We start from the raw sequence: 230686 nt of genomic DNA on the forward strand, positions 1-230686 counted from the left end.
ATGTTGCGGATCACGCCGTTGCAGCGGAACTCCGGGGGTGAGTGCGGATCGGTCGCCAGGCGCCGAATCGCCTCGGCCTCACGAGATTTCGTACGCCACACCTGCGCCCAGCCGAAGAACACCCGCTGCCTACCGGTCAGGCCGTCGATCACCGGCGCTTTCTTGCCGTCCAGCGACAGCTCGTAAGCCAGCAGCGCGATCGACAGTCCGCCCAGGTCGCCGATGTTCTCGCCGACGGTGAACGCGCCGTTGACGTGGTGGCTCGGCTGGAGCCCGCGCGGTACGAACTCTTCATACTGCTCGATGAGTTGCTTGGTGCGCGTGCCGAACTCGGTGCGGTCCTCGTCGGTCCACCAGTCGACGAGATTGCCGTCGCCGTCGTACTTGGCGCCCTGGTCGTCGAATCCGTGGCCGATCTCGTGGCCGATCACGGCGCCGATCCCGCCGTAGTTGGCCGCGTCATCGGCCTCGGCGTCGAAGAACGGCGGCTGCAGAATCGCCGCGGGGAACACGATCTCGTTCATGCCCGGGTTGTAGTAGGCGTTGACCGTCTGCGGGGTCATGAACCACTCGTCGCGATCGACCGGGCCGCCGAGCTTGGCCATTTCCCGGTCGTGGGCCACCTCGGCACCGCGAATCACATTGCCGTACAGATCGTTTCGATCGATCACCAGTGCCGAGTAGTCACGCCACTTCTTCGGATAGCCGATCTTGGCGGTGAACTTGTCCAGCTTGGCCAGCGCGCGCTGACGGGTCTCCGGCGTCATCCACTCCAGGTCGTTGATGCTGACCCGGTAGGCCTCACGCAGGTTGTCGACGAGCACGTCCATGCGGGCCTTGGCATCCGGCGGGAAGTGCCGCTCGACATAGAGCCGTCCGACCGCGTCGCCCATCAGGCTCTCCACCAGCGACACGGCCCGCTTCCAGCGTTCGCGGATCTGCTCGGTGCCCGACAGGGTGCGACCGTAGAAATCGAAGTTCGCCTCCACCACCGCCTCGGTCAGGTAGGCGGCGCGCGCGTTGATCAGGCGCCAGCGCGCCCAGTCCTGCCAGTCGGCGAAGTCGTGGCCCGACCACAGCTCGGCGAACGCGGTGAGGTAATCAGGTTGGCGCACAACGAGTTCGGCCACCACGTCCGGTTTGGTGCCCTGCGCGCCGATCCAGCCGGCCCAGTCGAAGCCGGGCGCCTCTACGGGCAGATCGGTGAAGTTGCGCAGGTTATAGGTCAGGTCCGCGTCGCGGCGCTTGACGACATCCCAGTGCGCGGCAGCCAGTTTGGCCTCCAGTGCGACGATCCGCGCGGCCCGCTCGGTGTGGTCGTCGGCGGTGCCGCCCAGAACGAGCGCGAACATCGTGGCGATATGCGCCGGGTAGGCACCCAGGATGGAGGCGTGCTGCTCGTCGCGGTAGTACGACTCGTCCGGCAGACCCAGACCCGACTGCGTGACGTGCAGCAGGTACCGCGTCGAGTTCTTGGAATCGGTGTCGATGTAGAGCCCGACGCCACCGCCCACGCCGGTGCGCTGCAGCGAGCCGATCACCGCGGCCAGCGCAGCCGGATCGGCCGCGGTATCGATATGCGCCAGCTCGTCGAGCAGCGGCTGCACGCCGCGGCGCTCGACGGCCTCGGCGTCCAGGAAGCTGGCGTAGAGGTCGCCGATCCGTTGCGCATCGCTGCCCGGCTCGCTTCTGCCATCTCCCGAGTCGCTGCGCTCCTGCCCACCGGCCGCGGCCATGATGAGCTCGCGCACCTGCTCCTCGGCCCGGTCGTACAACGTCCGGAACGCGCCGTCGGTGGCCCGGTCACCGGGGATGGTGTACTCGGCCAACCAGCGTCCGTTGACGTGGCCGAACAGATCGTCTTGGGGGCGAACCTGGGCTTCGACGTGGGACAAGTCGATACCCGAGCGCAGCGTTTCTACCGTCACCCAACCATCCTTACCAGAGGTCCGACCTCGGCGTCCGGCCCGCAGGTGGCCGCCCGGTAGCCTCGCCTTCATGCCTGAGGCCGAACCGACCGATGACGGCGCCGACGAGCGGACCTTCACCGGCTACGGCGTCGCCTCTGCCGTTCTTGGTGTGGTGGCTGTCGCGGCCGTCGTGTTGGGCGTGCTGATCTGGTCCGGGCACCACGACGCCGCCGACGAGCGGGCCTATCAGTCCAAGGTGATGTCGGCCGCCGCGAACTGGACAAGTGTTCTGATCAACATGAACGTCGACAACGTCGACGCCAGCCTGGCGAAACTGCACGACGGCACCGCCGGCCAGCTCAACTCCGATTTCGAAGCCGCCATCAAGCCCTACCGCGAGGTGGTCCGCACCCTGCAGGCCCGCACCACGGGACAGATCGAGTCGGTGTCCTTCGAAGCGGTGCACCACGACCTGAACGTGCAGCCGGGTCAACCTCCGCAGGCGCCCGCCCTGCCGCCGGAGCTGGCCAAACGCACCGACTCCGTGCTCGTGGTCGCCACCTCGGTCAGCGAGAACTCCGGCAACAAGCCCACCACCGTGCGCTGGAACCTGCGGCTGGGCGTCTCCGATGTGGACGGCAAGCTGATGATCTCGCGGCTGGAGTCGCTGCGATGAGAAACCTGGCCCGCGTCCTGGCGTTCGACACCGTGGCGCCGCTGGCCGCCATCGCGGCCCTGTTGTCCATCGGCGTGGTGCTCGGCTGGCCGCTGTGGTGGGTGGCGGTGTGTTCGATGCTGTGCCTGCTCATCGTCGAAGGCGTGATCGTCAACATCGTGCTGTTCCGCCGGGATTCGGTGACCGTCGGTACCGACGACGACGGCCCCGGCCTACGCCTGGCCGTCGTCGCGCTGGCCACCACGGCGCTGGTCGCCACCGTCATCGTCGGCTACACCCAGTGGACGCGCCCGGACCGGGATTTCATCCGCGACTCCGCCGAGGTGGTGCGCATCGCGACCGCCGCGTCCGAAGCCACCGCGACGTTCACACCGGCCGATCCGATGTCGTCGATCGACCGGGCCGCTACGTTCATGGCACCCGACCGGGCCGATGCGTTCAAGAACGAATTCTCCCAAGCCACTTCAGATCTGGCCAAGAAGAACATCTCCGCCACCGCGCAGACCACGTCCGCCGGGCTGGAGGCGCTGGGTCCCGCGGCAGCCAGTGTGGCGGTGGTGATGCGGGGCACCCAAAGCCAGCCGGGTCAGCAGCCCAGTACCGCTGTGCTGGCGCTGCGGGTCAGCCTTGCCAAGCAGGACGGCCGGTGGCTGGTGCTCGACATCTCGCCGATCAACGCCCGATGAGCCGGGCGTAGTCCACCTTCAGGCACCGGTCCATCACGACGCGCAGCCCGGCGGCGCGCGCCTGCTCAGCCACCTCGTCATGCCACAGACCCTGTTGCAGCCACAGGTATTTCGGATGCGGGCTCAGCGCGAGCGTGTCCGCCAGTACCCCAGGAAGATCGTCGTAACGGCGGAACACGTCGACCATGTCCGGCACGACGGGCACTTCGGCCAGCGACGGATAGACCCGCGCGCCGTCGATGTCACTGATGTTCGGGTTCACCGGATACAGCTCGAAATCGCTGAACCGCGCCAGATACTCGTACACCTCGTGGCTCGGCCGAGCCGGATTGTCAGAGGCGCCCACCACGGCGACCGTGCGGGTGTCACGCAGAATCGCTTCCAGCTCAGCCGAATTCGGGGTCAACGGCTCAGTCTCCGCCGGACGCGCGCTGGGCGCGCATCTTGGCGAACCGGTCCGACAGCCTGCGCATCCGGATCATCAGCGACGCAGGCGGACTGACCGTGGCGTCGAGATAGGAGACCAGATCCGATTGAGCCACCCCGATGCGGGAGGCGAATTCCTGCTCGGCCAAGCCGGACCGGTCGAGCAGCAGCCGGACGTGCCGGGCGGCCTCGGCGCGCTCGTTGGCCTCCAGGTGGCTGCGGGCGCGCAGCAGCACCTCGACCAGTGCTTTCGAGATGCCGTACGGCTGTGAGTGTTCGAGCACTTCCTCGACCTGGCGGGCGGTCCGGCCGTAGGGATCTCGCTTGATGGCCATCACGATCCGCTGCCAGACGGTGATGTCGCCGCTCTCGAGCGCCTCACGGATCGAGGCCGTGGGCCAGAACTCGACGGGACGGGGGTCGATGAATGATTGTGCGGCCGCTGCGGGTACGGCATCGCGTTCCGCTGCCACCGTCACCTCGCCTCCTCCAGGATCGCCACCGCCACCGCAAGGCAACGCTGCCTGATCCGCTCCCATTCGGCGGCCCCCTCCGGCCCTGCCCACCGCTCGTCGTCGCCGACATCGGACGGGTTGGGGTCGGCCAGCCGGCGGACCAGCTGAGTCGCCACCCATTGTCGCTTAGGTTGTTCAGAACAGTAATACCGGTCCATCCCTGCGAGTACCACCGCGGCGGTCTCGGTATCCATCCCACCCACCAGGTCGGCGAACTCGGCGAAATCCGACCGGCTGTTGCGGCACATGATCAGGAACGCCTGCATGCGCAATGTCTCCGCGCACGTCGGGATCTGCAGCCGGTCACCCGTCGACAGCTGGACGTGGGTGGTCTCCACCGGGCTGAGCCGCTCCACGCCGCCGTGCCCGTCGTCGGCGGCACCGGTCTCCAGCGCGTCGAGGGCGATCGCGAGCCGGCCCCGCCACATCGTGACCGGGTGGATCGGCCGCGGCGCCGACGTCCTGGCGCTGCGGTAACCGCGGATCAGCTTGACGGTCGACGTACCGCCCGGGCCGATGCGGACGGGTCGGGCGCGGGCGTCGTCGCTGCCCTTGACCTTGCCGGCCAGCTCGCTGCACCCGGTGAACGCCAGCGGATCCGCCACGCTCACCGCGTCCGGGGCCAGCGTCTTCAGCTTGGCCGCGCCCTTGACCACCATCTTCAGATCGGCGGCCGGCGGCGCCAGCGACGAGATGTCGTCGGGAATGACGACCAGGTCGCCGAGGTCGACCTTGGGCAGCGGCTTTTCGAAGTCCACCGACGGCAGGATCCGGGCCAGCCAGGCCGGCAGCCACCAGTTCCACTGGTCGAACATCGCCATCAAGGCAGGCACCAGGACCAGCCGGACGATCGTGGCGTCGACGGCGATCGCCACCGCACACGCCACCCCCAGTTCGGCGACCAACGGCATGCCTGCGAACGCGAACCCGATGAATACCGCGATCATGATCAGCGCGGCGCTGGTGATCGTGCGGGCACTGGTGGACACGCCGTAGGCGACGGCGTCGCGGGTGTCACCGACCTGCACGTAGCGCTCCCGGATGCGGGTCAGCAGGAAGATCTCGTAGTCCATCGACAGGCCGAACGTCATCGCCAGCACCAGTGGCGGGATCGTCGAGTCGATGGAGGTGATCCGATGGAAGCCCAGCCCTTCCAGCCAGCCCCACTGGAAGACCATCACCAGGCTGCCGTAGGCCGCGGCGACGGACAGCACCGTCATCAGCACGCCCTTGAAGGCCAGGAACACCGACCGCACCGAGATCAGCAGCATCACGAACGCGATCGCCGCGACGAACACGAAAACCAGCGGCTGGGTGTGTCCGACCCGGTCGTCGAAGTCCTTGATCAGTGCGGTCGGCCCGCCTACGTCGATCTGCGCGCCCTTCGCCGCGGGCAGTGCGGTGAGGTGGCTGCGCATCCAGTCGATCGAATTGCGGGCGGCGAGGTCCTCGGGGTCCACCGACAAGATCGCCGAGATCAGTGCGCTGCTGTTGTTGTTGGCGAACACCGGCGTCGACACCGAAACGACGTCGGGCGCCTTCGAGATCTCGTTGTTGATCGCGCCCAGCGCGGCGGCGTTCTTCGGGTCGGAGGCCGCGCCACCCGGGAAGGTGACCAGCACCCGCACCGGGCCCAGCGCGCCGGGCCCGAGTGCCTGGGCGGCCGCGGCCACCCCGCCGCGGATCTCATGGGTGGCCGGGAACTGGCGCTGCATACTGTTGCCGAGCACCATCGAGAACGCGGGTGCGGCCATCAGCAGGAGCACCGCCGTCGCACCCAGCGCCGACAGCCACGGCCTGCGCATCACCTCGCCGACCCAGCGGGTCCAGAACCGCGATTGGGTCGCCTCGGCGCGGCGCGACCACTGCAGCATCCGCGAACGTCGGGCCACCGGCCTGCCGAACGTGGCCAGCACCGCCGGGGTCAATGTCGTCGAGGTCAGCACCGCGACCGCCACGGCCAGGATCGCGCCGGTGGCCATCGACCGCAGCACCGGCGTGTTGATCAGGTAGATGCCGGTCAGCGAGGCGATCACGGTCAGACCGGACAGCAGCACCGCCAGACCCGAGGTGGCCATCGCGGCGTCGGCGGCCTGCTGCGGGTCTCGGCCCGCGCGCAGTTCCTCGCGGTAGCGCATCAGGATGAACAGTGAATAGTCGACGGCCAGTGCGATACCGAACATCGACACCGTCGACGTCACGAACACCGACATGCTCATCACGGTCGACAGCAGATAGACCACGCCCATGGTCACCACGACGGTGCACACCGCCAGCAGGAGCGGGACCGCCGCGGCCGCCAGCGAGCCGAATACCGCGAGCAGAACAATCAGAACGATCGGCAGGTTCCATCGCTCGGCCTCGGCGATGTCGTGTTTGGTGCTGGTCTGGGCGGCGGCGCCGAGCGCGCCCTGACCGATCACATAGAGCTTGACCCGGCCGTTCTGGATCTGGCCGGGCTGATCGCCGGTGACACCGATCTTTTGGCGCAGCTGCCGCGCGACGTCGACCGCGCCGGTGTTGTTGAAGTCCAGCCGCAGCGACACCACGTAGGGCCGGTCCGGGGCGGGTGCGGGCTGACCCTGGTTGGGCACCACCATCACGCTGGGAACCTGCTTGGCGACTTCCTCCAACTGCGCGACGGCGGTGTTCATGTCGGCGTAGCTCGCGTCGGCGCGAGGCGCGGCCACCAAGGCGAGAGGGGACGCACCCTGGTCGGGGAAATGGTCCTCGAGCTGATACTGCACATGCAGCGACTGGGAGCCGGCGACGTCGAAGCCACCACCGGTCAGGTGATTGGACTCGGTGAGGGCCAGATATACCGACGGCACCAATGCCAGCAACCAGCACGCGAACACCAGCCAGCGGAATCTGCGCAGGTTGCCGCTGAGGCGCATCATGAACTGCTGGATGGCTGTCTCCCCGCATTCTCCCCGGATTGCGTGGTTGCGAGCGTACCGCAGATGCCTGTGCGCTGACCTGTCGTGACCGGCGGTCTTAGCTGGATTGAGACGTCGGCGATCAGGCATTCGTTACCTGCGCACGAGTGGCGGTCCGGCCGTTGCCGATGGCAGGATGTCCACCGACCACACCCACGGTCGGGGACCGTGCCGAGTCGTAGCGATGCTGCGCCCCGGCGTGACGTCATTCAAACGTCAGCGAAGTCGAGGAGTCCCCATGTCTGCATCCACCATCTCCACCATCTCCGCCGGCGCGGGCCTGCGCCGCGGGGTGTGTGCCGTGCTGGCCGCCACCGCCGCCGGCGGTGCCGCCCTGCTGGCGCTGTCGACATCGGTGTCGGTGTCGGTGGCGACCGCAGCCCCCGACCCGTGCGCGGCCAGCCAGCTCGCCAAGACGGTCGGCACGGTGGCCACCAACACCGGGACTTATCTGGACGCGCACCCGCAGACCAATCAGGCGCTGACGACGATCTCCCAGCAGCAGGCCGGTCCGCAGACCGTGGTCGCGCTGAAGAGTTATTTCGACGCCAACCCGCAGGCCGCCAAGGATCTGCAGGCCATCCAGCAGCCGTTGACGAGTATGTCCACCCAGTGCAAGCTGCCGGTGAGCCTGCCGCAACTGCTCGGCCTGCTGCAGTCGGCTCAGACCGGCGGCCTGCCTGCAACGGCGCCGGGCGCGCTGACGGGTACGCCAGCGGCGCAACAACTCTCCGGCAACCAGGCCGTACTCGGCAACGGCCCGTTGCCGGGCCCGGCCACGATCGGTACTCGCTGAATCGGCGCGCTCGACGACCCCTCAGAAGCCGCCCTGAGCAGCCACATCGGAACATTCTTACGATTGGTTAAGCTCAAGGCGCGAAAGTCTGCAGCAATTCTGCTTAGCTTTCTTCTGTCAGTACCGGTTACTGGCAGTGCTTCTCCCAACGCTAAGGAGTCCGAGCATGTTGCTTAATGCCCGTCTGGCCCGTCGCGCGGTCGTCGGAGCGATCGGCACGGGCGCCGTCGCCGGCGCGATGCTGATTGGCGCAGCCCCGTCGGCGCTGGCCGACCCGCCGCCGAACTGCACCGCCGCCGACCTCGCCGGGGTGGCCGCGGGTGTGTCCGCGGCGACGTCGGCCTATCTGTTCACGCACCCGGACGTCAACGCGTTCTTCACCGGTCTGGAGGGTGCCCCGCGCGACACCATCCGGACCCAGGTGAAGCAGTACCTGGACTACAACCCTTCGGTGAAAGCAGACCTGCAGGGCATCCGTCAGCCGCTTGTCGACTTGAAGAACCGCTGCGGCAATAGCCCCAACGTTCCTGCCTCTTAGTCCGCAGTGCGGCTAGGACAGCAGCCCGCGCAGGAAGGCGCTGGCCGCACCGTCCTGATGGTCGACGACGACCCGGACGTCCGGACTTCGGTCGCCCGCGGTTTACGGCATTCCGGCTTCGACGTTCGGGTCGCGGCGACTGGCAAGGAAGCGTTGCGGCTGTTGGCGACCGAGAATCACGACGCGTTGGTGCTCGACGTCCAGATGCCGGAGCTCGACGGTGTGGCGGTGGTGACCGCGCTGCGAGCGCTGGGCAACGACATTCCGATCTGCGTGCTGTCGGCCCGCGACACCGTCAACGATCGCATCGCCGGTCTGGAGGCCGGCGCCGACGACTACCTGACCAAGCCGTTCGATCTGGGCGAGCTGGTGGCCAGATTGCACGCGCTGCTGCGGCGGGCGTCGCATTCACACGAGGGTTCGGACGCCGTCACGATCGGACCGCTGACCATCGACACCGCCCGGCGGCTGGTGTTCGTCAACGGCGACCGGGTCGAGCTGACCAAACGCGAATTCGACCTGTTGGCGGTGCTCGCCGAAAACTCCGGTGTGGTGCTGTCCAGGCAGCGGCTGCTGGAGTTGGTGTGGGGCTACGACTTCGACGTCGACACCAACGTCGCCGACGTGTTCATCAGTTATCTGCGCCGCAAACTCGAACGCGAGGGTGTGCCGCGGGTGATCCATACGGTGCGCGGCATCGGATACGTCCTCCGGTCGGAGCCGTGATCCGGTCGTGAGTTCGCTGGGCCAGAGCCTGTCCCTGCGCAGCCGGGTTGCCCTGGCTGCCGCATTGGCCGCCGCGATCGTTGTCGCGCTGCTGGCGGTGCTGACCTCGATCGTGCTGGCGAACAACGATGAGGCGCAACTGGACAAGCGTCTCGACTCGATCGTCGACGCCAGCATGTATCCCGAACAGCTGCGCGATCCCAGCCGCGTGGTGACGACGGGACGATCCCGGCGTACCGGCCAGGTGATGTTCCAGCGCGGGTTCCAGTTGCCGCCGCTGCCGCCCGGGACCGCGACGGTCACCGTCAACGGCTTCGACTATCGGGTGCGGACGGTGACCGTCGACCAGTCCGGCGGGATTCTGGTCTCGATCGGTATCCGCGCCGACAGCATCCTGTTGAGCCGCGCCAGAATTCCGCTCTATGTGTTGATCGTCTGTCTCGCGGTGATGGTGGCGCTGGCGCTGGGCTGGATCCTGGCCGGCCCAGCGATCCGGCCGCTGCTGAAGCTCACCGAGCAGACCCGGCGATTGGGGACCGGCCACGATCGCCTCGATCCGGTGCACGGCTCCCGGGAGGCCGAGGATCTGTCCGAGGCGATGATCGCGATGCTCAACCGGCTTGCGGATGCCCAGGCGGCGACCACGAATTCGCTTCAGGCAGCACAGGATTTCGCGGCCAACGCCGCCCACGAACTGCGCACTCCGCTGACCGCGATGCGCGCTGACCTGGACACGCTGCGCATCCACGACCTGCCGCCCGAGGAGCGGGAGGAGGTGGTCGCGGATCTGGCGCGCGCGCAGCGCCGGGTGGAGGCGATCATCACCGCGCTGGGGCAGTTGGCCTCCGGGCAGCTGGCCCGCGCCGAGGACCGCGAGCCGATCGATGTCGCCGAGATGCTCGATCGGGTTGCGCGGGAGAACATCCGGTCCGGGGTGGGGGAGATCATCGTGGAGGCCGACGAGGCCGGCACGGTGTGGGGCTGGCCGGCCGGGTTGCGGTTGGCCGTGGACAACCTGGTGCGCAACGCGATCACCCACGGGGAAGCCACCCGCATCGTGCTGCGGGCCCGCCGCCAGGGCCCGCTGCTGGCCATCACCGTCGACGACAACGGTCGTGGTCTGCCGGCCGAAGAGCATCGAAAAGTGTTGGGCCGCTTCGCCCGTGGCAGCACAGCCACTGCAGGCGGTTCGGGGCTCGGCTTGGCGCTGGTGGCTCAGCAGGCCGCGCTGCACGGTGGCGACATCGAACTCTCCGACGGCCCACTCGGCGGCTTGCGCGCCGTGTTGACGGTCTCGACCGCCCCGGAACCCGGGTTCCCGGCGGGGCAGGCTTAACCGCTGCGTTTGGCGACGACGGCGGCGACGCCGCGCCAGCCCAGCAGCATTACCGCCGTCACCACCGATGCGACGACGATGAAGCTCACCGCAACGCCTTGAGAACTGGCCTTGCGCAACAACATTCCCACCACCACGGTGCAGACCCAGACGATCACGCCGGTCGGCGCGATAGCGGTCGGTGCGCGCCAGGCCCGGGAGATCAGCCAGCCGGCGACGGTGCCGGACAGGAACGGCCATGCCGTCTCGGCGATTCCGGCAAGCGTCAGGCCTTCGGCGTGGCTGCGGCGACCGATCGCGCAGAACACCACGACGCAGACGATGTCGCCGGCCAGCGCCAGTACGGCCGGGCGGGTGTCGCTACGAACTGCCATGTTCGGATTCAAGCACACGCCGCGGATCAGGGTTGGGCGTCGTCGTCGGGGTCCGGGCACGGCGGCGGCACCGGGCCCTGGAGGGCGGTGTCGGCCGGATCGTCGACGGTCGCGCTGCCGCTGTGGGCTTCCGCTGCGGCGATCTCGTCGGCGACCGCGTCCGGGTCCAGCGGACCCTCGGTGCGGAACAGGAAGAAGAACACCACCCAGCCGATCGCCGAGATGAAGATCCAGCTGACCAGCCGATAGATCAGCATCGCCGAGATCGCACCGGACAGCGCCATCCCGCTGGACACCAGGCCGGGTACCAGCACGGCCTCCACGACCAGCAGGCCGCCCGGCATCAACGGGATCGAGCCGACGGCGCGGGCGGCGGCGTAGGCGACGGTCAATCCGGCCAGCGACGGCCTGCCGCCGGTGGCGTAGGCGGCGAAGGCAAGGCACGCCACGTCGCACACCCAGTTGAAGAACGACCAGCCGAACGCCACCCCGAGGGTGCGGCGACTCAAGCTGACCGATTCCAGTTGGTTCAGCGTTTCGCGCCACCTGCGCAGACCGGTGTCGGTGGGCTTGCCGCGCACCGAGTTGACCCAGCCGAGGACCTTGACGCCGATGCCGTCGATGAGTTCGGGACGGGTGGCCACCGCCTGCGCGAGCAGCAGCAGGGCGATGAAACCGCCGAGGGTGAACAGCAGGGAGAACGGATTGTTCTTGGCGCCCAACAGAAATGCGCCACCGAGGCCGAGCAGCGCCAGACCCACCACCTGCAGCGCACCCGACATCACCAACTGCCACGACGCGACCACCGGGGAGGCGCCCCACAGCCGCTGCTGCCGATAGACGAACGTCGCCGAGAGCACGGGACCGCCGGGCATCGTGGTGCTCAGCGCGTTACCCGCATAGAACGCCGCTTCGGAGCGCCACTGGTGGACCACCACCCCGGCCGAACGCAGCAGCGTCCGCTGGATCTGGGCGAAGCTGTGCATCGACAGCATGGCCGCGGCGGCCGCCGCCAGCACCCACCAGCCGTTCGCCGAGATCAGGCTTGTCCAGGCCTTGGCCAGCTGATCCCACACCAGGGTGGCCTCGACGACCAGAACGATCAGCGCGACGCCGAGCAGCGCCCAGCGGACCCACCAGTACTTCCCGCGCGCCGGGGGACCGTGTTCCTCGCGGGCGGCGTTCACCGACGCGTCGTAGGACACGCCGATCAGCGTAACGCTGTCGACATCCCGCGACGGTTTCCGCCGCGGGATGTCGGGGTGGTCAGCGCCTTAGACGACGGTGGTCGGTGCGTTCGGAGTGATGATCGTCAAGTCGTAGCCGGCAGCCTGCCACCCGCTCATGAACACGCCGATCGGCAGCGCTTTGGCCTGCCCGACATTCACACCCTTGTTCTGCATCGAGCTGTCGTTGACGTACACCACGCCGTTCTTCAGATCGACCTGCGTCACCACTGCGGCGTGGTCGGCCGTCCAGTAGCTGTCTTTCGACTCAGGCGTGAAGTCGGTGACCGCGGTCCAGACGATCGAGACCGGGTAGGCCACCATCGCCGATTTCCCTTCGGCCAGTGCGGCTTCGAGGTCCTGCAGCGCTTGCTCGCCGGCCTCCTGCGTCTTGTCGTATTCACGGTAGGTGGCGGTGACGTTGAAGTACTTGTTGATCAGCGCCACGGCGTCCTGGGTCGCGACACCTTCCGCGATGTTGGCGTCCAGGTACATCTTTGCGCCCGGCGTCACGACGGAATCGTTGGTCTTCGCCCAGTCAACCCAGGTCTGCTCGGTGTCCGCCGTCGGCAGCTGCTTGAGCGCCTGCAGGACTGCGGATGCGGCGGCCTGCAGCTGGCAGTTGGAGTAGCTCTGGCTCACCCAGTAGGCGGCGGCGGTGGTTGCGTTGCCGTACTGCTTGGTGCCGTCGACGGTGACTTCGATCGTCTCGTCGAATGTGTCGGGCTTGGCCGCACCGACCATTATCGCGAAGGAATGCAGCATGCCCTGCACCATCCCGGCTAGGCCGGGGAGCTTGGCCGCCGTGCCGTTGTTGACCGTGATGGTGAAGTGGTCGACGATTCCCGGCTGGATGAGTGCGTCGTTTGCGGTGTAGATGAACGTGCCCGGCGTGTCGCCGGCGACGACGCTGCCGAACTTCGGATCTACCTTCACGGTGTAGCTGACGCCGTAGCCGTTGTTGCTTTCGCCCTTGACCGTCACCTGGATCTGTTTGGTCGGACCGGCTTGGCCGCCGACTTCGACGGTGACGCTCGGCGCGCGGTTGAAGAAGATGTAGGCGATCTGGCGGCTGATTTCCTCGAAGAACGCCGCCGGGCCCGCAGGCTGGGCAGCGGCCGACTTCGCCGCCACCGCACTCGCCGCAACTGTCGACGAGCCATTGGCGCCGCGGATGCCCGGGGTTCCGTCGTCCCCGACCGAACCGCCCCGGGTGCCGGCCCCGGCCCCGCCCTCGCCGCCGTCGCCGCCCAGGCCGCCGACGCTGCCGTCGCCGCCCTTGCCGCCGTCTCCGCCGTTGCCGCCGCTTGCGCCGGGACCGGCGTCGATCGCGGCGTAACCACCGGCGGCACCGTCACCGGCCGCACCGCCGGCACCGCCGCGGCCCGCCTCGAGCGTGGCGCTCGCTTCGCCACCGTCGCCGCCGGCACCCCCGCTACCGCCGGAGCCGCCCTGGCCGCCGCCGTATGCGCCGGCGCCGCCGGCACCGCCGTTGCCGCCCGCGCCGCCGTTGGCACCCACACCACCTGCGGCGCCGGCTCCGCCGTTGCCGCCGTTGCCACCCGACCCGCCGGTCACGTCGTTGAGCGAGCGGCCGTACCCGCCGGCACCGCCCTGGCCGCCCTTGCCGCCTTGACCGCTGCCGCCGGCGGCTCCGTTGGAGGCGATGAGGAACAGCACCCGTCCCGTGCCCCCTGCACCCCCGGTTGCTCCGCCGAGGCCGCCGGCGCCGCCGTTGCCGCCGTTGCCGCCGTTCAATCCCGGATCGATGGTCTCGTCGTACGGGGCGTACCCGGTACCACCTTGGCCGCCGTCACCGCCTTGGCCGCCGTCGCCACCCAGGCCCCCGGTACCGATGACCCAGCTGCCGTTGCCGCCTCGACCACCGGAACCGCCCGCACCGCCGGGTGCGCCGTCGCCCCCGTTGATCGAGTAGGACGGGTTCTTGCCGGGATCGGCACCGTTGGTGCCGACGATGCCGGCCTGGCCGAGGCCACCGGCACCGCCGTCTCCGCCCGCGCCGAACATCGACAGCAGGCCGACACTCCCGCCGTTTCCGCCGTCGCCGCCGCCTACTCCGCCTACTCCGCCGTCGCCGCCGCTTCCGGCCCACAGCCCGCCACGTCCGCCGTTGCCTCCGTTACCGCCGTGGTCGGTGGCCGTCACGCCTTTCGCCGGGCTGTCGCCACCGGCCCCGCCGTCGCCGCCGAAGGCGAAGAGCGAGAACAGGCCGCCGTTGCCGCCGTTGCCGCCACGACCGCCGAACGTGGCCTTACCGCCGGCCCCGCCGTCACCGGAACTCGCGCCACCGCCTTCGCCACCGTCACCGGCGATGCCCCAGAACGAGACCAACCCGGTGTCGCCGCCGTTGCCGCCCGTACCACCGGTCTGGCCGTTCAGGATGGCATTACCGCCGGCGCCGCCGGCACCGCCGTTACCGACGTAGAGGCCGCCGGTGCCACCGCGACCGCCGGTGCCTCCCTGGTAGTCGCCGGTCGACGTCCCGCCTGCGCCGCCGGCGCCACCGTTACCTGTCAGGCCGGCCGAACCACCCCGGCCACCCGTCGATGCGGACGCTGTCGTCGCGCCCGCGCCACCGGCACCACCGTTGCCGGTGATCAGGCCTCCGCGCCCGCCGTTGCCGCCGTTGCCGCCGTTGACGGTCACGAGTCCGGCGCCGCCGGCCCCGCCGTTGCCGAACCAGCCCGCGCTGCCGCCGTTGCCTCCGTTGAAACCGTCGCCGCCGTTGCCGAAGACGCCGCTGTTGCCGCCCTTGCAGGAGGTGTTCGACGCGCACGTGTCGGCGGTCCAGGTGTAGCCGTTTCCGGCGAGGATTCCGGCGTTCGGGTGTGTCGCGGTCCCGTCGCCGACGAAGAAGCTGATGATTGTCTGGGCTGCGGCTTCCGGCGTGGGAAGCGCGGACGCCCGCGGGGTCGCGGCCGCTGCGGCGGGGCTCGCCAGCCGAGTGCTGATCGTCGACTTCTTGCTCGAGGTTGCTGTCGCGCTGGCCGAATCGGAGCCGGACGGGGTCGACGAGACCGTGGTGTCCGACGCTGTGGGCCGGACGCTCTTCTTGGGCGCAGCTGAGTGGCCGGTGGATTTCGACGGCCCGCCTGCCGATGAGCTACTCGATGTCGAGGGTCCCTTGGACCCGGCGGAGCCGGTTGAGTCGGCGGCGGCCACCGCAGGCATCGAAGCGATCGCGGCGCCGACACCCAGGGCCACGGCAGATGCGCCAAGCCAGGTCAGCGCGTGCGAATTGGCAAGTGCTGCAAGGCCGAAGTCGACGCGGTTCAACTGCATCTTGGTGCTTCGGTCGCCACGGCGCCCCTTCACCTCCGTGCGATCAACGCCGTCATGACCTGATTTTGAGCCGACAGAATCCACGAACCCACCCCCCGTTTGGGTTTGAACCGACTTGAAGCCAACCGTCGCAACCCGACGTGTACGACGTAGCAAAGGGGAGCTTAAAGCTAATTCACAGCTCCGTCCATAACAACACTTACTTTTGTTGTGAGCGCAAGTTTGTGGTGTCCACATTTGTTTTGCTCGCCATCTCCCGCAGCGGGTGCCGAATCGCGTCGGACGACGTTCCGCAAGCATTCGGACCAACTCCCACTACGCTTGGCCGCATGCCGGCCACGCGCGTTTCGGACGACGACTCGGTCGATCCCTTCCTCCGTAAAACCGCAGCCTGGTCCTGGCGCCTGCTGGTCGTCGGAGGGGCCATCGTGGCCCTGCTATGGCTGGTCAGCCGCCTCGAGGTCATCGTGGTTCCGGTGGCCCTGGCCACCATGCTGGCGGCCCTGCTGCTGCCGGCCGTGGACTGGCTCGACCGTCGCGGAGCTCCCCGCGGCGGGGCGGTGGCCCTGATCCTCCTCGGCGGCTTCGCGATCTTCGGCGGGATTCTGACTTTCGTTGTCAGCCAATTTGTTTCGGGCTTGCCGGGCCTGGTGGAGCAGGTCACCTACAGTATCGACGGCTTGCGCCGTTGGCTCGTCGACGGCCCTGCGCATCTGAGCCGCGAACAGATCGACAACGCAGGCGACACGGCGATCAAGGCGCTGCGCGACAACCAGGAGCAGCTGACCACCGGCGCGCTGTCGACAGCGGCCACCCTCACCGAACTCGTCACCGGCGCACTGCTGGTGCTGTTCACCTTGATCTTCCTGTTGCACGGCGGTCGCAACATCTACAGCTTCGTCACCAAGATCGTTCCGTCGCACGCCCGCGAGCGGGTGCGGGACGCGGGCCGGGCCGGTTTCGGCTCGCTGATCGGCTACGTGCGCGCCACAGCGCTCGTCGCATTGGTGGATGCCGTCGGTATCGGCACCGGTCTGGCGATCATGGGCATCCCGCTGGCGTTGCCCCTGGCCTCACTGGTCTTCCTCGGCGCGTTCATTCCCCTGGTGGGTGCCGTCGTCACCGGCTTCCTCGCGGTGGTGGTGGCGCTACTGGCCAAAGGCGTGGTCTACGCGGCGATCACGCTGGGGCTGATCATCGCAGTGCAGCAGTTGGAGGCGCACATCCTGCAACCGCTGGTGATGGGTCGCGCGGTGTCGATCCATCCGCTGGCGATCGTGCTCGCCATCTCGGCCGGTGCGGTGCTGGCCGGCATCGTCGGCGCGCTGCTGTCGGTGCCGTTGGTGGCCTTCCTCAACAGCGCCATCCGGGTGCTGGTCGCGGACGACCCCGCCGAGGAGGCCGCCGAACTCGAGGAGAACGACGACGGCATCGTCTTCAACGCCGAACCCGACGTCGTTCCGCCGAAGCGCGACAACAGCTAGCTACAACCGGCCTTCGCGGCGCAGCAGATCCTGCGCGCTGACGCCGCCGCCACGACGGGGGCGTTCGTCGCCCTCTTTCTTGCCGCGCGAGTTCAGCTTCTCGGTCGCCACCTCGGAGTCGCCGTGATCGGGCCGGCTGATCGGGATGGCACGGGTCTCCTCGGCGCTGATCGCGGGGGAGACATCGCCGTTCTGCTCGCGCTGGGCCGGGATGGCCGTCGTCGCGTCGTCTGGAGCCGACATCGCCTGAGTCGGCTGCGCAGACGGCTGCTGCGGCGGGGTCGGGCCCGGCTTGGCCATTCCCCGGTCGCTTCGCTCCTGCCCGCCGGTACCCCGCAGCTCACCCAGCCACGACTCGATCTCCCGATCCGGGGCCGGTGGCGTGGGCGCGCGGTTGGTCTTGGCGGCCGAGGCGGCGGTGTTCACCGCGTTCTTCACGGCGTTCTTGGCCACCGAAAATCGCGTGGTCGGTGCTTCGGTGATTCCCCGGTCGCTGCGCTCCTGCCCGCCGGCGGTGATTCCCCGCTCGCTGCGCTCCTGCCCGCCGGCGGTGATTCCCCGGTCGCTGCGCTCCTGCCCGCCGGCGGTGATTCCCCGGTCGCTGCGCTCCTGCCCGCCGGCGGTGATCTCGGTGCGGGCTTCGACCGGATCGGGCATCCGCGCGGTTCCGGCAGCTGACGGGGCTTCCTGCGGCGGCGGCGGGTTGCGGTATTCGGCGCGTCCGACGACACGCGGCATCGCGCGGCCCTCGACGGGATGGGTCGGGTCGTGCGCCGGTCGTCGGGCTTCGGCGGCTGCCGATACCGGCGCACCGGCACCCACCAGCGCGGGATCCGGTTCACGCACGACCGGCCGCTTGCGCTCGTCGGTCAGGTGGGTCTCACCGAGGCCGATCCGCACCTGCAGGCGCTTCATCCAGCGCGGCGCCCACCAGCAGTCGTCGCCGAGCAGTTTCATGATGGCCGGGACCAGGAACATCCGGATGACGGTGGCGTCCAGCAGCAAAGCGATCAGCAGACCGAAGGCCAGATACTTCATCACAACCAGGTCGGAGAATGCGAACGCGGCGACCACCACGGCCAGTACCAGCGCGGCACCGGTAATGAGTCGGCCGGTGGTGGCCGTGCCGATCCGGATGGCCTCTGCGGTGGACAGGCCGCGCTCACGGGCCTCCACCATCCGGGAGACCAGGAACACCTCGTAGTCCGTGGACAGGCCCCAGATCACCGCGATGATCAGACCGATCATCGGGGCGAACAAGGGCTGCGGCGTGTAATTCAACAGGCCAGAACCGTGTCCGCCCTCGACGAACATCCAGGTCAGAATGCCCATTGTGGAGCCCAGCGTCAGTGCGCTCATCAATGCGGCCTTGATCGGAAGCACCACCGAGCCGAACGCCAGGAACATCAGGACGGTGGTGGTGAGCACCAGGATCAGCACCATCAGCGGCAGCTTGTCGAACAGCGTCAGAATGCTGTCCTGTGCCAGCGCCTGGGTACCGCCGACGAGGACCGTGGTACCCCTGGGCGGGGTCAGCGCGCGCAGCTGTTGGATCTTCTGGGGTGCGGTACTGCTGTCTATCAGTCCGTTCTGGATCACCCGTACGGACGGATCCTTTGATCCGCCGTTCTGGGCCGAACGTTCCTCCCACATCTTCGACGGGTCGTCGCTGCCTGCGAAGCCGGACACCGTCTGCGCTTCGGCACGCAGATCGTCGAGCTGCTGTTGGGTTACCGGCGAGCCGTTGTTGGTTTTGATGACCAGGGTCAGCGGTTCGGTGCGGAAACTGGAGAACTCTTTGTCGAATTGCTCCTGCGCGCTGCGCACCGGGTTGTCCGGCGGCAGGTATTTCTCACTGAGCCCGCCCAACGCCAGCTGCCCCATCGGGATGATGAGCAACGTCATGATGATCACGATGGGAGCGGCAAACGCGATAGGCCGCTTCATCACCACATTGACCAGGCGGCCCCAGAATCCCTTTTCGACCTCCTCGCGGGTCTTGGTCTTCTGGGTTTTCTCGATGAACCAGTCGATGATCCTGCGCGAGAACGGCCAGTTGGCCAGGAACGGCACTCGGAGCAGAGTCCGCACCCCCAGAGCGTCGACGTTGGCACCCAGAATTCCCAGGACAGCGGGCAGCACCGTGATCGACAGGAAGGCCGCGAGCAGCACCGAAGCGATGATCGCGTAGGTAATCGACCTCAGGAAGCCAAGTGGGATCAGTAGAAGCGGTAGCGAGGACGCCACGATGATGACCGAGGAGAACGCGACGGTGCGGCCCGACGTCATCACCGACCGCCGTACCGCCGCTTCGACGTCGTAGCCTTCGGCGAGTTCCTCTCGGAACCTGCTGACGACGAACAATCCGTAGTCGATGGCTATGCCGAAGCCCATCATCGTCACGACGGGCTGGGCGAAGAAGTGCACCGGTCCGAACTCGGCGGTCAGCCGGAGGATGCCGAGCGCTCCGCCGATGGTGAGGCCACCGATGATGGCGGGCAGCGCGGCCGCGACGGCGCCGCCGAAGACAAAGAACAGGACCACCGCCACCAGTGGGACGATCGCGATTTCGGCGCGGGCCTGGTCGGTGCCGATGGTCCCGGTGAGCTCGCTGGCGAGCGGATTGAGGCCGGCGAGCTGGATAGTGCCGCCGTTGATCTTCTTGAGGGCTGGCTCGATGGTCTGGTAATTCTTCAGGATCGTGTCGTCGTCATCTCCCTTGAGCGGGATGCTGACGAAGGTATGACGGAGATCCGCCGTCTTCATCTGATTGACGGTCGGGTCGGTGGTGTCGGGCGCTTTCAGCCAGCCGACCCAGCCCACGATCTGATCGGGATGGTCCTTGACCACCTGGTCGAGCTCATCGGTGACTGTCTTCTGCCAGTTCTTGTCAGTCACCTTCTCGTCGCCCGGCGGCGTCAGGATGGCGACCACGTGGCTGGTGCGGTCACGGCCGTACACCTCGTCGGCGAGCGTCGAGGCCCGCACCGACTCGCTGCCGTTGTCGTAAAAACCGCTCTGGGTGACGTGCTTGCCCAAGGAGGCCCCGTATACGGCGCCACCGAGGCACAGCCCGACCATGACCGCGATCACGATGTATCGATATCGATACACAGTTCGACCCCACCAGGCGAACACCTAAGCTCCTAACCAAATCTTTTGCGACCTGCGCATCGGTTTCTCCTACTCAGACGCGCGATGTCAGTAATGAGGACAGCGGCCGGAACGGTTGTAGCCATGCCCCCTGCTCTGGGAGCGAATCTAGGCCGATTCGCGGCAGCGGCTCTCGGAAAACACCAGGAATGTCTTCCAGGTCGACAAACTCCAAGGTATCCGACGCTAACGCCCAGCTGGCATGTTCGCGAAATCCGAGCACGTAGGCGGGGGTGCCGGCCTTGGCGATTTCCTCCAGCGGCGCGCGGAATGCCTGCCCGTCGGCCGAGGCGACCAGTACGGCGGCCAGACCTTCGGTGCGACGCATCTCGATGTGGGCCAGCATGTCGGAGTCGACGTCACTGTCTTCGTCGATCTTGGGCTTGGCGAATACCGCGAAACCCACGTTGCGCAACGCTTCCACCCAGGGGCGGACGACGTCCGCGCTGCCGGGCGCGATGTTGGTGAACACCGTCGCCTCCGGTTCCACCGACACTTCCGGGTGGCCGGCCGACAATTCGGCGGTGCGGGTCAGGAGCCAGCGGCCCAGCGCGTCGAATCGCGGCCGGTGCGCGGCCGTCGGTCGACCGCCGAGGATCGAACCCAGGCCCATGTCCAGGTTGGGCGCGTCCCAGACCAGAAGCACCCGCTGAATCGGCGGGCTCACCGGCTGATCCCCGCTGTCCGGCAGTGCGGGAGCCGTCGCGTCTTCGATCACGCTCATCGTTGCCTCAACCACAGAAGTTCGGCCACCGCGCTGCCCGCCTCAGCGGCCTTCGTCTCGTATTTGGTCCTCGGGCGCTGCACCGAGACCGGCAGTTCGTCGCCGGGCTGCACACGGCGCAGCAGGGATTCGGCGTCGCCCGCGTCGGCGATCTGCTCGGCGTAGCCCGCGTGGTCGGTCGCGGCGTGCAGCACACCACCCGGTCGCAACCGATCGGCGATCAGCGAGATCGTGTTCGGCTGCAGCAGCCGTCGCTTGTGGTGTCGTGATTTCGGCCACGGGTCGGGGAAGAACACCCGGACCCCGGTCAGCGAGCCGGGGCCGAACATGTTCTCCAACACGTCGACCGCGTCGCCGCGGACCAGCCGAATGTTCGGCACACCTTCGCGGCCGACGGCGCTGAGCAGCTGAGCCAGCCCGCGCTTGTAGACCTCGACCGCCACCACATCGATATCCGGCTCGGCCATCGCCATCGCCAGCGTCGACGTACCGGTTCCGCAGCCGATCTCCAGGACCACGGGCGCCTGTCTGCCGAACCACGCCGTGGTGTCCAGCAGTCCCGCAGGCTTCGCCGGGGTGAATCCCCGGTCGCTGCGCTCCTGCCCGCCGACCTCACGCGCCATCGTGCCCATCTCGGGCCACAGCCGATCCCACGCGTCCTGCTGCGCCTCGGTCAGGGTCGAGCGCCGCGAACGGAAGCTGGTGATCCGGGGATAGGGATGCGCCGGCCAGGCATCGGGCGTGGCTGAGCCACCGTGGCGCTGCGCATGCATCCGTCCATGGTCGCTCATGAACAGAGGTGTACCCGCTCCGTGGTGCATATTGATACCCAACAGTTGCCTTCTCCTGGTAGTGGCTCGCGCCACACGCCCGCTGATGCCAGCATGTCCGATGTGGTGGGGCTGCCGGTGCGGGTCAAGGTGGTCGGCAGGCCAGGGTGCGGCCGACGCACGGTGACCCGCGTGCTGCATGGGGCCGGTGTGGCGGTGGTGGCTTCGACTGCGGTTGCTGACCTGGACGTTCACGTATTCGCCGAGACGTTGAAGCCCGAAGACCGGCGCGCGCTGACCATGTCGCCGCGGCCCGTCGTCGCGGTGCTCAACAAGGCGGATCTGACCGGATTCGGCGGTCGCGGGCCGGTCGCGGCGGCCGCCGAGCGCTGCCGGCTGCTCGGCGACCGCGTGGGTGTGACGGTCTATCCCTTGGCCGGACTGGCCGCGGCCGCCGCGGTGGACGATCGGATCCTGGACGACGAGCTGCTCGGCGCGCTGCGGACGTTGACGGTCGACCCGGCCGACCTGGGTTCCACTGACCGGTTCGCGGGCGGTGAGCACCGGCTGCCCAATGCGGTGCGGCAGCGACTGCTCGCCGACCTCGATCTGTTCGGTATCGCGCACGCTGTGCTGGCGCTGCGCAGCGGCGCGGAGCGAGCCGGGGTGATCGCGGCGCTGCGCCGGGCGAGCGCGCTGGACGGGTTGCTCGCCGGGCTCGAGGCGATCGCGGCGCCGGTGCGCTACCGCCGGTTGACCGAGCAGTTCGCCGATTCGGCCGCCGACGAGGTCGTCGCCGCCAGGATGGCAGCGGCGGTCGAGGTGGTGGAGGCCGCCGGGATGACCGTCGACGCCGACGTCAGCGCGCACGCGCACCTACGGCGCGCCGTTGTCTGGCAGCGGTATTCACACGGGCCGGTGTCGCGGCTGCACAGCCGGTGCGGTGCCGACATCGCCCGCGGCTCGCTACGGCTGTGGGAACGCGCGGGCGGCGTCCCAGAGCCGGTGGAGCTGAAGCCGTGACCGACGCCGACACCCTGGTGGCACAGCTCGATGCAGCCCTGCCGATGCCCTCGATCGTGCGGCGCGACGTGGTGCTGGTGGCCGGTCCATGGCTGGGCGGGGCCAGCAGTGTGGTGACCGCTCTGCGGAAGCGGCTGCCCGAGCACACCGTGGTCGAAGCCGACGAGGTGGCCGCCGGCCAGGCCCCCGCCGCGGTGGTGTTCGTGGTCTCGGCGACTGCGCCGCTCACCGAGTCCGACTGTGCGCTGCTGGATGCCGTCGCCGCCGACACCGACGCGGTCATCGGGGTGGTGACCAAGATCGACGTCCATCGCACCTGGCGCGATGTGCTCGACGCCGACCGTGCAGTGCTGGCGCAGCGGGCGCCCCGCTACCGCGACATGCGGTGGGTCGGCACCGCCGCCGCGCCCGATCTCGGCGTAGCCGTCATCGACGAGCTCGTCACCGCGCTGCGAGACATCCTCGCCGACGCGACGCGAGATCGACGAAATCGATTGCGGGCCTTGGAGAATCGTTTGCTTACGGTGCAGCGGAGGCTGGAGCTCGAGGTCGCAGGGGCCGGCCGGGGGGCGCGGCTGGGTGCCCTGCGGACCGAGCGCACCGCGGCGTTGCACCGGTACCGGGTGGAGAAGTCGCAGCGGTCCATCGCGCTGCGCGCCCAGGTTCAGCACGCCCGCCTTACGCTGACCTATTTCGCCCGCAACCGGTGCGCGTCGGTGCGAACGGAGTTACAGGAAGACCTGGCGGCCCTGGGCCGACGCGGCCTCGCCCATTTCCCCGACGAGGTGCGGCGCCGGGCGGCCGAGGTGGCCGACGACGTCGCCGCCGGCGTCGTCCGGCAACTGGGCGATGTCGGCGAGGAGTTGGGTCTTGCGGTCGAGCCGGTCGACTCCCGTCCCGCGGTCGAGGTGCGGGCCGCGCCGTCGCGGGCCCGCGGTGCGGAGACCCGATTGATGCTGCTGCTGGGTGGCGGCTTCGGTGTCGGGGTGGCGTTGACCCTCAGCCGGGTGTTCGCCGGCCTGGCCCCACAGTGGGCGGTCGGCGGCGTACTCGGCGGCGCCGTCATCGGAGTCGCTCTGACCGTCTGGGTGGTCGCGGTCCGCGGCCTTCTGCATGACCGGGCCGTACTCGACCGTTGGGTGGTGGAGGTCATCGGCAGGCAGCGCACCGCGGTGGAGGAATGGGTGGCCGCCCGCGTACTGGCGGCCGAGGCGTCACTGGGCCGTGCCGCCGCCGAACGCGACGCCGCGGACCACGCCCGAACCGAGGACACCATCGCCCGCATCGACCGCGAGATCCGCGAACACGCGACCGCCGGTGCCCGTGCGGCCGCGGCGCGCGACCGGCATGTCCCAGTGATCGAGAGTGCGCTGGCGGCGGTCGGCCACGAACTCGACGCGCTGAATACAGCCAAACCGACCGATTCGCGGTCTTCTGAATCGTTCCTGTGAGTGATCGGACATAATCCCGATTAACCGCGGGTATCTCACCCGCGTTAACCTATTTTTCAGGGAGGACCGTGTCTCGGCGCGGAATCCGGCCTGCGTCCTGGCCATAAAAATAAGCAGGAGATTGACAGCGATGACTTCAGCGACCATCCCCGGTCTGGATAACGCACCGACCAAGCATCAGGGCCTGCTCGCTTGGGTCCAGGAAGTCGCCGAACTCACGCAGCCCGACCGGGTGGTCTTCGCCGACGGCTCCGAAGAGGAATACACGCGGTTGTGCGGCGAGCTCGTCGCCGCCGGAACCTTTACCAAGCTGAGCGACTCCGAGGAGCCGAGCTCTTATCTCGCCCGTTCGGCGCCGTCGGACGTGGCTCGCGTCGAGTCGCGCACGTTCATCTGCTCGGAGCGGGAGATCGACGCCGGCCCCACGAACAACTGGATGGATCCGGCCGAGATGCGCGGCCTCATGACCGACCTGTACCGCGGCTCGATGCGCGGCCGCACCATGTACGTGGTGCCGTTCTGCATGGGCCCGCTCGGTGCCGACGACCCCAAGCTCGGCGTCGAGATCACCGACTCCGAGTATGTGGTCGTCTCGATGCGGACGATGACGCGGATGGGCAAGGCCGCGCTGGAGAAGATCGGCGACGACGGATTTTTCGTCAAGGCGCTGCACTCACTCGGCGCGCCGCTCGCGCCGGGCGAAGAAGACGTGCCGTGGCCGTGCAACGACACCAAATACATCACCCACTTCCCGGAGACCCGCGAGATCTGGAGCTTCGGTTCGGGTTACGGCGGAAACGCGCTGCTCGGCAAGAAGTGCTACTCGCTGCGCATCGCCTCGGCGATGGCACACGACGAGGGCTGGCTCGCCGAGCACATGCTGATCCTCAAGCTGATCTCCCCGGAGAACAAGGCGTACTTCGTCGCCGCCGCGTTCCCGTCCGCGTGTGGCAAGACCAACCTCGCGATGCTGCAGCCGACCATCCCGGGCTGGCGTGCCGAGACCGTCGGTGACGACATCGCCTGGATGCGCTTCGGCAAGGACGGCCGGCTGTACGCCACCAACCCGGAGTTCGGTTTCTTCGGGGTCGCGCCGGGCACCAACTGGAGCTCGAACCCGAACGCGATGAAGACCGTCGCGGCAGGCAACACCGTGTTCACCAACGTCGCGCTGACCGACGACGGCGGCGTGTGGTGGGAGGGCCTCGAAGGCGACCCGCAGCACTTGATCGACTGGAAGGGCAACGATTGGGAACCGGGGTCGCCCGACAAGGCTGCCCACCCGAATTCGCGCTACTGCACCCCGATGTCGCAGTGCCCGACGCTGGCCCCGGAGTGGGACGACCCGCAGGGGGTGCCGATCTCGGCAATCCTGTTCGGCGGCCGTCGCAAGACCACGGTGCCGCTGGTGACGCAGGCCCGCGATTGGCAGCACGGCGTCTTCATCGGGGCCACGCTGGGCTCCGAGCAGACCGCCGCCGCCGAGGGCAAGGTCGGCACCGTCCGTCGTGACCCGATGGCCATGCTGCCGTTCCTCGGCTACAACGTCGGCGACTACTTCGCCCACTGGATCAACCTCGGTAAGAACGCCGACGAGTCGAAGATGCCCAAGATCTTCTTCGTGAACTGGTTCCGCCGCGGCGATGACGGCCGGTTCCTGTGGCCGGGCTTCGGCGAGAACAGCCGCGTGATGAAGTGGATCATCGAGCGGGTCGAGGGCAAGGCCAACGGCTCCACCACCCCGATCGGCATCGTGCCGAGCGCCGGCGATCTGGACCTCGAGGGCCTGGACGCCGATCCGGCTGACGTCAACGAGGCACTGGCGGTCAACGTCCAGGAATGGCGCGACGAGCTCCCGCAGATCGAGGAGTGGTTCGAGTTCGTCGGGGAGAAGCTGCCGACCGGGGTCAAGGACGAGTTCGAGGCGCTCAAGCAGCGGCTTGCCGAAGCCGACTAACTTCCGTTACGGCCAGTTCGGCCCCAGACCCCAGCTAATATCCGTTCGGTGGGGGTCCCGTCGGCGGATGCGCCGGCGCCGGCGAGGAATGCGCCAGCGCCCGCTCAGTCGTGGTGGCGCCGGATCGCCACCGTCGGCGTCATTCTCGCCATCTATATCGGGTCGGTGGCGGGCTACTTCTGGATCGACAGTTCGGCGCACTCGCTGAAGCCCACCAATCTGGACACCGCCAACGAGACCGTTGTCCTGTTGGAGCTCACGGCCATTCATCCGCTCGACAATCGGGTGGACGTCGAAGTTCTGGTGATACCGCAGAAGGGCTTCCTGGATCCCGAGTTCGGCAACCTCACCACCGACATGGTGGTGCGGCTGTGTCCGTGCATCGAGTTCGGGGAGCTGACCTTCCCCAAGGGGCAGGTTCCCAAGGTCGCCAAGACATCGCTGTTGGCCACCGGGGACGCCGACAGGTGGCCGTTCGACAGGTACACCACCGACACCATCGGCGCCGACGTGTATGTCGGGTCGGGCGATCAGAGGCGTTATGTGCCTGCCCGGGTGGAGGTGAGCGGATCGCTGTACGGCTGGGATGTTCGCAGCGATCGGACGGGGCCCGCCACCCACTCCGGCGGCGCCGACGACAACGCGACCGTCACGTTCTCCCGATCCCGCGGTCCGCTGGCGCTGATCTTCGGGATCTGCCTGGTGCTGCTGATGCTGCCTGCGCTGGCGCTGTACGCGGCGATCGAAATGCTGCTGGGCAAGAAGAAATTCCAGCCGCCGTTCTCGACGTGGTTCGCGGCGATGCTCTTCGCGGTTGTCCCGATCCGCAACGTGCTGCCTGGCGATCCGCCGCCGGGGTCCTGGATCGACGAGGCGCTGGTCTTCTGGGTGTTGGTGGCGTTGGTCGCGGCGCTGGTCATCTACCTGGTGTCCTGGGCCCGGCACAGCGACTGACTAGCAGCACCTAGTTGACACCCGTCAAGAGGCTCTGTCGTACAGTGCTCCCATGCAGATCCGCGAGCATGCGCACGCCACTCCCGACAAGCCGGCAGTCATCCTGTATCCGTCCGGGAAAACGGTCACGTTCGGCGAGATGGAAGCCCGGGCCAACCAGCTGGCACACCTGTTCCGGCAGGCCGGGCTGCGTGAGGGCGACTCCGTCGCGATCCTCATCGAGAACAACGAGCACTTCCACACCGTGTTGTGGGCGGCGCGGCGTTCCGGGCTCTATTACGTGCCGATCAACACGCACCTGACGGCGGCCGAAGCCGCGTACATCATCGACAACAGTGAGGCCAAAGCCGTCGTCGGCTCGGCCGGGCTGAAGGACACCCTCGCCGGGCTCGCCGCGGAGGTGCCGACGATGCCGCCGCTGCTGATCATCACCGACGGCGAACTCGACGGCTGGCGCAGCTACCCGGAATGCGTTGCGGACCAGCCGGTTACGCCGATCGACGACGAGATCGAGGGCGACCTGCTGCAGTACTCGTCGGGAACGACGGGGCGGCCCAAGGGAATCAAGCGCGAACTTCCGCACCTGCCGCCCACCGAGGTGCCCGGCATGATGGCCGGACTCATCGGATTCTGGATGAACCCCGATGCGGTCTACATCAGCCCCGCCCCGCTGTATCACACCGCGCCCTCGGTGTGGTCGATGCAGACGCTCGCGGCGGGAATCACCACTGTGGTGCTGGAGAAGTTCGACGCGCAGGGCTGCCTCGACGCGATCGCGCGCCATAAGGTCACTCACGGCCAGTTCGTCCCGGTGATGTTCACCCGGATGCTGAAACTGCCTGAGGATGTTCGCAATTCGTACGACATCTCGAGTCTGCAGCGGGTCATGCACGCGGCCGCGCCCTGCCCGGTCGAGATCAAGAAGCAGATGATCGATTGGTGGGGTCCGATCGTCGACGAGTACTACGCATCCTCCGAGGCCATCGGGTCGACGTTGATCTTCGCCGAGGACTGGCTGACCCACCCGGGCTCGGTCGGCAAGCCGATGATGGGCGGACTGCACATCCTCGACGAGGACGGCAACGAGTTGCCGCCCGGCCAGGCGGGGGAGATCTATTTCGAAGGCGGCATGGATTTCGAGTACCTCAACGACGCCGAGAAGACCGCCAAGTCGCGCGACAGCCACGGCTGGAAGACGGTCGGCGACATCGGTTATCTGGACGAGGAGGGCTACCTCTACCTCACCGATCGCCGGCATCACATGATCATCTCGGGCGGGGTGAACATCTATCCGCAGGAAGCCGAGAACATGCTCGTCACGCACCCGAAGGTGATGGATGCCGCCGTGTTCGGCGTGCCCGACGAGGAGATGGGCCAAAGCGTCAAGGGTGTGGTCCAGCTGGTCGACTCCGCGGACGCGACGGAGGAATTCGCTGCCGAGCTGCTGGCGTGGTTGCGTGATCGGCTCTCGCACTACAAGTGTCCGCGGTCGATCTCGTTCGAGTCCGAGCTGCCCCGCACCGACACCGGCAAGCTGTACAAGCAGGAACTGATCGTCAAGTATTCGCCCGCGCCCACCGGCTAGATGCATCTCGTCGACCTGTCCGACCCGCCGCCGCTCGGGATCACCGGTCCGTCGGGCGTCGTCGTTGCGGTCGGCGAGCCGTCGACGCCGGAGGGCGAATTCTGGCTGGACACAGCCACCTTCGCCCTGACCGACAGGGAACACGAAGACCGCCGCTTCGTCGCGGTGGAGTCGGTGAGCGACACCGTGGCCCTACTGCGGGATCGTTGCCTGCACTGGCCGCACGCCAGCGCCGTCTGCGACGACGTGTTGCGGTCGGTCGACGTGACCGGCCCGGCGCTCCCCGGGATCATCACCGAGTCGCTGGCGTACTCGACGTTGCAGTCCGGGCCGGAGTTCGCCCGCTGGCGTGACTCGCGCGGTCCGGCGTCGTTGCCCGACATCGCCGACCCGGTGCTCGCCGAGCGTGACGGCGGCACGCTGCGCATCCGGTTCAACCGCCCGCAGCGTCATAACGCGTTCAGCACCGACGCCCGAGCACTGTTGTTGGAGGCGCTGACCGTCGCGCTGCTCGACGACACCGTGACCGTGCTGGTGCTCAGTGGCAATGGCGCATCCTTCTGCAGCGGTGGGGATCTCGGCGAGTTCGGCACCTTCGCCGACCCGGCTTCGGCGCATCTGGCGCGGACCCGGCACAGCCCGGCGTTGGCGCTCGACGAGCTGAGCCGGCGCCTCGGCCGGGCCTGCCGGGCCGACATCCACGGTCGCGTTCTCGGCAGCGGACTGGAGATGGCGTCGTTCTGCGGCTGGGTGAGCTGCCACCCCCACGCGGTGCTGGGGTTGCCGGAACTGACACTCGGCCTGATCCCCGGCGCCGGTGGAACCGTCAGCATCACCCGGCGGATCGGGCGTTGGCGCACAGCCTATTTGGTGCTGTCCGGCCGGACCATCGATCCGGCTACCGCGCTGGCGTGGGGCCTGGTCGACGAGGTCGCCTAGCTGGAGCGGCGCAGCGTGACCCGGTAGGTGTACTGCTCGGGCAGGAAGTGGCTGACCGACAGCTCCACCGGGGTGCCGGTGGTGTCGGAGTACAGCCGGTCCACCCGCAGCATCGGGTGGTCTCGCTCGCAGCCGAGCGCCTCGGCGACCAGCTCGTCGGCGGTTGCGACCGTGATCGACTGGGCTGCTTCGGCTATCGGCTGATCCAGGTGCGGTTCCAGGACGCCGATCACGGTGTTGGTGCCGACCGCGCCGTCTGCCAACTCCGGGGAGTCGAACACCAGCCGGGCGATGTGCTCCGGTAGGTGCACCGTGGTCACCACGAACGGAACCCCGTCGATATCCCCGGGTCGCTGCGCTCCTGCCCGCCGGTCATGGACACGCCTGAACACCACGGTGTACACCACGTCGTGCTCCAGCCGCAGTCGGCTGGCCGCCGTCACGTCGACACGTCGCGAAAGGCCCTGCAGCACTTCCATGCTGGTGTCTTCGGACAGGCTCATCAAGTCCTCGATCGAACCGAGCTGCCGCAGATACCCGCGGTTGGCGTACGTGCCGCGGCCGGGCACCCGGTACACCACGCCTTCGGCCACCAGATCCTGGAACGCCCGGCGGACCGTCTGCCGGGACAGCCCGTGCTCGGCGACCAGCTCCGATTCGGTCGGCAACCGCACGCCGTCGGGGTAGGCCCCGGCCGCGATCTCATCGCGGAGTCGCTGCCGCAGAACCTGATACGCGGGTTCAGGCTTCATGTCGGTATCAGATGCCTCCGCGCGCGACGAGCTGCCCGGCGATCACATTGCGCTGGATCTCATTGGTGCCCTCACCGACGATCATCAGCGGCGCGTCCCGGAAGTACCGTTCGACGTCGTACTCGGTTGAGTAGCCGTAGCCGCCGTGGATACGCACGGCGTTCAGCGCGATCTCCATCGCCACCTCGGAGGCGAACAACTTCGCCATCCCGGCCTCCATGTCGCAACGTTCCCCGCTGTCGTAGCGTTCGGCGGCGTAGCGGGTGAGCTGGCGTGCGGCGGTCAGCTTGGTGGCCATGTCGGCCAGGTAGTTGCCCACAGACTGGTGCTTCCAGATCGGCTGGCCGAAGCTCTCCCGGTCCTGGGCGTAGGCCAGCGCGTCCTCCAAAGCCGCCGTCGCCACGCCGAGGGCGCGGGACGCGACCTGAATACGGCCGGTCTCAAGGCCTTTCATCATCTGGCTGAAACCGCGTCCGGGCGCACCACCCAGGATCGCCGAGGCCGGCACCCGGCAGTCGTCGAAGGCCAGCTCGCAGGACTCCACGCCCTTGTAGCCGAGCTTGGGCAGGTCGCGTGAGATCGTCAGCCCGGCTGTGGGCGACTCGACGAGCACCACCGAGATGCCCTTGTGGCGCGGCGTGGCCTGCGGATCGGTCTTGCACAACAGTGCGATCAGACCCGACCGGCGGGCGTTGGAGATCCACGTCTTGGCTCCGTTGATCACCAGTTCGTCGCCGTCGGCGCGGGCGACGCACGCCATGTTCTGCAGATCCGAACCGCCGCCCGGCTCGGTCAGCGCCATCGTCGCGCGTACGTCGCCAGTGGCCATCCTCGGCAGGTAGTTCTGCTTCTGCTCCTCGGTCCCGAAGATCTCCAGCAGCTTGGCCACCACGGTGTGCCCGCCCATCGCGCCGGCCAGGCTCATCCAGCCGCGGGCGAGTTCCTGGGTGACCTCGACGTAGCAGGGCATCGACACCGGGGTGCCGCCGTACTGCTCGCTGATCGCCAGGCCGTAGATCCCGATCTGCTTCATCTGCTCGATCCACGCCTCGGGGTAGGTGTTGGCGTGCTCGACCTCACGGACGGAAGGTTTGACGTCGCGGTCGATGAATGCCCGCACCGTCTCCACCAGCATGGTCTCTTCGTCGTTGAGTGCAGTGCCCACGTAGTCCGCTCCAAGAAGTCGTGAAATGTACGGCCATATTGACACGACACGTGTAGAAGCACCAGGATGAGCGACTGTGACTTTGTACGGCCATATTGGCGGGGGCGAGTCGGGCGGACCGTATTTCGACGACCTGGTCGTCGGCCAGGTCTTCGACTGGGCGCCGTCGATGACGCTGACCTCCGGCGCCGCCACCGGCCATCAGGCGATCGTCGGCGATCGGCTCCGGTTGTCCCTGGACGCCGGACTGGCGCACGCAGTGGTGGGTAGCACGGCTGAGCTGGCCCATCCGGCGCTGGTGTGTGACGTCGCGATCGGGCAGAGCACGCTGGCCACCCAGCGGGTCAAGGCCAACCTGTTCTACCGGGGGCTCACGTTCTACCGCTATCCGGTCATCGGCGACACCATCTTCACGCGGACCGAGGTGGTCGGGCTGCGGCAGAACAGTGCCAAGTCCGGACGGGCGCCGACGGGCCTGGCGGCGTTGCGGATGACCACCATCGATCAGGTCGGCCGACTGGTTCTGGACTTCTACCGGTGCGCGATGCTGCCGATGAGCCCCGGCGCGCCGGACACCGGGCACGCTGACGACCTGTCGGTGATCGGCGCCGAGTTGCCCGCGCCGCCGCAGCCGACAGCCGACTGGAACGCGGTGGCGTTCCGCGAGCGGGTTCCCGGCCCGCACTTCTACCCCGACATGGCCGGTTCGGTTCTGCGCAGCACCGGCGACGTGGTGAGCTCCGCGCCGGAGCTGGCCCGGCTGACCCTGAACATCGCTGCCACCCATCATGATTCGCGGGTGGGCGGCCAGCGCCTGGTGTACGGCGGGCACACCATCGGGCTGGCGTTGGCCCAGGCCGGTCAGCTGCTGCCGAATCTCGCGACGGTGCTGGGGTGGGCGTCGTGCGACCACACCGGTCCCGTGCACGAGGGCGACACGCTGTACAGCGACCTGCACATCGAGGCGGCCCATCCGTTGCCCGGAGACCGGGGCGGGGTGCTCACCCTGCGTTCGGTGGTCTATGCCGTCGCCGACGAAGGTGACGACCGGCAGGTGCTGGACTGGCGGTTCACCGCCCTGCATTTCTGATCCGAGAGACAAAACCCGAACGCAGTCCCGGCCGTCACCTGTCCGCTTCGTCGATCTCGATACCGATATCGATCCGGATGTTGTCGCAGGATCTCTGCGGGGGCCCTCCGGCGCGCGCGACAATGGTCGGGTGAACGACGCCGGCGCCGACTGGGCCAACAGTGGCCTGGCCTGGTTGACCGGCCGGTCCGACGGTCCGCCGGACCACTCCCGGGCGGCAATGCTGACCCGGGTCGACGCCGTCGCTGCCGAGCTGACTCATCTCCTGGGCATCCCGGTCGATGTCGCCACCATCCTCACCGGACGGGCCGCTCTGCTCGGCCTGCATCGCAACGGCCGCGTCTCGGCCGGCGGGGCAACCCACCTCATGCCGACCCTGGACGGCTGGTGGGCCCTGACCCTGTCGCGCGCCGACGACATCGAGGCCGTCCCCGCTCTCGTTGAAGCCGACTCGGTGCCCGACCCGTGGCCCGCGGTCGAGGAGTGGGCCGCCTGTCGTCGCGGCGACGAGGTTCTCGACCGGGCCACTTTGCTGGACCTGCCCGCCGCCCGCCTCGGCGAGACGACGCCGGCGCCGCCGGTGGTGCGAACTTCGGGGCCGCGCACCGGACCCCGCACGGCACAAGGCCTATTGGTCGCCGACCTGTCGTCGATGTGGGCTGGCCCGCTGTGTGGTCGGCTCCTCGCGACGGCGGGGGCCACCGTTGTGAAGGTGGAGAGTCCGGGCCGCCCCGACGGCACCCGGTCCGGCAACGCGGCCTTCTTTGATTGGATGAATCACGGAAAGCTCTCCTATGCTGTCGATTTCGACAGCGGGAGCCTGCGCCCACTGCTGGCGGCCGCGGACGTCGTGATTGAAGGCTCACGGCCCGGTGTGCTGCAGCGGCGGGGCCTGAGCTCCGAGTCACTGCCCGGCCCGGCGGGCCAGGTCTGGCTTCGCATCACCGGTCATGGGTCGCGGTCGCAGCGCCCCGCCTTCGGTGACGACGCGGCCGTCGCGGGCGGACTGGTCGGCACCAGCCCGAACGACCCGGTGTTCTGCGCCGACGCCGTCGCCGACCCGCTGACCGGTCTGGAAGCCGCACTGGCCGTAGCCCGTTCGCTGCGCCGTGGTGGCGGTGAGACCCTCGACATCGCGATGGCTGCCGTCGCGGCCACATACGCGGCCTTGTCCACCGGGCCGTCGCTGTCACCGATCCAGGTGCGGCAGCCTCATGCTCCGCCGCCCAGCCCGCCGGCATCGGCGCTGGGCGCAGACAGCGCCGCGGTGGAAGCACTTGTCCAGCAGCGGAACTCGGTGCCATGCTGATCCAGCGAGCCCACCTGTTGGACGGGCGAAAAGTCGACATCAGGGTAGCCGCCGCCATCGACGAGATCGCCGACTCGTTGACCCCCCGCCGCGGTGAGGACACCTTCGACGCCGCGGGCGGCACGGTCATCCCGGGCCTGCACGATCACCACGTACACCTGCGGGCCGCGGCTGCGGCGCTGGACTCCGCGCAGGTCGGCCCGGCGCTGGTCCACAGCCGTGCGGAATTCGCCGCCGTGCTCGCCGCCGCGCCGGTCGGCGAGGACGGCTGGATCCGGGCCGTCGGCTACCACGAGTCGGCCGCGGGCCCACTGGACCGCAGTCTGCTCGACGATCTCACTCCCGCTGTGCCGGTACGCATTCAACATCGCAGTGGCGTGCTGTGGTACCTCAATTCCGCGGGTCTGTCCGCGGTGGGTTTGCCCGATCATCCCGACGGCAGGCTACGCAGCTACGACAACTGGTCGGATGCGGTCGCGCGCCGCGACACATCGCTGGCCACGGTCAGCAGGCGGCTTCTCGGCTATGGCGTCACCGGCGTCACCGATGCCACTCCGAACCTCGGCGCCGACGACATCATCACCCTGACCGAGGAACACCGGCACGGTGGGTTGCATCAACACGTGCACTGGCTGGCACCGGGAAAGCGCATCCTGCATGACGATTCGCTCGATCTCGACGATCTCGCCGGATGGATCGCCGCGCAGCACCGCGAGAACCGGGCTGTCGCCCTGCACTGTGTGACGGCAGGCCAGCTGGTGGTCACACTGGCCGCGCTGCGGCTGGCGGGCACCCACCCCGACGACCGGATCGAGCATGCGGCGGTGGTTCCCGACGATGCGCTCGCCGACCTCGCCGACCTCGCCGTGCTGGTGGTGACCCAGCCGAACTTCGTCGCCGAACGTGGTGACCAGTACCTGATCGACGTCGACGCCGCTGACCAGCCCGCGCTGTGGCGACTGGCATCACTGCGACACGCCGGGGTGCGGGTGGCCCTGTCGACGGACCAGCCGTTCGGTGATGCCGACCCGTGGGCGTGCATGCGCGCCGCGGTGCACCGCACCACCAAGGCCGGGGCGGTGCTGAATGCAGACGAATGCGTCTCGGCCGCAACGGCACTGACGCTGTTCACCGGGCATGCCGAGCGTCCCGACGTGCCCAGGACCGTCGAGCCGGGGCAGTCCGGTGACCTGTGTGTGCTGAGCGCAGCGCCCGCCGAGGTGCTCGACGCCCTCGACGCCGAACTCGTGACCGCCACCGTCATCGGCGGCCACCTGCACCTGCGGCCCTAGTCTTTCTCGTCATCCTTGGGCAGAAACCGTTCAGGGTGGTGGTAGTTGTTGGTGCCGCCGCGCAGTGGCACATCGGGTGGTGGGTCCCATTGGGTCTGGCCGTCTGCCAGTTGGCGGGTGGTCCAGCCGTCGTTCTCGACGAGTAGGTTGTCGCATTTGCAGGCCAGGGTGAGGTCGTCGATGTCGGTCGTGCCGCCGTGTTTCCAGTCTTTGGTCGCGTGGTGCACCTGGCTGTTGTAGCCGTTGACCGTGCAACCGGGTGCGGTGCAGCCACGGTATTTGCCCAGCAGCATGATTCGCTGATCCGCTGAGGCCAGTCGCTTGGACCGGCCTAGCCACAAAGACTGCCCGGTGACACCGTCGAACACCGCCAAATAGTTGTACGTCGGCGTGGCCATCCGGAGCAGGTCTGAGATCGGCAGCAAGGTCCCTCCGGCGGTCACCCCGTGTCCGGCTCCGGACGCCAGGTCTTGCAAGGTCGTAGTGACGATCATCGTGACCGGAAGTCCGTTGTGCTTACCCAGTTTCGGGTCGCCCAGCTGACGACGGACCAGTACGGCCAGTGCGTCGTGCTGCCGTTGTGCGTGGCTTCGGGTGTCCTCAGGCTCGGGAGCGGCGAACTTCGCCAACCAGGCATCAAGCATCCCCCGTAGAGTTGGGTCGGCGATCAGTTTTCCGACGCTCATGCCGTCAGCTCGTTGGCCGCCGCACCACTGGAAGCCACGCTTACGGGCACGGTCCTCGTCGGAGAACGTGCCGTCGGGGTTGAGATGGGCGCCCAGCCGATCAGCGATCTTCTCCAACTGATCAGGCCGCATCACCTGCGCATGCTCAGCCAGGGTGCGTTCGGCCTTCTCGACCTCGACCGGTCCGACATGATCCGGCAGATCCCGGAAAAACCGTTGGATGACCCGCACATGCTCGCCGTCGAGCAGCCCGGCGTTCCATGCCCTACCTGTGGCCGGCAACAACGCGGGCAGTTCCGCGCCGGTCAATGTCTGACGCGGCACCAGCTGTTCGGCGTCACGAACTCGGCGCTTGGCCGCACCACGACTGATCCGCAACACGTCAGCCACCACGATCGAAATCGGCGGGCACCCCTCATACCGCTCCAGCCGTGTGAGCTGCGAGTGCGAGATCGCAACCTGCCGGCGCATCGCGGTCTCGAGTCGTTCCAGAACCGCGAATCGCTGTGGCGCGGGCACGTCTTCGATATCAGCCGCGCCCACTAATTCGATCGCTGCGTCGAGCGCATCCAACGCTGCCGTCATCGAACCCATGATTAGAACATTAGTTCGAACCACTGACAAAAACCGACAAGCGTTTCAACCCGGAACCCGCGAGAAATCCCTAGCTCGAGGACGGCAACTCCCGGAACGCGGTATTGCGGTACGGCTCCGGCTCTTTCGGCAAGCCCAGCACCCGCTCGCCGACGATGTTGCGCTGAATCTGGTCGGTGCCGCCGCCGATCGAGGTGAAGTACGCATTCAAAGTCCGGAACGTGACCGCGTCGCCGACCGGATTGTCCGGCCCGGTCAGCATCGACTCCGGACCAGCGATCTCGGTCTGCACCCTCGCTGTCTCGTGCAGGATCCGCGACATCGCGATCTTGCCCAGTGCCAGCAGTGTGGCGGCCTCCGCGCGATCAGAGGTTGCCTTGGCGCGCTGGGTGTTCCACCGGTTCACTGCCGCATACCCTTCGACCCGCGCGATCTCCTGGCGGACGAACGAGTCGTCGAGCTTGCCGGCACTGCGCGCCATCGCCACGAGACTGTCGGCATCGGCCTGAGGCTTGCGCGCCCCGCGCGATGTGCGGGCCAGATCGCCCATCAGGCGCCGCTCGTAGGCCAGCGCCACCTGCAGCACCGACCAGCCGCCGCCGGGCTGGCCGACCAGGTTGGCGTCCGGCACCCGCGCCCCGGAGATGAAGACTTCGTTGAATTCCGACTCGCCGGTGATCTGATGGATCGGACGGATCTCGACGCCGGGCTGCCGCATCGGGAACATGAAGAAGCTGATCCCGTTGTGCTTGGGCACATCCCAGTCGGTACGCGCCACCAGTAGCCCGTAGTCGGCGGTCTTGGCGAACGACGTCCACACCTTCTGGCCGTTGATCACCCAGTCGTCGCCGTCTCGTTCAGCACGGGTGCGCAGCCCCGCCAGATCCGACCCGGCGCCGGGCTCGGAATACAGCAGGCACCACTTGGTCTCGCCGCGGATCGACGGCGGGATCAGGCGCTGCTTCTGCTCGTCGGTGCCGAGGTCGTGCAGCGTGCAGGCGAACAGATTCGCCCGGTCGTGGCCGGTGCCCGGTGCGCCCATCGCGGCGAATTCGGCTGCCACGATGCGGGATTGCGGGTCACTCAGGCCCCGCCCCCACCACTGCGGCTCCCAGCTCGGGACCGCCCAGCCAGCGTCGAACACCCGCTGTGCCCAGGTGCCGCGATCCAACTCGGGGTCCCAGTTGTCAGCCAGCCATTCCCGGACTTCGTTGCGCACGTCGTCGTCGGTCATCACTGTGCCTCTCGCAGTCGCACGTAACGTTCCCGGTGCCACGCCGGGTCGCCGAACAGTTCGGCATCGGTCCGGGCCCGCCGCAGGTAGAGGTGGGCAGGATGCTCCCAGGTGAACCCGATGCCGCCGTGCACCTGAATGCTGTCTGCCGCGACTGTGACGAATGCCTCCGAGCAATACGCCTGTGCGGCAGCCAGATCCACAAAGCGTGATTCGTCCGAGGCGTCGAACGCCGCCGCGACATGCCGGGCCGCCGACAACGCCGACTCGGCCTCTAGCAGCATGTCGGCGCACATGTGCTTGATCGCCTGGAAGCTGCCGATGGCCCGACCGAACTGGAACCGCGTCTTGGCGTAGTCGGCGGCCATCCGCATCGCACACATCGCGCCACCGGCCTGCTCGCCGAGCAGCGCCACCGATGCCAGGTCCAGGGCTTGGCCGAGCGCTTCCGCACCGGAGTCGGCCGCACCCACCAGCCGGGCGGGCGTGTCGTTCAACACGACTCGGCCCTGTTTGCGAGTCTGGTCAACCGTCGACAGCACGCTGACGTCGAGACCCGGGGCGTCGGCATCCAGCGCGAACACCCCGTCCCCGGCAAGCACGTAGATCCGCCCGGCGCTCGCCGCGTCCAGGACGTGGGTCTTGCTGCCCGACAACCGCCAGCCCGACCCGTCGGCGCGCGCCGTCGTGGTCGAGGCCAGGGGCGGCCGTGCCGACCCCGCCTCGGCGAACGCCACCGTCGTGATCAGCTCGCCCGCGGCGATCCGCGGCAGCACGTCGGCCTGTTCGTCCGAATCACCCAGTGCCGCAAGCAGTTGCGTGGTCAGCACGGCGGTGGATAGGTACGGCGCACAGAGCAGCGCTCGTCCCATGGCCTCCATCACCAGACCCACCTCGACGGCGCCGGCCCCGGAGCCGCCGAACTCTTCGGGTATCGCCAGGCCCAGCAGGCCCATGCCGGCGAGCTCGGCCCACACCCCGGGGTCGTATCCGGCGTCGGTGGCCATGAGTCGGCGTACCTCGGCCTCCGGCGACCGCTTGGCCATCAGGTCGGTCACCGCCTCGGCAAGGTCTCGCTGTTCGGTGGTCAACGCTGTCATCGGCTCAGCTCCCGAAACTCATGCGCAGGCTGTCGCACTGGCTGGTGAAGAACGCCTTGGAGACCTCGGCTTTGGCGACGATCCCGTCGAACCCGTGGAACGCGCCGGGCACCACGTGGACTTCGCACGGCACACCGGCAGCCTGAAGCCGCGCAGCGTAGTCGAGGTCCTCGTCGTGAAACAGGTCCAGTGTGCCGACGCCGAGCCAGGCCGGTGGTAATCCGGCGAGGTCGGTGCGGCGCGCGGGCGCCGCGATCTCGGGATCGGCGCCACCGAGGTAGGCCTGCCAGCCGAACCGGTTACTGGTGGCGTTCCAGAGCCGCTGCCCCGGATCGTTGAGGTGCTGGCCCACGCTGCGGTCGTCGATCATCGGGTAGACCAGCAGCTGAAAGACCGGCTTCACGCCATCGCGATCGCGGGCCAGGAATGCCAGTGCGGCGGCAAGTCCGCCGCCGGCGCTGGCCCCGCCGATCGCGATCCGGTCGGCGTCGACAGCGGGCAGGCCGGCCAGCCACTGCAGGGCGGTATAGCAGTCCTCCAACGGCGCGGGGTACGGATGCTCCGGTGCCAGGCGATAGTCGACGGAGGCGACCGTGATGCCCAAGGCCTGGACGAATCGGCGGCACAGGGCATCGTCTTGCGCCGCGGTCCCCAGGACGTAACCGCCGCCGTGGATCCACAGCAGCGCCGGCGTGGTCGTGGTCGCGTCGGCAGGCCGATAGAGGCGGATACCGACTCCCGACTCCAACGTCAGGACCTCGACGCCGTCGTTCTTCGGTCGTTGCAGGCCTGTCAGCCGCCGCAGGACCGGCAGGGTCCGGGCGGAGATCAGCGCGCGTGGGGTGAACCGCGCGGCTTTGCGCAGTTCGGGATGGATGTCGGTGTTGGCCACGCCGCCCAGTATGGCAAGACCGCTTTCAGGACTGGACCTTGATCCTCGACGGCGCCGACAGTATCGTGGTGGCGGCAATTACGGAACGCTGCGTAGCGTAATTGCCGCTGGCTGAGAGGACACCGTCGATGACGACCAATCCGTATGCGGGCCAACCGTTCACGTCTTCCGATGAGGAGATCGCGGCGGCCTTGGAGCAGGTCAGCATTCCCACGCTGCTGTTGTCGTTGGTCCACATCACCGGTGATCCGCGGTTCATCCGGGAGTTCACCCAGGCCGGCGTCTTCCTCAACGAGGTCCAGGGCTTCATGTCCGAGGAGGACAAGGCCAAGGCGCGGGCGCTCGCCCTGCCGATCATCGCCGACTACCGCGACCGGGGCTGCCCGGGGCCGGTGCCGCTGAGCCCGGAACTGATCGGAGAGATGCTGGACTGGACGGCCTGCGAGCACGTCGACGACGAGTACCGTCCGATGGTGCTCGAAGAGATGGACCTCGAGGACGTCGACCCACGCCGCCCCGTCGCACTGGACCCCGCCGCGACCGACGACTTCCCGGTCGTCGTGATCGGCTGTGGGGAATCGGGTCTGCTCGCCGGCATCCGGCTCAAGCAGGCCAACATCCCGTTCACGATCGTGGAGAAGAATGCCGGCCCGGGCGGAACCTGGTGGGAGAACAGCTATCCCGGTGCCCGGGTGGACGTGGCGAATCACTTCTACTGCTACAGCTTCGAGCCGAGCAACGACTGGTCGCACTACTTCGCCGAGCAACCCGAGCTGCGGGCCTACTTCGAGACCGTTCTGGACCGGCACCAGCTCGACGCCAATGTCCGCTGGCAGACCGAGGTGGTCTCGGCCGCATGGAGTGACGCCGACGGAATCTGGCGAGTCACCCTGCGGGACAAGGACGGAAACGAATCCACGATTGCCGCCCGCGCCGTCATCACCGCGGTCGGTCAGCTGAACCGGCCCGCGCTGCCCGACATCGAGGGCGCTGATACGTTCGAGGGACCGGCCTTCCACTCCGCGGCGTGGGACCACTCCGTGGACCTGACCGGCAAGCGCGTCGCACTCATCGGCGCCGGCGCCAGCGGCTTCCAGATCGCTCCGGCGATCGCCGACCAGGTGGCGCACCTGACGGTCTTCCAGCGGACCGCGCAGTGGATGTTCCCCAACCCGATGTACCACGACAGCGTCCCCGACGGCGTGCGGTGGGCGATGAATCACCTTCCCTACTACAACCGTTGGTACCGCTTCCTGCTCCTGTGGCCCGGTGCGGACAAAGGGCTGGAGGCGGCCCGATCCGACCCGGACTACGTCCACCCCGATGATCCGAACTACGCGGTCAGCGAGATCAACGCGATGGCCCGCTTGATGTTCACCGACTGGATCACCACCCAGGTCGGCGACGATCAGGATCTGCTGGCAAAGGTGCTGCCCGACTATCCGGCGACCGGTAAACGCACGTTGCAGGACAACGGAACCTGGCTCACCACCCTGCGCCGCGACGACGTCGAATTGGTGCGCACTCCGATCGAGCGGATCACGCCGCACGGTGTGGTGACGGCCGACGGGGTCGCCCACGACATCGACGTCATCGTCTACGCCACCGGTTTCCGTGCCACCGAGGTGCTGTACCCGATGCAGATCACCGGGCGCGACGGGGTGGAATTGCGCGCCTCCTGGGGTGAGCGCCCGGCTGCCTATCTGGGTATCACCGTGCCCGGGTTCCCGAACTTCTTCATGCTCTACGGGCCGGGTAATCACCTGGCGCACGGCGGCAGCCTGATCTTCAACTCCGAACTGCAGATGCGCTACGTCAACAGCTGTCTGGCCGATATCGTCGAAAATGACTGGAAGGCAGTCGAACCGACGGCCGAGGCCACCGAGGCATGGCACCGCAAGCATCAGGACGAGATCAACCAGATGGTGTGGGCCCACCCCTCGATCGAACACTCGTACTTCAAGAACCGGGATGGGGAGATCCACACCGTGAGCCCGTGGCGGCTGCCGGTCTACTGGAATGCGATTCGCACCCCGGACTGGTCGAATTTCGTTGTGACAAAGGGAGAGTGAGGACACCATGCGCGCGGTGCTCATCGACACGCCGGGCTCGGTGCGGGTCGACGACTGGCCCGACCCGGTGCTGCCCGGATCGACCGGCGCCATCGTCAAGGTGACGGCGGCCGCCATCTGTGGCTCGGACCTGCACTTCTACGAAGGTGACTATCCGCTGTTCCAGCCTGTCTCGCTGGGCCACGAGGCCATCGGCACCGTGGTCGAGGTCGGCTCGGACGTGCGCACGGTGACGGTCGGCGACCAGGTCATCGTGTCGTCGGTGGCCGGCTGTGGCGCCTGCACCGGGTGCGCGACCAAGGATCCGATCCTGTGCGCGTCGGGTCCGCAGGTGTTCGGTTCCGGGGTGCTCGGCGGAGCGCAGGCCGAACTGATGGCCGTGCCGGCCGCAGACTTCCAGCTGCTCAAGATGCCGGAGGGCATCGACACCGAGCAGGCCCTGCTGCTCACCGACAACCTGTCCACCGGCTGGATCGCCGCCAAGCGTGCCGACATCCCGCTCGGCGGTACAGCGGTGGTCATCGGTCTTGGCGCGGTCGGGCTGTGCGCGGTGCGCAGCGCGCTGTTCCAAGGTGCGGCAAGGGTTTACGCCGTCGACCCGGTCGCCGAACGCCGGGATCGGGCCGCCCGCCTCGGTGCGATCGCGGTCGAACCGGCCGCTGCGCAGACCGTCATGGACGCGACCGGCGGTCTCGGGGCGCACTCGGTGATCGACGCCGTCGGCAACGACACGACCATCGACGACTCGCTGGCCACCGTGCGTGCCGGCGGCACGGTGTCGGTGGTCGGGGTGCACAACCTCAACCCGTACCCGTTCCCGGCGCTCACCGCCCTACTGCGCAGCCTCACCTTCCGGATGACCACCGCGCCGGTGCAGCAGACCTGGCCGGAACTCATCCCGCTGCTGCAGAGCGGTCGCCTCGACGTCGACGGCATCTTCACCACCACCCTGCCGCTGGAGCAGGCCGCCGACGGCTATGCCGCCGTCGCGGCGCGGTCGGGGGAGGTCGTCAAGGTCCTGCTCACGCCGTGACATGGGGCGCCAGCGCCCTGACCTACGCCCGGTAGACGGTCGAACCTTCCTTGATCGTCTCGACAACGGTGATGTCCTTGATCTTCATGGGGTCGACTGTCAGTGGATTGTCGTCCAGCACAACGAGATCGGCGAGCTTCCCGACCTCGAGCGAGCCTTTGGTATCCGCCTCGCGGTACTGGCGTGCAGCGTTGATCGTGATGGCCTTCAACGCCTCCAGCGCGGTGACACGCTGGTCGGCGCCGATGGTTTCGCCGCTGCGCGAGATCCGGTTCACCGCGGTCCACACCACGAACATCTGATCCAGCGGCGTGACAACGAAGTCCGTGTGGTTGGTGGGGTGCAGCCCGATATCGATCGCCGCGCGCATCGGGGACAGGAAATCTGCCTGGGCCTTGCCGCGCAACCGGACGTGCGCGTCGCCGAAGTAGAAGGTGTGCGGGGTGAAGAAGGACGGGGTGATCTGGTAGTCGACGTAGCGCCGCAGTTGATCTCGACGAACGAACTGCGAATGCACCATGACCGTGAGACGGTCCTTGCCGAGATCGCCTGCGCCCGCGAATTCATGGGCGGCAAGCGCGACGTCGATGGCCGCATCTCCGTTGGCGTGGATGTCCAGCGGTAGGCCCAGGTCGTAGACCTTCTTGAACCAGCCGTTGACGGTCTCCTGGGAGAAGCCGAGCTCACCGCACCAGTTGTGTTGCCCGTCGGGGCCATCGGTCAGGTACGGCGTCGTGAAATATGCGGTGCGGCCTTGCGGTGAGCCGTCCAGTGTGACTTTCACCCCGCCGAGCTTGACCCGGTTGTGATAGCTGCCGAACGTCTCCGCAGGGTGACGTTGCAGCACCTCGTCGAGTTCCAGAATGAACGGGTAGGCCACCACGTCGATCAGGGTCGCTCCGCCTTCGGCGGCCCGGTAGATCAGTTCCACGTCGGCGGCGTGGGTGGCGCCTTCATGCGCCGTCGTGATGCCTGCCGCGGCATAGAGCATCTGGCCCGCCCTGCTCCAGGCGATCTCCTCCGACGGTGTCGGCTTGGGCATGGCGGCGAAGATCGGTAGGAACGCGGTCTCCATCACCAGCCCGTCCGGCTCGGTGGAGCCGTCCTTGCGGACGATCACCCCGCCTGCCGGGGTGACGGTGTCCGCGGTGATGTCGAACATCCGCATTGCCGCCGAGTTGAGCACCGCGCCGTGCATCGAAACATGCCCGACCAGTACGGGATTGGCGGGGAAGTCGATGTCGAGGTCGTCCTTGTGCAGTGTCCGCCCGTCGGGCATCAGGGTGTCGTCGTAGCCGTACGCGACAATCATCTCGCCCGGTGGCACCCGATGCGAGTCCCGAAATGACCTGAGGGAATTCAGGATTGCCTCGACATCCGCGCCCGGTCCGGCCGGCGGTGCAAAGACGTTCACCTGATTGGCGACGGTCAGGGAATTGATGTAATGGCTGTGCGGGTCGAGGAAGCCCGGCAGCAGCGCCGCCCCGTCGAGGTCGACCACTCGGGTGCCCGGCCCCTGGTGCGCCGCGACCACATCGTCCCGGCTGCCCACCGCGGTGATTCGGCCGGCCCGAACCGCCAGCGCGGTCGCGGACGGGTTGCGGTCGTCGATCGTGACGATAGTGCCGCCCGCGTAAATCACATCTGCGGCCTCGGTCATCTCGGCCTCCTTCAGGGTCACCTGAGTCTAGGGAAGAAGTGCCGTTCGGTGCGCCTGACAGTTGGCGTTTGCCGCCGGCGCGCATTAGCTTTTCTCCGGTGATGTCCTTCGCTGCCGGTGCCGTCGCACGGTGGATCGCCCCGTTCATGACCCTCGCCGTCGTCGCCGGGCTGGTACTCAGCACCGGGCCGGTTCACACCGGCCCCATCCGCCTCGCGGATGACGCGGCCCCGATCGGTGGATCGCCGTTCTACGTGGACCCGAACTCGGCTGCCATGCGGGCCTCGAAGGCCAATCCGGACAACCCCGAACTGGCTTACATTGCCAACACCCCCCAGGCCTACTTCATCGACAACCTGGTGCCGGCCGCTGCGGTGAGCACCTACCTCAACGGGGCCTGGGCGGCCGGAGCAATGCCGATGCTGGCCATCTACTCCCTGCCGAACCGCGACTGCGGAAGTTTCGCGGCAGGCGGGTTCGGCTCGGGTGAGGCCTATCGCGGGTGGATCGACCGCGTCGCCTCCCAGATCGGCGGCGGTCCGGTGACGATCATCCTGGAACCGGATGCCCTCGACATGGCCGACTGCCTGTCGGCCAGCGCGCGCCAGGAACGCTTCGACCTGATCCGCTACGGCGTGGACACGCTGACCCGCAATCCAGCCGCCGCCGTATACGTCGACGCCGGGCACTCGCGTTGGCTGCCCGCCGACGAGATCGCCAACCGGCTCAACCAGGTGGGTATCGAGAAGGCCCGTGGCTTCAGCCTCAACGTCTCCAACTTCTTCACCACTGACGAGGAAATCGGTTACGGCGAAGCGGTTTCCGGCATGACCGGCGGAAAGCCCTATGTCATCGATACCTCGCGCAACGGCAACGGACCGGCCGACGGCGAACTGTACTGGTGCAACCCGAGCGGGCGCGCGCTCGGCGTCCAGCCCACCACCAACACCGGGAACGGCCACATCGACGCGTTCCTGTGGGTCAAGCGTCCGGGTGACTCCGACGGGTCCTGCGGCCGGGGCGATCCGGGCCCGGGCCACTTCGTGAACTCGTTCGCGATCGACCTGGCGCGAAACGCCGGCCACTGAGCGAACACCGACGTCCGGGCAAACGCCCGCGTACCGCGGGATTCACTGGGCACGACTGAATCTCGATTGGGCCAGCAAACCAGTGAACATTCCGAAGAATTTGTCGTTTCAGAAAGTGCCAGCGGGGTACGCTTCGCGCCATGACGGTTAGACCGTGGACGACGGCCCGCTGGCTGATGCAGGCGGGTCCGGCCGACTACCTGATGGCGATGAGCATGGCTTCTGCCCAGCTGCCCGTAGTCGGCAAGCATCTCGAACCGCTGGGCGCGCTGAGCGCCATGAGTGTCTGGGGCGCCAAGCAGATGCCCGAGCTTCTCGGTGCGGCCGCCAAGTCGTGGCTGGCGCCCGACGCAGGCCGCGTTCGCCGGGTCCAGCGGGAGAGCACCCGCCAGGTCGCCGAAACCGGGCTGCGAGGTGTGGTGCTGCCCGAGGACCTGCAGATCGACTGGCCGGCACCCGACACCAAGCCGCCGGTAGCGAGGGCCCTGGAGCACCGCAAGCATCTCTACCGCTCTTCGGTCCGCTACGGCGATCACCCGACCCAGGTTCTCGATGTCTGGCGCCGCAAGGACCTGCCCGCCGAGCCCGCACCGGTTCTGGTGTTCGTTCCCGGCGGTGCCTGGGTGCACGGCAGCCGCATCCTGCAGGGCTACGCGCTGATGTCGCACCTGGCCGCGCAGGGCTGGGTGTGCCTGTCCGTGGAGTACCGCGTCGCACCGCACCATCCGTGGCCGCAGCACATCCACGACATCAAGGCCGCGATCGCGTGGGCCCGCGCCAACGTCGACCGGTTCGGCGGCGACCGCGACTTCGTTGCCGTCGCCGGGTGTTCGGCCGGTGGCCACCTGGCCGCGCTGGCCGGACTCACCATCGACGACCCCGAGTTCCAGGAGCACCTGCCGGAGGGGTCGGACACCGCCGTCGACGCCGTCGTGGGCATCTACGGCCGGTACGACTGGGAAGACCGCTCGACGCCGGAACGCATCCGGTTCGTCGACTTCCTCGAGCGCGTGGTGGTCAACAAGAAGCAGAGCAAGCACGCCGACCTGTTCCGCAAGGCATCGCCGATCGCGCGGATCCATCCCAAGGCCCCGCCGTTCCTGGTGGTGCACGGCTCCGGCGACAGCGTGATACCGGTCGCGCAGGCCCAGAGCTTCGTCGAGCGGCTCCGCAGCGTGTCGCACTCGCCGGTCGGATATGTCGAATTGCCCGGTGCCGGACACGGATTCGACATGACCGACGGTGCCCGCACTGGTTCGGTGTCCACCGCAATCGGCCTGTTCCTCAATCGGATTCACCGCGACCGCGCGGCGATGTCCACCAAAGAGGTCATCTGAGACCTACTCGGCTGTATCGTCCCGAACGGGACGGGGCAGGGGCGGAGAGGCGCACGGATGAAGAGACTGCGTGGCTGGGATGCTGTGCTGCTGTACAGCGAGGCTCCCAATGTGCACATGCACACCCTCAAGGTGGCGATCATCGAACTGCAGGATCTCGGTGGCCGAACCTTCGGCGTCGAAGAGTTCCGTCAGGTGATCCGGGGCAGGCTCTACAAGCTCGACCCCTTCCGCTATCAGCTGGTCACCATCCCGTTCAAGTTCCACCACCCGATGTGGCGGGAGAACTGCGACGTCGACCTGAATTACCACATCCGCCCGTGGCGGGTGAAGGAGCCGGGTGGCAGGCGCGAACTGGATGAGGCGATCGGCGAGATCGCCAGCACCCCGCTGGACCGAGACCGTCCGCTGTGGGAGATGTACTTCATCGAAGGTCTTGCCAACGGCCGCATCGCGGTTGTCGGCAAGATCCACCACGCGCTGGCCGACGGAGTCGCCTCCGGGAACCTGATGGCACGCGGGATGGATCTGCAGAGCGGTCCCGACCCCGACCAGGACTTCTCGACCGATCCCTCACCACGGAGTGGTGAGCTGGTGCGCTCGGCGTTCGCCGATCATTTCCGGCAGATCGCCAAGCTGCCCAGCGTCATCAAGTACACCGCCGACGGGATGGCCCGGGTGCGTCGCAGCAACCGCAAGCTGTCGCCCGAGCTGACCATGCCCTTCACCCCGCCGCCGTCCTTCCTCAACCACATGCTCACCCCCGAACGACGCTTCGCCACAGCAACTTTGGCGCTCGCCGAAATCAAAGAGACCAGCAAGCTCCTCGGCGTCACGATCAACGACATGGTGCTGGCCACCGCCGCAGGCGCGTTGCGCACGCTGCTGCTGCGCTACGACGGGGTGGCCGATCACCCGCTGCTGGCGTCGGTGCCGGTGAGCTTCAACTTCGATCCGGACCGCGTGTCGGGCAACTACTTCACCGGCATGATGGTGGCCGTCCCGGTCGACGTCGCCGATCCGCTGGAGCGGGTGCGGCAGACCCACGATGCGGCGGTGTTGGCCAAGGAGAGCCATCAGCTCATCGGGCCGGAATTGATCAGCCGGTGGTCCACCTACCTACCGCCGGCACCGGCCCAAGCGCTGTTCAAGTGGTTGTCCACCAAGGACGGCCAGAACAAGGTCCTCAATCTGCCGATCTCGAATGTGCCCGGCCCGCGTGAACACGGGCGGGTCGGCGGCGCGCTGGTCACCGAGATCTACTCCGTCGGCCCGCTGACCACCGGCAGCGGAATGAACATCACCGTGTGGAGCTACGTCGACCAGCTCAACATCTCGGTGCTCACGGACAGTGTCACCGTCGAGGACCCGCATGAGGTGACCGAGGCCATGCTCGCGGCATTCTCCGAAATACGGTTGGCGGCAGGGCTTTCCGGTGAGCTGGCGGTCGTGGAGACCGCCATGGCGCAGGCCTAGGGGCGTTCCGCAGGCAGCGTCGAGGTGTCGTCGGACGGGATGCCGTCCAGCACCTCGGTGGGTGCGTTCTCGGCGAGCTCGATCTTTCGTTGGTGGCGGAAGCCCACGACGATGCTGGAGATCAGCGAGATCGAGATCACCGCTTCGGCGATGAAGAACGACCCGAAGTCGATGATCGACCCGATCGGCGGGTTGCCGGGCACCGCATTGCGCAGCGGGATCAACGCGAAAAGGATGGCGGCCATCATCGAGCAGGCCGGGAAGATCAGGCCGCGCCGCCAATTCAGGATGTAGAAGGCTGCCACCACCGCGCCGAGCGCCAGGCCGAGCATCAGCACCATGATGAAGACCGCGAAGATGATCGTGGGCATGCTGCGGTGCAGGCCGAGATTCACCAGCACACCGCCGCTCTGCGCGGCGCCAGCCGAGGTGTTCAGGCCGAAGAACGGATCGGTGTTGACCACGGTGAGGGCTACCGGAACGTTGCTTCCGTCGGCGCTGTAGACGTGGACTTCCAGCCGGCCGGTGTACCGGTCGAACGGATAGTCGGTCACGGCGCCGTCCACACCGACCTTCTGCTCGATGTCCGGGGCGGGGTCGCCGGCCTTGATCTCGGCCTTCCAATTACCGATCGCAGCGGTCGTCAGCGTCACGTCCTGGGCGAAGTTGCCCTCAGGGTCGGCCAGCTTCCCAGTGGGCGCCACATCGACGATGGTCACCGAAAGTTGTTGTGTCGCTGAGTCCACCTTTGTGATCCAGGCGGTGACGTTGACCCGATCCGAATTTTCCCCGTCGCCGAAGAAACTCTCCTGGTCGGTGTTGTTGCGGCTGGTGACATACCCCGCAACACTCGCCGCGATCACCGCTACCAGCAGTGCGGAGGCGATGATCAATCGGCGTAGTCCGACATCGCGGACCCGTCGGATGTGATTACGCATGCTCCCCCTTGGTCATCCTCTTCGCGTATACCCAAGACAAGAACTGCCCGACCGCTTCGGCGGACTGATGTGCCCGCGGCGAGGAGAAAATGTCGAAAGCGTGTTGCGCCCCGGGCAATTCGGCATAGAGCACCGGCGCTTCCGAGACCTTGCGGAATTCGCCGACGAAATCCCGCGCCTCGTCGACCGGGATCACCGAATCGTGCTCGCCGTGCAAGACGAAGAACGGCGGTGCGTCCGCGCGTAGCCGGCGGATCGGTGATGCAGCGGTGTAGATCTCACGGAACCTGCTGAACTGCCGCTTGACGACGAGGCGCTCGAGGTAGCCAACAAACTCGCGGCGGCCGTTGCCGTGCGTGGTGTACCAGTCGTAGCGGCCGTACACCGGGACCGCGGCCACCACGGCGGTGTCGGCGTCGGTGAATCCCGGCTGATACTCCGGGTCGTTGGGTGTCAGGGCCGCCAGCGCCGCCAGGTGACCGCCGGCCGAACCACCGGTGATGGCAACGAAATCGGGGTCGCCGCCGTAGTCGGCGATGTTCTCTTTTATCCAGGCCAGCGCACGCTTGACGTCGACGATGTGGTCCGGCCAGGTGTGTGCCGGGCTGACCCGATAGTTCATCGCCACGCAGATCCAGCCCCGGTCGGCGAGGTGGCTCATCAACGGGTAGGCCTGAGGACGGCGCCAGCCGATCGCCCACGCTCCACCGGGCACCTCGAGCAGCACCGGGGCCTTGCCGTCAGGGGGCAGATCACGGCGGCGCCACACGTCGGCCAGATTGGCGCGGCCGTGTGGCCCGTAGCTGATCGTGCTCGTCTTGTCGACGAACCGTCGCCGCGACCACGTCGTCCGCCACGCGGTGGGCCGGCCCGACGGGGACGGTGTACTCGGCAAGGTGTCCAGAACGTCGGCGAAGTCCTTGCCGAGCCCCTGCACCAGCGCGTCGCGCAAAACCGGCCGGGGTGTGGTCACGTTGCGGCGCTGAATCGCCAGCAAGAACAGCCATGACGCGGCCGTCAGCGCAAGGGCCGCGACACCCCGCCGGCCGCGGAAGTCGCCGCGCAGGCCGCGCCGCGCCGCGTCGAGGACGGAGCCGCCCAGGTAGAGCATCGGCACTTCTGAGGTGGGCCAGCCGAACGAGAAGACCACCAGCGTCTTGTAGCCCTGGCGCCCCAGTGGGCGAAATCCGTTGGCGGCATTGGCCGCTTCGGCGATCGCGCGTACCAAGGGGCGCGGGCGCCGAAGCTCAGCCGTCAGCCGTGTGAGAGATGAGTTCATTACGCAGGATTTTGCCAGTGCTTCCGCGCGGCAGTTCGCTCAGGATGGTGATGTCCCGCGGAACCTTGTAGTTGGCCAAGTTCTCCCGGACGTGCGCCTTCAGGTCGTCGGGGTTCGTGGTCGCACCGTTGGTGAGTACCACGAACGCCACCAGTCGCTGGCCGTACTGTTCGTCGTCGACGCCCAGCACTGTGGCTTCGGCCACCTCCGCGTGCCCGGCCAACGTCTTCTCCACCTCGATCGGGTACACGTTCTCACCGCCGGAGACGATCATCTCGTCGTCGCGGCCCACCACGAACAGCCGGCCCGCGTCGTCGAGGCGGCCGATGTCGCCCGACGACATGAAGCCGTCGTGAAAGTCCTTGGTACTGCCCCCCCGGACCAGATGAGGTGTAGCCGTCGAACTGGGTGGAGTTCTTCACGAAGATCCGCCCGACCTCGCCGGTCGCAACGGTGTTGAACTCGTCGTCGTAGATGCGGATCTCGGTACCCACGGCCGGCTTTCCCGCGGTGTCGGGTGCGGCCCGCAGATCGGTCGGGGTCGCGGTGGCGATCATGCCCGCTTCGGTGGCGTTGTAGTTGTTGTAGATGACGTCGCCGAACTCGTCCATGAACCTGGTGACCACGTCGGGCCGCATTCGCGATCCCGAGCAGGCCGCGAACCGAAGAGTGCGTCCGCTGTAGCGTTTTCGGACGTCCTCGGGAAGGTCCATGATGCGGTCGAACATCACCGGCACCACACACAATCCGGTGGCTTTGTATCGGTCGACGAGGTCCAGCGTCGCCTCCGGGTCGAACTTGCGCCGGGTCACCACGGTGCATGCCATCGCCGAGGCGAACACCAGCTGCGAGAAGCCCCAGGCGTGGAACATCGGGGCAACCACCACCGTGGTCTCGCCCAGCCGCCACGGTGTGCGGCTCAAGATCGCGATGAGATTGCTTGCCCCGCCGCCGGAGTGCTTGGCGCCCTTCGGAGTTCCGGTGGTACCGGAGGTCAGCAGGATGAGCTTGCTCTTGCGCTCGCTCGGGGTCGCTTTCTGTCCCTTGTGCGCGGTGATGAGCTTCTCGACGGTAACCGCGTCGGTCGGCTCATCGGTCCAGGCCAGGATGCGGACGGCGTCCGGGCGGTCGGCCACCGCGCGGTCCACCGACGCGGTGAACTCCTCGTCGTAGATCACGACATCGGCGTGTTCGCGATTGACGACCTCGGCCAGCGCCGGGCCGGCGAACGAGGTGTTGAGCAGCAGCACGTCCGCACCGATGCGGGTGGCGGCGATCAGCGATTCGACGAACCCGCGGTGGTTGCGGGCCATGATGCCGACCACTTCTGGCGTGCCGCCGGGCAGCTGCTGCAGCGCGGCCGCCAGCGCGTGCGCTCGCTGGTCGAGTTCGCGCCACGTCAGGGTGCCCAGTTCGTCGATCAGCCCGGGGCTGTCAGGGCGGCGGGCGGCGGCCGTCGCGAACCCGGTGGCGATCGACAACCCCTCGGCGCGCGCGGCGTTCACCATCGCAACCGTCCGGTCCGGACGCATCGGGGTCAGGAAGCCGGCCTTGGCCAGGGTGACGACGGCGTCGCCGACGGACGTCAGCCGGGTCAGCAGGTCCATCAGCCGATCACCGGGAGTCGACGTTCGGAGGCCAGTTCGTCCAGGGCCCGTTGCATGACGCCGCGCACGTAGGCGTCGACGGCATGGATGTCGGGGTCCTCGCCGAACTGTGCGGTGATGTCGATGGGCTCGAGCACCCGGACGACGATCTTGGTGGGCAGCGGCACGTTCAGCGGAACGACGGCGCTCAACCCGAACGGGAAACCGAACGAGATCGGCAGGATCTTCGCGCGCAACAGCTTGTCCAGCCGCAGCGCCTTGGCCACGCCGGTGCCGCGGGTGAGGAAGATCTGGCTCTCCTGGCCGCCGATCGCGACCGTGGGCACGATCGGAACCCCGGCGTTGATGGCGGCTTTCACATAGCCGGTGCGCCCGTCGAAGTCGATCTTGTTCTGGGACAGCGTCGGCCGGTAGACGTCATAGTCGCCGCCGGGGAACACCACCACCACGCCACCGGAGCGCAGTGCCTCGTCGGCGTTTTCATGGTTGGCCCGGATGAAACCGTTGCGCTTGAAGAAGCCGGCTGTCGGACCGGTCAGGACCAGATCGTGGCTCAGCGTGTAGACCGGCCGGTCGTAGCCGAAGTGGTCGTAGAACCCCAGGGCAAACACCGGCACGTCCATCGCGAACAGGCCGCCGGAATGGTTGGACACCACCAGGGCACCGCCGGGCGGGAATGACTCCAGTCCGCGGACCTCACTGCGGTGGTAGAGCTTGAGGAACGGGCGCAGCACGCCCATCGTCCTCTCGACCAGGCCGGGGTCCCATTTCTCCGTCTCGGCGGGTGTCGCGTCGCTGGTGCTCACACATCCTCCTAGGAATTGGAACGTGTTCTAGTTTTCTATGCTACCGGGCTCGCGACTCGCGTCGTACCTCGATAGTTACCATTCCGGACGTGACTGAAAACGCCGTTACCGAAGAGCCCGCCGTCCTCACCGAGCGCCGCGGCCGAATTCTGATCATCACCATCAACCGGCCCAAGGCCAAGAACGCCGTGAATGCCGCGGTCAGCAATGGTCTGGCCGCCGCGATGGACGAGCTCGACGACGACGCCGGACTGTCCGTCGGCATCGTGACCGGGGCCGGCGGTTCGTTCTGCGCAGGCATGGACCTCAAGGCGTTCGCCCGCGGGGAGAACGTGGTGGCCGAGGGTCGTGGCCTGGGCTTCACCGAGCGCCCGCCGCTCAAGCCGCTGATCGCCGCGGTCGAGGGGTATGCGTTGGCCGGTGGGACGGAGCTGGCGCTCGCCACCGACCTGATCGTGGCGGCCAACGACTCGGCGTTCGGCATCCCCGAGGTCAAGCGTGGCCTGGTGGCCGGCGGCGGCGGACTGCTGCGCCTGCCGCAGCGCATCCCGTATCAGATCGCGATGGAGCTGGCGCTGACCGGTGAGAACCTGTCCGCGGTGCGTGCCCACGAACTGGGTCTGGTCAACGCGCTGGCCGAGCCGGGCCACGCACTCGATGCGGCGATCGATCTGGCCGAGCGCATCACCGTCAACGGCCCGCTCGCGGTGGCCGCCACCAAGCGGATCATCACCGAGTCGCGCGGCTGGTCACCTGAGGAGCAGTGGAAGAAGCAGGCGAAGATCATGATGCCGGTGTTCGGGTCGAAGGACGCTCAGGAAGGCGCGATCGCGTTCGCCGAGAAGCGCGCGCCGAACTGGACGGGCAGCTGAGCTAGACCCCGCCGACCACGAAGTCCCACGGGTCGTTGCCGGAAGCCAGCGCCATCCGGCCCAACTTCCTTGCATGCCAGGCGGTGTCACCGAATTCGTCGATCCAGCTGCGGGCTCGCATCGTCGCCAGCCACAAGCGGTGCTCGATCGTCACACCGATGGCACCGTGCAGCTGGTGGGCGGCGGTCACCACGCTCGGCACCACCCGGCCCAGCACCACCTTGGCGACGGTGACGGCGTAATCGGCTTGGGCGCTGTCGAATCCGTGGACCGCCACGGCGGCGACGGCCAGCTCGGTGGCGGCGCGTGCCCGTTCCACCTCGCCGGCCATCGAGGCCAACGTGTGTTGAACCGCCTGAAACGCGCTCAACGGACGGCCGAACTGCACCCGCTCCCGAGTGTGTGCCACCGAGAACTCGACCGCGGCATCCAGCGCGCCGAGTGCCTGGATGCACCGTGCCCAGGCGCCGCGCCGCGCCAGCTCGTCGGCGGCTCCGTCGAGGGTGACAAACCGCTCGGCAGGGACGGCGATGGTGTCGCGCGGTTCACCGCCCAGGTTGTGCCCGGTGGCGGTGGTCGCAGGCCCGGTGATCGCCACCGACAGTGCGGCGCCGTCACGCAAGGCCACCACCACCGCGTCGGCCGAGCCCGCATACGGGACGTCGCTGATGCTCGTCGCCCCGGTCTGGCCGATCGCGATCGCCAGGGGCCCCTGGCCGGGGACATCGAGCCCGGCCTTCGCGGCCAACCAGGCCGCCAGCACGTCGGTTTCCGCCAGCGGGACGGTGACCGCCTGTCGGGCCAGCGCCCGCAGCACCACCGCGGATTCGGTTGGGCCGCCGCCTGATTCGGGATCGCTGGTCAGACGGGTCAGGCCGGCGTCCTGCAGATGCCGCCAAGCGGCGGCGTCGACGTCGTCCGGCAGGCCGCGTCGGCCGATCCGTTCGTCGAAGGAGCGGACACCGATATCCTCGGCCAACTGCCGAAGTTCGGCCAATTCATCTGTGCCGCTGGTGGTGACGAAGACCCCCCCGATCAACGCCCGCGTCATCTCAGCCCCATTCCGCGGGCCACCACACCGCGCAGCACCTCGTTGGTTCCGCCGCGCAGGGTGAACAGCGGCGAGTGGAGTCGGGCAACGTTCAGCAGCGCCGCCACCCGGTCGCGATCCGGTGAGTCGGTCGCGGCGTAGCCGAACAGGTCGGCCGCCAACTCCACCGACTCCTGCTCGAAGCGGGTGCCCAGGTCCTTGACCAGTGCGGCCTCGTTGACCGGTGACTGCCCGGCGGCCAGCGCCCTCGCCACGGACACCGATAGTTGACGCAACGAGATCACCCGGGCCAGCAAGTCGCCGACGGCCGCGGCGGCGTGGTCGTCGAGATCGTCCTGGGCGGCCAGCAGGCGCACCAGTGCCGTCAGTAGCGCAGCGGTGCTCAGGATGCGTTCTGGGCCACTGCGTTCGAAGGACAGTTCTGCGGTCACCTGATGCCAGCCGTTGCCCATCTCGCCGAGCAGGTTGTCGTCGCCGACGAACATCTCGTCGAAGGTCACCTCATTGAAATGGTGTTCGCCCGACATGATCACGATGGGACTGATCGTGATCCCCGCACTGTCTGTCGGCACGATGAACTGGCTGAAGCCGGCGTGACGACGATCGGGGTCGACCGGGCTGGTGCGGGCCAGCACCACGATCTGATGGGCCAGGTGCGCTCCGCTGGTCCACACCTTGGTGCCCGACAGCAACCAACCACCGTCGGTTTTGGTTGCCTTCGCGGCCGAGGCGGCCAGGTCCGAACCAGCCTGCGGCTCGCTCATACCGATCGCGGAGAAGTATTGCCCAGCAGCAATTTTGGGTAGTAGCCGTTGCCGTTGCTCTTCGGATCCGTAGGCCAGCAGCCCTGGTGCGACTTGGCGGTCGGCGATCCAATGTGCAGCCACCGGCGCACCGACGGCCAGCAGCTCCTCGGTCACCACGTAGCGATGCAGATGGCTCAGTCCCTGCCCGCCGTATTCGCGCGGAATGGTCAGGCCGAGGAATCCCGCCGCGCCGAGGCGGGCGCTGAACCCCTCGTCCCAGCTCGAGAGCCACGCGTCGACGGTTGGCTGCCAGCCGAATTCGTCACGGTCGGCGGCCAGGAACGCGCGGATCGAGGCGCGCAAGCCGGCCAGTTCGGGCTCATCGGCGCATAGCGCCGCGAAGTCGTCGGTCATGGTGCTCACCGGTATCCCGTGACGCGCGCCAGGATGGCCACCTTGCCATCATCACCGACAGCCTGGGCGTCACCGACCGCGGAATTGCGTCCGACCCGCAGTGCGGTTCCCTCGTAACGGGCTTGGTCGCCTGCGAAGAACGGGCGCAGGAAGTTCACCCGCAACGATGCGGTGCGCAGCGGTTCGGCCTGCCCGTGGTTGATCGCCGCGGAGGCCACGAGTTCCAGTCCGGTGCTGCTGACCCCACCGTGCACGATCCCGATCAGGTTGTTGATGATCGAATCCGGCCGCTGATCCAACCGGTAGGTGCCGTCCTCGTCCCGCCGTGGATCGGCGGACATCAACTGCGCCAGCGTCGTCTGCGGTGTGCGCACCAGGGTGTCCGGTCCCCGCCGGATGGGCGCGTCGGGACCACCGGTGATGGCGACTGTGCGCACCGTGCCGCCGCCGATCGTGGTGCCGCGGTGACTCAGCGTGCAGATGGCCAGCAGCGTCTCGCCGTGCGGTCCGAGCGGGCGACTGCTCGCCACGACGGGTTCGTCCGGCGCGGCCTGCAGGCTGTCGATCCCGTCGGGGCTGAGTTCGACGGAGAGCTCACTCGAGACTGTCCACTGGCCGGCGCCGCGGCGATAGAAGTTGGCCCGGCCGCCGACGTCGTCGACCAGGATGGCCAGCGGACCGATCGTCGGCATCTGAGTGAACGGGTTGGTCAACCGGCCCACCGGCATCGAGGCGACGACCGTGAACTCGGTGAAGTTCTCGTCGAGAGTCTCGATGCCGAACCGGCTGATGACGCTTTCCGGGGTCTCCGGGTCCTGCATGCCGGTGGTTCGGTCGGGCGTCGTCACCCTCGTATTCCAGCATCAGCGGCCGTCGGGCTGCGCAGGCAGGTCCGCAGAGTTCGGGCAGGGCGGCGGAATTGCGAATGATCGCGTGCTGAACTCCGGGTGTGCGGATGGCGAATTATCGCGCGGTACAGGCCTTTGTCGGGGTGGCGGAAGCGGGAGAATCGCCGCCGGTCCCGGCAATACTCCGAAATACCCGCTGTGCCGGTGAGGGTTGGGTAACTTCCCTGTAACGGGCGGGGGCACGGTGTTCTCGCATGAAAAGGGCGAGGAATCACATGACCGTGCGCAATCTGTCGCAGAGCACCCATCACACCGATACGTCATCGTCCGGATACGCCCGCTGGGTGGGCCGGGTGGGTGTGCTGGCGGTCGCTCTCGGCGTCGGCGCGGCGTCGGCAGCCCTGCCGGTGGCCGCAGCGGATACCGGCGGTGCGGGCGGCTCCACCGGTTCGGGTTCGGGGCGATCCTCGACCGGTTCGTCCCACGCAAACGGCGACTCGTCGACCAAGGGTTCCTCGAAGGCGGGCACTGCGCGCAGCGCGCCGCGGAACCGTGCCGCCACCAAGCCGTCGACCTCGGCGGGCGGTTCTGACTCGACATCCGCCGTCAAGGACGATGCCCCGGCGGCGGCCGCCACGCCCGCGGGCGCAATCGATTTGCCCAGCGCCGCAGTCAAGTCCACGACGCCCGCCGCCAAGGCGGCAGGTGCGGCGTCACCCGGAGCCGCCGCGATGGCCGCGCTGGCGGGCAACCCGATCACCGACTTCATCCGGATGTACGTCGGCAACGGCACCGCCGACCACCCGAACGCCGGCATCCTCTTCGGCAACGGCTATAGCTTCACCTCGACGTCGTGCACCGGAACCACCGCATGCAACGGCGGCAAGGCGGGTCTGTTCGGTACCGGCGGCAACGGTTTCAACGGCGGCAACGGCGGCGCGGCAGGCTGGTTCGGCACCGGCGGTAACGGCGGAGCAGGCGTCGCCACCGTCAACGGTGGCAAGGGCGGCAACGGCGGTGCCGGCGGCCTGATCACCGGCAGTGGCGGCGATGGCGGTGCGGGCCTGGCCGGCAGCGGAGCCGACGGCGGCGACGGCGGCAGCGTCGGTGGCCTGTCGGTCAGCGGCAGTGGCGGCTTCGGCGGCGCAGGCGGATCCGGCGTGACCGGGACGACCGGCGCCACCGGCGGGGGCGGTGGCAAGGGTGAGGCCGGCGGCAACGGTGGCGCCGGTGGCAAGGGCAGCATGATCTTCGGTTCGGGTGGCGGCGGCGGTGCCGGCGGCCAGGGCGGCACCGGTGGCACCGGTGGCACTGGTGCCGACGGCGTGGATGGCGTCAGCGCGGCCGGCAATGGCGGCGGCGGCGGCGAAGGCGGTGTCGGGGGTGTCGGCGGCGCAGGCGGCGCGGGCGGATTCCTCTTCATCTTCGGTTCCAGCGGTGCGACCGGCAGCGGAGGTGTCGGGGGCACCGGCGGCACGGGCGGTGTCGGTGGTGCAGGCACAGGCGTCCTGGCCGACGGATCGACGCAAGCCGGCGGTAACGGCGGCTCGGGCGGCAACGGCGGAACGGGAACTGACGGTGCGGCGTTCGGCACGGGCGGTGTCGGAGGCGCCGGCGGTGCCGGTGCGAGTGACGGCGTCGGAGCCACCGGCGGCAAGGGTGGTTCGGGCGGCAAGGGTGCCGCGGGCACCGCGGCTGCGGCCGGCCTCGGCGGCGGCGGTGGTGGCGGTGGCGGTGGCGCCCACGTCGAGGGCCTCAATGGTGGCGCGGCCGCCGGTACTGCCATCGGTGGTGCGGGCGGTGCGGGCGGCGACGCGACGACCGTGGCGGGAGTCGCGGGCGGTAAGGGCGGTGGCGCGAGCATCGTCGCGGATGGAACTCTGAGTTCGGCCAGCGGTACCGCCACCGGCGGTGCCGGCGGCAAGAGCGGTGCTGGTGCCCAGGGTGGTGCCGGCGGCGCCGCGGGAATTCAGTCCGGCCCGAACGGCACCGCGACCGGAAGCGCCAAGGGCGGCAGCGGCGGTGACGCGACGGGCGCCAGCAGTGTCGGCGGAAACGGTGGTTCGGCCCAGCTGCAAGCGGGCGTTCTCGGCACCGACTTCGGCCTTGTGAGCGGCAGCGCCACCGGTGGCAACGGTGGCGCAGCCAGCGCCGGCGGTAAGGGCGGTGCGGGCGGTGACTCCTCGGTCACGGCCGCGGGTCTCGTCGGCTCGGCTATCGGCATCACGTCCACCGGCGGCAACGGCGGCGCCTCCAGCGTCAACGGCCAAACAGGCGGTAACGGTGGCTTCTCGGAGGTCATCGGTCTGAACGGCACGATCACGGGCGGCTCGGCGGTCGCCGGCAACGGCGGCGCCACCAAGGGCGCTCTCGGTGGTGACGGTGGGTTCGCAAAGCTCGACGCGACCGATCCGGCCGTCGCGGGCACCGCGATCATCAACGGCACGTCGACTGGCGGTAACGGTGGGGACGGCGGAGCCAATGGCACCGGCACGAACGCGGCCGCCGGCGGCGTCGGAGGCACCGGCGGCAACAGCACCTTCCAGCTCTCCGGCGGCCAGACGTCGACCAATGGGGTCAACGCGGGCGGCAACGGCGGCGCGGGCGGCAAGGGGACCAACAGCGGCACCGGTGGCACCGGAATCGGTGGCGTCGGCGGTAACGGTGGCAACGGCGGCAATGTCGCGGGCGTCCTGGGTGTGGGCACGGCCGGTACCAACGGCGGCGACGCCCAGGCCAATGGCACCCCGGGCACGGCCGGAACCAACGGGACCAATAACCCCTGATCGATTGGAAACCAACGGGCACAGCCATTTCGGCTGTGCCCGTTGGCCATTCAGGGGTTCAGGGTCGGCACACCGAACTTCTTCACGAATTCCTTTGCCTTGATCAGGAATTCCATCTGGGCGGCGACGTCATGAAGGGGCTGCAGGCTGCGCACCGAGCGGCACAGCACGACCGCACCTTCCATCGCCGACAAGGTGGTGTCGGCCAGTGCGCTGGCGTCGGCGGCGTCGAAGCCTTCCCGTAGGTAGGCCTGCTTGGATGCCTCGCGCCAGCGGCTGAAGATCTCACCGGCGACTGCGGTGAGCTGTTGTTCGTCCTCACCGGATCCGATGGCTGCGGCCAGCACCGGACAGCCGGCGGTGTAATCGCTGGTGATCAGGGCGTCTTCCCAGAGTTGTACATAGCGGCGCAGAAGCACCCCGGCGTTCTCGCATGCCGCCTCGTCGATGGCGGTCGTGATCGCGTAGCCGGCGTATTCCAGTGCCTCGCGCAGGATCTGGCTTCGCCCCTCGGGGAAATGGTGATAGACCGAACCGCGCGGCGCACCGCTGCGGGCCAGCACCTCGTCGATCGTCACGCCGGCGGCGCCGCGTTCACGCAGCATCTCGGCGGCACTCACCAGCATCTTGGTGCGGGTGGAGCCGCGGCTCTTTCGATCGGGTGTCGGGGTCCGGGTCATTCAGGCGGCGGGGGTTTGACGGAAATGGCTACCCCGCCACGCCAGCGCCCGAGCTCCGCGACCGAACAGCTGACGGCGCTTGTCGGGTACTCGGCGCGTGAACCGGTGGCCGGCGATGTTCAGCTCGATCAGCCACATATCTCTCTCCTTGCGGGGTAGGTATGGAGACCAACTCCATAACTATGGTTATGACCATAAGTTAAGAATGGGGTGAGCGCAACATAGGGCCTGACGCCGACGTTAACAGCAGCCAAACAGCCAGATAGGCCGCACTACCGAGGGTCCGGACGTGCACTTATATGGTCCACACCATATTTCAGGACGCTGGATGAACACCCTGATCAGTGCAGGTGAACCGAGCTAGGCTCGGGCTCAGCCGGCGATGAGGAGGACGCACGCGATGAGCCACTACAAGAGCAATGTCCGCGACCTCGAGTTCAATCTCTTCGAGTTCCTTGATGTGGAGAAGGCTCTCGACGCCTATCCCGACCTCGACGGGGATTCGATCCGGGAGATGCTGGCCGAGGCAGCCCGGCTGGCCGAGGGGCCGGTCGCCGAATCGTTCGCCGAGACCGACCGTCATCCGCCCACATTCGACCCCGGTACCCATGCGGTGTCGTTGCCCGAGCCGTTCTGCACGTCGATGCGGGCCTGGCAGCAGGGGGAGTGGTTCCGCATCGGGCTGTCCGAGGAGGTGGGCGGCGTCCCGGCGCCTGCAATGGTCACCTGGGCGATCGACGAACTCGTGCTCGGGGCCAATCCCGCGGTGTTCATGTACATGGCCGGGCCGATCATGGCCAACATCCTGTTCCACATCGGCAACGAGCAGCAGCGGCACTGGGCCGCCCTGGCAGCCGAACGCAACTGGTGCGCCACCATGGTGCTGACCGAGCCGGACGCCGGCTCCGACGTGGGTGCGGGCCGCACCAAGGCGGTCGACGCCGGCGACGGGACCTGGCACATCGAAGGCGTCAAACGGTTCATCACCAACGGTGACACCGGCGACTTCTTCGAGAACATCCTTCATCTGGTGCTGGCGCGCCCGGAAGGCGCCGGCCCCGGCACCAAGGGCCTGAGTCTCTTCCTGGTGCCCAAGTTCCTGCTCGATCCCGAGACCGGCGAGCCGGGCGAGCGCAATGGCGCGTTCGTCACCAACCTCGAACACAAGATGGGACTGAAGGCCTCGGCCACCACCGAACTCAGCCTGGGCCTGAACGGTAAGCCGGCCATCGGCTGGCTGGTGGGCGATGTGCACAACGGCATAGCCCAGATGTTCAAGGTCATCGAGTACGCACGAATGTTCGTGGGCACCAAGGCGATTGCGACGCTGTCCACCGGTTACCTCAATGCGCTGGAGTATGCCAAGACCAGGGTGCAGGGCGCCGACCTGACCCAGATGACCGACAAGACGGCACCTCGGGTGACGATCATTCATCACCCCGATGTGCGACGTGCCCTGATGACGCAGAAGGCGTACGCCGAAGGGCTGCGCGCGCTCTACCTCTACACCGCGGCACACCAGGATCCTGCGGTGGCACAGATCGTTTCGGGTGCCGACGCCTCGATGGCCGAGCGGGTCAACGATCTGCTGCTGCCGATCGTCAAGGGTGTCGGCTCCGAACGCGCCTACCAGTGCCTGACCGAGTCGCTGCAGACGTTCGGCGGATCCGGCTTCCTGCAGGACTACCCGATCGAGCAGTACATCCGCGACGCCAAGATCGACTCGCTCTACGAGGGCACCACCGCCATCCAGGCCCAGGACTTCTTCTTCCGCAAGATCGCCCGGGACCAGGGTGGGGCACTGGGGCATGTCGTCACCCAGATCGAGAAGTTCGTCGACAGCCCCGACCCGCGGCCCGAGCTGGCCGCCGCGCGCGCATCGCTGACCGACGCGCTGGACAACGTGCGCGCGGTCGCGACCGTGATGACCGGTTATCTGCTGGGGGCGCAAGAGGATGCTCGCGAGCTCTACCGGGTGGGACTGGAATCGGTCGGCTTCCTCCTCGCCGTCGGCGACCTGCTGATCGGCTGGTTCCTGTTGCGCCAGGCCGAGATCGCGCTACACGCACTCGACGGCGACCCGGATCCGCGTGAGCAGGATTTCTACCGCGGCAAGGTGGCGGTGGCGAAGTTCTTCGCCGGCAACGTGCTGCCGCGGCTGGCCGCCGAGCGGAAGGTCGCGGAGTCGATCGACGTGTCGATCATGGACCTGCCCGAAGAGGCCTTCTGAGCGTCGGTCAAGATGGCGAGACCAACCGGTGGGATTGACGAGGAAGGGACCCCATGAAGGTGATCACGTCCATCGACGACGCGGCGTCCGCGGTCGGCGAGGAGCTCGGCGTCAGCGAGTGGCTGCAGATCGATCAGAAGCGCATCAATGACTTCGCCGACGCGACCGGGGATCATCAGTGGATCCACGTGGATGTGGAGAAGGCCAAGGCCGAAAGCCCTTACGGCACACCGATTGCGCACGGTTTCCTGACGCTGTCGCTGGTTCCCGCACTGTCCAAGGACAACTTCCGCATCGAGAACGCGAAGATGGCGATCAACTACGGACTCAACAAGGTTCGGTTCGTGGCGGCCGTCCCGGTGGACAGCAGCATCCGGGTGCGGTCCGAACTCGTCGGCGCCGACAAGGTCGACGACAACACCGTCAACCTGACCGTCAAGCACACCATCGAGATCGACGGTGTCGACAAGCCCGCCGCCGTCGCCGAGATGATCGTCCGCGCGCTCTTCTAACCAGACACGAAAAAGCCCCGACACGCTCGCGCGTGCGGGGCTTCTTCGTGTGACCGGCTATTCGGGGGTGTACCCGAACGGCAGCAGCACGCTCTTGGCCTGGGTGTACGCCTCGATACCCTCGGGCCCGTTCTCCCGGCCGATGCCGGAGTTCTTGTAGCCACCGAACGGCGAACCCGGATCGAACGCGTACATGTTGACCGCGTAGGTACCGGTGCGGATCTGGGCGGCGATCTTCATCGCCTTGTCGTTGTCGGTGGTGTAGACCGAACCGGCCAGACCGTAGACGGAGTCGTTCGCGATGCGGACGGCATCCTCTTCGGTCTCGTAGGGGATCACCGCCAGGACGGGTCCAAAGATCTCCTCCTGCGCGATCGTCATCGAATTGTCGACGTCGGCGAAGACCGTCGGCTGCACAAACCAGCCGCCGTCGAGCCCCTCGGGACGCTCACCGCCGGTGACCAGGCGGGCGCCTTCCTCGACACCCTTCTTGATGTAGCCCTCGACCCGCTCGCGCTGCTTCTCGCTGATCAGCGGGCCGATCATGGCGCCAGGGTTGTCGGGCAGTCCGATGGGCATGGCCGCGACGGCGGCGGACAACTTCTCCACGACCTCGTCGTAGCGTGAGCGCGGCGCGAGGATGCGGGTCTGGCCGACACATGCCTGCCCGCAGTTCATCAGTCCGGAGAAGACCAGCATCGGCAACGTCGAGTCCAGGTCGGCGTCCTCGAGGATGATCGCGGCCGACTTGCCGCCCAGCTCCAAGGTGCACGGCTTGAGCTTCTCGGCGGCGATCTTGGCGATCTCCTTGCCGACACCGCTGGACCCGGTGAAGGTGAACTTGTCGATCTCGGGGTTGGCGGTCAGGGCGCGGCCGGTCTCGGGTCCACCGGGCACCACCGACAGGACGCCTTCCGGCAGGCCGGCCTCGGCGAAGACGTCCGCCATCGCGAACAGCGACAGCGGGGTCTCCGCGGCAGGCTTCACGACGATGGTGCAGCCGGCCAGCAGCGCGGGGCCCAGCTTGTTGGCGGCCAGGAAGAACGGGACGTTCCACGCGGTGACGGCGGCGACCACGCCGATCGGCTCGCGCAGCACCATCGTGGTGCCGTACACACCGTCGCGGAAGTCGCGCCAGGTGAACTTGTCGGCGGCGCCGGCGAAGTACTGGAACGACGACATCGCGGCGCCGTACTGCATCATGTCGACGATCGTCGGCGGCTGGCCGGTCTCGGCGGCCAGCAGGAACTTGAACTCCTCGGCCCGCTCTTCGAGGATCTTGACGGCGCGGCCCAGGATCTCGCCGCGCTCGGCGGGCGACATCTGCGGCCACGGGCCTTCGTCGAACGCCTTGCGGGCGGCGGCGCAGGCGGCGTCGACGTCGGCCTTGGCGGCCAGCGGCACCGTGCCGACCAGTTCGCCGGTGGCGGGGGATTGCACTTCAATGACCTCGGAGGTGGACGGTTCGGTCCACTTGCCGCCGATGAACAGCTTGTCCCACTCAGTTTTGAACTTCGTGCCCGAAATTGTGCCCTGTGTCATGACCGTCACACTACCTACTGGAGACAGAAACTAGAACCTGTTCATTTCGGGGAATCGGCGGCTGCAGCACCAGCACCAGGTTGCTCACCAGGAACTCCCGTACGCCGGGCAGGCCGGTCAGCCCCCAGGCCCATCGCGGGTGGTAGCGCGGGAATGCCGCGACGAGTGCCCCGGTACCCGCCGCCCAGCGCAGGCCTGCGGCCGCGGACACGGCGAATAGCGACGACCCGTAGTTGTTCTTCGGCGGGTGGCCGTGCTTGCGGGTGTAGCGGGCGGCGGCCCGGGCCCCGCCCAGATAGTGCGTAAGACCCATCTCGTGGCCGCCGAACGGCCCCAGCCAGACGGTGTAGGACAGGATCGCCAGACCGCCGGGCCGGGTCACCCGCAGCATCTCCGCCCCGAGCCGCCACGGGCGCGGCACGTGCTCGGCGACATTCGACGACAGGCACACGTCGACACTGCCGTCGGCGAACGGCAATGCCATCCCGGATGCCCGGACGAACGAACCCGGGCCGGACTGCCGGACCTGCTCGGCGGCGTGCATCTCACTCGGATCCGGTTCGACGCCGACGTAGTTCCAGCCCGATCGGGCGAACGCGGTGGCGTAATAGCCCGGTCCGCCGCCGACGTCGACGAGCGTGTGCCCGGCCACCGGACCGTTGACGGCCTGCCACAGGTCGGTGACCATGTCCGCGGTGTCGGCGGCAAGGGCGCCATAGAAGCGGGCGGGGTCGGACTGTTCGTAGCGGAATTCACTGAGCAGCCGGGTCGATCGGCCCAGCGTCGCGCGCCGGGCGAACAGGTCGGTGACGGCCATCGGGCTCACCTTAGTCAGCTCGAAATTCACCCTCGCCAGAGTTGAAACTCACGCTGCGCAGAAAAAGTTCGAGTGCAGAGCTGCAAAAAGTGAAATTCGACCAGCGGACTAGGCTGGCGTTGATGTCCACACCCGTTCGCTCCGTCCTGCTGCTGTGCTGGCGGGACACCGGCCACCCGCAGGGTGGCGGCAGCGAAACCTACGTCCAGCGCATCGGCACGCTGCTGGCCGAATCCGGCATGGATGTGACGCTGCGCACCGCCCGCTACCGCGGCGCTCCCCGCCGCGAACTGGTCGACGGTGTCCGGATCAGCCGCGGCGGCGGGCCCTACAGCGTGTACATCTGGGCAGGGCTGGCCATGGTCGCCGCCCGGTTCGGGCTAGGACCGCTGCGCCGCGTGCGTCCCGACGTCGTGATCGACACCCAGAACGGGGTGCCCTTCCTTGCCCGGCTCGCCTTCGGCCGCCGGGTCGCCGTCTTGGTGCACCACTGCCACCGTGAACAGTGGCCGGTGGCCGGTCGCTTCTTCGGCAGGCTGGGCTGGCTGGTCGAATCGTGGCTCTCGCCGCGCATGCACCGGCACAACCAGTACGTCACCGTCTCCCTGCCGTCGGCGCGCGACCTGTCCGACCTCGGCATCGACGCCGGACGGATTGCCGTGGTGCGCAACGGGCTCGACGACGCTCCGCCGGAAACCCTGACCGCGCAACGGTCCTCGACACCCCGGGTTGTGGTGTTGTCACGACTGGTGCCGCACAAGCAGATCGAGGACGCATTGGACGCGGTCGCCGAGTTGCGGCCCCGCGTCGACGGCCTGCACCTGGACATCGTCGGCGGCGGCTGGTGGCACGACCGCCTGGTGGAGCGGGCCGAGTACCTCGGCATCTCCGACGCGGTCACCTTCCACGGTCATGTGGACGACCACACCAAACACGCTGTGGTGCAACGGTCCTGGGTGCATGTGCTGCCGTCGCGCAAAGAGGGTTGGGGTCTTGCCGTCATCGAGGCCGCCCAGCACGGTGTGCCGACCATCGGCTACCGGTCCTCGGGTGGTCTCACCGACTCGGTCATCGACGGAGTCACCGGCGTGCTGGCTGACGATCACCACGATCTGGTGGATCGCCTGGAACGCCTGCTGGCGGACCACGTTCTGCGTGACGAGCTCGGCGCCAAGGCCAAGGCCCGCAGCCGGGACTTCTCCTGGCAGCAGAGCGCCGACGCCATGCGCACCGTCCTGGAGTCGGTGCATGCCGGCGGTCGGGTCAGCGGCGTCATCTAGCCCGACGGCATTAAACTCACAGCTGATTCCCGGCTTCACCGTGTGACGATCCCGGGATGTCCAAAATCTACGAGTACGTTCGCCACCCTCGCGCGGCAGAGCTTGCGGCGAAAAAGCCGCTCAAGGTGGCGCACCTCCGCGGCGTCGATCACGAAAATTGGCTGGTGCGCTTCAACGCCAAGTTCGGGCTGAGGATCACCGTGGTGGTCGGCACCATGTGGACCGCTTACCTTTTCACGTTGCTTGCGCTGTTCGCGCTGCCCGACGCGATCAAGCAGGGGACGTATTTCGTGGTGGTGTGGCTGTCCAGCAGCTTCCTTCAGTTGGTGCTGCTGCCGATCATCATCGTCGGGCAGAACATTCAAGCCAAGGCCACCGATACTCGCGCCGCCGAAACCTACAAGGACGCCGAGGCAGTCCTGAAGGAGGCGGCGATGATCCAGGATCACCTCTGCAAACAGGACGAACTGATCTCCCGGATCCTCGACCAGATCGGGCCGCTGGCTCCGAAAGCCGGTTAGTGCGAGGTGTTCTCGCGTGCGCTGATCAGTGCGACGAAGTGTTGTGCCGCCACATCGACACCGGCGTCGTCGTTGGTACCGGTCAGATCGAGCGGCAGCCCCCGCATCCCCGGCAGGCCTAGTCGCGCCAGAGCCGCCCGAGGCGGTAGATCAAGCGCCTTCGGCGTGAAGGTGAACCAGCCCGGAGGCGACGGCATACCGAGGCCCGTGTGCACCGTCGACGTTCGCCCGGCCGACGGCCACCGGAACCGAGCGCAGCGACTCGCCGACCGTCCGCAACAGTTCGTCGTCCAACGCTCCGCCGCCGGCCAGCACCAGTGCGACGGGCGGCTGCTCGAACGCCTTCAGACAGCGCGCGATGTTGGCAGCCACGGTCTGCTGCTTGACCGCCAACCGCAGGCTGCGCCACTCCTCGGCGGCCAGCCGGTTGGAGAACGGCACCAGTCCGGCGTTGCCGCGGGTGCACAACCGGCCGATCGCTTCGGGCGGGGCGGGTGCGTCCAGAAACACCCGGCGGCCGTCCTCCTCGTGAGCGATGTGCGGCCCCTCCACCCGGATGGCCGGTGAACGCTTGATCTGCTCGGCCAGTGCCCGTGGCACTCCGAGAGTTGCCGCGACCGCGGTGGTGATGGCCTCACCGGCACCGGCAGCGACCACTTCCTGGTTCTCGCCGATCAGGTCGATGGTCCCGCCGCCGATATCGCAGACGATCGACCCCGGCGGCAGATGGGGGGTGGTCTGTGCGCCGCGCGCGGCCGCCCACGGTTCCGACGCGATGGTGCGAGCCGGGCGGTCACACAGCTCCGTCAGCGTGGCGGCTGCGTCGGCCACCTCATCGGCGGCCAGCAGCGCGACCACCGTTCCGCTGGTCTCCGCCACTCCGCGGCGCAGCCAGGCTCCGTCGTCGATGGCCTTCAGGCTCGTGAAGTAGGCGTCGTCGACCGTGATTCCGGATGCGGCCGAGGGCAGTGCGGCCAGGCGCACCGCCACCACGGTGCCGGGCGGCCGGACCCGCAGCAGACTTTCGGCCTCGGCCGGCGAATAGCGCCGCACGACGCCGTCCACGCGACATTCCGCATAGTCGTCGTCGGCGGACGGCGGCTCGGGTTCTCCATCACGCAGAGTCACCGCGATGGCCGGTGAATCCGCCAATTCGCGGGTGAACTCGGCGATCTGGTGAATGTGCTCGTGGGCCACCCCCAGCGCCGCGGACAGCGCGAGCGGGTCGGCCAGCGCCCGATACGACCGCCCTTGCGCCACCACCTCGATCGCCACCGGCGCGCCCGGTCGCAAACCGGTGAGGTCGACTTCGTCGACGACCGGGATGCCTGCGGGTATCCGGTTGGCGATCAGCACGGCTTCGTCGCGCTCGACGATCACCCCGGCGATGTGCCATCCGCGTTCGACGGCTTCGCTGATCTGTCCTGCCGCGATCTCGAAATCAACTGTCGCGCCGACCGATACGATCGCCGATCCGGCCACCGCCGGTCCGGTGACGTCGGCAAGCGGTACGTGCACGCCAACGGCTGATCCCGCCCCGGCCGGCGTGCTGGCGCTGGGCCTGCGCAGACTTCGCACCGGGCAGTGCGGCGGTGTCGGTGGCGGCAGTGGTGCGGTGGCGGTGTCCACCGGCCGCAAAACCGACAGCACCACCTCGTCGACCGTGCACTCTGCCTGCACCTCGAGTTTGTGCAATAGTGCTGCCGCGCCGGCAAGGGATTCCCGAGATCCCTTGCGCCCCCGGGTCGGCGCCTGTCCGTGGCATAAGGGTTCCACTGAGCCGGACGACGTCCGGGCGATGACGATCTCGGTGGTGTGGTTTCCGACGTCGATTCCGGCCACCACGCTCAACGCAGCAGACCCCTGCGTTGGTAGACGGCTGCGGCGTGACGCACCAGTTCGGCACACCGGGTCGCGCCGCGCGCTTCCAAGGCGGCCGCGAGCGCGTCCAGTTCCGGCGCCGTCGACCGGTGCGGACGCAGTGCCTCGTAGAGCTTCATCACCTCGTCGTCGCCCATCGTTGCCAATTCGGCTGCACGGAGGAAGTTCTCGGCCAGTTGCGGATTGCCGCCCGCCGCGGCGACATCAGCCTGGTGAACCAGCGCCGCCGGCTCCATCCGCAGATCCGCCAACGTGAGCTTGCCGTCGACGGCGGCCGCCACGGTGAAACGATCCTCGATCATGCTCGCCTCGCTTCGACGGTCACGGGGGATTCGCCCGGTTCACATGCTTCACGCTCCAGGGCGACGAGCGCGACCGCCCTGGCGTGATAGCGGGCCGATATCGACTCGTCGGTGCCGCCGGTGAAGATGGGTATCGGTGCCATGCCCTTGGCGTGGCGGGCGGCGTTCTTGCCCAGCTGGCGGTACATGTCCGCGTCCAACAGCGGTGCCACACTGAACAGTTCGAGATTCGCCAGCGGCGCCAGGTCTCGTCGATGGATCAGAGCAGTGCCCTTGCCCTGCAGGCCGATTCCGATCCCGGATCCGGACAGCTTGGCGGCGGTCAATCCAATCAGCCCTACGTCGATGGTCGATCGCACCCGCACCAGCCGGGCCACGCAGCCTTCCTCTTCCAGCCCGGCTTCGATCTGCCGCAGGACCTCACCGACGGTCAGCCCGCACAGGGTCAGCCACACGCTGCGCCCCAGCGCGGGCGACAAACCGATGCAGACCTCGCGCGGATCGCTGCCCTGCCTGGCGTTCTCGACTGGGGTGAACGTGATGTGGCCGTGGTGGTCGGCTTGATCGGCGGTCAGCTGCGCCGTCGTCCGGGCTTGTCGGATGTCGTCTATCTCCGCTCGCCGCGCCTCGGACAACGTGTAACCCGTTCCCGGGCCGGCATAGTCATTGGGATCGGTGAGTTTGGACAGCACGTTGAAGTCCTGGTCGAAGATGGCCGACGTCTGGAGTTGGTCGCCGCGCAGTCGTTCGGCGGTCAGCCGCATGATCGCCTGCGCCTCCGGTTCGAAGCTGGTGCGGTGCAGCGCGGCCACGACGTCGAAGACGGTCAGCTGGCGAGCCTCGATCGCGGCCGCCGCCTCGGCGACCATCTTGGGATGCCCGGCGGGCAGGTCGCGAGATCCGTTGGCCACCACCACTTCGTCGACGCGGGCATCGTCGTAGTCGGCAAGGCCGAGATCCCGGTAGACCGCTTGCACCGCCGTGGCCGCACGCCGGCGCACGCGCGCCAGGTGCTCGGCCGACACCGTCCGCAGTCCGCCGTCGGCTCCCCAGTCCCGCTGCAACACCAGGAAGTCGTCCATGTCGTCGGAGTTGAAGTTCGACAGCGCAAAAGTATTGTCGTAGCGGGGAATCGAGCCGAATCCGGAGAAGATGAAATCCGCGCCGGCGAGCAGGACGGGAAGGGTGTGGGCGCTGCGGCGAATGTCCGACTCCGAGATCAGGTTGTCGTTGCCCGCGCAGGACTCGAGGTCGCGCAGCATCACCATCAGGTTCTCGGCCAGCAGCTCTTTCATGCCTTCGGGGACCGACGCCACCACGCCGACACCGTCGATCCCGCCGTTCTGCACGCCCTGCGACCCGAGCGCGCGGGCCAGCGACACACACCGCGACTCCAGGTACAGGATCGAACACTTCTCTGCTGCACCCATCAGAACTTCGGCACCGCCACCGCTGGTCACCCGCATTTTCAGCCCGCGGGAGGCATAGGCCGAGGTCAGAATTGCCTTCGAGAACGGGGTGTCGTCACCGTCGACGAACACCTGCTCGGTCCCGTAGATCGAGATGGTCTCGGCGTAACTGGTCAGGCCGCGCAAGCCGAGCCGCAGCTCCAAGGCCTCTTCGATCGAACACTGGGCCAGCGCCCCTGGTACACCCACCTGGCTGCCGATCAGCAACGCCACGGCGTTCGACGGGGCATCACCAAGCACCGGCACCGTCGTCTCGACCTCCCGAAAGCCATACGCCACCGCGCTGGCCGCATCGGCGGCGATCAACAGCGGATCGTCGAGCTGGTTGGTGACGTGGGCTTGATTACTCGGGGTACGTCTGGCGCGCATCTTCGCCATCGCCATCTGCATCTCGACGGGCGTCATCAACGCGACCACTCTGGCCAGCTTCGCCGGAGTGGTCCCGCCGATCAGGCGCACCACCTCGGAGCGCGGCACATTGACGTCGACGGCCATCCTGGCCAGCACGACGTCGTCGAGCTCCATCGCCTCACCGGCCGTCTCCAAGTCGATGCCGTGCCGGGCGATGAACTCGTCGATGACGTCGAACTCGCTCGCGGATTTTCCGTCCAGCTCGACCACGACACCGTCGCGCACCACCAGAGACGGTGCCGGGTCGTGCGGGCTGTGCATCGCGGCAAGGCCGAGAGTCGGGTCGGCAACGCTGAACCCGTCCAGGTTGACCGCTTTCGCATCGAGGATCCGCATCCGACCCTGGTCGAGATCCTCGGGGCGGGAAAGAACCTCGTCGTCAAGTCCAGCCATACTCTCCGTCATCCTCGTTCCCGCTTCGCGAATCACTTTGTCCTCGAATACGATACGGGTGATCAGGGCGCCGCGTCGGGGGTCGCCGAACTTGACTTACGCCGTTGGCGCACCGCGCTGACCACAGCCACCGCCCCGGCGGCGCCCAGCGTCACCAGCCACACCAGGTGGGCCGCGATCACCGCGAGCCGCGCTCCGGGTGTCGCACCGACGCTCGTGCCGCCGACGCGGTACAGCGTGATCTCGCCGTCGCGGTATACCACCGGCAGCCGGGCCAGGGTTTGCTGTGCGTTGCCGGTCGTGCCCGCGCTGCCCGATTCGACGACGACCCAGCCCACTCCGGCACCGGCAAGTGCCTCGGACGAACCGCCGGCCAGCAGCATCCGCTGGACATCGCGGGCATGGCCGCCCTCACCGGGGACCTTGTGCCCGGAGATGGTCAGGTCGCCGGTGGCCAGCACCTCGGCGCGCACCCAGCGCGGCAACGGATCGAGCACCGGCGCCGCACCGGCCCACGGGAACTGGCGCATGCTGTCGGCGGGCAGCACTGCGACGTCGCCCGGGTGGGCGTCGATCAAGCCGGCCACCGCCGCCCAACCCTGCGGATAGCGCACCGGCGTGACCTTGCCCCAGGCGCCGAAGGCCAGATCCGGCAGCACGGCGATGAGCGCCACGACCCCCATCACCGCGGTGGTGCCGGGCCGGAACCGGCCTCGCAACGTCACCACCGCCGCCGCTGCGGCAACCGCATAGCCGGGCATCGCCAGCGCCACCCACTTCTGCCCGTCGCGCAGGATCCCGACCGCGGGCACGGCCTCCACCACGTCGCGCAGCACCGCCAGCCCTGGTCCGGTGGCCGCTGCGGCGGGCAGCAGCACGCCGATCGCGGCGAGCACCAGAAGTGGCAGCACCGACCGGCGACGCAGCACCGCAGGTAGCCCGACGGCGACGACGCCCACCAGCACCAGAGTCGCGGGCAGCGCGAAAAGCATTGTGCGAGAGGAGGGAACGGCCTCCGCGTTCCAAATTCCGCCGAGTCCCGCCAGGCTGCCGAGGGTACCAAGGCCCGGCTCCGCTCGAGCCGCGAACGCCGTCACGCCCGGGGACGGCGACGAGCCGAGCCCGTCACCCAACGCCGACGCCATCAGCCACGGTGACGCCGCGAGCACCGCGGTCGTCAGCACCCCGGCCGCACACAACGGCCGCGATGCCCCGGTCCCGGGAGCCGCGACACACGCCGCCGCCACCACAGCGGCCAGCAACAGCCCGGTCGGCGTCAGCCCGGCCAGCGCGATCCAGAACACCACTGCCGCCCACCGGGCCACGGACGCCTCAGACCGCACCCGAATCACCGCGGCGGCCACCCACGGCAGGCAGCCGTACCCGACCAGCAGGCTCCAGTGCCCTTGGAGCAGCCGCTCCGCGACGTAGGGGTTCCACACCGCGAGCGTCGCCGCCACCAGCTGTCCGGGCATTCCGGCATCCGGGACCAGGTCGGCGGCCAACCGTCCGGCTCCCCAGCCGGCCAGGAAAATCCCGGCGATCAGCAGCGCCTTCACCAGCACTCCGCCGTCGACCACCGGTGTCAGTGCGGCGATCAGGAAGTCCTGCGGAAGCGCTCGGGGCGCCGATTCGGACAAACCCAACGCCGCATCGGAGAAATACGACCGCGGCGTGGACACGGCATCGCGCAACAACAGATAGCCGGGCGCCAGCAGCGGCGCGGTGACCGCGAGGGCCAACAGGAGTGCGTAGCCCGGCACCACCCACCGGACGGCCCGGTGTGCCCGGGTCACGGGATTGCTCACCGTTGCGGCGGCGGAGGCTCCAGGTCCGGTCTGGCCGCGGGCAGCTTCTCGGTGGCCGCCTCGGCGGCCGGCATCGGTCCGGTCTCGTCCTTGCCGAAGAAGCCGTGGTCGGCGGTGTCCAGGCCGGGATCGATCAGCGCGGACTCGGCCCGCAGGCTGAATGTGCCCAGCAGCGCCCCGCCCACGAGTGCCACCAGACCGGCGGCGGTGAAGCTGATCGGCAGCACCCGCGACCACAGGCCCACCCGGTCGCGCTCGTCACGGGCGGAGGCCACCCGGGACTCGATGGTCTGCTCGGTGGAAGTGACCTTGTAATCGGCCAGCTCCATCTCCGGGCGCAGCGCGTCGCGGGCGTAGTAGTGGTTGGCGTGCTCGGTGGACTTCACGATCACGCCGGTCACCGGGTCCACCCAGAAGGTGCGCTGCGCGGCGTAATAGCGGGTCATGGTGACCGGCTCATCCGGCGGCCCGGGCAGACCCCACAGCTCGGCCCGCGCGGTCACCTCGCCGTCCTCGTTCTTGTCATAGAGCGAGGCGTACTTGATCGGGTCGACCAACTTGCCGTCGGCGTCGTAGCCGACGTTCTGGGTGAAGCGGTAGGTGGTCAGTCCGTTGACGTCTTCCTGGCCGTCGTAGTTGGCGTCGAAGGCCTTCTGCGCGATCGGGTCGAAGAACGGATAGGTCTTCTTCTCGGTGCCGAACGGGAACCGGTAGGCCAGGCCGTCATGAGGAAGCGCGATGTTGGTCGGCGGCTTGTTGTCCTCGATGCTGCGCGGCTTCTGCACCGACCCGCCCGGATGGGTGTCGTCGGACACCGCCATCGCGGTGCTGCGGTTGACCGTCACGGTGTCGACCATGGCCAGCAGCAGTCCGTTGTCCTGTTGCTTGTCGCTGCGCCGCACGCTGGTGCCGGCCTGCAGGGTCACCACGTCGGCGTTGGCCGGCGACTCGACGGTGATCTGCTGCTGGGAGACCAGCGGCACGTTCTTGTCCACGACGAACTTCTCACCGGTGAGCGACGCGGGGTCCAACGCGCTACCTGTCCCGTCGCTGACCAGAGTCTCGTCGATGTTCAGCGGGATCTTCTTGATCTTGCCGGAGGTGTAGGTCGTCAACAGCAACGCGGCGATCAGGAGGGCGGCTCCGAGCCCGATGATGCCGAATGCCGCGATACGCACCATGCCTGCGCGATTCACGCTGCCGTGGCCTCCTCACTGCCGATCGTGCCGCGCCCCGCCTGACGGCGAAGCAAACCGGTTCGACCCTAACAGCCCAGCCCAAGGCGCCGGTTCATTAGGAGGTCGCCACCGCAGGCCAGGTGTACCCACTTTCGCGAACCACACGTGTCCGGCGCACACTGGCTTCCATGACGGCGGACGCGCAGGGGGTCGGGGGCACCCGCGGCTTCCTGCCCGCCGTCGAGGGTATGCGCGCGTGCGCCGCCGTGGGAGTGGTGCTCACCCACGTCGCGTTCCAGACCGGCACCACCGGCGCCGTGGTCGGACGCCTGCTGCATCGCTTCGACCTGGCCGTCGCGGTGTTCTTCGCGCTCTCCGGCTTCCTGCTGTGGCGCGGGCACGCCGCCGCGGCCCGCGGACTGCGCCGGCGCCCACCCACCGGGCATTACCTGCGTTCTCGGCTGGTACGCATCATGCCCGGATATGTGGTGGCGGTCGTCGTCATCCTGACGCTGCTCCCGGACGCCAACCACGCGAGCTTCACGGTGTGGTGGGCCAACCTGACGCTGACCCAGGTCTACGTCCCGCTCACATTGACGGCGGGACTGACTCAGATGTGGAGCCTGTCGGTCGAGGTGAGCTTCTATTTGGCCTTGCCGATCCTGGCTTTCGCGGCCCGTCGGCTGCCGGTGCGGACCCGGGTCCCGGTGATCGCGGCGATCGCGCTGGCCAGCCTCGGCTGGGGGCTGCTGCCGATTCACACCGTGCAGGGGGTCAACTTCTTGAACTGGCCGCCGGCCTACGCCTCCTGGTTCGCCGCGGGCATGCTGCTGGCGGAGTGGACAGTCAGCCCGCTGGGGTGGGCGCACAAGCTGGCCCGCAATCGCTGGGCCATCACCGGTATCGCGCTGGCGGCCTATCTGATCTCGGCCTCACCGCTGGCCGGTCCGAAGGACCTGGTTCCCGCCACACTGGGGCAGTTCGTGATCCGCACCTCGATGGGGGCCATCGTCGCCGGTGCGCTGCTGGCGCCGCTGGTGCTCGACAGGCCCGACACCCGGCACCCTATTCTGGGCAGCCGGTTCATGGTCACCCTGGGCCGGTGGTCCTACGGGCTGTTCGTGTGGCATCTGGCCGCGCTGGTGATGGTGTTCCCGATGGTCGGTCGGTTCATGTTCAACGGCAACCTGATCGTGACGCTGGTGTTGACGCTGGTGCTTGGCTTCGCGATGGCGGCGGTCAGCTATGCCCTGATCGAATCGCCATGTCGGAATGCCTTGCGGCGCTGGGAGTATCGCGAGAAGGCTCCGGTCCCGTCGCTGGACAGTTCGGTCGACGATGCGCCGGAGCCCGTGATTGCGCGATGATTGCGGCCTGACCCGACGTCTGAGGGGATCGCTATGGCTTCTGAACCATTGACCATCATGTTCTGGCCCGAGTCGGCCTACGGCCCGACGAACCAGTGCATCGGTCTGGCGGCCATCCTGCGCGGGCGCGGCCACCGGATCGTGTTCGCCGCCGAAAGCTCGTGGGCGGGCAAGCTCGCACCACTGGGCTTCGTCGAAGAACTGGTCGATCTCGCCGAGCCTGCCGACGGCGCGGCCGACGAGGATCCCGGCAAGTTCTGGACCGACTTCATCGCCGAGACCGCGCCGGAGTTTCGCAAGCCGACTCATCTGCAGCTCGAAACCTTCATCCAGCCGACGTATCAGGCGCTGATCGACGGTGCGAAATATTGTGAGCCGCGGCTGCGGGAGATCGTCGCCGAACATAAGCCCGACGTGATCGTCGAGGACAACGTCGTGCTGTTCCCGGCGTTGGTGAGCGCGGGCGCACCGTTCGTGCGGATCGTGTCCTGCAGTCCGCTCGAAGTACCGGGACCGAATGTGCCGCCCCCGTTCTCCGGGCTGCCCAGTGCGGACCCCACGCAGTGGGACGCCTACCGGGCCGAGTTCGACCGCACCCATCGCGCGATGTGGTCCGACTTCAACGCATGGGTACAGAGCCGCGGTGCCGGTCCGCTGCCGGATCTGGAGTTCATGCCGCGCGACAACGCTGCCAATCTCTACGTCTATCCGGCCGAGGCCGACTACGTCGATGCCCGCCCGCTCGACGACAGCTGGACGCGGATGGACTCCAGCGTTCGGGAGACCGACGCGGAGTACGAGGTGCCCGCATCGGTGGCCGACCGTCCGGAGGCCAGCGCGCTGATCTACCTGTCGCTGGGATCGCTGGGCGGTGCCGACGTCGAACTCATGCAGCGCCTGGTCGACGTGCTGGGCAAGACCAAGCACCGGTACATCGTGAGCAAGGGTCCACAGGCGGATCGGATCGCGTTGGCCGACAACATGGTCGGTGAACAGATGCCGCCGCAGACCAAGGTCATCCCGCAGGTCGATCTGGTCATCTCACATGGCGGCAACAACACGGTGACCGAGACCCTGCACTTCGGCAAGCCGCTGATCGTGCTGCCGCTGTTCTGGGACCAGTACGAAAATGCCCAGCGCATCGACGAACTCGGCTTCGGTGCTCGACTCGACACGTATGCCTTCCGCGACGAGGAGCTCATCGCGGCGGTGGACAGGATCCTCGCCGACACCGAGGTCCGAAACCGGCTGTCCGGAATTGGCGAGTCGATCCGGGCCCGAGACGGGCTGCGGGTCGGGGCCGACGTGATCGAGCAGGTGGGGCTGCGGCATCGGAACCGCGACAGCGCGTCAGGCTGATGACGTGGGCGGGGAACTCGACTCACTGGATCTCATTGACGGTAAGCGACTTTCGATCGTCGCGACGGAAGACGGGCTGACCGCCGAACCGCAGGTTCGCGACGCCGGCGGGTCGTGGCGACGCGCCCGGCCCGGCGACGGTGTCGCCGAGGCGCTGCTGGCACTGCTGGCGGCGGCGCCGGAGGTGTCCGAGATCGGATCGTTCACCGTGCACTCCTGGTCGGCGCGGGTCGCGGCGGGCGAACGGGCGATCACCGTCGATCAGACCAACGAATCGGTGATCGTGGGTGACGCGGCGGTGGTGAAGTGGGCCGCGCATCTGCAGGCCGGACCGCATCCGGCGCCCCGCCGGATCGAGATACTGCGCGCCAATGGCTTTCGGCACATGCCGTGCCCGTGGGGGCTGGTCGCCTGGCGATCGGAGGACGGCGACCAGACGCTGGTGGCCGGTGTCGACGAGTATCTGCCCGGCGCCGTCGACGGGTGGACATGGGCGGTGGACCTGATCGCGGCGGCGGCGGACGGGCCCGACGCCCCGGCGGACGAGCTGGTGGCGGCGGCGGCGGACGTCGGCACCGTGATCGCCGAATTGCACGCCGCATTGGCGCTCACCGCGACCATCGCCTCGCCCGCCGACGCCGAGCGCTGGCGGGCCGGGGCAACCGCGACCTTGGATGAGGCTCGGGCGCACAGTGATCCGGCCATGCGCGAGCTGCTCGAAAGCCGGGTGATCGACGAGATCGTCGACGGCCTGGGCGGGATGGCCGGTACTCCGGTGATCGAGGGCCACGGTGATCTGCATGTCGGCCAGGTCCTGAAACATCCCGGCGGGTACGCGGTCATCGACTTCGACGGGAATCCGGTACTGCCACCCGCCGAACGGGTGCTACCGATCCCGGCCGTCCTCGACGTGGCCGGGTTGGCGCAGTCGCTGACCCACGCGGCGATCGTGGCCCGCCGCCACCACCGCGTCGACCGGGTGGCGTTGTCCAAGGTCGACCGGCTGGCCCGCGATCACTTCACCCGCAGCTACGCCGCACACCTGGCCGCGCTGGGGCACGGCGAGTTGTACGATCCGGCCTGTCTGCGGGCATTTCGCTTGCAGCAGGTGTTGCGGGAAGTCGTCTACGCGGCACGGCATCTGCCGCGCTGGATGTACGTCCCGGAGGCCGCCTTACCCATGTTGCTCGACGAAGGAATCACCGGTGGACCCTGACGGCTTTGCCGCGGACCTGGCCCGCAAGCCGGAGGCGTTGTCTCGGCTCGCCGAGCGGCTTGCGGCCGACAATCCCTGGGCAGCGGTCGTTCCGGCCGGCACTGAGCGGGTGGTGTTCGTTGGGATGGGGTCCTCCGCCTACGCCGCGGGCGTCGTGGCCGCGCGGATGCGCGCGCGAGGGATTGTCGCGGTCTCGGAGTTGGCGTGCACCCGTCTGCTGCCCGCCTGGGGACCGGGCACCCTGGTGGTGGCGACCTCGGCGACGGGAGGTTCGGCGGAAACACTGGACGCGCTGCGCCGGCTGCCTGCCGGGGCGACCACGGTGGCGCTGACCAACACCGCAGGGTCGGCGATCACCGAATCCTGCTCCGCCGTCGTCGATTTGGCAGCCGACCCCGAGCGCGGCGGGGTGGCGTGCCGGAGCTATCAGCACACGCTGGCACTGCTCATGGCGCTCGAGTTGCACCTGGCCGGAGACGACACCGCCGGGTTGGTGGCGTCGATCGCGACGACGGCCGAAGCGAGCGCGCACCTGCTCGACACCGAAGCGGCCTGGCGCCCCGAGGTGGCAGGCATGCTGCTCGGGCCGGCGGGCACTCACCTGGTCGCGCCGGCCCACCGGTTCTGCTCGGCGCAGCAGGGCGCGCTGATGCTCCGCGAGGGCCCGCGGCGTCCCGCAGTCGGGTGTGAGACCGGCGACTGGAGCCACGTCGACGTCTACCTCACCAAGACCACCGACTACCGGATGCTGGTATTCGCCGGTTCGGAGTGGGAGGACCAGATGGCGGAGTGGACGACGGTGCGCGGCACCACCGTTGTCGCGGTGGGCGGCACCGTGCCGGGAGCCCGACTCGAGGTCCGTTACCCGGGCGACGAGCAGGACGATGTGCGGCTGCTGACCGAAGTCCTGGTCCCGGAACTGGTCGCGGCCCGCGCCTGGCAGCAGACCGCCAAGGGCTGAGCTAACCCTGCAGTCGGGCGATCACCTGATCCCGAACCGCGGATCGGCGGGCTTTGCCCGCGTCGTCCCGCAGCGGGGTGTCCACGAACTCGACCGCGCGCGGCACCTTGTAGTCGGCGAGCCGCTGCGCCACGAACGCTTTGACGTCGTCTTCGGTGAGCACGTCACCGTCGGTGTGCACCAACGCATACGGCACCTGGCCGAGGTCCTCGTGCGGCACCCCGACGGCCAGACAGGACAGCACGGCGGGGTGCTCGGACAGGGCGCTCTCGATTTCCGCGGGATACACGTTGCGGCCACCGACGGTGAACATGTCGACCCGACGGTCGGCAAGGTACAGGTAGCCCTCGACGTCGAACCAGCCGAGGTCACCGAGAGAGTCCCAGCCGTCGCGGGACTTGGCGGTGCTGCCGATGTAGCGGTAGGTGGGGCGCGAACCCGGGTTGGGGCGCATGTAGATCTCCCCGAGCACCCCCGGTGGGCATTCGTTGCCGTCGTCGTCGAGCACTTTCATCTCGCCGGCCACCACGCGCCCAACTGATCCGCGGTGGGTCAGCCATTCCGAACCGCTGATGAACGTCAGGGCCTGAAGTTCGGTGCCGCCGTAAAGTTCCCACACCGCATCCGGGCCGAGCAGGTCGATCCACGCCTGCTTGACGTTCGGCGGGCAGACTGCGGCGACGTGCCACAGCCGGCGCAGCGACGACAGGTCGTAGGCGCCCGCGCTGGCGTGGTAGACCGGCAGCAGCCGCTGCATGATCGTCGGCACGGTGGTCAGGTAGTTCACCTTGTAGTCGGTGATGACACGCAGGAAGCGCTCCGGGTCGAACCTGGGCAGCAGCACCAGGTGCTGCCCGGTGGCCAATGCGATGGTGGCCGAGGTGAATCCGGTGTTGTGGCTGAGCGGCACCGGCACCAACTGGGTGTCGGTCGGTTCGTTGCCCATCCCCATCGCCACCAGGTCGGCCGGATACCGGCTGTCCCCACCGGCCTCGATGAGTTTCGGCCGTCCGGTGCTGCCGCCCGACGCGATCGATTTCCACGCCGGTGAAACAGCTTCGGGCAGTGCAGCATCCGAGAGATCCGGGCTGCCGGTGAAGTCGGCGGCCACCGACGGCACGACCCCGCGTGGGTCGGCGCGCCCGACCAGCAGTGCGCGCGGCGTCAAATCGAGCAGACCTTCGAATTCGGCGTCCGGCATCCGCGGTGACAGCGGTTGCGGGATGGCGCCGAGCTTCCATACCGCCACCGTGGCCTGCACCCACTCGATCGAGTTGGCCACCGCGATCGTCACGTAATCGCCTTGACCGACCCCGAGTTCGGCATAGGCGCGGGCCAGCCGGTTCGACGCAGACTCGAGCTGAGCGCGGGTGATGGTGCGGCCGTCGCACGACACGGCGGGGCGATCGGGTGCCTCGGCAGCCAGCTGGCTCAGCCGGGCCCCGAGCGCCGGGATCTCGTCACTCATAAGCACCTTGCTTGGCGAAGATGGCGCGGGGATTGTCCACCAGCATGGTGGTGATCTGCTCGTCGGTCACTCCGCGCCGGCGCAGCGCGGGAAGCACGTCGTTGTGGATGTGCCGGAAGTGCCAATTGGGCATGACCACCGGGACGACTTCTTCGGGCAGCCAGTCGATGTAGCAGGACGCGTCGTGGGACAGCACCATTTTGTCGGCATGCCCCCGTTCACACATCCGCACGACGGTGTCGACGCGGTCATCGAAACTGAGGAAGCCGTCCAGCCCGAATCGGTCCATGCCGAGGTACGAGCCTGCGGCGATCAGTTCCTCCAGGTAGCCCAGGTCGGTGGTGTCGCCGCTGTGCCCGATGATGACCCGGTTGAGGTCGACACCCTCTTCGGCGAAGATCCGTTGCTGCTCGAGACCGCGACGGCTCAGCGCGTGGGTGTGGGTGGTAATCGGCACCCCGGTCTGTTTGTGGGCCTGGGCCACCGCGCGCAGCACTCGCTCGACGCCCGCGGTGACGCCGGGTTCGTCGGTGGCGCACTTGAGGATTCCCGCTTTCACGCCGGTATCGGCGATACCCTCGGTGATGTCCCGGACGAACAGATCGGTCATGATCTCCGGACCGTCCAGCAGGGTTCCCGGGCCGGTGAAGTGGAAGTACATCGGGACGTCGTTGTAGGTGTAGATCCCGGTGGCGACCACGATTTGGAGGTCGGTCTGTGCGGCCACCCGCTGGATACGCGGAATGTAGCGGCCCAGTCCGATGACCGTCGGGTCGACGATGGTGTCCACCCCGAGTGCCTTCAGCTCGTTGAGCTTGGCGACCGCGTCGGCCTCGCGGGCCTCGCCGTCGCCCCAGCCCTCGGGATAGTTGGCCATGATCTCCTGCGACAGGATGAAGACGTGTTCGTGCATGAACACCACACCTAAGTCGCTCGTCGCGACCGGGCCTCGCACGGTCTCGACCTGTGACGGCTCTGTCATGCCGACACCCTAACGGGAAATGCTTGTGTCCTCTTTGGTTTCGCTGTCAGTTCGCTCCCGTATTGCGGAGGCGGCCAGGGCGCCGACCGCGATCAGGGCGAGCAGCTGGACCCAGGAGGAGTGGCCGATGTAGCCGTCGACGGAGCGCCAGGGGTAGCGCGAGAGCAGCGCCCCCGCCGCGATCAGCCCACAGGCACTGGCCGTCAGTGTCAGCCGGTCGCGCAGCCGGGCCCGCCCGCGTAGCAGGAAGCCGAGCAGCATCGCTGTCCCGAACACCGCCAGCCCGCCGACGCCCGCGATCAACCCACCGGCGGCCAGCACCCCGGCGCCGACCAGCAGGGGTACGGTCCAGGGCCGGGCCGGGGGGTGCGCTGCCGGCGGGCGGCGCGGCGGCACCAGTGCCAACAGCAGCAGCAGCGGTAGCAGGGACAGGCCGACGGCGAGCCCGATCCGGTAGATCCGGTTCGACGGGAAGCTGACCGTGACGGTGCCCTGTTCACCGGCAGGCACCACCCAGCCTTGTTGCCAGCCGTTGACGATGATCGGCGTGAGTGTGACCCCGTCGGGCAGTCGGGCCACCCAGCCGGGATTCACGCTTTCCGGGACCACCAGCACGCGTGCGGTGGGCGACCGGTTGACATTGAATTCCCTGCGATCAGCGCCCCAGCTGGTGACATCGGCGGGAGTCGTTGGGGCGGTGGTGATTTGGCTTGACAACGGGCCGGACAGCTGGACTCCGTCCACCACGAATGCCGAGCCGGGGCTGATCAGCAGCTCCTGCTGGCCGGCGGGTAGAGCGATCGGCGCCGGGTCGCATGCGCGGGCCGGGACAGGTTCGCCGTCCAGCAGTGCGCCGACGGTGGTGGTCACCGAGGTCTGCACGAACCGGCCGGACACCGCGACGATCGGTCCCTGGCCGCAGGGAATCTCGATGGTGCGTTTGCGGTTGGTGGCCGCGTCGGCGGCGGCGACGGGCTTGCCGTCCGGGCCCAGTACACCCACCTCGGCCAGGCCAGGAGGCTTGAGCTGATCGAAACCCAGTGCGGTGCGGTCGATCACGTCGTTCCAGTCGAGCAGGCTGATCCGGACGGTGTCGGTCAGCCGTGGACGCAGCGTCAGCGTTTGTGCGCCGGCGTCCGGTTGGGCGTCCATCCGGCGGACCTGCGGTCCGTCACCGAGGTCGACGGCCACCATCGTGGGATGAGTGGGCAGCGCCGACGAACTCGGAGTCAGCACCAGGCCGGTGACCTCGGTCGGCTTCGGCAGAGTCACCGTGAGAGTGGGGGCACTGCGATGCTGCACCACGTTCTGCGGTGCTGTCCACGAGGTGCGCGGGTCGCCATCGGTTGCGGCATAGGCGGATCCGTCGACGTCGATCAGATCGGCGTCGGCGCGTGAGCGGACGGTGCCCGGCTGGGCGACGAGGTCCGCCAGGTGCGGTCCCTGCCGGGCACGGACCCAGACCGTGGGGATGACGTCGATCGGTTTGGGCACGGTCAGCGTGCGGCTCAACGTGACCGGCTCCTCGGGAGCCTGCGACATCGACGCCGCGCAGTGCACTCCGTCGGGAGAATCCGCACAGCCTTGCCTACCGAGCAGTTCGGAGCCAAGATCCCAGGCGGCAATCGCGGACCCACCGGGCGGCCCGGGCACGACGACGCTGTGCCTGATGTCGACGGGATGGGCGAATCCGGAGGCGTCGAACTGAGTCACCGACAGATCGGTGATGCCGAACTGCACACCCGACGAGCCGTCGTCGGTCCCGATCGCGGTGATCCGGACCCACGGCGACTCGCCGTAGGGAAGGGCCACCGTGAGCGGTTTGCCCGGCTCGTCGAAACGCACTGTGGTGGTTCCGTTTACGGTGGACACCTGCAATCGCCGGACTTGGGCCCCGACGGCGGTGGCACTCGGAGTGATCGTCAGCGTCGCATTGGTGACCGGATGGTCGAAGTCGACCTGCAGCCACTGTCCGATCGCGGACTGTAGCGAATTGGACACCCACGCGGTGGCCGAGTCACCGTCGATGGCGGCGGCCGGTCCGCTGGCCGGCGCGACGTTGGGCAGCGCGGTGGCGTCCGACGAGGAACTCGACGCGGACAGCCGTCCTCCGGTCCAGGCACCGCGGACCGGCCGGGCACCGGGGACCGGGTAGTCGGGCACCCGGTTGAAGGTGTTGCGGTGGTCGCCCTCGGCCCGGGCTGCCGACGAGTGATCGTCGACCCGGCCGTAATCGGTTTCCCGGTCGACGGGGGTATCTGTCACGGTGACCACCGGCGCCGCGAGCCCTGCACGCTGGGCATCCGAAGTCAGCAGCATCGGGCCGAGCGGCGGTAGCCCGAGCAGCCTGCGTCGTTCGTCGATGCGCAGCAGCACCTCGGGGCCGCCGTCTATCCGGGGCATCCGATTCGCATCGGTCAAGTACGGCGTCGCCGGATTACCCTGGGCGCCAACGTGATAGATCTCGACCGCGGGATATCGCGGCCGCAGCCCGCTGTCGCTGATGAAACCGTCGAGTGTGCCCGGTCCGACCGGGTCGCCGAACTGCGCCACCTTCTGCAGACCCGGCGATCCGTCGATGGCGCGGTGCACCAGCAGCGGGCGGGCCGAGCGCGACTTGTCCGGGTCCAGGTCGTTGCGGACCACCACGTAGGAGATGCCCTGGCGGGCCAGGGTGTCGGCAAGCCCCGCCGATGGCCGGCCCGCGGCGAACAGGCGTTGTACCGAATCCAGCGCACGAATCGTTTGTGGCGGGGTTAGCGGGATGGAATCACGTACGCCCCAGGGACTTTCGCCGAGCACTTGCAGCGGTTCATCGTGGCTGTTGCCCCAGACCTGGGTGGCGAACGGGGCGCCTGGAACCACGAGGACCCGGCCTGGTGTCGGCTGGCCGGTGTTGTTCTTGGTCAGCCAATCCGCTGCCTGGTGCCAATAGTCCGGGATAGCGCGGAATGCACCGGGCGGGGTGAGCCGGCCGGTCCATGCCATGGACGTGGCGACCATCAGCGCGGCCATCACGACGATGCCGACCGCTACGCGTTTGTCGTTCTCGGGATGTGCGAACGCCCGCACCCATACCGGCCGGGGCGCGCTGCCGGGCAGCGGGATTCGGCTGAGTAGGTGCGCCAGCCCCAGCACCAGCGGGAGTCGGATCACCGGCTCCAGCTTGTGGACGTTGCGCAGCGGGGCACCCGCTGCGTCGAGGAACGCTTGCACGTGGTGCGCCAGCGGGGAGCCGAGTCCGCCGGAGTAGCCGAGGCCCAGCAGCACCACCCCGGTGAGCAGCATGACGATCAGCCGGCCTCGGGCCGGCATCGATCGCAGCGCCAGCCCCGCCATTCCACCCGCCGCGACGAGGGTGGTGGCCAGCACCATGGCCGGTTGGGTCACCAGTTCGGCCGCGGCGGTGGCGTTCGGCGAGACGAACGGCGTCCAGCTGTCGGTGCCGCGGAGCATCTCGGTCAGCGACGCCCACTGTGTGGTCACCCCGGACGACTCGATGAAGTCCAGGAACGGCGGACTTATCCGGCCCAGTAACAGAAGCGCGACCACCCACCAGGTGACCGCGAGGGCCGAGGCCAGCGCCCACCAGGCGCTGAACCGCAGCCACACCCGGTTGGGCCGGTGACACAGCCACCAGATGATCGCAGGCAGGCAGCCGGTGAACGTGGCGACGGCGTTGACCGCGCCCATCAATGCCAGCGCCAGACCGGCCCGGGCCGCCAGCACCCTCAGCGATCTGCTTCGGTCCGATGTTGCCGGCCCGGCGACTCCGGCACCGCCGCGCAGCGCCAGGATCACCGGCAGCAGCACCCACGGCGCCAGCATCATCGGCAGCGTCTCAGACGAGATCGACCCCAGCGTCGTCAGCACCCGGGGGGACAGGGCGAACGCCAGTGCGCCGATGATGCGCGACGAGCGGGTCCCGATGCCCAGCGCTTCGGCCACCCGCAACACGCCCCAGAATCCGGCGGTCAGCAGCAACGCCCACCAGAGACGCTGAGTGACCCAGCCTGGCAACCCGAGGGTGTCGCCGAGTAGGAAGAATGCCCCGTGCGGGAACAGGTAGCCGTAGGCCTGGTTCTGGGCCTGGCCGAACGGCAGGTCGCTGTTCCACAGATTGGCCGCGCGGGTGAGGAAACGCAGCGGGTTGGCGGTCAGATCGAGCTTGGTGTCCGGCGAGATCAGTCCCGGCGACTGGGCGAAGCACAACACCAGCGCGACGAGGAAGACACAGGAGAGCCAACGCCGCGATAGCGGCGAGGTCATGATGGGCGCCTCCGTGACCGCGGGGGAGGCGGCGGCGAGAGTGCTCAGGCTAGCCGCGGTTGCCGTACTCGACGCGGTTCAGCACCGACGACGCCGGGTCGCCGGGCGACAGCGGCGGCTTGGTGTCCTGCTGGATCATCAGCGTCACGCCGAAGATCGCGGCAGCTCCGAGCAGCAGACCGACCACGATGCTGGCGGCGGCAGGAACCACGAACCGGGTCATGGTCGCTTCTCCTCGCAGGTGCTGGGACGGTGCAGATCATCGGGTGAAGACCCGCAATGTCATGGGTGAATACCCGCTGGCAAACCTAGCACGCGGCCAACCTTGGTTGGCCCTCGGCGAGGGCCGTGACAGCATGTGCGGATGCCCAACCGCCTGTTCTCGATTCGCGGAGTCGCGGCCCTGTCGGCACTGCCGCTGCTGCTTCTCGGCTGCTCAGGGACCGCTTCGCGCCCCGCGGCGTCGTCGTCGGCACCGGTCAGCAAGTCGTCGTCGGCCAGCACGGCGCCGTTGGCCGGACCGGTACCGGCGCCCGCCTCCCCGGCGCCGCCGGCGTGCGGCGACGGCCCGAGATTGCTCAGCGCGATGTCGACCCGCGACAAGCTCGCCCAGGTGTTGATGGTCGGGGTCAAGGGCGCTGCGGATGCGCGCAATGTGGTGGACACCTACCACGTCGGCGGCATCTTCATCGGCAGCTGGACCGACCTGTCGATGCTGACCGACGGCTCGCTGCCCGACTACGCCAACGCCGGCCCGCTCCCGCTGGCCGTCAGCGTCGACGAAGAGGGCGGCCGCGTGCAGCGGCTGACCTCGCTGATCGGCGACGCCCCGTCGGCGCGGGTGCTGGCGCAGACCCAGACCGCCGATCAGGTGTACCAGCTGGCTCTGGACCGGGGAAAGAAGATGCGCGGCCTCGGCATCACCGTCGACTTCGCGCCCGTCGTCGACGTCACCGACGCCCCGGACGACACCGTGATCGGCGACCGGTCGTTTTCCGACGATCCGGCGAAGGTGACCGAATACGCCGGGGCGTACGCCCGCGGTCTGCGCGACGCAGGCCTGCTCCCGGTGCTCAAGCACTTCCCCGGCCACGGGCACGGCTCAGGCGACTCGCACACCGCCGGGGCGGTCACCACCCCGCCGCTGGACGCCCTGATGACCAACGACCTGGTGCCCTACCGCACGTTGACCACGGAAGCGCCCGTCGCCGTCATGGTGGGCCACCTCGAGGTGCCTGGGCTGACGGGGACGACGCCGGCCAGCCTGAGTGCCGCGGCGGTGGGTCTGCTGCGCAGCGGCGGCTACGGCGGCCCGGGCTTCGACGGCCCGGTCTTCAGCGACGACCTGTCCAGCATGGCGGCCATCGCCGACCGGTACGGGGTGGCCGAGGCGGTGCTCCGCAGCCTGCAGGCCGGCACCGACGTGGCGCTCTGGGTGACCACCGACGAGGTGCCCGCGGTGCTCGACCGGCTCGAGAAGGCGGTCAATGCGGGTGAACTCTCGCTGCCCGCGATCGAGACTTCGATATTGCGAATGGCGCGTCTGAAAGGGCAAAGTCCCCGCTGCGGCGGTTAGCCTGGGAGATCACGGACTCAGCGACGCGGGGGTCTGGCGAAAGGCGGTGATATGGCGGGTGGCACCAAGCGGTTGCCCCGTGCCGTGCGGGAGCAGCAGATGCTCGACGCCGCTGTACAGATGTTCTCGGTCAACGGCTATCACGAGACGTCGATGGACGTCATCGCCGGTGAGGCGCAGATCTCCAAGCCGATGCTGTATCTGTACTACGGCTCCAAGGAAGAACTGTTCGGGGCGTGCCTGGCCCGCGAACTGAGCCGCTTCATCGAAGCGGTGCGTGAGGACATCGACCTCAAGCAGAGCCCACATGACCTGTTGCGCAGCGTGATTCTGTCGGTGCTGCGATACATCGACGCCAACCGGGCTTCCTGGATCGTGCTCTATACCCAGGCGACCAGCTCTCAGGCCTTCGCGCACACCGTCCGTGAGGGCCGCGAGAAGATCATCGACATGGTGGCCCGGCTGCTGGAGGCCGGCACTCGACACCCCGAGCCCGGCACCGACTTTCACATGATGGCTGTCGCCCTGGTCGGGGCCGGTGAGGCGGTCGCCGCCCGCGTCAGCGCGGGTGACGCCGATGTCGACGAGGCCGCCGACATGCTGATCAATCTGTTCTGGCGCGGCCTCAAGGGCGCCCCCTCGGACAAGGAAGCCTCAGCGGCCAGCTCCTAGTTCTTGCGATGTTCTTGCGATTTCGGCGCGCTAACCGCCGCTGAGCGAACGAAAGCGCGCCGACATCACGTCAGTCCGCGAACCGTTCCGGTGAGGTGCGGGTACCCCTTGCTCAGATTGCGCATCGAGATGTCCCAACCGCCCGTGACGCGGTCGACGTAGAGTCCGGCGGTGGCCGGCAGGATAACCGGCTTTCCGAACTTCACCGAGTAGCGGACCGCATCGGGAATCTGCGCCTCGATATTGGCCAAAACCGCTGCTGCACTGAACATCCCGTGGGCGATCACGGTGGGGAAGCCGAACAGTTTGGCGCCGACCGGCGTGGTGTGGATCGGATTGTGATCCCCGCCGATCGATGCATAACGCCGGATCTGGCCGGGGCTGATCCGCAGGATCGCATTGGGCGGCGGCAGCTTGGGCCGCTTGGGCGGCTCGGGCTTGGGTCCGCCGGACAGGCTGGTGCGCTGCTGGTGCAGGAACGTCGTGACCTGATGCCAGGCGTGCTCGTTGCCCACGTGGATGTCGGCGATGACGTCGACCAGCAGGCCTTTGCGGTGCTCCCGCAGGTTCTCGGCGTGCACCTTGAGCTTGACGGTGTCGGTTACCGCGATCGGGCGGTACCGGGTGATCTCGTTCTCGACGTGGACTGCGCCCATGGCGGCGAACGGGAAGTCGAAACCGGTGATCAACGCCATCACGGTGGGAAACGTCAACACGAATGGATAGGTCAGCGGCACCGTGTCGCCGAAGCGCAGGCCGGTGACGGCCGCATAGGCGGCGACGTTGGACGGGTCGATGGACAGGTCATCGACCGTCAGGGTGCGGTTGGGCAGGTGGTCGCTGCGCGGGAAGAACGGCAGCGAGCCCGCCGCTGCGCGCAGCATGTTGCGCAGTCCGCTCGGCTGTTCGGTCACGGATGTCACCTCAGGCTCCCAGCATCGCCTGGCCGCAGACTCGGATCGTGTTACCGGTCACGGCATTCGAGGCGGGGCTGGCGAAGTAGGCGATGGTCTCGGCGACGTCGACCGGCTTTCCACCCTGATAAAGGGAGTTCAGCCGGCGGCCGACCTCGCGGGTGGCCAGCGGGATCGCCGCGGTCATCGCGGTCTCGATGAATCCGGGTGCGACGGCGTTGATCGTGATGCCCTTGTCGCCCAGCGACGGCGCCAGCGCCTCGGTGAGACCGATCATGCCCGCCTTGGTTGCCGCGTAATTGGTCTGTCCGCGGTTGCCCGCGATCCCGGCCATCGAGGACAGCCCGATGATGCGTCCACCGTCACCGATGCTGCCGTTCTCGATCAAGCCTTCGGTAAGGCGTTGCGGCGCAAGCAGATTGACCGCGACGACGGCATCCCAGCGGGCATCGTCCATGTTGGCCAGCAGCTTGTCGCGGGTGATGCCCGCATTGTTGACCAGGATGTCGGCGTGGCCCCCGTTGTGGTCGGAGTAGTGCTCGCGCAGATGCTCGGTGATCTTGTCCACCGCATCCTCGGCGGTGACGTCCAGCGGCAGGGCGGTGCCACCGACCTTCACTGCGGTCTCGCTCAAGGCATCGCGCGCACCCTCGACGTCGATCGCGACCACCTTGGCGCCGTCGCGGGCGAACACCTCGGCGATCGTGGCGCCGATGCCGCGGGCGGCGCCCGTGACGATCGCGACCTTGCCGTCCAGCGGCTTGTCCCAGTCGGCGGGCGGGGTGGAATCCGCGGCGCCCACATAGAAGACCTGCCCGTCGACGTAGGCCGACTTACCCGACAGCAGGAACCGGAGCGTCGACTCCAGGCCTGTTGCAGCGGGTTTCGCCTCCGGCGACAGGTAGACGAGCGAGACGGTGGCCCCGTGGCGCACCTCCTTGCCCAGGGACCGGGTGAATCCTTCGAGGGCGCGCTGGGCGATGCGTTCGTTGGCGCTGCCCGCCTCGTCAGGCGTCGTCCCGATCACGACGATGCGACCCGAGTGGCCGAGGTTGCGCAGCAGCGGGGTGAAGAACTCGTACAGACCGCGCAGCCCGACCGGCTCGGTGATGCCGGTGGCATCGAAGACCAACCCGCCGAACGAGTCGGCCCAGCGCCCGCCCAGGTTATCGGCGACCACGTCATAGTCCTCGGCCAGCGCCGCGCGCAGCGGCTCGACCACGCGGCCGGCACCACCGATCAGCAGCGAGCCGGCCAGCGGCGGCTCACCGGCTTTGTAGCGGCGCAGCGTCTCCGGCTGCGGAATGCCGAGCTGCTTGGCCAGCAGGGAGCCCGGCGCTGAGTTGACGATCTGCGAGAAAAGGTCGGAAGCCACGAACATGCCTTTCGAGTTGCGATGCGGGTGGACCGGGAACGAACTTACTCCAGAGTAAGGACCGTGCGTAGTATGGGTGGGTATACCCCCTCTCACACCGAACCCAAAGGGGAGATTGACGTGGCCTCTACCACTAGAAACAGCCGCCGGGTCGCCGTGATCGGCGGCAACCGCATTCCGTTCGCGCGCTCCGACGGCGCATACGCGCAGGCGTCCAACCAGGACATGTTCACCGCTGCTCTCGGCGGGCTGGTGGACCGATTCGGGCTGGCCGGCGAGCAGCTCGGCGCGGTGATCGGCGGCGCGGTGCTCAAGCACAGCCGCGACTTCAACCTGATGCGGGAGAGCGTGCTCGGCAGCCGGCTCTCGCCCTACACCCCGGCAATCGATCTGCAGCAGGCCTGCGGCACCGGTCTGCAGGCGGCCATCGCCGCCGCCGACGGAATCGCCGCCGGACGCTACGACGCCGCGGCTGCGGGCGGGGTGGACACCACCTCCGACGCCCCGATCGGGCTGGGCGACGAACTCCGTCGCACCCTGCTCAATCTGCGCCGCTCCAAGTCGAATGTGGACCGGCTCAAGCTGGTCGGAAAGCTGCCCGCCTCCCTCGGCATCGAGATGCCGACCAACGGCGAGCCCCGAACCGGGCTGTCGATGGGCGACCATGCCGCGATCACCGCCAAGCAGATGGGGATCAAGCGCGTCGACCAGGACGAGCTGGCCGCCGCCAGCCACCGCAACATGGCCGCCGCCTACGACGCCGGATTCTTCGACGACCTCGTCACCCCCTTCCTGGGGCTGTACCGGGACAACAATCTGCGCGCCGACTCCAGCGCCGAGAAACTGGCCAAACTCAAGCCGGTGTTCGGCGTGCGCAACGGCGACGCGACGATGACGGCGGGCAACTCGACCCCGCTCACCGACGGCGCCTCGGTGGTCCTGCTCGCCAGCGATGAGTGGGCAACGTCACACTCGCTGACTCCGCTGGCCTACTTCGTCGACTCCGAGACAGCCGCGGTCGATTACGTCAACGGCGCCGACGGCCTGCTGATGGCACCCACGTACGCGGTGCCGCGCCTGCTGGCTCGCAACGGCCTGACCTTGCAGGACTTTGACTTCTACGAGATCCACGAGGCATTCGCGTCGGTGGTGCTGGCCCACCTGCAGGCGTGGGAATCCGAGGAGTACTGCAAGGAGCGGCTTGGCTTGGATAGTGCATTGGGCAGCATCGATAGAACCAAGCTCAACGTCAACGGTTCCTCGCTGGCGGCCGGCCATCCGTTCGCCGCGACCGGCGGCCGGATCGTGGCTCAGCTGGCCAAACAGCTGGCGGACAAGCACAAGGCGACCGGGCAACCGGTGCGCGGCCTCATCTCCATCTGCGCCGCCGGCGGCCAGGGCGTGACCGCGATTCTCGAGGCCTAGAAAAAACCGAAAAAAGTTTCCGTGGGTTTGTAACGAACCCGTCCGGGATACAGATGTAAGGGATAGCTCCGTGTTGCCGTCTGACCCCCCGACCCGACGGCAACACGGGGCATCCTCTTTGTTTGTGCCCTGTTCTGCGGCATGGACGAAGGACCGCCGCTGGACAAGAGGGGATTCCAGCGGCGGTCACTATGAGGACGTGGCCGTCCCGCAAATCTGCTGAGAGCAGCTCTCCGCTAGCCCCGGTCTGCGAGCCCCGACTGTACGAGCGCGGCGTCCACGAATTGCTGCACCGGACGGGCCTGGAAAAACCCGGTATGCCCGCCGCGGTACCAGCCGATGTCCGGTCGCCCCCAGTGCTCCCACAATCCCAGCACCTGCTCGCGCGGGTGCACGATCCGGTCGGCGACGCCGGCGTAGATGAACCGGCCCTCCGGCGCGACTTTCGGTTGCAGCGACAGCGGCGAGATCATGTCGCCGATCGGTGCGGCCAACTCCAGAGTCCGGTGCCGCGGATCGTCGACGCTCAGTCCGGCGTGCCGGCCCAGGATGGACACCAGGTTGGCCGGCGGCACGCCGAGGATGGCGCACGTGAGGTCTTCGTCGAGGCTCGCGACCAGAGCGGCGATGTAGCCGCCCAGCGAGATGCCGTTCACCCCGATCCGCGCGCCGGGTTGCTGTGACCTGATCCAGGCCAGCACCCGGCGCACGTCCCACACCGCCTGCGCGGTCGCGTGGACGTCGTCCATCACGTCCTCGCCGGGGAACACCGCGCCCTTCGGCAGACCTCTGGCCCGCGGGCCGTGCATCGGCAGCACCGGCAGAATGACGTTGAGGCCGAATGCCTCGTGTAGATGCCATGCCCGGAACAACGTGAGGTCCAGATTCACGCGGCCCATCTCGGTCCCGTGGATGCACACCAGCCACGGCCGGGGCTCGCTGTGGCGCAGCATCAGCGCGTATTCGCGGCGGTTGCCGGGATAGCTCAGCCAACGCTGGCGTCCCGGTTCCCGGGCGTACGGCGTGTAGCCGCTGTCGAACGACATCCGCTCGTGCTTGCGGTTGCCCTTGCCGAACGTCCGGATCGATACCTCGGTCGGCGCCGGCGGCGCGGCGAAGAATCCTTCCGGCCTGGCCAGCCAGCCGTGCTTGCCGTAGAAGTCGACGGCTTTGACGACTTCGGCATTGATCTTGTCGTAGACGGCGGCATCGCTGAGCGGCCGGCGCATGCGCAGGCCGACCAGCACGATTTCGTCCCGCAGGGCGTGCGTGGCCAGCGAAAGCGTCGGTCGCGCGACGGGCAACTCACCGCTGCCGCCATCGAGGTACGCGCCCCAGGACCGCGCGTAGTACCCAGCGGTCTTGGTGAAAGGCGCGACAATATTCGCCAGTGGAGCACCGCCACTGGACTTCTTGCCGGTAGCAGCGGGATGCGTGGGAACTGCATCGTTGCTGTCGGGCATTGCCATTCCTCGAATGTAGCTGATCGCCGGCTAACTGCCAGAGCCCAAAGTCCCGATATCCGTTCGCCTGCGCGGTCAGCTGGCACAAAGGACCCGAAGTCCCCGGCGAGTCGGCACCGAAACGCGAACGGCTCCGAGACCCGAAGGTCCCGGAGCCGTTGTGCGTGGATGACTCAGAATGCTGCTTCGTCGAGCTCCATGATCTCGTTGTCGATCGTCTCGATCACCTGGCGAGTGCTGGTCAGCAGCGGCAGCATGTTCTTGGCGAAGAACGACGCGACCGCGATCTTGCCCTCGTAGAAGGAGGCGTCAGCACCGGTGGCGCCGGCATCGAGCGCCGCGATGGCCACCGCGGCCTGACGCTGCAGCAGCCAGCCGATGACCAGGTCGCCGACGCTCATCAGGAAGCGAACCGAGGCCAGCCCCACCTTGTAGATGCTGGCGGCATCGTCCTGCGCGGCCATCAGGTAGCCGGTCATGGAGGCGGCCATACCCTGGACGTCCTCGAGCGCCTTGGCCAGCAGCTCGCGCTCCGACTTCAGCCGGCCGTTGCCCGACTCGCTGGAGATGAACGCCTCGATCTGACCGGCCACGTGCGCCAGCGCAACACCCTTGTCGCGCACGATCTTCCGGAAGAAGAAGTCCTGCGCCTGGATGGCGGTGGTGCCTTCGTAGAGCGAGTCGATCTTCGCGTCGCGGATGTACTGCTCGACCGGGTAGTCCTGCAGGAAGCCGGAGCCACCAAAGGTCTGCAGGCTCTCGGTCAGCTTGGCGTAGGCCTGCTCAGAACCGACACCCTTGACGATCGGCAGCAGCAGATCGTTGACCTTGACCGACAGTTCGGCGTCGACGCCGTGCAGCGCCGCGGCGACTTCGGCGTCCTGGTAGGTCGCGGTGAACATGTACAGCGAGCGCAGTCCCTCGGCGTAGGCCTTCTGGGTCATCAGGCTGCGACGGACGTCCGGGTGATGGGTGATGGTGACCCGCGGCGCGGTCTTGTCGGTCATCTGGGTCAGGTCGGCACCCTGCACGCGCTCCTTGGCGTACTCCAGGGCGTTCAGGTAGCCGGTCGACAGCGTGGCAATAGCCTTGGTGCCCACCAGCATTCGCGCCATCTCGATCACATCGAACATCTGGGCGATGCCGTCGTGAACCTCACCGACGAGCCAGCCCTTGGCCGGCACCCCGTGCTGACCGAAGGTCAGCTCACAGGTGGTGGAGACCTTCAGGCCCATCTTGTGCTCGACATTGGTGACGAAAGCGCCGTTGCGCTCGCCGAGCTCGCCGGTCTCGGGGTCGAAGTGGAACTTCGGCACGAAGAACAGCGACAGGCCCTTGGTGCCGGGTCCGGCGCCCTCGGGGCGGGCGAGCACCAGGTGGAAGATGTTCTCGAACATGTCGTCGGAATCGGCCGAGGTGATGAACCGCTTCACGCCGTCGATGTGCCACGAACCGTCGTCCTGCTTGACGGCCTTGGTGCGGCCGGCGCCGACGTCGGAGCCGGCATCCGGCTCGGTGAGCACCATGGTCGAGCCCCAGCCGCGCTCGGCGGCGAGGATAGCCCACTTCTTCTGTTCGTCAGTGGCCAGCTTGTAGAAGATGCTGGAGAAGCCTGCGCCGCCGGCGTACATCCAGACCGCCGGGTTGGCACCGAGCACGTGCTCGGCCAGCGCCCAGACCAGGGCACGGGGAACCGGTGTGCCGCCGAGTTCCTCTTCGATACCGACCTTGTCCCAGCCCGCCTCGGTCACCGCGTGCACGGACTTCTTGAACGCCTCCGGCAACTTCACGGAGTGGGTCTCGGGATCGAAGACCGGCGGGTTGCGGTCACCCTCGACGAACGATGCGGCGACCGGACCTTCGGCCAGCCTGCTCATCTCCTGCAGCATCTCGCGCGCGGTGTCGGCGTCTACATCACTGTAGCTGCCCTGGCCGAGTGCCTTCTCGAGACCAAAGACCTCGAACAGGTTGAATACCTGGTCGCGCACGTTTGACTTGTAATGGCTCATGACGGCTCCTCCTCAGCGAGAATGTCATCTGAATGTGGGCTTTGTGGTTGAGTACTTTTGTCTAAGTTACCCACCAGTAACACGGCTTACTATACCCACGGGTAATGGGAAATCAACCGGGTGTGAGCAAGTTGAGTCATCTAACCAACCCACCGGTCGGTTTGGGGGATTGCCCCGTTCGTCAATTCGAAACTACGTGCTGTCCACAACGCTCTGAACAGGGCGGATACCCGGCCGCGTGAAGTGCGGCCGCAACGCCGTAGTGGTGCGATGTTCGTCACACTCGCTACGGCGTTGCCGCGTTTCAGTCGTCTGACGCGGGTGCGGGCGCGGACTCCGCAGGCTCTGCGGAGGTCGCCGGCTCCGGCGCGGCCGCGGGCTCGTCGGAATTCGGCAGCTGCGACACCAGATGCTCGGCGAGTTCGCCGATCGTCGGATGGTCGAACACCGCCGTCGGGCTGATGTCGAACTTGCCGCCGAACTGACCGAACAGCCGGTTGCGCAATTCGACCGCCATCAGTGAGTCCGTGCCCAGATCCAGGAAGCGGCTGGACGCGGCAGGCGGCTGCGCGAGACGCAAGAAGCCCTGCACCTCTTTCTGCAGGAACTCGGTGATGAAGCCGGCTCGCGCCGCCACCGGAAGCTCCTGCAGCTGCCGCAACAACTCGCTGTCACCGACCACGGTGCCCTCGCCGCTGGGCAGCACCTGGTCCAGCAGCGGTGGACGGATGCCGGCGAGCATCTTCGCCGTCCGCTGCCAGTTCGCCTTGAGCACGGTGGCCTGGGCGGCGCCCTGCCGGATGGCCTCGCCGAGGGCGGCCAGTGCTGCCGACGGTTCGAGCGGCATCATGCCCTGGGCGCTGAGGTTGGCCACGGCGGCCGCCGAGCTGGCCATGCCGCCCTGGGCCCACGGGCCGAAGTTGACTGCGGTTGCGGGCAGTCCCTGCGCACGTCGTTGCGCGACGAGCCCGTCGAGCAGCGCATTCGCTGTGGCGTAGTTGCCCTGTGCGGGCGAGCCCAGCACCGCCGACGCCGACGAGTACAGGATGAAGAAGTCGAGATCGTGATCCTTCGTCAACCTGTGCAGATGGTGCGCGCCATACGCCTTGGGCCCCAATGCCTTCCGGAACCGTTCGAGGTCCTGCTGCGGTAGCAGGGCATCATCGAGCACACCGGCCAGGTGTGCCACGCCCGCCAGCGGCGGCAGCTCGGCCCGGATCCTGTCCAGCAGCTGGGCCACCTCGGACTCCTCGGCGACATCGGCCGAGAAGACGTGGATCCGGCAGTGGAACCGCTCGGCGATGGCGTCGATGGCCGCCTGGGCTTCCGCATCCGGGGCGCGGCGGCTGGTCAGCACGATGTCGCCGGCGCCGAGTTGCGCCAGGTATGACGCCGTGTGCAGGCCGAGCGCACCCAGACCGCCGGTGACCAGATAGCTCCGATCCCCGCGTGGCTGGAGCGGTTTGGGCATCTGCACCACGATCTTGCCGATGTGGCGTGCCTGCTGCATCCGCCGGAACGCGGTCCTCGCCTCGGTCAGCGGGTAGACCTCGGCAGGCACCGGCGTCCACTCGCCGTTGGCCAAGCCGTCGGCGACCTCGACCATCAAGCGCTGGATGTGGTCGGGATCGGTCATCATCGTGACGTCCAGCGCGACGATCTCGTAGTCGATATCGGGACGCAGTTCGGCCATCTGCTCGTGCGTCCAGATATCGCGTTTGGCGATCTCGGCGAACCGGCCGCCCTTGGCGGTGGCCCGCACCGTCGCCTCGACGAATCCCTCGCTGGTCAGCGAGTTGAGCACCACATCAACACCTTGGCCGCCCGTGTCCGCCAGAATCTGGTCCGCGAATTCCGTTGTGCGCGAGTCGTAGACGTATTCCACGCCCATGTCCCGCAGGGTGGCGCGCTTGTACTTGCTCGCGGTGGCGAACACGGTCGCGCCGTGCGCACGGGCCATCTGTACGGCGGCCAGCCCCACACCGCCACTGGCGGCGTGGATGAGCACCTTGTCGCCGGGCTTGAGCTTCGCCCAGTCGAACGCGAGCCGGACCGTCAATGCCGCAGCCGGAATCGTCGCGGCATCGACCGCGCTGATGCCGTCCGGCACCGTGGTCAGCAGTGGCGCGGGAACATTCAACCGGGTGGCGAAGGCGCCCTGCATCGATCCGAAGACCCGCTGGCCGATCTCGAATCCGGTTACCGCGGATCCCACTTCGGTGACCACACCACACAGGTCGCCACCGATCGGGCCCGGATCGCCGGGGTAGAGGCCCAGCACGTTGAGCACGTCACGGAAGTTCAGGCCGGCCGCCTCGATCCGGACCTGCACCTCGTTGTCCTCCGGCGGAGTCACCTCGACCTCGGTCAGGCGGAGATTGTCGATCGCACCGCGTTCGGTCGGCGCCAGGGCGTAGTCGTCGCTGCGCGGCATCGGCAGCTGACCGTTTCGCGCCCAGTGCAGCAGCCGGGATACCAGGAAACGTCCTTGCCGCACTGCCATTTCCGGCTCGACGACCGGGGCGCCCAGCGCACCGGCCAGCCAGCTCAGCGACTCGTCGCCGCCGTCGGAGTCGACCAGGCGAACACGCAGGCTCGGCTGCTCGGCGATCAGGGTGCGGCCGAATCCCCACAGGGCGGCCTGGACCGGATCGACCGGCTCGCCCGGCTCGGTGGCCACCGCGCGTTCGGTGACGATCCACAGTCCGTCGGCCAGCGTGCCCTTCTGCTCGGCCAGTGCGGTCTGCGCGGCACCGAGCAGCGTGGCCACCTGCGCCTCCAGTCCGGTGGCGAGTTCCGCGGTAGACCCGTCCTCGGCAGCGTGTCCCGAACTGCGCCAGACGATTCCGGTGACCGGCGCACCGCGCTCGGCTGCGTCGGCGAATACCCGCTGCCACGACTGCGGATCCGTTGCCTCGTCGACCGTCACCGCCCCCGGTACCTCGGTCGCCAGCGAATCGAAGCCGGCGATCAACCAGGTGCCGTTCGCGCTCTTGGCGGCACCGTCTTCGGCCTCCTCAACCGCGGGAGCCGCCGCGATCTCCTGCCAGCCCAGGCTGTACAGCAACCGGGTGGAATCGCCACCCAGCCCGCGCATCAACGCTTCGCGTGGTGCACGCTTCACGGTGAACTCGGCGATACCACCGAGCACTCGGCCGTCCCGATCGAGGAAATCGATATCGAAGACCTGGGTTTCGTTGGTGATGGTGTTCTCGTGCCAGCGGGCCCGGCAGTAGAACCGCCGCGGCATCTTCTCGGTGATCGTCACCTGCCCGTACCGCAACGGCAGGAACAGATCCGTCATCCCCTGCTCGGCGGCCAGCGTGGCGGGGAAGGCGGGAAATGCCACACCGGTGCACAGGTCCAGCAAGACCGGGTGGATCGGCTCGGTGCCGAGATGCTCGCCGAGTTCTTCGCCGACCGCGATGTCCCCGATCGCCTCACCGGTGCCGACCCACAACGACTTCAGCGAGGTGGACCACGTCGGACCCCAGGCCAATTCCATGTCACCGAAGATGTCGAACAGTTCCTGCGGGCGGGTGCGATTCATCTGCTCGATCGCCTCGTCCGGGGCCACCGTTTCCGCCGGTTCCGCATCCGGGTCGACGCCGGAGAGCAGGGTGCCGTCGGAGTTCAGCGACCACTCGGCCTCCCGAACCCCGTAGGGCCGGCTGTGCACCTGGAACTTCCAGCCGTCGTCGACGGGATGCAGGCTGAGCTGGACTTCGCGAGAGGCCTTGTCGGGCAGGATGATCGGTTCGTAGAAGAAGACCTCCTTCACCCGTGCCGGTGCTCCTGCCGCAGCCACCGCCATCGCCGCGTACGTCGCGCCCGGAACCACCACGGTGCCGTAGATGACGTGATGGGCCAGCCACGGCTGGGTCTTGACCGACAACACATTGGTGTAGACGGTGTCGCCGGACGCCAGGTCCTTGGCGCTGCCGAGGATCCCGGATGCCGCGGTGCCGTCCTGCCGGATACCGGAGGTCTTCGGCCAGTACCGGCGGCGCTGGAACGGATACGTCGGCAGTTCGAGTCGCAGGCCCGCCGTGTGGAACCGGGCAGCGAAATCCGGCTGGTGTCCGCAGATGTACGTCGTGGCGAGCGCTTCGGTCATCTGCCGCTGGGCGTTGGCGCCCTTGCGCAACGACACGATCGCGCGCGGCGTTGCCGATGACTCCGGCCAGATCTGCAGTGCCGCTGCGGTAAGGATCGGTTGCGGGCCGATCTCCATCAGCACCGAGCATCCCAGGGTCGCCACGGTGCGCACACTTTCGGTGAACTGCACCGGCTGCCGGGAATGCCTGCGCCAGTACTGCGCGTTGATCGGCGTCTCGGCGGTGAGCACCGCGCCGGTCCGGTTGCAGACCAGCGGCCGGGTCGGCACCGCATACTCGAATTGTGTTGCGAACTTCTCGAATTCGTCGAGCACCGGATCCAGAAGCTCCGAGTGGAAGGCGTGGCTGGTCTCCAGCCAGGTGCACCGGGCGCCGTCCTCGCTGCACGCGGCGACGATCTGCTCCAGATCCTCGCCCGGGCCCGAGAGCACCGTGTTGCGGCCGTTGTAGGCACCGACCGAGACGCGCGGGAAGCTCGTCGCCGCACGCTCCACGTAATCGGGATCGGCGAACACCGCGACCATCCGGCCGCCCTCGGGCAGGCTGCCGAACAATCGGCCCCGCTCGGCGATCAAGCGGATACCGTCCTCGAGGCTGAATACGCCTGCCACGCACGCGGCCGCGTACTGGCCGACGCTGTGGCCCAGCACCACGTCCGGTTCGATGCCCCACGACTGCCACAACCGGGCCAGACCCATCTCGACGGCGAAGATCGCCGGCTGGGCGAATGACGTGTGGCGCAAAGTTTCCGTGTTCTCGCGGTCACCGGAGAACAGCACGTCGAGCAGCGGGCGCGGCAACATCGGATCGACGGCCTGCGCACAGCGGCGCAAGGTGTCGGCGAATACCGGCTCCGTTTCGAACAATTCCTTCGCCATTCCCGGGTACTGGCTGCCCTGTCCCGGGAAGAACCACGCGGTGGTCGGCGGGTCGGTGCATTCGCCGCGGAGCACGCCCGGCCGCAGCCGGTTGGCCACCAGATCGTCGAGCAGCATCTTGGCCTCGGACACCGAGTTCGCGACCACCGCCGCCCGGTGCTCGAAGTGCGATCGTCCCGCTCCGGCGGTGTAGCTAACGTCGGCGAGCGAGGCGTCGGGATGGGCTGCCAGCCAATCGGAGTAGCGCTGCGCCAACGCCAGCAGGCCCGGGCCGGACCGTGCCGACAGCGGCAGGACGCTCAGCGGCTCACGCACCGGCTCCGGCGCGATGACCTCGACCGGTTCGTCGGCGGGATCGTCAGCCAGCGCGGGCTGCGGTGCCTCTTCGATCAACACGTGGGCGTTGGTGCCGGTGAAGCCGAACGAGCTGACCCCGGCACGGCGCGGCCTGCCGTTGGCGACCCACGGGGTGGCCTCGTCGACCACCCGCACCGGCAACGAGTCCCAGGGGATGTGCGGTGACGGGTTCTGGAAGTGCAGGTTCTGCGGCAGCAATTCGTTCTGCAGCGACAGCACGACCTTGATCAGACCGGCCACCCCGGCGGCGGACTCCAGGTGCCCGATGTTGGTCTTGGCCGTGCCCATCAGCAGCGGCCGGGCCGAGTCACGACCCGCGCCGTAGACGGCCGCGGCGGCCTGCACCTCGATCGGATCACCCAACGGGGTGCCGGTGCCGTGAGCTTCGAGGTAGTCGACATCCGCGCCGACGAGACCCGCGCGGGTGAGTGCCGCGGTGATGAGGCGTTGTTGCGCACCGCCATTGGGCACGGTCAGGCCACTGGACGCACCGTCCTGGTTGACCGCGCTGCTGCGGATGACCGCGGCGATCCGGTCGCCGTCGCGTTGCGCGTCGGACAGCCGCTTGAGCACCAGGATGCCGCAACCCTCACCGCGGACGTAGCCGTCGGCCGCCGCGTCGAAGGTCTTGCATCGGCCGTCGGGGGCCAGCATCCGGGCCCGCGACGCCGCGACGATCGACGCCGGGCTCAGCAGGACGTTGACGCCACCGGCCAGGGCCATGTCGCAGTCACCGGAGTGCAACGCCTGGCTGGCCTGGTGCACCGCCACCAGCGACGAGCTGCAGGCGGTGTCCACCGCCATCGCAGGTCCTTCCAGGCCGAGGGTGAACGCCACCCGGCCTGCGATCGCGTTGAGCGCGTTGCCGGTGATGAAGTGGGCTTCCAGGTTCTCGACCGATTCGCCGGACAGCAGGTGCGAGTACTCATTGGCGCCCACGCCGACGAAGACGCCGGTGCGGCTGCCGCGCAGCGAGGCGGGGGAGTAGCCCGCGCGCTCCAAGCCCTCCCAAGCGATTTCGAGCATGAGGCGCTGCTGCGGGTCGATCCAGACCGCTTCGCGCGGGGAGATGCCGAAGAACTCCGGGTCGAAGCTGTCGACGCTCTCCAGGTAGCCGCCGCTGCGGGTGTAGATCTTGCCGGGCGTCTGCTGATCGGGGTCGTAGTACTGGTCGACGTCGAAGCGGTCCTCGGGGATCTCCCGGATCGCGTCCACGGCGCCGGACAGCACATCCCAGTACGCATCGGCATCAGCCGCACCCGGGAACCGGCAGGCCACCGCGATGATGGCGATCGGCTCGTCGGTCGCCGAACCCGCCAGCGACGCCGGCGCGGCGGCAAGCTGTGCGCCGGCCTTCTCGTTGAGGTTGAGCACCTCGCCGAGCAGGTAGTCGGCCACGTCGGTCAGCCGCGGGAAGTCCATGGCGAGTGTCGCCGGAAGTTCCTTTCCGACAGCCTGTTCCAGTCGGCGACGAAGTTCGACCGCCATCAGAGAGTCCATGCCGAGGTCGAAGAATCCAGCCTCTTCGCGCACCTCGGACGCGTCGACCCGGGTCACCTCCGCGACGGTGTTGCGCAGGTACTCCAGAACGAGCTTCTTGCGCTGCTGCACCGGTGCGGCGGTGAGCTGTTCGACCAGCCGGGTGGTGCCTGACGCGCCGGAGGCCGCGGGCACCGACTCCGGAACTTCGCGGGCCACCTCGGCCATCAGCGACCGGCGGCCGGCCTGCAGGTAGATCGGTAGGAAGCGAGCCCAGTCCATGCGCGCCACAACGGCTTCGGCAGGACCTTGCGATCCGGCGGCGGCCATGATGTCGGCCAGGCCGGCCAATGCATCGGTGGGCGACAGCGTGCGGATGCCACGCCGGTCCAGCTGGGTCCGGGCGTCCTGGTCTGCCATGCCGGCCGACCACGGACCGAAGTTCACGCTGATGCCGTGGACGCCGCGCTCGCGCAGTCGCCACGTCAACCCGTCGAGGAAGGCGTTGGCCGCGCTGTAGGCGCTCTGGCCGTAGCTGCCCCACACCGACGAGATCGACGAGGTGGACAGGAAGAAATCCAGATTCAGATCGGCGGCGGCCTCACTGAGGTACCAAGCGCCCCAGACCTTTCCGGAGAACACCCGGTCGATCTCGGTGCTGTCGAGGGAGCTCAGCGGGGTGGTGCTGTTCTCTCCGGCGGCGTGCACGATGCCGGCCAGCGGCGGCAGCTCGGCGGCCACGGTGGCGAGCAGTCGCGCGACGTCGTGCGGGTCGGCGACGTCGGCGGCGACCACCCGGACCGCGCAGCCGTGTTGTTCGCTGAGGGCATCGATGCGCCGCTGTGCGGCCTCGTCTGAGGCGCGGCGGCTCGTCAGCACCAGCTGGCGAGCGCCGTGCGCGGCCAGGTAGCCGGCGATTTCCAGGCCGATCGAGCCGAGCCCACCGGTCACCAGATAGGTTGCGTCGGAGCGTAATTCCAGTGGAGTCGAGTTGGGCTGACCGGTCCGCCGGACCAGCCTCGGGACATGAACACCGCTGTCCCGCAACGCGATCTGATCCTCACCGGGCGACGCGGTGACGACCTGCTTGATCAGCCGCGTCCACTCGTCGGCGCCGGTCCCGGACACGTCTGCCAGACCGCCCCACAGTTGCGGGTACTCCAGCGCGGCGACGCGGCAGAAACCCCACAGTCCGCTCTGCTCCGGCGCCACCGTGTCGGCATCGCTCACGCGTTGGGCGTTGTGGGTCAGTACCCAGATCGGGCTGCGCAGTTCGGCGGCGGCCGCGGCGCGGACCAGGCGCTGGGTGCCCCCGAGCACGCGGTGTTGCATCCGCAGCAGGGATCGCATCGACGACGAGCCGTCGGAGTCCAGCGCCGCGAGGTGCAGGATGCGCAGCGCAGGCTCGTCCTGTACCGCCGCGGTCAGTTCGGCGACCAGGCGCTCCTCGTCGGCGTCGGACACCGGCAGACCGAGGACGCGATGCCGGTGGCCGTGTGCGGTCAGCGCATCGACCAGTGGGCGCATGACGGCGTCGTCGTCGCCGATGAGCAGCCACGCTGCGCCCTCGCCGACCTCGGTCGACGGGCTGACGGCTTTCTGCCAGCGGACCTCATAGCGGATGTCGGCGATAGACTGCGCGCTCCGCTGCCGATTATGTTGGGCGGCAAGCTTGCTCAGCACCTCGGCGGCCGTGGTGGATCCGTCCCCGCCGAGCAGTGCGGCCAGTTCCTCGATCCGGCCGTCCTCGAGCAGCTGAACAGCCTCGGTGCGGGCGGCATCATTGGCGGTCGCCTGGGACTGCTTGCTCTGATACCAGTACTGGCGATGCTGGAACGGGTATGTCGGCAGATCGAGCTTGCGGGCCGGCTCGTGCAGCAGTGCGGCGAAGTCGGGAACATGTCCGGTGACGTAGGCACCCGCCAGAGCTTCGGTCAGCTGGCGGTGGTCTGCCCCGTTGCGGCGCAGCGACGCAACGGCTTTCGGTGCGGTCGCCGGATCCGGCCAGGCTCGCAGGGCAGCGGCGGTGAGCACCGGCTGCGGGCCGACCTCGAGTAGTAGCGCGCAGCCGAGTTCGGCCAGCGTCGCCACGCCCTTGGCGAACTGCACGGGCTGACGGGCGTGGCGGCGCCAGTACTGCCCGTCGAGCTTCGCGTTGCGGCCCAGTGCGGCCCCGGTCCGGTTACACACCAGAATCCGCTGAGGTGCCGCGAATTCGAATCCGTTGGCGTAGGACTCGAAGGCGTCCAGCGCCGGGTCGAGCAGCGACGAGTGGAACGCGTGGCTGGTGTCCAGCCAGTCGCAGCGGGCCCCCTCGTCCGACAGCTGGGCGATCGCGCGCTCCAAGTCGGCGGCCGGGCCCGACAGCACCGTGTTGGCGCCGTTGTAGGCGGCCACCGACAGGCTCGGGAACTCGTCGGTCAGGCTCTCCACCCGGTCCGGGTCGGCGAAGACAGCGCACATCCGCCCGCCTGCGGGCAGGTCACCGAACAGGCGGCCGCGCTCGGCGAGCAACCGCGCGCCGTCCTCGAGGCTGAAAACCCCTGCGACACAGGCGGCGGAGTACTGGCCGACGCTGTGCCCGAGGACCACATCCGGCTCGAAGCCCCACGACTGCCAGAGCCTGGCCAGGCCCATCTCGACGGCGAAGATCGCGGGCTGGGCATGCCGGGTCTGCTTCAGGGTCTCGGCACCATCCAGATCGAAGATGACGTCCAGCAACGGCTTGTCGAGCACACCGGCGACGGCGTCGGCGCAGCGGTTCATGGTGTCGGCGAACACCGGTTCGGTCTCGAACAGTTCGCGGGCCATGCCGGCGTACTGACTGCCCTGTCCGGGGAACAACCAGGCGGTCTTCGGCGCATCGACGCAGTCTCCGCGCACCAGTCCGGGAGCCGGCAGGTCGTCGGCGAGCGCGCCGAGCAGCTCGCGGGCCGACTCGACGGAGTTGACCACGAGTGCGGCGCGGTGCTCGAAGTGAGCCCGGGCCGCTCCGGCGGTCAGGCAGACGTCGGCGAGAGTGGCGTCGGGGTGCTCGCCCAGCCAGCTGCGGTAGTGCTGTGCGGTCTGCACCAGCGCGGCCGGGGTGCGCGCCGACAGCGGAAGGACGGCGAACCGGCGGTCGTCCGGCGCTGCGCCGGCAGTGACCGGGTTGGTGACCGGTGCCTCTTCGAGAATGACGTGGGCGTTGGTGCCGGAGAACCCGAACGAGCTGACGCCTGCGATACGCGGTCGATCGGATCGCTCCCACGACCGCGCCTTGTCCACGACCTGCACCGGTATCCGATCCCACGGGATGTGCGGGGACGGGTTCTTGAAGTTGAGATGCGGGGGCAGCTCGGAGTGCTCGAGCGACAGGACGACCTTGAGGACGCCGGCCACGCCCGCGGCGGCCTCCAGGTGGCCGATGTTGGTCTTCGCCGATCCGATCAGCAGCGGCTGGTCCGCGTCGCGGCCTTTGCCGAGCGCGGCCGCCGCGGCCTGGACCTCGATGGGGTCACCCAGCGACGTCCCGGTCCCGTGGGCTTCCAGGTAATTGATGTCGGCGGGGGTCAGGCCGGCCCGATCCAGCGCCTCGGCGATCACCCGCTGCTGAGCGACACCGTTGGGTACGGTCAGCCCGCCCGAGGCGCCGTCCTGGTTGACCGCGCTGCCGCGGATCACGGCGCGGACGTGGTCGCCGTCGCGGAGCGCGTCTTCCAGGCGCTTGATGGCGATGACACCGCAACCCTCGCCGCGTACGTAACCGTCGGCCGAGGCGTCGAACGTCTTGCACTTGCCGTCGGGGGCCAGCATCCGGGAGTGCGAGAACGTGATCATGGTGGCCGGGCTGAGCATGACGTTGACCCCGCCCGCCAGCGCTAGATCGCATTCGTCCAGCAGCAATGCCTGGCAGGCCTGGTGAATCGCCACCAGCGAGGAGCTGCACGCCGTGTCGACGGTGACCGCCGGACCCTGCAGCCCCAACCGGTAGCTGATCCGGCCCGCGGCGGCAGCGCTGGACGTGCCGACCGCCAGATAGGCCTCGATCTCGGGGTAGGTCAGCGCATCGGATGCCATGCCCAGGAAGTCATGGGTGGCCAAGCCGACGAACACGCCGGTTCTGCTGTTCGCCAAAGTCGTTGGCGCAGTGCCGGAATGCTCAACCGCCCGCCACGCGGTCTCCAGCAGCAGTCGATGCTGCGGATCCATCAGGTTGGCTTCGCGCGCCGACACCCCGAAGAACGGGGCGTCGAACCCGGTGACGTCGTCGACGAACCCGGCTCGCCGGGTGACCATCTTGCCGGCCGCGTCCGGGTCGGAGTCGAAGAACTCCTCGATATCCCACCGGTCGGCGGGGACTTCCGAGATCGCGTCCCGGCCGCTGTGCAGGACGTCCCAGTACTGGTCGGCATCCGCGGCTCCGGGAAGACGTGCCGCGTAACCGATGATTGCAAAACGAGGCGTCTGCTGCGTCGGACGTTCGGTGGGTGCCATCAGGTTGTGTTCTCCGCATCGGGCCGGTGAAGTGTCGCAGTGCTGTCGTGGGAGACCACGTCAGGGCCAGGAACAACTTCCGAACGGCCACGGCTCGGTCATCTCCCGACAGCGACGGCCGGCTCATCTCCCGACGGTCAGTATTGCACGGGCGTTGCTGAACGAACGGCTTTCACCACGGTGTGGACGGGCGCGTGGCCAGGCGTTACCGGTTTATTTAGGGCCTTTAGTCACTACTTGTGACCAGGGGCTTTACGGGTCGACGGCGAACCGCCCCAGCGACAGGCGCTATCTTGGTCTGGCCACCAGGTTGCCGGTCTCCAGGCCGTAGCCGCTGTAGACCCGGGAGGGGAATTTTGCACATCGGGAAGATAACCATCGGCACAATCGATGATTGGTCGCCGAGCCCCGGTGTGGTGATTTCCTGGCACCCGACAAAAGCCGCCATGGAAAAGGCGCGTCAAGCGCCCGTCAGTTCCGTGCCCGTCAGCTATATGCAGGGGCAACACATTCGCGGTGTGTATGAACAGGACAAGGCCGGACTCGACTATTCACGGCAGATCATCGCCACCTGCGAAGTGCCTGGTCAGTGCGATATCGACGCCATGAATCACGCGCTGAACGCGTATCTTCGCCGCCACGACACATATCGGAGTTGGTTCGAATACGCCGGCTCCGGCGATATTGTCAGGCGCACGATCACCGATCCCGCCGATATTGAATTCGAGCCGATCGACAACGGTGTCATGGCAGCCGAGGATGCGCGCAAACACATCGTCGACATTCCGACTCCCATGGAATGGGGATGTTTTTCTTTCGGCGTCGTGCAAAGTGACGATCACTTCGATTTTTATGCCAGCATCGACCACGTCCACGGGGATGCGGCGCTGATCGGGATCACCATGCTCGAGGCGCACGGCATGTACACGTCACTGACCATGACCGGACAGCCGATGGCGCTACCCGAGGCAGGCAGCTTCGACGATTTCTGCATCCAGGAGCGCGATGCCACCGCGGATTTGACCGTCGATTCGCCGGAGGTCCGGGCCTGGATCGAGTTTGCCGAGAACAACAACGGCACGCTTCCCGAGTTCCCGCTGCCGTTGGGGAACGCGCTGGAGCCGACGGTCGCTGACATGGTCGGCGAGATGATCTTGGACGCCGATCAAACCGCGCGATTCGACGCGGCCTGTACCGCCGCAGGCGTTCGCTTCGTCGGCGGTCTGTATGCCTGCACCGCCATGGTGGAACATGAATTGACGGGTGCGACAACGTATTACGGACTCACGCCTCGGGACACTCGCCGAACCTCGGACAACTTCACCACTCAGGGCTGGTTCACCGGCCTGGTGCCGATCACCGTGCCGATCGCCGCGACGACGTTCGGCGAGGCCGCCTGGGCGGCGCAGACGTCGTTCGATTCCGGCCTGAGCCTGGCCCGGGTGCCGTATTACCGGGTGCTCGAGCTGGCCCCATGGCTGGAGAAGCCGCACCCGAACTTCCCGGTCTCGAACTTCCTGCATGGCGGCGCCGCACCGCTCAACGCTGTGCTCGCGGCCGCTGACATGGGCTATTCGAACAACATCGGGATCTACTCCGACGGCCGCTTCAGCTACCAGCTGACAATCTATATATTCCGGTATGAGGCCGGCACCGCGATGGCGGTGATGTTTCCGGACAATCCAACCGCCCAGAAATCGGTCGCCCGCTACATCGCGGCGATGAAGTCCGTGTGTGGACGCATCGCCGACAGCGGGCAGTGGTGATGTGCTTGTTGGTTTCAGTGAAGTTCGATGCAGTGAAGGGGCGCGCGGCCTGAGGGTCTCGCGCAGTGTGAGGAAATTGTGCGACGGCTGACCGATTTCGTGGTGCGGTGGCCCTGGGCTGTGATCGGCGTCTGGGTTGCCCTGGCGGTCGCGCTGCCGCTGAGCTTCCCGAGCCTGACCGAGATGGCGCAGAAACATCCGTTGTCGATGTTGCCGGGCGATGCGCCGTCCAGCGTGGCGGCGCGGCAGATGACCGAGGCGTTCTCCGAACCCGGCGGTGACGATCTGCTCCTGGTGGTGCTGACCGATGAGCGGGGTTTGGCCCCCGCTCACGAAGCCACCTACCGCAAGCTGGTCACCGCATTGCACGATGATCAGCACGACGTCGTGATGTTGCAGGATTTCGTCGGAACACCAGCTCTGCGTTCGTTTTTGACGAGTAAGGACAACAAGTCCTGGGTGGTGCCGGTCGGACTTGCGGGCGCGTTGGGGACCCCGCAGTCCTATGAGGCCTACAACCGGGTGGCCAACATCGTCAAACAGAGCACCGCGGGCAGCCCGCTGGAGGTGCACCTGACCGGACCCGCGGCCACCGTCGCCGACCTGACTGTGGCCGGCGAACGAGACCGCCTACCGATCGAGATCGCGATCGGTGTGCTGGTGCTGCTGGTGTTGTTGATCGTGTATCGCAATCCGATCACCATGCTGCTGCCGTTGATCGGCATCGGAATTTCGCTGGTGATCGCGCAATCCGTGGTCGCAGGTTTGTCGCACACCACCGGTCTGGGCGTGTCCAACCAGGCGATCATCCTGTTGAGCGCCATCATCGCCGGCGCGGGAACGGATTACGCGGTCTTCCTGATCAGCCGCTACCACGACTACATGCGCCGCGGCGAGGACTCCGACGCGGCGGTGCGGCTGGCGCTGAACTCGGTGGGCAAGGTGATCACGGCATCCGCGGCCACCATCGGAATCACGTTCCTGGGCATCAGCTTCGCGAAGATGGGGGTGTTCTCGACCGTCGGCGTGTCATCGGCGGTCGGTGTCGGGGTGTCCTTCCTCGCCGCGATCACGTTGTTGCCGGCCATCATTGCGTTGGCCGGCCCTCGCGGTTGGATCACGCCGCGCCGCGAGCTGACCGCACGGTGGTGGCGGCGGTCCGGCATCCGCATTGTGCGCAGACCGCGGGCACATCTGGTGGCCAGCGTGTTGATCCTGATCCTGTTGGCCAGTTGTGTGGGGCTGGCGCACTACAACTACGACGACCGCAAGGCCGTCGCACCGGGAGCGCCGAGTTCGGTGGGTTACACAGCTCTGGAGCGGCATTTCGATCTCAACCAGTCCATTCCGTCCTACGTGCTGGTCCGCTCACCGCGCGATCTGCGTAACCCGCGGGCGCTCGCCGACCTCGAGCAGATGGCGGAGCGCATCAGTCAGGTGCCGAACATCGCGATGGTCAGCGGTATCACCCGGCCTCTGGGTGAGGTGCCGCAGGAGTTCCGCGCCACCTATCAGGCGGGCCTGGTCGGCGACCGGCTGGGCACCGGTTCGGCGATGATCGCCGACAACATGGGCAGCCTGAACCGGCTGGCCGGCGGCGCTGACACTTTGGCGAACAATCTCGGCGACGTGCGGGGTCAGGTCGGTCAGATCACCAGCAGCGTGCAGAGCGTGGTCGACGCGTTCGGCTCCATCAAGGGGCAATACGGCGGCGACAAGCTGGTCAAGAACGTCGAGGTCGCGACCAAGCTCGTCAACGCGGTCAACCGGCTCGGCAATTCGATGGGGGTGAGCTTCACGGCGGCCAGGGACATGTTCGCCTGGGTGGGCCCGGTGCTGGTCGCGCTGCACGGCAATGCGGTGTGCGACCTGGATCCGTCCTGCGCCGAGACCCGTGGGCACTTCCAGGCTTTGGTCGACGCGCGCAACGACGGCACCCTCGACGAGATCAATTCGCTGGCAACGCAATTGCAGTCGATGCAGGACAAGCAGTCCCTCAACGCGACGCTCAACCAGCTCAATGACGCGTTCGGCCGGCTGACGAAGCTGATGCACCAGATGGGGCTCGACTCGCCCGGCGGCGCGCAGGCGGGTACGACGAAGCTCCGGCAGGGCGCTGATCGCGCCGCCAGCGGAAGTCGGGAAGTGGCCAACGGCGTGGACCAGGTCGTCGACCAGATCAAGCTCATGCGGACCGGACTCGATCAGGCGGCCGCGTTCTTGCTCTCGATGAAGCAGAACGCCGCATCGCCGGCGATGGCGGGGTTCAACATTCCGCCGGAGGTCCTCGAGCTGCCCGATTTCAAGATGGCGTCGAAGATGTTCATCTCACCGGACGGGCACTCGGTTCGGTATCTGGTGCTGACCAAGCTCGACCCGTTCAGCGCCGCGGCGATGGATCAGGTCAACGCCATCAGGGACGCCGCCCGCAGCGCGCAGCCGAACACGTATCTGGCGGATGCCACTATCTCGATGGGCGGGTATCCCGCCGCGCTTCGCGACACCCGCGATTACTACCAGAAGGACATCCGCTTCATCATTGCGATCACGATGCTCGTGGTGCTGCTGACGTTGATGTTGTTGCTGCGTGCGGTGATAGCGCCGCTGTATCTGGTTGGTTCGGTGGTGCTTTCGTACTTCGCGGCGCTCGGTATCGGAGTACTGGTCTTCCAGTACCTGTTCCATCAGCAGTTGCACTGGACGGTGCCGCCGCTGGCCTTCGTCGTGTTGGTGGCCGTTGGCGCCGACTACAACCTGTTGTTCGCGTCGCGGCTGCGGGATGAGTCCGCGGACAGCACGCGCTATGGGGTGATCCGGACCTTGTCGTCGACCGGTGGCGTGATCACCGCGGCCGGATTGATCTTCGCGGCGTCGATGTGGGGTCTGTTGTTCTCCAGCATCGGTACCGTGGTTCAGGGCGGGTTCGTCATCGGCGCCGGAATCCTGCTGGACACATTCCTGGTCCGGACCGTGACCGTACCCGCCATGGCTACGCTGGTCGGAAAAGCGAATTGGTGGCCGTCACGATCGAGCTCGCAGGGGAGCGTCAAGGCATGAAGAAGCTACTCGCTGCGGCGACAACGCTGATCACGGTGTGCGCCACGGGCGGAATCGCGGCCGCCGACCAACCGTCACCGGGCGGGTCGCAGGGGGACGGCCCGACGCCGATCGGGACGCCCGGCCGGGGTTATGCCCTCGGCGGTGCGCACGTGCTCGGCATCCCCTACGACGAGTACATCCGCCGTACCGGCGCCCAGTGGTTCCCGGGTCTGGACCGGCAAATCGTGGACTACCCCGCCGGCCAGGTTCAGGGCCACACCCTGGAGCGGTTGTTCCCCGGTATTGGCAAGCTCGACGCCAACTTCCCGGGCCTGGGTATCGACGGCCCGAGCATCGGCGAATCGGTCGATGAAGGTGAGGGCAACGTCCTCCGGGCGGTTCAGGCGGGCGGCCCGGGTACCGCGATCGGTCTCTCGGAGGGCGCGATGGTGCTCAACGCCGTGCAGAACCGGCTTGCCACCGATCCGAATGCGCCGCCACCGGATCAGTTGTCCTTCGCCACGTACGGCGATCCGATTTCGCCGCACGCCTTCGGGGCGGGCTTCCTGGCCCAGAACTTCCCGGTAGGCAGTGTCGTTCCGGCATTGGACTACCGGATCCCTCCGCAGGTCGACAGCCAGTACGACTCGTACCGCTTCGTGTCGGCCTACGACAGCATCGCCGACTGGCCGGACCGCCAGGACAACTGGATGGCGCTGGCGAACGCGGTCGTGGGGCTGGCGACCGGTCACACCGCCGTCGCGTTCACCAACCCGAGTATGGTGCCGCCGCAGAACATCAGGACCACGGTCAACTCCCGGGGCGCGAAGACGACGACGTACTTGATCCCGGAACAGCACCTGCCGTTGGTGTTGCCGTTCAAGTACCTCGGAGTGGACGAAGGGACGCTCAGGCAGCTGGATGCGGTGCTGAAACCCTCGGTGGATGCCGGGTATTCGCGCAACGACGACCCGTTGACCGCGCCGATCGAGGTCGACCCCGTGAACGGTTACGACCCGGCCGCCGTCACGGCGCCGGCCACGCAGGCCGCGTTCGGTGGCGGCAGCGATCCGCTGTCGCAGCTGACGGCGGGGCTGCAGTACGTGTTGAACCACGGTCCCAGCGCGCACTGACCCAGACGGCCGACAGGTATCAGACGCCGAGAAGACCAGCGGCGAGCAGCACGACGCCGACCACGGCCAGTAGCACCGCCACCTCGCGGCGTCGTCGCGCCCGAACCCAGCCGTGTAGTCGGGTCATCGCCGCATGCGTGCGCTGCGGAGCCGCCAGGTAGGCCAGCAGCGGAATCTCGACGAGCGCGAAGGCGATGACGGTGAACGTGAGCAACGCACCGAGCCGTACCGCGGGATCCGCGGTGCCCGCCCCGATCACGGCCAGTGCCGCGAGGTAGTCCACCGACGGCAGCGCGATCCCCAAACCGGCGACTCCGGCCACCCACAGCGACGGACCGTCGAGCAGACGGCTCAACCAGGCCGGGACCGTCCGGTCGCGGCGGCCCTTGGTGACGGCCAGAATCGCCGCGGCCGCCAGGGCCAGCGCACCGATCACGACCTGCACCCGAGGGAGGGTGAAATGCGCCGAGGCCGGTATGTGCGATTCCAGCGCGAACAACACCACCGCGCCGACCGACAAACCCATCACGAAGCCGCCGCACAGGAACGCGGCCAACTGCAGATGCGGGCGGGGACGATTCAGCATCACCACCGACATGCCGATGCGAAACGGTTCCAGACTGACGGCCACGGCCATCACCAGCAGGGTGAACCACATCGGATGATCAGCTACGCATCCAACCGCACGAACTGTCCCTGGCGATACTGTTCGACGCAGGCGGCCCGTCGAATCTTGCCGCTGGTGGTGGTCGGCATCGATCCGGGCTCCACCAGGACGATATCGGCCACCTGAAGACCGTGGGCCCGCGAAATAGCCGCAACCACATCACTTTTGACGGCCTCGAGGTCGACATCGTCGCGATTCTTGAGTTCGACGACGGTGACCAGCTTTTCGGTCTCCTCATCGGACACCGCGATCGCCGCGACCCGGCCGCGGGTGATCTTCTGCACCGTGGCCTCGATGTCGTCGGAATAGTGGTTGCGGCCGCGCACGATCAGCATGTCTTTGATTCGTCCCACGATGAACAGGTCACCCTCGGAGACGAAGCCCTGATCGCCCGTCCGCAGCCAACCGGTGGTCGGGACGTCGTCCGCCGGCCGGGCCAACGTCGCGCCGAACGCGGAACCGGTCTGCTCGGGTTTGCGCCAATATCCGGCCGAGACGTTTTCGCCGTGCGTCCAGATCTCGCCGACGGTGCCGTCCGGGCATGTCTCGCAGGTATCGGCGTCGACGATCCGCACCAGCGGCGACACCGGCAGCTGGTACCGCAACAACTGGGTGCCACCGGGCTTACGAATCGCGTTGCCCTGGGTCAGTTCGTCGGCGTCGAACTCGACCACCTCGGGCACCCGATTCGCTCCGCCGCTGGCGACGTAGACCGTCGCCTCGGCCAGCCCGTAGGACGGTGCCACCATCTCGGGACGAAAACCGTTGGGCGCCAAGCGCTCATTGAACCGCACCAGGGTATCGGGATGGATTCGTTCGGCTCCGTTGATGATGCCGATGACCCGGCGAAGGTCCAGCCCTTCGAGCTCGTCATCAGTGGCGCGGCGTGCGGTGAGGTCGAACGCGAAGTTCGGTGCGCCGGACCACGACGTGTCGGAACGGGCCATCATCTGCAGCCAGCGCGCCGGCCGGCTCAGGAACGCGATCGGGCTCATCAGATCCGCAGGGTGTCCGCTGAGAATGGGCGCAGCGATCCCGAGCATCAACCCCATGTCGTGATAGAACGGCAGCCACGAAACGAGGCCGGCGCCCGGTGGGAATTTGCCGCCGTGGTGCGCCAGGTACTCGGCCATCAACTGCTCGAAGTTCGCCACCAGATTGCGGTGCGAGATCATCACGCCGGCGGGCAGCCGGGTCGATCCCGACGTGTACTGCAAATAGGCGATGTCGGGCCCGTCGGGCACGTCGGCAGCGCCGACCCCGGGTGCGTCGAGATCGAGGGTGTCCACCGCGATCGTGGCGATCACGGCGGCGCCGTCATCCACGTATTGCGCGGCCACCTCGAAGACTGCGGACGTGGTCAGCACGACTGTCGGCGACGTGTCCGTCACCACCGCGCTGACCCGTTCGTCATGCGAACCCGGCACGGGCACTGAGAGCGGAACGGCGATGAAGCCGGCCTGCATGGCACCGAGGAACGCGACGATGTAGGCCAGGCCCTGCGGCGCGATGATCAGGGCCCGATCGCCCGGGACGCCCTGCTGGCTGATCTCCTGCGCGACGTTGAGGGTGCGGCGGTACAGCTGAGACCAGGTCAGAGTTTCGGCGACGCCGTCCCAATCCCGGTCGTAGTCGGTGAAGGTGAAGGCGACGTCGTCTGGCGTCGTACTGGCGCGCTCACGCAGCACGGACAGGATGGAGACGTTCGGCACTGCCCAAGGCTACTCAACGATGATGTGAGCTGTGACCGCCCCTAGGAGTCTCAATTGTCCTCTGGGCGGGATTCATTCTGGCCGCGTCCGGGCGCGACGTGGGAAGATGTCCGTGTTATGAGCAACACAGAGCTGAGCCCCGCCTCGCTGCGTGAGGCGTTCGGCCACTTCCCCTCCGGTGTCATCGCGATCGCCGCGGAAGTCGACGGCCTCCGGGTGGGCCTGGCTGCCAGCACCTTCGTGCCGGTGTCGCTGGACCCGCCGCTGGTCTCGTTCTGTGTGCAGAACAATTCCGAGACCTGGCCCAAGTTGAAGGACCTGCCGTCCTTGGGCATCAGCCTGCTCGGCGAATCGCACGACGCCGCCGCCCGTACCCTGGCGGCCAAGACCGGCGACCGCTTCGCCGGGTTGGAGACACACTCTCACTCCAGCGGTGCGGTGTTCGTGCACGGCACCAGCGTGTGGATGCAGAGCTCGATCGATCAATTGGTGCCGGCCGGCGACCACACCATCGTGGTACTGCGGGTCCAGGACATCACCGTTCATGACGTGCCGCCGATTGTGTTCCACCGCAGCACATTTCGCAGACTGGGCATTTAGCCCAGCCCGATCTTCACCTTCGGTCAGCGCTTCTCGGCGAGTTCGTCGCGATAGTCGGCGACGCGCTGTTCGAGTTCCTCCGCATCGGCGGTCCGACCCTGCTTGCGGGCCAGCTCGGCGCGGGCGGACAGCTCGCGGATCGCGGTGCGGATGTCGTTGATGCTGTGGACTGTCCCCATGTGTTCGAGGCTACTCACGCTTGCGCCAACGAGAATCTTCACCGGTGAGCAGTCCCCGCAAGCGGGGGGCCCAGCAAACGCCCTCGAACACTCAGCGTGTCGGGGGCGTTCGCGTCTGCTCGCGCGAGGGAGCTACTTCTTGCGGAACAAGATGTTGCCGAGCCACACGACCGGGTCGTACTTCTTGTCGGCGACGCGCTCCTTCATCGGGATCAGCGCGTTGTCGGTGATCTTGATGTGCTCGGGGCATACCTCGGTGCAGCACTTGGTGATGTTGCAGAAGCCGAGGCCGTTCTCTTCCTGGGCCATGTCGCGACGGTCGATGGTGTCCAGCGGATGCATCGACAACTCAGCCTGGCGCATCAGGTAGCGCGGGCCGGCGAACGACTTCTTGTTCTCCTCGTGGTCACGGTTGACGTGGCACACGTTCTGGCACAGGAAGCATTCGATGCACTTGCGGAACTCTTGGCTGCGGTTCACGTCCTCCTGCTGCATCCGGTAGTCGCCGGGCTGCAGGTCCTTCGGGGGAGTGAACGACGGGATCTCCCGCGCCTTCTCGTAGTTGAAGGACACATCGGTGACCAGGTCGCGCATCACCGGGAACGTTCGCAGCGGAGTGATCGTGACGACCTCGTCCTCATCGAACGTCGACATCCGGGTCATGCACATGAGCCGCGGCCTGCCGTTGATCTCGGCGGAACACGAACCGCACTTGCCGGCTTTGCAGTTCCACCGCACGGCGAGGTCGCCGGCTTGGGTGGCCTGCAGCCGGTGCACGATGTCGAGGACCACTTCGCCGTCGTTGACCTCGACGGTGTAGTCCTGCAGGTCGCCGCCGTCCTCGTCGCCGCGCCAAACCCGCAGTTTTGCGTCGTAAGCAGCCATTCTCAGCCCTTCCGGTCAGGGTGCTCGGCCAGTTGATCTTCGGTGTAGTACTTCTCGAGCTCGCTCAACTCGAACGTGGCCAGCAGATCGGGCCGCATCACGGGCTGCTGTTCGGGCGTCACCGTCACGTCGGGCACGACCGCGTCCGCTTCGCCCGGCGCGACTCGGCACACCAGCAGCTTGTTTCGCCAATGCGAATCCATCTTGGGGAAGTCGTCGCGGGTGTGTCCGCCACGGCTTTCCGTGCGCGCCAGCGCCGCCTTGGCCACGCACTCGCTGACCAGCAGCATGTTGCGCATGTCGATCGCCAGGTGCCAGCCGGGATTGAAGAGGCGGCCGCCCTCGACGACGACGTTCGCGTAGCGGGCTTTGAGCTCGTCGATCTTGGCCAGCGCCTCTTCGAGTTCACCCTCCTTGCGGATGATGCCGGCCAGGTCATTCATCGACTGCTGCAGCTCGGCGTGCAGGGTGTAGGGGTTTTCGGGGTTGTCCTTCGGCTCGAACGGCGCGAGCGCCAGCTTGGCGGCCTCGTCGACCGCCGCGTCCGACACCGCGGGACGCTCCGAGAGCGCCCGCACGTAGTCGGACGCACCGAGCCCGGCGCGCCGGCCGAACACCAGAAGGTCCGACAGCGAGTTACCGCCGAGCCGGTTGGAGCCGTGCATACCGCCTGAGCACTCGCCCGCGGCGAACAGGCCCGGCGTGGCGCCCGCGCCGGTGTCGGGATCGACCTCGATACCACCCATCACGTAGTGACAGGTCGGACCGACTTCCATCATGTCTTTGGTGATGTCGACCTCGGCCAGCTCGATGAACTGGTGGTACATCGACGGCAGTCGGCGCTTGATCTCCTCGGCGGGCATGCGGGAGGCGATGTCGAGGTAGACGCCGCCGTGCGGGGTGCCGCGGCCGGCTTTGACCTCGTCGTTGATGGCACGGGCAACCTCGTCGCGAGGCAGCAGGTCAGGCGTGCGGCGTGCCGAGTCGTTGTCCTTGAGCCACTGATCGGCTTCTTCCTCGGATTCGGCGTACTGCCCCTTGAACACGTCGGGGATGTAGTCGAACATGAACCGCTTGCCTTCGGAGTTCTTCAGAACACCGCCGTCACCGCGGACACCCTCGGTCACGAGGATGCCCTTGACCGACAGCGGCCAGACCATCCCGGTCGGGTGGAACTGGATGAACTCCATGTTGATCAGGCCGGTACCCGCGCGCAGGGCGAGCGCGTGCCCGTCGCCGGTGTACTCCCACGAGTTCGACGACACCTTGAACGACTTACCGATGCCGCCGGTGGCGAGCACCACGGCGGGCGTCTCGAACAGGATGAACTTGCCGGTCTCGCGCCAGTAGCCGAAGGCGCCGGCGATCTTGTCGCCGTCCTTGATCAGATCAGTGATCGAGCACTCGTGGAAGACCTTGATCCGGGCCTCGTAGTCGCCGAGCTCCTTCTTGTCGTCCTGCTGCAGCGACACGATCTTCTGCTGCAGGGTCCGGATGATCTCCAGACCGGTGCGGTCACCGACGTGCGCCAGGCGCGGGTAGGTGTGGCCGCCGAAGTTGCGCTGGCTGATCTTTCCGTCTTTGGTGCGATCGAACAGCGCGCCGTAGGTCTCCAGCTCCCAGACCCGGTCCGGGGCTTCCTGGGCGTGCAGCTCGGCCATCCGCCAGTTGTTCAAGAACTTGCCGCCGCGCATGGTGTCACCGAAGTGCACCTGCCAGCTGTCCTTGGTGTTGACATTGCGCATCGCCGCCGCGCAACCACCCTCGGCCATGACGGTGTGTGCCTTGCCGAACAGTGACTTCGTCACCACGGCAACCTTGAGACCACGTTCCCGGGCCTCGATCACCGCTCGTAGGCCTGCGCCGCCGGCACCGATCACGACCACGTCGTAGGAATGCCGTTCGACTTCCACCGTCATTTGACCTCGCTCAAGCTATGGGTTTGAAAGTTCTTCTCAGCCAACAAATCTCAGGTCAGAGATGGTGCCGCTGGCCACCAGCATGACGTAGAAATCGGTGAACATCAGGGTGCCGAGCGTGATCCACGCGTACAGCTTGTGCCGGGTGTTCAGCCTGCTGACCTGGGTCCAGATCCAGTACCGGACCGGATGCTTGGAGAAGTGCTTGAGCCGCCCACCGGTGACGTGCCGGCAGGAGTGGCAGGACAGCGTGTAGACCCACAGCATCACCACGTTGCCGACGAGAATGATGTTGCCCAGGCCGAATCCGAAGCCACCGGGGCCGGTCTCGGAGTGGAACGCCACGATCGCGTCGTAGGTGTTGATCAGCGAGATGATGCCGGCGATGTAGAAGAAGTACCGGTGGGTGTTCTGGATGATCAGCGGAAAGCGGGTCTCGCCAGTGTATTTCGCGTGCGGCTCGGCCACGGCGCAGGCAGTCGGGGACTGCCACACCGAGCGGTAGTAGGCGCCGCGGTAGTAGTAGCAGGTCAACCGGAACAGAAGCAGGAAGGGCAGCGACAGGAAGGCGTACGGCAGCAGAGACAGTAGCCCGGTCGTGGGCAGGATCTGCGGCCAGAAGTCGCTTGCCTCACCGCATGCCTTGCTCAGGCACGGCGAATAGAACGGCGTGAGGTAGTGGTACTGCGGGACGAAGAAGTGGTCCCGCTGGAACGCGCGCACCGTCGCGTAGATGACGAAAGCGGCGAATCCGAGGTCCGTCCAGATCGGCGCTTTGAGCCAATTGTCGGTCCGCAACGTGCGTTGCGGTATCTGGGCACGGCCGGGTGAGAAGACGCCGGTCTTCGGGCGGTTAGCCGCAGGTGCGCTCATCTACTGTGATCCCCTTCGCATGAACTCATCGGAGGGTACCCAGATCACGGCACCCGGTTAAATTCGGGTCAGCGGCGGTTGTGCCCGCCCACGCCCTCGTCGTCGACGTCGCGCCAGAAGGCGGAGTCGTAAGGGGTGTCGGGGATTCCGATCTTCTCGGTTGACGACACGGCCGTTTGCTGGGTTAGGGCAAGCTCATTGGCGTCGATATCGAGAAGTTCCACGTCATTGAGGATGCGCTCGGCGTCGTTGACGATTCTGCGCATTGCCGGACTGTCGGCGTAACGGCTCTTCAAGGAGCTCACGCAGCGCCGCAATCCACCGATCAGATGGTGAAGTTCGGCCAATTCTGTGGTGGTGGACAAGGGGACCTCCCTGGGCTGAAGGTGTTATGGATCACAGTACGACACCCGATGCTAGCCACATTGGGATCTCAACGTGAGACAGGTCACGTCGGAAATGGCGTTGCGGCAGTCGTGGTGCACAGCCCAGGATCAAGCCGACAGATAGGGGACCTGGTGTCCGATACGAGCAGTCTTGCCAAGCATGCCGACGCACTCCTGGCTCTGCATCAGCCGGGCAATCCGGTGGTGTTGCCGACGGTGTGGGACGCGTGGTCGGCGAATCTGGCGGTGGCGGCCGGATTCGCGGCGCTGACCGTCGGCAGCCATCCGATGGCCGATTCCGTCGGCAAGCCAGACGGCGAGGGTATGAGCTTCGACGATGTCGTCGCCCGCGTCACTCAGATCACCTCGGCGGTGGACGTGCCGGTCTCGGTGGACATCGAATCCGGCTACGCGCAGCCGGCCGAGCGCATCGTCGACGGTCTGCTGAGCGCCGGCGCGGTGGGCCTCAATATCGAGGACACCGTGCACAGCGAGGGCAAGCGACTGCGATCCTCAGCCGAGCATGCCGAACTGGTGGGCGCGCTGCGTGCCGCCGCCGACAGTGCCGGGGTGCACGTGGTGGTCAACGCCCGCACCGACCTGTTCCTGCGCAATGACGGCGACGACGCCGACCGGGTGGACCGGGCGATCGCCCGGCTGGCCGAGGCGGCGGCCGCCGGAGCCGACGTGCTCTACCCGGTGGGCCGTCATGAACCGGAGACGTTGCGCCGCTTGGCAACTGAGCTGCCACTGCCGATCAATGCGATCGCGCTGCCGGAGTCCGACGACCCGGCGTCGTTCGGGCCGCTGGGGGTGGGGCGGATCAGCTTCGGGCCGTTCTGGCAGCGGGCGCTGAGTGTGCGGGCCAGCGAAATACTGGACCGCTGGCGCTAGCAGTTCCACTGAGCGTGGGGGTTGCCGTCGAGAATCCGCGAAAACTCGACGACAACCCGCACGCTCGGCGCGGTTCCTAGGCCTGCGCCGGCATCGCCGCTGTGTCCGCGTCGTCGCTGGGGCGCTTGCGAGGCTGTGGTGGCAGGAAGTGGTAGTCGCCTCGGGGGTAGACCACCTGCGGCCACCAGAACCACCGGCCCAGCATCGTCGCGATCGACGGCATCAGCAGTGACCGCACGATGAAGGTGTCGATCAGCAGGCCGATGGCGATGGTCGAACCCATCTGGGCCAGCACCACCAGCTTGCTGAACATCATGCCGGCCATGGTGGCGGCGAACACCAGACCGGCCGACGTCACGACGCTGCCGGTGCCGGCCATCGACCGGATGATGCCGGTCTTCAAACCGGCATGGATCTCATCCTTGAACCGTGAGACCAGCAGCAGGTTGTAGTCCGACCCCACCGCCAACAGGATGATGACGGACATCAGCATGACCAGCCACTGCACCTGGATCCCGAACAGGTCCTGCCAGAGCAGCACCGAGATACCGAACGACGCCGCGATCGAGCTGCCTGCCGTACCGACGATCACCAGTGCGGCGACCACACTGCGGGTCAGGATCAGCATGATCATGAAGATCAGCGTCAGCGACGACACCACCGCGATCAGCAGGTCGTACCGCGCGCCGTCGGACATGTCCTTGTAGGTCGCCGCCACGCCACCGAGATAGATCTTGGCGTTCGACAGCGACGACATCTTCAGCGCCTCTTGGGCGGCTTTGCGTTCGGAGTTGACGCGGGCGATGCCGTCCACTGTCGCGGGGTCACCCTCGTGGGTGATGAACATGCGGGTCGACTTGCCATCCGGCGAGAAGAACATCTTCAGGCCGCGCTCGAAGTCGGGATTCTGGAAGGCTTCCGGCGGAAGGAAGAACAGGTCGTCGTTCTTGGCCTGGTCGAAACTCTCACCCATCGCCAGGGCGGTGTCGTTGGACGCCTGCATCTGGTCCAGCAGGGCCTTCTGCGAGTTGTACGACGCCAGTGCCAGATCCCGGCTGACCTTCATCGACGCGATCGTCTGGGGGAGCAGCGCGGTCAGCTGTGGCGCGATCGCGGCCAGCTGATCGGTATTGCCCTGCACGCCTTGGGTTTTGTCGGTCACCTCGTCGATTCCGTCGAGGGAGTCGAACAGCGACCGGGCCGCGGCGCACAACGGGATGTCGTAGCAGTGCGGTTCCCAGTAGAAGTAATTGCGCATCGGCCGGAACTGATCGTCGAAATTCGCGATGTTGTCCCGCAACTGCTTGGTGGTCTCCAGCAGATCCTGGGAGCGGGCAGCGGAGTCCTGGGTGAGCTGCGTCTGCTTCAGGGACAGCTGGTATTGCTTCTCCAGGATGTCGATCGAGACGTTCATCGAGTCAACCGTTTTCAGCTGGTTGTTCAGCTGATCGCGCTGGAACGGCAGGTTCATGTTGCTCGTCTGGCCCTGGATGCTCGTCTGGAAGGGGATCGAGCTGTGCTGGATCGGGATACCCAGCGGCCGGGTGATGCTCTGCACCATCGCGATGCCCTCGGTGTGCATCACATTGCTGGCGATCTTGTTCAGCACCAGCATGTCCGCGGAATTGCGCATGTCGTGGTCGGCTTCGACCATGAGGATGTCCGGATTCATCCGGGCTTCGGTGAAGTGTCGATTGGCCGCGGCGAAGCCTTGATTGGCCGGCGCGTCTGCAGGGAGGTAGTGCTGGTCGTTGTAGGCCGGCTTGTATCCCGGGATGGCCACGATGCCGATCAGCACCACAAACAGGCTTGCCACGAAAATCGGTGCGGGCCAGCGGACCACCGCGGTGCCTACGCGCCGCCAGAATCTGCTGTGGGCGGGTCGCTTCGACTCGTACAGCCCGACCCGGCTGCCCAGGTAGAGCACGGCCGGACCGAGGGTGACCGCGATCGCCACAATCACCAGCATGCCGATCGCGACGGGCGCGCCCATGGTGGTGAAGTAGGGCAGGCGCGCGAACGACAGGCAGTACGTCGCACCTGCGATCGTCAGTCCAGAGCCGACGATGACGGGCGCGACGGATTTGAACGTGGCGTAGTAGGAGTCGTCGCGGTCCAATCCCAAGGCCCGGTCTTCGCGATATCGGCCGAAGATGAAGATGCCGTAGTCGGTGGCGGCCGCGATCGCCAGCATCGTGAGGATGTTGCCGGCGAAGGTGGTCAGCCCGAACGCGCCGTGCAGAGCCAAAAGTGACACCACGCCACGGGCGGTCAACAATCCCAGGAACGTCAGGAACAGCTGGATCAGCGTGGTCCGGATCGATCGGTAGACGATCAGCAGCATGCCCGCGATCGCGGCCAGAGTGATCAGGGTGATCATCGCGAGGCTGGCGTTACCGATCACATGCAAGTCGTCGGTGAGCGCTGCCGGTCCGGCGACGTACGCCTGGACGCCGGGCGGTGCCGGGGTCTCCTTGATGACCTTGCGAACCTCGTCAACGCCTTCGTTGGCCAGCGTCTGGCCCTGCTCGCCGGCGAGGTTGATCATCACGTAAGACGCTTTGCCGTCGGCACTTTGGGCCCCGGCTGCCGTGAGCGTGTCACTCCAAAAGTCTTGGATGTGCTGGATGTGCTCGGGGTCTTGTTCCAGCTTGCGGATGATCTCGTCGTAGTACTGGTGGGCGTCCGGACCGAGGGGCTTCTGGCCCTCGATGACGACCATGATCGTGCTGTTGGAGTTGAACTCTTTGAAGTTGGCGCCCATCAACTTCATCGCCTTCATCGACGGTGCGTCTTCGGGTGCCATTGGCGCCGAGTGCATCTCGCCGACGACTTCGAGCTGCGGCGCAACGACGTTGACCAGGACGGCCATCGCGATCCAGAACAGGATGATCGGCAGCGCGAGGATGCGCAGCAGGTGCGGGACGACCGGCCGCTTCGGCTGGCTGGCGGGTTCGGGCGCGGTGACGGTGTGGGTCATGCCGACTTCACCAGGCAGTAGGTCTGGGCGTTGACGCCATCGGCCGATTGCTCTTCACGGACGGTTCCGTTCACAGTGACGCGGCATCCAATCTGATCTCCGTCGGTCCGCGCCATGAGGCTCGCGCTGACAGCGGGCAAAGTTGTCGACAGGGTGATCGACCACGGCAGCGGGACGGTGATGGTGTGCACCTTGGCTTCCGGGTCGAAATAACTGATCTGGGCGTTGGTTCCGGGGGCGCCGTAGACGTCGTAGACCATGACCTTGGGGTTGAACTGGACGATCTCGATGCCCGAGCCGGCTCCGGCGTTCAGGTCCTGGGACGCGAACATCTTGTGCAGTCGCGAGACGACGAGGCCCGAAACGGACAACACCACTATGAGAATCAACGGTATCCAGATGCGCTTGAGCACGCGGCCGACCGGAATAGCCTTCACCCCAACACCTTCCGTCACCTGCCCGGCCGCGGCGCGGCCGGCCCTTCTTTTGCCAGCTCTGAAGCACCGTCTGTTCCGCAGTCGGCATTCGCGACGAGCCGGCCGATGAGCGGCAGCGCCACCCGCGCCGATAGCCACAGCGCCGACTGCTCTTCGGCAGTCAGAGTCGTCATCAATGCCGCCAGGCGTTTCCGGCGTAGACGCTTGCGATCATCGAGCAACGCCTGGCCCTCGGTGGTGATTCCGATCAGGCAGGCCCGGCCGTCGTCAGGGTCGGGCAGCCGGGTCACCAACCCGGCGCGTTCCAGCCGCTGGACCAATTGGGTCATGGACGGCTGACTGACACCTTCCTTGCTCGCCAGCGTGGTCAATCGGACAGGGCCCTCGCGGTACACCCGGTTCATCGTGAACGCGGCAGAGGCGCTGAGATCGGCGCGGTCGCTGAGAAATCGGATGGTCAAGTCCATCGCCTGGTCGAGGGCATCGCCAACGCAATCGCTGACCTCGAGATCGGTCAGCTGTTTTGCCACCGGGTATCTATATCACGAAGGCTATATAGCGGCAATCGGAGCCTGCCCGTCCCGCGATCCGGGCAAGATTCCCGCCTCGTCGACGCTGTCCAGCGTGGATGTCTGTCGGTTGGGCGGTGAGCTGACGAAGACAAGGGTGGCCAGTTGTATGCCCTTGCCTATCTATCGAGCGCTTACCAGACGTCGCCGGGACGCCAGTCGCACGTCAGTTCCGCCGTGGCATCGACCTCGACGTCGACCGGCAGCACGAAGATCGAACCGTCGTCATCCGGTGTGCGAGCCGGGCCGTTCGGCGCCAACACCGATGTCGGCCCCTGCCAGTGCAGCCACCCGCGGGGCCGGTAGATCGTCTCGCCGAGCGGGGTCGAACTGAGGGCACCGATTTGATAGGCGCCACGGATCACCTGCTCGATCGCGTCGAGCACGGCATGGGCCAGTCCTTGCCCCCGCCAGTCGTCGCGCACCGCGACGGCCTCGACGTAGCCACAGCGCAATGCCGTCCCGCCGTGGAGCAGTCGGCGCTGAACGACCGACGCGTGGGCGATCAGCGCGCCGCGGTGGGCGATGATCGCGTGCATCCCGCCCAGCGCGTGTTCCCAGTCCGAGTCGGTGAATTCGGCCGGGCCGCCGAACGCATCGGTGAGCATTTGCCGGGCGCTCAGGCGGGTCGCGGCATCCAGGTCGCTGGTGTGGATCAGCCGGGCGGTGTGGACCTGCGCGTGCACACCCTCAGCTCTACCAGTCCGGGGAGCCGTCCGCTGGGATACGGGGTGCGGTCCAGCGCAGTCGCACGGATTGGCCGGCCCGGATCTGCGCCACCGTGTCGGTATCGGCGTCGGTGACCACGCCGATGACGGGGTAGCCCCCGGTCACCGGGTGATCGGGGCCCAGGATCACCGGCTGACCGTTGGGCGGCACCTGAATTGCGCCGCGAGTGGCCCCTTCGCTGGGCAGCTGGCGGTCAGGCCATCGGTATGTCAAGGGGAGCCCGCTCAGCCGCATGCCGACTCGGTCGCTTCGGTCGGTGGCGACCCACTCGGTATGGACCAGAGCGTCCGGCACGGCGAACCAGTTGTCGCGCGGTCCCGGCACGACGCGCAACTCGATCCGGCCGGCGGCGATCGCGGCCACCGGCGCCTGGTCGAGCTCGGGGTACCGCCCGCTCGGGGTGCCCACCGGAAGTACGTCGCCCGCGCGCACTGGTCGGGGCCCGATGCCCGACATCGTGTCGTAACTGCGCGAGCCCAACACCGGTTCGACGTCGATCCCGCCGCGCACCGCCAGGTAACTACGCACGCCGGCGTGCGGTACGCCGAGAGAGACCACTTCTCCGGCGCGGACGCGATGAACACTGTTGGTGCCGAAAGGAATTCCACCAACCGCGGGATCGGCGTCGGCGCCCGTCACGGCGATGTCGACGTCGCCGCCCTGTACCCGTGCGGCGAATCCGCCCATGGTGATCTCCACCGTGGCCCGGTCGTCGGGGTTGGCCACCAGGCGGTTGGCCAACCGGTGTGCGCCACGGTCAGCCGCCCCTGAGTGGGTCACCCCGACGTGCGCCAGACCGGGCCGGCCGAGATCTTCCAGCAGCGCCAGGGGGCCGGTCCGCAGGACTTCGAGCGTGATCATGGGCGACCTGGCGTGATCGCCCGGAATCGCACCCACATGCCGGGCACGAGCAGCGCAGGCTGCGGGCGCCCGATGTCCCACAACACCGCGTCGGTGCGTCCGATCAGCTGCCAGCCACCGGGCGAGGACCGTGGATAGATTCCGCTGAAATCGCCTGCCAGGCCGACCGATCCGGCAGGCACCGCAGTGCGGGGATCGCTGCGCCGTGGCACCGTCAGGCGGGAGTCTCCCCCGATGAGGTAGGCGAAACCCGGTGCGAATCCGCCGAATCCGACTCGCCACGGTGTTCTGGTGTGCGCCTCGATCACCTCGGCGGTTGTCATGTCGGTGTGCGTCGCGACGTCGACGAGGTCTGGTCCGTCGTAGATCACGTCGATCGTGACGTCGGCCTCGCCGCTCGGATGGTGATCGACGCCAACGGAGTCGATGCGCAGGCGGGTGAGGCGCCGGCGCGTCGGCGCCTGGTCAGCCGGGTCGGCGAGGGTCAGTAGCACGGTGCCGGCCGTCGGCACGATGTCCAGGACGCCGGGTAACCGTGCCTCGCGCAGGCTGGCGGCCAGTGCCAGCACCGCGTCGGTGGACGGGCATTCCAGCAGCAGCGCTCGGTCGCCATAATCGCGAATTGTGTTGGACACCAAGAGTTTTGTCGCCCTTGCCGAAGATCAGACCATCATGGTGTAGGTCGGCTCGTTGCGCTTGATGTATCCGATGACCCGGTACGTCACCGGCAGCATGACCACTTCCACAGCCGTCTTGTAGACCCAACCCAGCGCGGTGTAGGTGACGAAGTCGCCGAAGCTGGTGATGCCGATGGCGCCGGCGGCGATGCTGCAGAAGACCAGCGTGTCGCCGAGCTGGCCGGCGAAGGTCGAGCCGACCAGGCGCGCCCACAGGTGCTTTTCCTTGGTGCGCTCTTTGATCTTGACGACGGTCCACGCGTTGATGGTCTGGCCGACGATGAACCCGGCCAAGCCGGCGATGATCAGCTGGGTGTAGGCGTGGACGACGTTTTCGAAGTGTTCCTGGTTGGTGTAGAAGTCGGCCGATGGGAGATAGATCGTCACCCAGAACGCCAGCGCCGCCAGGATGTTCATGGCGAAGCCGAGGATGATGGCCCGGCGTGCGGCTTTGAACCCGTACACCTCGGACAGCACATCGCCGATCACGTACGTCAGCGGGAAGACGATGAAACCGCCGTCGGTGATGATCGACCAGTGTCCGATGACGGGCCCGAATGCGACACCCTTGGTGGCGGTCACATTGGAGATGATCACCAGAGCCGTGAAGACCGAAACGAAGACGGGATAGTAGCGAGAACCGACCTGTGCGAATCCGGGAGTGGGAACGTCGGCGCGTGCGGTGGCCTGGCTGCTTGTCACAGGTGCTATCCAAGCACGGCAGGTCAGGCCAGCGCGCGTGAGAGCAGCGGCGGCAACTGATCGGCCACCACCGGATAGGACAGCGGCGAGGCGAACGCGATCGCCCCGGCGAGGTCCTGGCCGGTGAACACGTTCCGAGTGGCCAGCTTGGCGACCCCGGGATCGGCGGACAGCGCAGCTTGGTCCGCGTCGCTCTCGGTGGACCAGATCAGCACGTCGGCCGAGTCGAGGGCGTCGGCGAGCTTGTCGCGGGGGATGGCCGCCCTGTGGTCGTCGACGGCATATGCGGCGATGCTGCCCGCGATCTGGAAGCCCATCGCGGTCAGGAAGTCGGTACGCCAGCCGGGCAGCGTCGCGGTCATCGTGCCACCGGCGAAGCTGCCCGCCAGCAGCACCGCTTTCTTGTCTTTGAAACCGGGGTTGTTCTTGGCGATGTCGGCGAACTTGGCGTCAACGTCGGAAATCAGCTGCTTCATCTGCTTGCCCTGGAACACCGCGGTTCCCACCGCGGTGGCCTGATCCTTCCACGGTTCGAAGAAGGCGTCGTCGTCGGACTGGGCGATGGTCGGCGCGATCGCCGAGAGCTTTTTGTACGTGTCGGAGTCGAGCCCGGCGTTGACGGCAACGATCAGGTCGGGTTTGAGCGCCGCGATCTGGTCGACCTGAATTCCGTTGTCCAGGTTGAGGACAACGGGCTGGGCCGACCCGAGCTTGGCCCGGGCCCACGGCCACACGCCGAGAGGTTGGTCACCGAACCAGTTGGTCACCGCGACGGGGACCACCCCGACCGCCAGCAGATCGTCCTGCTCGGTGAAGCCGGCGCTGACGACACGTTTCGGCGGTGCGGTGATGGTGGTTTCGCCGAAGATGTGCTTGATGGTCACCGAGGTGGGGTTGGCGTCGTCGCCGGATCTGTTCGGCGAGCAGGCCGCCGCGACCAGCACCCCCGCCGCTCCGGCTGCTCCCAGGAATCCACGCCTGGTCCACTGCGCGCTCACGGCGCGAGATTAACCCACCACCAGCGAGATGCCGAGTCCAATCATTGCGGCGGCAATCAGACCGTCGAGGATCCGCCACGTCAGCGGAGTGGCGAACAACCCGGCCAGCCGGCGCGCGCCGAACCCCAGGCTGAAGAACCAGACGACGCTGGCGGTCACCGCGCCGATGCCGAACAACCACCGGCTCTCGGCGTGCTGATTGGCCAACGTTCCCAGCAGCACGACGGTGTCCAGGTATACGTGCGGGTTGAGAAAGGTCATGGCCAGGCATGTCAGCAGCACCGAGAGCAGCCGGGTGGAGCCGTTCTGCGCCGGCGCCATGCCGGCCGATTTCAGGGCGCGGCGTGCCGCCATGGCGCCGTAGCAGAACAAGAAGGCGGCCCCGCCGATCTTGGCCACCGTGACGGTGTTCGGGTGCGCGGTGATGATGGCACCGATGCCCGCGATGCCGGTGGTGATGAGCAGCAAGTCGGAGATCGCGCACACGCTGACCACAGCGAGGACGTGCTCACGCCGGATTCCCTGGCGCAGGACGAACGCGTTCTGTGCGCCGATGGCGGCGATCAGCGTGAACGACGTCAAGAATCCGACGATGAGCGGCGAGGTCATGCCTCGACGGTAAGAAGGACCACCGCAACAGTCCAGCTAAAGTTGCTTGCGGTAGTTAAGCGCCGCTAATGCGACAGTGACGTCAGCAGATGGCGGCGGCGGCGATGAGTCCGAACGCGATGAGCACGATGCTCAGCACGAACGCTGCGTGACCCATCGACAGGGCGACGACCACGCCGACGACACCGGCGACGAAGATCGCGACCATGAGGAAAGCCATCAGTCCGGTGTGCGGGTTGATGGCAGCGCGGGGGAGCGGCACGACTCTCGGTCCTTGAGGACGTTCCATGCCCGTCATCCAACACCTCCGTATGTGACTTAGTTCATCATCCTAGGAATAGGTGATGCGGATCACAAGCAGCGCGAGGTCACGATTGTCGGGTCGGCGTCGGGGTGCAGCTAGAGGCCGGCCCGCTCCAAGGCGTCGTCGAACTCCTCTGCGGCCGCCTTGTCGCTCTTACCGTCGGCGATCGCCTGCTGATACATCGCAAGGAAGTCAGGTCCGAGCAGCGCGAACCGCGCGTCCCAGGCAGCCGAGTCCTGTCGCCAGTACCCCATGACGTCGTACTGGTCGATGGTCCAGCCGCTGCGGCGCAGATGCTTGCGGACCTCCCGCGATGCGCCCGCCTCGCCGCCGAACCAGCAGTAGCCGTCCGCCGGGAGCTCGAGGTCGCGGACCAGCTGCGCGAGCCGGCTCGCCGCGACGCCGTTGCCGCTGTCCAGGCTGGGTATCAGCGTGACTTCGGGCCGGGTCGGCAGATAGTCGAGATCGTGGTGGTCGAGTGCTTCGACCACCACGGTGGTGGAGACGGCCGGTGCAGACTCGGCCATGATGCGGGCGAGCGCGGGTAGCCCGGCAAGGTCGGCGACCAGCAGCTGGAACGTCGTACTCGCCGGCGGCCGGTACCACGCGCGGGCATGGTCGAGGCCGACACGATCGCCCGCGCTGACGGTCTGCGCCCACACGCTGCCGGGACCGCCGGGGTGCACCAGGATGTCGAGGTCGATGAGGTCTCCGGCATGGCGGCGCACGGAGTAGGTGCGGCCGTTGTTCGGGGACGCCGCGTCGAAGTACACCCCGACGGCGCAATCGGCGCCCGGCGCGACGGCCAGCGATTCGGGGGTGTCCACGCGCAGCCTGACGCGACGCAGCCGCGGGTTCGGTGCGAACGTCTCGACGACGGTCGCGGGCGTGAAGCTCATCAGACCGCCCCGGCCGCTCCGAGCGTGGTGGCGGTCAGCGTGGCGACGAGGGTGTGTTCGTCGGTGTCGATGTCGCCGTGCAACCAGGCGGCGATGAGCTCCGTGGCGGCGGTGACCATCGTCCTGGTCGCAAGCAGGCGGTCCACCGACGGCTTCGGCGGTCCCTCGAACGGCATTGCTTCGGCGGCGATGCGTTCGGTGAACGCACTGATCTCCCGTTGCTGGAGATGACGTAGCCGCGGGAATCCAGGCGACTCCATGTAGAGGCGCGCGTCGGCTGCGCTGGCCACCAATGTCTGCACCACGATGCGCAGCACACCGTGGGCGCGCTCGGGCTTGGGAACGGTGGCCAGCACCACCTCCATCGCAGCCTTGAGCCTGCTGTACAGGTCTTCGGCACAGGCGTCCAGTAGATCGTCCTTCGTGCTGAATTCGGCATAGAAATAGCGCTTGCTCAGTCTCGCCCGCTGGCACACCAGGTCGACGGTCAGCGGCGCGATGCCCATCTCGGCGATCAGGTCGCGCGCGGCGTCGAGTAGCCGGGCACGGCGCTCCTGCGAGCGCTGCAGTGAACTGAGCCCGCCGTAGGTGCGTCCTTCGACAACCATGACGCCATCTTGACCCATCGTGTGGGCCGCGCCATAATCCAGAACGAATCCGTTCCAGATTACCCGCACGGCGCAAGGAGTCACCGATGACGACCCGGATCATGGATGAAGCGGCGCGCGTCCTGGCCAACCCACAGGCCTATACCGACGAGGCGGGGCTCCACGGCGCACTCGCGCACCTGCGCGCGCACGCCCCCGTGTCGTGGGTGGACGTCGAGGGATACCGGCCGTTCTGGGCGATCACCAAGCACGCCGACATCATGGACATCGAGCGCCAGAACGACCTGTTCACCAACGACCCCCGTCCGATCCTGGTGGTGCAGGACCTCGACGACAAACTGCGCGCCGACCGGGAAGCCGGGGCAGGCCTGAGCACGCTGATCCACATCGACGACCCGCATCACCGCGACTTGCGCAAGATCGGTGCCGACTGGTTCCGGCCAAAAGCCATGCGCGCGTTGAAGGCCCGCTGTGACGAGCTGGCCAAGATGTACGTCGGCCAGATGGTGGAGCGTGGACCGGAGCTCGACTTCGCCCAAGAGATCGCGGTCAACTTTCCGCTGTACGTCATTCTGACGCTGCTCGGCCTTCCGGAGTCGGACTTTCCCCGCATGCTCAAGCTCACTCAGGAGCTGTTCGGCGGCGATGACAGCGAGTTCCAACGCGCTGAGGACAAAGACGCGATGATCGCGGTGCTGTTGGACTTCTTCGGGTACTTCTCGGCGCTGACCGCTTCCCGCCGCGAGCATCCCACTGAGGACCTGACGTCGGCGATCGCGAACGCCACGATCAATGGAGAACCGTTGTCCGACATGGACACCGCCTCCTACTACGTCATCGTCGCCAGCGCCGGCCACGACACCACCAGCGCCGGAATCGCCGGCGGGCTACTGGAACTCATCCGCAACCCGGGTGAGCTCCAGCGGTTGCAGAACGATCCGTCCCTGATGGGCACCGCGGTCGAGGAGATGATCCGCTGCATCGTTCCGGTCAAGGAGTTCATGCGCACCGCCCAGGCCGACACCGAGGTCCGCGGTGTCCCCATCGCCAAGGGCGAAGCCGTACTGCTGTCCTATGTCTCGGCCAACCGCGACGAAGAAGTCTTCGCCGACCCGATGCGCTTCGACGTCGGCCGCGACCCCAACAAGCACCTGTCCTTCGGCTACGGCGTGCACTTCTGCCTGGGCGCAGCGCTGGCCCGCATGGAGATGAACAGCTTCTTCACCGAACTCGTCCCGCGTATCAAGTCCATCGAACTCGCGGGCGAACCCGAACTCATGGCCACCACCTTCGTCGGCGGTGTCAAGCACTTGCCGATCCGATACTCCTTGCGGTGATTTCTCCGCGGTGACCCCCGCCAACGGCGATAATTGCCGGTGAGTCGGTCGCACGAGGGGAAGTACTCACGATGAAGAAGCTGGCAGCGGCGCTGTTGAGCGCCATGGCACTGGCTGTTGTACCGGTGGCCGTGGCACCCGGTGCACACGCCGACGTGTGCGGAGACGCCGGAGGACGTCATGTGAATGTCGGCGGGTGCACGAACGTCGCCGGTGATGTCGCCGTCGCGGGCGCGGTGGCCTCTGGCGACGACGCTGCGGCGCAGGCGGCCTCGGGGCAGCCGCCGTGTTACACGCCGCAGGGTGTCCCGTACTACACCCCCGGTTCGGATCCCTGCTACTGAGCGCCGCCGGTGAGGCTCGCCTGGATGCGGGCCAACTCGCGGCCTTCGCCGCGATAGTCGAACTCGGCAGTTTCGAGGCGGCGGCCGATCGGTTGCATGTCACGCCGTCGGCGGTCAGCCAGCGCATAAAAGCGCTGGAAAAGCAGGTGGGGCAGGTGCTGGTGGTCCGCGGAAAGCCCTGTGTGGCAACGCTGGCCGGGACACCGCTGCTTCGGCTGGCCGCGCAGACCGCGATGTTGGAGGCCGAGGCCATCGCCGAGATGGCCGGCGGCGGGGAGGCCGCACCGCGCCCGCGGATCGCGATGGCGGTCAACGCCGACTCCATGGCGACGTGGTTCGTCCGGGTGTTGTCCGAGCTGCCCGATGTGTTGTTCGACATCCGCATCGAAGACCAGGACCACTCCGCCCGGCTGTTGCGAGAGGGCGTCGTCATGGGTGCGGTCACCACCGAGCGCGCCCCGGTACCCGGCTGCCGGGTCCATCCGCTGGGCGTAATGCGGTACCTGCCGGTGGCCAGTGCTGACTACGTAAAGCGGTATTTCCCAGCAGGTTTCACTTTCGAGGCGGTGAAGTCGTCATCGTCCCTCGCATGGAATCGCGACGATGCACTGCAGAATATGCTGGTGCGCAAGGCATTCGGTCGGCCTGTCGAACGTCCGGTCACATACGTGCCGACCGCGGAGGGCTTCGGTGCCGCGGTACACGCCGGCCTCGGGTGGGGCATGTATCCCGAGCAGTCGGCGGCACAGGCGCTCGCCGACGGCTCGTTCGTCCAGGTCAGCGATGTCCACCTCGACGTCCCGCTGTTCTGGCAGTGCTGGAAGCTCGACAGCCCCCTGATGAAGTCCCTGACCACGACCGTACTGGCCGCCGCCGACGCACTGCGCCGGGGCTGACAGGCGATCACACTCACTCCACAACGGTTTGCCGTCGCCAGGTCCGCCGGCCGTCACGCCGCAGATCACCACCGCGCCGACCTCCGCCGAACCCGGCTAGCAGCGCAACTGGGCAGAATGGCACTGATGCACCATGATTGATCGGTTGGGCAAGAGATCGTGGAGATGTGAATGGCTGTAGTTGGTCGCAGGGCGCGAGTTCTGCTGTCGGTGGTGTTGGTTCTGATGGCTGTTCAGGCGGGTCCGGCCGTCGTAGCGCACGCCGACGATGTCCTGCCGCCGGTGGCGTTCACCACCACCTCGAATGCGCCGCTGCACAACGGCGGCACCTACGGCATCGGCACCGTGATCGTCGCGCATTTTGAAGCTCCCGTCGGAGACCGCGGTCTGGCCGAGCAGGCACTGCAGGTCGACACCTCGCCTCCGGTTGCCGGCGCGTGGCACTGGGTCGACGACCGCACCATGCACTGGCGGCCGCCGCAGTACTACGCGCCGGGCACTGTGGTCACCGTCACTCCCGGTCCAGGCGCGCCTGTCTCGTTCACCATCGGTGCCTCGCACATCTCGATCGCCGATGACGCGACCAAGCAAGTGACGGTGTTCGACGGGGGGAAGCTGGTCCGGACCATGCCGACTTCGATGGGCCGCGGGGGCACCGAGAAAGTCGGGAACACCACGTTGAGCTTCTGGACCCAGCCCGGCGTCTACACCGTTCTGGACAAGAGCAATCCGGTGGTGATGGATTCGTCCACGTACGGCCTGCCGATCAACTCCCATCTCGGCTACAAGGAGTCGATCCCGTACGCGGTGCGCATCAGCACCGACGGCGTGTATCTGCACGAGCTGGACGCCACAGTTTGGGCGCAGGGCAACACCGACACCAGCCATGGTTGTCTGAACCTCAACCGCGACAATGCAATCTGGTTCTACAACTTCTCGGTGCCCGGTGATGTCGTCGAAGTGCGCAACACCGGAGGCAAGCCGCTCCAGCTGTGGCAGAACGGGGACTGGAGCGTCCCGTGGGATCAGTGGGCTTAGCCGGCGTGGTGCGGTTTCGGGTAGCGACTACTCGTGACACGGAATGTCCGTCGCACGAGACTGGGGGCGTGACAATCCCGCACCCGGAGCCGCGCCTCGCCAACGTCGTCGAGTTGCCGCTGGCCCGTGTGGCCGGTCATCGCGACCCGGCCGGCGAGGACGACGAGCGTGAGCCGGAGACCGTCATCCTGCTCTGGTGACGGCCCGGATATGGCAGGGTGAAATCCATGGCCGATGCCGTCGGAACCGAGAACGCGCCCGCGCAACGAACATTCTTCGGGCACCCGGTCGGTCTGGCCAACCTCTTCGGCGTCGAGTTATGGGAGCGCTTCTCCTACTACGGGATGCTCACGATTCTCGGGTATTACCTGTACTACTCACTTACCGAGGGCGGTCTCGGCCTGCCCAAGGCCACCGCGACCGGCGTCGTCGGGGCGTATGGCGGCCTGGTGTATCTGTCCACAGTCCTGGGGGGCTGGGTGGCCGACCGGTTGCTCGGCATGGAGCGGACGGTGCTCTACGGCGGCGTCGTGGTCATGTTCGGCCACATCGCACTGGCGGTGCTGCCCGGGCTCACGGGTGTCGGCGTCGGTCTGATACTGATCGCGCTGGGCTCCGGCGCGCTCAAAGCGAACGCCTCGTCGCTGCTGGGCACGCTCTATGACGACGGCGACCCCCGTCGCGACGGCGGATTCACACTGTTCTATCTCGGTATCAACCTGGGTTCGTTCGTAGGCCCGTTGATCACCGGCCTCCTGCAGACCAAAGTGGGTTTCCACTACGGGTTCGGCGCCGCGGCCGTCGGCATGGCGCTGGGCCTGACCCAGTATGTGGTATTCCGGCGCAATCTCGGTAGCCACGGCCGGACTCCACCGAATCCGCTGTCCCGCAGTCAGTTCGTGCGCACCGCGAGCATTGCCGCAGCAGTCGTGGTGGTGGTCGTCGTCGCCTTCGTCTTCGGTCTGATCACCCTCGCCAACCTCTCCCAGGTGACCACCGGAATTCTGGTCGTCGCCTCGATCGCCTACTTCGCGGTGATGCTGCGCAGCCCTCGTGTCGAACCACTGGAGCGCACGCGAGTGCGGGCCTTCATCCCGCTGTTCATCGCCAACGCGGTGTTCTGGTCGCTGTTCCAGCAGATCTTCACCGTGCTCGCGGTGTACTCCGACGAGCGGATGAACTGGTCGATCTTCGGTTGGCGGGCACCGTCGAACTGGATCGGCTCGATCGAACCGGTGTGGATCATCCTGCTGTCACCGGCGTTCGCGGCGATGTGGACCAAGTTGGGCCGACGCGCACCCACCACCCCACGCAAGTTCGCCTACGGCGTCATCGGCATGGGCGTGGCGTTCCTGCTGTTCCTGCCGATGGCCGGAACGACCGGACGCAGCGTGCCCGCGCTGTTCGTGGCGGCGATCATGGCCGTCTTCGCGATATCCGAGCTGATGCTGTCGCCGATCGGCCTGTCGGTGACGACACAGTTGGCTCCCAACGCATTTCGGGCGCAGATGATGGCGCTGTACTTCTTCTCGGTCGGCCTGGGCACGTCGATGTCGGGGGTGCTCTCGGGGTACTACCACCCGGACCGCGAGTTGGCATACTTCGGCATCCTCGGTGCCGTCGCGGTCGGGGTCGGGGTCATCGTATGGACGTTCGCGCCCCGGGTGAGCCGTCTGATGGAGGGCGTCCACTAAGGTTCGCCTCGAGCAGCAGCCGTGCGACTAGGACGTCACGCCGTCGCCATCGGTGTCCACGGCGCCGTCTCGTTGACGAAGGCCTCGAGTGAGTCAGCAACGGCCGCAGGCGCTTCGAGTTGCGGTGTGTGCCCGACGCCGGGAAGGATCAGCAGCCGGCTGCCGGGGAGAGCGTCGTGCGCGGCCCGAGCGTGGGCGACGGGAATGATCGGGTCCTGCTCGCCCCACACCAGTGAGACGGGCAGTCCGTGGGTGACATCCAACCGCGACCGAGCATTGACCGCCTGTCCGCGGTAGTCGACCACCGAGCGCAGCGTACGCAGAAATGCTTGGCGGGTAGGGCGATCCGACAGCGAGGCATAGGCTTCCCACGTCTCGACCGTCGCCATCTGTGGTGGCCGAACCGAGTCCAAACGATTCAGCAGCCGATTACCAACAGCAACCACCGATTTCGGCGCGATCAACGGTGCGATGAGTTCGGCGGCCGGCGAGGCGAGCAGCCGCAAACTCAGGCCCACCTCGGCCCCGAGTCCACCACTGGCGATCAGCGACAGCCGTTCACAGTATTCGGGATGTTGGTGCACGAACTGCATGCCGATGCCCCCGCCGAGGGAGTGCCCCACTATCGTCGCCCGAGGAATCGCCAACTCGTCGAGGAAGTTTCGCAACCACACCGCGAAGGCGCCCAGCGAGTAGTCGGTCCGCGGCTTCGCTGACTGGCCGTGGCCGAGCAAGTCCGGTGCCACCACCCGGAAACGTTCGGAGAGCTGGGGTGTAACCGCGCGCCATGTGCGTGAACTACTGCCGATCCCGTGCAGCATCACCAGGGTGGGGCCGTGCCCGCTGTCCTGGTAGGCGACGAGTTCGCCGTGCAACCGCACGTACTTGAGCTCAGTCATGAAACCTCCTAAGTTACCCACTGGTAACCTACGGTACCGTAACCAAGCTCCGTCGTCGAATGCAGCGCGGTCAGAATGCTTTGTTTCCAGGCCGAACGGCCTCGGCCGGTGTAGATCAGCGGCTAGGGTTTTGCTAGTTGTAGGGCCGCGTGGTGACCGGGGGATGGGCGGCTGACCTACCACCGGAAGGCGCGCGCATGAGCATCGAACCGCCCGACAAGCCGCCTTCGGTGGACGATTTCCGTAGACGGGCGGGGCACGTCGACCGGGAGTTCGCCGACGCACGGCGGTACCTCTCCGCACTGTGCGACGACGATAACCACTCACTGGGCGAACTGATGACCGAAATCCACCGGAGTGGGCGGGGCATGCAGGTGCTGGCGGCCATGGCGGTGCTCGCTCTGGACTTCGCGAACCTTTCCGCCGACCGCCTCGGCGGTGATGTGCAGAAGTGGCTGGACCAGTCCGAAATGACTCAGGACCAGGCTGATGCCGAGCGGAGCCAGAATGAACTCGGCGGTGAGGCATAGCCTTTCGTGCGAGTCAGGTTCGCACGACGGCAGGCCCCATCGCCTCATACCGGCGGGCATCGGCGGCGGGCAGCTCTGTGCCTGTCACGATCGAGTCGAAGTCGGCCACGTCGGCGAACCGGCAGAAGCTGCTGACACCGAATTTCGTGTGCGCGGCCACCAGAACCCGGCGACGGGCGACTTTGACTGCCATGTGTTTAACCGCCGCGACGGCCGGATCAGGGGTGGTGAGGCCATGCTCGGGCGAAATACCGTTCGTGCCAAGGTAAGCGACGTCGATCACCAGGCTGCCGAGCATGTCGGTAGCCCAATGGTCCACCGTCGCCAGCGTGCGGCCGCGCATCCGGCCACCGAGCAGCAGGACCGTCACCGACTCACTGTGGGCCAGCGCCTCGGCGGCCAGCAGTGAGGAGGTCACCACGGTGAGCTCTTGATCGGCAAGCCGTTCGGCGATGAGCCGGGGCGTGAAACCCTCGTCCAGGTACACCGTTTCGGCTCCGTGCAACACCTCGATGGCAGCGCCGGCGATCCGGTGCTTCTCGGCGAGGTCCACCTGGCTGCGGTATTCGACTGTCGATTCGAATGCCGCGGTCTCCAGCGGTATGGCGCCGCCATGCACGCGTTTGAGGATCCGGCGGCCGGCGAGCACCTTCAGGTCGCGGCGGATCGTCTCGGCCGCGACGTCGAGTTCCTCGGCCAGCGCCGCCACCTCGACTCGCCCCCTGGTGCGGGCGAACTCGACTATGCGGCCTTGGCGGGTGTCCGAATCCACCTCGGTATTCTCACCCGCCGTTGCCGCCGAGCACCGCCCGGACCTCGGCGGCACTCGTGGCGTCCCGAAGCCGGGCCACCTCGTCGTTGTTGAGGAACACCCCGGCGATCTTGGTCAGCAACGCCATGTGGTCCTTGCCCGCACCGGCGATGCCGACGACGAACTCGGCAGGCTTGCCGTTCCAGTCGATCGGTTGGGCGTAGCGCACGAACGAGATCCCGGTGCGACGGATGGCGTCCTTCGCCTCGTTGGTGCCGTGCGGGATCGCCAGGCCGTTGCCCATGTAGGTCGACACCGAACCTTCCCGCTCATGCATCGCATGCACATAGGACGGCTCGACCGCGCCGCAGGCCACCAGCAACCGGCCTGCCTCGCTGATCGCCCCGTCCCGCGTGGTGGCGGTGCCGGCCAGCACGATCGACTCGGCGGCCAGCACATCTTCGTCGGGTGCATCGGCGGCGGGTTCTGCCACGGTGGGTGCGCCCGCACCTGCGCCGTTGGCCGACCCGAGCAGTTCCACGATCTCGTCGTACTGCGGGGCGTTCATGAAGTTGTCGACCGAGACGTGGGTGGCCGATGGTGTCTTTTGACGGGCGCGATCGGTGAGGTCCCGATGGGTGACCACCAGCCCGTAGTCGTCGGTGAGATTCGAGATCGCCTGGTTGGTCACCTTCACGTCGGTGAAACCGGCGCCCTGAATTTTCCTGCGCAGCACCGAGGCTCCCATCGCGGAGGATCCCATGCCTGCATCGCACGCGAACACGATGCGGGTGATCGGGCTCCCGTCGGCGGAGCCGACAAGTGCGGCCCCGTCGGCGGAGCCGACAAGTGCGGCCCCGTCGGCGGAGCCGACAAGTGCGGCCCCGTCGGCGGAGCCGACAAGTGCGGCCCCGTCGGCGGAGCCGACAAGTGCCGAGGACACGCTGGACTTCTTACCTTTGAGGGCCTCCATGCCGGCGGTCGCGGCGGCCAGGTCTCCGTCGTCGTCAGAGCGGTCGGTCTTCAGCAGGAGCGCGGCCACCGCGAATGAGACTGCGGCGGCGCCTAATACCGACAGCGTGACTCCGAGGAAGCTGCCCGAGGCGGTTTGGGCGTAGACAGCGATGATGGAACCGGGCGCCGCCGGCGCGCGCAAGCCGGATCCGAAGAGAACATTGATGAAGATGCCCGTCATGCCGCCCAAGATGGTGGCCGCGATCAGCTTCGGCTTCATCAGCACGTACGGGAAATAGATCTCGTGGATGCCGCCGAAGAACTGGATGATCGCCGCGCCCGGTGCCGACGCTTTGGCGGCACCTCGACCGAATGCCATGAACGCCAGCAGGATTCCCAGTCCCGGTCCGGGATTGGCCTCCAGGAGGAACAACACGGATTTGCCGGTTTGCAGCGCCTGGGTGGTACCCAGCGGAGTGAGCACCCCGTGATTGATCGCGTTGTTGAGGAACAGCACCTTGGCCGGCTCGATGAAGATCGACGTCAGCGGCAACAGGTCGTGGGCAACGAGGAAGTCCACCACCCGACCGGCGCCGTGGCTGAAGCCCGACACGATCGGGCCGATTCCGAAGAACCCGAAGGTGGCCAGGATCAACCCGACGATGCCGGCCGAGAAGTTGTCGATGAGCATTTCGAAGCCTGGCCGCACCTTGCCGTCCCAGATGGCGTCGACCTTCTTCATCGCCCAACCGCCGAGTGGCCCCATCATCATCGCGCCGAGGAACATGGGGATGTCGGTGCCGGCGATCACGCCCATCGTCGCGATCGCGCCGACCACGCCACCGCGGATTCCGTACACCATCCGGCCGCCGGTGGCTCCGATCAGGATCGGCAGCAGGTAGGTGATCATCGGCGCGACGATGCCGCCGGAGGCGAAGTCACCCCAGCCGCCGATCTTGGCCACCCAACCGCCCGGGTCGCGCAGTCCCGGGAAGATCCCGGTCAGCCACCCGGCCTTGATGAACAGTGCGGTGATCAGGCCCCAGGCGATGAAAGCGCCGATATTGGGCATGACCATGTTCGACAGCGACGTGCCCAGCTTCTGAACATGAACCCGTGCCCCGGTCCGCGGTTTGGTCTCGGTGGTGGACACTCGGTGCCTCCGATTCTTTTCGGTGATGCCGATCACATCTGATGACCAGTAAAACGCACATGCGGGCAGGAATGCAAGCATTCGGTCATAAACGGGCAGCTATTACTGTGGTTTTGTGCCCGGAATACCGATAGAGTGTGGGTCGGCTCACCCGGAGGAAGGACGATCGCCATGAAAGCCCTGCGCTTCTACGCACCCGAGGATGTCCGGCTGGAGGACGTCCCGGAGCCCACCTGCGGGCCTGATGAGGTCAAGATCCGGGTCCGCAACTGCTCCACGTGCGGTACCGACGTCAAGATCTTCCACAACGGCCACCAGAACCTGACGCCGCCTCGGACGATCGGCCACGAGATCGCCGGCGAGGTCGTCGAGGTCGGGGCCGAGGTCAACCAGACATACGGCAGCGACTGGCAGATCGGCGACCGGGTGCAGGTCATCGCCGCGGTCCCGTGCGGGCACTGTCATGAATGTCGCAAGGGCTGGATGGCGGTGTGCCAGAACCAGACGTCGGTCGGCTACCAGTACGACGGTGGTTTCGCCGAGTACATGATCGTGCCCAAGCAGGTCCTGGCTGTCGATGGGCTGAACCGGATTCCCGACAACGTCGGCTTTGACGAGGCGTCCGCCGCCGAGCCCTTTGCGTGCGCCATCAACGCCCAGGAACTACTCGGCATCGAGGAGGGTGACACCGTCGTCGTCTTCGGTGCGGGCCCGATCGGCTGCATGCACATCCGGATCGCCCGCGGCGTGCACAAGTGCGGACCGGTGTATCTCGTCGACGTCAACGACAGCCGCCTGGCGATGTCGGCCGACGCCGTCCATCCCGACGAGGTCATCAATGCCGCCGACGTCGACGTCGTCGCCAAGGTCATGGAGCTGACCGGCGGCCGGGGTGCAGACGTGATCATCACCGCGACTGCCGCCAACATCACGCAGGAGCAGGCGATCGCGATGGCCGCGCGCAACGGGCGCATCTCCTTCTTCGGCGGCCTCCCCAAGACCAACCCGACGATCACCTGCGACTCCAACGTCGTGCACTACCGCCAGCTGCACATCCACGGCGCGAACGGCTCGGCGCCCGAGCACAACAAGCGTGCGCTCGAATACATCTCCACCGGACAGGTCCCCGTCAAAGACTTGATTACTCGGCATATTTCGCTCGACAACGTGCTCGAGGCGTTCGACATCGTCAAAAGCGGTGAGGCGATCAAGGTCACCGTCGAGCCGTAGGGCACTGGGCGTGAGTGAGTACCGACGCTCGAGAATTCGCGGGACTGTGCGACCTCAGCGCAGATACACGGTGGTGGTGTGGGTGAAGAACTCGCGCGCTGCGGTGCCCTGCTCTTTGGGGCCGAGTCCGCTCTTCTTCGCCCCGCCGAACGGCACATGCGGATCCGCGCCCGCCGATTCCGAGTTGATGTGCAGAACCCCGACGTCGATGTGCTCGACGGCGTGGAGTGCACGGGTCAGGTCTTGAGTGAAAACGGCTGCCGATAGCCCGAATTCGCTGTCGTTGGCCAATGCGAACGCCTCGTCGGCATCCGTGGCGCGTCGCGCCGTCAGCACCGGGCCGAACAGTTCCTCAGACCAGATGTCGGCCGGTGCCGTCAGCTCCACCAGCGTGGGTGCGACGAAAAAGCCTTCCGCCAACAGGCCTTTGAAGTAGGGCTCGCCGCCGGCGAGCACCTCGGCGTCCTGCGCCATCGCGGTACCGAGGTCGCCGTAGATGTTCCGCTGCGCGGCACCGGTGATCACCGGTCCCATCTGCGTCGCCTCGTCGGTCGGATCGCCGACCACCAGCGCGTCGACCCGGGTCGCCAGCTCAGTGAGAAACTGGTCGGCGATTCCCTCGGTGACAATCAATCGTGATGTGGCTGTGCATTTTTGGCCAGCGGAGCGGAATGCGCCCAGCATCACCTGGTCCATCGCGAGCTCGATGTCCGCGTCGTCGAGGACCACGGCCGCGTTCTTTCCGCCCATCTCGGCCTGGACCGGCACGCCCCGGGCTGCGGCAGTGGCGGCGATGCGGCGGCCCACTGCGGTCGAGCCGGTGAAGCTTATCGCGGCGAGGTCTGGGTGTTCGACCAGCGCCTCACCGATCGGAGACTCGCCGATCACCAGGTTGAGCACACCCGGCGGAAGGCCCGACGCTGTGAATGCCTCCGCGAGCCTGATCGCCAGCAGCGGAACGGTGGTCGCCGGCTTCCACACCACGGTGTTGCCGTAGACCAAAGCAGGCGCGATCTTCCAGGCCGGGATCGCGATGGGGAAGTTGAACGGGGTGATGACGGCGACGACGCCGACCGGCTTGCGGGTCACGAGGATCTGCTCACCCGCCCGCGGCGAGGCGAAGATCTCGCCGGCTTGGCGATCGCCTTCATTGCCGTAATAGCGCATGATCTGGGCAGCCCGGCGAACCTCGCCGATACCCTCGGCCGTGGTCTTGCCCTCCTCGGTCGCGAGTTCGAGACCCCACGCCCCGGCGTTGCGCTCGACCACCGCAGCCGCCGCCAGCAGGATGGCGCCGCGCTCATGGATCGGTGTGCGGGCCCAGCCCTTCAGCGCCTCACCTGCCGCGCCGACGGCACTGTCGACATCGGCCGCTGTTGCGCAAAGTCCCTCGGCAACAACCACACTGGGCCGGGTCGGGTTGACACTGCTGATGGCCTCGCCGTGGCCGGCGTGCCATTCTCCGGCGATCAGATGCCGCAGTTCGGTCGCGTCGGTCACCTCAGCGGAACGCAGCCTGGCCGGTCAGTGCACGACCGATCGACAGCAGGTGCATCTCGGACGTGCCCTCATAGGTGAGCACCGACTCGAGATTGTTCGCATGCCGCAGCGGTGAATACTCCAGCGTGATCCCGCTACCGCCCAACAGGGTTCGGCATTCCCGCGCGATCGCCAGCGCCTCCCGAACGTTGTTGAGCTTGCCGAGGCTGATCTGCTCGGGGCGTACCCCTTCGGCGTCTTTCATCCGGCCGAGGTGAACGGCCAACAGCATGCCCTTGCCCAACTCGAGGGTCATGTTGGCCAGCTTCTCCTGCGACAGCTGGAAACTCGACAGCGGCCGGTCGAAGACCTCACGCTCACGCGCATAGGCGATCGCGGTCTCCAGGCTGTCGCGTGCCGCTCCCAACGCGCCGAACACGATCCCGAACCGGGCCTCGTTGAGGCACGACAGGGGCGCACCCAGGCCGGTGGCCTCCGGCAGCTGAGCCGACGCCGGCAGCCGCACGTTGTCGAGCACCAGTTCGGAGGTGACCGAGGCCCGCAGCGACAGCTTCTTGTGAATGACGTTGGCCGTGAACCCGGGAGTATCCGTCGGTACCAGGAATCCCCGAACACCGTCGTCGGTCTGCGCCCACACCGTGGCCACGTCGGCGAGATTGCCGTTGGTGATCCACATCTTGGTGCCGTCGAGTACCCAATCGCTTCCGTCGCGCCTTGCGCGGGTGCGCATCCCGGCGGGGTTGGAACCGAAGTCCGGCTCGGTCAGGCCGAAGCACCCGATCGCCTCGCCGGTGGCCAGCCGGGGCAGCCACTCGTTCTTCTGCTCCTCGGAGCCGTACCGGTAGATCGAGAACATCGACAGCGAGCCCTGCACCGACACGAAACTGCGGAACCCGCTGTCACCGGCCTCGAGCTCCATGCATGCCAGGCCGTAGCTGACGGCATTGGTCCCTGCGCAGCCGTAGCCCTGCAGGTGCATGCCCAACAAACCCATTTCGCCGAACTCTTTGCCTAGTTCTTTTGGCAGGGTTGCGGATTCGAACCAGTCCTCGACGTTGGGCCGAAGCCGGGTGTCGACGAACTTGCGGACGGTGGCCGCGATGTCCCGCTCGTCGGAGTCGAGCAACCGGTCGGTCGCGAACAGCTCCAGCGGGGTGTACGTGTCCTTCTCGGCCGGGGCGGTCGTGGTGCTCATGGGTTATCCGATCCGGATCAGTTTCTTGTTGACGAACTCGTCGATGCCGAAGCGGCCCAGTTCGCGTCCGAAGCCGGAGCGCTTCACCCCGCCGAACGGCAGCTCGACACCATCGGCGCCTACCACGTTCACGAACACCATTCCGGCGTCGATCTTGTCGGCTACCCGTTTGGCCTGCTCTTCATCCGTGGTGAATACGTAGGACCCGAGCCCGAACGGGATGTCGTTGGCGAGCTCCACGGCCTCGTCCTCGGAGCCGACCTTGAACACCATCGCCACCGGGCCGAACAGCTCTTCGCGATAGGTCGCCGAATCGGGGGTGACACCGGTCAGTACGCCAGGCGGGAAGTAGGCACCGTCGCGCTTGCCTTCGGAGACCAGGTTGGCGCCGTCGGCCACCGCGCGATCGATCTGCTCGGCCAGCCGCTGGGCCGCACCCAACGACGACAGTGGCGCCAGCCCGTCGGCCGCTTCGACCACCTTCTTGGTGAACTTGTCCAGGAAGTCGTCGTAGAGGTCGGCTGAGACGATGAACCGCTTGGCCGCGTTGCAGGCCTGACCGGTGTTCTCGAAGCGGCCCGCCATCGCGGCCTCGACGGTTGCGTCCAGGTCGTCGCTGGACAGCACGATGAACGGATCCGACCCACCGAGCTCCAAGACCACCTTCTTCAGGTTGCGCCCGGCGATCTCGGCGACCGCGGCACCGGCACGCTCGGAACCGGTCAGGGACACGCCCTGCACCCGCGGGTCGGCGATGGCATCGGCGATCTGCTCGTTGGTCGCATACACGTTGACGTAGGCACCGGCCGGGTAGCCGGCGTCGTCGAAGATCTGCTGGATGGCCTCGGCGGACTCCGGGCACTGCGGGGCGTGCTTGAGCACGATCGTGTTGCCCAACGTGAGGTTCGGTCCCGCGAAGCGTGCGACCTGGTAGTACGGGTAGTTCCACGGCATGATGCCCAGCAGGACGCCCACCGGGCCGCGCTTTATCACCGCGCTGCCGTCGCCGTCGAGCAGTTCGATCGGCTCGTCGGCGAGGAACTTCTCGGCGTTGTCGGCGTAGTACTCGTAGATCGCCGCGCTGAAGTCGACCTCGCCGAGGGCCTGGTCCAGCGGCTTGCCCATCTCGCGGTTGATGATCTCGGCCAGCTTCTCGCGACGCTCGGTGTGCAGTGCGGCCACCCGGCGGATCAGAGCCGTCCGGTCGGCCAGCGTGGAGGTCTTCGACCAGTTCCGAAACGCCGCGGCGGCCGAAGCCAGCGCCTCTTCTATCTGTTCGTCGGTCGCCGTCGGGTACTCCCGCACGACTTCACCGGATTTCGGGTCGACCACCGCGTACAGACTCATGCTTCGTCCTCAGGGTTTAGTGGTGTAAAACTTTCGAAGTTATATACCGCTAAACTCCCATGCCACAAGGGCAGGGTGACTGGCCGTCCGCCGAAGTGAGGTGTCCCGATGCAGGAGGGCACCGGCGTCGAGTTTCTCGCGGGGGTCGACGGCTGGATGACCAGGCTGGGCCCGAAGCTGCGCGAGCTCCGCAAAGAGCGTGCGCTGACCTTGGAAGCGGTCGCCTCCTCAGCCGGTCTGACCAAAGGTTTCTTGAGTCTCTTGGAACGCGGTCAGACCACTATTTCGGTGCCCAACCTGCTCCGCGTGTGCGAAACCCTCAGTGTCTCAGTGGGTTCGCTGTTCGACTATCCGGATTCGCCGGTCGTGCGCGGCGGTGGTGCCCCAGTAGAGATGGGCGGCAGCGGAATCCGCGAGTATCTGCTGACGCCGGAAACCGAACGCAATCTGCAGGTGATGCGGACGGTGCTGCATCCCGGCGGCGGGACGGGCGGGGCGTACACGCTGGAGTCCGAAACCATCTTCGTCTTCGTGCTGCGCGGGTGCCTGCGCTTGACGGTCGACGGCCAGGAATCGGTCCTCAAAACCGGCGACTGCTATACCTTCTCGGCGAAGGCGGCGCATTCCTGGGACAACCCGGGACCAGATGTCAGCGAGGTATTGTGGTCGATCACGCCACCGATCCCACGGAATTCGGACCCGAATCGGGCCTGAACGTGCTCTACTGACCAGACAGTGTGGTGCCGGGGAAGGTATTTGGGTGGTCAAGAAGTCAGCGGGAAAGCGGGCTGAGGGCGACGAGAAGATCGCCGTTGATCAGCGCGTCCGTGTCTATGCCGACACCGACGACGAAGTACGGGGCGTCGTGGTCGAGGATTTCGGCGACCTGGCCGGCCACGCGGTCGATGTCGGGGACGTGCACATCTCGGATGCGGCGCGGCGCTGGGCGGTTCTCACCGATGCCGGCACCCTGGTGTTCGTGGACAGCCACCAGATCGCCTCGGAGTAAAGGCCGCTAGCCGAACAGGCGCCACCGTCGCGGCACCGGTGGCCGTCGTGATGCGTAGGGCCATGGATTGTTGCGCTCGGGAACCGCGTCGGCGCGCACCTGCTTGAGTTGAGTTCGCAGATTCGCTTTCAATTCGTGTAACTCGAAATCGGTCCAGCGATTGATCGCTTCGATCGGGTCGTCGGTCAGGTCGTAGAGCTCCCATTGGTCGTCGAGCGGACTGGTGCGATACGTCTCGCCCCCCATGCCGTTGGCGGCGAGATGCCGAACTCCCGGTTCGGTCCAGGTGCCCGGGTCGTCGAATGTGCGCACCAACTTCCACAGGTGGCCGTCGACCCGGGTGACGAGCCCTTCGAAGTTCGCGGCGGTGTGTGCTGGAATCCGGATACGTAATGGCGCAGGGGGATTCACCGTCTGCCTGAGACGGCGGCCCAGGCCTGAGGCTCCGGTGTCACCTTCGAGCATGTTGTCGCGGGTCATGATGTACACCGCGCGTGTGTCGTCGGCGGGCTCCCCGTCGACGACAGGCATGAGATTTCGGCCCGGCAGCGGATGCACTTCGGTGAAGGATTCGGAAAGCGTTGCTGCAGTGGACTGTACGTCGATACCGGCGGCGCCGAGCAGGGTCGGCAGCAGATCCACGTGGGAGGTGGGTGCTGTCACCAGTCGCTGCTCGGTCGTGCCGGCGCCGACCCGCGCGATCACGAACGGTACGCGGGTTGCCTCGTCGTAGAGGTTGAACCACTTCTGATGCAGTCCGCCGTGCGCGCCGAGCAGGTCGCCATGATCGGCGGTGCGCACCAGCACGGCATGCTCGGACCCGCCGTCGGTCACCGCGCGGCGAACGCGGTCGATAGGCCCGTCCACCTCGGCATGCAAGCGGTAGTAGAGGTCTCGATAGCGCTGCGCGCCAGAGTCATACATCCGCTGGATCGCCGCCGCGGGCCCATACCCGGAGTAGTAGGCCTCCCGGAAGGCGATCTGCGCGGCGGGCTTGGTGCGCAGGTCTTCGGCCGCGGTGGGCGCGGGCGGAACCCGAGGTGGATCCAGGGGCGAGGGTTCCAGCGGGCTTCGCCGCGCCCAGGTGGGGAACAGCACGATGTCGTGCGGGTTGACGAAACTCGCCACCAACAGAAAGGGGCGCAGTGCCATCGTGTCGCCGGCACGCCGGCGGGCATAGCGATCCTGTAGCCAGGTCACCACCCGGTCGGCGATCAGCGGGTCGCGCCGGACGCCGCTGTTGGCCAGTCCTGCGCCGTGCGGTTCGGGGCCGACCCAGCCGGAGAACCCGAACGGTGCAAGGGGATCGGCGTCGAGATAGCGTCGTACCGCACCGGGATCGACGACACCGTCGTCGTCATTGGTCGCCAACGGGCCACCGGTCTCGGGATCGGTCAAGTCGGCGTGCGAGATATGCCACTTGCCGTCGTAATGGGTGTCATAGCCCGCCGCGCGGAACCAGTTGCCCAGAGTGGGCACTTCGCCACGGCGCAGCCAGCGCATCCGCGAATCGTCGAATGCCTTTCCGATGCCGTCGGTCTGGGTGACGCCGTGCAGATCGGGATACTGCCCGGTGAAGATCGTCGGCCGGCTCGGGACACAGGCCAGCGAGCCGGTGTAGTGGCGCCCGAAATTGACCCCGTGCTCGTCGAACCACCGCCGGCCGCTCAATACTCGCTGCCGCCAAGCCAGAACGTCGTCGGCCTCGTACGGCGGAGTCGCACGTTCCTCGTCGGTCATCACGATGATGATGTCGGGGCGTTCAGACATGTTGTTCCTCCAGTCGTTTCGCCAGGCACGCGAGCAGACGGTCGAGTCGTGTGGCGGATGCACGACCGAATACTCGTTCGGCAATCCGTTGCAGCGGATTGGATCCCACGGTCACCGCACTCGACAGGGTCACCTCGGTGAGACCCCTGGCGATCGGCCGCAGTGTCCAGCGGTTGTGAAGTCGGCGCACCAGCGGTGGAAGTCCCTCGACGTCGTAAGCAAGTGCGTGCGGCGGGTCGAAGTCGGTGATCCGCTCGACGACCGTTGTGCGCCCGAGTTGCACGCGGCGCGACGTGCCGACGGTGCCGCCGGCCGTTCCGTGATCGAGTAGGCAGGAGTGGTCGACGACGTCGGCCCAGGAACTGACCGCGCCGAAGTCGGCCAGCACGTCCCAGATCTTCTGCGGGTCGGCGGCGATCGCTCGGCTGCGGCGGATGTCGGCCACCGGATCATTCAACCGCATTCGTGATGGTGATGAGGCCAATGTGGGAGGCCACCGTCAACGCTGGCGTTGGGCTACGCTGCGCGCGATGAACGAGGTTGTACTTGCCCGCGCGCTCGCCGACCTGCCACAAGAGGTGGCACGAGTCCCGGCTCCCGTCGTCCCGACCGTCGATCTGCCGTATGCGATACGGGTGGCGACGGCCGCCGACGCCGAGATGGTCGCCGAATGGATGAGCCGGCCACATCTGGCGCAGGCGTGGGAATACGACTGGCCCGTCGACCGCTGGCGCCGGCATCTGCAGGCGCAACTCGACGGCACGTATTCCGTGCCGCTGATCGTCAGCCTCGACGGTGTCGACGACGGGTATCTCGAGCTGTACAGGGCGGCAAAGGATTCGATCGCGCCCTGCTATGACGCGGACCCTTACGATCTCGGCCTGCATGCCGCCATCGCCAGCACGGGTCTTCTCAACCGCGGTGTGGGGCTCGGCCTGCTTCCCCAGATCATCACCAACCTGTTCGCGGTCGAACCGCAATCCCGGCGGGTGATGTTCGATCCCGACCACCGCAACGCGGCCGCTCGACGGGTGTGCGAAGCCGCGGGATGTGAGTTCCTCGGCGAGTTCGACATGTCGAACCGGCGCATGGCGCTCTACGCGTTCGAGCGGCCTGCTGAGCTCAACTAAGTATGGTTAGGCGTACCTATTGAAACTTAGGTAAGTCTTAGCTAATCTCCGACGGCGATACTTACTCGTCAATTTCTTGCAGAAGGAGATTTCGTGCACGCCGCTGTCAACTATTCGGGGGCTGATTTTGTTGCCAGCCCGGCAATCTCGGCGCGCCGCGCCGGCAGATTCACCATCGCCAGTGCGGCGATGATCACCGCAGGCGCGCTGGTAGCCGGTCCGGCCACCCAGTCGCTGCCTGACGAAATTCAGCGGCGGGCGATCCAGGCGGTCGAGCTGACCGGCCTGTCCGTCACCGCCTCGCCGTTGACCATCTACCCGCAGATCGTGACCAACACGGTCACCAACATCTCGGCTCTGACCCAGGCGATCGCGGCCGATCCGCTGCCCGTTCTGTCGCAGATCGCCCGCAACCAGCTCGGCTACGCCACCGAGATCGGTAACGCCATCACCGGCATTCCGGCCGGGTGGGAGACCTACATGGCGGGCCGCGGCGGAACGTTCCTGGCGAATCTCAAGGTTGCCATCGAGCAGGGCAACAACGCCGAGATCGTGAACCAGCTGAGCAGTTTCGTGCTGTACGGCGCGCTGGCGACGATCACGCCGATCTACAACGCCCTGCTGACCTACACCCCGCGCGGCAGCACCGTGTCGAATCCCGGTATCCCCCAACAGATCGCGCAGAACTTTGCGAACGCCGTCGGCGCGATCTTCAGCAGCACCACTCTGGTAAACGGCATCTTCCAGCCGATCTACGGCGCGGCGCTGAGCGTGTTGGCCACCGCCGGAGACATCGTGGGCGGTCTGGTCCAGTCGGTGTCCGCCGGCGATGCCGTGGGAGCGATCAACACGGTGGTCAACACCCCGGGCCTGTTCGTCAACGCGGTACTCAACGGCTGGAACAACCCGAAGTCCGCCGCGCCGTTCCCGGCTCTGCTGACCTTCATCCCGGTGGCACCCCCGACCGACCCGGCCAACGGTGTGACCGTGACCGGTCCGTCGATCGGCCTGCTGGGCCGGCTGCTGGTCTCCATTCCGCAGGCGATCGCCAAGGCCATCACCCCGGTCACCACGACGACAGCCAGCAGCACCCCGGCGACGACCGCGGTGTCCGCGGCGGCGGACTCGGTGCAGACGAAGGCCGTGACGGCCCGCACCACCGAGGTGGCCACGGCCACGACCTCGACCGAGGGATCCACTGCGGCAGCGGCGGCGAGCCCGACCGAGAGTGCGACAACCGAGGCCGCGGAAACCGTCTCCACGAGCGAGGTTTCGGCGCCGACAGCGGCCGCCAAGACCGCCAAGAAGACCGCCACGTCGTCGACGAAGGCGAGCGGGGACACCGGCTCGGCCGGCAAGGCCACCGGCGGCAAGAAGTCGACCGCAGGCAGTGCCCGCAGTCCGCGCGGCAAGGCCTCGTCGTCGAGCTCGTCCTCGAGCTCGTCGGACGCCAAGTAACACCTATGAAGAGCCGGGCCCCCGCATGGGGGGCCCGGCTTTTTCAAGTGAGGACTGTCGACATGACGGACGTGACCGCAGCACCGCGAGCGCCGATCGCCGCGGCCTGCCGGACCGAGATTCTCGAGGGCATGACACCGGCCGACGTGGTCGCGCAGCTGGCAGCCGCCGTTCCCGAACGGACTGGGGACGACTACCTCATCTACGAGCGGCACGGCCGCTGGACATTGGCCGTCGGCGCGCGCACGTCCATCGAGCTCGATCGCGACGAATGCCGCATCCGCGATGGCCAGACTGTGGTCGCCCACCCATGGAGCGGACGTCCGGCCCATGTACTTGCCGCCGCGCTCGAATCCGCGTTGGTCGACGGTGAGCCGGCATTCGGCTGGATCGCCTTCGAATTCGGTGCGCACCGCCACGGCGTGTTCGATAAGCTTCCGGTGGGCGCACCGCTGGCGCGCATCTTCACCCCGCGTAGCCGGGTCGTCGTCTCGGATGACGGAATCCAGGTGGTCGACGGTGACGAGGAGATCGACGCGGCGATCCGTGCGCTGCGCCCGGACCGCCTCAACGCGCGGGTGGGCGCGGTGGATGTGACCGCCGACCCCAGCCGGTACCGCGATCGCGTCGCGACGGCGGCCGCCGAGATCCGGAGCGGCCGCTACCAGAAAGTCATCCTGTCCCGTGCCGTCGACGTGCCGTTCTGCGTTGACTTCCCGGCGACTTACAGCCTGGGACGCAGAAACAACACCCCCGCGCGATCATTTCTACTGCGGCACGGCGGAATTCGAGCTCTGGGGTTCAGTCCCGAACTGGTGGCAGCGGTGCGCAGCGACGGCGCGGTGGTGACCGAACCTCTGGCCGGCACGAGGGCGTTCGGGCGCGGACCCGACGACGACCGCGCGGCCCGGGACGATCTGGAATCCGACGCCAAGGAGATCGTCGAGCACGCGCTGTCGGTGCGAACCTCTCAGGACGAGATCGCGGAGGTCGCCGAGCCCGGCAGCGTCGCGGTCACCGACTTCATGACCGTGCGGGAGCGGGGCAGTGTTCAGCACCTCGGCTCGACCGTCGGCGGCACTTTGCTGCCCACCCGCAACCGGATGGACGCGCTGGAGGCGCTGTTCCCTGCCGTGACGGCGTCGGGAATCCCGAAAGGCCCTGGGGTCGAGGCGATTCTGCGGCTCGACGAGATGCCGCGCGGCCTGTATTCCGGTGCGGTCGCAATGTTCACCCCCGACGGCGGGATGGATGCCGCGCTGGCGTTGCGCGCGGTGTACGAAGCCGACTCCCGAACCTGGCTGCGCGCCGGTGCGGGCATCATCGCCGCCTCGACGCCCGAGCGGGAATTCGAGGAGACCTGCGAGAAGATGGCCTGCCTGGCGCCCTACCTCGTCGCGCGGTGAGTCGGCTCAGCCACTCAACTGCGCGGCGAGGGAGCGCTTGTCGACTTTGCCGACCGCTGTCGTCGGCAACGCGGGCATCGGCGCGATCATGTCCGGGCGGCAGTGCACAGCGACGCCGCGGGCATCGAGATGCTCGTTGATCTCGGGCAGCGCAACGGGACTGCCGCGGAACACAATTGCCGCACAGATCTTCTCGCCCAGGTAAGGATCGGGCAGGCCGATCGCGGCCACGGCTGCGATCCGCGGGTGGGCCAGCAGATGGCTCTCCAGGTCCAGGGCGGCCACGGTCTCGCCGCCACGAAGAATGACGTCCTTGACTCTGCCAGTCACCTCCAGATACCCGTTGGCGAACCGGCGCACCTTGTCCCCGCTGCGGTAGAAGCCGTCCGGGGTGAACGAACGCTGGTTCTCCGCCTCCGCCCGGAAGTACCCGTTGATGGTGTAGGGCCCGCGCACCAGCAGCTCTCCCGGCTCACCGTCCGGCACCGGGGCGCCGGCGTCGTCGACGATGCGCAACTCGTCGTCGTCGGCCAGGGGCTTGCCCTGGGTGTGGTCGACGATCTCCGGGGGATCCCCAATCCTGGTGTAGCACAGCAGGCCTTCGGCCATCCCGAACACCTGCTGCAGGCGAGGGGTGAGCACGGACCGGATGTGTTCGGCGTCGTCTGCGGCCAGCTTGGCGCCACCGACCTGGAGCAGCCGCAGTGTGGCGGGGAGCTGCTCCTCCCAATCGCAGGCGTGCGCCCACAACCGGGCCAGCGCGGGCACCAGCGCGGTGGCGGTGACACGGTGACGGGCGATGGTGGCGAACGCCGCTTCCGGGCTGGGGTCTCGGCCGAACACGACGGTGGCGCCCACGCTCATGGCGCCGAGCAGGCCTGGGCACGCGAGCGGGAAGTTGTGGCCGGCTGGCAGCGCGACAAGGTAGACGTCGTCGCTCGTCAGCCTGCACAGCGCGGCGCTGGCCGTGGCGTTGTAGACGTAGTCGTCGTGGGTACGGGGGATCAGCTTCGGGGCGCCTGTCGTGCCACCGGACACCAGCAGCAGGGCTGGACCGCTGGTGTCGGGTTGCAGTTGCGGCGTGCTTCCGGTGCCCTCGCACAGCCGGGACCACGCGATATGCGGACCCGCATCACCGTCGATGATGATGTGTCGCAACTGGTTCGGGCGCTGCGCAAGCCGCTCGGCCATCGCCCGGTAGTCGTAGGCGGAATCGCAGCCCGCAATGATCCCGACGGCGCCACTGAGGTCGAGGAAGTGCGCCAGCTCCGCGTCTCGGTGGCCGGGCAGGCAGAGCACGGGCAGCGCGCCGGCGCGCAGCAGACCGAACAGTGCGACCGCGAACTGGCAGTTGTTCGGCAGCTGAACCAGCACGCTGTGCCCCGGCCCGATGCCCAGGGCGGACAGCCCGGCGGCGGCGGAGTCGGCTCGACGGTCCAGCTCGGCGTAGGTGAAGCGAGCCGAATCGTCGATGATCGCCGGCCGGTCGGGCCACTGCGTCGCCGCCGTCTGCAGGATCTCGTCGAGGGGCCGGCCGGCCCAGTATCCCGAGTCGCGATAGTGGCTCGCGCGGTCCGGGGGGAAGGGGGTGAATCCGCTCATTGCGCTCCCTGACGTAGGCATCTCTGCGCCATAAGAATAGGGTAGCCTTCCCAAAGTTAGGTGAGGCTGTTCTGAGGTAGGGAGGCGACAGTGACCGCGGCTGAAGCGGCCATGATCACCGACCGGATCGCCGAGGTGCTCGGCGTCGACCACACCGACATCGACCCGGACGGCGACCTGATCGCGCAGGGTTTGGACTCGATACGCATGATGACGCTCGCCGGACGCTGGCGCCGCGCGGGTTTCGACGTCGACTTCGCCCGGCTGGCGGCCGCCCCGTCGGTCCGTGCCTGGGCCGAGCTGCTGACCACCGCAGACCCCGCGAATCCGCTTCCTGCACAACCGCAACCGGCCGTCGGCGAGCCGTTCCCGCTGGCGCCGATGCAGCACGCGATGTGGGTCGGCAGGCACGCCGACCAACAACTCGGCGGCGTGGCCGGCCACCTCTACGTGGAGTTCGACGGCGACGCGCTGGACCCCGAGCGGCTCCGCCGGGCGGCCACCCTGCTGGCGGCCCGCCACCCGATGCTGCGGGTGCAGTTCCTGCCCGACGGCACCCAGCGCATCGGCGTCCCGCCGGCCACCTTCCCGCTCGACGTCATCGACCTGCGTGAGGCCGAGGACGTCGAGCGGCGGCTGGCCGCGATCCGGTCGGAGAAGTCGCGGCAGCAGCTCGACGGGCAGGTCTTCGAACTCACCCTGACTCTTCTGCCCGGCCGGCGCAGCCGGCTGCATGTCGACCTGGACATGCAAGCCGCGGACGCGATGAGCTACCGAGCGCTGATGGCCGATCTGGCCGCGCTGTATCGCGGTGACACACTCACCGACATCGGCTACACGTACCAGCAATACCGCCAACAAGTTTCGCTGCCGGACCGATACGACGCCGACCGGCAGTGGTGGTCGGACCGGGTGCCGGACCTACCCGACGCCCCGGCGCTGCCGGTGGTGCCCACCGCCCAGCAGACCGACCCGCACCGGCCCGGCCGCCGCTGGCATTGGCTGGACCCACACACCCGCGACGGGCTTTTCGACCGGGCCCGCCGCCACGGCGTGACGCCGGCGATGACGCTGGCTGCCTCGTTCGCCGACACAGTGGGTAGCTGGTCGGCAGACCCGCGCTTTCTGCTCAACGTCCCGCTGTTCGGGCGGGAGCCGCTGCACCCCGACATCGAGAACGTCGTCGGTGACTTCACCTCGTCGCTGCTGCTCGATGTCGACCTCGCTGCCGCCGACACCCCCAGTCAGCGGGCACGGGTGCTGCAGCACACCATGCACGAAGCGGCGGCGCACGCGTCGTACCCGGGCTTGTCGGTGCTGCGGGACATCAGCCGGCTTCGCGGAACACCGGCGCTCGCGCCGGTCGTATTCACCAGCGCCCTCGGCCTCGGCGAGCTGTTCTCCGCCGATGTGACAACGCAATTCGGCACACCGGACTGGATCATCTCCCAAGGGCCGCAGGTCGTGCTCGACGCCCAGGTGACCGAATTCGCCGGCGGTATCCTGCTCAACTGGGATGTCCGGGAGAGTGCCTTCCGCCCTGGCGCCATCGACGCGATGTTCGCCCATCACATCGACGAAGTGCAGCGCCTGGCGCGCGACGACGACGCCTGGGACAGCAGGCGTGGCCCGCTGCTTCCCCCGTCGCAGCGCGCCGCGCGGGACGCGGTGAACACCAGCGCCGCACCCAGCGGAAAGATGTTGCACGACGGCTTCTTTGACCTCGCCTCGTGTCAACCCGACGCGCCCGCAGTGTTCAGCAGCATGGGCGACCTGACGTATGCGGACCTGCGCCGACAGGCGCTGGCAGTGGCCGCCGCGCTGCGGGCCGCGGATCTTCCGGACGGCGGCACCGTCGCGGTGCTGGGGCCCAAGACGGCCGAACAGATCCCGGCGCTGTTGGGTATCCACGCGGCCGGCGGGGTCTATCTGCCGATCGGCATCGACCAGCCTGCCGAGCGAGCCCGCCGGATCGTGACGAGCGGGGCGGTCGACATGGCCCTGGTCTGCGGCTCCGAGCTGCCGGAGGTGCCGATACCGTGCATGACGGTCGCCGAGGCGATCACGGGCGGTGGCGGCGGCGAATCGCCCGCTGTGACCGGGGATCCGGGCCGCCTGGCCTACGTACTCTTCACCTCGGGTTCGACCGGCGAGCCCAAGGGTGTCGAGGTCACCCACGACGCCGCGATGAACACCGTCGAGTTCATCACCGGCCATTTCGGGCTCAGGCCGCAGGACCGCTGCCTGGCACTGTCCACCCTCGAGTGCGACATCTCGGTGCTGGATGTGTTCGCCACCCTGGCCACCGGTGGGGCGATCGTGGTGGTGGACGAGGAACACCGCCGCGACCCCGACCACTGGGTGCGGCTCATCCAACGCCATCGGGTCACCGTCTTGCACTTCCTGCCGGGCTGGCTGGCGATGCTGCTCGACGTCGCAGGCCCGCTGCCGACGGTACGGGTGGTACCGACCGGGGGTGACTGGGTCACCCCGGCGATGGCGCACCGGCTACGCGACCGCGCTCCCGACGTACGGTTCGCCGGGCTGGGTGGGGCCACCGAGACCGCGATCCACAACACCATCTGCGAGGTGGCCGACGTCCCCGAACACTGGACCGCGATTCCGCTCGGAAAGCCGTTGCCGAACAACCGATGCCGCATCGTCGGTGCCGGCGGCGCGGACTGCCCGGACTGGGTGGTGGGCGAGCTGTGGATCGGGGGGCGGGGACTTGCCCGGGGGTATCGCGGCCGGCCGGACCTCACCGCGGACCGGTTCGTCGAACACGACGGGCTGCGCTGGTATCGCACCGGTGACCTGGCCCGGTTCTGGCCGGACGGGACCTGCGAATTCGTCGGGCGGGCCGATCACCGGGTGAAGCTCAGTGGCTACCGCGTCGAGCTCGGTGAGGTGGAAGCGGCCCTGCATCGGGTGCCCGGTGTGCTGGGTGCCGTGGCGGTGACCGTCCGCGGGCGCACCGAGTCTGCGGACCGGTTGGCTGCCGCCGTCCAGCTGGCGGCCGGGACCAGCCTGGACTCTCTTCATACGCGGATCGTCAAAGACCTTCCCGCTCATATGGTTCCGCGACACATCGAGGTGTTCGACCGGATCCCCTACTCCGTCGGGGGCAAGGTCGACCGCAATGCCATCGCCCGACGGCTGGCCGGGCGGGTGGACGCCGGAAGCGGGCACCGTCCCCCGACCGGTTCGGTGCAGTCGGCGTTGGTCGCGATCGTCGCCGATGTCCTCGGCGCGGCCGTGGTGGGAGCCGACGACGACTTCTTCGCCCTCGGCGGCGATTCCGTGCTGGCGACCACGCTCGTGGCACGGATTCGGCAACGACTGGACGTCACGGATGTCAGCGTCGCCGACATCTTCGCCACCCGCACCGTCGAAGCCCTGGCCCGGCGGCTCGGTGAGCTGGAGCCGGCCGACCGGCTCGACGCCATCGCCGAGCTGTACCTCGAAGTGGCCCGTATGGACACCGCCGAGGTCGCCTTGGCGCTCACCCGGAGATCTGATGACTGACACCCTCACCGACCCGTTCGACCAGCAGCGGCTGGAGTTGTTGCGCCAGAGGCTGTCTCAGCGCGGATTGCTGGCCGAACCGTCCACGTCGGCGGACCCGGCCCGGATGACTGACGGTCAGCGCCGGATGTGGTTCGTCCACTCCATCGACAGCACAGGCGCGCTGCTGAACGTCTGCGTGTCGTACCGGCTGAGCGGTGAACTCGACTCGACCCGACTGCATGCGGCTGTGAACGCCGTCGCCGCGCGCCATCCGATCCTGCGCACCACCTACCAGACGGACACCGACGGTGAACCTCGCCCGACCGTCCACGGCGAACTCGCCCCCGGCTGGGCCGAGCACGATCTCCGTGAGCTCGGCGCGCAAGCTCGCGGCCTGCGCCTGGAAGTGCTCGCGCAGCGCGCATTCACCGCGCCGTTCGACCTGGGTACTGACTCGCCACTGCGGATTACGTTGGTCCGCACGGGTTCCGACGAGCATGTACTGCTGCTGGCGGCACACCACATCGCATGGGACGATGCTTCGTGGCGAGTGTTCTTCGCCGACCTCAGCTCCGCATACGACGGCGGGGACCTACCGTCGGCACCCCTGGTCGAAGCACCCGCATCCGGTAACGACGACGCGGACGTGGAGTATTGGCGCGCGCTGCTCGCCGACCCACCGGAGCCGCTGGAACTGCCCGGTCCAAGGGGATCCGCGGTTCCCACCGAGTGGCGGGCCGCTCGGCACACCACCCGACTGGACGCCCGCACCGTCGATGCGGTGATCGCGCTGGCGCACGAGGCCGGGGCGACGCCGTACATGGTTCTGCTGGCGGCGTTCTCGGCATTGATGCAGCGCTATACCCACGCCGGCGATTTCCTGGTTGCCGCACCGGTCATCAACCGCAGCTCCGACGAGGTCATCGGCTACTACGGCAACACCGTCGCGCTGCGCATGCGACCGGACCGCTGGGGCACCTTCGGTGAGCTGGTCGGCGCCGCGCGCGATGCCGCCGTGGGTGCGTTCGCCCATCAACGGGCGAACCTCGACCGGGTGGTCCGCGAGCTGAACCCGGACCGCCGCTACGGCGTCGAACGGATGGCGCGGGTGAGCTTCGGCATGCGTCACCCGGACGGCGACGGCTTCCGACCCGTCGGCATCGCCTGCCGGCGTGCCGAATTCCGCGGCCAGTTCGCTCAACTCCCGCTGGGATTCATGGTCGAGTTCGCCGGCGGCGAAGCAGAAGTGGAGATCGAATACCTCACCGAGGTCATCGACGCGGGCTTGGCCGAGCAGATACTGCGGAGTTTCGTCATTCTCCTCGAGGACGCGCTGTTCCATCCGGATCGGGTGCTGGCCGATCTGGCCGTGCTCGACGAGGCGGACACCGCGCGGTTGTTCGAGATGTCCCGGGGTGAGGACTTCGTCTGCCCGCCGATGACACTCGGCGACCTGGTCGCCAAGCAGGCCGTCCGCCAGCCGGATGCGATCGCCGTCGTCTACGAGGGCCGCCACTACACCTATCGCGAGCTCAACGCGGCCGCCAACCGGCACGCGCACTGGCTCGCCGCCCAGGGCATCGGCGCCGAAGACCGTGTTGCCGTGCTGCTGGAGAAATCGCCGGAGCTGGTCATCACCGCGCTGGGTATCGCCAAGGCGGGTGCGGTCTATCTGCCGGTGGATCCCGAGTATCCCGCCGACCGCATCGCCCACATCCTCGGCGACGCGGACCCCAAGGTCGTGATCCGCCAACCCGTCACCGGCGTCGAGGACTTCCCCGACCACAACCCCGCTCCGTCGGATCTGGTGCGCCCGTTCGGTCCGGCCAACACCGCCTACCTGATCTACACCTCGGGGTCGACCGGACTGCCCAAAGGGGTGCCGGTGCCGCATCGTCCCGTCGCCGACTACTTCCGGTGGTTCGCCCAGGAATACCAGATCGGTCCCGACGACCGCCTCTTGCAGGTGGCCTCACCGAGCTTCGATGTGTCGATCGGTGAGATCTTCGGGATGCTGGCCCAAGGTGCCCGCCTGGTGATCCCCCGCAGCGACGGGTTGCGGGACATCGGCTATCTCACGGATCTGCTGCAGCGCGAGGCCATCACGTCGATGCACTTCGTGCCGTCGCTGCTCGGCTTGTTCCTGTCGCTGCCCGGCGTCGAGCAGTGGCGCAGCCTGCGGCGGGTGCCGATCGGCGGTGAAGCACTGCCCGGGGAATTGGCCGACAAGTTCCACGCGACCTTCGACGCGCTGCTGCACAACTTCTACGGGCCGACCGAGACGGTCATCAACGCGTCCCGCTACAAGGTCGAGGGCAGGCAGGGCACCCGGGTTGTCCCGATCGGCACACCCAAGATCAACACCGCGATCTACCTGTTGGACGACGCGTTGCGACCCGTCCCGGCCGACGTGATCGGCGAAATCTACATCGGTGGAACACAACTGGCACACGGCTACCACGGCAGACCGGCGCTGACCGCGGAGCGGTTCGTCGCCGATCCCTTCACTCCCGGCGGTCGGCTCTACCGTTCGGGTGACCTGGCACGGCGAAACCGCGACGGCGATCTCGAATTCGTCGGCCGCGCTGACGAACAGGTCAAGATCCGCGGCTTCCGCATCGAACTCGGCGAGGTCGCCGCGGCCGTCACCGTGGACCCGAGTGTCGGGAATGCGGTCGTGGTCGCCGCCGACCTGCCCCAGCTCGGCAAGAGCCTGATTGCCTACGTGGCACCGGCCGCCGGTGAAGTCGTAGACGTCGAGCGGATCAGAATCCGGGTGGCGGCCGCGTTGCCGGACTACATGATCCCGGCCGCCTACGTCGTCGTCGACGAGATCCCGGTCACCGCCAACGGAAAGCTGGATCGGGGGGCCCTTCCGGCCCCTGAGATCGGGCCCGTGGTCGACTACCGCGCACCGGTCACCGAGACCGAGCGCACAGTCGCCACCCTCTTTGCCCGGTTACTCGGCGCCGGCGAAGTGGGTTGTGACGACTCGTTCTTCGCACTCGGCGGGCACTCTCTGCTGGCGACCAAACTGGTCGCCGCGATCCGCGAGGCCTGCGGCGTCGAGGTCACCGTCCGCGACATCTTCGAGGCAGGCAGCGTCGGCGAACTCGCGGCGGTGATCGATGGCCGCCGCGACCGTCAGGCACCATCTGCCCGGCCGGCGTTGGTCGCCACCGGGGCCCACCCTCAGCGCGCACCGCTGTCGGCCGCCCAGCTGCGGAGCTGGTTCCAGTACCGCGTCGACGGACCCAGCCCGGTGAACAACATCCCGTTCGCGGCACGCCTGACCGGTCCCTGCGATGCCGACGCACTGGCCGCCGCCGTCGACGATGTGATCGCCCGGCACGAGATCCTGCGCACCGTCTACCGCGAAATCGACGGGGTACCCCATCAGATTGTCGACGCCGGCGACCGTGCTCGGGTCCGACGACTCGATGGTCCCGACAACGATTGGCTGACAACTCAACTCGACGCCGAGCGGGCCCATCGGTTCGAACTCGAAACCGAACTGCCGATCCGCGTCGCGGTGCTGCGCGCACCCGGTGAATGCGTCCTGTCGATGGTCGTGCACCACATCGCCGCCGACCACTGGTCGGCCGGGGTGCTGTTCACCGACGTCCTCACCGCGTACCGGGCGCGACGGGAGGGCGCCGAGCCGACCTGGCAACCGCTGCCGATCCAGTATCGCGACTACGCCGCGTGGCAGATCCAGTTGCTGTCCGACACCGAGTTGATGGATGCGCAACGCCAGTTCTGGATGCGCGAGCTCGACGGACTTCCCGAGGACACCGGTCTGCGACCGGATCTGCCCCGGCCACCGATGGCCGGCGGCGCCGGTGCGGCCATCCCGCTGCACTTCGCCACCGCCGTGCGAGAGCGGCTCACCGCGCTGAGCCGCGAGCTCGGGATCACCGAGTTCATGCTGCTGCAGACCGCCGTCGCGGTGGTCCTGAGTAAAGCCGGTGGTGGTCACGACATCCCGCTGGGCACCCCGGTTGCGGGCCGCACCGACACCGAACTGGACCGGCTGGTCGGCTTTTTCGTCAACATCCTGGTGCTGCGCAACGATCTGTCGGGTAATCCCACGCTGCGTGAGGTCCTGCTGCGCTCGCGGCAGATGGCGTTGGCGGCGTACGCCAACCAAGACCTCCCGTTCGACCGGGTGGTCGACGCGGTCAACCCGGTGCGGTCGCTGTCCCGCAACCCGCTCTTCCAGGTAGTAGTCCACGTTCGCGAGGAGCTTCCCGAGAACCAGCTGATCGAGGCAGGTCCGGACGGCGGCACCCGATTCACCGCCCTGGAGCCGACTTTCGACGTGGCCCACGCCGATCTGAGCGTGAACTTCTTCGTCGGTGATGACGGCTATCGCGGACACGTGATCTACCGCACCGAGCTGTACCACCCGTCGACGATGGACCGTTTCGCCGGTTGGCTTGGTCAGGTCATCAACGCTTTTGCCGCCGATCCTGATGTCCGGTTGCGTGACGTCGACCTGCTCGGTGATTCCGAACGTCAGCAAGTGCTCGGGCAGAGCCGAGGCATCGAATCGCCGGTCGACCGGCCGCGCACCGTCCCGGGACTGCTTGAGGCCAGTAGGGCGTTGGGTCAGGACCGGATCGCGCTGCGGTGCGCTGGTGACGAGCTCGATTACGCCGCACTGCATCACCGTTCGGATCGCTTCGCCCAGCTGCTGGTGCGCCACGGCGTCGGCCCGGGATCGCTGGTCGGCATGTCGATGCGCCGCGGTATCGACCTGGTGGTCGCGCTCGTCGGCATCATGAAAGCCGGTGCCGGATTCTTCCCGCTGGATCCCACCTACCCCGTGGCGCGCAAGCAGTTCATGCTCGACGACGTCGAACCTGCCGTCGTCGTGGTCACCGCAGAGGCCGGTGCGTCGATGCCGCCCGCCGACGGGGTCACGGTGATCTCGATGGACGATTCGGCCGTCCGTGCCGAGCTGGCGTCCGCCGATCCCGTCGCCGCCCTGGCTTTGCCGCACCCCGACGACCCGATGTACCTGATGTTCACGTCGGGCTCCACCGGGAAGCCGAAGGGTGTCGTAGGCACCCATCGTGCGATGAGCACCAGGCTGACCTGGCAGCTCAAGCACTATCCGGTTCCGGGACAGGACATCCGGCTCGCGCAGGCACCGATGACCTTCCTGGAGGGATGCATCGAGACGTTGGCCGGGCTCGCGGCCGGCGCGACACTGATCCTCGCCGACGACGCCGAGCACCGCGACGCTGAGGCGATAGCTGGCCTGATCGAACGGCACTCCGTCGCTCAGGTCACCGGCGTCGCCAGTCTGGTGTCCGCACTCGTCGACAGCGCACCGGACGCCGTGCGGGCATTGCGCCGGCTGGTGACCTGCGGCGAGCCGGTGAACGTGTCGCTGCTCCAGCGTCTGGTCTCCTGCGTGGGCGAGGGTGCGGCGCGAAACATGGAGCTGCTGAACGCGATCGGAGCCACCGAGACGTCCGGTGCGTTGATTCGCGGCCCGCTGGGCCTGCCGATCCCCAAGATCGGTACACCGATGGAGGGGTCACAGGTCTACCTGCTCGATGAGGCGCTGCAACCCGTGCCGGTCGGTGTCGTCGGCGAGCTGTACTACGCGGGCGAACAGATCGCACGCGGGTACTGGAAGCAACCCGCGCTGACCGCGTCGAGGTTCGTCGCGAATCCCTATGCAGCCGAACCGGGTTCGCGCTTCTACCGCAGCGGCGATCGCGGACGGTGGACCGAGGACGGCCATCTCGAATTCGTCGGCCGCACCGACCACCAGGTGAAGGTGCGGGGGTTCCGGGTGGAACTCGCCGAAGTCGAGGCCGCTCTGAAGGCCGCCGAGGGGGTCGCTGTCGCGGCCGCGCGAACCTGGGACGGATCCGGCGGCGCCTCGCTGGCCGGCTACGTCGTACCGCGCGAGCCGGTGGACGATCCCGCCGCGTTCGCCGCCTCGGTACGTGCGTCGGTGGCTGCGGCGCTGCCGGGCTACATGACACCGGCAACGATCTCGGTACTCGACGTCATGCCCGCGACCGAATCCGGGAAGCTGAACCGCCCCGCCCTGCCCCGCCCCGAGGTGCACACCACCGGCGCGAGCGAGCCTGCCAGGACCGACACCGAGCGGTCCGTCGCCGCAGCGATGGAGCAGCTGCTCGACGTGGCCGAGATCGGCAGGGACGACGACTTCTTCGCACTCGGCGGGGACAGCATCCTGTCGGTGCAACTCGCGGCGCGGATCCGTGCGGCCGGCCTCACGGTCGAACCCCGCACGATCTTCGCCCATCCCACCGTGGCAGCACTGGCCGCCGCGATCGACGACGGGCACGTCGACCCGGCAGCCGGCCGCGCGGACACCCGGCACGAGGCGATGAGCGTCTCGGGACTGTCGGCAGGCGACCTGGCCGCCCTGAAGTCATCGTGGTCGAAGGCCCGCCCGTCGTGACCAACGCCGTGGGCATTGATGACATCGAAGACGTCCTGGCCCTCTCGCCGCTGCAACTCGGGCTCTACTCGCACGCCACCCTGATCGGACCCGACGGCGAGGACCCGTACGTCATCGCGATGACCGCCGACGTGACGGGACCGCTGGACGTAGAACTGCTCCGCGACTGCGCGGCGGCGATGCTGGTGCGCCACCCCAACCTGAGGGCCAGCTTCTGGCACCAGGATCTGCCGCAACCGGTCCAGATCGTCCCCGCCGCAGTCGAACTGCCGTGGCAGCACCTGCCGGCCGCGGATGACGGACAGGCCGCCGAGATCGAACAGCGCGAACGCGGCAGGCAGTTCGCGTTGCACGACGGTCCGCTGATCCGATTCCTGCTCATCGAGCTGCCGAATCGGCGCTGGCGGCTGGTGGTCACCGCGCACCACATCGTGCTCGACGGTTGGTCACTGCCGGTGTTCATCGGCGAGATGCTCACGCTGTACCGAGTCGGCGGCACCCCCGACGCGCTGCCGGCGCCACGGTTGTACCGCGACTACATCGGCTGGCTCACCGAGCGCGATACGCAGGCCGGCGAACGCCTCTGGCGCCGGCACCTGGCCGACCTGCCCGGCCCGACACTGTTGTCCCCGGCCCTGGGTGGTGACGGGTCGGGGCTGCCGAAGCGCACCGAGCTGACCCTGCCCGCCGACGACACCGACCGACTGGCCGCCGCGGCCCGGAGCAGGGGCGTCACCCTCAACACGGTGATGCAGATGGCCTGGGCGTTGATCCTGTCCCGGCTGACCGACCGCGACGACATCGTCTTCGGGGTCACCGTATCCGGTCGTCCGCCCGAACTCGCGGGCGTGGAGACCATGGTCGGCCTGTTCATCAACACCCTTCCGCTTCGGGTGCGCCTCGACCCGAACAAGACTGTCGGACAGCACTGTACGGCGTTACAGCGGGAAGCGGCCGAACTACGCGACCACAGCTACTTGAGCCACTCGCAGCTGCGAACACTGGCCGGCGTCGGCGAGATGTTCGACACCCTGCTGGTTTACGAGAGCTTTCCACCCGGCGGCGTGGTCGGCGGTCAGCAGTTCGCCGCCGGCGACGTCACGTTCCGGCCCGCGGCGATGGAAAGCCTCACCCATTTCCCGGTGACGGTCGCCGCCTACCGCAACACCGCCGAGCTGACGCTGCTGGTCGAGGTCACCGACAACGCGCTGGGGATGATGTCGCCGGAGATACTTGGCCGCCGGGTGCTGCAGACGATGCGCCGCCTCATCGAGCAGTGGGACCGGCCGCTGGGCGGGATCGGAATCCTGCTTGAGGGTGAGGCGCCACCGATCGAGGTGTCCGCGAGCGTCGCCGAGGCCGGGGTGGCCGAGCGATTCGCTGAAACCGCTGCTGTGCATTGTGATTCCGTCGCGCTTCGGTGGAATGGCGGCCAGCTGACCTATGACGAGCTCAACGAGCAGTCGGACAGGATCGCGGGGTTCCTGGCCGATCGCGGCGTGCGCGCGGAGACGCCGGTTGCTATCCAGCTCCCGCGAGGCGCCGACTACGTGGTGGCGATGCTCGCCGTACTGAAGGCAGGCGGCATGTATGTGCCGCTCGACCCAGCGATGCCAGCGGGCCGGGTGCAGTCCATTCTCGCCCAGACCGGGGCCGCCGTCGTCATCGACGACGCCACGATCGCCGCTGCCCGAACCGCACCGCGCCTCTGCGTGCCGACCCATCCCGGCCAAGCCGCCTACACGGTGTTCACCTCCGGCACCACCGGAGAACCCAAGGGTGTGATCGGAACTCACGCGGCACTGCTGGCCTACATCGACGACCATGCCGAGCGGATGCTGACGCCGGCGGCCGAACGCCTCGGCAGGCCGCTACGCATCGGCCACGCCTGGTCGTTTGCGTTCGACGCCGCCTGGCAACCGCTGGCAGGACTGCTGTTCGGCCACGCCGTGCACCTCATCTCCGAGAGTGACCGCAGGGATGCCGAGGTGCTCGTCGACATCATCGAACGGGACGGGATCGACATGCTCGACGTCACCCCCTCGCTGTTCACCAGTCTGCGTCAGGCCGGTCTACTGGATTCTGCGCGACTCTCGGTGCTCGCGCTCGGCGGTGAAGCGGTCGGGGCGGGGGACTGGACCGATATCCGGAAAGCCTGCACTGGAACGTTATTGGCGGCGCACAACTGTTACGGCCCGACCGAGACGACCGTCGAGGCCGTCGTCGCCACGATTGCCGAACACGACGCACCGGTGATCGGCTATCCGACGCGATCGACCCGCGCCGCGGTGCTCGATTCGTGGTTGCAGCCCGTCCCCGACGGCGTGGTCGGCGAACTGTATCTGGCCGGCGAGCAGGTGACGAGGGGTTACCTCGGTCGCCCGGCCGAGACCGCGACACGGTTCGTCGCCGCCCCGGGTGGCGCCCGGATGTACCGCACCGGCGATCTGGTGCGCCGCGATCAGGATGGCGCGCTGGCCTTCGTCGGCCGGGCCGACGCCCAGATCCAAGTCCGGGGGCATCGCGTCGAGCTCGGCGAGATCGAAGCGGTGCTGAAGGAAATTCCCGGGGTGCGGCACGTGCACGTCTCGGTGCAGGGGCATACCGCGGGTCCCCGGCTGGTCGCCTACATCGCCGGTGACGTCACGGTGTCGGAACTGCGACCGCTGCTGCGGAACAGGCTGCCGCGCTACATGCTTCCGCACCGGCTGATCGTCGTCGACACGATCCCGCTCACCGCCAACGGCAAGGTCGACGAGGCGGCGCTGGCGGCCACGGCGTCACCCGACGAGGCTCCGGAGCCGCCGAGCACCCCGACCGAGATCGCCCTCGGCCATGCCGTCGCGGAGCTGCTGAGCCTTCCCGCCGTCGACCTCGACGCCGACCTCCTGGAGCTGGGGCTGGACAGCATCGCCGCGCTGTCCTTGGTCCAGCTCGCGCGCAGCGGTGGGATGTCACTGCGCGCCCGGCTGGTCCTCGAGTGCGGCACACTGCGCGAACTCGCGGCCGCAGTCGATCGCGACATCGATGACGAGATCGCTGCCGGGCCGGAGCCGCAGGGCCCGATCCCCGCGCTGCCCGCCGTGCACTGGCTCTATGAGCACGGCGATCCACGACGCCTGTCGCAGGTAGAGGCGATCCGACTGCCCGCCGACGCCACCGCCGAACGGCTGCGTCTGTTGCTGGACGGGATCGCCGCAGGGCACGAAATGTTCCGCAGCCGTCTCGACCGCGCGACGATGACGTTCGTCCCGGCCGGCCGAGACACCATCCCGCTGACCGAGGTGGCGGTCTCCGGGGAACTCGATGACGCCGTCGCCGAGCACGCGGCCGCCGCGATCGAGCGGCTCGATCCCGAGGGCGGCCATCTGACCGAAGCGCTGTGGCTGCACGGCCGCGGTGAACCGGGCGTGCTCGTCCTGGTCGTTCACGTACTGGCGATGGACCCCGCGTCATGGCGCATCGTGCTCGGCGAGTTGATGGCCAACTGGTCGGCGGCCGGCGCTGCCGAGTTCGGCCCCGTCAGCGGTGAACGGGTCAGCTATCGCCGGTGGGCACACAACCTCGCCGATCGCGCGGCCGCCCTCGACACCGTCGGTTTCTGGCTCGCGCAGATCGACGGCGAGGACTCGGCGTTGGGGGACCGGCGCGTTCGCCCTGAGGCGGATCGGTTCGCCGACCTCGCGATCACCGTGACGGTCACGGAGGCCGATGTCACCGGCGCGCTGTTACGCGCACCGATACCGATCCAGGACCTGCTGGCCGATGCGTGTGCCCGCCTGATCACCCGCTGGCGCGAGCAGCGCAGTGGTGTCGGTCCGGTTCCATTGCTGGCGTTGGAAACTCATGGCCGCACGGGAGCGGACGACACCGTCGGCCTGCTCAGTGCCATCTACCCGTTGCGGATCAGGCCGGGACAACCGATACCCGAGATACCCGGCCTGCCAACCGATTATGCTGCGCTGCGCTACCTGAGGCCGGACACCGCCGAGTTGCTGCAAGGTTTCCGAGGTCCGCAGCTACTCCTGAATTACCTCGGCAGGCTCGACCTCGACGCCGGAACGCTGCTGGACCGTGGTCTGCTGGCCCAGCTGTCGGTCATGACCGAACCGAACGTCGCGGTGCGGCACGAGCTGACCCTGGTCGCCGCCGTCGCCGGAGGAAAGCTGGTCACGCAGTGGCGAACTCTGCCCGACATCTTCAGTGCGACTGATGTGACGGCGCTGCAACAGATGTGGGGCGACATTCTGCAGGAGCTGGCGGGAGTGACATCGTGACAGGGCGGTTGGCTGTGCTCGGCGCCGGAGCCAAGGCGGTGGCGGTGGCCGCAAAAGCGGCGATGCTGCGTGAGATGGGTGTCGCGACACCGGAGATCGTGGCTGTCGAGCGTAAGGCTGTCGCGGCGAACTGGCGTGCGGGCGGCGGTTGGACCGACGGTCAGCACCGGCTGGGGACCAGCCCGGAAAAAGATGTCGGCTTCCCCTATCGATCGATGATCCTGCCCGGCCGTAACGGTGAACTCGACGCGCGGATGATGCGGCTGAGTTGGCAGTCCTACCTCGTCGGCACCGGTCGCTTCGCGGAGTGGGTCGACCGCGGCAAGCCTGCACCGACCCACGAGACGTGGGCGAACTATCTGCGCTGGGTCGCCGACGCCGTCGGGCTGAATGTCGTTGACGGCGAGGTGATCCGGATGTCACTCGACGGTCCGTCGTGGGTGCTGCACACCGGCGGGGGAACGGTCGAGGCGGACGCGGTGATGATCACCGGGCCCGGCCAGCCGGGCCGCTCAGTACTTCCGGGTCATCCGCAGGTCTTGTCGATCGCCGAGTTCTGGGAGTTGTCGGCGTCGAAAGAACGGATCGACGCCGAGCGGGTCGCGGTGATCGGCGGTGGTGAGACCGCAGCGTCGATGCTCAACGAGTTGTTCGGGCATCGGGTGTCCACCATCACAGTAATCTCGCCGCAGGCGACATTGTTCACCCGCGGTGAGAGCTTCTTCGAGAACCGGATGTTCAGCGACCCGACGGACTGGGTCGGACTGACCCCGGCTGAGCGGCGTGACGTGATGGCCCGCACCGATCGCGGGGTGTTCTCGGCGCGCGTTCAGGATTCGCTGCTCGCCGACGATCGGATCCGGCATCTGCGCGGCCGGGTGGCTCACGGTGTCGCGGCCGACGGCCGGATCCGCATCACGCTGCACACCGACCGGCACGGTGAGCGACTCGAGACGGTGCACGGATTCGACCTCGTCATCGACGGCTCGGGCGCCGACTCGCTGTGGTTTCTGCCGCTGCTGGCTCAGGACGCCCTGGACCTGCTCGAGGTCAGGCTGAACGGGCCGCTGACCAGCGACCGATTGCAGCAGGCGATCGGCGACGACCTCGCGTTGAGCGGAGTGGCGCCGAAGTTGTTCCTGCCCAACCTTTCCGGGCTCAGCCAGGGTCCCGGATTTCCCAACCTGAGCTGCCTGGGGCTGCTGTCCGACCGTATCCTCGGCGCCCGCCCCGGCGCGCAGTTGACCCACACGAACGGGAGGAACGTTGAGTACCAATCCATTTGACGCCGAAGATGGCCGCTTCTATGTCCTGGTCAACGACGAGGAGCAGCACAGCCTGTGGCCGGCGTTCGCCGAGATCCCCAGCGGCTGGCAGGTTGCGTTCGGCGTGGCCGGCCGGGCGGACTGCGTGGAGTTCGTCGAGCAGAACTGGGCGGATATCCGGCCGAAGAGCCTGCGCGCAGCGACTCGACAGTGAAGTTATGCAATGCTAACTTCTCTTTACATTGGTTAGGCAAACCTAAGGAGGCGGGGCCGGGTTCGACCGTCGCCCCGACGCGATGCGCATGAACAACGGTGTAGTGACCCACGCGCGTGCAGCGCGCGTGGATGCGGATGTGGTGAGCCGATTCGCCACCTGCTGCAAAGCGCTCGGCCTGCCGGTGTACGACCGGCGCCGCCCCGCCGACATGCCGGCGGCACACCGGGCGTTCACCGAACTCACCCGGGTCGCGCACGATCAGTGCGACGCGTGGACCGGGCTGGCGGCCGCCGGCGGGGCGGAGTCGCTCGAGGTGCTGGCCGCCGTCGTGCGCACCTGTGACACCGGCGGCGTGCTGCAGCGGTGCATCGAACTGCCTGCCGGTGCATTGGGGTTCGACTACGACACCGGGCTCTACCTGCGATTCCGCGCCACCACCACAGACGACTTCCGGCTCGCCTATGCCGCCGCGTTGGCGACCGACGGTGCGTTCCATGCCGCCGACGAGATCATCGGCGAGATCCGAGCGCGCCGGCCGCAGTGGCACGAGGCGCGCTGGGTCGACGTGGCGCTGCGGTCCCGCGCGCAGCGCTGGTCGGACGTGGTGAAGCTGCTGACCCCGGTGGTCAACGACACCGGACTCGACCCCCTCTTCGCGCACGCCGCGAAGGTGGCGCTCGGTGTTGCACTCGCCCGGCTCGGCATGTTCGCTCCGGCGTTGTCCTATCTAGAGGAGCCCGACGGCCCGGTCGCCGTCGCTGCGGTGGATGGCGCACTGGTCAGGGCGTTGGCACTGCGCGCCTACGGCGACGGGGACACCGCCGCTGACGTCCTGCAGGACCTGTACGCCGCCAACCCGGACAACGAGCAGGTCGAGCACGCCCTGTCCGATCCGACGTTCGGCGTTGCCACCACCACCGCGGCGCGCATCGAGGCCCGCACCGACCCGTGGGACGTCGAAACCGAGCCCACCGCAGACGATTTCATCGACCCGGAAGCCCGCGAGCGTAAGGCCGCACTTCTCGAAGAGGCCGAACGCGAGCTCGGTGAGTTCATCGGCCTCGACGAGGTGAAGAACCAGGTGTCGCGGCTGAAAAGCTCGGTGGCGATGGCGCTGCGGCGCGAGGAGCGCGGGCTGGCCGTGGCTCAACGCACCCACCACCTGGTGTTCGCCGGCCCGCCCGGCACCGGCAAGACGACGATTGCACGCGTCGTCGCCAAGATCTACTGCGGTCTCGGACTGCTCAAACGGGAGAATGTCCGCGAGGTGCACCGCGCGGACATGATCGGTCAGCACATCGGCGAGACCGAAGCGAAGACCAACGCCCTCATCGACAGTGCGCTGGACGGCGTGCTCTTTCTCGATGAGGCCTACGCCCTGGTTGCGACCGGCGCGAAGAACGACTTCGGTCTGGTTGCCATCGACACCCTGCTGGCGCGGATGGAGAACGACCGCGATCGCCTGGTGGTCATCATCGCCGGCTATCGCGCCGACCTCGATCGGTTCCTGGACACCAACGAAGGTCTGCGGTCCCGATTCACCCGCAGCATCGTTTTCCCGTCCTACTCGGCAGCCGAGCTCGTCGAGATCGCCGTCGCGATGGCCGCCAACCGGGACAGCGTGTTCGAGCCCGCCGCCCTGCATCATCTCGAGGAGTTGTTCGGCCGGCTGGCCGATTCGTCGACCCCCGACTCGACCGGCGTGGCGCGACGCAGCCTCGACATCGCCGGCAACGGGCGTTTCGTCCGCAATGTGGTCGAACGGTCCGAGGAAGAAAGAGAATTCAGGTTGGATCACACGGACCTGGCCGGGGCTGACTTCACCGACGAGCAGCTGATGACGATCACCGCGTCCGATGTGCGCGCATCCGTCGTGCCGCTGCTGGGTGGCCTCGGCCTGACGGTGCCTGCCCAATGAGCGATGATCGACGGTCCTTCTCGTCGCGTACACCGGCCAACGACAACGCCGAGCAGGTCACCTACCGGCGCGGATTCATCACTCGCCACCAGGTGACGGGATGGCGATTCGTCATGCGCCGCATCGCATCCGGGCTTGCACTCCACGACACCCGGATGCTGGTCGACCCGTTGCGCAGTCAGTCGCGCGCGGTGTTGATGGGCGTCCTGCTGGTCGTGACCGCTGTGCTCGGCTGCTTCGTGTTCTCGGTGCTGCGTCCCGGCGGTGTACCCGGCAGCGACCCGGTACTGGCCGACCGTGCGACCGCCGCGCTGTACGTGCGCCTCGACGACCGGTTGCACCCGGTACTCAATCTGACGTCGGCGCGACTCGCCGTGGGGCGGCCGGTGGATCCCACCACGGTCAGCAGCGAGCAGCTGGACAAGTTCGCCCGAGGCAGCCTGATCGGCATCCCGGGAGCACCGGAACGCATGGTGCAGAACACCTCTCGCGATGCAAACTGGGCGGTCTGCGACGGCACGGCCGGATCGGACCAGACTGGCGTGACCGTGATCGCCGGCAAGCTGGAACGCGGCGGTGCCCGCGCGGACCAACTGGGCGACGGTCGTGGCGTGCTGGTCGGCGGTGCCGACGGGACCTGGCTGCTCTGGGACGGCCGGCGCAGCGCCATCGACCTCGCCGACCGCGCCGTCACCGACGCGCTCGGATTGCCCGCCGCAACTCCCAGCCCACGGTCCATCGCACCGGGCTTGTTCAACGCGATACCGGAGGCCCCGGCGCTGCGGATACCGCAGATCCCCGAAGCCGGATCGCCCGCCGGCTATCCACTTCCCGTGACCACGCCGATCGGCGCGGTGGTGATCGCCTACCGCAACGACGGCACCCCGGTGAACTACGCGGTGCTGGCCGACGGACTTCAGCCGATCAGCCCGGTCTTGGCCGCGGCGCTGCGCAACGCCAATTCCTACGGGCTGGCGCAGCCGCCGCAACTCGGCGCCGACGACATCGCCCGGCTGCCGGTGTCGTCGATGCTCGATGTGTCGGCATTTCCGTCCGCGCCGATCAAACTGGTCGACGCCGCGACCGCGCCGGTGACCTGCGCGCAGTGGACCAAGATCGACGGTGCCGCAACGAGTTCAATGAACCTGCTGTCCGGCTCGGTACTGCCGGTCGCCGCTGGGACGCAGTCAGTCAGCCTCGTCGGCGGCACCAATCCCGGCACGGCCGCCAGAGTCGCACTGCCGCCCGGGCGCGGCTACTTCGTTCAAACCGTCGGCCAGCAGCCGGCGTCACCCCCGGCGGGAGCACTCTTCTGGGTGTCCGACACCGGCGTCCGATACGGGATCGGCGGTGACCCCAAGACAGGTGAAAAGACCATCGCCGCGTTGGGTTTGTCCGAACCGCCGCTGCCGATCCCGTGGTCGGTGCTGAGCCTGTTCGCCCCCGGCCCGGCCTTGTCCCAAGCCGACGCTCTCGTCGTGTACGACGCCGTCCGGCCCGTAGTCCAGCAGGAGAACCGATGAGCCGCCTGATCTTCGAGGCCGGCCGGCGGTTGCCGGTCCCCCCGACCACCAAGGGGGCGATCGTCATCGAGCCGCCGCCCGAACTGCCGCGGGTGGTGCCCGCTTCACTGCTGCGCCGCGCGCTGCCGTTCCTGATCGTGATCCTGATCGTCGGCATGATCGTCGCGATGGTGGCCACCGGGATGAAACTCATCTCGCCGCAGACGCTGTTCTTCCCGTTCGTCTTGCTGCTCGCCGCCACCGCCCTGTACCGCGGAAGCGACAACAAGATGCGCACCGAGGAGGTCGACGCCGAACGCGCCGACTACCTGCGCTACCTGTCGGTCATCCGGGACAACGTACGGGCCGAGGCTGCCGCGCAACGCGAGGCGCTGCTGTGGTCACACCCGGACCCCTCGGCGCTGACCGTCATCCCCGGATCGCGCAGGCAGTGGGAGCGTGACCCGCACGACAGCGATTTCCTGGTGCTGCGTGCCGGGCTGCACGACGCACCACTGGCCACCACGCTGCGAGTCAAGGACACCGCCGATGAGGTCGACCTGGAGCCGGTGTCACACAGCGCATTACGTGCCCTGCTCGACACACAGCGCACCGTTCACGACGCCCCTCGGGGAATAGACGTGACGACGGTGTCGCGGATCACCGTCCACGGCGATGCCGACGCGGTCAGGGCCGTGCTGCGCGCCTGGCTGGCTCAGGCCGTCACCTGGCATGATGCGGCGTCCCTCGGTATCGCGCTGGCCAGCCCCGACCTGGAAACACCCGACTGGAACTGGCTGAAGTGGCTGCCGCACAGCGATATTCCAGGCCAGCTCGACGGCTGCGGGCCGGCTCGATACCTGGCGGCGAACACCGACGACCTGATCGCGGCCATCGGGCCCGCACTCGCCGACCGCCCGCTGTTCGGTGGCGCCACCGACGAGCCGCTGCGTCACCTGCTGGTCGTTGTCGACGATCCGGACCACGCGGTGGAGGACTCGGTACTTGCGACCGGCCTGGCCGGTGTCACGGTGATCTACACCGCCGCAGCAGCTTCTGGCCCGAGGCCGGGACAATACGCCGACCCGGAGCGGCCGATACTGCGCGTTGCCGGCCGCGAGATCCAGCGTTGGGAGAGCGACGGCTGGCAGACCTACGTCGCCAGCGCCGACCGGCTGGCACCCGCCGACGCCGTGCATCTGGCGCGCGGCCTGGCGCGGTGGGACTCCAACCCCACCCACGCGGGACTTCGGTCGCCGGCGACCAGGGGCGCGAGCTTCACCACACTGATGGGCATCCCGGATGCGTCGGCGCTCGACATCGCGGACGTCTGGGCGCCCCGCCTTCGCGACGAGGAGCTACGGGTCCCGATCGGGGTCACCGCGACCGGTGTGCCGCTGTACTTCGATCTCAAAGACGAAGCCGAAGGCGGTATGGGCCCGCACGGTCTGATGATCGGTATGACGGGCTCCGGCAAATCGCAGATGCTGATGTCGATCCTGTTGTCACTGTTGACGACTCACTCGGCCGACCGGCTGATCGTGATCTACGTCGATTTCAAGGGTGAGGCCGGGGCGGACATCTTCCGCAACTTCCCGCAGGTGGTTGCCGTCATCTCCAACATGGCGGAGAAGAAGTCGCTGGCCGATCGGTTCGCCGACACGCTGCGCGGCGAGGTCGCCCGTCGGGAGAGCCTGCTGCGCGACGCCGGTCGTCGCGTGCAGGGCAGCGCGTTCGGTTCGGTCGCCGAGTACGAGGCAGCCCGCCCGGCCGCCGAGGCGGCAGGCATCGAACTCCCGCCGTTGCCAACGCTGTTCGTCGTCGCTGACGAATTCACCCTGATGCTCGCAGAGCACCCGGAATACGCCGAGCTGTTCGACTACGTCGCCCGCAAGGGGCGGTCGTTCCGGATCCATATCCTGTTCGCCTCACAGACGCTCGATATCGGTCGTATCCGAGATATCGACAAGAACACCTCCTACCGGATCGGTCTCAAGGTGGCCAGTCCCGCCGTCTCCCGGCAGGTCATCGGTGTCGAGGACGCCTACCACATCGAATCAGGCCGAGAACACAAGGGAGTCGGCTTTCTGGTGCCCTCGCCGGGCGCCGCACCGGTCAAGTTCCGCAGCACCTATGTCGACGGCATCTACGACCCCCCGCGCCCGGCCACGTCGTACGCGGTGCCGGCCGCGCCGGATCCGGTGCCGTTCTCGGCCGGGCCGGCCGCGCTCGACGAGGACATCGTGGTGCTGGCCGAGCACGAGATCGAACCGGCCGCCGTACCCCGCAAGCTGATCACCACCATCGGTGAGCAACTGGCGCAGTACGGTCCGAAAGCACCGGCGCTGTGGCTGCCCCCGCTGGACGAGAGCATCGCGCTCGACGAGGTGCTCGCGGGTGCGGCCCTCCCGGAGCGTCAGTGGCGCTGGCCGCTGGGCGAGATCGACCTGCCGTTCGAGATGCGCCGCGAACCACTGGTTTTCGACGCCACCTCGTCTGCGGGCAATGTGGTGATCCACGGTGGCGCCAAGTCCGGGAAGTCGACGGCGCTGCAGACCTTTGTGTTGTCGGCGGCGCGGCTGCACTCGCCACGCGACGTCACGTTCTACGTCCTGGATTACGGCGGCGGACGACTGCGCGGCCTGGAAGGCCTGGCCCACGTGGGCAGCGTGGCCTCGCCGCTGGAACCGGAGCGGATCCGGCGCACGTTCGGCGAGCTGGAGCAGCTGCTGAGGTCGCGGCAACGCAATGCCGGACACCAGGGCGGCGGGTACTCCGACTCCTACGGTGAAGTGTTCCTGCTGATCGACAACCTGTACGCCTTCGGCCGTGACAACACCGACCAGTTCAACACCCGCAACCCGCTGCTGGCTGACGTCACCGAACTGGCGAATACCGGTTTGGCGCACGGCATTCACGTCGTCATCACCACCCCGAACTGGCTCGAGGTGCCGCTCGCGATGCGGGACGGCCTCGGGTTGCGCCTGGAACTGCGTCTTCCGGACCCGCGTGACAGCAACGTCCGGGTCACCGACAGCCTGCGCAGGCCCGCCGAGTCGGTGCCGCACGATCAGCCAGGCCGGGGAGTGACGATGGCGGGGGAGCACTTCTTGTTCGCCGAGCCCGATCTCGCACGGATACCGGCGATCAATGCCACGTATCCGGGACTGCACGCCCCGCCGGTGCGGCTGCTGCCCGCCGATCTGGAGCCCCAGGTGGTGGCCCCCCTTCATCGGGGTGGTGAGCGAGTGGTGCTGGGACAACGCGAGTTCGATCTCGGCGCGGTGGTCCACGATTTCGCCGAGCATCCGTTACTGATGGTGCTCGGTGACAGCAAGTCGGGTAAGACCACCCTGCTACGGCACCTCATCCGGACCGTCCGCGACAGCTCCCGTGCCGAGGACGTGGCGTTCACCGTGTTCGACCGTCGCCTGCACCTCGTCGACGAGCCGCTCTTCGCGGACAACGAGTACAGCGCGAACATCGACCGGGTGACGCCGGCCGTGATGGGTCTGTCGGCATTGATCGAACAGCGCCGGCCGCCCGCGGGCCTGACCGCCCGTGAGCTGTCGGCCTGGGACTACCGCACCCGCACTCGCTCGGCGCACACCCACTTCCTGATCATCGACGACGTCGACCAGATCCCGGACGGCCCGGCGATGAGCGGCCCGTACGCCGGGCACCGACCATGGACACCGCTGATCGGATTACTCTCCGCTGCGAGTGATCTCGGCCTGCGGGTGATCGTCACCGGCCGGGCAAGCGGTTCGGCGCACGCGCTGATGACCAACCCGCTGCTGCGCCGCATGAGCGATCTGCAGGCAGCAGTGCTGATGTTGTCGGGCAATCCTGCCGACGGTGCCAAGATCCGCGGGCATCGGTTCACCAGGCTCCCCGCCGGGCGGGCGATGTTGCTCGGTGACAGCGATGGCGTCGAGCATGTCCAACTGGTCAACCCGTTTGCCCTCGCGCACAGCGCATCTCATGCGCGCTACCCAGAGGAGAACCCGTCATGACCCTGCGTGTCGTCCCAGAGGGCCTGGCTGCGGCCAGCGCCCAGGTAACGGCTCTCACGGCACGATTGGCCGCTGCGAACGCGGCTGCCGCACCGTTGATCACGGCCGTGCTGCCTCCCGGCTCGGATCCCGTCTCGTTGCAGACCGCGGCAGGCTTCAGCGCCCAGGGACTCGAGCACACCGCGACGGCCACCCAGGGTGCGACCGAACTCGGCCGATCCGGCGCCGCGGTGGGCGAGTCCGGCGCCGGTTACGCAGCCACCGATGCCGCCGCGGCGGGCTCCTACGTGATCGCACGGGGGGGCTGATGACCGCGCCAATCTGGTTCGCGTCGCCGCCGGAGGTGCATTCGGCGCTGTTGAGTGCCGGCCCCGGCCCCGGTCAGCTGCTCGCCTCGGCCGCGGCGTGGGCGGCGTTGAGCGTCGAATACGCCAACACCGCAGCTGAACTCACCCAGATCCTCGCTGCAGTTCAAGCCGGATCGTGGCAGGGTCCGAGCGCAGAACGGTATGTCGCGAGCCACGCGCCTTACTTTGCGTGGCTCGAGCAGAGCAGTGCTGACAGTGCCGGGGCGGCCGCCCAGCAGCAGACCGCTGCGGCCGCCTACACCGCGGCGCTGGCCGCGATGCCCACACTGCCCGAACTGGCGGCCAACCACACCGTCCACGGAGTGCTGATGGCCACGAACTTCTTCGGCATCAACACAATCCCGATCGCCTTGAACGAGGCCGACTACGTCCGGATGTGGATCCAGGCGGCCACCACGATGAGTGTCTACCAAACCGTCGCCGGCACCGCGCTGGCCGCAGCCCCCCGCAGCGTGCCCGCTCCGACGATCGTGCTGCCCGGCGCAGAAGCCGCATCATCGACGATGGCGCTCGCGACCGCAGCGCAGCCGCAGGCCGGTGAATCCGGTTCCGCGCTGACCAATTCCAACAGCATCCTGGATCTGCTGGAGGCCTACATCAAGTCACTCCCGGACGGCGATCTGATCTGGGATTTTCTCACTCATCCGGTCCAGAGCCTTCAGCAGATCATCGTCGACTTCCTGACCAACCCGGTCCAGGCCTGGCAGACCTGGGGGCCGCTGCTGTCCGCACTGCTCTACCAGGCGATCTTCCAGCCGGTCGGATGGACCACGTGGGGGCTGGTGTTGAGCTCACCGCTGTGGGCCCCGATGCTCCTCGTCGCCGGCCTGCCCCTGCTGGGGTTGTTGACGCTGGTGCCGAATCCGGCCGCCCCTGACGTCGCACCCGAGCCGGCCCCGGCGCCGATCCAAGCGCGGCAACCCAACGTGTGGCCGATGTCGTCAGCGGCACCGACCGTGCCCGCCACCGCGCCCGCGGCACCAACCGCCACCGGTGCGGGGGCCCCCGCCCCGGCACCGGCGACACCCGCCCCAGCAGCGCAGGCAATGTTCTACGCGGTCGGCGGGGCGGACCCCGACGACGGCCCGGGCCCGTCATTGACCGAAGGCAGCGGCGCCAAGGCCCCGGTGTCCGAGGCGGCACCCGCCGCGGCAGCGCTGTCCACGGTGCAAGCCAAGGAGCGCGCGCAGCGGCGACGTGCCCAGCGACTCAAGGACCGCGGGCACCGGGACGAGTACATGGACCTCAACAGTGATACCGGTGTACCCGCCGAACCGGCTGCGCCGCCGAGCACGTCGTCCTCCGACCGGGGTGCGGGAACGCTCGGATTCACCGGCACCGCGACCAAAGCTCGCGATGTCACCGCCGCTGGGCTGACCGAGTTCGCCGGCGACACAACCGAACGCCCCATCACGCCGATGCTTCCGGCCACCTGGGACAGCGATCCGTCCGACAGAGATCACCACCGAGAATGATGGGAGAAATACCGTGAGCATGCTGGATGCGCACATACCGCAACTCGTGGCCGCCGAGGCTGCCTTCGGTGCCAAGACGGCGCTGATGCGCAGCACCATCGCACAGGCCGAACAAGCCGCGATGTCGTCGCAGGCATTCCATATGGGCGAGTCCTCGGCCGCCTTCCAAGCCGCGCATGCGCGGTTCGTCGAGTTCGCCGCGAAGGTCAACTCGCTGCTCGACATCGCGCAGGTGAACCTCGGCGAGGCCGGCGCGACTTATGTGGCTCAGGATGCCGCAGCGGCAACGACTTACGGAGGCTTCTGATGTCCCAGATCATGTACAACTACCCGGCCATGCTCGGGCATGCCGGTGACATGGCCGGCTATGCGGGCACGCTGCAGGCCGTCGGCGCCGATATCGCCACTGAACAGTCCGCCCTGCAAGGGGCCTGGCAAGGCGAGAGCGGGATGACCTACCAGGCATGGCAGGCACAGTGGAACCTCGCCATGGAGGAACTGGTGCGCGCGTACCGGGCGATGGCGGGCACCCACGAGACCAACACTCTGTCGATGCATGCGCGCGATCAAGCCGAAGGCGCCAAGTGGGGCTGAGACGTGGCCGCACCTAACGCGGTCGAGCTGACCGCTGACGCCGCGTGGTGTGTCGCCGAAAGTATTGGTGCAGGCTCATTTCCGTGGGTGTTGGCGATCACGCCCGCGGTGGCCGACCAGCGTGAGGCCCCGGCGATCCTGGCCCGGTTACGAGCCGAGCTGACTCGCGCACGCGTGATGTCCGAGGACGGGACGGTGGCACCTGCGGTAGCCCGCTGGACACGCACGGTCTGCGCGCCGGACCGGTGGCTCGAGCTTCGCTACGTTCGGGGTACCGGCGCGGAGATGTTGCGCGGCCTGGTGGCCCGTCGCGGAGACCACACGGTGGTGGCGCTGCGCAGTGGTGAGCTCGTCACTCTCACCGAGCTCGACATCAGTGATCCATTTGCGCTTGCCCTGGCCGTTGCTGCCGGGCTGGCCGGTCGCCCACCGGCGCGATTCGCGGAGTTCACCCTGCCGACCAGGGCCGGGCTCCGAGCCGACGAAAAGCTGCGTGCCGGAGCCGATCTCGACCGGGTCCTTGAACACCTGGGTATTCCCCGCTCGGCGGTCCCGGTGGTGCGATCGGTGTTCACCGGAGCGCGCAGTTACGTCGAGATCCGCGCCGGCTCCGCCCACGACGGTGTGTACCGTCTCAGCGAGGTCGGCGTGGGCATCGTCGACAGCGACGCCGGCCGCGTGCTGGTGAACCCGGAACGCGCAGCCGACGGGGAGTGGCTGTCGACCTTCTCGCCGGGCACCCCGTTCGCGATCGCGCTGGCGCTCGACCGGCTCACCGACACGCTGGCGGATGGCCGCTGGTTCCCGTCCGCCACGCTGGCCCGCGACTTCACGAAGAATTGACAAGAGAGAGAACAACAATGACCGAAACCCCGGTGCTGCCGATCGTGCGGGTCGCCGTTTTGGCGTATGGCCGGATCACCGACGTGGCGCTGCCAGCGGAGTTGCCGCTGCGCGAGATCCTGCCCGCCGTGAAGCGGCTGGTGCCGCCGGACTCCGACGACGAGACCGCCAGCCCCACCCCGCTGACCCTCGCCCCGATCGGCGGTCCGCCGTTCAGCGTCGACGCGAGCCTGGACACCGTCGGCGTGGTGGACGGTGATCTGCTTGCACTGCAGCCGGTTCCGGCCGGGCCGAGCGCGATCGGCGTGGTGGAAGACGTCGCCGACGCCGCCGTCATCTTCTCGGCCGCCCGCATCAGGCCGTGGGGACCGCACCGTCTGCAGGTGGGCGCGCGACTGGCCGCCGCGGTGTTCGTGGTGGCGCTGTCCGCGGTCGCGATCACCCACCGCGCCGCGACCGCCTCGGTGATCGGTCTGTACGCGGTCGCCGCGCTGGCGGTACTCACCGCGGTCGCCGGACTCGTGTTGCGGGCCAGGTCCGCCCGGCTCGCCACCCAGGTGTCGGCGGCGGCCCTGCTGCCCATCGCGTCGGCCTTCTGGCTGGCCGTGCCGGGACTATGGGGATACCCGCACGTGATGCTGGCCGCGGCCGGAGTTGCCGCGTGGTCGTTGATCGTATTGACCCAGACCGAGGACGGCGTCGGGTTGTTCACCGCCACAGCGGTTGTCGGCGTCGGAGCGTTGCTGGTCGCCGGCGCCGCGGCGTTGTGGCAACTGCCGGACCGGACCGTCGGCTGTGCCCTGATCCTGGTTGCCCTGCTGCTCACCGTGTGGGCCCCCGCGCTGGCGGCGATGTGGGCCCGGTTCCCGCTGCCGGTGATCCCGGCCCCCGGAGATCCGACGCCGTCGAGCCCCGCGGCCCGGCTGCTGGCCGATCTGCCGCGCCGGGTCCGGGTCGGCGAAGCGCACCAGACCGGTGTGATCGCGGGCAGCGTGATGCTCGCCAGCGCCGGGTCGCTGATTGTGGCCGGGCGCACCGAAGGGCCCGGGGTCTGGGGCTGGTATCTGGTGGCGGCCGCCGCAGCCGCGGCTGTGCTGCGCGCCAGGGTGTGGGACACCGCGGCGTGCAAGGGCTGGCTGCTCGCTCAACCGTTCCTGGTCACCACGGGGCTGCTGGTCGCCTTCGCCGTGGAGCACCGGTTCATCGCCGCGCTGTGGGCGCTTGTGGTGCTCGGAGCGCTCACAGCGGTGTGGGTCATCGTGGCCGTCACTCCGGATACGGCGTCCGCGGAGCGCTATTCGCTTCCGGTGCGGCGGCTGGTGGGGTTCGTCGCCGCCGGCGTCGACGCATCGCTGATCCCGGTGATGGCCTACCTCGTGGGCGTCTTCACATGGGTCCTCGATCGATGATGCGGGCCGCCGCGATTGCCGCGGTGGTACTGCTGGTCGCAGCCCCGGCGGCCGGCGCGGTGAACCCGCCCGTCGCCGACCCCGGTGCGCACCCCCCGGCCGGCACGGCCGGACCAACCGCCGGGATGTCCCAGCGGTCCGAATGCGTGACGACCGGGGTGCGTCCCGGCAGCGATCCAGCCGCCGTGAGCCCCAATCAGGCAATGCTTGATCTCGCAGGAGCACAGCAGTATTCGCGCGGCGAAGGCCAGACCGTCGCTGTCATCGACACCGGTGTCCGGCCGGGCCCCCGGCTGCCGAATGTGGTCGGCGGTGGCGATTACCTCGCCTCGGGCGACGGGCTGACGGATTGTGACGGCCACGGAACGCTGGTGGCCGGAATCATCGGCGGACAGCCCGGACCCGACGGATTCAGCGGAGTCGCGCCGGGCGCGCGGCTGCTGTCGATCCGGCAGGCCTCGCCGCGGTTCTCGCCCAGCACCGGGGGGAGGGACCCGGCGTCGGTCCAGGCGAACGTAGAGATCGAAACACTGGCCCGCGCGGTCGTTCATGCCGCCGACCTCGGCGCCACTGTCATCAACATTTCCACCACCACCTGCATGACGCCCGACAAGCTCGGCGATCAACAGACTTTGGGCGCGGCGCTGCGCTACGCCGCGATCGACAAAGACGTCGTCATCGTCGCTGCGGCGGGCAATGCCGGGGCCGCCATGGACGGCACGCCGGGTACTCAGTGCGCGTCGAACCCGCCGGGCGACTCGACCAGCGCCGAAGACCCGCGGAACTGGGCGGGCGTCAGTTCGGTATCGGTCCCGTCGTGGTGGCAGCCCTACGTGCTGTCGGTTGCGGCGCTGACCGCTGACGGACAACCGACCGACTTCACGATGGCCGGCCCGTGGGTGGGCATTGCCGCGCCCGGAGAGAACGTCGTATCGCTGAGCAACGACGCCGGGGGCGGGCTCGCCAACGGCATGCCCGATGGGCGTGGCGGGATGTCGCCACTGAACGGAACAAGTTTCGCCGCCGCCTACGTCGCCGGCGCCGCCGCCCTGGTCCGTAGCCGCAACCCGGGCATGCGCTCCGACGAGGTGGTCCGTCGGTTGACGGCCACCGCGCACAACGCGGCGCAGGCACCCTCCAACCTGGTCGGTGCCGGAGCACTGGATCCGGTCGGTGCCCTCACCTGGACCGTCAGCCCGTCCGGTGACATGGCACCGGCCACCACACGCGTTGCGGCGCCTACGCCGCCGACGCCGGTCGATCACACCCCGCGCACGGTGGCGTTCATCGGAACGGCCGTGCTCGCGGCCGCCGTCATCGTGGTCGCGGTCGTCACCCGCAGACGCAAGGAAGAACGAGAATGACTGAAATCAAAGGACCCGGCGCCGGTCGGCTCACTGTTGTCGGCATGGCGATCGCCACCGCGGTACTGGCGTACCCCTGGCGGTCGACCGCAGATCGGTGGGCGCTGGGTATCGCGATCGGCGTGGTGCTGATGTCGCTGATCTGGTGGCGCGGTCAATTCCTGACCACCATCCTGTGGCGTCGCCTGCGAGTTCTGCTGAACCGCAGACCGATCGAGGGCGCATCCGCCGACATCCAGGGGCGGCGCAGCGATGCGGTCACCACGGCTCTGCTACGGGTGGACAGCCGAGCGGGTGAGCTACCCCTCGGCGTGCTGACCGGCTACCTCGACCGTTACGGACTGCTGTGCGACGCCGTTCGGGTCACCACCCGCACGGCTCCGGATTCGACGACGACGTGGATCGGCCTGACATTCAGTGGTGCACGGAACCTGGCGGCGCTGCAAGGCCGATCGCCGCTGATACCGCTGCGTCAGACCGCCGAGAACGCGGCTCGCCGCCTCGCCGGACATCTACAGGAAACCGGCTGGACCGCAACGCTCGTCGACGCTGGTGATGTGCCCGTCCTCGCCGAGGTGGATGCTCGTGAGTGGTGGCGATCGGTCACCGACGCGCGCGGGTACCTGACGACCTACACCGTCGCCGATCCCCAGACAGCGCTGGGCGGGGTGAGTGCTGCCGCGGCGCAAGAGGTCTGGACGGTGGTCGAGATCGCGGGACCCTCGCCACGCACCGAGCTCAAGGCCGGCGTTGCAATTCGCACCGAAGAACCGCCGGCCACATCAGCCCCCGCGCCGGGACTGGCGGGCATCTCCGGGCGGCAGGCCCTGGCTTTGGCTGCGCTGCACCCGTTGTCCGGAGTGCGACTCGTCTGAGGAAAGGAGTGCCGATGGCGAACGAGATGGCGTCGCGTGGCTGGCAGGGCACCATTCTGAAGCTGTTCGGCGCCGCCGATTACGAACTGACGGCCACACGCCGGGAGCAGCTCAGCGAGCACTACCTGCGACTGAACTTCGATGCGGGCTGCTGACCGAACGGGACGTGCATCCGACGATGTGGATCCGGATGTGGTTCCCGGACGGTGCGAAACTGCACCAGCGGGGATGTACCCTGGCCGATCCCGACCTGGCTGCCGACCGCTTCGATATCGAGTTCGCGTTGCATGCCGCCTACGCCGCGCAGGACCACTTCGGCTGGGTCGCCTGCGACAACCGGACAACCCGGGCTGTCGCGAAGGTCCTCCGCGAGCAGTAGCGGATCCCGCGCGCCTCGATCAAGGCACAGGCGCACTGGGCTCAAGGGGTGTGACCGAGCGGCGGTTGCCCGCCCACATGGCGGCCGCGACCGCCGCGATCAGCACGACCCCGACGCCGAAGGTGCCCAGGTCGAACGAGACCGCCGCAGGGCTGCCCGCTTGGGCGCGGGCCGAGCCGCGCAGAAACGGAACCACCGTCAGGACGCAGATCGCCACCAGGGCTTCGGCGAAGACCACCGCGGGGAAGTGTTGGGCGGCAAGGTGAAACAGGCCGCGAGCGTCTCCGTCAGACTGCAGGGCACGGATGCGCGGAAGTAGCACCCGTACGTTGTAGGCACCGGCGCACAGCAGCAGCACCACTAGGACGAGCTTGACCGCGAGCGCGCGACCGTAGGAGGTGGTGAGCAATTGGCCCGGCGTTCCGACGTGGCTCCACGCCAGCCAGGAGCCGCTGACCACCAGTGCGCCGACGGCGATCATCGCCACCAGACTGAACCGCTCCCAGATCTGCACCCAGTCTGCCGCCACGCCGTCGCCGGTTATGTTGCGCCGTCCTGCAATTCCTGTGGCGGCCAGGACCACCAGCCCACCCACCCAGGTGATCGCACCGAGAACGTGCACCGCCGTCAACACGTTCGACATCGCTCGGCTCAGATTGACGAATTGGGCCGGAATTTCGGGGATCACCGCTGCGATGACCGCGACCGCGCCGACGCCGAGCGGCAGCGCCCGCGACTGACTCCATCGCATCGCGACCAACCCGCAGACGGCCAGCGTCAGCGCGAAGAGCGGGGCGAGCGTCACAACGCTCAGGTGTGCGGCGGCACGGAATTGCAGCACGATACCAAGCAGCACCACAGTCGCGGCCGGAACGGCCAGGGCGCGCACCTTGCGCGCGACGAGACCACCCTGCGACTCGGGTACGGCCAAAGCGCCGATGGTCAGCCCGATTCCGAGCGGAATCGACAAGCTCAGGTAGTAGACCACCTGGGTGACAACGTCGATGGCGGCAGGAGCCGGGGGAGTGGGGCCAGGCACGCGAGACGTCCTATCTTCAGAGCTGCTATCGACTTACACGGTAGAGTTCGCGGCTTTGTTCACCCTGTGCGCGCACTGTGCGTCACATTTGGCGCTCAGGGCCGGCCCTGGCGTCCCGAATATCCTTCCCAGGGACTGTAATCCGCGACCAGCTCCTCCTGCGCCGGACGCTGATCCTCCGGAATGTGTTCGAGGTTGATCCGGATGCGGTACCAGATGGAGCTCGGCCCCCGCATTCCGTCTACCAGGATGTCGGTTGGCTGCAGCGCCGTGGCGGCCTCCGGGTGACGGGCCCGCCAGACATCCAACGCCGCCATCGCCTCATCGCGGGTTTTGGTGCGGGCCACCTCGATCAGCGGCTTGCTGCCTTTCGGCGGCTTCTCAGCGGGGCCGAGCTCCTCGGCCAGCGCCAGCAGCGGGTCCAGCGAGCCGACCGCGTCGTCCATCGACTCCCAGGGATCGCCGCGCTCGGCGACGCGGGCGGGGACGGTCAGGATCGTGAACTCCTCGGCGCGGCAGCCGGGCACCTCATCCCACGTCAACGGCGTCGACACCCGCGCGTCGGCGGTGGCCCGCACCGAATAGGCCGAGGCGACGGTGCGGTCCTTGGCGTTCTGATTGAAATCGACGAAAACCCGTTGTCCGCGTTCTTCCTTCCACCAGAGGCTGCTGGCCAGGTCCGGTGCGCGGCGTTGCACCTCGCGGGCAACGGTCTCGGCGGCCAGCCGAACCTGCTTGAACGGCCAGTGCGGTGCGATCCGGGCGTAAATGTGGAATCCGCGCGACCCCGACGTCTTGGGCCACGCCGTCAGCCCGTGGTCCTCGAGCACCTCGCGCGCCACCTGGGCCACATCCAAGATCTGCGGCCAGTCGACACCCGGCATCGGATCGAGGTCGATACGCAGCTCGTCGGGATGGTCGAGGTCACCGGAGCGGACCGGGTGCGGATTGAGATCGACGCAGCCGAGGTTGATCGCCCACGCCAGCCCTGCGGGTTCGTGGAGCACCGCCTCCTTGGCCGACGTGCCCCGGGCGTAGCGCAGTTCGGCCACCTCGATCCAGTCCGGGCGCTTCTCCGGGGCACGCTTCTGGAAGATCGCTTCCTCGGCGATGCCTTTGACGAACCGCTTGAGGATCATCGGCCGGTCGGCGACACCGCGCAGCGCCCCGTCGGCCACGGCAAGGTAGTAGCTGACGAGGTCGGCCTTGGTGACCGCAGCCCGTTCACCGACCGCGGGGAAGACCACTTTGTCGGGATGACTGATGGTGACCTGGCGGCCCCCGATCTTCATGGAGTCGGCCATGAAGCCATGGTAATTAGGCCGCTCGTTCGGTCTTGGCTGCGACGTGCGTCACCTAGGGTTGCAGACATGCCCAGTCTTTTCGATCTCCCCGCGCAAGCACTGGCCAAGGCTCAGCGATTGGCCGACCGTGGCTCGGCTGAGCTGCACTACCTGGCCAAGATGATCGAGTCGGGCGCATTCCGTCTCGAGCCGCCCCAAAATCTCATCGGGATGGTTGCCGACATCCGCCGCTGGGGCGAGATCGGGATGGTTCCGGCGCTCAACGCCCGCCGCACACCCAACAAGGCGGCGATCGTCGACGACGAGGGTTCGATGACCTTCAAAGAACTCGACGACGCCGCCAACGCTGTCGCCAATGCGTTGCTGGCCAAGGGTGTCACCGGCGGCGACGGGGTGGCCATCCTGGCCCGGAACCACCGCTGGTTCGTGATCGCGAACTACGGCGCGGCACGGGTCGGCGCCCGGACGATCATGCTCAACACGGAGTTCTCCGGGCCGCAGATCCGGGACGTGTCCGAGCGTGAGGGCGCCAAGCTGATCATCTACGACGATGAGTACTCCGACGCCGTCAAGCTCGCCGAGCCCCCGCTGGGCAAGCTGCGGGCACTGGGGACCAACCCTGATGCCGACGGTCCATCGGGTAGCACCGACGAAACCCTGGCCGAGGTCATCGAGCGGAGCAGCACCGCACCCGCGCCGAAGGCCACCAAGCGGTCGTCGATCATCATCCTCACCAGCGGCACCACCGGAACCCCGAAGGGAGCCACCAGGAACACCCCGCCGACCCTGGCGCCGATCGGCGGCATTCTGTCCGCCGTGCCGTTCCGTGCCGGCGAGGTCACGGCGCTGCCGTCGCCGATGTTCCACGCCCTCGGATACCTGCATGCGACGATCGCGCTGACCCTGGGGTCGACGCTGGTGCTGCATCGAAAGTTCAAGCCGGCCAACGTGTTGGAGGACGTGGCCAAGCACAAGGTGACCGCGATCGTGGTGGTCCCGGTGATGCTCGCGCGGATGCTCGACGCGCTGGAGGAGATGGAGACCAAGCCGGATCTGTCGTCGCTGCGGATCGTGTTCGTCTCCGGCTCTCAGCTTGGTGCGGAACTGGCCACCCGCGCACTGAAAGACATCGGCCCGGTCATCTACAACATGTACGGCTCAACTGAAGTCGCGTTCGCGACCATCGCAGGACCCAAGGATCTGCAGATGAATCCGGCCACCGTCGGACCTGTCGTCACTGGTGTCACCGTGAAGATCCTCGACGACAACGGCAACGAGCTACCGCAGGGCGAGGTCGGGCGGATCTTCGTCGGCAACAGCTTCCCGTTCGAGGGCTACACCGGTGGCGGTCACAAGCAGATCATCGACGGGTTGATGTCATCCGGTGACGTCGGCTATTTCGACCACAACGGCCTGCTGTTCGTCAGCGGCCGCGACGACGAGATGATCGTCTCCGGCGGTGAGAATGTCTTCCCGGCCGAGGTTGAAGACCTCATCAGCGGCCACCCCGACATCGTCGAGGCGACCGCGCTCGGCGTCGACGATCCCGACTGGGGTGCCCGGCTTCGCGCATTCGTGGTGCTGCGCGAAGAAGCCGAACTCACCGAGGACGCGATCAAGAACTACGTGCGCGAACACCTTGCGCGCTACAAGGTTCCGCGCGAGGTGGTGTTCCTCTCCGAGCTGCCGCGAAACCCGACCGGCAAGATCCTCAAGCGGGAATTGCGCGACATCGAGGTGCAGTAGTCGCTGCTCGCAGCCCGCTGCCCAAGACAAAAACTACTAAGTGTTTCATCAGTAAGACGGAGTGCTCATACTGTTGCAGTGACGCTGTGATCTGTGCTACACCAAAGGTCCTGAGTGGCATATCCCACAGCGGAGGCATGATGCACCAAGCGGCCCGTCCCGTCCGAGGTGTCGACGGTGGCTCGCCGCCGGGAACGAGTCACGCCAAGTACGTCGGCCGGGTAGGTGCATTGGCCCTGTTCCTTGGTGTCGGTGCGGCGATTGCCATGCCGACCGCGGAGGCCGACACGGGCGGCTCGGCGCACCCGTCGGGTTCGGGTTCGGGCTCGTCCTCGCACGCTGCGAGTGCGAAGAAATCCGGCGGCGCTGCCGCGAGTCAGCGTGCTCCGGCGGGGTCGGCGCGTATCACGACCACATCTGCCCCGGCCACGGTGACCGCCCTGCCCCGCGCTGTCGCGTCGCCGCACCGCGTCCGGGCCACCGATCCGGCCGCTCCGGTTGTATCGCCCACCGATCTGGCCGCGGTCGCCTACACCCGTCGCCGCTCCGCTTCACTGCAGCAGGGCGCCGCGGGAACAATCACGGTCGAGTTGACCAACCAGGTCAGTCCGCTGGGCACCCAACAGCAGGTCTCGCGCGAGCAGCTCGCCATGCAGGCGGTCCGCACGCTACCGGTGCAGCTGATGAAATTCATTCTGCGCCAGGGCTTCCTCGCCGCAGCCAACAAGCAGTTCGCTCTGGTCGGCGGGCCCGACGCGGCGAATCTGGACGCGCTGAACAACGCGGTCGACGAGTACGCCCTGGCTTCGGCATTCTCCGAACAGATTCTCAACCCGATGAACCCTGCGGTGGTCACCCAGGTGGCGCCTCCGCACAGCTGGTACGGGGTTGATGTCGGTGGATCGCGGTTGCTCTACGACAACCCCGACACGATCTATCGGTTCATCCCGGTCAACAAGACATCGGAGTACGTGATCACCGGGCGCTTCTACGACGCGATTCCCGCCGACACCACATTCAGTGTGCTGGAGGGCAGTTCGGGTAAGACGTCGACGATCCTGAGCCTCAAAGACATCGATGTCAGCGATGACGGTTCGTTCGTGATCACGGTCAGCGGTGAGCCGGCGACACCGGGGGAGAAGAATCATCTCCAGCTGACGTCAAGCTCCACACTGGTCGCGGTGCGAAACACGCTGGGCGACTGGAACACCGAAGAGCCGATGGATCTGGCGGTGCACAAGGTCAGTGGGCCGCCGAACAGTTTATTCGCCCAACTCGGAGGATTCCTGTTCTTCGGCTCGGTGGTCAACAACAACCCGACGCTGGCGAAGTTGGTCTCTTTGGTGCCGCCGTTGCCGATCGCCGACACACCGATCGTGCACGGAACACTGACCGCGTTACTGATGGTCATTCGCGGCGCGAACCAGGAAGCCAAGTACATGGCGCTGGCTACCACCGATCCCGCGACCGGCTTGCCACACCAGCCCAACACGATGACAGAGCCGGCAAGTAACGCCGAGTTCTTGGCCAATCAGTTGCAGAGCAATGGCTACTTCCAGCTCGCCGATGACGAGGCGCTGGTTCTGACGATCAATCCCGGCAACGCCAAATTCGTGAGCATTCCGGTATACAACGACTGGACGATCACCGACGACTACTGGAACGAGCCGACAAGCCTCAATTCCGACCAGGCTGTGCAAAACGCCGACGGCACCTACACAGTGGTGATTTCCCCCACCGATCCGCTTGTAGCCAATTGGATCTCGACCGGAGGCCTGAATCAGGGCATCATTTCGATGCGATTCCAAAATCTGGACACCGGCGATCCGGCTCAGCCCAGCGTCCAGTCGCAGGTGGTCAAGCTCGACGAGCTCGCCCACAACACCAACGGCACCGCTGTCATCACGCAGGCCGAGCGTGATGAACAGCTTGTTCTGCGCAAGGCCGGCTTCGACAAGCGTTGGGCGCCCTACCCGCAGGCCTGACGGCCGAGTTCTACGGATCGCGCGGCAGCCCCAGCAGGCGCTCGGCGATGATGTTGAGCTGCACCTCGGAGGTGCCACCGTAGATCGTCGTCGACCGGCTGCCGAGCAGGTACTCCGCCCATTTACCTTGCAGCTCTGCAGAATCGCCGATGGCGCCGTCGACGCCGAACGAAGACACCGCAAACTCGGCGTACCCCTGCCCGGTGCGCATCGACAGCAGCTTCGAGATAGCAGCCGACGGCATCGCATCGCCTCCGGCCAGGGTCAGCAGCGTCGAGCGCAGATTCAGCAGCTTGGCCGCGTGCCCCTCGGCGATCAGTTCGCCGGCCCGGTGATGGCCGATCTGGTCGAAGTGACCGTCGCTGACAAATTGCACGAACCCGTCGAGGTTGGCCAGGAATCCCGGCTCGCTGCTTCCGATCGAAACCCGTTCGGCAGTCAGGGTATTGCGGCTGACCTCCCATCCGCGGTCCACATCGCCAAGCACCAGCTCGTCGGGGACGAACACGTCGTCGATGAACACCGTGTTGAACATGGCGTGACCGGTGAGCTCACGCAGCGGTTTGACCTCGACGCCTTCGGCCTTCATGTCCAGCAAGAAGTAGGTGATGCCAGCATGTTTCGGCGCGCTCGGGTTGGTCCGCGCCAGAAGGGCGCCCCACTGGGCGTACTGGGCGCCGGTGGTCCAGATTTTTTGCCCGGTGATCCGCCAGCCGCCGTCGACCTTGGTGGCCTTGGTGGTCAGGCTGGCCAGGTCGGAGCCGGCGCCGGGCTCGGAAAACAGCTGGCACCAGATCATCTCGCCGCGGAACGTCGGCGGTAGGAAGCGCTGCTTCTGCTCCTCGTTGCCGAACGCCACGATGGACGGGATCAGCCAGGCCGCGATCCCCATCTGCGGTCGCTTGACCTGCCCGGCGGTGAACTCCTGAGCGATGATGATCTGCTCGATCGGCTTGGCGTCCCGGCCCCACGGCTTCGGTAGGTGCGGCTGCACCCAGCCGCCCTCGGCGATCGCGGTCTTGCGCTCCTCCCGCGGAATCGCTTTCAGGGCAGCCACTTCCGCGCGGATCTCGTCGCGCAGCTTCTCGGTCTCGGGGTCGAGATCGATGTTGATGGCCCGCATACCCATGCTGGTCGCGGTGTCGAACACCTTCTGCTGGTATTCGCTCGCGCGTCCGAATGCGGCGACCATACCCAGCGTGCGGCGGTAGTAGACGTTGGTGTCGTGCTCCCAGGTGAAGCCGATGCCACCGTGCACCTGGATGCAGTCCTGGGCGGTGTGCTGGGCGGCGGCAGGCGCCAGACTGGCTGCCACCGCGGTGGCGAACTCGTACGCCGTTTGCTCGTTCTCCCAACCCTTTTCGGCGGCTTCGTCCAATGCGCGCGCGGCGTCCCATACCGCTGCGGTAGCACGCTCGGTGGTGGCGATCATCTCGGCGCACTTGTGCTTGATGGCCTGGAACTGGCCGATCGGACGGCCGAACTGCTCGCGGATCTTCGCGTACGCCGCTGCCGTGTCGGTGGCCCAGCGGGCGATGCCAACTGCCTCAGCCGACAGCAGAGTGGTGAGGATCGCACGGCCGGCCGCCTGTGAAAGATTGGACAGCACCCGGTCGGCACTGACTTCGGCGGCATTGGCCCGGACATGCGCCACCGGACGTAACAGGTCCACCGATTTGACCGGCTCGATCTCGAGTTGGTCGGCATCGAGGATCACCCATTCCACGCCGCTCTCGATCGCCACCGGTAGCACCAGAACGGCGGCCTGCGCGGCAGCGGGCACCGAGCGGGCCTCCCCGCGGATCACCAGTGAGTCGTCCTGGCGGGTCGCGGTCAGACCCGACTCCAGCGCGCAGGTGGCGATCAACTCGCCGGAGGCCAGCTTGCCCAGCAGCCTGGCGTCGGGATCGTGGGCAGAGATGAGCGCACTGGCTATCGCGGAGGTCACGAACGGCCCAGGCGCGGCGCCGTAACCGAACTCGGCGATCACGATCGCAAGCTCCAACAGGCCGAACCCCTGGCCGTCGACGGACTCCGCCAGGTGCAGGCCGTGCAAGCCCTGCTCGGCCGCTGCTTTCCAGTACGGCGGCGGGTTGGGGATCGGCGTCTCCAGGGCCTCGTGCAGGACTTCGGACGGCGCGACGCGTGCGACAAGAGACTTCACCGAATCGGCGAGGTCGTTGTGCTCCTGGGTGATGGCGATGGGCATGTCGGGTGCCTTCCCTATTAACCGGTGGGTTGGGAGCCAGGGTACCTGCCGCTCCAGGCCGCCTCAGTGACGGCTTGTATCCCGGTCAGGGGTGGCGCGCAGCACCACCACCACGACCGCGGAGATCACCATGAAGATGCCCACCGCCCACATGCCGGCCTTGTCGCTGCCGGTGAACTGGTTCAGCGCACCGGTCGCGTACGGGGCCGCGAATCCGCCGAGGTTGCCGATCGAGTTGATCAGCCCGATCCCGCCCGCTGCGGCGGCACCGGTGAGGAACTGCGCCGGAAGCGCCCAGAAGCTGGGGATCGCGCTGAACACTCCCATTGCGGCGACGCAGACCGGGATCATCACCAGCAGCGGGGAGTGCAGATACAGTGCGACCGGAATAGCCAAGCCGCCCAGCCCCATTGGGATCGCGACGTGCCAGACGTGTTCGTTCTGGCGGTCGGCGTGGCGCGACCACAGGTACATCGCGATCGCGGCCAGGGTGTAGGGCACCGCGCTGATGAGACCGACCTGCACGATTGACAGGTGCACGTCGAACGTCTTCTTGAAATCGGAGATGATCGACGGCAAGAAGAACGCCAGCGCGTACAGCCCATAGGCGACACCGAAGTACACCACGGCCAGCAACCAGATTCGTGGGCTGGTCAACGCCCGGCGCAGCGGGAAGTCGAAGCTGCCTGCGACATCGCGTTCCTCGTCGGCCAGCACGTCGATCAGCCACTGGCGTTCGTCGGGCTGTAACCAGTGCGCCCCGGCCGGCCGGTCAGTCAGATAGAACCAGCAGATCACGCCGAGGATGATCGCGGGCAGTCCGACGCCGATCATCATGAATTGCCAGCCGGCCAGCCCGAAGGTTCCTTCACCGGCTTGGATCATCCACGCGGCCAACGGAGTTCCGACGGCCGCGGCGATCGGGCTGGCCATCATGAACATCGCCACGATCCGCGCCCGGTAGGCGGCCGGGAACCAGCGGGTCAGATAGAAGATCACCCCGGGAAACAGCCCCGCCTCGGCGACGCCGAGCAGGAATCGCAACGCCAGCAGGGTGGGCGCGTTGGGCGCGAATCCGATTGCGACGGCGACGATTCCCCATGACACCGCGATGCGCGCCAGCCATCGGCGGGCGCCGAACCGTTCGAGTGCCAGATTGGACGGCACCTCGACCAGGACGTATCCGATGAAGAAGATGCCCGACGCCAGGCCGAACATGCTCGCCGTCAGCTGGAGGTGCTGGCTGATATCGGCTTTGGCGATCCCGAGGTTGGTGCGGTCGAGGTAGTTGACGAAGTACAGCGCCATCAGGAAGGGCAGGGCGCGGATGGCCACCTTGCGCAGGGTGCGGGTTTCCAGTGACCGATCACTGGTGGACGCGACTGCCATCCGGCCTCCCGTTGACGACGTTGACCAGGTCGCGGCCGTCGTACAGACGACGGCAGTTGTCGACGGCGTTGATCAGGTAGCGCCGCATGGTGTCGACGGTGCACCAGGTGACGTGGGGCGTCACGACGACATTGTCGAGCGCTAACAGCGGGCTGCCCGGGTCGACGGGTTCTTCGGTGAACACATCGAGGCCGGCGGCGGCCAGTCGGCCATCGCGCAGCGCATCGACCAGCGCGGGTTCGTCGACGACGCCGCCGCGAGATGTGTTGACCAGCACCGCATGCGGCTTCATCGTGTCCAGCGCAGCCCGGTTGATCAGCTTGTCGGTCGCGGCGGTCAGCGGCAGGTGCAGACTGATCACGTCGCTGGCGGCGAGCAGATCGGGCAGCGGACGCCAGGTGGCGGTGCTGTCGTCGGCGGTGCTGGTGTGCAAGACGGTGCCGCCCATCGCGACCACGATCCGCTCGACGCGTTTGGCGATATTGCCGTAGCCGACCAGGCCAACGGTGCAACTGCCGATGTCGCGCACTGTCTCGACCAGGCTGGGATCCGTCGGCCAGCCCAGTCCCTGCCGGGTCAGGCGGTCCAGCGCGGGAAGCCGGCGCAGCGCGGCCAGCATCAGCAGCACTGCACCCTCCGCGACCGAGGGCGCGTTGGCACCGGGCATGTTTGCCACCGCGATCCCCAGCTCATCGGCTGTCTCGACGTCGATGGTGTTCACCCCCGCGCCCAGCTTGTGCACGAGTCGCAGCAGCGGTGCGCGGCGCAGGTCCTCGCCGGACAGCGGACGTAGCACGTGCCAGATGACCTCGGCATCGGGCAGCTCGCGGTGCAGCGCCGCGTCGTCGTCTTCGTGGCACCAGTGAATGTCAAGCCAATCTGCCTCTGGCGCCACGATATCCAGCACCTTCTCGCCGGGGAGGAAGTGCGCCAGAACTCTTAGCGCCACCGCTTGGCGATCCACTTCGCGATAGTGTCCGCCTGCTCGCCGCGCGCGCCCGGCGTGGTGAAGTAGTGGTCGGTGTCGATGGCGCAAAGAGTCTTGTCGGTACTGGCCAGCGCGTCGAAGATGCGCTGGGCATCCGATGGGAACACCCCGGTGTCCTGCTCGGCGTTGATCACCAATGCCGGGACGGTGACCCGGCCCAGATGTGGCTCGGCGCGGGTCTGGGCGGTCTTGAGGCTCCACATACCCAGCCAGCTTCGTAGCGTGCAGGCTGCGGCGATGCCGTGTGCGGAGCGGTTGGCCTTCACCGGAACACCGGCGTAGCAGAGGTTGGGCTGCCGTTTGGTGGGTTCGATGGCTGGGTCCACCATGCGCGGATCGGCCCAGGTGCGCATCACGGTGAACGGCCGATCCGTGAAGCCGGCGGCTTGCACCCGTTTGAGCTCGGTCTCCGCCCAGTCGGTGATGGCGTGATTGCGGGCTACCTGAGCCGCTCGGTAGCGAGCCAGGAAATCGTCGGAGAACGGTGGCCCGTTGCCCTCGTCGAACAGGTCAAGGCCGGGATCGGTGGCCACCGCGTCGTTTTCGTCGGTGACCGCGCCGTCCATCCAGGCGGTCAGGACGTCGGGTCTCCCGGGGTGGGCCGCACTGGCGATGTAACCGTCTGCAGCAGGCAGTTCGGTCAGCCCCGCGGCGGGGCGCATGCCCTCCAACGGGGTGACGTTGGGATCGACGGCCTGGGACTGATAGGCCGCCATCAACGAGCCGCCGCCCGAATTACCCAGGAGCACAACTGTTTCCACGCCCTGGATGTCTCGCAGCCAGCGCACCCCGACGCCGATGTCGACCAGGGCGTGGTCGAGCATGAAGCTGCTTTCGAATCCGCGGAAGCGGGTGTTCCAGCCAAGGAAGCCCACGCCGCGGGTGGCCAGATAATCGGCGAGGTAGTGCTCGGAGAAGTCGATCTGGTAGTGGGTGGCGATGACGGCGACCTTCGGCTTGCGGCCCACTCCCCGGTGGTAAAGCCCCTGGCAGGGGTGGCCGCCGGCGCCGGCGCGGCGCGCGGTCGGCGAGGACATCCCGATGAATTCGCGCACGACTCCGGGGGTGGGCATGTCGGTGGCCTCCTTCGGGTGTGGATCGCTGAGGAGACGATATTCGTCAGCGTCGATGTGCATGCCTGAATCCGGTGTTAGGTTCGGTTGGGAGAGTCGACCAGGATCTGTGGGGGCACGCCGTGATCAAGCCGCACAACACCAACCCAGAATTCGAGCTCGGGGGAATCAACCACGTCGCGCTGGTGTGCTCGGACATGGAGCGCACTGTCGATTTCTACTCGAATGTGCTGGGTATGCCGCTGGTCAAGTCGCTGAATCTGCCTGACGGACTGGGGCAGCACTTCTTTTTCGACGCGGGCAATGGCGATTGCGTGGCGTTCTTCTGGTTCGCCGAGGCGCCGGACGGCACGATGGGCAGCACCACCCCTGCAGCGCTGCCCGGTCTGGGTTCGATCGTCAGCGCGGTGGGCTCGATGAATCACTTGGCGTTTCACGTGCCCGAGGAGAAGTTCGACGAGTACCGCCAGCGGCTCAAGGACAAGGGTGTGCGGGTTGGGCCCGTGCTCAACCACGACGACAGTCCCCAGGGAGCCACTCGCGAACTCCACCCCGGGGTGTACGTACGGTCCTTCTACTTCAGCGATCCGGATGGCATCGTGCTGGAATTCGCTTGCTGGACACGGGAATTCACCGATCATGAAGCCGCAACTCCGCCCAAGACGGCGGCCGACCGCAAGCAGCCGATCGCCGCAGGCTAGTCGCGGAACAGCCGCGGATCGCCGAGTTCGTCGATGATTGCGGTGAGCTGATCGGCGAGCTCGGCGGGCGTCAGTGTGATCGCGCCGCCCAGCCAGGCGCTGATGGTCTGGCCGACGCCGCCCACAACGAAGTGCGCGAACGCCTTGATCCGGTCGTTGGCGGGACGGTGCAGCAGCGCCTCGACGTGTTGGCCCGACAGCATCGCGAACAGCGCGCCGGACTCCTGTCGTTTGCGGACCACCGTGGTGTTGGACAGCTGCGAGCTGAACATCAGCCGACCGACCCGCGGATCGAGTTCGATGGTCCGCACGATGTTGGCCATGGCGGCGCGGTTCTGCGCATCGACCGGGGCTGTCGCCACCGCGGCCTGAGTGGTGGCGGCAAGCTCGGCGACCACCCAGTCGAAGACCGCCGCGACGAACTCGTCCTTGTCGGCGAAGCTCTCGTAGAAGTATCGGGTGGCGACGCCGGCCTCTCGGCAGATGCCCCGAACGGTGAGCTCAGCGGGGTCGACATTGCTGCCCAGCAGCTCCAGTCCGGCCTCCAGAAGACGGGCCCGTCTCCGGGCCAGCCGATCGGCGGCATCCACGCCGCCGTAGGGCCGTGCCTGCGTCATTAGCCCATCTTGACATTGCTCAGGCCAGGGCGGCAATATTAGGAAACATTCGTTGTCAGATTCTCATCCGATAGGTGGCCCAGCGTGGCGATCCGCGAACCCGTCCTCAGCCACGTCGACCGGGCGGTGAGTGCGCCGCCGATGCCGTCGGCTCGCCGCCGGAAATGGGGACCGGGTTTCGACGACGGGCTGATGGGTGTTGCGCTGCTCGCCGGCCCCGCGAACGTGATCATGGAGTTGGCCCTGCCGGGCGTCGGCTACGGCGTGATGGAAAGCCGGGTCGAGAGCGGCCGAGCCGACCGGCATCCGATCAAACGGGCCAGGACGACCTTCACGTATTTGGCCGTGGCCACCCGGGGTACCGACGAGCAGAAGAAGGCGTATCGACGTGCGGTCAACAAGTCGCACGCGCAGGTGTATTCGACGCCGGACAGCCCGGTGGAGTACAACGCGTTCGACAAGAACCTGCAGCTCTGGGTGGCTGCGTGCCTTTACAAGGGCGGCGTTGACGTGGCCCGGGTGTTCATCGGCGAGATGGACGACGAGACCGCCGACCGGCACTACCGGGAGAGCGCGGCATTGGCCACCACGTTGCAGGTGCCCGCCGAGATGTGGCCGGCCGATCGAGCCGCGTTCGACCAGTACTGGCAGGAATCACTGCACAAGCTGCACATCGACGACACCATCCGCGAATATCTGTACCCGTTCGCGGTGTCGAGGATCCGGGGCGTGCGACTGCCGAAGCGCGTGCAGGAACCGCTCGAACAGTTCAACCTGCTGATCACCACGGGCTTCCTGCCGCAGCGCTTCCGCGACGAGATGCACCTCGACTGGACACCGGACAAACAGCGCAAGTTCGACCGCTTGATGGCACGCATCCGGTTCGTCAACAACCTGACTCCCCGCGCCATCCGGGAGTTCCCGTTCAATTTGCTTCTGCGCGACGTGGATTGGCGGATCCGCACTGGTCGACCGCTCGTCTAGCGCCAGCGACGTCCGGCCGACGATAATGACGACGAACCGTCAATGTTGTCTGCTGAAACGTCAGAGGAGATCAGGTGCCGGAAACCAAGATCACGGTCATCTACGACAACCCCACCGATCCAGATGCCTTCGAGGCTGCGTACGAGGCCGAACAACTCGACGCCGCCCGCAAGATTCCGGGCCACATCCGGTTCGAGGCCTCGAAGGTGTGGCCCAAGGAGGACGGCTCGCCGACTCCGGCCTACCGGATGATCGACCTGTACTACCCGGACTACGACGCGGCCAGCGCAGCGGTGGCCACCGCGGAGGCCGGCGCGTTCTTCGAGGCGATGGCACGGCTGTCGACCGGCGGTGTTCGAGTCCTCTTCTCGGACATCCAGATTCCCTCGCACTGATACCTGTCGCCTACGCGTTGCCAGATTCCGCGAGTACCCTCGCGGCAGTGCGAAGTGACAACGACACCTGGGACATCACCACCAGCGTCGGTTCGACGGCTTTGTTCGTCGCCGCCGCCCGCGCGCTCGAGGCGCAGAAACCCGACCCGCTGGCGGTCGACCCGTTCGCCGAGGTGTTCTGTCGGGCCGTGGGTGGTCCGTGGGCTGCAGTCCTCGACGGGCAGGCGCCCGACCATCCGCTGAAGACCCCGGAGTTCGGGCAACACTTCGTTACCTTCCAGGCGGCGCGGACCCGGTACTTCGACGCGTACTTCCGTGCGGCGGCACAGGCGGGCGTGCGTCAGATCGTCCTGCTCGCCGCGGGCCTCGATTCTCGCGCCTACCGGCTGGACTGGCCGGCAGGCACGACTGTCTACGAACTCGACCAGCCGCAAGTGCTGGGGTTCAAGCGCGAGACCATGGCCGCGCACGGCGCCACCGCGAAAGCCGAGCGCAAGGAGATCGCCATCGATTTGCGGGACGACTGGGCGCAAGCTTTGCGCGACAGCGGTTTCCGGCCCGGCGAGCCTTCGGCGTGGATCGCCGAAGGCCTGCTCATCTATCTGCCGGCCAGTGCCCAGGAGCAGCTGTTCACCGGGATCGACGCGCTGGCTGCTGCGGGCAGCCACGCCGCGGTCGAGGAGGGGCGACCGATGGATCGCGCTGCGTTCCGCGAGAAGGTCGACGAAGCGAAGGCAAGCGACGACGAGCGGGGCCAGTGGTGGCAGCTTGTGTACAACGAGCAGCACGCACCTGCCGCGCAGTGGTTCGCCGAGCGCGGATGGACCGCGCAGGACACCACATTGATCGACTACCTGAAGACCGTTGGCCGTTCGGTCGAGTCGGCGGACGCCGAAGCGGCCAACATGCTGTCCAGCATCACGCTGGTGAGCGCGATCAAACGCTAGGCGCTAGTCCCACATCACCGGCCGGAGAAACCGATTGATGCGGCGCAGATACTCGGGCTGGCTGACATGCAGGATGTGGTTGCCCGGGAACCAGTGCAGCGCACAACGATCCCAGTGCTCCCAGAGCGCCTGGGCCTGCTCGGGCGGCGCAAGCCGATCGCCGAGGCCGGTGATGATCAGTCGCCGATCCCGCGGCACCAACGGCTCGTAGTTCAGCGCGCAGTGGTAGGCCGAGGCGGCCGCCGACTCGTCACGGCCGATGGTGCCGAACTTGCGGCCCATCTCGATCAGTTTGTTGGCCGGCCACCACTCGTCGAACGTCGACTCCGGAGTGACCACCGGAACGTTGGGGATCACCGCCTCCAACCGGTCATCCGCCGAGGCGACCAGCGCTGAGGTGTAGCCGCCCAACGACATGCCGGTGAGCGCGATGCGGTCGACTCCAGTGTCGCGTAACCAGTTCACGACCGACCGGAAGTCGTGGACCGCCTGGCCCATGGTCTCGGCGAATCCGGCCATGCCTTGAGAGAAGAAGCCGTATCCGCTGAAGGGCGAGCCTCTTTCTGCGCGACGGCCGTGAAACGGCAGTGTGTAGAGCAGTACGTCGTATCCGGTCTTGTAGAACCACGGCAGCGAGAAGAACAGCCCGTTGAACAGATAGGGCGAACCCATGAAACCGTGGATGACGCACAACGTCGGCCGCGGCCCATCGTCGTGGCGCCAATGCTGTGCCCACACAACGTTGTTGCGCTCCAGGCGCGTCCACTGCTTACGCATGTCCGGATTGACGGGTACGAAGCTGCTCTCGAACCGGAGATTCTCCACGTTGCCGTGCGCGAGGTACTGCGCGACGGGGTTGGCCGGGCGGGTCGTCACGGCGGGCACGTCGGTGGGTGCGGGAAAGGATGCCGTCGGGTCGCGGCGCGCGGCGAGTTCGGCGTAGAACTCCAGATTGCTGCGCTCGCGGTGCAGGTCCGACCGGCGCACGATGCTCTTGGCGACGGTTGGCAGCATGGACGCCCCGACCAGTGACGCGATCGCGGTGCGCAGGCCGATATCGGCCACCGCCGAGGCGTCGACGGTGAGCCGCTGAAGCGCGGTCAGATCGGAGCGGTCGGGCAGCCCCTCGTATCCGGCGTCGGCACCCGGCACATCGGGCACCGGCACCGGAATGGGCAGGTCGACGTTCGACGTCATTGTCGCGGCCTTTCGAGGTCGGCATCTGTCATCGGATGCTAACGGGGCGCGCGCTTCACAACAGGTGATACACAATCGCGCCGCCGACCTTCACCGGTCGGTAATGCTGTTGTACCCAGTCGGCGATCTGCCCACTGACGCGGTCGCGGCTGCGCATCCGGCCGCTGTCGACGTAGTAGCTGATCTTCTGGGCGTGGACGTCGTCGATGAACTGCGCCAGCGTGGGCACCGGGTCGTTGCTCCAGCCGCCGATCGCCATGACCGCGGTGCCGGACGCGATTTCCAGCGAGGCCGCCGCCTGTGAGCCGGAGGTGGCCGCCGACCACTGGGTCCGGGTGGCGGCCAGCATCTCGGCCAGATGCGGGTCGACTCTGTCCGAGCTGGCGCCCATCATCAGGGTCTTGCCGAAGCGGTTGCCGACGGTCGGCCACACGTCGGCAGTGTGGGCGGCGTTGGGTATGGAACCGTTGTGCGGGGTGGCGGCGGTGGCCACCGAGAATATTGCGGTGCCGGTGAGACCAGCGACGAGCGAGACCGCCAGCGCGACGGGCGTGAGCCGCGGCCAGCGGGTCAGCGCCGCGGCCAGCAGAACTATGGCCGCAACGGCTGTGCATTCGATGAGCGTGCGGGTCCAGGTCGGGCCCAATTGTGCTCGATTCAGCAGAATGACCGCCCACCATGCGGCGGCGACCACCATGATGATCGCCGCTGATCTGCTCCACACCGCGGCGAGACCGATCAAAGCCCCGGCCGCGGGCGCCAAGGCGATGGTGTAGTACGGATGCACCATGCCGGTCATATAGCTGAACACGCCTGTGCACACGGCCAGCCAGCCGGTCCACATGGTGAAGCTGGCTGCCTCGATGCGGCTTAGCTTGCGGCGCAACGCAAGATACGCGCCTGCCAGCACGGCGACGACGACGGAGGGCAGCAGCCAGGACGCCTCGTAACCCATCTCTGCGGAGAGAAGTCGAAGCACCCCGGCGTGGGTGCTCCACCCGCTGGGGTGCCCGTGGGATACCGCGTTGCCGCCTCCGACGATACGGTCGACGCCGTTGTACCCCAGTGCGAGATTGAGCACCGAGTTGTCCGTCGAGCTGCCTATGTAAGGGCGCGCGGCGGCCGGCCACATCTGGACCACCGCCACCCACCAACCACCGGAAATCGCCAGCGCGGCAGTGGCACTCAACAGATGCAGCAGTCGTCGCCACCAATTCGTCGGTGCGAACAGCAGATAGGCGAGACCGAAGGCGGGCAGCACCATCAGCCCGGCCAGCATCTTGGTGAGGAATGCCAGCCCCAGCGCGACGCCCGCGAGCATCAGCCATTGCCAGGACGCGCGGGGGATGGCGCGAATCAGAAAGTAGGCGCCCGCGACCATCAACAGGACCATGAGTGCGTCAGGGTTGTTGTAGCGAAACATCAACGTGGCGGCCGGCGTGAGCGCCAAGACGGCGCCTGCGATCAAGCCCGCCACCGCACCGCGCGCGGGGTCCGTCACGACCCGACGCACCGCAGCGTAGAGCAGCGCGACAGCCCCGACCCCCATCAACGCTTGCGGCACCAGGACCGCCCAGCTGTTCATCCCGAACAAGCGCACCGACAACCCTGTCACCCACAACGCGGCAGGCGGTTTGTCGACAGTGATGAAGTTGTTGGGATCCAGTGAGCCGAAGAACCACGCGTCCCAGTTCTTGGCGCCGGACTGCGCGGCGGCCGCATAAAAGGCGTTGCCGTAGCCGTTGATCGGCAGATTCCAGAGATACAGCGCCGCGGTGGCGACCAGAAGTGCGGTCACAGCGAAGCCCGGCCACCGGGGCGCGGCGCGCACCGGGGCGTCAGCGATGGCCGCACCGAGTAATTCGGTGTGGTCGGCGGTGGCGGTCACCGCACCACCGTGCCTGAAAGTGCTGGCTGACGCGCGTTCACAGAGCTGGGAAATCGCTGTGTATTCAGGATTCCCGGACATGTGGTGAAGTTGGCGGCATGTGGAACCCGCAGACTTACCTGACGTTCGCCGACCAGCGCGGTAGGCCGTTCTTCGACCTGCTGGGGCGGGTAGGCGCCGAGTCACCGCGACGGGTAGCCGACCTGGGCTGCGGCCCGGGTAATCTCACCCAACACCTGGCTCAGCGCTGGCCGGAGGCGGTGCTGGAGGCCGTGGACAGCTCTGCGGAGATGGTCACCGCCGCACGGGAGCGCGGAATCGACGCCAAGCTGGCCGATATCACCGCGTGGACACCGCACCCGGACACCGACGTCGTATTCAGTAACGCGGCGCTGCAATGGATTCCGGGGCATCCCGAACTGATGGTGCGCTGGGCCGGTCAGCTGGATGCCGGTGCCTGGATCGCAGTCCAGGTGCCAGGCAACTTCGACGCGCCGTCCCATGTCTCGGTGCGCCGGCTGGCAGACCAGGAGCATTGGTCAAACATCCTGGGTGACTTTGCTTTCCGCACCGCCAACGTCGTCGAGACGCCGATCCGGTATGCCGAGATCCTCACCGAGGCGGGCTGCCACGTCGACGTCTGGGAGACCACCTATATCCATGAGCTCGAGGGAGAGAACGCCGTGCTCAACTGGATCACCGGCACGGCGCTCACCGCCGTGCGTGATCGACTCGACGACGACCAGTGGCAGCAGTTTCGGACCGAATTGGTCCCAATGCTCGACCAGGCCTACCCCTCCCGGCCCGACGGGCGCACGTACTTCCCGTTCCGCCGGATCTTCGTCGTCGCTCAGGTGGGCAGTCCGTCGCGGTGAGACCGGGTTCTCAACCGCCGCCGGAACGAAACCGCCTGCGACACAACGTCGGGCAGTCTAGGTGGAACAGCGTGGGATCGCTGCCGACCAGGTCGAGGGTGGCGGGCAGTGGCCCTGATCCGGAGCGCGCGGAGGATTACCGATTCCGAACGTCGTCGTAGCAGCGCGGCCACTTCGACGATCGTGCCAGGATTTCGTGGTACTGAAGAACAGATGGCATCGAAGAAAACCTGGCTGACCGCCTCGATCGTCGTCGCCGTGGCGGTCTACACGACGATGTGGGTCGGATACGCGCTCAACTGGGGATGGCTGGATTCGGTCGACACCGACTCGCTCCAGGCATTCCACAACATCGGTGCTTCGCGCCCGGGTTGGGTTTCCTTCTGGGTGGTGTTCTGCGTCGTGTTCGGACCGAACGGCTTCCGGGTGGCGGCGTTGATATTGCTGATCATCGCGTTGGTGCGCCGCAGGGTGCCTACCGCGTTGTTCCTGGTGATCAGCGTCGGGCTGATGGGACTTGTGACCGAGGGCGCGAAGTTCCTCGCGGGCCGGCCCCGCCCGGCATCGGCGCTGGTCTACGGCCAGGGATCGTCGTTTCCATCCGGTCACGCACTGGGGGTGATGGTCGGTGTGCTGGCCTTGCTCACGGTGTTGTGGCCGCACCTCAGTCCCCGGCTGAGGCGGGCACTGGCCGTTGTCGGTGGCCTGTTGATCGTGACGGTCGGGATCGCGCGAGTGGTGCTCAATGTCCACCACCCGTCCGACGTGCTGGCGGGGTGGGCACTGGGCTACGTGTACTACCTGCTATGCCTGCGGCTGGTACAGCCGATACCGCTCACAGCAGCGGCCGAAACACCGGCAGCACTCGGTACTTTGCGCTGAAGCTGGCTTTGTCATACGTGTTGCCGACCTCGCCGTCGCGGGCCAGCGGCGTCGGCCCGTCGACGGCCTCGAACGAGAATTCCGGCGCTTGGATCTCGTGGTAGAGCGGACTGCGTTCGAGGCGGCCGAGCGCTACCGCGGTGAGAATGCGCAGCCGGCTGAAACGCTTGCCGGTTTCCAGGATGCGGACGTCGATGAGCCCGTCATCCATGCGGGTCCGCCGGGCCGGGGCGAAACCCGACGGTAGATAGACGGAGTTACCGAGGAAGAACAGCGAGGTCTGAATTGTCTTGTTGTCGAATCGGATTCGAACCGGGGTCCCGCGGCGCAGCGTGTGCAGCATCGCATACATCCCCGCCAGTGGCTTGCCGACCTTGTGCTCGAGCTTCTCCCGGGTCTGGACGAACAACGGGTACGCGCCGATGCTGGCGGTGTTGATCACCATCTGGTCCTCGTTGAGGCACACCAGGTCTACGCACGAGACGTTGCCATTGCGGATGGCCGAGACGGTGCGCTCAACGGTGTCGCAGCCGATGTCCTTGGCGAAGTGGTTGAACGTTCCGGCGGGAAACACCGCCAGCGGCAGCCCCGTGGAGACCGCCACCGAAGCCGCAGCGGACACGGTGCCGTCGCCGCCGCCCACTCCGAGCACCTCGGCGCGCCGGGCGGCCTCCCTCAAAACGGTCTCCGGGTTGTCATCCGGACCGAGTTCGACGATCTCGGCCTTCGGCAGCTTTTCGCGCACCTCGTCGATGACCCGAGTTCCGGTGCCGCTGCCCGAGGCCGGGTTGATGACCAGGACGACGCCGTCGCCCTCGGGACGCTCCGGGGTGTCGATCACCAAAGGCTCAGTCGAGGGCAGCTTGGCCGGCACGATCGGCGGAACCAGCCGACCACCCAGGACGGCGATCGCGGCGCCGATGCCGAATCCGGCGAAGACGTCGCCGGGGTAGTGCGCGCCGGTTGCCACCCGGGACAGGCCCACCAAGCCCGCGAGCAGCGCCAGGCCCAGGCCCAGCGGCGGGTTCTCCAGACCGACGCCGACGGCGAAGGCAGCGGCGCTGGCCGAGTGCCCGGAAGGCAGCGAGTTCGACGTCGGGACTCGACGTGACCGTCGCACCAGCGGAACCAGGGTGCGGTTAGGGCGCGCGCGCTTCCACACCCGCTTGGCGCCCTGGTTGGTCGCCAGGCTGGTGAAGGCCAGCGTGATCACCCCGCGGCCGGCGCCCCGGCGCGCCGACGGCGAGCCCGTCGCAGCCAGGACCGCGGCGATCGCGAACCACAGCTTCGAGTGGTCGGCGGCGCGCGTGAGCACCGGCATGGCCTTGTCGAGAAGCATGCTCGGGGATTCGGCAACGGCCTCGAAGACCTCGCGGTCCAGCGTGCCGAGCCCGCCGGTGATCTGACGGACGCCTTGACCTTCTAGCAAGCTTCGCGATGTCATCGCTCCACGGTATCGGGGTTCAGGACTTGGGCTCGCCGGATGCCTCGTCTGCTGGCTTGCTGTCGGGCAGGATGATGCGCCGCGTCGCGACGGGCTTGCCGTCGACCTTCTTGGTGACCTGAGGGTTGGCGGGCGGCGGGGTCGTGATGCGGCCCTGGACCGGCGCGCCGTTCTTCACGGTTGGCACGGACACCCGCTTGGTGTCCGCCTTGGCGTCTTTCTCCGATCCGCCCGCACCATGCATTGCCCCGGGCGGGATCATCGGCATGCCACCCATGCCACCGGCGGGCGCCGACATCGGCGCGGCCATCCGCGGCGCCGGCATTTGTGTATTTGCCGCTGATGGCGACGTGCCTGCGGCAGGCACGGGCGGCGGCCCGAGCATGGCGGTCGGCGAGGTCCCGCCGATTCCGCCGCCGCCACCGCCGGATCCGCCTCCGCCAGAACCCATTTCGCCGGGTGTCTCGCCGAACTCGCCAAGCGGGTCGGTCAGGCTGGCTTTGTCGAGTTCTGCGGAGGCGCCACCGGCTTGCTGCATCATGCCCATGCCGGCCTGCATCATCTGTTGGGCGCCTTGCGCGACCTGTTGCGGGAGCTGGGCCAGCGGCTGCAGTGCGCCGCCCATCGCACCGGCCATGGCGCCGGCGAGCTGAGAGGCCATCTGCGGGAGTTGTTGGGCCATCTGATCGGCTTGGCCCTGCCCGGCAACGCCTTTCATCTCGGCGCCGGCTTGCTCGTCCTGGGCGGGGAACTTCGCGGCGGCCTCGGCGGTCTTGGAGTCGCGCTTGGCGTGTTCCTCGGCGCTTTCGGTGTTGTCTTTGGGGTCACCGAGATTGGCGGCCAGCCCGAGGACGCGGAGCAGTTGTTCGATGGGGGTCGCACCGGTGACGAGCGGATCGGAGGTGATAGGTGGTGGTGGCATGTTCCCAGCGTTGGCCGACTGGTAACCGCCATCGGTGACGTTGAGCTGTCCGCCACTCATCGGTGCACCTCTCCCTTCAGCGTCAGGTTCAGGACCTGAAACCACGCGAAGTGGTAGTTGGCAGCGGTCTTTTCGCCCCTGATCAGGGCGTCAATGGTCGCCAAGAGCTGCCAGTTGCCGACACTAGCGGTGTCGACATGATCGGGGTAGTCACCCAGGACCTTGGTTGCGACTTTGGCGAGATGTTCGCGGAGGAGTTCGACTTCGGAGTCCAGGTACCCGGTACCGGTCGATGCGGCTTTGGCCAAGGTGTGGGCGAGGCGGGGCAGGCCATCGCGCCACTTGGTGGCTTGCGCGAGTTCCCAGCCAAGGTCTTCGACTTCCGGGGTGTCGCGCGCACGGATGGACATCTGCGTGGGTTGTGCGTCTTCCTCGGGCGGAAGGTACTGGCCGGGGGTGTAGGCGGCGGTCACTGTCGTCTCGCCGAGTAGAGCGTCGAGTGGCCTGTTGCGGCTTCCCGGCCTGAGAAGCTTGATGCCGGTGGGGATTTCGACGTGCGGCGGGATCCAGCCGCTGGCCAGATCCGTGGCCAGCACGGTGGTGACGTCGTCGCGGTCGCCAATGGCCCAGCGCAACTTGGGTTCCTGCCTGGCGACGGCGTCGAGCAGTCTGTTGAGGCGCTGCTGGGCTTGCGTTTGAACGGCGCTGGCGCCAGCCATTGCACCGGTAGTGGTTGCTGCGACGGCATTTTCGGTGAGTCCGGCGGGTGCTGGGCTTGCGGATGCGGCGGTTGTCGGAGCTTGGCGGACCACGCCGGGCTGATTGAGTTGGGTGCCGGCGGACGGGTGGACCGGTGCCGATCCGGGGGAAGCGGCGGTCGGCATGGCGAGGGGGCTTGCTGGTGCCGTTGCGGCAGGCGGACGAAGGTCCGCGCCGTACGCGGGGAGCGGACCTTGGGGCGCGGGGGAGGCGGTCGATGGCATGACGGGCGCTTGGGCTGCCGGGGCAGCGACGTAGGTCTGAGGGGTGTCTGCCGGGGGAGCAACGGGCGCCTGAGTGGCTTCGTAAGTCGGTGTGGCGTGGGCTTTTTCGAAGAGCGGCGTGCCTGCGGTCGGGGCTGTGGGCGCCATCGGCGGTGCGGCCATGCCCTCGGAGTGAAGGGGCGCCTGCGGCTGCATAGCGTGGGCCGCGGTGTTCGAGAGACCTTCAGCGCCAGAGGACACCGGGCCGCCTGCTTGAGAGCCCGCGTTGAAGTTTTGGGCGAAGCCTTCGGGGGAGAGTGCGTTAGTGGGGGCAGAGGTTGAAGGAAGCGCGGATTGGGGTGTGGATGGCGAGACGTTCGGCGTGGCCAAGGACCCGCCCTGGCCCATGCTGATTCCGCCACCTGGCATGGACGTGCCGGGCATGGAGGGGGTTGCCGCCTTGGGCGCACCTATAGGAACGCCAGGCCCCACGGGTGCAGGGGCACTTCCAGGTGTGATCGGCGTCTTCAGAGGGGCGTAGACATCGGGCTGTCGCGGGCTACCTGAAGGAATTGCTTCGCCGCCCCCCGTCGCATGAGCGAGCGGAGAATCGGCTGCGACCGGCGGCGGGGCGTGTGGCGTCTCGCCCGAATTGACTAGATGCGAGAGGGATCCAGAGGTATCGCTTGGGTTTGGCAGTGTTGCGGATCCCGGTGTCGGGGTTGAATTCTTTGGATCTAGCCGAGCGGTAACACCTTTTCGTATGGAGCTCTCAGATGGCGACGAGAACGCATGGTCGAGATCGACGTTACTGGACTTCGCAAATTCCCTCGCCGACACATCCACGCCTGATGCTTGCAGAACTTTTTGTACCGCGTTGAGCACACTGTCCGAGTGAAGTCCAGCACTCGTATTCGCCTGTGTTTGAGCCGTCATCACAACTTTGGTGATCCGCGAAATCTTCAGCGCGAGTGGATCCTTCGAAGCTTGAATCTGCTTAATTTCAGAGTTGCCCGCCTCCGCTACGGCGCGAAGCTCATCACGCAATTGGGTGGTCGATCTGGCAGCAGCCTCGTAGGCGGACTTCTTCGCAAGGCTGACCTCGGCCAATTCCCGGGCCTTGCCCTCTCCACGTTCGAAAGCATCCTGTGTGTCTTGGGCGGTGACTCCTTCTTGGAGACTTAGAGGTCCCGTGCGCACCGACTGAAGAGCATCTCCATAGGCATCAAAGGAAAGACCTATACGACCTCGGTTGGCCGCCGCGGATGTGATTAAGCCAATCGATATACCGTCCGGCCACTGGTGACCGACTAATAGATCGGTCCAGCCTCCTCCAGGCACGTCCGTCATCCGCAAACCTGTTTGATTTTCGCGGTGGCTTCGTCGCCGGAGGTATAGAGAGGGTCGATCTTTTCGTGGGGGGCATCACCGAGTTGGAGTATCGCAATTTCCTGGTAGGTCTTTGCCAGGTCCCGGATAGGTTTCGCAAGCTCTTGTGGCGTAGCCGGGTTAGCGTCCAGACCCTGAATTAGGTACGAACTTGCCGCGCTGAGTGCGAGGCGGACATTGACGGCAACGGCCAGAACTGCGGTTGGGTCATCTCCACCCGTTCTGCCGCCTGCGGCCTGAATTCCAGTACTCGCCTCCTTGAAGGTCTCGCAGACCGCCTTCTTCGCGTCGGCAACTTCCTGCTCGCTATACGTCTTTGCCGCGGGAGTTTCGGGCTTGGGTGCGGGCCGAAACCACGCACCGATGGCGACGGCAACGGCTATTACTGCAATGACGATCGCGATGATGCTCGGCAACCGCGATGGGCCTCCCGACGGGCCTCCCGATGGGGGAGGTCCCTGCCATGGAGCTGGTCCTGAAGGCCCGGGTCCGTACGGCACTTGCGACATGTCGGAATCGTATCCCTTGCGTTTGCCGGTCCGCTATTCACCAACAATGCCAATACCCGCTCTCACCTGCCAGTACACGCAGTTCAAGCGCTTCTGCAGCCAATACCAATTCGCCCACGCCGACCAATGATCGTTAGCTGGCCCAGACGCAACCGTCACCGAACCTTGACTTGACCCGCCAGGAACCCCACGGGGACCATGAACCGATGCGCCGAGCCGTCGTTTCGATCTGTGCTGCCTTCAGTGCAGCGCTGCTCGCGCTGTCCTCGGCACCGCCCAGCCACGCCGAAACCCCCTGGTTCCAGCCCAACGTCGGCAACGCGACCCAGGTGCTCTCCGTCGTCAGCACGGGCGGCGCCACCGCCAAAATGGACGTCTGGCAGCGCGGCGCCAACGGCTGGCAGCCCGTCCTCGTCGGAGTCCCCACCCATGTCGGCGCCAACGGTATGACCCCGCAATCTCACGACGGCGAGTCGAAAACACCGATGGGCATCTTCACCCTTGACTTCGCGTTCGGCACTCAGCCCAATCCGGGCGGCGGTCTGCAATACGTCCAGGTCACGAAAGACCACTGGTGGGACGGCGATATGAAGAGCCCGACCTACAACACCATGCAGGTCTGCAAGAAAGCCGACTGCCCGTTCGACACGAACCCTGCCAGCGGCACCGAGAACCTCTACATCCCGCAGTACGCCCACGCGATCGTGATGGGCGTCAACAAGGCTCGCGTTCCCGGCAACGGCGGCGCCTTCTTCGTCCACACCACCGACGGCGGCCCCACCGCGGGATGCGTCTCGCTTGACGACGACACCCTCGTCAAGATCATGCGCTGGCTTCAGCCTGGCGCGCTGATCGCTGTCGCCAAATAGCGGTTATCGAGCGTGCGGGTTGTCGCTGAAACTTGCGACGATCGTCGACGACAAGTCCCACGCTCGACGAGCTAAGGGTTCGGGTTGATCGCGGCGCCAGGCGTCGCCTTGAAGTTCAGCGCCTCGGTCGACATCGTGAACTCGTAGGTCCGGTCGTAGCCGGTTTTGCTGATCTTCCAGCCGTCGGGCGTCTTGCGGTAGCGATCGCGATAGAACGCCGCGCCCTCCAGCACGAAATTGAACTCGGGAACAATCACCCGGTCCTGCAGGTACCAGATGGCCTCGGCCTCGTCGCCGTCCACGCTGATCTCCGGATGGGTGACGCGGTGCTCGGTCAGCACGCCGGACGGCATCGACTTGCGCATGAACTCCACCAGATCCTTGCGGTTGGTGAAGCGGTGCTCCTCACCGAGTGACGAGCCGTAGTCACCGACGATGTCCTCGGTCAGAGTGTCGGCGAAATCGTCCCAATGCTTGGTGTCCAGCGCCCGCAGATAGCGGTACTTGACTTGTTTGATCGCTTCGATTGCTTCCGCATCAGCCATGCCGGTCATTGCAGCACACCGAATCTGTCGCCGGGGGCGGTTGTCCCGGTGACAATGTGCCCATGGCTGAATCGGACAAGGCCGACGCCGCCGTCCCGCGAACCAACTTCATCGACGGCTTCCTGCGGTCGCCGTTCTCTGGGATCGCGCCCTGGATCCTCATGGCCATCATGTCGGGGCCAGGCCGCTTCGGGCAGTCTGCGGCCACCGCGCTGGCCCTCACGCTCATCGTCATGTGGGCGGGCAGCCGCCGCGGCATCAAGGTGCATTCCCTCGAAGTCTTCGGCGCCGTGGTCTTCGCGGTGTTTGTCGCCTTGGGCATCTTCGGCTCACCGGCGCTCATCAACTGGCTCGAGCTGTGGGCCGGTGAGATCACCAACGGCCTGTTGGCCGCCTACGCACTGGCCACTCTGGCGATCCGCCGCCCGTTCACTATCGCCTACGCCCGCGACACCGTCGACCCCGAACACTGGAACAGCCCACTGTTCATTCGAGTCAACTACGCGCTGAGCGCGGTGTGGGCCGGCGCATTCGTGATCAATACGGCGGTCGGTACGTTCGGCGATGCGGTGCTGCACGACGGCGACAACTTCTGGACCGGCTGGATCGTCCAGCTTGCCGTGACGTTGGTCGCCGTCGCGCTCACCGAGTTCTACCCTGACTATGCGCGAGCGAGATTCTTGGCGGCCAGCGGCGAATCCTCCGAACCCCCACCATCTTTCGGGAAGCTTCTGGATTGGCTTCCCGGATTCGTGATCGGCATCGGCATCGCCGGCTGGGTCAGCGGCTCGCTTCCCGCCGGAGTGGGTATCGCGTTGATCGTGGTCGGCATCCTTGCCGGCGCTGTGATACGAAAGCTGTTCCCCGAGAAGGGATCAGATCAGCCAAGCTCGTTTTCGTAGCGCTGCGCGATGGCCACGAGCTCTTCGCGGACCGTTGACGGCGGCATAGCGCTGATACGTGCGTACAGACGGCGACGCGTCATGGCCCGCTTCATGTCTTTGCGGAACTGCGCAATCGACGACATTCTCTCAACTCCTTGATGTCCCCCGGTTCAGCAGGGGATTTGTTTTTTGCTGTAGACGTCCATCAATCAGGGATCGCCTGTTTGAAGGAACCCCTCGATGCTCCTTGTTAATTTCAGGTAAATCAACTTTGGCCCTGTGAGATTCGTGACAGTCGGACGCGAATGCGCATATTTGTGGCGTAGGCCATGTGACGGCGCACACGATGGATGACGACGGCTGACGGCGTTCGCTGGCGCGGGCGCTCAATCCTGCAGATACCGGGTGACCATGTCCACCAATAGCTGACGCTCGCGGTGCCACTCCAGGTGCGAGTTCACGATCATCTCGACCAGCACCATCCCGCGCAGCGACGACCAGATCACTTCGGCCACGCCGGGATCGTCGGAGATCAGCCGACCCAGTTGGTTGATCGCGGTATTGATCTCCAACAGGTGGCGTGTGGCGCTGTCGCCGTGGGTGCCGCGAGTGGCCCGCAGGATCTCGAATGCCGCTAACGACGTCGGGCTGCGGTAGCAGCGGAATGCGGTGTCGACGACGACCTCGATGCGCTCCCGCAATTCGAGATCGGCGACATCGGCTTCGCCGAGGCTTTTGAGCAAGCCGGCCACACCTTCGTCGACGACGGCCATCAGCAACCCGTTGCGATCGCCGAAGTGATACTGAATGACTCCCCAGGTGACCCCGGCACGCTCGGCGACATGTTTGGCGGTGGCGGCCTGGAAACCCTCTTCGACCACGCAGCGCACCGTCTCGTCGATGATCAACGCCCTGGTGTCGTCGCCCCGCTTACGCGGCGCCTGAGTCTGCCGCGTCGGGGGAGTGCCCAGCGCTTTCACATCGTTGACTTTATAACATTGAGCCGACTATGTTTCGCGGTATGAGCCAGCCCCTCAGCCACTATGCCCAGTTGTCCCGGGCCGAACTCGCCACCGTGGTTCCCGAACTGCTGTTGATCGGCCAGATGATCGACCGCTCCGGAATGGCGTGGTGCATTCAGTCGTTCGGCCGGCCCGAGATGCTGCAGATCGCTATCGAGGAATGGGCCGGCGCCAGCCCGATCTACACCAAGCGCATGCAGAAGGCCCTGAAGTACGAGGGCGTCGACATCTTCACGATCTTCAAGGGTCTGCAGCTCGACATCGGCGCCCCGCCGCAATTCATGGACTTCCGCTACACCGTCCACGACCGCTGGCACGGTGAATTTCACCTCGACCACTGCGGAGCCCTGCTCGACGTCGAACCGATGGGCCCCGACTACGTCAAGGGCATGTGTCACGACATCGAGGACCCGACGTTCGACGCGACCGCCGTCGCCACCAATGCCAAGGCGCAGGTGCGTCCGATCCACCGCCCGCCGCGGACGCCCGCCGACCGTCAGCCGCACTGCGCTTGGACCGTCATCATCGACGAGTCCTATCCCGAGGTGACTGGTATCCCCGCGCTGGACATCGTGGCCAAGACCAAGGCCGCCAACTGGGAACTCGGTCCGATCGATCCGAATGACGAAGGCCAAGCGGACTATTCGGGCGTGCTGGTGTCCGACGTCGACTTCGGGGCGTTCTCGCACTCCGCGCTGGTGCGCATTGCCGACGAGGTGGTGCTGCAGATGCACCTGTTGAACCTGTCCTTCGGTATCGCGGTGCGTGCCCGCGCCGGCGACAACGCTGAGCTGGCGACCGACATCTGCACCAAGCAGCTCGTCGGCATCGCCGGTGTGGCCGCCGAGCGCATCAAGCGAGCACTGAAGCTGCCCAACGACTTTGACGGTCTGGCCAAGGTCATCGAACTGCACCCGCTGTTCAACCCGGCCGGTTACGTCGTCGCCGAGGTCGAAGGCGGCAGGCTGCATGTGCACCCCTCGCCGGCGCACGACGACGGCTCGTGGGTACCGCTGTGCTCGCCGGCGTCCCCGGGACCGTTGCAGGCCATCGCCACGGCCGTCGATCCGTACATCGCGGTGAGCATCACCGGCACCGCTGACGACTGGACTGCCGAGTTCGAGAAGAGCGAGACCGCCGCCAAGGATTCGCCCGAGGTGGAGGTCACCAAGTTCAGTCAGGGCGTCACCTTCGAGTTCGAAGAGCGCCTCTCCCTGCCGCTGACGGTGGTGTAGTCGATGGCCTACCGCGTCGTGCAATGGGGCACTGGGGCGGTGGGGGTCGAAGCCGTCCGCGGCATCCTGAGCCATCCCGATCTGGAATTGGTTGGCGTCAAGGTCTATTCGGAGGCCAAGGCCGGAACCGACGCCGGTGTGTTGGCCGGGCGGGATCCGGTCGGCGTCACCGCGGCGATCGACGTCGACACTGCGTCGGTCGATGCCGTCGTGTATGCGCCTCGGCACCCGTCGGTTGACGACGCGGTCGCTATCCTGGCGTCGGGCGCCAACCTGATCACCACCGCCTTCGCGTTCCACCCCGCGCGGATGGAACCGGCCGATCGCGACAGGCTTCGGCAGGCCTGCGTTGACGGAGGCAGCTCGCTGCACGGAACCGGTCTGAACCCCGGCAACCTAGGAGCGGTTGTTCCGTTGGCGCTGACCGGTATGTCGCGCAGCGTCGAGCACGTCACTGTGCAGGAACGTGCCGACTGGTCTGTGTATGACAGCACGGAGATCACGTTCGGCCAGATGAAGTTCGGCAGCCCGATCGACGAGGTGGACGCCCATACCGACGGATTGAGCTTCACGAGTCAGCTTTTCCAGGAACAAGTTTGGCTGCTGGGTGATGCACTGAACCTGGGTGTCGATGAGGTCACCACCGAATTGGAAGTGATTCCCGCCAGTGCCGACCGTGACGTGTGCGGGCGGACGCTGCGCGCGGGCACCGTCGCCGCTCAGCGCTGGCAGTGGACCGGCCTGTGCAAGGGAGTTCCGGTCGTCGAGGTGGAAACGCTTTGGACCGTAGGCGAACCGCAGCCGACGTACTGGCCGGCGCCCCGGCACGGGTGGACCGTCACCATCGAAGGAACTCCGTCGATGCAGGCGCATCTGATGACGCTTGCCAGTTTTCGTCGCGACGTTCCACTGGACGAGCATGTTCGGTCAGCCAGTGTGGCGACCGCGATGCAGGCGGTGAACGCTGTCGGTGCGGTGTGCGACGCCGCTGCTGGTTTCGTCACGATGGCGGATCTGCCGCTGAGTCTTTATCGAGGAGCTCGCTGAAAATCGGGCGTCACGCTGTCAGCGAAGTTCAACTTGTCGACGGGGCCGCGAACTGCGCGCACACTGGCAGTCATGGATAACAACGGACCGTTCGGGTTCGATCCCGACGACATCGATCGCGTGGTGCGCCAGGCCAGCGAAGGGCTTCGCGAGGCCTTCGGGCAGTTCCTCAACAGCTCGGGGCAGGGTGCGGGGTTCGGAGTGCTGTTCGACGAGTTCAACCGCCGCACACGGCCCCGCTCAGAACCAGAGACCGCGGGGGAAGCCGGCGACGGGGTGTGGACGGTTTACACGACCGACGCTCACGGTAAAGCCCACGTCGAACAGGTGTACCGAAGCGAGCTCGACGCACTGCGCGCGAACAAGCACAACACGGACCCCACGCGGAACGTCCGGTTCCTGCCCTACGGCATCGACGTCAGCGTCCTCGACGCGTCCGAGAACGCCGCCCCAACCGAGGACCAGCCCGAGTAGCTACATCGTCAGGACCATGCGGTAGCGCGCACGGCCCTCGTCCATGTCTGCGTACGCCTCGGCGGCCTCGGCCAGCGGCCGCTCTTGGATGCGGGCCCGCACCCCGGACTGCAGCGCGAAGTGCAGCGTGTCTTCGACGTCGGCTGAAGTGCCCGACGGATGCCCGAGCACGCTGAAGTTGCCGAAGATCAGATCGCCCGGAGCGATGGGCAGCGGATCGAACGTGGCTCCGACGATCACCAGCTCGCCTTGCGGCGCCAGCCCGGGGACCGTGGCCGCCATGGCTGCCGAGTTGGCCGCGGTGGCCAACACCACCTGTGCGCCCCCGAGCTTCTGCAGCGCCTCGCCGACGTCACTGGCCGTGGAGTCCACGTAGTGGTGGGCGCCGAGTTCTTTGGCGTCGTCGGCCTTGCCGGCGCCGCGCGCGATCGCGATGGTCTCGAACCCCATGGCGCGGGCCCACTGCACACCAAGGTGCCCTAGGCCGCCGATGCCCAGGATGGCAACCCGGTCCCCGGCCACGGCGCGCGTGGTGCGCAGGGCGTTGTAGGTCGTCACCCCGGCGCATCCCATCGGGGCGGCTTCGGCGAACGACAGTCCGTCGGGGATGCGGGCCAACGCGGTGCGGGGCACGATGACGGATTCGACGTAGCCGCCCGGATAGTTCCAGCTCGGCACTTCCAGTTTCACGCACTGCATGAACTGGCCCTTACGACAGGGCAGGCAGGTGTTGCAGTTGCCGCCGAACCAGCCCACCGCCACCCGGTCACCGACCGCGAATCCTTCGACGCCCGAGCCGAGTTCGGCGATCGTGCCGGCGATCTCGTGGCCAGGAGTGATGGGCCAGGTGAGGTTCGGGAACGACCCGGTGACGAAGGCATGGTCAGTGCCGCACACCCCGCAGGCGTTGACCGCGATGCGCACATGGTCCGGCGGGGGTGACGTGGTCTCCACTTCCGTCAGCTCCAGCGGGGCATTGGCTGATTTCACGTGTACGGCGCGATGCGTGGCCATGGCACTCCCTTGAGTCGTCGCATTGCTAGGTTCACTGAACTTGACCCAGCATAGCGGTGGTAATCCTGATTCTGCCTCGCCGGGTCCTGTTTGAGAACGGTTGCGCGCCGATCGGACGAACTAGTCGAGGATGCGCCGGGCGACGTTGGTGCTCACCAGATCGAGCAGCTCATCGGCCCGGCCGGCCAGAATGGTGCGGATCGCGTAGACGGTGAAACCCTTGGCCTGTTCCGCGGAAATCGCTGGCGGAATGGACAATTCCTGCCGCGCCACCACCACATCGACCAGAGCCGGTCCGTTGTGGGCCAGCGCGTCGGCGACGGCCTGTTCCAGGTCCGCGGGCTGCTCGACTCGCCGGCCGAACATACCGATCGCCTGGGCGACGGCACCGAAATCGGGGTTCTTCAGCTCGGTGCCGAAGTTCACCACCCCTGCGGCCTTCATCTCCAGCTCGACGAAGTTCAGCGAGGAGTTGTTGAAGACGATCACCTTCACCGGCAGGTTGTTCTGCACCAAGGTGAGCAGCTCGCCGAATCCCATGGCCAGCCCGCCGTCACCGGCGAGGGCGATCACCTGACGTCCCGGGTATGCGGTCTGCGCGCCGATCGCATGCGGCAGCGCGCACGCCATCGTGCCGTGGGTGAACGATCCCGTGAGCCGTCTCCTGCCATTCATGGTCAGGTACCGCGCGGCCCAGATGGTGGGTGAGCCGACGTCGAAGGTGAACACGGTGTCGTCGTGAGCGAGCTGATTGACCACGCCCGCAACGTATTCCGGACGGATCGGGGTGCGGTCGCGGTCGTTGAGGGCCAGCGAGTCCAGCGACTTGCGGGTGCGCTGATAGTGGTTCAACGACCGGTCCAGGTGCGTCCGGTCCGCCTTGCGGGTCAGCAGCGGCAGCAGCACGTCGATGGTGTCCTTCACCGAACCGACCAAGCCGAGATCCACCGGGGTACGCCGGCCGAGGTGGCTGCCGCGGATGTCGACCTGGATGACCTCAGCGTTGTCCGGGTAGAACTGCGAGTACGGGAAGTCTGTGCCCAGCATCAGCAGGACGTCGGCTTCCTTGATGGCTTTGTAGCCCGATGCGAAACCGAGCAGCCCAGTCATCCCGACATCGAACGGGTTCTCGTATTCGATGTGCTCTTTGCCGCGGAAGGCATGCACGATAGGCGAATTCAGGGTCTCGGCAAGCCGGAGCAGCTCAGTGTGCGCGCCCGCCGTACCGGCGCCACCGAGGATCGTCACGCGTGAACCTGCGTTGAGAATGTCTGCCGCGCGGCGCAGCGACTCGTCGTCAGGGCGCAGCACCGACCGGGTCGGCACGACCGCTTTGGTGTTCCAGTCACGGTCGGGAAGCTTGGCCAGGAACACCTCACCCGGGATCACCAGGACCGCGACTCCGTTTTCCTCAATCGCGGTGCGCATTGCGATTTCGACCAGGCGTGGGGCCATTTCCGGAGTGCTGACCAACTCGCAGTAGACGCTGCACTCCCGGAACAACTCCTGCGGATGAGTCTCCTGGAAGTAGCCGGTGCCGACCTCGCTGAGCGGGATGTGCGCCGCGATCGCCAGCACCGGCACTCGGGTGCGTTGGGCGTCATAGAGACCGTTGATGAGGTGGGTGTTGCCGGGACCGCAGCTACCGGCACAGACCGCCAATTGACCGGTTAATGCTGCATCGGCAGTCGCGGCGAACGCGGCCGTCTCCTCGTGGCGTACGTGCTCCCACGCCATGTCCTCAGAACGTCGGATCGCATCGGTGAACCCGTTGAGACTGTCACCCGGTAGGCCGTAGACGCGGTTGATACCACTCGATTTCAGGGCCGCGATGAGATGCTGGGCGACGGTCGGCACAGCGGAAGTCTAGACCTCAGCGGCCACGGTTACCGGGCTGGCGGCAGGTCCGTAAGCCTCTTCTTCGGTGCGGCGGCGGTCGATCGCGAAGCAGGCCAGGCTGGCTAGGAACGCGACTACGGTAATCGCCGCTGCCAGTGCTGACGGACCAGGGCCACCCGGACCAAGCGTGCTCAGGAACAGCGCAAACGCCACGATTGCCGACAGATTGAGCATCAGGCCCAGCGTGCGGAGAATCTCTCCGGTGCCGCCATCCTGATCGTTCATGATCGCCCCCAGGTGTCGAGTTGTGCTGGCTTAATATCCCCACCTGGGGACCGGTCGAAACCATCAGGGAGCAACTCGGTCATGGAGGAGTCCGCCATGAGCGCAGCAAGCGGCCCGACCCTTCGGTTCCGTACGGGTCGGGTGCTCCTGCGGGGCTTGCTGGACGGCTTAGACCGTTGCAAGTCCGGACTGGCCGGGCACGTGCAGGTAGCCGTTGGGGTCGGCCTGGTCCCACACCGCGGCGTAGATCTGCACCTTGAGCGCCTGCGCCGCTGCTTCGACGTTGAGTACGTCCGCCAACTCGTCGTAGCCGTAGTACAGGATCGACAGAGCGGTGGTGGCCAGGAGCACGTTGTTGATGGCGACCTGTGCGGCCTCCCGGTTGCCGAGCGCGGCCTGGTAGAGAGCCGGCAGCAGATTGGCGATCGGCACCGCGGCGCTCAGGCCCGGCACCATCTGCGAGACGCGCCAGCTGGCTTCGTAGAGCTCACGCACCACGGGCTGAGCCTCGACGGGAAACGCTGCCACCAAACCTTTTTCGGCGTTGTACACCGCGGTCGGCATGCCGTATGGCTTCGGGTCGTTGGCGGGGAACGGGTTGATTACATCCGGCAGCTGAATGTCCGGCAGGGTGACGTCGCTGGCCGACGGGGTCACCGCAGCGGCGAGCGTGGCCGTCGCTTGCGGAGTGACCTGGTCGGGCGGCGGGGTCGTCGTCGCCAGCGGCAACCCGGCCTCGCCACGGTTGTGCAGCAAGGCAAACGGGTCGAAGAGGTTCCACAACGAGGAAATGAACCAGGTTTGCAGCTGCAGGGCAGGCGCTTCCAGGTTGAGCACGTCGGCGACTTCGTTGTAGCCGTAGTACAGCACCGCGATCGGGTTGATCGTGACGATCAGGTTGTTGATGACGCGTTGGGCGGCCGCCTTGTCGCCTTGAAAAGCTGAGGGCAGGTCGGACACGATATTCGTCAAGGGCACGACCACGTTGACCCACGGAATCATCTGGGTGAGGCGGTAACCCAGTTCGAATCCCTCACGGGCGACCGGCTTTAGGAGGTCGGGGAACACGGCCATGAAGGATTGCTCAAGAGTCCAGATCGGGCCGGGCATGTCCTGCGGCGCCGGCTCGGGCGGCATCCACCGGAACGGGTTCCAGAACGCCGTCGCGGGCGTGACGGCGGCGGTCGGCGTTGCAGCAGCTTTCGGCGTCGCGGCAGCATCGGCCGTCGACGTTGCCGTGGTCACCGTGGCAGCGGCCGGTCGGGGCGCGGCATGTCCGGTGCCCTTGAACAGGCCCTCAAGTTTCGTGACCTGAGCGGACTCGAACTCCGCGGCGGCGGTGGTAACCGATTTCAGTGCCGACGCGGCGGGCTTGGAGTCGGAAGACGCTGTGCTGCTGACCTTGTCGGCAGGCTTCGACACCGCCGTGGTGCGCTTCGTGGTGCCGGTCGTGGACTTCTTCGGCCCGGCGTTGGGTTTGGCCGAATTCGACGCGCTCGATGATGAATCCGATTTGCCGGTATCAGCGCTTGCCACGCCTTGGCTTGCTGCGGCAACAGCCGCGCCCACCCCGACCGCAACCGCGAGACCGCCAACGTACCCGACGCATTTGTTTGACCCCATTTGCTGACCCTTCGTTAGCTCTAGGGCATCGTAAAGGAGCGGGCAGGTCAGGGCCACCCCAAAGGGTGAACGGCACGGTTCCGCATGCTTGCCCTTGGGCGACGCCAGGGTTACCCGGCCGGGGGTCGGAAAGCCGCCGTAAGCGGGCCGCCAGAACAGAATCCGAGGTCATCGCATGTTTGCGCGACTGGCTTGTTACGGCGACGGTCGTATCGAAATCAACTGCCGAAAATTAGCGGCGGCGTAAGGGTGTCGTCGGCGTGGCGGCGTGCGCTCGCCCCGGCTTGCGTCGCGACACCCGCGGGGAAGCCAACTTTCGTTGGCCAGATCGTTTATGCAGGTAAATTAGCCGTTCACCGGGAGTTCGGCGGGGCGGAGTAGAAGAGATGGCCCCGGTTACGCATCCGGCCAGGATTCCACTCTATGGTTTAGCCGTGCCAGAAATTGATCGTCGAAGCCTGATGCTCATGGCGGGGTTCGGCGCGGTCGCCGCCGCCCTGCCGATGCCGGTGGCAGGTGCCACGCCCACCCGCCCGCAAGCGCCGGCGCCGAATGCCGCGGCGCCCGCATATCTCTTCCACGACGAGTTCGACGGACCGGCCGGCTCAGCCCCGGATCCCTCCAAGTGGCGCATCGCCAAGGCGCGCGAGACCATCAAGAACCCGGTGTTCTGGGATCGGCCCGAGAACATGGGGCAGTACCGTGACGATCGTCAGCACGTCTTCCTCGACGGCAATTCCAACCTGGTGATCCGTGCGACCCGCGACAACAACAACAAGTACGTCAGCGGCAAGGTCCTGGGGAACTGGTGGGGCGGGATCGGGACCACCTGGGAAGCCCGGATCAAGTTCAACTGCTTGACCGCGGGCTGCTGGCCGGCCTGGTGGCTGATGAACGATCACCCCGAAGTCGGCGGCGAAGTGGACCTCGCAGAGTGGTACGGCAATGGCGACTGGCCCTCGGGCACAACCGTTCACGCGCGTCTGGATGGGACGTCCTTTGCCACCCAACCGATTCCGATCGACGGCAACTGGCACACCTGGCGAGTCACGTGGAACGACTCCGGGATGTACTTCTGGAAGGACTACGTCGACGGCGCCGAGCCGTACTTCACGGTTCCGGCCAACTCCCTCGACGACTGGCCGTTCAACTTCCCTGATTATCGGATGTTCCCGGTGCTGAACCTGGCCGTCAGCGGCTCGGGCGGTGGCGATCCGCGGCCCGGCACCTACCCCGCCGACATGCTCGTCGACTACGTTCGGGTCTGGTAGCAGACTCGGCTGAGCCACCGCGGCGTCGCGGCGACACCGCGGACATCGGTTCTCTGCTCGGGGTCGGCCTAGCTCATGCCGGCCGCGATTACCTCATCGACCTCGGTGGCACGGGCCGCCATTTCGGCGTGCGCCTTGTCCAGCGACTCGGCCTGATCTTCGTCGGCTTTCATGAGTGCCTCGATGTTGAGGTCGGCCATGTCGTGAACACCCATGTCCCTGAACGCTTTTTGGACCCTGTCGCCCCACAGCCCGATGTCCTTGACGATCGGCACGATGCGGCTGAAGAGGTGCGAGCGGAACTGGATCATCAGTGGCGAATGATCGACCCACTCGGCGCATTCCTTGACGTTGAGACCAAGCGTCTCCATGACTTCCTCGCCTCGGAACCGGTCGCGCATCAGGTAGCAGGCATCCACCACGAATTCCTCCCGGTCGTCGCGCTCGGCCGTTGTCAATTCGGAGTAGTAGTCCTTCAACGAAATTCGGCCGAAGGCGACATGCCGGGCCTCGTCCTGCATGACATAGGCGAGCAGCTGCTTGGCCAACGAGCCCTCAGGCGCCAGATCGCGCTGCACCCCGAAAGCTGCGAGTGCCAGTCCTTCGATGAGGACCTGCATGCCCAGATACGGCATGTCCCAGCGTGAGTCGCTGAGGGTGTCCGCCAGCAGAGCGGAAAGGTTGGAGTTGATCGGGTAGACCAGACCGATCTTCTCCTGCAGGAATCGGGAGAAAGCTTCGACGTGCCTGGCCTCGTCCATGGTCTGAGTCGCGGCGTAGAACTTGGCGTCCAGATCCGGGACAACCTCGACGATCTTGGCCGCACACACCATCGCCCCCTGCTCCCCGTGTAGGAACTGCGAGAAGTTCCAAGCTTGGTTGTGCTGGCGCATCTCGGCGCGGCGCTTCTCGTCCGCCGACTCCCACGCCGGGCTGCCGAACAGCGGGTGGAACTCGTCGGGCATCCCGACCGGGTTCATCGGGTCGACGTCCAAGCTCCAGTCGATGCGCGACTGCGCGTCCCACTGCTTGTCCTTGCCCTTCTGGTACAGCGACAGAAGTCGGGACCGTCCCTCATCGTATTCCCAAGTGAAGCGGGCGTCGCCGGCGCTGGGGACCTCCCATGCGTAGGGCTCGGGCACCTGGGTGTACTTGTCTTTAGTGGTCACGAGTTGTCGCCTTTCGCCCCGGTCTTATGACTTGAATCACACAGTGCGCCCGGTTCGGCGGCCCCGTCAAGCGACATGGTCTGATCAGGGAAATTGAGGTAGACGAATACCTGAACCGCGCTCGTTACTTCCAGTGCTCGTCGAGCAATGTCGACCAGGCGTGGCTGAGCTGCTTCCACTCGTCTGGGCAGCCCTGCGCACGTTCTTGGGGGAGTCCACCGTCGGTGATCATGTCGGCGTTGGCGTCAGGGTTGGACCCGTAGATCCAGCACTGCAGGTTGTAGACCCGCTGTTGGTCCAGTGAGTGGACGTCGGCCATATCCGCCGCGCCGAGTTCGGTGCGTGCCGCGGCGGAGGCCTGGAAGGCGCGCGCGAAGTTGGTGATGGCTTTCAGCGACTCGGCATCGACTTTGCCGTTGTCGCCGGGTGTCAGCAGTATGTAGGCGGCCAGCTGATCGGCGGCGTCCTCTTCCTTGCCGGTGATCGGCAGGTTGTAGAGGCTGATCGTCATGTGGCCGGTCTCGTGATAGAACGTCGCGTCCTCGGAACCGATGGCAGACGCAATGGGGTCTTTGTCGCCGGCTTTCGTGAAGATCTTCTGGCCCAGATCCGCGTCTTCGTAGCAGATGGTGACGGTCTTGTCGCTGGGGCTCCAGAAGGCGTTCGCCTGATTGCATTGCGAACCGTGCAGCGGGATGTCGATGGGCAACTTCAACGACGAGTTGATGTCATCGGCGAGGTCTTCGAGGACTTTGTTGTCCTGCAACAGCTTTTTGCCGTTCTGCGCTTCAGGAGTGGTGGCGTCGTCGTAGGTGACGGTCATCTTCCCGCCGGCGTCCGCTGACGCAGTGTCCTCGGGGCCCTTGGCTTTTGGGGTCTCCGACGCCGAGGAGCTGCCCGAGGATTCGGCCTTCTCCGCGGTCCCGCCCCCACCGCATGCGGCCACTACCAACCCAACCGCCAACACCGGCAGAATTCGAGTTCTCATTTCCCGACCTCCGTCAACGCCACTAGTAATTTGACACGGTCGCAGATCGGGGGCCTGGGCGTAGCTTCTTGGCGCGATTGGTCAGCCCCGGGAGGCTTCGCGTTCGGCGAGCTTGAGCTGCCTGGCGATCAGAAACAGCGGCAACGAGACGCTGATCGCGATCACGAAGCCGGCCGCGACGTACGCCCACAGATAGCGAACTCCGAGTCGACGGCCCTCGGCGATCATCAGCACGGTTGCCGCCAACGCGACGATCAACAGATCGTTCGTCAAAGACGACGTCGCATAGTTGACGTACCCGGCCGCGAAGAAGCCCGTCAGGCCGCCGTTGTCGTCGCTGAGCATGTAGGCAACGGTGTTCCCGAATGCGAACACCAGCGCGGCGATTGCCAGGACGAGGTAGATGGCGCAGAGCAGCTTGTCTGTTCGCGATAGGCGCGAAATCGTCGTCATCGACGGATTATGCGCTGATCGAGCAAGCCAGCGACGCCGATCTCAGGTCCATCGCGCGATTGCGACACCGATCAATCGACGCCTCATACGTCTCCAGAGAGGTGCGGCGGGCTATTTTTTGCGGATGGCTTTCTCATACGACCCTCGAGGACTGATCGGGCGCGCGGTGGACGCCGCCCGTGTGGGTCTCGACATCTACAGCTGGGCCGAGGAACAAGTCGTCGGTGCAATTCGGCACGGACTCGATTCGCTGGACCCCGCCGAGGCTCTCGAGGATGCCGCCCCCGACGCACTGTCGGAGGCATCGGTGCCGGACCCCGATTCGCTGTCCGGGAAGATGGGCCGGCTGTTGGACCGCGCGCTCGACCAGAACACCAAGGGGAGTGAGGTCGAGCTCTACCACCACCTGCTCGATCAACTCGTCGCCGACGAGGCGCGCATCCTGGGGGCGCTGTCGGACGGGTCGTCGTCGCCGATGGTGAACGTCTACACCTGGCTCAGTCCACGTGTTCCGGGGCGGGCGGCGCTGGAGAATGCCTCGTTGATCGGGCGGACCGCGAATGTGGCTCTGCCGCAGATGGTTCCGCAATATGTCAGCCACCTGCTGTCACTCGGCCTCGTCGAAGCCGGGCCCGAAGACCCCTCGCTGGCCACAGAGTACGAGGTGCTGATGGCCGAGACATCGGTGCTCGCGGCCATCAAAAGTGCGTCGCGAGGACCGCTGACCGCCAAGGTCGAAAAGTCGACATTGACGCTGTCGCCGCTCGGCGCGTCGCTGTGGGCGGCCGCCACAGGGGAACTCGGTCAGTGAGCTCAGTATCCGTGCTGGCTATCTCCAGCTGGACTGAGATCAAGGCCGACTTCAGCGCCTATTGGATGGTGTACCTGTCGATGCCGTTCGTGGCGGCGTTCGTCGGGTGGAGCACGAAAATCGTGGCGCTCGAAATGCTCTATCGCCCGATCGAATTCAGGGGGTGGGGCCCGTTCGGATGGCAGGGCATCGTGCCGCGGCGGGCGGGCAAGGTCGGCTCGAAGACCATCGATCTGCTGACGTCCAATCTGCTGAAACCCGAAGAGTTGCTGGACCGCATCGACGCCAACGAAGCGGTCGACGCGCTGCGCGGTCCGCTCGCGGCGGCGATCGACGACATCTCCCGGGACCTTGCCGACGAGATTCGCCCGGGCCTGTGGGATGCGCTGCCGGAATCCGCCAGGCGCGGCATCCAGGAGCGAATGCACAGGCAGGCGCCTCACATCGTCGAGAACATGCTGACCGAGATGAAGGCCGATCTGCCGCGCTACCTTGATCTGCACTTCATGGCGGTGACGACGCTGGTGCGCAACAAAGAGAAGCTCGTGAAGCTAATGCGCAGCGTCACAACCGATGCCATGGCGTTCGTGCGACGCAGCGGCATCTACTTCGGTCTGGTGATCGGGCTGGTCCAGATGGTGGCGTGGGCGCTGTTCAAGAACCCGTGGATCATGCCGGCGTTCGGCTTCGCGGTGGGTTTCATCAGCGACTACATCGCGTTGAACATGCTGTTCCGACCGATGCACCCGCGAAAGTTCCTCGGTTTCATCCCCTTTCAGGGACTGCTGCATGCCGAGCGCGACAAGATCACTCGCGACTACGCCAAGATCCTGGCCGACGATCTGTTCTCGCCCGAGCTTATGTTCGACGCGATCATCAAAGGCCCCGGCTCGGACAAGCTGTTCGCGTTGGCCGCCAAGGAAATCGACGCCGCCATCGACGCCCAGACCGCCGTCGCGCGCCCGATGGTCACACTGGCGGTCGGCACGAAGCGATACCGGGCGCTGAAGGACCGCGTCGTCACCCTGGTGTTGGAGCGGCTGCCGGACACCTTGCTGGAAGCCCAGGAGTACGCCGCCAACGCGTTGAACCTCGAGCAGGTCGTCATCGACAAGATGAGTCAACTGACCGAGGAGGAGTACGAGTCGATCCTGCGTCCGGTGTTCAAGGACGACGAGCCGTTGATGATCGCGGTCGGCGCGGTGCTCGGTGGTGTGGTCGGTGAGCTTCAGGTGCAGATCATCGAATTCTTCACGCACTGAGTGCCGGTTACAGCGCCGGAGTGGTCGGCTGCAGAACCGCGGTAGCGACGGCCTCCGCCCGCAGATGCTCGAAGGCTTGGTAGTCCGGATCGTTGACCATGTCGACGAAGTGCCGCCGAGTTGGGTAGCTGAACAACGCCACGAGATCCCAGTCGCCGCCCGCGTCGGCAACCAGGGACGGATGCCCGGCACCGCCGTACACAATCGTCACCCCGTAGCGCTCTTTGATCCCGGAGCTGCTGAAGTGCTCGATGTACTCGCTGTACTTGTCCGCGCCGCCGGGCGCGAACCGTACGAGGTTGAGCATCACCACCGGTGCGCTCGGATCGGCGTCGACGAACTGCTTGAGTGCGGACGCGTCGAGAACAGACATGTCTCTCCCTTGGTAAGGTACTTGCTGAACAACACGCAAGTTACATGTCGACTCCGACAAGTTCGGTCTCAGGCAGGATGACCAGGCATGGAGGAGTTGCGAGCGGCCCGCCGAACACAGGCCGAACGGCGCGAAGAAGCCCGACAGCGCGTACTGCAAGCCGCCACGGCGTTGGTTGCGATACATGGATCGCGCGCGGTGTCGCTGGCTGCAGTCGGCGAGGCCGCCGGATATAGCCGCGGCATCGTCCACCACCATTTCGGCAGCAAGGCGCAGTTGCTCGAGGAGCTGATCAAGTACACCCAGACGTTCGACGTCCCGGCTGACTCGGCGACCGGGCTCAGCCGGCTGACGGATTTCGCCGGGGCCTACCTGGGGGGCCTGCATGAGCGCTCGCCGCGCTCGGAAGCGTTCCTCAAACTGTGGACCGAGTCGGCGGGTGCCGAACCCTCGCTGGCCGAGTTCTTCGCCGAGCGCGACGGACACTTCCGAGAAGTCCTCGCGCAGTACATCGTCGACGGGATCGGCGACGGGTCCATCCGACCCGATCTCGACCCTCAGACGGCCGCCGTCGCGATCATCGGGCTCCTGCGCGGCAGCGCCCTGATGGCGTTCTCGACGGCGCGTGATGTGTCGGCCGGGGATTTGGCGTCGGTCGCGGTGGGAGGTCTCGAGCGGAGCTTGGCAGCCGACGACTGACGCCGGTTTCCAAGATTCGCCTGGCCTTGCCGCGTGGGCGGCATCGGGTTCAGCGAGGGAGAACGGCGAGCCACACGTGGGTCAACGTCTCGGCCGCGTCGTCCAGCGCGGCCTTTCGCTTGGCGGCGGCGTAGAAGTGCCGCTCGGTCATGGATACCAGGGCGGCACTGATAGCGGCCGCGCCCAGAGGGCTGGCATCATCCGGTACACCGGCTTTGACCAACAACCGTCGCGTTGCACGACCCGTGGCCGAGACCGCTGCCTGCCAAGATGCCTCGATCTCTGGGACGGCAGGTGCCAACTCCACCGCCACCTTCATAACGGCGCCGTGCTCCGTCCACATCCGCGCAGTCTGAGTTACTGCTTCGCGCAGTGCTTCTCGCGGATCCTCAGGTGCCTGTGTCTCGGCGCGGTCGACAGCCTCCACGACGCTGGTGGCAGTCCTGCTGACCAACGCAGCCAGGACGGCGTTCTTCGAGCCGAAATAGAAGTACAGGCCACCGCGTGTGATTCCGGCCGCCGTCGCGATCGTCTCGACGGTCATGCGCTCCAGGCCGTCCTCGGCGAGTTGACGTTCCGCCGCATCGAGAATCGCGAGCTCGCGCTGGTCTCCCTTGGATGGTGAGGTCCGGCGCCTGGTTGAGCGCGCCTTCGGTCCAGGCATGACCGGACTTTACAGGGCGCAGATGATTTTCTACGTAGTGTTGGTTTTAATCAACGTCATGTAGATTCGCGCTATGTCGCCACAGCACAACCGACGGACCTTCTTCATCACCGGCGTCAGCTCGGGACTGGGACGTGCCTTCGCCCAAGCTGCGCTCGACGACGGCCACTCCGTTGTCGGCACGGTTCGGAAGTCGGCAGACGCGGATGCCTTCAGCGCTACGGCGCCGGGGCGGGCGATAGCCCGCGAGCTCGACGTGACCGACGACGACGCCGTGTTCGCCGTCGTCGACGATGTCGAGTCCACCGTCGGCCCCATCGATGTCGCGATCGCCAATGCCGGCTACGGGCACGAAGGGGTCTTCGAAGAGTCCTCGATGGCTGAACTGCGAGCGCAGTTCGACGCCAACGTGTTTGGTGCGGTTGCGACCATCAAAGCGGTGCTACCGCACATGCGTCGACGTCGCTCGGGGCACATCTTCGGCGTCACTTCGATGGGTGGTTTGATGACCGTTCCCGGCTTGGCCTACTACCACGGAAGCAAGTACGCCCTCGAAGGCATTCTCGAAACCGTCGGCAAAGAGGTCAAGGCACTCGGGATCCACGTCACTGCCATCGAGCCCGGCTCTTTCCGCACCGATTGGGCGGGCCGGTCGATGGTGCGGACCCAGCGCAGCATCAGCGACTACGACGCGCTCATGGATCCTGTGCGCGCGAACCGAATCGCGGCCAGCGGCAATCAGCTTGGTGACCCTGTGAAGGCCGGTCGCGCCCTCTTGACCGTCATCGACTCTCCAAACCCGCCCGCGCACCTCATCCTCGGCTCCGACGCGCTCCGGCTGGTGACGAATGGGCGCGCCGCGGTTGATAAGGAGATTGCGGCGTGGGCCGACTTGTCGCGCTCGACTGATTTTCCGGACGGCGCGCAGATCGCGAACTGAACGGCGTAATCGCCGCTCACGTGGAGCCGATGACGGGAATCGAACCCGCGTATTCAGCTTGGGAAGCTGATGTTCTGCCATTGAACTACATCGGCATGGTGCTGACGAAGGATAGCAACCGCACCGCAGACCGTGCGCCAGTACGCTCGTCGCGTGCTGCTCTCCGATCGTGATATCCGCGCCGCCATCAACGACGGTCGACTGGGCATCGACCCGTTCGACGACGCCCTGGTGCAACCGTCGAGCGTCGACGTCCGGCTGGACAGCCTGTTCCGGGTGTTCAACAACACCCGCTACACCCACATTGACCCCGCCAAGCAGCAGGACGAGCTGACCAGCCTGGTCGAGCCCGACAAAGGCGAGCCGTTCGTCCTGCACCCCGGTGAGTTCGTGCTCGGCTCGACACTCGAGTGCTGCACCCTGCCCGACGACCTCGCGGGCCGGCTGGAAGGCAAGTCGTCGCTGGGCCGTCTCGGCCTGCTGACCCACTCCACCGCAGGCTTCATCGACCCCGGCTTCTCGGGGCACATCACGCTGGAACTGTCGAACGTCGCGAACCTGCCCATCACGCTCTGGCCGGGGATGAAGATCGGCCAGCTGTGCCTGTTACGCCTGACCAGCCCCGCCGAAAATCCCTAC

Annotated in this window: 180 protein-coding genes, 1 tRNA gene and 3 pseudogenes (2 of these 184 running past the window's edge); 88 read left to right on the forward strand and 96 right to left on the reverse strand. The window is 67.2% G+C overall.

The genetic code is table 11. The features are described from left to right. A protein-coding gene (locus Y900_RS14150; RefSeq protein ID WP_036342659.1) for a M13 family metallopeptidase crosses the window boundary here: on the reverse strand, positions 1–1928 show its 5' portion. 85 nt of this gene lie to the left of the window's left edge; only the first 1928 of its 2013 coding nucleotides appear in the window; its start codon is at positions 1926–1928; the stop codon falls past the left edge of the window. Between the two features lie 70 nt (positions 1929–1998). Between Y900_RS14150 and Y900_RS14155 the strand changes: the two genes are divergently transcribed. Both Y900_RS14155 and Y900_RS14160 read left to right on the forward strand, forming a co-directional pair. Continuing rightward, positions 1999–2586 carry a hypothetical protein gene (locus Y900_RS14155; protein ID WP_036342662.1) on the forward strand — a complete coding sequence of 196 codons (588 nt, stop codon included), beginning with the start codon at positions 1999–2001 and terminating at the stop codon, positions 2584–2586. Next, positions 2583–3272 carry a hypothetical protein gene (locus Y900_RS14160; protein WP_036342665.1) on the forward strand — a complete coding sequence of 230 codons (690 nt, stop codon included), beginning with the start codon at positions 2583–2585 and terminating at the stop codon, positions 3270–3272. Before Y900_RS14155 ends, Y900_RS14160 begins: the two co-directional genes overlap by 4 nt. Here the strand turns inward: Y900_RS14160 and Y900_RS14165 are convergent. Genes Y900_RS14165 through Y900_RS14175 form a run of 3 tightly spaced genes read right to left on the reverse strand, consistent with a single transcriptional unit; the run spans position 3259 to position 7113 of the window. Then, complete coding sequence (locus Y900_RS14165; RefSeq protein ID WP_036342667.1) at positions 3259–3678, reverse strand: CoA-binding protein; 420 nt, start codon at positions 3676–3678, stop codon at positions 3259–3261. The two genes, Y900_RS14160 and Y900_RS14165, sit on opposite strands and share 14 nt — an antisense overlap. 4 nt (positions 3679–3682) lie before the next feature. Then, on the reverse strand, positions 3683–4177 hold the full coding sequence (locus Y900_RS14170; protein ID WP_036342670.1) for a hypothetical protein: 495 nt from the start codon (positions 4175–4177) through the stop codon (positions 3683–3685). Further along, on the reverse strand, positions 4174–7113 hold the full coding sequence (locus tag Y900_RS14175; protein WP_036342673.1) for an MMPL family transporter: 2940 nt from the start codon (positions 7111–7113) through the stop codon (positions 4174–4176). Before Y900_RS14175 ends, Y900_RS14170 begins: the two co-directional genes overlap by 4 nt. A 277-nt stretch (positions 7114–7390) precedes the next feature. On the opposite strand from Y900_RS14175, the gene Y900_RS14180 reads away from it, so the two are divergent. The 4 genes from Y900_RS14180 to Y900_RS14195 all read left to right on the forward strand — a co-directional run bounded on the left by Y900_RS14180 (position 7391) and on the right by Y900_RS14195 (position 10548). Then, positions 7391–7948, forward strand: coding sequence for a hemophore (locus tag Y900_RS14180; protein WP_036342674.1), 558 nt, complete (start codon positions 7391–7393; stop codon positions 7946–7948). Positions 7949–8114: 166 nt separating this feature from the next. Then, positions 8115–8486, forward strand: a complete 372-nt coding sequence (locus tag Y900_RS14185) for a heme-binding protein (RefSeq protein ID WP_036342676.1) — start codon at positions 8115–8117, stop codon at positions 8484–8486. A 57-nt stretch (positions 8487–8543) separates the two neighbouring features. Continuing rightward, a complete protein-coding gene (locus Y900_RS14190) occupies positions 8544–9212 on the forward strand; it encodes a response regulator transcription factor (RefSeq protein ID WP_051660059.1) in 669 nt (222 codons plus the stop codon). Positions 9213–9219: 7 nt separating this feature from the next. Then, positions 9220–10548, forward strand: a complete 1329-nt coding sequence (locus Y900_RS14195) for a HAMP domain-containing sensor histidine kinase (RefSeq protein WP_036342680.1) — start codon at positions 9220–9222, stop codon at positions 10546–10548. Here Y900_RS14195 and Y900_RS14200 read toward each other — a convergent pair. From Y900_RS14200 to Y900_RS33445, 3 genes are all read right to left on the reverse strand, one after another. Continuing rightward, positions 10545–10922 carry a DUF3054 domain-containing protein gene (locus tag Y900_RS14200; RefSeq protein ID WP_036342683.1) on the reverse strand — a complete coding sequence of 126 codons (378 nt, stop codon included), beginning with the start codon at positions 10920–10922 and terminating at the stop codon, positions 10545–10547. The two genes, Y900_RS14195 and Y900_RS14200, sit on opposite strands and share 4 nt — an antisense overlap. A 26-nt stretch (positions 10923–10948) precedes the next feature. Beyond that, positions 10949–12127: a lysylphosphatidylglycerol synthase transmembrane domain-containing protein gene (locus Y900_RS14205; RefSeq protein ID WP_036342684.1), complete on the reverse strand. Its 1179-nt coding sequence runs from the start codon at positions 12125–12127 to the stop codon at positions 10949–10951. A gap of 69 nt (positions 12128–12196) precedes the next feature. Next, entirely contained in the window at positions 12197–15451 is a 3255-nt protein-coding gene (locus tag Y900_RS33445; RefSeq protein ID WP_157838253.1) for a cysteine peptidase family C39 domain-containing protein, read from the reverse strand. Between the two features lie 329 nt (positions 15452–15780). Between Y900_RS33445 and Y900_RS14215 the strand changes: the two genes are divergently transcribed. After that, on the forward strand, positions 15781–16935 hold the full coding sequence (locus tag Y900_RS14215) for an AI-2E family transporter (protein ID WP_036342686.1): 1155 nt from the start codon (positions 15781–15783) through the stop codon (positions 16933–16935). Here the strand turns inward: Y900_RS14215 and mmpL3 are convergent, their stop codons facing one another. From mmpL3 to trmB, 3 genes are read right to left on the reverse strand one after another with little or no spacing between them, the layout of a single operon-like run. Next, positions 16936–20073, reverse strand: coding sequence for a trehalose monomycolate exporter MmpL3 (gene mmpL3, locus Y900_RS14220; RefSeq protein WP_036342689.1), 3138 nt, complete (start codon positions 20071–20073; stop codon positions 16936–16938). Between the two features lie 49 nt (positions 20074–20122). Further along, the gene (locus Y900_RS14225) at positions 20123–20812 is read right to left on the reverse strand and encodes a PIN domain-containing protein (protein WP_036342692.1); all 690 of its coding nucleotides are present in this window, start codon (positions 20810–20812) and stop codon (positions 20123–20125) included. Beyond that, positions 20809–21603 carry a tRNA (guanosine(46)-N7)-methyltransferase TrmB gene (gene trmB / locus Y900_RS14230; RefSeq protein ID WP_036346754.1) on the reverse strand — a complete coding sequence of 265 codons (795 nt, stop codon included), beginning with the start codon at positions 21601–21603 and terminating at the stop codon, positions 20809–20811. The genes Y900_RS14225 and trmB overlap by 4 nt, the downstream gene beginning before the upstream one ends. A gap of 93 nt (positions 21604–21696) precedes the next feature. On the opposite strand from trmB, the gene Y900_RS14235 reads away from it, so the two are divergent. The 6 genes from Y900_RS14235 (at position 21697) to Y900_RS14260 (ending at position 29491) form a co-directional block, all read left to right on the forward strand. Beyond that, the gene (locus tag Y900_RS14235) at positions 21697–22605 is read left to right on the forward strand and encodes a hypothetical protein (RefSeq protein WP_051660390.1); all 909 of its coding nucleotides are present in this window, start codon (positions 21697–21699) and stop codon (positions 22603–22605) included. Next, positions 22602–24056: a hypothetical protein gene (locus tag Y900_RS14240; protein WP_237752561.1), complete on the forward strand. Its 1455-nt coding sequence runs from the start codon at positions 22602–22604 to the stop codon at positions 24054–24056. The genes Y900_RS14235 and Y900_RS14240 overlap by 4 nt, the downstream gene beginning before the upstream one ends. A gap of 130 nt (positions 24057–24186) precedes the next feature. Further along, the gene (locus tag Y900_RS14245) at positions 24187–26013 is read left to right on the forward strand and encodes a phosphoenolpyruvate carboxykinase (GTP) (protein ID WP_036342694.1); all 1827 of its coding nucleotides are present in this window, start codon (positions 24187–24189) and stop codon (positions 26011–26013) included. A gap of 48 nt (positions 26014–26061) precedes the next feature. After that, positions 26062–26967: a DUF4436 domain-containing protein gene (locus tag Y900_RS14250; RefSeq protein ID WP_081845105.1), complete on the forward strand. Its 906-nt coding sequence runs from the start codon at positions 26062–26064 to the stop codon at positions 26965–26967. 52 nt (positions 26968–27019) lie between these two features. Next, positions 27020–28552 carry a fatty-acid--CoA ligase FadD4 gene (gene fadD4, locus Y900_RS14255; protein ID WP_036342700.1) on the forward strand — a complete coding sequence of 511 codons (1533 nt, stop codon included), beginning with the start codon at positions 27020–27022 and terminating at the stop codon, positions 28550–28552. Then, on the forward strand, positions 28553–29491 hold the full coding sequence (locus Y900_RS14260) for an enoyl-CoA hydratase/isomerase family protein (RefSeq protein WP_036342703.1): 939 nt from the start codon (positions 28553–28555) through the stop codon (positions 29489–29491). Here Y900_RS14260 and Y900_RS14265 read toward each other — a convergent pair. Then, a complete protein-coding gene (locus Y900_RS14265) occupies positions 29488–30243 on the reverse strand; it encodes a GntR family transcriptional regulator (protein ID WP_036342706.1) in 756 nt (251 codons plus the stop codon). The two genes, Y900_RS14260 and Y900_RS14265, sit on opposite strands and share 4 nt — an antisense overlap. Before the next feature lie 7 nt (positions 30244–30250). Beyond that, positions 30251–31408 (reverse strand): acyl-CoA dehydrogenase family protein, encoded by a 1158-nt coding sequence (locus Y900_RS14270; RefSeq protein WP_036342708.1) that lies wholly within the window; start codon positions 31406–31408, stop codon positions 30251–30253. Between the two features lie 169 nt (positions 31409–31577). Between Y900_RS14270 and Y900_RS14275 the strand changes: the two genes are divergently transcribed. The 3 genes from Y900_RS14275 to Y900_RS14285 all read left to right on the forward strand — a co-directional run bounded on the left by Y900_RS14275 (position 31578) and on the right by Y900_RS14285 (position 35099). Then, the gene (locus Y900_RS14275; RefSeq protein ID WP_237752693.1) at positions 31578–32498 is read left to right on the forward strand and encodes a hotdog family protein; all 921 of its coding nucleotides are present in this window, start codon (positions 31578–31580) and stop codon (positions 32496–32498) included. Between the two features lie 130 nt (positions 32499–32628). Continuing rightward, positions 32629–33807 carry a CoA transferase gene (locus Y900_RS14280; RefSeq protein WP_036342710.1) on the forward strand — a complete coding sequence of 393 codons (1179 nt, stop codon included), beginning with the start codon at positions 32629–32631 and terminating at the stop codon, positions 33805–33807. Continuing rightward, positions 33801–35099, forward strand: coding sequence for an amidohydrolase family protein (locus Y900_RS14285; protein WP_036342712.1), 1299 nt, complete (start codon positions 33801–33803; stop codon positions 35097–35099). The genes Y900_RS14280 and Y900_RS14285 overlap by 7 nt, the downstream gene beginning before the upstream one ends. Here Y900_RS14285 and Y900_RS14290 read toward each other — a convergent pair. The 4 genes from Y900_RS14290 to Y900_RS14305 all read right to left on the reverse strand — a co-directional run bounded on the left by Y900_RS14290 (position 35096) and on the right by Y900_RS14305 (position 39605). After that, entirely contained in the window at positions 35096–36379 is a 1284-nt protein-coding gene (locus Y900_RS14290; protein WP_036342714.1) for an HNH endonuclease signature motif containing protein, read from the reverse strand. The two genes, Y900_RS14285 and Y900_RS14290, sit on opposite strands and share 4 nt — an antisense overlap. 70 nt (positions 36380–36449) lie before the next feature. Further along, positions 36450–37613, reverse strand: a complete 1164-nt coding sequence (locus Y900_RS14295; RefSeq protein WP_036342716.1) for an acyl-CoA dehydrogenase family protein — start codon at positions 37611–37613, stop codon at positions 36450–36452. Continuing rightward, complete coding sequence (locus Y900_RS14300; protein WP_036342718.1) at positions 37613–38713, reverse strand: acyl-CoA dehydrogenase family protein; 1101 nt, start codon at positions 38711–38713, stop codon at positions 37613–37615. Before Y900_RS14300 ends, Y900_RS14295 begins: the two co-directional genes overlap by 1 nt. Before the next feature lie 4 nt (positions 38714–38717). Continuing rightward, positions 38718–39605: an alpha/beta hydrolase gene (locus tag Y900_RS14305; RefSeq protein WP_036342720.1), complete on the reverse strand. Its 888-nt coding sequence runs from the start codon at positions 39603–39605 to the stop codon at positions 38718–38720. Positions 39606–39733: 128 nt separating this feature from the next. Between Y900_RS14305 and Y900_RS14310 the strand changes: the two genes are divergently transcribed. After that, complete coding sequence (locus tag Y900_RS14310; RefSeq protein WP_036342723.1) at positions 39734–41677, forward strand: flavin-containing monooxygenase; 1944 nt, start codon at positions 39734–39736, stop codon at positions 41675–41677. A 7-nt stretch (positions 41678–41684) separates the two neighbouring features. After that, complete coding sequence (locus Y900_RS14315; RefSeq protein WP_036342725.1) at positions 41685–42710, forward strand: alcohol dehydrogenase catalytic domain-containing protein; 1026 nt, start codon at positions 41685–41687, stop codon at positions 42708–42710. 22 nt (positions 42711–42732) lie between these two features. Here Y900_RS14315 and Y900_RS14320 read toward each other — a convergent pair whose 3' ends face one another. Further along, positions 42733–44370 carry an amidohydrolase gene (locus tag Y900_RS14320; RefSeq protein WP_036346760.1) on the reverse strand — a complete coding sequence of 546 codons (1638 nt, stop codon included), beginning with the start codon at positions 44368–44370 and terminating at the stop codon, positions 42733–42735. Between the two features lie 101 nt (positions 44371–44471). Between Y900_RS14320 and Y900_RS14325 the strand changes: the two genes are divergently transcribed. The 3 genes from Y900_RS14325 (at position 44472) to Y900_RS14335 (ending at position 48271) form a co-directional block, all read left to right on the forward strand. Continuing rightward, the gene (locus Y900_RS14325) at positions 44472–45458 is read left to right on the forward strand and encodes a glycoside hydrolase family 6 protein (RefSeq protein ID WP_036346762.1); all 987 of its coding nucleotides are present in this window, start codon (positions 44472–44474) and stop codon (positions 45456–45458) included. Between the two features lie 140 nt (positions 45459–45598). Next, entirely contained in the window at positions 45599–46795 is a 1197-nt protein-coding gene (locus tag Y900_RS14330) for an alpha/beta hydrolase (RefSeq protein WP_036342727.1), read from the forward strand. 57 nt (positions 46796–46852) lie between these two features. Beyond that, positions 46853–48271, forward strand: a complete 1419-nt coding sequence (locus Y900_RS14335; RefSeq protein ID WP_036342729.1) for a WS/DGAT/MGAT family O-acyltransferase — start codon at positions 46853–46855, stop codon at positions 48269–48271. Here Y900_RS14335 and Y900_RS14340 read toward each other — a convergent pair. The 4 genes and pseudogenes from Y900_RS14340 to Y900_RS14355 form a co-directional block, all read right to left on the reverse strand. Continuing rightward, positions 48268–49209, reverse strand: a complete 942-nt coding sequence (locus Y900_RS14340; RefSeq protein ID WP_237752562.1) for a DUF4436 family protein — start codon at positions 49207–49209, stop codon at positions 48268–48270. The genes Y900_RS14335 and Y900_RS14340 overlap by 4 nt on opposite strands. Beyond that, positions 49202–50488, reverse strand: a complete 1287-nt coding sequence (locus tag Y900_RS14345; protein ID WP_036342731.1) for an alpha/beta hydrolase — start codon at positions 50486–50488, stop codon at positions 49202–49204. The genes Y900_RS14340 and Y900_RS14345 overlap by 8 nt, the downstream gene beginning before the upstream one ends. Continuing rightward, a pseudogene (fadD12, locus tag Y900_RS14350) lies at positions 50457–52095 on the reverse strand (acyl-CoA ligase FadD12). The gene Y900_RS14345 and the pseudogene fadD12 overlap by 32 nt, the downstream one beginning before the upstream one ends. Next, positions 52095–52835, reverse strand: coding sequence for a 1-acyl-sn-glycerol-3-phosphate acyltransferase (locus Y900_RS14355; RefSeq protein ID WP_420329819.1), 741 nt, complete (start codon positions 52833–52835; stop codon positions 52095–52097). Before Y900_RS14355 ends, fadD12 begins: the two are co-directional and overlap by 1 nt. Positions 52836–52990: 155 nt before the next feature. Here Y900_RS14355 and Y900_RS14360 point away from each other — a divergent pair, with 155 nt between their 5' ends. Further along, entirely contained in the window at positions 52991–53773 is a 783-nt protein-coding gene (locus Y900_RS14360; protein ID WP_036342735.1) for a crotonase/enoyl-CoA hydratase family protein, read from the forward strand. A gap of 1 nt (position 53774) precedes the next feature. Here the strand turns inward: Y900_RS14360 and Y900_RS14365 are convergent, their stop codons facing one another. The 3 genes from Y900_RS14365 to Y900_RS14375 are packed head-to-tail and all read right to left on the reverse strand — an operon-like array spanning position 53775 to position 56832. Next, positions 53775–54824 (reverse strand): acyl-CoA dehydrogenase family protein, encoded by a 1050-nt coding sequence (locus Y900_RS14365; protein WP_036342737.1) that lies wholly within the window; start codon positions 54822–54824, stop codon positions 53775–53777. After that, positions 54821–55984, reverse strand: coding sequence for an acyl-CoA dehydrogenase family protein (locus tag Y900_RS14370; RefSeq protein ID WP_036346768.1), 1164 nt, complete (start codon positions 55982–55984; stop codon positions 54821–54823). The genes Y900_RS14365 and Y900_RS14370 overlap by 4 nt, the downstream gene beginning before the upstream one ends. 5 nt (positions 55985–55989) lie before the next feature. Further along, positions 55990–56832, reverse strand: a complete 843-nt coding sequence (locus tag Y900_RS14375; RefSeq protein WP_420329765.1) for a PaaI family thioesterase — start codon at positions 56830–56832, stop codon at positions 55990–55992. 275 nt (positions 56833–57107) lie between these two features. Here Y900_RS14375 and Y900_RS32410 point away from each other — a divergent pair, with 275 nt between their 5' ends. Beyond that, positions 57108–59618, forward strand: a complete 2511-nt coding sequence (locus tag Y900_RS32410; RefSeq protein WP_051660064.1) for a hypothetical protein — start codon at positions 57108–57110, stop codon at positions 59616–59618. A 50-nt stretch (positions 59619–59668) separates the two neighbouring features. Here the strand turns inward: Y900_RS32410 and Y900_RS14385 are convergent, their stop codons facing one another. Both Y900_RS14385 and Y900_RS32745 read right to left on the reverse strand, forming a co-directional pair. Then, on the reverse strand, positions 59669–60298 hold the full coding sequence (locus tag Y900_RS14385) for a TetR/AcrR family transcriptional regulator (protein ID WP_081845106.1): 630 nt from the start codon (positions 60296–60298) through the stop codon (positions 59669–59671). Further along, on the reverse strand, positions 60299–60436 hold the full coding sequence (locus Y900_RS32745) for a hypothetical protein (protein WP_192827514.1): 138 nt from the start codon (positions 60434–60436) through the stop codon (positions 60299–60301). 262 nt (positions 60437–60698) lie between these two features. Here Y900_RS32745 and Y900_RS14390 point away from each other — a divergent pair, with 262 nt between their 5' ends. Further along, positions 60699–62528, forward strand: a complete 1830-nt coding sequence (locus Y900_RS14390; protein ID WP_036342739.1) for an acyl-CoA dehydrogenase — start codon at positions 60699–60701, stop codon at positions 62526–62528. Positions 62529–62581: 53 nt separating this feature from the next. Then, on the forward strand, positions 62582–63040 hold the full coding sequence (locus Y900_RS14395) for a MaoC family dehydratase (RefSeq protein WP_036342740.1): 459 nt from the start codon (positions 62582–62584) through the stop codon (positions 63038–63040). 57 nt (positions 63041–63097) lie between these two features. Here Y900_RS14395 and Y900_RS14400 read toward each other — a convergent pair whose 3' ends face one another. Both Y900_RS14400 and Y900_RS14405 read right to left on the reverse strand, forming a co-directional pair. After that, entirely contained in the window at positions 63098–64582 is a 1485-nt protein-coding gene (locus Y900_RS14400; RefSeq protein ID WP_036346776.1) for an aldehyde dehydrogenase, read from the reverse strand. A 10-nt stretch (positions 64583–64592) separates the two neighbouring features. Continuing rightward, on the reverse strand, positions 64593–65399 hold the full coding sequence (locus Y900_RS14405) for a class I SAM-dependent methyltransferase (RefSeq protein WP_051660393.1): 807 nt from the start codon (positions 65397–65399) through the stop codon (positions 64593–64595). Between the two features lie 122 nt (positions 65400–65521). Between Y900_RS14405 and Y900_RS14410 the strand changes: the two genes are divergently transcribed. Further along, positions 65522–66679 carry a glycosyltransferase family 4 protein gene (locus Y900_RS14410; protein ID WP_036342741.1) on the forward strand — a complete coding sequence of 386 codons (1158 nt, stop codon included), beginning with the start codon at positions 65522–65524 and terminating at the stop codon, positions 66677–66679. A gap of 56 nt (positions 66680–66735) precedes the next feature. Continuing rightward, positions 66736–67200, forward strand: a complete 465-nt coding sequence (locus tag Y900_RS14415) for a DUF1003 domain-containing protein (RefSeq protein ID WP_051660065.1) — start codon at positions 66736–66738, stop codon at positions 67198–67200. 150 nt (positions 67201–67350) lie between these two features. Here Y900_RS14415 and Y900_RS14420 read toward each other — a convergent pair whose 3' ends face one another. The 5 genes from Y900_RS14420 to pgfA all read right to left on the reverse strand — a co-directional run bounded on the left by Y900_RS14420 (position 67351) and on the right by pgfA (position 74660). Continuing rightward, positions 67351–69045 carry a diol dehydratase reactivase ATPase-like domain-containing protein gene (locus tag Y900_RS14420; RefSeq protein WP_081845107.1) on the reverse strand — a complete coding sequence of 565 codons (1695 nt, stop codon included), beginning with the start codon at positions 69043–69045 and terminating at the stop codon, positions 67351–67353. Positions 69046–69047: 2 nt separating this feature from the next. Beyond that, positions 69048–69383, reverse strand: a complete 336-nt coding sequence (locus Y900_RS14425; RefSeq protein ID WP_036342743.1) for a diol dehydratase small subunit — start codon at positions 69381–69383, stop codon at positions 69048–69050. Further along, positions 69380–71599, reverse strand: a complete 2220-nt coding sequence (locus Y900_RS14430; RefSeq protein WP_036346785.1) for a propanediol/glycerol family dehydratase large subunit — start codon at positions 71597–71599, stop codon at positions 69380–69382. The genes Y900_RS14425 and Y900_RS14430 overlap by 4 nt, the downstream gene beginning before the upstream one ends. 119 nt (positions 71600–71718) lie before the next feature. Continuing rightward, a complete protein-coding gene (locus Y900_RS14435; protein WP_036346788.1) occupies positions 71719–73452 on the reverse strand; it encodes an MmpA family trehalose lipid delivery protein in 1734 nt (577 codons plus the stop codon). A gap of 8 nt (positions 73453–73460) precedes the next feature. Continuing rightward, positions 73461–74660 carry a cell envelope lipid trafficking protein PgfA gene (gene pgfA / locus Y900_RS14440; protein ID WP_036342744.1) on the reverse strand — a complete coding sequence of 400 codons (1200 nt, stop codon included), beginning with the start codon at positions 74658–74660 and terminating at the stop codon, positions 73461–73463. A gap of 170 nt (positions 74661–74830) precedes the next feature. Between pgfA and Y900_RS14445 the strand changes: the two genes are divergently transcribed. Genes Y900_RS14445 through Y900_RS14460 form a run of 4 tightly spaced genes read left to right on the forward strand, consistent with a single transcriptional unit; the run spans position 74831 to position 79545 of the window. Further along, the gene (locus Y900_RS14445; RefSeq protein WP_036342745.1) at positions 74831–76009 is read left to right on the forward strand and encodes an acyltransferase family protein; all 1179 of its coding nucleotides are present in this window, start codon (positions 74831–74833) and stop codon (positions 76007–76009) included. Between the two features lie 33 nt (positions 76010–76042). Further along, positions 76043–77368 (forward strand): glycosyltransferase, encoded by a 1326-nt coding sequence (locus Y900_RS14450; protein WP_036342746.1) that lies wholly within the window; start codon positions 76043–76045, stop codon positions 77366–77368. A gap of 4 nt (positions 77369–77372) precedes the next feature. Then, positions 77373–78584, forward strand: a complete 1212-nt coding sequence (locus Y900_RS14455) for a glucosamine kinase (protein ID WP_036342747.1) — start codon at positions 77373–77375, stop codon at positions 78582–78584. After that, positions 78574–79545, forward strand: a complete 972-nt coding sequence (locus Y900_RS14460; protein WP_036342748.1) for an SIS domain-containing protein — start codon at positions 78574–78576, stop codon at positions 79543–79545. Before Y900_RS14455 ends, Y900_RS14460 begins: the two co-directional genes overlap by 11 nt. A 1-nt stretch (position 79546) precedes the next feature. On the opposite strand, the gene Y900_RS14465 is transcribed toward Y900_RS14460, so the two are convergent. Genes Y900_RS14465 through Y900_RS30925 form a run of 4 tightly spaced genes read right to left on the reverse strand, consistent with a single transcriptional unit; the run spans position 79547 to position 86487 of the window. Beyond that, positions 79547–81013, reverse strand: coding sequence for an AMP-binding protein (locus Y900_RS14465; RefSeq protein WP_036342750.1), 1467 nt, complete (start codon positions 81011–81013; stop codon positions 79547–79549). Further along, on the reverse strand, positions 81006–81995 hold the full coding sequence (locus Y900_RS14470) for a phosphotriesterase family protein (RefSeq protein WP_036342751.1): 990 nt from the start codon (positions 81993–81995) through the stop codon (positions 81006–81008). Before Y900_RS14470 ends, Y900_RS14465 begins: the two co-directional genes overlap by 8 nt. Positions 81996–82004: 9 nt before the next feature. Next, the gene (locus Y900_RS14475) at positions 82005–86264 is read right to left on the reverse strand and encodes an alpha-(1->3)-arabinofuranosyltransferase (RefSeq protein ID WP_051660066.1); all 4260 of its coding nucleotides are present in this window, start codon (positions 86262–86264) and stop codon (positions 82005–82007) included. 49 nt (positions 86265–86313) lie between these two features. Then, positions 86314–86487: a DUF2613 domain-containing protein gene (locus Y900_RS30925; protein WP_071948071.1), complete on the reverse strand. Its 174-nt coding sequence runs from the start codon at positions 86485–86487 to the stop codon at positions 86314–86316. A 141-nt stretch (positions 86488–86628) separates the two neighbouring features. Between Y900_RS30925 and Y900_RS14480 the strand changes: the two genes are divergently transcribed. Both Y900_RS14480 and Y900_RS14485 read left to right on the forward strand, forming a co-directional pair. Further along, a complete protein-coding gene (locus tag Y900_RS14480; RefSeq protein ID WP_036342752.1) occupies positions 86629–87840 on the forward strand; it encodes a glycoside hydrolase family 3 N-terminal domain-containing protein in 1212 nt (403 codons plus the stop codon). Positions 87841–87891: 51 nt separating this feature from the next. Continuing rightward, on the forward strand, positions 87892–88512 hold the full coding sequence (locus tag Y900_RS14485; RefSeq protein WP_036342754.1) for a TetR/AcrR family transcriptional regulator: 621 nt from the start codon (positions 87892–87894) through the stop codon (positions 88510–88512). A 65-nt stretch (positions 88513–88577) separates the two neighbouring features. On the opposite strand, the gene Y900_RS14490 is transcribed toward Y900_RS14485, so the two are convergent. Then, positions 88578–89396: a MaoC/PaaZ C-terminal domain-containing protein gene (locus Y900_RS14490; protein ID WP_036346792.1), complete on the reverse strand. Its 819-nt coding sequence runs from the start codon at positions 89394–89396 to the stop codon at positions 88578–88580. 40 nt (positions 89397–89436) lie between these two features. Then, positions 89437–90801, reverse strand: a complete 1365-nt coding sequence (locus Y900_RS14495; protein ID WP_237752563.1) for a 3-oxoacyl-ACP reductase — start codon at positions 90799–90801, stop codon at positions 89437–89439. A 72-nt stretch (positions 90802–90873) separates the two neighbouring features. Here Y900_RS14495 and Y900_RS14500 point away from each other — a divergent pair, with 72 nt between their 5' ends. Continuing rightward, the gene (locus Y900_RS14500) at positions 90874–92226 is read left to right on the forward strand and encodes an acetyl-CoA C-acetyltransferase (RefSeq protein ID WP_237752564.1); all 1353 of its coding nucleotides are present in this window, start codon (positions 90874–90876) and stop codon (positions 92224–92226) included. Between the two features lie 236 nt (positions 92227–92462). Here the strand turns inward: Y900_RS14500 and Y900_RS14505 are convergent, their stop codons facing one another. From Y900_RS14505 to Y900_RS14515, 3 genes are all read right to left on the reverse strand, one after another. Next, positions 92463–93695: an alpha/beta hydrolase family protein gene (locus tag Y900_RS14505; protein WP_036342758.1), complete on the reverse strand. Its 1233-nt coding sequence runs from the start codon at positions 93693–93695 to the stop codon at positions 92463–92465. 167 nt (positions 93696–93862) lie between these two features. Further along, the gene (locus Y900_RS14510; RefSeq protein WP_036342761.1) at positions 93863–95698 is read right to left on the reverse strand and encodes an acyl-CoA dehydrogenase; all 1836 of its coding nucleotides are present in this window, start codon (positions 95696–95698) and stop codon (positions 93863–93865) included. A gap of 304 nt (positions 95699–96002) precedes the next feature. Beyond that, positions 96003–107006 carry a type I polyketide synthase gene (locus Y900_RS14515; RefSeq protein WP_036342763.1) on the reverse strand — a complete coding sequence of 3668 codons (11004 nt, stop codon included), beginning with the start codon at positions 107004–107006 and terminating at the stop codon, positions 96003–96005. Positions 107007–107362: 356 nt separating this feature from the next. Between Y900_RS14515 and Y900_RS14520 the strand changes: the two genes are divergently transcribed. From Y900_RS14520 to pe, 3 genes are all read left to right on the forward strand, one after another. Next, the gene (locus Y900_RS14520) at positions 107363–108772 is read left to right on the forward strand and encodes a condensation domain-containing protein (protein ID WP_036342765.1); all 1410 of its coding nucleotides are present in this window, start codon (positions 107363–107365) and stop codon (positions 108770–108772) included. A gap of 78 nt (positions 108773–108850) precedes the next feature. Continuing rightward, on the forward strand, positions 108851–111829 hold the full coding sequence (locus tag Y900_RS14525) for an MMPL/RND family transporter (protein WP_036342767.1): 2979 nt from the start codon (positions 108851–108853) through the stop codon (positions 111827–111829). Next, positions 111826–112944, forward strand: a complete 1119-nt coding sequence (gene pe / locus Y900_RS14530) for an acyltransferase PE (protein WP_036346794.1) — start codon at positions 111826–111828, stop codon at positions 112942–112944. The genes Y900_RS14525 and pe overlap by 4 nt, the downstream gene beginning before the upstream one ends. Before the next feature lie 19 nt (positions 112945–112963). Here pe and Y900_RS14535 read toward each other — a convergent pair whose 3' ends face one another. After that, a complete protein-coding gene (locus Y900_RS14535; RefSeq protein ID WP_036342769.1) occupies positions 112964–113602 on the reverse strand; it encodes a GAP family protein in 639 nt (212 codons plus the stop codon). Between the two features lie 11 nt (positions 113603–113613). Next, a complete protein-coding gene (locus Y900_RS14540; RefSeq protein WP_036342770.1) occupies positions 113614–115323 on the reverse strand; it encodes an AMP-binding protein in 1710 nt (569 codons plus the stop codon). Between the two features lie 117 nt (positions 115324–115440). On the opposite strand from Y900_RS14540, the gene Y900_RS14545 reads away from it, so the two are divergent. After that, the gene (locus tag Y900_RS14545) at positions 115441–115923 is read left to right on the forward strand and encodes a flavin reductase family protein (RefSeq protein ID WP_036342772.1); all 483 of its coding nucleotides are present in this window, start codon (positions 115441–115443) and stop codon (positions 115921–115923) included. 23 nt (positions 115924–115946) lie between these two features. Here Y900_RS14545 and Y900_RS32750 read toward each other — a convergent pair whose 3' ends face one another. The 5 genes from Y900_RS32750 to Y900_RS14565 form a co-directional block, all read right to left on the reverse strand. Continuing rightward, positions 115947–116102, reverse strand: a complete 156-nt coding sequence (locus Y900_RS32750) for a hypothetical protein (RefSeq protein WP_192827515.1) — start codon at positions 116100–116102, stop codon at positions 115947–115949. Positions 116103–116234: 132 nt separating this feature from the next. Beyond that, a complete protein-coding gene (locus tag Y900_RS14550) occupies positions 116235–116987 on the reverse strand; it encodes a succinate dehydrogenase/fumarate reductase iron-sulfur subunit (RefSeq protein ID WP_036342774.1) in 753 nt (250 codons plus the stop codon). 2 nt (positions 116988–116989) lie between these two features. Then, positions 116990–118906: a fumarate reductase/succinate dehydrogenase flavoprotein subunit gene (locus tag Y900_RS14555; protein ID WP_036342776.1), complete on the reverse strand. Its 1917-nt coding sequence runs from the start codon at positions 118904–118906 to the stop codon at positions 116990–116992. A 36-nt stretch (positions 118907–118942) separates the two neighbouring features. Then, positions 118943–119779, reverse strand: a complete 837-nt coding sequence (locus Y900_RS14560; RefSeq protein WP_036342779.1) for a succinate dehydrogenase subunit SdhC — start codon at positions 119777–119779, stop codon at positions 118943–118945. A gap of 68 nt (positions 119780–119847) precedes the next feature. Continuing rightward, positions 119848–120144: an Rv0250c family protein gene (locus Y900_RS14565; protein WP_036342780.1), complete on the reverse strand. Its 297-nt coding sequence runs from the start codon at positions 120142–120144 to the stop codon at positions 119848–119850. Between the two features lie 153 nt (positions 120145–120297). On the opposite strand from Y900_RS14565, the gene Y900_RS14570 reads away from it, so the two are divergent. Next, the gene (locus Y900_RS14570) at positions 120298–121059 is read left to right on the forward strand and encodes an isocitrate lyase/PEP mutase family protein (RefSeq protein WP_036342782.1); all 762 of its coding nucleotides are present in this window, start codon (positions 120298–120300) and stop codon (positions 121057–121059) included. 76 nt (positions 121060–121135) lie between these two features. Here the strand turns inward: Y900_RS14570 and Y900_RS14575 are convergent, their stop codons facing one another. From Y900_RS14575 to Y900_RS30270, 12 genes are all read right to left on the reverse strand, one after another. After that, a complete protein-coding gene (locus tag Y900_RS14575; RefSeq protein ID WP_036342783.1) occupies positions 121136–124039 on the reverse strand; it encodes an MMPL/RND family transporter in 2904 nt (967 codons plus the stop codon). Beyond that, positions 124036–124476: an MmpS family transport accessory protein gene (locus Y900_RS14580; protein WP_036342785.1), complete on the reverse strand. Its 441-nt coding sequence runs from the start codon at positions 124474–124476 to the stop codon at positions 124036–124038. Before Y900_RS14580 ends, Y900_RS14575 begins: the two co-directional genes overlap by 4 nt. A gap of 14 nt (positions 124477–124490) precedes the next feature. Further along, positions 124491–125006 carry a MarR family winged helix-turn-helix transcriptional regulator gene (locus Y900_RS14585; RefSeq protein WP_237752565.1) on the reverse strand — a complete coding sequence of 172 codons (516 nt, stop codon included), beginning with the start codon at positions 125004–125006 and terminating at the stop codon, positions 124491–124493. Between the two features lie 173 nt (positions 125007–125179). After that, a complete protein-coding gene (locus Y900_RS14590) occupies positions 125180–125731 on the reverse strand; it encodes a GNAT family N-acetyltransferase (RefSeq protein ID WP_036342787.1) in 552 nt (183 codons plus the stop codon). 10 nt (positions 125732–125741) lie between these two features. Then, the gene (locus Y900_RS14595; protein ID WP_036342789.1) at positions 125742–126635 is read right to left on the reverse strand and encodes a 5-oxoprolinase/urea amidolyase family protein; all 894 of its coding nucleotides are present in this window, start codon (positions 126633–126635) and stop codon (positions 125742–125744) included. Continuing rightward, complete coding sequence (locus tag Y900_RS14600) at positions 126632–127273, reverse strand: 5-oxoprolinase subunit B family protein (RefSeq protein WP_036342791.1); 642 nt, start codon at positions 127271–127273, stop codon at positions 126632–126634. Before Y900_RS14600 ends, Y900_RS14595 begins: the two co-directional genes overlap by 4 nt. A 24-nt stretch (positions 127274–127297) precedes the next feature. After that, positions 127298–128014: a queuosine precursor transporter gene (locus Y900_RS14605; protein WP_036342793.1), complete on the reverse strand. Its 717-nt coding sequence runs from the start codon at positions 128012–128014 to the stop codon at positions 127298–127300. Positions 128015–128037: 23 nt separating this feature from the next. Then, complete coding sequence (locus Y900_RS14610; RefSeq protein ID WP_081845108.1) at positions 128038–129012, reverse strand: ABC transporter substrate-binding protein; 975 nt, start codon at positions 129010–129012, stop codon at positions 128038–128040. 9 nt (positions 129013–129021) lie between these two features. Further along, complete coding sequence (locus tag Y900_RS14615; RefSeq protein ID WP_036342795.1) at positions 129022–129621, reverse strand: LysE/ArgO family amino acid transporter; 600 nt, start codon at positions 129619–129621, stop codon at positions 129022–129024. Positions 129622–129703: 82 nt separating this feature from the next. Continuing rightward, positions 129704–129883, reverse strand: a complete 180-nt coding sequence (locus Y900_RS14620) for a hypothetical protein (RefSeq protein ID WP_036342797.1) — start codon at positions 129881–129883, stop codon at positions 129704–129706. A gap of 137 nt (positions 129884–130020) precedes the next feature. Then, entirely contained in the window at positions 130021–130824 is an 804-nt protein-coding gene (locus Y900_RS14625) for a siderophore-interacting protein (RefSeq protein WP_036342799.1), read from the reverse strand. Beyond that, positions 130824–131432: a TetR/AcrR family transcriptional regulator gene (locus Y900_RS30270; RefSeq protein ID WP_192827516.1), complete on the reverse strand. Its 609-nt coding sequence runs from the start codon at positions 131430–131432 to the stop codon at positions 130824–130826. Before Y900_RS30270 ends, Y900_RS14625 begins: the two co-directional genes overlap by 1 nt. Positions 131433–131518: 86 nt before the next feature. On the opposite strand from Y900_RS30270, the gene Y900_RS14635 reads away from it, so the two are divergent. From Y900_RS14635 to Y900_RS14655, 6 genes and pseudogenes are all read left to right on the forward strand, one after another. Beyond that, positions 131519–132769, forward strand: coding sequence for a cytochrome P450 (locus Y900_RS14635; protein WP_036342801.1), 1251 nt, complete (start codon positions 131519–131521; stop codon positions 132767–132769). Positions 132770–132840: 71 nt separating this feature from the next. Continuing rightward, a complete protein-coding gene (locus Y900_RS14640) occupies positions 132841–133113 on the forward strand; it encodes a hypothetical protein (protein ID WP_036342802.1) in 273 nt (90 codons plus the stop codon). Then, positions 133110–134009, forward strand: coding sequence for a LysR family transcriptional regulator ArgP (locus Y900_RS14645; RefSeq protein ID WP_036346801.1), 900 nt, complete (start codon positions 133110–133112; stop codon positions 134007–134009). Before Y900_RS14640 ends, Y900_RS14645 begins: the two co-directional genes overlap by 4 nt. Before the next feature lie 288 nt (positions 134010–134297). Beyond that, positions 134298–135047: pseudogene (locus tag Y900_RS14650) on the forward strand (L,D-transpeptidase); the annotation flags it as partial. A gap of 68 nt (positions 135048–135115) precedes the next feature. After that, positions 135116–135247 carry a hypothetical protein gene (locus Y900_RS33450; RefSeq protein WP_272945552.1) on the forward strand — a complete coding sequence of 44 codons (132 nt, stop codon included), beginning with the start codon at positions 135116–135118 and terminating at the stop codon, positions 135245–135247. 27 nt (positions 135248–135274) lie between these two features. Continuing rightward, complete coding sequence (locus Y900_RS14655; RefSeq protein ID WP_036342804.1) at positions 135275–136741, forward strand: peptide MFS transporter; 1467 nt, start codon at positions 135275–135277, stop codon at positions 136739–136741. A 35-nt stretch (positions 136742–136776) separates the two neighbouring features. Here Y900_RS14655 and Y900_RS14660 read toward each other — a convergent pair whose 3' ends face one another. Next, positions 136777–137640: an alpha/beta fold hydrolase gene (locus Y900_RS14660; protein WP_036342806.1), complete on the reverse strand. Its 864-nt coding sequence runs from the start codon at positions 137638–137640 to the stop codon at positions 136777–136779. A gap of 197 nt (positions 137641–137837) precedes the next feature. Between Y900_RS14660 and Y900_RS14665 the strand changes: the two genes are divergently transcribed. After that, positions 137838–138170, forward strand: coding sequence for a hypothetical protein (locus Y900_RS14665; protein WP_036342807.1), 333 nt, complete (start codon positions 137838–137840; stop codon positions 138168–138170). A 13-nt stretch (positions 138171–138183) separates the two neighbouring features. On the opposite strand, the gene Y900_RS14670 is transcribed toward Y900_RS14665, so the two are convergent. Both Y900_RS14670 and Y900_RS14675 read right to left on the reverse strand, forming a co-directional pair. Continuing rightward, positions 138184–138942 carry a DeoR/GlpR family DNA-binding transcription regulator gene (locus Y900_RS14670; protein WP_036346805.1) on the reverse strand — a complete coding sequence of 253 codons (759 nt, stop codon included), beginning with the start codon at positions 138940–138942 and terminating at the stop codon, positions 138184–138186. Positions 138943–138952: 10 nt separating this feature from the next. Further along, entirely contained in the window at positions 138953–140953 is a 2001-nt protein-coding gene (locus Y900_RS14675) for a PTS sugar transporter subunit IIA (protein ID WP_237752694.1), read from the reverse strand. 246 nt (positions 140954–141199) lie between these two features. Here Y900_RS14675 and Y900_RS14680 point away from each other — a divergent pair, with 246 nt between their 5' ends. Continuing rightward, entirely contained in the window at positions 141200–142258 is a 1059-nt protein-coding gene (locus Y900_RS14680; RefSeq protein WP_036342808.1) for a zinc-dependent dehydrogenase, read from the forward strand. A 54-nt stretch (positions 142259–142312) separates the two neighbouring features. Here the strand turns inward: Y900_RS14680 and Y900_RS14685 are convergent, their stop codons facing one another. The 3 genes from Y900_RS14685 to Y900_RS14695 are packed head-to-tail and all read right to left on the reverse strand — an operon-like array spanning position 142313 to position 146300. Continuing rightward, positions 142313–143758 carry an aldehyde dehydrogenase family protein gene (locus Y900_RS14685; protein ID WP_036342809.1) on the reverse strand — a complete coding sequence of 482 codons (1446 nt, stop codon included), beginning with the start codon at positions 143756–143758 and terminating at the stop codon, positions 142313–142315. 1 nt (position 143759) lies between these two features. Continuing rightward, the gene (locus Y900_RS14690) at positions 143760–144953 is read right to left on the reverse strand and encodes an acyl-CoA dehydrogenase family protein (protein ID WP_036342811.1); all 1194 of its coding nucleotides are present in this window, start codon (positions 144951–144953) and stop codon (positions 143760–143762) included. Positions 144954–144956: 3 nt separating this feature from the next. Continuing rightward, entirely contained in the window at positions 144957–146300 is a 1344-nt protein-coding gene (locus Y900_RS14695) for an NAD-dependent succinate-semialdehyde dehydrogenase (protein ID WP_036342812.1), read from the reverse strand. A gap of 108 nt (positions 146301–146408) precedes the next feature. Here Y900_RS14695 and Y900_RS14700 point away from each other — a divergent pair, with 108 nt between their 5' ends. Beyond that, positions 146409–147014: a helix-turn-helix domain-containing protein gene (locus tag Y900_RS14700; protein WP_036342814.1), complete on the forward strand. Its 606-nt coding sequence runs from the start codon at positions 146409–146411 to the stop codon at positions 147012–147014. Between the two features lie 46 nt (positions 147015–147060). After that, positions 147061–147309, forward strand: coding sequence for a hypothetical protein (locus tag Y900_RS14705; RefSeq protein ID WP_036342815.1), 249 nt, complete (start codon positions 147061–147063; stop codon positions 147307–147309). A 6-nt stretch (positions 147310–147315) separates the two neighbouring features. Here the strand turns inward: Y900_RS14705 and Y900_RS14710 are convergent, their stop codons facing one another. Both Y900_RS14710 and Y900_RS14715 read right to left on the reverse strand, forming a co-directional pair. Further along, entirely contained in the window at positions 147316–149079 is a 1764-nt protein-coding gene (locus Y900_RS14710) for a sulfatase-like hydrolase/transferase (RefSeq protein WP_036342816.1), read from the reverse strand. Beyond that, a complete protein-coding gene (locus tag Y900_RS14715; protein ID WP_036342817.1) occupies positions 149072–149542 on the reverse strand; it encodes an SRPBCC family protein in 471 nt (156 codons plus the stop codon). The genes Y900_RS14710 and Y900_RS14715 overlap by 8 nt, the downstream gene beginning before the upstream one ends. A 67-nt stretch (positions 149543–149609) precedes the next feature. Between Y900_RS14715 and Y900_RS14720 the strand changes: the two genes are divergently transcribed. The 3 genes from Y900_RS14720 to Y900_RS14730 all read left to right on the forward strand — a co-directional run bounded on the left by Y900_RS14720 (position 149610) and on the right by Y900_RS14730 (position 153073). After that, entirely contained in the window at positions 149610–150209 is a 600-nt protein-coding gene (locus tag Y900_RS14720; protein WP_036342819.1) for a GNAT family N-acetyltransferase, read from the forward strand. Positions 150210–150302: 93 nt separating this feature from the next. Further along, positions 150303–151667 carry a hypothetical protein gene (locus Y900_RS32415; RefSeq protein WP_036342822.1) on the forward strand — a complete coding sequence of 455 codons (1365 nt, stop codon included), beginning with the start codon at positions 150303–150305 and terminating at the stop codon, positions 151665–151667. A 131-nt stretch (positions 151668–151798) separates the two neighbouring features. After that, positions 151799–153073: a salicylate synthase gene (locus Y900_RS14730; protein ID WP_272945569.1), complete on the forward strand. Its 1275-nt coding sequence runs from the start codon at positions 151799–151801 to the stop codon at positions 153071–153073. Positions 153074–153079: 6 nt separating this feature from the next. Here the strand turns inward: Y900_RS14730 and Y900_RS14735 are convergent, their stop codons facing one another. Further along, on the reverse strand, positions 153080–154675 hold the full coding sequence (locus Y900_RS14735; protein WP_109751073.1) for a (2,3-dihydroxybenzoyl)adenylate synthase: 1596 nt from the start codon (positions 154673–154675) through the stop codon (positions 153080–153082). Between the two features lie 111 nt (positions 154676–154786). Here Y900_RS14735 and Y900_RS14740 point away from each other — a divergent pair, with 111 nt between their 5' ends. The 17 genes and pseudogenes from Y900_RS14740 (at position 154787) to Y900_RS33070 (ending at position 185135) form a co-directional block, all read left to right on the forward strand. Beyond that, complete coding sequence (locus Y900_RS14740) at positions 154787–158200, forward strand: non-ribosomal peptide synthetase (protein ID WP_036346809.1); 3414 nt, start codon at positions 154787–154789, stop codon at positions 158198–158200. After that, a complete protein-coding gene (locus tag Y900_RS14745) occupies positions 158193–164633 on the forward strand; it encodes a non-ribosomal peptide synthetase (protein ID WP_036342828.1) in 6441 nt (2146 codons plus the stop codon). Before Y900_RS14740 ends, Y900_RS14745 begins: the two co-directional genes overlap by 8 nt. Next, entirely contained in the window at positions 164630–168910 is a 4281-nt protein-coding gene (locus tag Y900_RS14750; protein WP_036346810.1) for a non-ribosomal peptide synthetase, read from the forward strand. Before Y900_RS14745 ends, Y900_RS14750 begins: the two co-directional genes overlap by 4 nt. Beyond that, positions 168907–170196, forward strand: a complete 1290-nt coding sequence (gene mbtG, locus Y900_RS14755) for an NADPH-dependent L-lysine N(6)-monooxygenase MbtG (protein WP_036342830.1) — start codon at positions 168907–168909, stop codon at positions 170194–170196. Before Y900_RS14750 ends, mbtG begins: the two co-directional genes overlap by 4 nt. Next, positions 170177–170389, forward strand: a complete 213-nt coding sequence (locus Y900_RS14760; protein ID WP_036342833.1) for an MbtH family protein — start codon at positions 170177–170179, stop codon at positions 170387–170389. The genes mbtG and Y900_RS14760 overlap by 20 nt, the downstream gene beginning before the upstream one ends. 88 nt (positions 170390–170477) lie before the next feature. After that, positions 170478–172310: a type VII secretion AAA-ATPase EccA gene (eccA, locus tag Y900_RS14765; RefSeq protein ID WP_081845321.1), complete on the forward strand. Its 1833-nt coding sequence runs from the start codon at positions 170478–170480 to the stop codon at positions 172308–172310. Beyond that, positions 172307–173833, forward strand: coding sequence for a type VII secretion protein EccB (eccB, locus tag Y900_RS14770; RefSeq protein WP_036342835.1), 1527 nt, complete (start codon positions 172307–172309; stop codon positions 173831–173833). The genes eccA and eccB overlap by 4 nt, the downstream gene beginning before the upstream one ends. Continuing rightward, a complete protein-coding gene (locus Y900_RS14775) occupies positions 173830–177828 on the forward strand; it encodes a type VII secretion protein EccC (protein ID WP_036342838.1) in 3999 nt (1332 codons plus the stop codon). The genes eccB and Y900_RS14775 overlap by 4 nt, the downstream gene beginning before the upstream one ends. Further along, on the forward strand, positions 177825–178136 hold the full coding sequence (locus Y900_RS14780) for a PE family protein (protein ID WP_036342840.1): 312 nt from the start codon (positions 177825–177827) through the stop codon (positions 178134–178136). Before Y900_RS14775 ends, Y900_RS14780 begins: the two co-directional genes overlap by 4 nt. After that, positions 178136–179671 (forward strand): PPE family protein, encoded by a 1536-nt coding sequence (locus Y900_RS14785; RefSeq protein WP_036342842.1) that lies wholly within the window; start codon positions 178136–178138, stop codon positions 179669–179671. Before Y900_RS14780 ends, Y900_RS14785 begins: the two co-directional genes overlap by 1 nt. A 13-nt stretch (positions 179672–179684) precedes the next feature. Beyond that, the gene (locus Y900_RS14790; RefSeq protein WP_036342844.1) at positions 179685–179978 is read left to right on the forward strand and encodes a hypothetical protein; all 294 of its coding nucleotides are present in this window, start codon (positions 179685–179687) and stop codon (positions 179976–179978) included. Continuing rightward, positions 179978–180265: a WXG100 family type VII secretion target gene (locus Y900_RS14795; protein WP_036342845.1), complete on the forward strand. Its 288-nt coding sequence runs from the start codon at positions 179978–179980 to the stop codon at positions 180263–180265. Before Y900_RS14790 ends, Y900_RS14795 begins: the two co-directional genes overlap by 1 nt. Positions 180266–180268: 3 nt before the next feature. Then, entirely contained in the window at positions 180269–181108 is an 840-nt protein-coding gene (locus Y900_RS14800; RefSeq protein ID WP_036342847.1) for an ESX secretion-associated protein EspG, read from the forward strand. Positions 181109–181125: 17 nt separating this feature from the next. After that, positions 181126–182517: a type VII secretion integral membrane protein EccD gene (gene eccD / locus Y900_RS14805; protein ID WP_036342848.1), complete on the forward strand. Its 1392-nt coding sequence runs from the start codon at positions 181126–181128 to the stop codon at positions 182515–182517. Then, positions 182499–183881: a type VII secretion-associated serine protease mycosin gene (mycP, locus tag Y900_RS14810; protein ID WP_420329766.1), complete on the forward strand. Its 1383-nt coding sequence runs from the start codon at positions 182499–182501 to the stop codon at positions 183879–183881. The genes eccD and mycP overlap by 19 nt, the downstream gene beginning before the upstream one ends. Further along, a complete protein-coding gene (gene eccE, locus Y900_RS14815; RefSeq protein WP_036342851.1) occupies positions 183878–184756 on the forward strand; it encodes a type VII secretion protein EccE in 879 nt (292 codons plus the stop codon). The genes mycP and eccE overlap by 4 nt, the downstream gene beginning before the upstream one ends. An 8-nt stretch (positions 184757–184764) precedes the next feature. Then, positions 184765–185135 (forward strand): annotated as a pseudogene (locus tag Y900_RS33070) (hypothetical protein). 19 nt (positions 185136–185154) lie between these two features. Here the strand turns inward: Y900_RS33070 and Y900_RS14825 are convergent. Both Y900_RS14825 and Y900_RS14830 read right to left on the reverse strand, forming a co-directional pair. Beyond that, positions 185155–186174, reverse strand: a complete 1020-nt coding sequence (locus Y900_RS14825) for a CopD family protein (RefSeq protein ID WP_131536170.1) — start codon at positions 186172–186174, stop codon at positions 185155–185157. Between the two features lie 95 nt (positions 186175–186269). Beyond that, a complete protein-coding gene (locus Y900_RS14830) occupies positions 186270–187478 on the reverse strand; it encodes a DNA polymerase domain-containing protein (protein WP_036342854.1) in 1209 nt (402 codons plus the stop codon). Between the two features lie 66 nt (positions 187479–187544). Between Y900_RS14830 and fadD2 the strand changes: the two genes are divergently transcribed. Together fadD2 and Y900_RS14840 are read left to right on the forward strand one after the other, a co-directional pair. Further along, positions 187545–189224 carry a long-chain-fatty-acid--CoA ligase FadD2 gene (gene fadD2 / locus Y900_RS14835; protein ID WP_036342855.1) on the forward strand — a complete coding sequence of 560 codons (1680 nt, stop codon included), beginning with the start codon at positions 187545–187547 and terminating at the stop codon, positions 189222–189224. 140 nt (positions 189225–189364) lie between these two features. After that, a complete protein-coding gene (locus Y900_RS14840; protein ID WP_036346817.1) occupies positions 189365–191209 on the forward strand; it encodes a DUF1214 domain-containing protein in 1845 nt (614 codons plus the stop codon). A 10-nt stretch (positions 191210–191219) separates the two neighbouring features. On the opposite strand, the gene Y900_RS14845 is transcribed toward Y900_RS14840, so the two are convergent. From Y900_RS14845 to Y900_RS14860, 4 genes are all read right to left on the reverse strand, one after another. Beyond that, complete coding sequence (locus Y900_RS14845; protein ID WP_036342857.1) at positions 191220–193418, reverse strand: acyl-CoA dehydrogenase family protein; 2199 nt, start codon at positions 193416–193418, stop codon at positions 191220–191222. Positions 193419–193481: 63 nt separating this feature from the next. Beyond that, positions 193482–194807, reverse strand: a complete 1326-nt coding sequence (locus Y900_RS14850; RefSeq protein WP_036342859.1) for an MFS transporter — start codon at positions 194805–194807, stop codon at positions 193482–193484. Continuing rightward, on the reverse strand, positions 194785–195771 hold the full coding sequence (locus Y900_RS14855) for a 2-hydroxyacid dehydrogenase (RefSeq protein WP_036342861.1): 987 nt from the start codon (positions 195769–195771) through the stop codon (positions 194785–194787). The genes Y900_RS14850 and Y900_RS14855 overlap by 23 nt, the downstream gene beginning before the upstream one ends. Then, a complete protein-coding gene (locus tag Y900_RS14860) occupies positions 195747–196868 on the reverse strand; it encodes an alpha/beta hydrolase (RefSeq protein WP_036346820.1) in 1122 nt (373 codons plus the stop codon). Before Y900_RS14860 ends, Y900_RS14855 begins: the two co-directional genes overlap by 25 nt. 122 nt (positions 196869–196990) lie before the next feature. On the opposite strand from Y900_RS14860, the gene Y900_RS14865 reads away from it, so the two are divergent. Next, positions 196991–197569: a VOC family protein gene (locus Y900_RS14865; protein WP_036342863.1), complete on the forward strand. Its 579-nt coding sequence runs from the start codon at positions 196991–196993 to the stop codon at positions 197567–197569. Here Y900_RS14865 and Y900_RS14870 read toward each other — a convergent pair. Continuing rightward, positions 197566–198186 (reverse strand): TetR/AcrR family transcriptional regulator, encoded by a 621-nt coding sequence (locus tag Y900_RS14870; RefSeq protein WP_036342864.1) that lies wholly within the window; start codon positions 198184–198186, stop codon positions 197566–197568. The two genes, Y900_RS14865 and Y900_RS14870, sit on opposite strands and share 4 nt — an antisense overlap. A gap of 84 nt (positions 198187–198270) precedes the next feature. Here Y900_RS14870 and Y900_RS14875 point away from each other — a divergent pair, with 84 nt between their 5' ends. The 3 genes from Y900_RS14875 to Y900_RS14885 all read left to right on the forward strand — a co-directional run bounded on the left by Y900_RS14875 (position 198271) and on the right by Y900_RS14885 (position 200512). Next, positions 198271–199170: an oxygenase MpaB family protein gene (locus Y900_RS14875; RefSeq protein ID WP_036342866.1), complete on the forward strand. Its 900-nt coding sequence runs from the start codon at positions 198271–198273 to the stop codon at positions 199168–199170. A 74-nt stretch (positions 199171–199244) separates the two neighbouring features. After that, positions 199245–199565 carry an EthD family reductase gene (locus Y900_RS14880; protein ID WP_036342868.1) on the forward strand — a complete coding sequence of 107 codons (321 nt, stop codon included), beginning with the start codon at positions 199245–199247 and terminating at the stop codon, positions 199563–199565. A gap of 47 nt (positions 199566–199612) precedes the next feature. Further along, entirely contained in the window at positions 199613–200512 is a 900-nt protein-coding gene (locus Y900_RS14885) for an SAM-dependent methyltransferase (protein WP_036342870.1), read from the forward strand. Positions 200513–200515: 3 nt separating this feature from the next. Here Y900_RS14885 and Y900_RS14890 read toward each other — a convergent pair whose 3' ends face one another. Both Y900_RS14890 and Y900_RS14895 read right to left on the reverse strand, forming a co-directional pair. Beyond that, a complete protein-coding gene (locus tag Y900_RS14890) occupies positions 200516–201709 on the reverse strand; it encodes an alpha/beta hydrolase family protein (RefSeq protein WP_036342872.1) in 1194 nt (397 codons plus the stop codon). A gap of 55 nt (positions 201710–201764) precedes the next feature. Further along, positions 201765–203597: an ArnT family glycosyltransferase gene (locus Y900_RS14895; RefSeq protein WP_237752566.1), complete on the reverse strand. Its 1833-nt coding sequence runs from the start codon at positions 203595–203597 to the stop codon at positions 201765–201767. A gap of 98 nt (positions 203598–203695) precedes the next feature. Here Y900_RS14895 and Y900_RS14900 point away from each other — a divergent pair, with 98 nt between their 5' ends. Further along, the gene (locus tag Y900_RS14900) at positions 203696–204472 is read left to right on the forward strand and encodes a trans-aconitate 2-methyltransferase (RefSeq protein WP_036342875.1); all 777 of its coding nucleotides are present in this window, start codon (positions 203696–203698) and stop codon (positions 204470–204472) included. Positions 204473–204685: 213 nt separating this feature from the next. Continuing rightward, positions 204686–205354: a phosphatase PAP2 family protein gene (locus Y900_RS14905; RefSeq protein ID WP_036342877.1), complete on the forward strand. Its 669-nt coding sequence runs from the start codon at positions 204686–204688 to the stop codon at positions 205352–205354. Here the strand turns inward: Y900_RS14905 and Y900_RS14910 are convergent. From Y900_RS14910 to Y900_RS30280, 4 genes are all read right to left on the reverse strand, one after another. Next, positions 205308–206798: a bifunctional phosphatase PAP2/diacylglycerol kinase family protein gene (locus tag Y900_RS14910; protein WP_036342879.1), complete on the reverse strand. Its 1491-nt coding sequence runs from the start codon at positions 206796–206798 to the stop codon at positions 205308–205310. The genes Y900_RS14905 and Y900_RS14910 overlap by 47 nt on opposite strands. A 19-nt stretch (positions 206799–206817) precedes the next feature. Next, the gene (locus tag Y900_RS14915; RefSeq protein ID WP_036342882.1) at positions 206818–207780 is read right to left on the reverse strand and encodes a hypothetical protein; all 963 of its coding nucleotides are present in this window, start codon (positions 207778–207780) and stop codon (positions 206818–206820) included. Next, positions 207777–208439: a DUF5631 domain-containing protein gene (locus Y900_RS32765; RefSeq protein WP_051660072.1), complete on the reverse strand. Its 663-nt coding sequence runs from the start codon at positions 208437–208439 to the stop codon at positions 207777–207779. The genes Y900_RS14915 and Y900_RS32765 overlap by 4 nt, the downstream gene beginning before the upstream one ends. A 1589-nt stretch (positions 208440–210028) precedes the next feature. Further along, a complete protein-coding gene (locus Y900_RS30280) occupies positions 210029–210487 on the reverse strand; it encodes a hypothetical protein (RefSeq protein ID WP_051660073.1) in 459 nt (152 codons plus the stop codon). A gap of 299 nt (positions 210488–210786) precedes the next feature. Here Y900_RS30280 and Y900_RS14930 point away from each other — a divergent pair, with 299 nt between their 5' ends. Further along, positions 210787–211449 carry a L,D-transpeptidase family protein gene (locus Y900_RS14930; protein WP_036342884.1) on the forward strand — a complete coding sequence of 221 codons (663 nt, stop codon included), beginning with the start codon at positions 210787–210789 and terminating at the stop codon, positions 211447–211449. 71 nt (positions 211450–211520) lie between these two features. On the opposite strand, the gene Y900_RS14935 is transcribed toward Y900_RS14930, so the two are convergent. Then, positions 211521–212003: a nuclear transport factor 2 family protein gene (locus Y900_RS14935; protein ID WP_036342886.1), complete on the reverse strand. Its 483-nt coding sequence runs from the start codon at positions 212001–212003 to the stop codon at positions 211521–211523. Between the two features lie 53 nt (positions 212004–212056). Here Y900_RS14935 and Y900_RS14940 point away from each other — a divergent pair, with 53 nt between their 5' ends. Continuing rightward, a complete protein-coding gene (locus tag Y900_RS14940; protein ID WP_051660397.1) occupies positions 212057–212896 on the forward strand; it encodes a DUF3159 domain-containing protein in 840 nt (279 codons plus the stop codon). On the opposite strand, the gene Y900_RS32770 is transcribed toward Y900_RS14940, so the two are convergent. Further along, positions 212875–213021 carry a hypothetical protein gene (locus Y900_RS32770; RefSeq protein WP_192827518.1) on the reverse strand — a complete coding sequence of 49 codons (147 nt, stop codon included), beginning with the start codon at positions 213019–213021 and terminating at the stop codon, positions 212875–212877. The genes Y900_RS14940 and Y900_RS32770 overlap by 22 nt on opposite strands. Positions 213022–213264: 243 nt before the next feature. After that, positions 213265–213858, reverse strand: a complete 594-nt coding sequence (locus Y900_RS14945; protein ID WP_036342887.1) for a TetR/AcrR family transcriptional regulator — start codon at positions 213856–213858, stop codon at positions 213265–213267. A gap of 41 nt (positions 213859–213899) precedes the next feature. On the opposite strand from Y900_RS14945, the gene Y900_RS14950 reads away from it, so the two are divergent. The 3 genes from Y900_RS14950 (at position 213900) to Y900_RS14960 (ending at position 216656) form a co-directional block, all read left to right on the forward strand. Next, positions 213900–215135 (forward strand): hypothetical protein, encoded by a 1236-nt coding sequence (locus tag Y900_RS14950; RefSeq protein ID WP_036342890.1) that lies wholly within the window; start codon positions 213900–213902, stop codon positions 215133–215135. A 3-nt stretch (positions 215136–215138) separates the two neighbouring features. Then, positions 215139–216182, forward strand: a complete 1044-nt coding sequence (locus tag Y900_RS14955; protein WP_036342893.1) for an NAD(P)H-dependent amine dehydrogenase family protein — start codon at positions 215139–215141, stop codon at positions 216180–216182. Between the two features lie 72 nt (positions 216183–216254). Further along, positions 216255–216656, forward strand: coding sequence for an Rv0313 family protein (locus Y900_RS14960; protein WP_036342895.1), 402 nt, complete (start codon positions 216255–216257; stop codon positions 216654–216656). On the opposite strand, the gene Y900_RS14965 is transcribed toward Y900_RS14960, so the two are convergent. From Y900_RS14965 to Y900_RS30285, 4 genes are all read right to left on the reverse strand, one after another. Continuing rightward, the gene (locus tag Y900_RS14965; protein WP_036342898.1) at positions 216657–217670 is read right to left on the reverse strand and encodes an alcohol dehydrogenase catalytic domain-containing protein; all 1014 of its coding nucleotides are present in this window, start codon (positions 217668–217670) and stop codon (positions 216657–216659) included. It lies immediately after the preceding gene. A 120-nt stretch (positions 217671–217790) separates the two neighbouring features. After that, the gene (gene poxB, locus Y900_RS14970) at positions 217791–219527 is read right to left on the reverse strand and encodes a ubiquinone-dependent pyruvate dehydrogenase (RefSeq protein ID WP_036342900.1); all 1737 of its coding nucleotides are present in this window, start codon (positions 219525–219527) and stop codon (positions 217791–217793) included. 9 nt (positions 219528–219536) lie between these two features. Continuing rightward, positions 219537–219794 carry a hypothetical protein gene (locus tag Y900_RS14975; RefSeq protein ID WP_036342901.1) on the reverse strand — a complete coding sequence of 86 codons (258 nt, stop codon included), beginning with the start codon at positions 219792–219794 and terminating at the stop codon, positions 219537–219539. Positions 219795–219962: 168 nt separating this feature from the next. Continuing rightward, entirely contained in the window at positions 219963–221330 is a 1368-nt protein-coding gene (locus Y900_RS30285; protein ID WP_051660074.1) for a hypothetical protein, read from the reverse strand. A 530-nt stretch (positions 221331–221860) separates the two neighbouring features. Here Y900_RS30285 and Y900_RS14985 point away from each other — a divergent pair. Further along, positions 221861–222688: a glycoside hydrolase family 16 protein gene (locus tag Y900_RS14985; protein WP_036346835.1), complete on the forward strand. Its 828-nt coding sequence runs from the start codon at positions 221861–221863 to the stop codon at positions 222686–222688. 68 nt (positions 222689–222756) lie between these two features. Here the strand turns inward: Y900_RS14985 and Y900_RS14990 are convergent, their stop codons facing one another. From Y900_RS14990 to Y900_RS15000, 3 genes are all read right to left on the reverse strand, one after another. Further along, positions 222757–223857: a ferritin-like domain-containing protein gene (locus Y900_RS14990; protein ID WP_036342903.1), complete on the reverse strand. Its 1101-nt coding sequence runs from the start codon at positions 223855–223857 to the stop codon at positions 222757–222759. A 124-nt stretch (positions 223858–223981) separates the two neighbouring features. Next, on the reverse strand, positions 223982–224845 hold the full coding sequence (locus Y900_RS14995) for a DUF4344 domain-containing metallopeptidase (RefSeq protein ID WP_036342904.1): 864 nt from the start codon (positions 224843–224845) through the stop codon (positions 223982–223984). Between the two features lie 81 nt (positions 224846–224926). After that, entirely contained in the window at positions 224927–225298 is a 372-nt protein-coding gene (locus tag Y900_RS15000; RefSeq protein WP_036342906.1) for a DUF2834 domain-containing protein, read from the reverse strand. A gap of 124 nt (positions 225299–225422) precedes the next feature. Between Y900_RS15000 and Y900_RS15005 the strand changes: the two genes are divergently transcribed. Both Y900_RS15005 and Y900_RS15010 read left to right on the forward strand, forming a co-directional pair. Continuing rightward, on the forward strand, positions 225423–226109 hold the full coding sequence (locus Y900_RS15005; RefSeq protein ID WP_036342907.1) for an Abi-alpha family protein: 687 nt from the start codon (positions 225423–225425) through the stop codon (positions 226107–226109). 65 nt (positions 226110–226174) lie between these two features. Then, entirely contained in the window at positions 226175–227371 is a 1197-nt protein-coding gene (locus Y900_RS15010; RefSeq protein WP_420329821.1) for a DUF445 domain-containing protein, read from the forward strand. Between the two features lie 7 nt (positions 227372–227378). Here the strand turns inward: Y900_RS15010 and Y900_RS15015 are convergent, their stop codons facing one another. Further along, positions 227379–227744, reverse strand: coding sequence for a DUF1330 domain-containing protein (locus tag Y900_RS15015; RefSeq protein ID WP_036342908.1), 366 nt, complete (start codon positions 227742–227744; stop codon positions 227379–227381). Between the two features lie 87 nt (positions 227745–227831). Between Y900_RS15015 and Y900_RS15020 the strand changes: the two genes are divergently transcribed. Further along, the gene (locus Y900_RS15020) at positions 227832–228443 is read left to right on the forward strand and encodes a TetR/AcrR family transcriptional regulator (RefSeq protein WP_051660076.1); all 612 of its coding nucleotides are present in this window, start codon (positions 227832–227834) and stop codon (positions 228441–228443) included. 49 nt (positions 228444–228492) lie between these two features. Here the strand turns inward: Y900_RS15020 and Y900_RS15025 are convergent, their stop codons facing one another. Further along, positions 228493–229107, reverse strand: coding sequence for a TetR/AcrR family transcriptional regulator (locus Y900_RS15025; RefSeq protein WP_036342910.1), 615 nt, complete (start codon positions 229105–229107; stop codon positions 228493–228495). Positions 229108–229180: 73 nt separating this feature from the next. On the opposite strand from Y900_RS15025, the gene Y900_RS15030 reads away from it, so the two are divergent. Continuing rightward, on the forward strand, positions 229181–230047 hold the full coding sequence (locus Y900_RS15030; RefSeq protein ID WP_036342911.1) for an oxidoreductase: 867 nt from the start codon (positions 229181–229183) through the stop codon (positions 230045–230047). 21 nt (positions 230048–230068) lie between these two features. On the opposite strand, the gene Y900_RS15035 is transcribed toward Y900_RS15030, so the two are convergent. Further along, a tRNA-Gly gene (locus Y900_RS15035) sits at positions 230069–230142 on the reverse strand. Between the two features lie 58 nt (positions 230143–230200). Between Y900_RS15035 and dcd the strand changes: the two genes are divergently transcribed. Next, positions 230201–230686, forward strand: the 5' portion of a protein-coding gene (gene dcd, locus Y900_RS15040; protein WP_036342913.1) for a dCTP deaminase. It continues 96 nt past the right edge of the window; 486 of the gene's 582 nt are visible here — the first part of the coding sequence; the start codon lies at positions 230201–230203; the stop codon falls past the right edge of the window.

The organism is Mycolicibacterium aromaticivorans JS19b1 = JCM 16368 (genome assembly GCF_000559085.1).
In the GTDB taxonomy this organism is placed as follows: Bacteria; Actinomycetota; Actinomycetes; order Mycobacteriales; family Mycobacteriaceae; genus Mycobacterium; species Mycobacterium aromaticivorans.

Bases quoted from the DNA above. Each gene is read 5' to 3' on its own strand.
- Y900_RS14535 (WP_036342769.1), bottom strand. From the start codon at position 113,602: ATGTGGTTCACCCTGCTGGTGATGGCCGTGGCCGTCAGTCTGGAACCG.
- Y900_RS14320 (WP_036346760.1), bottom strand. From the start codon at position 44,370: ATGACCGAGGCCGCAGATGTGATTTACGCGGGCGGCACTATCGTCACG.
- Y900_RS33445 (WP_157838253.1), bottom strand. From the start codon at position 15,451: ATGCAGTTGAACCGCGTCGACTTCGGCCTTGCAGCACTTGCCAATTCG.
- Y900_RS14175 (WP_036342673.1), bottom strand. From the start codon at position 7,113: ATGATGCGCCTCAGCGGCAACCTGCGCAGATTCCGCTGGCTGGTGTTC.
- Y900_RS14155 (WP_036342662.1), top strand. From the start codon at position 1,999: ATGCCTGAGGCCGAACCGACCGATGACGGCGCCGACGAGCGGACCTTC.
- Y900_RS14635 (WP_036342801.1), top strand. From the start codon at position 131,519: ATGACGACCCGGATCATGGATGAAGCGGCGCGCGTCCTGGCCAACCCA.
- Y900_RS14715 (WP_036342817.1), bottom strand. From the start codon at position 149,542: ATGCGGTTGAATGATCCGGTGGCCGACATCCGCCGCAGCCGAGCGATC.
- Y900_RS14695 (WP_036342812.1), bottom strand. From the start codon at position 146,300: ATGAGTCTGTACGCGGTGGTCGACCCGAAATCCGGTGAAGTCGTGCGG.
- Y900_RS14915 (WP_036342882.1), bottom strand. From the start codon at position 207,780: ATGAGTGGCGGACAGCTCAACGTCACCGATGGCGGTTACCAGTCGGCC.
- Y900_RS14555 (WP_036342776.1), bottom strand. From the start codon at position 118,906: ATGACGGTGGAAGTCGAACGGCATTCCTACGACGTGGTCGTGATCGGT.
- Y900_RS14740 (WP_036346809.1), top strand. From the start codon at position 154,787: ATGATCACCGACCGGATCGCCGAGGTGCTCGGCGTCGACCACACCGAC.
- Y900_RS14190 (WP_051660059.1), top strand. From the start codon at position 8,544: ATGGTCGACGACGACCCGGACGTCCGGACTTCGGTCGCCCGCGGTTTA.
- Y900_RS14225 (WP_036342692.1), bottom strand. From the start codon at position 20,812: ATGAGCGTGATCGAAGACGCGACGGCTCCCGCACTGCCGGACAGCGGG.
- Y900_RS14500 (WP_237752564.1), top strand. From the start codon at position 90,874: ATGGGTGGGTATACCCCCTCTCACACCGAACCCAAAGGGGAGATTGAC.
- Y900_RS14505 (WP_036342758.1), bottom strand. From the start codon at position 93,695: ATGGCAATGCCCGACAGCAACGATGCAGTTCCCACGCATCCCGCTGCT.
- Y900_RS14845 (WP_036342857.1), bottom strand. From the start codon at position 193,418: ATGCCCATCGCCATCACCCAGGAGCACAACGACCTCGCCGATTCGGTG.
- Y900_RS14290 (WP_036342714.1), bottom strand. From the start codon at position 36,379: ATGGGTTCGATGACGGCAGCGTTGGATGCGCTCGACGCAGCGATCGAA.
- Y900_RS14960 (WP_036342895.1), top strand. From the start codon at position 216,255: ATGGATAACAACGGACCGTTCGGGTTCGATCCCGACGACATCGATCGC.
- Y900_RS14215 (WP_036342686.1), top strand. From the start codon at position 15,781: ATGCCGGCCACGCGCGTTTCGGACGACGACTCGGTCGATCCCTTCCTC.
- Y900_RS14260 (WP_036342703.1), top strand. From the start codon at position 28,553: ATGCATCTCGTCGACCTGTCCGACCCGCCGCCGCTCGGGATCACCGGT.
- Y900_RS15005 (WP_036342907.1), top strand. From the start codon at position 225,423: ATGGCTTTCTCATACGACCCTCGAGGACTGATCGGGCGCGCGGTGGAC.
- mycP (WP_420329766.1), top strand. From the start codon at position 182,499: ATGGGTCCTCGATCGATGATGCGGGCCGCCGCGATTGCCGCGGTGGTA.
- Y900_RS14995 (WP_036342904.1), bottom strand. From the start codon at position 224,845: ATGAGAACTCGAATTCTGCCGGTGTTGGCGGTTGGGTTGGTAGTGGCC.
- eccD (WP_036342848.1), top strand. From the start codon at position 181,126: ATGACCGAAACCCCGGTGCTGCCGATCGTGCGGGTCGCCGTTTTGGCG.
- Y900_RS14405 (WP_051660393.1), bottom strand. From the start codon at position 65,399: ATGGCCGTCACCGACCTGTTCGCCCGGCGCGCGACGCTGGGCCGATCG.
- Y900_RS14235 (WP_051660390.1), top strand. From the start codon at position 21,697: ATGTCCGATGTGGTGGGGCTGCCGGTGCGGGTCAAGGTGGTCGGCAGG.
- Y900_RS15025 (WP_036342910.1), bottom strand. From the start codon at position 229,107: ATGCCTGGACCGAAGGCGCGCTCAACCAGGCGCCGGACCTCACCATCC.
- Y900_RS30925 (WP_071948071.1), bottom strand. From the start codon at position 86,487: ATGACCCGGTTCGTGGTTCCTGCCGCCGCCAGCATCGTGGTCGGTCTG.
- Y900_RS14285 (WP_036342712.1), top strand. From the start codon at position 33,801: ATGCTGATCCAGCGAGCCCACCTGTTGGACGGGCGAAAAGTCGACATC.
- Y900_RS14325 (WP_036346762.1), top strand. From the start codon at position 44,472: ATGTCCTTCGCTGCCGGTGCCGTCGCACGGTGGATCGCCCCGTTCATG.
- Y900_RS14595 (WP_036342789.1), bottom strand. From the start codon at position 126,635: ATGATCACGCTCGAAGTCCTGCGGACCGGCCCCCTGGCGCTGCTGGAA.
- Y900_RS14340 (WP_237752562.1), bottom strand. From the start codon at position 49,209: ATGCGTAATCACATCCGACGGGTCCGCGATGTCGGACTACGCCGATTG.
- Y900_RS32745 (WP_192827514.1), bottom strand. From the start codon at position 60,436: ATGTGGCTGATCGAGCTGAACATCGCCGGCCACCGGTTCACGCGCCGA.
- Y900_RS14910 (WP_036342879.1), bottom strand. From the start codon at position 206,798: ATGACATCGCGAAGCTTGCTAGAAGGTCAAGGCGTCCGTCAGATCACC.
- Y900_RS32765 (WP_051660072.1), bottom strand. From the start codon at position 208,439: ATGGCTGGCGCCAGCGCCGTTCAAACGCAAGCCCAGCAGCGCCTCAAC.
- Y900_RS14160 (WP_036342665.1), top strand. From the start codon at position 2,583: ATGAGAAACCTGGCCCGCGTCCTGGCGTTCGACACCGTGGCGCCGCTG.
- Y900_RS14840 (WP_036346817.1), top strand. From the start codon at position 189,365: ATGCACCAAGCGGCCCGTCCCGTCCGAGGTGTCGACGGTGGCTCGCCG.
- Y900_RS15030 (WP_036342911.1), top strand. From the start codon at position 229,181: ATGTCGCCACAGCACAACCGACGGACCTTCTTCATCACCGGCGTCAGC.
- Y900_RS14665 (WP_036342807.1), top strand. From the start codon at position 137,838: ATGAGCATCGAACCGCCCGACAAGCCGCCTTCGGTGGACGATTTCCGT.
- Y900_RS14640 (WP_036342802.1), top strand. From the start codon at position 132,841: ATGAAGAAGCTGGCAGCGGCGCTGTTGAGCGCCATGGCACTGGCTGTT.
- Y900_RS14295 (WP_036342716.1), bottom strand. From the start codon at position 37,613: ATGACCGACGACGACGTGCGCAACGAAGTCCGGGAATGGCTGGCTGAC.
- Y900_RS14265 (WP_036342706.1), bottom strand. From the start codon at position 30,243: ATGAAGCCTGAACCCGCGTATCAGGTTCTGCGGCAGCGACTCCGCGAT.
- Y900_RS14245 (WP_036342694.1), top strand. From the start codon at position 24,187: ATGACTTCAGCGACCATCCCCGGTCTGGATAACGCACCGACCAAGCAT.
- Y900_RS14385 (WP_081845106.1), bottom strand. From the start codon at position 60,298: ATGACCCGGACCCCGACACCCGATCGAAAGAGCCGCGGCTCCACCCGC.
- Y900_RS14785 (WP_036342842.1), top strand. From the start codon at position 178,136: ATGACCGCGCCAATCTGGTTCGCGTCGCCGCCGGAGGTGCATTCGGCG.
- Y900_RS14395 (WP_036342740.1), top strand. From the start codon at position 62,582: ATGAAGGTGATCACGTCCATCGACGACGCGGCGTCCGCGGTCGGCGAG.
- Y900_RS14465 (WP_036342750.1), bottom strand. From the start codon at position 81,013: ATGAGTGACGAGATCCCGGCGCTCGGGGCCCGGCTGAGCCAGCTGGCT.
- fadD2 (WP_036342855.1), top strand. From the start codon at position 187,545: ATGCCCAGTCTTTTCGATCTCCCCGCGCAAGCACTGGCCAAGGCTCAG.
- Y900_RS14185 (WP_036342676.1), top strand. From the start codon at position 8,115: ATGTTGCTTAATGCCCGTCTGGCCCGTCGCGCGGTCGTCGGAGCGATC.
- Y900_RS32750 (WP_192827515.1), bottom strand. From the start codon at position 116,102: ATGGGGACAGTCCACAGCATCAACGACATCCGCACCGCGATCCGCGAG.
- Y900_RS14930 (WP_036342884.1), top strand. From the start codon at position 210,787: ATGCGCCGAGCCGTCGTTTCGATCTGTGCTGCCTTCAGTGCAGCGCTG.
- Y900_RS14690 (WP_036342811.1), bottom strand. From the start codon at position 144,953: ATGAGCACCACGACCGCCCCGGCCGAGAAGGACACGTACACCCCGCTG.
- Y900_RS14425 (WP_036342743.1), bottom strand. From the start codon at position 69,383: ATGATCGAGGATCGTTTCACCGTGGCGGCCGCCGTCGACGGCAAGCTC.
- Y900_RS14660 (WP_036342806.1), bottom strand. From the start codon at position 137,640: ATGACTGAGCTCAAGTACGTGCGGTTGCACGGCGAACTCGTCGCCTAC.
- eccE (WP_036342851.1), top strand. From the start codon at position 183,878: ATGACTGAAATCAAAGGACCCGGCGCCGGTCGGCTCACTGTTGTCGGC.
- Y900_RS14795 (WP_036342845.1), top strand. From the start codon at position 179,978: ATGTCCCAGATCATGTACAACTACCCGGCCATGCTCGGGCATGCCGGT.
- Y900_RS14365 (WP_036342737.1), bottom strand. From the start codon at position 54,824: ATGACGCGGGCGTTGATCGGGGGGGTCTTCGTCACCACCAGCGGCACA.
- Y900_RS14940 (WP_051660397.1), top strand. From the start codon at position 212,057: ATGGCTGAATCGGACAAGGCCGACGCCGCCGTCCCGCGAACCAACTTC.
- pe (WP_036346794.1), top strand. From the start codon at position 111,826: ATGAAGAAGCTACTCGCTGCGGCGACAACGCTGATCACGGTGTGCGCC.
- Y900_RS15015 (WP_036342908.1), bottom strand. From the start codon at position 227,744: ATGTCTGTTCTCGACGCGTCCGCACTCAAGCAGTTCGTCGACGCCGAT.
- Y900_RS15010 (WP_420329821.1), top strand. From the start codon at position 226,175: ATGGTGTACCTGTCGATGCCGTTCGTGGCGGCGTTCGTCGGGTGGAGC.
- Y900_RS14735 (WP_109751073.1), bottom strand. From the start codon at position 154,675: ATGAGCGGATTCACCCCCTTCCCCCCGGACCGCGCGAGCCACTATCGC.
- Y900_RS14550 (WP_036342774.1), bottom strand. From the start codon at position 116,987: ATGGCTGCTTACGACGCAAAACTGCGGGTTTGGCGCGGCGACGAGGAC.
- Y900_RS14480 (WP_036342752.1), top strand. From the start codon at position 86,629: ATGCCCAACCGCCTGTTCTCGATTCGCGGAGTCGCGGCCCTGTCGGCA.
- Y900_RS14850 (WP_036342859.1), bottom strand. From the start codon at position 194,807: ATGGCAGTCGCGTCCACCAGTGATCGGTCACTGGAAACCCGCACCCTG.
- Y900_RS14300 (WP_036342718.1), bottom strand. From the start codon at position 38,713: ATGACAGCGTTGACCACCGAACAGCGAGACCTTGCCGAGGCGGTGACC.
- Y900_RS14675 (WP_237752694.1), bottom strand. From the start codon at position 140,953: ATGGTCATGCCCAATATCGGCGCTTTCATCGCCTGGGGCCTGATCACC.
- Y900_RS14745 (WP_036342828.1), top strand. From the start codon at position 158,193: ATGACTGACACCCTCACCGACCCGTTCGACCAGCAGCGGCTGGAGTTG.
- Y900_RS14950 (WP_036342890.1), top strand. From the start codon at position 213,900: ATGAGCCAGCCCCTCAGCCACTATGCCCAGTTGTCCCGGGCCGAACTC.
- Y900_RS14900 (WP_036342875.1), top strand. From the start codon at position 203,696: ATGTGGAACCCGCAGACTTACCTGACGTTCGCCGACCAGCGCGGTAGG.
- Y900_RS14575 (WP_036342783.1), bottom strand. From the start codon at position 124,039: ATGACCCACACCGTCACCGCGCCCGAACCCGCCAGCCAGCCGAAGCGG.
- Y900_RS15000 (WP_036342906.1), bottom strand. From the start codon at position 225,298: ATGACGACGATTTCGCGCCTATCGCGAACAGACAAGCTGCTCTGCGCC.
- Y900_RS14355 (WP_420329819.1), bottom strand. From the start codon at position 52,835: ATGGGCGTGCTGCGCCCGTTCCTCAAGCTCTACCACCGCAGTGAGGTC.
- Y900_RS14275 (WP_237752693.1), top strand. From the start codon at position 31,578: ATGACGCTGACCTCCGGCGCCGCCACCGGCCATCAGGCGATCGTCGGC.
- Y900_RS14730 (WP_272945569.1), top strand. From the start codon at position 151,799: ATGACACCGGCCGACGTGGTCGCGCAGCTGGCAGCCGCCGTTCCCGAA.
- Y900_RS14470 (WP_036342751.1), bottom strand. From the start codon at position 81,995: ATGACAGAGCCGTCACAGGTCGAGACCGTGCGAGGCCCGGTCGCGACG.
- Y900_RS14830 (WP_036342854.1), bottom strand. From the start codon at position 187,478: ATGGCCGACTCCATGAAGATCGGGGGCCGCCAGGTCACCATCAGTCAT.
- Y900_RS14450 (WP_036342746.1), top strand. From the start codon at position 76,043: ATGGCTTCTGAACCATTGACCATCATGTTCTGGCCCGAGTCGGCCTAC.
- Y900_RS14510 (WP_036342761.1), bottom strand. From the start codon at position 95,698: ATGAGCCATTACAAGTCAAACGTGCGCGACCAGGTATTCAACCTGTTC.
- Y900_RS15020 (WP_051660076.1), top strand. From the start codon at position 227,832: ATGGAGGAGTTGCGAGCGGCCCGCCGAACACAGGCCGAACGGCGCGAA.
- Y900_RS14400 (WP_036346776.1), bottom strand. From the start codon at position 64,582: ATGACACAGGGCACAATTTCGGGCACGAAGTTCAAAACTGAGTGGGAC.
- Y900_RS14490 (WP_036346792.1), bottom strand. From the start codon at position 89,396: ATGCTGCGCGCAGCGGCGGGCTCGCTGCCGTTCTTCCCGCGCAGCGAC.
- Y900_RS14655 (WP_036342804.1), top strand. From the start codon at position 135,275: ATGGCCGATGCCGTCGGAACCGAGAACGCGCCCGCGCAACGAACATTC.
- Y900_RS14515 (WP_036342763.1), bottom strand. From the start codon at position 107,006: ATGGCACCCACCGAACGTCCGACGCAGCAGACGCCTCGTTTTGCAATC.
- Y900_RS14890 (WP_036342872.1), bottom strand. From the start codon at position 201,709: ATGACGTCGAACGTCGACCTGCCCATTCCGGTGCCGGTGCCCGATGTG.
- Y900_RS14370 (WP_036346768.1), bottom strand. From the start codon at position 55,984: ATGACCGACGACTTCGCGGCGCTATGCGCCGATGAGCCCGAACTGGCC.
- Y900_RS14315 (WP_036342725.1), top strand. From the start codon at position 41,685: ATGCGCGCGGTGCTCATCGACACGCCGGGCTCGGTGCGGGTCGACGAC.
- Y900_RS14965 (WP_036342898.1), bottom strand. From the start codon at position 217,670: ATGGCCACGCATCGCGCCGTACACGTGAAATCAGCCAATGCCCCGCTG.
- eccA (WP_081845321.1), top strand. From the start codon at position 170,478: ATGAACAACGGTGTAGTGACCCACGCGCGTGCAGCGCGCGTGGATGCG.
- Y900_RS14780 (WP_036342840.1), top strand. From the start codon at position 177,825: ATGACCCTGCGTGTCGTCCCAGAGGGCCTGGCTGCGGCCAGCGCCCAG.
- Y900_RS14955 (WP_036342893.1), top strand. From the start codon at position 215,139: ATGGCCTACCGCGTCGTGCAATGGGGCACTGGGGCGGTGGGGGTCGAA.
- Y900_RS14335 (WP_036342729.1), top strand. From the start codon at position 46,853: ATGAAGAGACTGCGTGGCTGGGATGCTGTGCTGCTGTACAGCGAGGCT.
- Y900_RS14560 (WP_036342779.1), bottom strand. From the start codon at position 119,779: ATGAGCGCACCTGCGGCTAACCGCCCGAAGACCGGCGTCTTCTCACCC.
- Y900_RS14485 (WP_036342754.1), top strand. From the start codon at position 87,892: ATGGCGGGTGGCACCAAGCGGTTGCCCCGTGCCGTGCGGGAGCAGCAG.
- fadD4 (WP_036342700.1), top strand. From the start codon at position 27,020: ATGCAGATCCGCGAGCATGCGCACGCCACTCCCGACAAGCCGGCAGTC.
- Y900_RS14545 (WP_036342772.1), top strand. From the start codon at position 115,441: ATGAGCAACACAGAGCTGAGCCCCGCCTCGCTGCGTGAGGCGTTCGGC.
- Y900_RS14180 (WP_036342674.1), top strand. From the start codon at position 7,391: ATGTCTGCATCCACCATCTCCACCATCTCCGCCGGCGCGGGCCTGCGC.
- Y900_RS32770 (WP_192827518.1), bottom strand. From the start codon at position 213,021: ATGTCGTCGATTGCGCAGTTCCGCAAAGACATGAAGCGGGCCATGACG.
- eccB (WP_036342835.1), top strand. From the start codon at position 172,307: ATGAGCGATGATCGACGGTCCTTCTCGTCGCGTACACCGGCCAACGAC.
- Y900_RS14200 (WP_036342683.1), bottom strand. From the start codon at position 10,922: ATGGCAGTTCGTAGCGACACCCGCCCGGCCGTACTGGCGCTGGCCGGC.
- Y900_RS14410 (WP_036342741.1), top strand. From the start codon at position 65,522: ATGTCCACACCCGTTCGCTCCGTCCTGCTGCTGTGCTGGCGGGACACC.
- Y900_RS14680 (WP_036342808.1), top strand. From the start codon at position 141,200: ATGAAAGCCCTGCGCTTCTACGCACCCGAGGATGTCCGGCTGGAGGAC.
- Y900_RS14975 (WP_036342901.1), bottom strand. From the start codon at position 219,794: ATGAACGATCAGGATGGCGGCACCGGAGAGATTCTCCGCACGCTGGGC.
- Y900_RS14710 (WP_036342816.1), bottom strand. From the start codon at position 149,079: ATGTCTGAACGCCCCGACATCATCATCGTGATGACCGACGAGGAACGT.
- Y900_RS14345 (WP_036342731.1), bottom strand. From the start codon at position 50,488: ATGAACTCATCTCTCACACGGCTGACGGCTGAGCTTCGGCGCCCGCGC.
- Y900_RS14430 (WP_036346785.1), bottom strand. From the start codon at position 71,599: ATGCGGATCCTCGATGCGAAAGCGGTCAACCTGGACGGGTTCAGCGTT.
- Y900_RS14310 (WP_036342723.1), top strand. From the start codon at position 39,734: ATGACGACCAATCCGTATGCGGGCCAACCGTTCACGTCTTCCGATGAG.
- Y900_RS14475 (WP_051660066.1), bottom strand. From the start codon at position 86,264: ATGACCTCGCCGCTATCGCGGCGTTGGCTCTCCTGTGTCTTCCTCGTC.
- Y900_RS14870 (WP_036342864.1), bottom strand. From the start codon at position 198,186: ATGACGCAGGCACGGCCCTACGGCGGCGTGGATGCCGCCGATCGGCTG.
- Y900_RS14390 (WP_036342739.1), top strand. From the start codon at position 60,699: ATGAGCCACTACAAGAGCAATGTCCGCGACCTCGAGTTCAATCTCTTC.
- trmB (WP_036346754.1), bottom strand. From the start codon at position 21,603: ATGAGCGACCATGGACGGATGCATGCGCAGCGCCACGGTGGCTCAGCC.
- Y900_RS14720 (WP_036342819.1), top strand. From the start codon at position 149,610: ATGAACGAGGTTGTACTTGCCCGCGCGCTCGCCGACCTGCCACAAGAG.
- Y900_RS14625 (WP_036342799.1), bottom strand. From the start codon at position 130,824: ATGAGCTTCACGCCCGCGACCGTCGTCGAGACGTTCGCACCGAACCCG.
- Y900_RS14415 (WP_051660065.1), top strand. From the start codon at position 66,736: ATGTCCAAAATCTACGAGTACGTTCGCCACCCTCGCGCGGCAGAGCTT.
- Y900_RS30270 (WP_192827516.1), bottom strand. From the start codon at position 131,432: ATGGTTGTCGAAGGACGCACCTACGGCGGGCTCAGTTCACTGCAGCGC.
- Y900_RS14935 (WP_036342886.1), bottom strand. From the start codon at position 212,003: ATGACCGGCATGGCTGATGCGGAAGCAATCGAAGCGATCAAACAAGTC.
- Y900_RS32410 (WP_051660064.1), top strand. From the start codon at position 57,108: ATGACCGTGCGCAATCTGTCGCAGAGCACCCATCACACCGATACGTCA.
- Y900_RS14445 (WP_036342745.1), top strand. From the start codon at position 74,831: ATGACGGCGGACGCGCAGGGGGTCGGGGGCACCCGCGGCTTCCTGCCC.
- Y900_RS14700 (WP_036342814.1), top strand. From the start codon at position 146,409: ATGCAGGAGGGCACCGGCGTCGAGTTTCTCGCGGGGGTCGACGGCTGG.
- Y900_RS14905 (WP_036342877.1), top strand. From the start codon at position 204,686: ATGGCATCGAAGAAAACCTGGCTGACCGCCTCGATCGTCGTCGCCGTG.
- Y900_RS14860 (WP_036346820.1), bottom strand. From the start codon at position 196,868: ATGCCCACCCCCGGAGTCGTGCGCGAATTCATCGGGATGTCCTCGCCG.
- Y900_RS14330 (WP_036342727.1), top strand. From the start codon at position 45,599: ATGACGGTTAGACCGTGGACGACGGCCCGCTGGCTGATGCAGGCGGGT.
- Y900_RS14615 (WP_036342795.1), bottom strand. From the start codon at position 129,621: ATGACCTCGCCGCTCATCGTCGGATTCTTGACGTCGTTCACGCTGATC.
- Y900_RS14775 (WP_036342838.1), top strand. From the start codon at position 173,830: ATGAGCCGCCTGATCTTCGAGGCCGGCCGGCGGTTGCCGGTCCCCCCG.